At 73.8% G+C, this 230686-nt stretch carries 159 protein-coding genes and 9 pseudogenes; 93 read left to right on the top strand and 75 right to left on the bottom strand.

What is annotated here, in order from left to right:
* Positions 1 to 3 precede the first annotated feature (3 nt).
* Positions 4 to 318, top strand: a pseudogene (locus ACF07S_RS26525) (ANTAR domain-containing protein); the annotation flags it as partial.
* A 31-nt stretch (positions 319 to 349) separates the two neighbouring features.
* On the opposite strand, the gene ACF07S_RS26520 reads toward ACF07S_RS26525, so the two are convergent.
* Complete coding sequence (locus tag ACF07S_RS26520; protein ID WP_391965805.1) at positions 350 to 1141, bottom strand: RNA polymerase sigma factor SigF; 792 nt, start codon at positions 1139 to 1141, stop codon at positions 350 to 352.
* Between the two features lie 478 nt (positions 1142 to 1619).
* Between ACF07S_RS26520 and ACF07S_RS26515 the strand changes: the two genes are divergently transcribed.
* Positions 1620 to 2141 carry a hypothetical protein gene (locus tag ACF07S_RS26515; RefSeq protein ID WP_391965806.1) on the top strand — a complete coding sequence of 174 codons (522 nt, stop codon included), beginning with the start codon at positions 1620 to 1622 and terminating at the stop codon, positions 2139 to 2141.
* 7 nt (positions 2142 to 2148) lie between these two features.
* Here ACF07S_RS26515 and hemC read toward each other — a convergent pair whose 3' ends face one another.
* Entirely contained in the window at positions 2149 to 3084 is a 936-nt protein-coding gene (hemC, locus tag ACF07S_RS26510; RefSeq protein WP_391975280.1) for a hydroxymethylbilane synthase, read from the bottom strand.
* Positions 3085 to 3163: 79 nt separating this feature from the next.
* Positions 3164 to 3940 carry an NPP1 family protein gene (locus tag ACF07S_RS26505; RefSeq protein ID WP_391965808.1) on the bottom strand — a complete coding sequence of 259 codons (777 nt, stop codon included), beginning with the start codon at positions 3938 to 3940 and terminating at the stop codon, positions 3164 to 3166.
* 583 nt (positions 3941 to 4523) lie between these two features.
* On the opposite strand from ACF07S_RS26505, the gene ACF07S_RS26500 reads away from it, so the two are divergent.
* From ACF07S_RS26500 to ACF07S_RS26485, 4 genes are all read left to right on the top strand, one after another.
* The gene (locus ACF07S_RS26500; RefSeq protein WP_391975279.1) at positions 4524 to 5030 is read left to right on the top strand and encodes a MarR family winged helix-turn-helix transcriptional regulator; all 507 of its coding nucleotides are present in this window, start codon (positions 4524 to 4526) and stop codon (positions 5028 to 5030) included.
* Positions 5031 to 5123: 93 nt separating this feature from the next.
* Positions 5124 to 5504 carry a hypothetical protein gene (locus tag ACF07S_RS26495; protein WP_391975278.1) on the top strand — a complete coding sequence of 127 codons (381 nt, stop codon included), beginning with the start codon at positions 5124 to 5126 and terminating at the stop codon, positions 5502 to 5504.
* Positions 5501 to 5968, top strand: coding sequence for a peroxiredoxin (locus ACF07S_RS26490; RefSeq protein WP_391965811.1), 468 nt, complete (start codon positions 5501 to 5503; stop codon positions 5966 to 5968). Before ACF07S_RS26495 ends, ACF07S_RS26490 begins: the two co-directional genes overlap by 4 nt.
* Before the next feature lie 60 nt (positions 5969 to 6028).
* A complete protein-coding gene (locus ACF07S_RS26485; protein WP_391975277.1) occupies positions 6029 to 8365 on the top strand; it encodes a SpoIIE family protein phosphatase in 2337 nt (778 codons plus the stop codon).
* 160 nt (positions 8366 to 8525) lie between these two features.
* Here the strand turns inward: ACF07S_RS26485 and ACF07S_RS26480 are convergent, their stop codons facing one another.
* Positions 8526 to 9356 carry an aldo/keto reductase gene (locus tag ACF07S_RS26480; protein WP_391965813.1) on the bottom strand — a complete coding sequence of 277 codons (831 nt, stop codon included), beginning with the start codon at positions 9354 to 9356 and terminating at the stop codon, positions 8526 to 8528.
* A 182-nt stretch (positions 9357 to 9538) separates the two neighbouring features.
* On the opposite strand from ACF07S_RS26480, the gene ACF07S_RS26475 reads away from it, so the two are divergent.
* The gene (locus ACF07S_RS26475; RefSeq protein ID WP_391965814.1) at positions 9539 to 10513 is read left to right on the top strand and encodes a TauD/TfdA dioxygenase family protein; all 975 of its coding nucleotides are present in this window, start codon (positions 9539 to 9541) and stop codon (positions 10511 to 10513) included.
* A 138-nt stretch (positions 10514 to 10651) separates the two neighbouring features.
* Here the strand turns inward: ACF07S_RS26475 and ACF07S_RS26470 are convergent, their stop codons facing one another.
* Positions 10652 to 11272, bottom strand: a complete 621-nt coding sequence (locus ACF07S_RS26470; RefSeq protein ID WP_391965815.1) for an L-threonylcarbamoyladenylate synthase — start codon at positions 11270 to 11272, stop codon at positions 10652 to 10654.
* Between the two features lie 677 nt (positions 11273 to 11949).
* Between ACF07S_RS26470 and ACF07S_RS26465 the strand changes: the two genes are divergently transcribed.
* Positions 11950 to 12186 carry a hypothetical protein gene (locus ACF07S_RS26465; RefSeq protein ID WP_391965817.1) on the top strand — a complete coding sequence of 79 codons (237 nt, stop codon included), beginning with the start codon at positions 11950 to 11952 and terminating at the stop codon, positions 12184 to 12186.
* A 200-nt stretch (positions 12187 to 12386) separates the two neighbouring features.
* A complete protein-coding gene (locus ACF07S_RS26460; RefSeq protein WP_391975276.1) occupies positions 12387 to 14045 on the top strand; it encodes a catalase in 1659 nt (552 codons plus the stop codon).
* A gap of 4 nt (positions 14046 to 14049) precedes the next feature.
* Here the strand turns inward: ACF07S_RS26460 and ACF07S_RS26455 are convergent, their stop codons facing one another.
* On the bottom strand, positions 14050 to 14874 hold the full coding sequence (locus ACF07S_RS26455; protein ID WP_391975291.1) for a fructosamine kinase family protein: 825 nt from the start codon (positions 14872 to 14874) through the stop codon (positions 14050 to 14052).
* Between the two features lie 198 nt (positions 14875 to 15072).
* Between ACF07S_RS26455 and ACF07S_RS26450 the strand changes: the two genes are divergently transcribed.
* Together ACF07S_RS26450 and ACF07S_RS26445 are read left to right on the top strand one after the other, a co-directional pair.
* A complete protein-coding gene (locus ACF07S_RS26450) occupies positions 15073 to 15396 on the top strand; it encodes a hypothetical protein (RefSeq protein ID WP_391965820.1) in 324 nt (107 codons plus the stop codon).
* Positions 15397 to 15469: 73 nt separating this feature from the next.
* The gene (locus ACF07S_RS26445; protein WP_391965821.1) at positions 15470 to 16003 is read left to right on the top strand and encodes a DoxX family protein; all 534 of its coding nucleotides are present in this window, start codon (positions 15470 to 15472) and stop codon (positions 16001 to 16003) included.
* 682 nt (positions 16004 to 16685) lie between these two features.
* Here the strand turns inward: ACF07S_RS26445 and ACF07S_RS26440 are convergent.
* The 3 genes from ACF07S_RS26440 to ACF07S_RS26430 all read right to left on the bottom strand — a co-directional run bounded on the left by ACF07S_RS26440 (position 16686) and on the right by ACF07S_RS26430 (position 19987).
* Positions 16686 to 17324 (bottom strand): response regulator transcription factor, encoded by a 639-nt coding sequence (locus tag ACF07S_RS26440; RefSeq protein ID WP_391975275.1) that lies wholly within the window; start codon positions 17322 to 17324, stop codon positions 16686 to 16688.
* A 182-nt stretch (positions 17325 to 17506) separates the two neighbouring features.
* Complete coding sequence (gene gap / locus ACF07S_RS26435; RefSeq protein ID WP_391975274.1) at positions 17507 to 18520, bottom strand: type I glyceraldehyde-3-phosphate dehydrogenase; 1014 nt, start codon at positions 18518 to 18520, stop codon at positions 17507 to 17509.
* A 33-nt stretch (positions 18521 to 18553) separates the two neighbouring features.
* Entirely contained in the window at positions 18554 to 19987 is a 1434-nt protein-coding gene (locus ACF07S_RS26430; RefSeq protein WP_391975273.1) for an MFS transporter, read from the bottom strand.
* A gap of 59 nt (positions 19988 to 20046) precedes the next feature.
* Here ACF07S_RS26430 and ACF07S_RS26425 point away from each other — a divergent pair, with 59 nt between their 5' ends.
* Positions 20047 to 20895: an ArsR/SmtB family transcription factor gene (locus tag ACF07S_RS26425; RefSeq protein ID WP_391975272.1), complete on the top strand. Its 849-nt coding sequence runs from the start codon at positions 20047 to 20049 to the stop codon at positions 20893 to 20895.
* Positions 20896 to 20958: 63 nt separating this feature from the next.
* Here ACF07S_RS26425 and ACF07S_RS26420 read toward each other — a convergent pair whose 3' ends face one another.
* The 3 genes and pseudogenes from ACF07S_RS26420 to ACF07S_RS26410 form a co-directional block, all read right to left on the bottom strand.
* Positions 20959 to 21369 carry a cupin domain-containing protein gene (locus ACF07S_RS26420; protein ID WP_391975271.1) on the bottom strand — a complete coding sequence of 137 codons (411 nt, stop codon included), beginning with the start codon at positions 21367 to 21369 and terminating at the stop codon, positions 20959 to 20961.
* Complete coding sequence (locus ACF07S_RS26415) at positions 21366 to 21908, bottom strand: hypothetical protein (RefSeq protein WP_391975270.1); 543 nt, start codon at positions 21906 to 21908, stop codon at positions 21366 to 21368. Before ACF07S_RS26415 ends, ACF07S_RS26420 begins: the two co-directional genes overlap by 4 nt.
* A 304-nt stretch (positions 21909 to 22212) precedes the next feature.
* Positions 22213 to 22440, bottom strand: a pseudogene (locus ACF07S_RS26410) (SpoIIE family protein phosphatase); the annotation flags it as partial.
* 106 nt (positions 22441 to 22546) lie between these two features.
* Here ACF07S_RS26410 and ACF07S_RS26405 point away from each other — a divergent pair.
* Positions 22547 to 23110, top strand: a complete 564-nt coding sequence (locus tag ACF07S_RS26405) for a hemerythrin domain-containing protein (protein WP_391975269.1) — start codon at positions 22547 to 22549, stop codon at positions 23108 to 23110.
* 355 nt (positions 23111 to 23465) lie between these two features.
* Positions 23466 to 24707 (top strand): MFS transporter, encoded by a 1242-nt coding sequence (locus ACF07S_RS26400; protein WP_391975290.1) that lies wholly within the window; start codon positions 23466 to 23468, stop codon positions 24705 to 24707.
* A gap of 172 nt (positions 24708 to 24879) precedes the next feature.
* Here ACF07S_RS26400 and rfaE2 read toward each other — a convergent pair whose 3' ends face one another.
* From rfaE2 to ACF07S_RS26360, 8 genes are all read right to left on the bottom strand, one after another.
* Positions 24880 to 26286, bottom strand: a complete 1407-nt coding sequence (rfaE2, locus tag ACF07S_RS26395; RefSeq protein WP_391975268.1) for a D-glycero-beta-D-manno-heptose 1-phosphate adenylyltransferase — start codon at positions 26284 to 26286, stop codon at positions 24880 to 24882.
* A complete protein-coding gene (locus ACF07S_RS26390; protein ID WP_391965824.1) occupies positions 26283 to 26909 on the bottom strand; it encodes an SIS domain-containing protein in 627 nt (208 codons plus the stop codon). Before ACF07S_RS26390 ends, rfaE2 begins: the two co-directional genes overlap by 4 nt.
* Before the next feature lie 95 nt (positions 26910 to 27004).
* The gene (locus ACF07S_RS26385; protein WP_391975267.1) at positions 27005 to 28282 is read right to left on the bottom strand and encodes a glycosyltransferase; all 1278 of its coding nucleotides are present in this window, start codon (positions 28280 to 28282) and stop codon (positions 27005 to 27007) included.
* Positions 28279 to 29244, bottom strand: coding sequence for a glycosyltransferase (locus tag ACF07S_RS26380; protein ID WP_391965826.1), 966 nt, complete (start codon positions 29242 to 29244; stop codon positions 28279 to 28281). The genes ACF07S_RS26385 and ACF07S_RS26380 overlap by 4 nt, the downstream gene beginning before the upstream one ends.
* A 100-nt stretch (positions 29245 to 29344) precedes the next feature.
* Positions 29345 to 30412, bottom strand: coding sequence for a glycosyltransferase family 2 protein (locus ACF07S_RS26375; RefSeq protein WP_391975266.1), 1068 nt, complete (start codon positions 30410 to 30412; stop codon positions 29345 to 29347).
* A complete protein-coding gene (locus ACF07S_RS26370; protein WP_391975265.1) occupies positions 30409 to 32073 on the bottom strand; it encodes a carbamoyltransferase in 1665 nt (554 codons plus the stop codon). The genes ACF07S_RS26375 and ACF07S_RS26370 overlap by 4 nt, the downstream gene beginning before the upstream one ends.
* 75 nt (positions 32074 to 32148) lie before the next feature.
* Complete coding sequence (locus ACF07S_RS26365) at positions 32149 to 33111, bottom strand: NAD-dependent epimerase/dehydratase family protein (RefSeq protein WP_391975264.1); 963 nt, start codon at positions 33109 to 33111, stop codon at positions 32149 to 32151.
* 277 nt (positions 33112 to 33388) lie between these two features.
* Positions 33389 to 33895 carry a hypothetical protein gene (locus ACF07S_RS26360; protein ID WP_391965830.1) on the bottom strand — a complete coding sequence of 169 codons (507 nt, stop codon included), beginning with the start codon at positions 33893 to 33895 and terminating at the stop codon, positions 33389 to 33391.
* Positions 33896 to 34363: 468 nt separating this feature from the next.
* Between ACF07S_RS26360 and ACF07S_RS26355 the strand changes: the two genes are divergently transcribed.
* The 4 genes and pseudogenes from ACF07S_RS26355 (at position 34364) to ACF07S_RS26340 (ending at position 36569) form a co-directional block, all read left to right on the top strand.
* A complete protein-coding gene (locus tag ACF07S_RS26355; protein WP_391965831.1) occupies positions 34364 to 34546 on the top strand; it encodes a hypothetical protein in 183 nt (60 codons plus the stop codon).
* Between the two features lie 22 nt (positions 34547 to 34568).
* Positions 34569 to 35265: pseudogene (locus ACF07S_RS26350) on the top strand (hypothetical protein).
* A 54-nt stretch (positions 35266 to 35319) separates the two neighbouring features.
* Positions 35320 to 35481 (top strand): annotated as a pseudogene (locus ACF07S_RS26345) (DUF6895 family protein); the annotation flags it as partial.
* The gene (locus ACF07S_RS26340; RefSeq protein WP_391975263.1) at positions 35478 to 36569 is read left to right on the top strand and encodes a serine hydrolase domain-containing protein; all 1092 of its coding nucleotides are present in this window, start codon (positions 35478 to 35480) and stop codon (positions 36567 to 36569) included. The pseudogene ACF07S_RS26345 and the gene ACF07S_RS26340, both read left to right, overlap by 4 nt.
* A 75-nt stretch (positions 36570 to 36644) precedes the next feature.
* On the opposite strand, the gene ACF07S_RS26335 is transcribed toward ACF07S_RS26340, so the two are convergent.
* The 5 genes from ACF07S_RS26335 to ACF07S_RS26315 form a co-directional block, all read right to left on the bottom strand.
* Complete coding sequence (locus ACF07S_RS26335; RefSeq protein WP_391975262.1) at positions 36645 to 38012, bottom strand: carbohydrate-binding protein; 1368 nt, start codon at positions 38010 to 38012, stop codon at positions 36645 to 36647.
* 162 nt (positions 38013 to 38174) lie between these two features.
* On the bottom strand, positions 38175 to 39839 hold the full coding sequence (locus ACF07S_RS26330; RefSeq protein ID WP_391975261.1) for an alkaline phosphatase D family protein: 1665 nt from the start codon (positions 39837 to 39839) through the stop codon (positions 38175 to 38177).
* Between the two features lie 261 nt (positions 39840 to 40100).
* On the bottom strand, positions 40101 to 40868 hold the full coding sequence (locus tag ACF07S_RS26325; protein WP_391975260.1) for a metallophosphoesterase: 768 nt from the start codon (positions 40866 to 40868) through the stop codon (positions 40101 to 40103).
* Positions 40865 to 41152, bottom strand: a complete 288-nt coding sequence (locus ACF07S_RS26320; protein ID WP_391965836.1) for a BON domain-containing protein — start codon at positions 41150 to 41152, stop codon at positions 40865 to 40867. The genes ACF07S_RS26325 and ACF07S_RS26320 overlap by 4 nt, the downstream gene beginning before the upstream one ends.
* Before the next feature lie 20 nt (positions 41153 to 41172).
* The gene (locus ACF07S_RS26315; protein WP_391965837.1) at positions 41173 to 41862 is read right to left on the bottom strand and encodes a nucleotidyltransferase family protein; all 690 of its coding nucleotides are present in this window, start codon (positions 41860 to 41862) and stop codon (positions 41173 to 41175) included.
* 318 nt (positions 41863 to 42180) lie between these two features.
* Here ACF07S_RS26315 and ACF07S_RS26310 point away from each other — a divergent pair, with 318 nt between their 5' ends.
* The 4 genes from ACF07S_RS26310 to ACF07S_RS26295 all read left to right on the top strand — a co-directional run bounded on the left by ACF07S_RS26310 (position 42181) and on the right by ACF07S_RS26295 (position 49176).
* A complete protein-coding gene (locus tag ACF07S_RS26310) occupies positions 42181 to 42780 on the top strand; it encodes a hypothetical protein (RefSeq protein ID WP_391975259.1) in 600 nt (199 codons plus the stop codon).
* 28 nt (positions 42781 to 42808) lie between these two features.
* Positions 42809 to 47149, top strand: a complete 4341-nt coding sequence (locus ACF07S_RS26305; protein WP_391975258.1) for an HAD-IC family P-type ATPase — start codon at positions 42809 to 42811, stop codon at positions 47147 to 47149.
* 208 nt (positions 47150 to 47357) lie between these two features.
* Positions 47358 to 48431, top strand: a complete 1074-nt coding sequence (locus tag ACF07S_RS26300) for an alcohol dehydrogenase catalytic domain-containing protein (protein WP_391965840.1) — start codon at positions 47358 to 47360, stop codon at positions 48429 to 48431.
* A 133-nt stretch (positions 48432 to 48564) separates the two neighbouring features.
* Positions 48565 to 49176, top strand: a complete 612-nt coding sequence (locus tag ACF07S_RS26295) for a hypothetical protein (protein ID WP_391975257.1) — start codon at positions 48565 to 48567, stop codon at positions 49174 to 49176.
* Positions 49177 to 49403: 227 nt separating this feature from the next.
* Here the strand turns inward: ACF07S_RS26295 and ACF07S_RS26290 are convergent, their stop codons facing one another.
* Both ACF07S_RS26290 and ACF07S_RS26285 read right to left on the bottom strand, forming a co-directional pair.
* Positions 49404 to 49853 (bottom strand): SRPBCC family protein, encoded by a 450-nt coding sequence (locus tag ACF07S_RS26290; RefSeq protein WP_391975256.1) that lies wholly within the window; start codon positions 49851 to 49853, stop codon positions 49404 to 49406.
* A gap of 112 nt (positions 49854 to 49965) precedes the next feature.
* Entirely contained in the window at positions 49966 to 50619 is a 654-nt protein-coding gene (locus tag ACF07S_RS26285) for a methyltransferase domain-containing protein (protein WP_391975289.1), read from the bottom strand.
* A 136-nt stretch (positions 50620 to 50755) separates the two neighbouring features.
* On the opposite strand from ACF07S_RS26285, the gene ACF07S_RS26280 reads away from it, so the two are divergent.
* Positions 50756 to 51208, top strand: coding sequence for a flavodoxin family protein (locus ACF07S_RS26280; protein WP_391965843.1), 453 nt, complete (start codon positions 50756 to 50758; stop codon positions 51206 to 51208).
* A 19-nt stretch (positions 51209 to 51227) separates the two neighbouring features.
* On the opposite strand, the gene ACF07S_RS26275 is transcribed toward ACF07S_RS26280, so the two are convergent.
* Positions 51228 to 52304 (bottom strand): YhjD/YihY/BrkB family envelope integrity protein, encoded by a 1077-nt coding sequence (locus ACF07S_RS26275; RefSeq protein ID WP_391965844.1) that lies wholly within the window; start codon positions 52302 to 52304, stop codon positions 51228 to 51230.
* A 100-nt stretch (positions 52305 to 52404) separates the two neighbouring features.
* Between ACF07S_RS26275 and ACF07S_RS26270 the strand changes: the two genes are divergently transcribed.
* The 4 genes from ACF07S_RS26270 to ACF07S_RS26255 all read left to right on the top strand — a co-directional run bounded on the left by ACF07S_RS26270 (position 52405) and on the right by ACF07S_RS26255 (position 56571).
* Positions 52405 to 53037, top strand: a complete 633-nt coding sequence (locus tag ACF07S_RS26270) for a GNAT family N-acetyltransferase (protein ID WP_391975255.1) — start codon at positions 52405 to 52407, stop codon at positions 53035 to 53037.
* 184 nt (positions 53038 to 53221) lie between these two features.
* Positions 53222 to 53896 carry a lytic polysaccharide monooxygenase gene (locus ACF07S_RS26265; RefSeq protein ID WP_391965846.1) on the top strand — a complete coding sequence of 225 codons (675 nt, stop codon included), beginning with the start codon at positions 53222 to 53224 and terminating at the stop codon, positions 53894 to 53896.
* Positions 53897 to 54195: 299 nt separating this feature from the next.
* Entirely contained in the window at positions 54196 to 56223 is a 2028-nt protein-coding gene (locus ACF07S_RS26260; RefSeq protein ID WP_391975254.1) for a DUF1996 domain-containing protein, read from the top strand.
* Between the two features lie 159 nt (positions 56224 to 56382).
* Positions 56383 to 56571 carry a hypothetical protein gene (locus ACF07S_RS26255; protein WP_391965848.1) on the top strand — a complete coding sequence of 63 codons (189 nt, stop codon included), beginning with the start codon at positions 56383 to 56385 and terminating at the stop codon, positions 56569 to 56571.
* 229 nt (positions 56572 to 56800) lie between these two features.
* On the opposite strand, the gene ACF07S_RS26250 is transcribed toward ACF07S_RS26255, so the two are convergent.
* Positions 56801 to 59380, bottom strand: coding sequence for a SpoIIE family protein phosphatase (locus tag ACF07S_RS26250; protein ID WP_391975253.1), 2580 nt, complete (start codon positions 59378 to 59380; stop codon positions 56801 to 56803).
* Between the two features lie 161 nt (positions 59381 to 59541).
* On the opposite strand from ACF07S_RS26250, the gene ACF07S_RS26245 reads away from it, so the two are divergent.
* Positions 59542 to 60123, top strand: coding sequence for a hypothetical protein (locus ACF07S_RS26245; RefSeq protein WP_391975252.1), 582 nt, complete (start codon positions 59542 to 59544; stop codon positions 60121 to 60123).
* A gap of 30 nt (positions 60124 to 60153) precedes the next feature.
* On the opposite strand, the gene ACF07S_RS26240 is transcribed toward ACF07S_RS26245, so the two are convergent.
* On the bottom strand, positions 60154 to 60846 hold the full coding sequence (locus tag ACF07S_RS26240; protein ID WP_391965851.1) for a GAF and ANTAR domain-containing protein: 693 nt from the start codon (positions 60844 to 60846) through the stop codon (positions 60154 to 60156).
* Positions 60847 to 61003: 157 nt separating this feature from the next.
* Here ACF07S_RS26240 and ACF07S_RS26235 point away from each other — a divergent pair, with 157 nt between their 5' ends.
* The 7 genes from ACF07S_RS26235 to ACF07S_RS26205 all read left to right on the top strand — a co-directional run bounded on the left by ACF07S_RS26235 (position 61004) and on the right by ACF07S_RS26205 (position 66878).
* On the top strand, positions 61004 to 61270 hold the full coding sequence (locus tag ACF07S_RS26235; protein WP_391965852.1) for a hypothetical protein: 267 nt from the start codon (positions 61004 to 61006) through the stop codon (positions 61268 to 61270).
* 85 nt (positions 61271 to 61355) lie between these two features.
* A complete protein-coding gene (locus ACF07S_RS26230) occupies positions 61356 to 62228 on the top strand; it encodes an oxygenase MpaB family protein (protein WP_391975251.1) in 873 nt (290 codons plus the stop codon).
* A gap of 121 nt (positions 62229 to 62349) precedes the next feature.
* Positions 62350 to 62856: an SRPBCC family protein gene (locus tag ACF07S_RS26225; protein WP_391975250.1), complete on the top strand. Its 507-nt coding sequence runs from the start codon at positions 62350 to 62352 to the stop codon at positions 62854 to 62856.
* Positions 62849 to 64498 carry a phytoene desaturase family protein gene (locus tag ACF07S_RS26220; protein WP_391975249.1) on the top strand — a complete coding sequence of 550 codons (1650 nt, stop codon included), beginning with the start codon at positions 62849 to 62851 and terminating at the stop codon, positions 64496 to 64498. The genes ACF07S_RS26225 and ACF07S_RS26220 overlap by 8 nt, the downstream gene beginning before the upstream one ends.
* A 252-nt stretch (positions 64499 to 64750) precedes the next feature.
* Complete coding sequence (locus ACF07S_RS26215; RefSeq protein WP_391975248.1) at positions 64751 to 65218, top strand: hypothetical protein; 468 nt, start codon at positions 64751 to 64753, stop codon at positions 65216 to 65218.
* 20 nt (positions 65219 to 65238) lie between these two features.
* Entirely contained in the window at positions 65239 to 66117 is an 879-nt protein-coding gene (locus ACF07S_RS26210) for an SDR family oxidoreductase (RefSeq protein WP_391965857.1), read from the top strand.
* A complete protein-coding gene (locus tag ACF07S_RS26205; RefSeq protein ID WP_391975247.1) occupies positions 66114 to 66878 on the top strand; it encodes a methyltransferase in 765 nt (254 codons plus the stop codon). Before ACF07S_RS26210 ends, ACF07S_RS26205 begins: the two co-directional genes overlap by 4 nt.
* Here the strand turns inward: ACF07S_RS26205 and ACF07S_RS26200 are convergent.
* From ACF07S_RS26200 to ACF07S_RS26175, 6 genes are all read right to left on the bottom strand, one after another.
* On the bottom strand, positions 66847 to 67935 hold the full coding sequence (locus tag ACF07S_RS26200; RefSeq protein WP_391975246.1) for a B12-binding domain-containing protein: 1089 nt from the start codon (positions 67933 to 67935) through the stop codon (positions 66847 to 66849). The two genes, ACF07S_RS26205 and ACF07S_RS26200, sit on opposite strands and share 32 nt — an antisense overlap.
* Entirely contained in the window at positions 67932 to 69542 is a 1611-nt protein-coding gene (locus ACF07S_RS26195; protein WP_391975288.1) for a PP2C family protein-serine/threonine phosphatase, read from the bottom strand. Before ACF07S_RS26195 ends, ACF07S_RS26200 begins: the two co-directional genes overlap by 4 nt.
* Positions 69543 to 69926: 384 nt before the next feature.
* Positions 69927 to 70349: an ATP-binding protein gene (locus ACF07S_RS26190; protein WP_391965860.1), complete on the bottom strand. Its 423-nt coding sequence runs from the start codon at positions 70347 to 70349 to the stop codon at positions 69927 to 69929.
* A 75-nt stretch (positions 70350 to 70424) separates the two neighbouring features.
* Positions 70425 to 70574 carry a hypothetical protein gene (locus ACF07S_RS26185; RefSeq protein WP_391965861.1) on the bottom strand — a complete coding sequence of 50 codons (150 nt, stop codon included), beginning with the start codon at positions 70572 to 70574 and terminating at the stop codon, positions 70425 to 70427.
* A gap of 92 nt (positions 70575 to 70666) precedes the next feature.
* Positions 70667 to 71743 (bottom strand): DUF6745 domain-containing protein, encoded by a 1077-nt coding sequence (locus ACF07S_RS26180; protein ID WP_391965862.1) that lies wholly within the window; start codon positions 71741 to 71743, stop codon positions 70667 to 70669.
* Between the two features lie 80 nt (positions 71744 to 71823).
* Positions 71824 to 72150, bottom strand: coding sequence for a hypothetical protein (locus ACF07S_RS26175; protein ID WP_391965863.1), 327 nt, complete (start codon positions 72148 to 72150; stop codon positions 71824 to 71826).
* 219 nt (positions 72151 to 72369) lie between these two features.
* Here ACF07S_RS26175 and ACF07S_RS26170 point away from each other — a divergent pair, with 219 nt between their 5' ends.
* From ACF07S_RS26170 to pgm, 7 genes are all read left to right on the top strand, one after another.
* Positions 72370 to 73326: an STM4015 family protein gene (locus ACF07S_RS26170; RefSeq protein ID WP_391975245.1), complete on the top strand. Its 957-nt coding sequence runs from the start codon at positions 72370 to 72372 to the stop codon at positions 73324 to 73326.
* A gap of 155 nt (positions 73327 to 73481) precedes the next feature.
* Positions 73482 to 74690: an STM4014 family protein gene (locus tag ACF07S_RS26165; RefSeq protein ID WP_391965865.1), complete on the top strand. Its 1209-nt coding sequence runs from the start codon at positions 73482 to 73484 to the stop codon at positions 74688 to 74690.
* A gap of 61 nt (positions 74691 to 74751) precedes the next feature.
* Positions 74752 to 75573, top strand: coding sequence for an STM4013/SEN3800 family hydrolase (locus ACF07S_RS26160; protein WP_391975287.1), 822 nt, complete (start codon positions 74752 to 74754; stop codon positions 75571 to 75573).
* Positions 75570 to 76946, top strand: a complete 1377-nt coding sequence (locus ACF07S_RS26155; protein WP_391965866.1) for an STM4012 family radical SAM protein — start codon at positions 75570 to 75572, stop codon at positions 76944 to 76946. The genes ACF07S_RS26160 and ACF07S_RS26155 overlap by 4 nt, the downstream gene beginning before the upstream one ends.
* Before the next feature lie 10 nt (positions 76947 to 76956).
* Positions 76957 to 77865, top strand: a complete 909-nt coding sequence (locus tag ACF07S_RS26150; protein ID WP_391965867.1) for an STM4011 family radical SAM protein — start codon at positions 76957 to 76959, stop codon at positions 77863 to 77865.
* Entirely contained in the window at positions 77862 to 78290 is a 429-nt protein-coding gene (locus ACF07S_RS26145) for a hypothetical protein (RefSeq protein ID WP_391965868.1), read from the top strand. Before ACF07S_RS26150 ends, ACF07S_RS26145 begins: the two co-directional genes overlap by 4 nt.
* Positions 78291 to 78395: 105 nt before the next feature.
* A complete protein-coding gene (gene pgm / locus ACF07S_RS26140) occupies positions 78396 to 80036 on the top strand; it encodes a phosphoglucomutase (alpha-D-glucose-1,6-bisphosphate-dependent) (RefSeq protein WP_391975244.1) in 1641 nt (546 codons plus the stop codon).
* Between the two features lie 65 nt (positions 80037 to 80101).
* Here pgm and ACF07S_RS26135 read toward each other — a convergent pair whose 3' ends face one another.
* Entirely contained in the window at positions 80102 to 80596 is a 495-nt protein-coding gene (locus ACF07S_RS26135) for a hypothetical protein (RefSeq protein ID WP_391975243.1), read from the bottom strand.
* Between the two features lie 370 nt (positions 80597 to 80966).
* Between ACF07S_RS26135 and ACF07S_RS26130 the strand changes: the two genes are divergently transcribed.
* The 6 genes and pseudogenes from ACF07S_RS26130 to ACF07S_RS26105 all read left to right on the top strand — a co-directional run.
* Positions 80967 to 81494: a MarR family winged helix-turn-helix transcriptional regulator gene (locus ACF07S_RS26130; RefSeq protein WP_391965871.1), complete on the top strand. Its 528-nt coding sequence runs from the start codon at positions 80967 to 80969 to the stop codon at positions 81492 to 81494.
* 224 nt (positions 81495 to 81718) lie between these two features.
* Complete coding sequence (locus ACF07S_RS26125; RefSeq protein WP_391965872.1) at positions 81719 to 82714, top strand: alpha/beta fold hydrolase; 996 nt, start codon at positions 81719 to 81721, stop codon at positions 82712 to 82714.
* 64 nt (positions 82715 to 82778) lie between these two features.
* A complete protein-coding gene (locus ACF07S_RS26120) occupies positions 82779 to 83189 on the top strand; it encodes an AraC family ligand binding domain-containing protein (protein WP_391975242.1) in 411 nt (136 codons plus the stop codon).
* 64 nt (positions 83190 to 83253) lie between these two features.
* On the top strand, positions 83254 to 84519 hold the full coding sequence (locus ACF07S_RS26115; RefSeq protein ID WP_391975241.1) for a glycosyltransferase family 4 protein: 1266 nt from the start codon (positions 83254 to 83256) through the stop codon (positions 84517 to 84519).
* Positions 84516 to 85316, top strand: a complete 801-nt coding sequence (locus ACF07S_RS26110; RefSeq protein WP_391975240.1) for a transferase — start codon at positions 84516 to 84518, stop codon at positions 85314 to 85316. Before ACF07S_RS26115 ends, ACF07S_RS26110 begins: the two co-directional genes overlap by 4 nt.
* Before the next feature lie 36 nt (positions 85317 to 85352).
* Positions 85353 to 85792: pseudogene (locus ACF07S_RS26105) on the top strand (DUF2264 domain-containing protein); the annotation flags it as partial.
* Positions 85793 to 85826: 34 nt separating this feature from the next.
* On the opposite strand, the gene ACF07S_RS26100 reads toward ACF07S_RS26105, so the two are convergent.
* Complete coding sequence (locus ACF07S_RS26100) at positions 85827 to 86549, bottom strand: hypothetical protein (protein WP_391975239.1); 723 nt, start codon at positions 86547 to 86549, stop codon at positions 85827 to 85829.
* 768 nt (positions 86550 to 87317) lie between these two features.
* Between ACF07S_RS26100 and ACF07S_RS26095 the strand changes: the two genes are divergently transcribed.
* Together ACF07S_RS26095 and ACF07S_RS26090 are read left to right on the top strand one after the other, a co-directional pair.
* On the top strand, positions 87318 to 87491 hold the full coding sequence (locus ACF07S_RS26095; protein ID WP_391965877.1) for a hypothetical protein: 174 nt from the start codon (positions 87318 to 87320) through the stop codon (positions 87489 to 87491).
* Positions 87492 to 87686: 195 nt separating this feature from the next.
* On the top strand, positions 87687 to 88541 hold the full coding sequence (locus ACF07S_RS26090; RefSeq protein ID WP_391975238.1) for a hypothetical protein: 855 nt from the start codon (positions 87687 to 87689) through the stop codon (positions 88539 to 88541).
* A gap of 59 nt (positions 88542 to 88600) precedes the next feature.
* On the opposite strand, the gene ACF07S_RS26085 is transcribed toward ACF07S_RS26090, so the two are convergent.
* From ACF07S_RS26085 to ACF07S_RS26075, 3 genes are all read right to left on the bottom strand, one after another.
* On the bottom strand, positions 88601 to 89779 hold the full coding sequence (locus tag ACF07S_RS26085; protein ID WP_391965879.1) for a phosphatidylserine/phosphatidylglycerophosphate/cardiolipin synthase family protein: 1179 nt from the start codon (positions 89777 to 89779) through the stop codon (positions 88601 to 88603).
* The gene (locus ACF07S_RS26080) at positions 89776 to 90366 is read right to left on the bottom strand and encodes a DUF6328 family protein (RefSeq protein WP_391965880.1); all 591 of its coding nucleotides are present in this window, start codon (positions 90364 to 90366) and stop codon (positions 89776 to 89778) included. Before ACF07S_RS26080 ends, ACF07S_RS26085 begins: the two co-directional genes overlap by 4 nt.
* 264 nt (positions 90367 to 90630) lie before the next feature.
* On the bottom strand, positions 90631 to 91266 hold the full coding sequence (locus ACF07S_RS26075) for an MASE1 domain-containing protein (RefSeq protein WP_391975237.1): 636 nt from the start codon (positions 91264 to 91266) through the stop codon (positions 90631 to 90633).
* A 71-nt stretch (positions 91267 to 91337) separates the two neighbouring features.
* Here ACF07S_RS26075 and ACF07S_RS26070 point away from each other — a divergent pair, with 71 nt between their 5' ends.
* From ACF07S_RS26070 to ACF07S_RS26060, 3 genes are all read left to right on the top strand, one after another.
* Positions 91338 to 91688, top strand: a complete 351-nt coding sequence (locus tag ACF07S_RS26070; protein ID WP_391975236.1) for a hypothetical protein — start codon at positions 91338 to 91340, stop codon at positions 91686 to 91688.
* 236 nt (positions 91689 to 91924) lie between these two features.
* Positions 91925 to 93052 carry an acyl-CoA dehydrogenase family protein gene (locus ACF07S_RS26065; RefSeq protein WP_391975286.1) on the top strand — a complete coding sequence of 376 codons (1128 nt, stop codon included), beginning with the start codon at positions 91925 to 91927 and terminating at the stop codon, positions 93050 to 93052.
* Positions 93053 to 93056: 4 nt separating this feature from the next.
* Entirely contained in the window at positions 93057 to 95132 is a 2076-nt protein-coding gene (locus tag ACF07S_RS26060) for a SpoIIE family protein phosphatase (protein WP_391975235.1), read from the top strand.
* 212 nt (positions 95133 to 95344) lie between these two features.
* On the opposite strand, the gene ACF07S_RS26055 is transcribed toward ACF07S_RS26060, so the two are convergent.
* Complete coding sequence (locus tag ACF07S_RS26055) at positions 95345 to 95701, bottom strand: STAS domain-containing protein (protein WP_391965885.1); 357 nt, start codon at positions 95699 to 95701, stop codon at positions 95345 to 95347.
* 590 nt (positions 95702 to 96291) lie between these two features.
* Here ACF07S_RS26055 and ACF07S_RS26050 point away from each other — a divergent pair.
* A complete protein-coding gene (locus tag ACF07S_RS26050) occupies positions 96292 to 100269 on the top strand; it encodes a SpoIIE family protein phosphatase (RefSeq protein WP_391975285.1) in 3978 nt (1325 codons plus the stop codon).
* Positions 100269 to 100556 (top strand): STAS domain-containing protein, encoded by a 288-nt coding sequence (locus tag ACF07S_RS26045; protein WP_391975234.1) that lies wholly within the window; start codon positions 100269 to 100271, stop codon positions 100554 to 100556. Before ACF07S_RS26050 ends, ACF07S_RS26045 begins: the two co-directional genes overlap by 1 nt.
* A 268-nt stretch (positions 100557 to 100824) precedes the next feature.
* Here the strand turns inward: ACF07S_RS26045 and ACF07S_RS26040 are convergent, their stop codons facing one another.
* Positions 100825 to 102435, bottom strand: a complete 1611-nt coding sequence (locus ACF07S_RS26040; RefSeq protein WP_391975233.1) for a glycerol-3-phosphate dehydrogenase/oxidase — start codon at positions 102433 to 102435, stop codon at positions 100825 to 100827.
* The gene (locus ACF07S_RS26035) at positions 102432 to 103040 is read right to left on the bottom strand and encodes a TetR/AcrR family transcriptional regulator (protein ID WP_391975232.1); all 609 of its coding nucleotides are present in this window, start codon (positions 103038 to 103040) and stop codon (positions 102432 to 102434) included. Before ACF07S_RS26035 ends, ACF07S_RS26040 begins: the two co-directional genes overlap by 4 nt.
* 72 nt (positions 103041 to 103112) lie before the next feature.
* On the opposite strand from ACF07S_RS26035, the gene ACF07S_RS26030 reads away from it, so the two are divergent.
* From ACF07S_RS26030 to ACF07S_RS26005, 6 genes are all read left to right on the top strand, one after another.
* Positions 103113 to 104702, top strand: coding sequence for an FAD-binding oxidoreductase (locus ACF07S_RS26030; protein ID WP_391965889.1), 1590 nt, complete (start codon positions 103113 to 103115; stop codon positions 104700 to 104702).
* Positions 104703 to 104773: 71 nt separating this feature from the next.
* On the top strand, positions 104774 to 105655 hold the full coding sequence (locus ACF07S_RS26025) for a diacylglycerol/lipid kinase family protein (protein WP_391965890.1): 882 nt from the start codon (positions 104774 to 104776) through the stop codon (positions 105653 to 105655).
* A gap of 213 nt (positions 105656 to 105868) precedes the next feature.
* Positions 105869 to 106306, top strand: a complete 438-nt coding sequence (locus ACF07S_RS26020) for a Fur family transcriptional regulator (RefSeq protein ID WP_391965891.1) — start codon at positions 105869 to 105871, stop codon at positions 106304 to 106306.
* Between the two features lie 35 nt (positions 106307 to 106341).
* On the top strand, positions 106342 to 108573 hold the full coding sequence (gene katG / locus ACF07S_RS26015; protein WP_391965892.1) for a catalase/peroxidase HPI: 2232 nt from the start codon (positions 106342 to 106344) through the stop codon (positions 108571 to 108573).
* 149 nt (positions 108574 to 108722) lie between these two features.
* Entirely contained in the window at positions 108723 to 108956 is a 234-nt protein-coding gene (locus ACF07S_RS26010) for a DUF2945 domain-containing protein (RefSeq protein WP_391965893.1), read from the top strand.
* Between the two features lie 5 nt (positions 108957 to 108961).
* Positions 108962 to 109303, top strand: a complete 342-nt coding sequence (locus ACF07S_RS26005) for a DUF3140 domain-containing protein (protein WP_391965951.1) — start codon at positions 108962 to 108964, stop codon at positions 109301 to 109303.
* A 427-nt stretch (positions 109304 to 109730) separates the two neighbouring features.
* Here the strand turns inward: ACF07S_RS26005 and ACF07S_RS26000 are convergent, their stop codons facing one another.
* A complete protein-coding gene (locus ACF07S_RS26000) occupies positions 109731 to 110183 on the bottom strand; it encodes a hypothetical protein (RefSeq protein WP_391975231.1) in 453 nt (150 codons plus the stop codon).
* A 266-nt stretch (positions 110184 to 110449) separates the two neighbouring features.
* Between ACF07S_RS26000 and ACF07S_RS25995 the strand changes: the two genes are divergently transcribed.
* The gene (locus tag ACF07S_RS25995) at positions 110450 to 113716 is read left to right on the top strand and encodes a family 78 glycoside hydrolase catalytic domain (RefSeq protein ID WP_391975230.1); all 3267 of its coding nucleotides are present in this window, start codon (positions 110450 to 110452) and stop codon (positions 113714 to 113716) included.
* A gap of 121 nt (positions 113717 to 113837) precedes the next feature.
* Here ACF07S_RS25995 and ACF07S_RS25990 read toward each other — a convergent pair whose 3' ends face one another.
* Positions 113838 to 114260, bottom strand: a complete 423-nt coding sequence (locus ACF07S_RS25990; RefSeq protein ID WP_391965896.1) for a DUF350 domain-containing protein — start codon at positions 114258 to 114260, stop codon at positions 113838 to 113840.
* Between the two features lie 293 nt (positions 114261 to 114553).
* On the opposite strand from ACF07S_RS25990, the gene ACF07S_RS25985 reads away from it, so the two are divergent.
* Together ACF07S_RS25985 and ACF07S_RS25980 are read left to right on the top strand one after the other, a co-directional pair.
* Entirely contained in the window at positions 114554 to 114910 is a 357-nt protein-coding gene (locus ACF07S_RS25985; RefSeq protein WP_391965897.1) for a hypothetical protein, read from the top strand.
* Between the two features lie 156 nt (positions 114911 to 115066).
* Entirely contained in the window at positions 115067 to 116299 is a 1233-nt protein-coding gene (locus tag ACF07S_RS25980) for a lectin (protein ID WP_391965898.1), read from the top strand.
* A 136-nt stretch (positions 116300 to 116435) separates the two neighbouring features.
* Here the strand turns inward: ACF07S_RS25980 and ACF07S_RS25975 are convergent, their stop codons facing one another.
* Positions 116436 to 117098: a glycoside hydrolase family 11 protein gene (locus ACF07S_RS25975; RefSeq protein ID WP_391975284.1), complete on the bottom strand. Its 663-nt coding sequence runs from the start codon at positions 117096 to 117098 to the stop codon at positions 116436 to 116438.
* Positions 117099 to 117502: 404 nt separating this feature from the next.
* Here ACF07S_RS25975 and ACF07S_RS25970 point away from each other — a divergent pair, with 404 nt between their 5' ends.
* A complete protein-coding gene (locus ACF07S_RS25970) occupies positions 117503 to 118057 on the top strand; it encodes a tellurite resistance TerB family protein (RefSeq protein ID WP_391965899.1) in 555 nt (184 codons plus the stop codon).
* Here the strand turns inward: ACF07S_RS25970 and ACF07S_RS25965 are convergent.
* The gene (locus tag ACF07S_RS25965; RefSeq protein ID WP_391975229.1) at positions 118034 to 129973 is read right to left on the bottom strand and encodes an amino acid adenylation domain-containing protein; all 11940 of its coding nucleotides are present in this window, start codon (positions 129971 to 129973) and stop codon (positions 118034 to 118036) included. The genes ACF07S_RS25970 and ACF07S_RS25965 overlap by 24 nt on opposite strands.
* Before the next feature lie 133 nt (positions 129974 to 130106).
* Here ACF07S_RS25965 and ACF07S_RS25960 point away from each other — a divergent pair, with 133 nt between their 5' ends.
* Positions 130107 to 131558: a WGR domain-containing protein gene (locus ACF07S_RS25960; protein ID WP_391975228.1), complete on the top strand. Its 1452-nt coding sequence runs from the start codon at positions 130107 to 130109 to the stop codon at positions 131556 to 131558.
* Between the two features lie 80 nt (positions 131559 to 131638).
* On the opposite strand, the gene ACF07S_RS25955 is transcribed toward ACF07S_RS25960, so the two are convergent.
* Positions 131639 to 132376: a D-Ala-D-Ala carboxypeptidase family metallohydrolase gene (locus ACF07S_RS25955; RefSeq protein WP_391975227.1), complete on the bottom strand. Its 738-nt coding sequence runs from the start codon at positions 132374 to 132376 to the stop codon at positions 131639 to 131641.
* Between the two features lie 225 nt (positions 132377 to 132601).
* Here ACF07S_RS25955 and ACF07S_RS25950 point away from each other — a divergent pair, with 225 nt between their 5' ends.
* Entirely contained in the window at positions 132602 to 133324 is a 723-nt protein-coding gene (locus ACF07S_RS25950) for an FAD binding domain-containing protein (protein WP_391975283.1), read from the top strand.
* A 72-nt stretch (positions 133325 to 133396) separates the two neighbouring features.
* On the opposite strand, the gene ACF07S_RS25945 is transcribed toward ACF07S_RS25950, so the two are convergent.
* Positions 133397 to 134875: a glutamate-cysteine ligase family protein gene (locus tag ACF07S_RS25945; RefSeq protein ID WP_391965903.1), complete on the bottom strand. Its 1479-nt coding sequence runs from the start codon at positions 134873 to 134875 to the stop codon at positions 133397 to 133399.
* Positions 134876 to 135027: 152 nt separating this feature from the next.
* Here ACF07S_RS25945 and ACF07S_RS25940 point away from each other — a divergent pair, with 152 nt between their 5' ends.
* The gene (locus ACF07S_RS25940; protein ID WP_391975226.1) at positions 135028 to 135504 is read left to right on the top strand and encodes a DNA-binding protein; all 477 of its coding nucleotides are present in this window, start codon (positions 135028 to 135030) and stop codon (positions 135502 to 135504) included.
* Between the two features lie 161 nt (positions 135505 to 135665).
* Here ACF07S_RS25940 and ACF07S_RS25935 read toward each other — a convergent pair whose 3' ends face one another.
* On the bottom strand, positions 135666 to 136325 hold the full coding sequence (locus tag ACF07S_RS25935) for a lysophospholipid acyltransferase family protein (protein WP_391975225.1): 660 nt from the start codon (positions 136323 to 136325) through the stop codon (positions 135666 to 135668).
* 289 nt (positions 136326 to 136614) lie between these two features.
* On the opposite strand from ACF07S_RS25935, the gene ACF07S_RS25930 reads away from it, so the two are divergent.
* Positions 136615 to 137022 (top strand): SRPBCC family protein, encoded by a 408-nt coding sequence (locus ACF07S_RS25930; RefSeq protein WP_391965906.1) that lies wholly within the window; start codon positions 136615 to 136617, stop codon positions 137020 to 137022.
* Between the two features lie 10 nt (positions 137023 to 137032).
* On the opposite strand, the gene ACF07S_RS25925 is transcribed toward ACF07S_RS25930, so the two are convergent.
* Positions 137033 to 137818: a pentapeptide repeat-containing protein gene (locus ACF07S_RS25925; protein ID WP_391965953.1), complete on the bottom strand. Its 786-nt coding sequence runs from the start codon at positions 137816 to 137818 to the stop codon at positions 137033 to 137035.
* A gap of 334 nt (positions 137819 to 138152) precedes the next feature.
* Positions 138153 to 139100, bottom strand: coding sequence for a methionyl-tRNA formyltransferase (locus tag ACF07S_RS25920; RefSeq protein WP_391965907.1), 948 nt, complete (start codon positions 139098 to 139100; stop codon positions 138153 to 138155).
* 258 nt (positions 139101 to 139358) lie between these two features.
* Here ACF07S_RS25920 and ACF07S_RS25915 point away from each other — a divergent pair, with 258 nt between their 5' ends.
* The 4 genes from ACF07S_RS25915 to ACF07S_RS25900 all read left to right on the top strand — a co-directional run bounded on the left by ACF07S_RS25915 (position 139359) and on the right by ACF07S_RS25900 (position 156493).
* Complete coding sequence (locus ACF07S_RS25915; protein WP_391965908.1) at positions 139359 to 140708, top strand: lysine N(6)-hydroxylase/L-ornithine N(5)-oxygenase family protein; 1350 nt, start codon at positions 139359 to 139361, stop codon at positions 140706 to 140708.
* Positions 140709 to 140809: 101 nt separating this feature from the next.
* Positions 140810 to 141865, top strand: a complete 1056-nt coding sequence (locus ACF07S_RS25910; RefSeq protein ID WP_391965909.1) for an iron-siderophore ABC transporter substrate-binding protein — start codon at positions 140810 to 140812, stop codon at positions 141863 to 141865.
* Between the two features lie 163 nt (positions 141866 to 142028).
* On the top strand, positions 142029 to 156287 hold the full coding sequence (locus ACF07S_RS25905) for an amino acid adenylation domain-containing protein (RefSeq protein ID WP_391975224.1): 14259 nt from the start codon (positions 142029 to 142031) through the stop codon (positions 156285 to 156287).
* Positions 156284 to 156493 carry an MbtH family protein gene (locus ACF07S_RS25900; RefSeq protein WP_391965911.1) on the top strand — a complete coding sequence of 70 codons (210 nt, stop codon included), beginning with the start codon at positions 156284 to 156286 and terminating at the stop codon, positions 156491 to 156493. The genes ACF07S_RS25905 and ACF07S_RS25900 overlap by 4 nt, the downstream gene beginning before the upstream one ends.
* Before the next feature lie 268 nt (positions 156494 to 156761).
* On the opposite strand, the gene ACF07S_RS25895 is transcribed toward ACF07S_RS25900, so the two are convergent.
* Positions 156762 to 158633: an ABC transporter ATP-binding protein gene (locus ACF07S_RS25895; RefSeq protein ID WP_391965912.1), complete on the bottom strand. Its 1872-nt coding sequence runs from the start codon at positions 158631 to 158633 to the stop codon at positions 156762 to 156764.
* Complete coding sequence (locus ACF07S_RS25890) at positions 158630 to 160327, bottom strand: ABC transporter ATP-binding protein (protein WP_391965913.1); 1698 nt, start codon at positions 160325 to 160327, stop codon at positions 158630 to 158632. Before ACF07S_RS25890 ends, ACF07S_RS25895 begins: the two co-directional genes overlap by 4 nt.
* Before the next feature lie 239 nt (positions 160328 to 160566).
* Here ACF07S_RS25890 and ACF07S_RS25885 point away from each other — a divergent pair, with 239 nt between their 5' ends.
* From ACF07S_RS25885 to ACF07S_RS25870, 4 genes and pseudogenes are all read left to right on the top strand, one after another.
* Positions 160567 to 161634, top strand: a complete 1068-nt coding sequence (locus ACF07S_RS25885; protein ID WP_391965914.1) for a FecCD family ABC transporter permease — start codon at positions 160567 to 160569, stop codon at positions 161632 to 161634.
* Positions 161631 to 162752, top strand: coding sequence for a FecCD family ABC transporter permease (locus ACF07S_RS25880; RefSeq protein ID WP_391975223.1), 1122 nt, complete (start codon positions 161631 to 161633; stop codon positions 162750 to 162752). The genes ACF07S_RS25885 and ACF07S_RS25880 overlap by 4 nt, the downstream gene beginning before the upstream one ends.
* Positions 162749 to 163174: pseudogene (locus ACF07S_RS25875) on the top strand (ABC transporter ATP-binding protein); the annotation flags it as partial. The gene ACF07S_RS25880 and the pseudogene ACF07S_RS25875, both read left to right, overlap by 4 nt.
* 187 nt (positions 163175 to 163361) lie before the next feature.
* Entirely contained in the window at positions 163362 to 164333 is a 972-nt protein-coding gene (locus ACF07S_RS25870) for a pirin family protein (protein WP_391975222.1), read from the top strand.
* A 187-nt stretch (positions 164334 to 164520) separates the two neighbouring features.
* Here the strand turns inward: ACF07S_RS25870 and ACF07S_RS25865 are convergent, their stop codons facing one another.
* Together ACF07S_RS25865 and ACF07S_RS25860 are read right to left on the bottom strand one after the other, a co-directional pair.
* Positions 164521 to 165084, bottom strand: coding sequence for a hypothetical protein (locus ACF07S_RS25865; protein ID WP_391965917.1), 564 nt, complete (start codon positions 165082 to 165084; stop codon positions 164521 to 164523).
* A gap of 190 nt (positions 165085 to 165274) precedes the next feature.
* A complete protein-coding gene (locus tag ACF07S_RS25860) occupies positions 165275 to 165457 on the bottom strand; it encodes a hypothetical protein (RefSeq protein WP_391975221.1) in 183 nt (60 codons plus the stop codon).
* A gap of 365 nt (positions 165458 to 165822) precedes the next feature.
* Between ACF07S_RS25860 and ACF07S_RS25855 the strand changes: the two genes are divergently transcribed.
* On the top strand, positions 165823 to 167109 hold the full coding sequence (locus ACF07S_RS25855) for an MFS transporter (protein WP_391975220.1): 1287 nt from the start codon (positions 165823 to 165825) through the stop codon (positions 167107 to 167109).
* A gap of 539 nt (positions 167110 to 167648) precedes the next feature.
* On the opposite strand, the pseudogene ACF07S_RS25850 reads toward ACF07S_RS25855, so the two are convergent.
* Positions 167649 to 167924 (bottom strand): annotated as a pseudogene (locus tag ACF07S_RS25850) (helix-turn-helix domain-containing protein); the annotation flags it as partial.
* On the opposite strand from ACF07S_RS25850, the gene ACF07S_RS25845 reads away from it, so the two are divergent.
* The 6 genes and pseudogenes from ACF07S_RS25845 to ACF07S_RS25820 form a co-directional block, all read left to right on the top strand.
* Positions 167923 to 168882, top strand: a complete 960-nt coding sequence (locus ACF07S_RS25845) for an amidohydrolase family protein (protein ID WP_391975219.1) — start codon at positions 167923 to 167925, stop codon at positions 168880 to 168882. The pseudogene ACF07S_RS25850 and the gene ACF07S_RS25845 overlap by 2 nt on opposite strands.
* A 323-nt stretch (positions 168883 to 169205) precedes the next feature.
* Positions 169206 to 170789, top strand: a complete 1584-nt coding sequence (locus ACF07S_RS25840) for a class I adenylate-forming enzyme family protein (protein ID WP_391965921.1) — start codon at positions 169206 to 169208, stop codon at positions 170787 to 170789.
* 55 nt (positions 170790 to 170844) lie between these two features.
* A complete protein-coding gene (gene hemA, locus ACF07S_RS25835) occupies positions 170845 to 172131 on the top strand; it encodes a 5-aminolevulinate synthase (RefSeq protein WP_391965922.1) in 1287 nt (428 codons plus the stop codon).
* On the top strand, positions 172131 to 173672 hold the full coding sequence (locus ACF07S_RS25830) for a long-chain fatty acid--CoA ligase (protein ID WP_391965923.1): 1542 nt from the start codon (positions 172131 to 172133) through the stop codon (positions 173670 to 173672). The genes hemA and ACF07S_RS25830 overlap by 1 nt, the downstream gene beginning before the upstream one ends.
* Before the next feature lie 250 nt (positions 173673 to 173922).
* Positions 173923 to 192501 carry an SDR family NAD(P)-dependent oxidoreductase gene (locus ACF07S_RS25825; protein ID WP_391975218.1) on the top strand — a complete coding sequence of 6193 codons (18579 nt, stop codon included), beginning with the start codon at positions 173923 to 173925 and terminating at the stop codon, positions 192499 to 192501.
* Between the two features lie 44 nt (positions 192502 to 192545).
* Positions 192546 to 203987, top strand: a pseudogene (locus ACF07S_RS25820) (type I polyketide synthase); the annotation flags it as partial.
* Positions 203988 to 204353: 366 nt separating this feature from the next.
* Here the strand turns inward: ACF07S_RS25820 and ACF07S_RS25815 are convergent.
* On the bottom strand, positions 204354 to 204959 hold the full coding sequence (locus ACF07S_RS25815) for a lytic polysaccharide monooxygenase (protein ID WP_391965954.1): 606 nt from the start codon (positions 204957 to 204959) through the stop codon (positions 204354 to 204356).
* Between the two features lie 1014 nt (positions 204960 to 205973).
* On the opposite strand from ACF07S_RS25815, the gene ACF07S_RS25810 reads away from it, so the two are divergent.
* From ACF07S_RS25810 to ACF07S_RS25800, 3 genes are all read left to right on the top strand, one after another.
* Positions 205974 to 206738 (top strand): calcium-binding protein, encoded by a 765-nt coding sequence (locus ACF07S_RS25810; RefSeq protein ID WP_391975217.1) that lies wholly within the window; start codon positions 205974 to 205976, stop codon positions 206736 to 206738.
* Positions 206739 to 207858: 1120 nt separating this feature from the next.
* Complete coding sequence (locus ACF07S_RS25805) at positions 207859 to 209436, top strand: MFS transporter (protein ID WP_391965926.1); 1578 nt, start codon at positions 207859 to 207861, stop codon at positions 209434 to 209436.
* Positions 209437 to 210017: 581 nt separating this feature from the next.
* Positions 210018 to 212045, top strand: coding sequence for a HelD family protein (locus ACF07S_RS25800; protein WP_391975282.1), 2028 nt, complete (start codon positions 210018 to 210020; stop codon positions 212043 to 212045).
* 474 nt (positions 212046 to 212519) lie between these two features.
* On the opposite strand, the gene ACF07S_RS25795 is transcribed toward ACF07S_RS25800, so the two are convergent.
* The gene (locus ACF07S_RS25795; protein ID WP_391975216.1) at positions 212520 to 212999 is read right to left on the bottom strand and encodes a transposase; all 480 of its coding nucleotides are present in this window, start codon (positions 212997 to 212999) and stop codon (positions 212520 to 212522) included.
* Positions 213000 to 213453: 454 nt separating this feature from the next.
* Here ACF07S_RS25795 and ACF07S_RS25790 point away from each other — a divergent pair, with 454 nt between their 5' ends.
* Positions 213454 to 214074, top strand: coding sequence for a response regulator transcription factor (locus ACF07S_RS25790; protein WP_391965927.1), 621 nt, complete (start codon positions 213454 to 213456; stop codon positions 214072 to 214074).
* A 173-nt stretch (positions 214075 to 214247) separates the two neighbouring features.
* Here the strand turns inward: ACF07S_RS25790 and ACF07S_RS25785 are convergent.
* Positions 214248 to 214553 (bottom strand): annotated as a pseudogene (locus tag ACF07S_RS25785) (transposase); the annotation flags it as partial.
* Between the two features lie 118 nt (positions 214554 to 214671).
* A complete protein-coding gene (locus tag ACF07S_RS25780; protein ID WP_391965928.1) occupies positions 214672 to 215634 on the bottom strand; it encodes an NAD(P)-dependent alcohol dehydrogenase in 963 nt (320 codons plus the stop codon).
* A gap of 101 nt (positions 215635 to 215735) precedes the next feature.
* Between ACF07S_RS25780 and ACF07S_RS25775 the strand changes: the two genes are divergently transcribed.
* On the top strand, positions 215736 to 216410 hold the full coding sequence (locus ACF07S_RS25775; RefSeq protein WP_391965929.1) for a TetR/AcrR family transcriptional regulator: 675 nt from the start codon (positions 215736 to 215738) through the stop codon (positions 216408 to 216410).
* A gap of 130 nt (positions 216411 to 216540) precedes the next feature.
* Here ACF07S_RS25775 and ACF07S_RS25770 read toward each other — a convergent pair whose 3' ends face one another.
* On the bottom strand, positions 216541 to 216939 hold the full coding sequence (locus tag ACF07S_RS25770) for an ATP-binding protein (RefSeq protein ID WP_391965956.1): 399 nt from the start codon (positions 216937 to 216939) through the stop codon (positions 216541 to 216543).
* A 432-nt stretch (positions 216940 to 217371) separates the two neighbouring features.
* Between ACF07S_RS25770 and ACF07S_RS25765 the strand changes: the two genes are divergently transcribed.
* Positions 217372 to 218247 carry a helix-turn-helix domain-containing protein gene (locus ACF07S_RS25765; protein WP_391965930.1) on the top strand — a complete coding sequence of 292 codons (876 nt, stop codon included), beginning with the start codon at positions 217372 to 217374 and terminating at the stop codon, positions 218245 to 218247.
* 57 nt (positions 218248 to 218304) lie between these two features.
* Positions 218305 to 219120, top strand: a complete 816-nt coding sequence (locus ACF07S_RS25760) for an SAM-dependent methyltransferase (protein WP_391975215.1) — start codon at positions 218305 to 218307, stop codon at positions 219118 to 219120.
* 268 nt (positions 219121 to 219388) lie between these two features.
* Here the strand turns inward: ACF07S_RS25760 and ACF07S_RS25755 are convergent, their stop codons facing one another.
* Together ACF07S_RS25755 and ACF07S_RS25750 are read right to left on the bottom strand one after the other, a co-directional pair.
* Positions 219389 to 220318: a GNAT family N-acetyltransferase gene (locus ACF07S_RS25755; RefSeq protein ID WP_391965932.1), complete on the bottom strand. Its 930-nt coding sequence runs from the start codon at positions 220316 to 220318 to the stop codon at positions 219389 to 219391.
* Positions 220319 to 220443: 125 nt separating this feature from the next.
* Entirely contained in the window at positions 220444 to 221433 is a 990-nt protein-coding gene (locus tag ACF07S_RS25750; RefSeq protein ID WP_391965933.1) for a helix-turn-helix transcriptional regulator, read from the bottom strand.
* Between the two features lie 167 nt (positions 221434 to 221600).
* On the opposite strand from ACF07S_RS25750, the gene ACF07S_RS25745 reads away from it, so the two are divergent.
* Together ACF07S_RS25745 and ACF07S_RS25740 are read left to right on the top strand one after the other, a co-directional pair.
* Entirely contained in the window at positions 221601 to 221759 is a 159-nt protein-coding gene (locus tag ACF07S_RS25745; protein WP_391975214.1) for a hypothetical protein, read from the top strand.
* Positions 221756 to 222913, top strand: coding sequence for a winged helix DNA-binding domain-containing protein (locus tag ACF07S_RS25740; RefSeq protein WP_391975213.1), 1158 nt, complete (start codon positions 221756 to 221758; stop codon positions 222911 to 222913). The genes ACF07S_RS25745 and ACF07S_RS25740 overlap by 4 nt, the downstream gene beginning before the upstream one ends.
* Here the strand turns inward: ACF07S_RS25740 and ACF07S_RS25735 are convergent.
* The 10 genes from ACF07S_RS25735 to ACF07S_RS25690 all read right to left on the bottom strand — a co-directional run.
* Positions 222879 to 223685: an enoyl-CoA hydratase/isomerase family protein gene (locus tag ACF07S_RS25735; RefSeq protein WP_391975212.1), complete on the bottom strand. Its 807-nt coding sequence runs from the start codon at positions 223683 to 223685 to the stop codon at positions 222879 to 222881. The two genes, ACF07S_RS25740 and ACF07S_RS25735, sit on opposite strands and share 35 nt — an antisense overlap.
* Positions 223682 to 224947 carry a cytochrome P450 gene (locus ACF07S_RS25730; protein ID WP_391965937.1) on the bottom strand — a complete coding sequence of 422 codons (1266 nt, stop codon included), beginning with the start codon at positions 224945 to 224947 and terminating at the stop codon, positions 223682 to 223684. Before ACF07S_RS25730 ends, ACF07S_RS25735 begins: the two co-directional genes overlap by 4 nt.
* A gap of 108 nt (positions 224948 to 225055) precedes the next feature.
* The gene (locus ACF07S_RS25725; RefSeq protein ID WP_391965938.1) at positions 225056 to 226354 is read right to left on the bottom strand and encodes a cytochrome P450; all 1299 of its coding nucleotides are present in this window, start codon (positions 226352 to 226354) and stop codon (positions 225056 to 225058) included.
* 100 nt (positions 226355 to 226454) lie between these two features.
* Positions 226455 to 227057 carry an ATP/GTP-binding protein gene (locus tag ACF07S_RS25720; protein ID WP_391965939.1) on the bottom strand — a complete coding sequence of 201 codons (603 nt, stop codon included), beginning with the start codon at positions 227055 to 227057 and terminating at the stop codon, positions 226455 to 226457.
* Positions 227032 to 227406 (bottom strand): DUF742 domain-containing protein, encoded by a 375-nt coding sequence (locus tag ACF07S_RS25715; protein WP_391965940.1) that lies wholly within the window; start codon positions 227404 to 227406, stop codon positions 227032 to 227034. Before ACF07S_RS25715 ends, ACF07S_RS25720 begins: the two co-directional genes overlap by 26 nt.
* The gene (locus ACF07S_RS25710; RefSeq protein ID WP_391975211.1) at positions 227403 to 227804 is read right to left on the bottom strand and encodes a roadblock/LC7 domain-containing protein; all 402 of its coding nucleotides are present in this window, start codon (positions 227802 to 227804) and stop codon (positions 227403 to 227405) included. The genes ACF07S_RS25715 and ACF07S_RS25710 overlap by 4 nt, the downstream gene beginning before the upstream one ends.
* Positions 227801 to 229012: an ATP-binding protein gene (locus tag ACF07S_RS25705; RefSeq protein ID WP_391965942.1), complete on the bottom strand. Its 1212-nt coding sequence runs from the start codon at positions 229010 to 229012 to the stop codon at positions 227801 to 227803. The genes ACF07S_RS25710 and ACF07S_RS25705 overlap by 4 nt, the downstream gene beginning before the upstream one ends.
* Positions 229013 to 229552: 540 nt before the next feature.
* Complete coding sequence (locus ACF07S_RS25700) at positions 229553 to 229708, bottom strand: hypothetical protein (RefSeq protein WP_391975210.1); 156 nt, start codon at positions 229706 to 229708, stop codon at positions 229553 to 229555.
* On the bottom strand, positions 229708 to 230184 hold the full coding sequence (locus ACF07S_RS25695) for a hypothetical protein (RefSeq protein ID WP_391975209.1): 477 nt from the start codon (positions 230182 to 230184) through the stop codon (positions 229708 to 229710). Before ACF07S_RS25695 ends, ACF07S_RS25700 begins: the two co-directional genes overlap by 1 nt.
* 193 nt (positions 230185 to 230377) lie before the next feature.
* A partial coding sequence (locus ACF07S_RS25690) for an acyl carrier protein (protein WP_391965945.1) occupies positions 230378 to 230686 on the bottom strand: 309 nt, incomplete at its 5' end.

The raw sequence follows: 230686 nt of genomic DNA, 5'->3' as shown, positions 1-230686 counted from the left end.
ACCATGCCCACGGACGGGGGCGCGGAGCGGATCCTCCGCTTGGAGGAAGAGGTACGGCAGCTGAGGGACGCGGTCGCCTCGCACGCGGTGGTGGACCAGGCCATCGGCATGATCGTCGCACTCGGACGGGTCTCGCCCGACCGGGCCTGGACGGTGCTGAGGGAGGTCTCCCAGCACACCAACATCAAGCTGCGCAACGTGGCCGACCTGATCCTCGTGTGGGGGCGCACCGGCCTCCTGCCGGCGGAGGTGCGGACGGTGCTGGAGGAGGCGCTGGACCGGCTCGGCCCCACCCTGGTCCCGGGCGCGCCGCCGGAGCGCCGACACTGCCGCGCGGCGCGCGTCCCGCTCAGCGGGTCTCGGCCAGCAGCTCCTCGCGCAGATGGGCGAAACAGCCGCTGAGCAGCCGGGAGACATGCATCTGCGAGATGCCCAGTTGCTCGGCGATGGAACTCTGCGTCATCCCGCGGAAGAACCGCAGATAGAGGATGAGCCGCTCCCGCTCCGGCAGCGCCTGGAGACAGGGCCGCGCCGCCACCCGGTCCACGACGGTGTCGTACGCCGGGTCCGGGCCGCCGATCGCGTCGCCCAGGGCGTATCCGTCGGTGCCCGGCATCTCCGCCTCCAGCGACAGCGCGGAGAAGCACTCCAGCGCCTCCATGCCGGTGCGCACCTCGCTCTCGGTCAGCCGGGTGTGCGCGGCGATCTCGGCGACCGTGGGCGCCCGGCCCGGGGTCGTCTGCGCCAGCTCCTTCGCCGCGTGCCGCACACGGTTGCGCAGGTCCTGGACCCGGCGCGGTACGTGCAGGGTCCACATGTGGTCACGGAAGTGGCGCTTGATCTCGCCGGTCACGGTGGGCACGGCGTACGCCTCGAAGGCGTTGCCGCGCGCCGGGTCGTAGTGGTCGACGGCCTTGACCAGGCCGAGGGCCGCCACCTGGTACAGATCCTCCAGGGCCTCGCCCCGTCCCCGGAACCGGACGGCGATCCGTTCCGCCATGGGCAGCCAGGCGGTGACCAGTTCGTCGCGCAGCACACTGCGCTCGGGCCCTTCGGGCAGCCCGGCCAGACGTGCGAAGTCCTCGGCGGTGTCGGGGGAGTCGTCGTGGGGGTGCGGCTTCCTGGGACTGACGGTACGCATGGCGCGCACCTCCCTGAGCGGGTGCCGGGGGAGAGGGAACCTGTGGAAAGCGCGGCTCGGACCACGGTCGGCGAACGGTTTCCACGGACGTGCCTCCGGTCCGAAGCACAATCGTTCCTTTCCCCGTGAGCCGCCCTTTCAAAACGCCTCGCGGAATTCCGCGGAAGCGCGTCGGCGGAGGGTGCACGCAGCGATATCGAGGGAATTCACGGCGTGAAATGCGGCGGCGGGACGCGTGGCCTGCGCCCGTCCGCACCCGGCGCCCGGACCGCGCCGGGCCCGCCGGTGATCACGGCTTTGGACGTGATGTGCGGCACGCCGCCGCCGGGAACCGGCCGGCCGGCCGGGGGATTCCTCCAGCGCAGCGCTTGATCACCGATCAGCTCGGGCGAACCGCCTGACCACAGCGCATTCCGCTCGTTTGACAGTGCGCCGAGCCCACAGATAGGAAGCAGCGGACGAAGTCGAGAGGTGCACTGTGTACGAGCCGAACGTGGTGGGGGACTGGCAGGAGTACGACGAGCCCGCCGGTCTGCGGGTCCGCGTCCACCGTCTGGAATCGGGCGAACCGCCGCGCGGACGGGACGACGCCGCCGAAGGGCTCACGTATTTCAGTGTCCGCGTGACCGTCGAGAATCGCGGCGACCGGCCCTTCTGTATTCATCTCGAGGACGGCCAGATCGACGTGCGGACCGGCCGCGACGGCGAGAGCGCGTTCATCGACTGGCGCAACTCGCGGTTCGTCGAGGGATTCGACGTCTATCCGCTGCGCCGCGCCACCGCCGTGCTCTACGCGGCCGGCCCCGAGGCGTCCCTGAGCCATGTCGACGTCCAGGTGCAGGTGCGCGTCGACGAGGAATGGGCCGATCGACGGCTGTGGGTGGGCGGCATCGGTGTGCGGGAGACGCCCACCGGGACGTCCGCGGGCGGGTGCCGGGACAGCCTCGCGCAGCAGGTGAGCGTCTTCCTGCAGGAGCAGGCGGAGGGAGGCACCGCCTGAGCCGGTGTCAGTGCGGGATGCCGTCGATGATCTCGCGGGCGCCCTGGCGCAGCAGGGCCACGGCGACCGAGGTGCCGAGCGTGGCCGGATCGAGCCGTCCGGCCCACTCGTGGGCGTTCAGCCGGGTCTTGCCGTCCGGGGTGAAGACGCAGGCCCGCAGGGACAGCTCGCCGGTGTGGTCCACGCGCGCGTGCCCGGCGATCGGGCTGTTGCAGTGACCCTGCAGGACATGCAGGAACATGCGTTCGGCGGTGGCCTCGCGGTGGGTGTCCGGATCGCCGAGGGCGCCGACCGCGTCGATGAGGTCGGTGTCGCCCTCGCGGCACTGCAGGGCGAGGATGCCCGCGCCGATGGGCGGCATCATCGCCTCGGGGGAGAGGATCTCGCTGATCACGTCGGCGCGGCCGATGCGTTCCAGGCCGGAGACCGCCAGCAGCAGGGCGTCGGCCTCCCCGGCCGCGAGCTTGTCCAGGCGCCGGTTGGCGTTGCCGCGGAACGGCACACACCTGAGGTGCGGGTGGGTGGCGGCCAGTTGGGCGACCCGGCGCACCGAGGAGGTGCCGATCCGGGTCCCGGGCGCCAGCTCGTCCAGGGTGAGTCCGCCCGGGTGCACGAGGGCGTCGCGCACGTCGTCCCGCTTCAGGAACGCGGCGAACACCGTGCCCGCCGGGAGCGGACGGTCGGCGGGCACGTCCTTGACGCAGTGCACGGCGAGATCCGCCTCACCGGCGAGCAGGGCGGCGTCCACCTCCTTGGTGAACGCGCCCTTGCCCTCCACCTGCGACAGATCACCCAGCCACCGGTCCCCGGTCGTCCTCACCGGCACCACCTCGGTGCGCACACCGGGACGGGCGGCGGCCAGCTCGGCGCGGACACGGTCCACCTGGGCCAGGGCCATGGGCGAGTCGCGGGAGACGATACGGATCAGTTCCGGGACGGACATGCCGACACGATAGACCCTCGGGACATCCCTCCCGTGCCGGGACGCCGTACGGCGCCCCGGCTCAACAGCCCGGCCCCGCTCAGGCGTTCGGGTCGAACGGGATGCCGGACGGCTTGGCCTTCGCGAGGTGGGAGGCGAAACTCCCGTCCTTCAGACCGAAGTTGGCACTGCCGAAGTCGTACGAGCTGAGCTTGTCGCGCAGCCCGGCCGGGTAGCCGTTCCAGCCGATCAGGGCCGGGTACTGCCAGCTGCCCTTGTGGTTCTCCGGCGGCTCGTCGCCCGAGGTCGCGAGACGGAAGCAGTGGGTGCTGATGCCGTCCTTGTGGTACACGATCTTCGGGTGCGTCCCGTCGAAGCGGACCGCCGAGCGCGCGTGGATCGAGAACGAACCGTGGGCGGACGTCGAGACGTACTGCGCCGTGTCGTTCTGCACCCAGACCACGACGTGCTCCCAGTCGTGGCGGTGACCGCCCAGGCTACTGCCCGGCAGGGCCTGGTCCTTCTCGAAGTACAGGCCGTAAACGACGGCGCACCAGCCGTTGTTGCACTTGGAGCGCGCGTAACTGTTGGTGTTGTCCAGGTCGGAGGCGTCACGGCAGTTGCCGTTGAGCGCGCCGGTCGGGTTGAGGCCGGTGTTGACCGAGCCGTCGGGGCCGATGGCCGGTGTGGGGTAGCAGCCGTCGGAGTCGTAGTCGAAGGCGGGCTGGAACGTCCGCTCCAGTTGGTCGGCGTTGGCCGGCAGGGCCGGTGGCGGTGCGGCGAAGGCGGTGGCGGGGAAGGCGATCACCAGGGCGACCGCGCCGGCGAGGCCGGTCAGCCATCTCCTGCGGTGCGTTCGGAGGGTACTCGACGACACTGCGTCCTCCTCTTGGTCCGGGCGCAGCCCAACGGCTGTGGGGGGTAGGGGAGTTCAGGATCACCGTTGAGCACATCCGTGCCAAGAGGCCATAGGCGTACCGGGGGTTAAGCAATGCCCAACATTCGCGGTGCTGGTCCGCGGATCACACCCTCTCGTCCGGAAATGCCGGCCGCCGCCTCCTCGGCGGCCGGGTCCGGCCCGGGGTGCGGCCGGGAGGGCCGGCCCGGCATCCCGTCCCGGGTGCGGGTGTCGTGGCGGACCTCGCCGACCGGCCGGGGCACCGCCCGGCGCGCCCGGTTCGGTGCGTTCCGCCTCGCTCCAGCCGGTGCCCGCGCCGTCGGCGTGACGCAGCGGTCCCGCCGCCCGCCCGCCTGGCAGGGGCGTCCTCGCCGCGCGGTACGGGTCCCGGCCCGGGCGCGGGAGCGCACTCCCGGCCCGCACACCGGGGCCGGCCGTTCGCGGACCGGGCCGGTCCGCCGGGGGCGAGCGCCTCGTCGGCCGGCACCGCGGGCGCACAGCACGAGGGCGCCGCCCCCGGGAGATTGATTGAGTTACGCAACGAGATGGTAAAGTGAGGCGCATGCCCCCACCCCCGCTCCCCGACGTTCCGCCCTCCCCGGAAGTGGCCGAGATCGAGCGCGCGCTCCACCGCGTCACCTACCTGAGCACGCGCGCCCGTCAGCACGAACGGCTGATGGCCCTGGCGGGTGTGCCGCTGGACCGGTCCGCCGTCGCGCTGCTGCGGCTGATGGCCGACACCGATCCGCTGCGGCCGGGGGAGCTGGCCGCCCGGCTGGGCGTGGAGGCCTCGCACGTCACGCGCACGGTGCAGCAGCTGGAGAAAACCGGCCATGTCACCCGCGTCCCGGACCCCGACGACCGCCGTGCCCAGCGCATCGAGCTCACCGGCGCCGGCCGCGAGGCCATCGCCCGGATCCGCGAGACCGGGGTGAAGGGCATGCAGGTGGCACTGGCCGGCTGGTCGCCCGAGGAGCTGCGGCAGCTCGCCGCCCTCTTCCACCGCATGGTCGACGACTTCCTCGCCCACGCCACCGACGACGAGCCGGAGTCCGCGCCCACGGCATGAGCCCGCCACCTCACCGCGCCTGCGCCGCCCGTGCGCCCCGGCCCGTACTTACCGTCCGGTAATATCGCGCGGCAGGTCATCAGAGGAGGAACCGTGTCCCGGTCCGAACGCTCGCCCCTGCTGCTCGCCGGCCTGCTGGCCGCCGCGGGCACCGCCCACTTCGCCGCCCCGCGCCGGTTCGACCACATCGTGCCGCGCTCCCTGCCCGGCTCGCCCCGGACCTGGACCTACGCCAGCGGCGCCGCCGAGCTCACGCTGGCCGCCGGTGTGGCGCTGCCCCGTACCCGCAGGGCCGCGGCCCTGGCCGCGGCCGCCTTCTTCGTCGGCGTGTTCCCCGCCAACGTGAAGATGGCCGCCGACTGGCGGCACCGCCCCGCACCGCAGAAGGCCGCGGCCCTCGGCCGGCTGCCCCTGCAGCTGCCGCTGGTGCTGTGGGCGCGCGCCGTCGCCAAGGGCGCGGAGGGCCGGTCGTGAGCGGGCACCCGGGCAAGGGCGACACGGTCGAGGACTTCGCGCTGCCGGACGAGACCGGCACCGTGCGCAGGCTGACGGAACTGCTCGCCGGAGGGCCGGTGGTGCTGTTCTTCTACCCCGCCGCCCTGAGCCCCGGCTGCACCGCGCAGGCCTGCCGCTTCCGCGATCTCGCCGCGGAGTTCGCCGCGGCCGGCGCGCGGCCGGTGGGCATCAGCTCGGACGCCGTCGAACGGCAGGCGGAGTTCGCCGGACGGCACGGCCTCGGCATGCCCCTGCTGTCCGACGCGGACGGCACGGTCCGCGAGCGGTTCGGAGTGAAGCGGGGCATCGCCCTGGCGCCGACCAAGCGGGCCACGTTCGTCATAGCCGAGGACCGCACCGTGCTGGAGGTCGTGCGCAGCGAACTGCGGATGAACGCCCACGCCGACCGCGCGCTCGCCGCGCTCCGCGGCCACCGGGCGTGAGACCGGCCGGGGCGCACGGCCGCGGTTGAGAGGCGGCGGCGCAGGGCTGATGCTGGACGAATGGAGGACGCCACCGCCGCGGTGGTCGTCGACGCCCGCGGCACCGTGACCGGGTGGAGCGAGGGCGCCCGGCGACTGACGGGGCACCGCGCCGAGGAGGCCGTGGGGCGGGCCGTGCGCGAGCTGTTCGCCGGGAACGAGCCGCCCGGCGCCACGCCCCCGCCGTCGGGCCCGGCCGTGCTGCGCCACCGCGAGGGCCACCGCGTACCGGTCCGGCTGACGGTCCGGCCCCTGCTGGGGGCGGGGGGCGCCCCGTCCGGACACGTGATCACCGCCGAGCCGCCCGGCACGCCGGACACCTCCCTGGCCGCGCGGGCGTTCCAGCAGGCCTCCATGGCCATGTCCGTCTTCGACACCGAGCAGCGCTACCTGAGGCTCAACGACGTCGCCTGCGAACTGATGGACCAGCCACAGACGGACCTCGTCGGGCGGTCCTACCTGGACACCGTCGAGGACGTCGCCTACACCCGCGGCCTGGACCGGCAGCTGCGCCGGGTCGCCGAGACGGGCGAGCCCCTGCACTACGAGATCTTCACCCGGACGCCCGACCGGATCCGGCCGCACGCCTGGAACGTCGAGATATGGCCGGTCCGTGACACCTCCGGCGAGGTGGCCGGCACCGCCGTCGCGGCGTTCGACAGCACCGAGCAGCACCAGGCCCGGCGGCGGCTGGCGCTGCTGAACGAGGCCGCCACCGCCATCGGCACCACCCTGGACGTCGTACGCACCGCCGAGGAACTCGTCGAACTCCTGGTGCCGGCGTTCGCCGACTTCGCCGCCGTCGACCTGCCGGACTGGGTCCTCGGCGCCGACGAACCCCCGCCCCTGCCGGACGCCGGGATCGTGCTGCGCCGGGTGGCGCACGGTTCCGCCGCCGGCGGAACCCCCGAGGCGGCCGTCCATCTCGGCCAGACGGACGTCTACCCGCCCTTCTCCCCTCCGGCGCGGGCACTGCGGGAGGGCAGGGCGGTGCTCGCCCGGGCGGGTGAGCACGACTTCGACCGGTGGATGGGCGAGCGGGGCGCCCACGCCCCGGACTCCCGCACCCGCCTCGCCGGCATCCACTCGCTGCTGGCCGTGCCGCTGCGCGCCCGGGGCACGACGCTCGGCGTCGCGGTCGCCGTCCGCAACCTCCACCCCTACGGATACGCCGTGGACGACGCCGTTCTCGTCGAGGAACTCGCCGGCCGCGCCGCCGTCTGCGTCGACAACGCCCGACGCTTCGCCCGCGAGCGCACCACCGCGCTGGCCCTGCAGCACAGCCTGCTGCCCAGGGGACTGCCCGGCCAGGCCGCCGTGGAGGTCGCCCACCGCTATCTGCCCTCCGGGTCGGCGGCCGGAATCGGCGGCGACTGGTTCGACGTCATCCCGCTGGCCGGCAGCCGGGTCGCCCTGGTCGTGGGGGACGTCGTGGGCCACGGCATCCCCTCCACGGCGACCATGGGGCGGCTCTGCACGGCGGTGCGCACCCTCGCCGACGTGGACCTCCCGCCCGACGAACTCCTCACCCACCTGGACGACCTGGTCACCCATCTCGCCTCCGGCGACCGCGACGACGTCGCCGAACTCGGCGCCACCTGTCTGTACGCCGTCTACGACCCGGTCTCGCGCCGCCTGACCGCGGCCGCGGCCGGGCATCCGGCGCCCGCCGTGCTGCTGCCCGACGGCACGTGCCGGCTCGTCCCCGTGAACGCGGGCCCGCCGCTCGGTGTGGGGGGCCTGCCGTTCGAGGCGACGGAGCTCCAGCTGCCCGAGGGCTCCGTCGTCGCCCTCTACACCGACGGCCTCGTCGAGGACCGCGACCGCGACATCGACCGCGCCACGGACGAGCTGTGCCGCGCCCTGGCGGGGCCCGCCGAATCGCTGGACTCCCTGTGCGACGGTGTGCTCAAGCACGTCCTGCCGGAGGAGCCCGGCGACGACGTCGCGCTGCTGCTGGCCCGCACCCGGGCCCTCGGCGCCGATCGGGTCGCCACCAGGGACGTGCCGCCGGACCCCGAGGAGGTGGCCGCCGCCCGGCAATGGGCCACCGACATGCTCACCGCGTGGGGACTGGACGAGACCGCCTTCGTCACCGAACTCGTCGTCAGCGAACTGGTCACCAACGCCATCCGGTACGGAGCGCCCCCCATCCGGCTGCGGCTCATCCGCGACCGCACCCTCATCTGCGAGGTCGCCGACGCCAGCTCCACCTCACCGCATCTGCGCCGCGCCCACGCCTACGACGAGGGCGGGCGCGGACTGCTGCTGGTGGCGCAGCTCACCCAGCGCTGGGGCAGCCGCCAGACGGGCGAGGGCAAGACGATCTGGGCGGAACAGCCGCTGCCGAAGCGGTGATCCGCCACCCGGCCCACCTCCCGCGTGCGGTGTCGCGCCGCCCCGCCCCCGGGGCTCCCGCGTCCGCCCGGAGTCCCGCCCGCCGTGCTCCTGCCGCGGCCGCTCCCGGTCGTCCGCCGGGCCGCTCCTTCCCGCACGCCGCCGCACGCGCGGGCCCCGGTCAGAACTCCTCGTGCACCTCCGGATCCCCGCCGATCCGGCCGTGGACGCGGTCGGCGACGGTCCGCATCTGGGCGGCGTCCAGCTCGAAACCGAAGACGTCGAGGTTCGCGCGCTGCCGTCCCGGGTCGGACGACTTGGGAACGGGCAGCGCGCCCAGCTGGATGTGCCAGCGCAGTACCGCCTGGGCCGGCGTGACCCCGTGCGCCTCCGCGACGGCGGCCACGGCCGGGTCGTCCAGGAGCTGCGAGCCACGGCCCAGCGGGCTCCAGCTCTCGGTGAGCACACCCTTGCCGGCGTGGTGGGCGCGCAGCTCCTCCTGGGGGAAGAGGGGGTGCAGCTCGATCTGGTTGACCGAGGGCAGCACCCCGGTCTCCTTCTCCAGCCGCTCGATGTGGGCGGGGGTGAAGTTGGAGACGCCGATCGACCGGACGAGACCGTCCTCGCGCAGCTTGATCATGGCCTTCCAGGAGTCGACGTACCGGTCCAGGCGGGGCAGCGGCCAGTGGATCAGATAGAGGTCGACGTACTCCAGGCCGAGCCGGGCCCGGGACTCCTCGAAGGAGGCGAGGGTCTCCTCGTAGCCGTGGTGCCGGCCCGGGAGCTTCGTCGTCACGACGATCTCCCCGCGGGGCACACCGGACCCGGCCACGGCACGGCCGACCCCGGTCTCGTTGCGGTAGTTGGTCGCCGTGTCGACCAGGCGGTAACCCGCCTCGAGAGCCGCGGCCACCGCCCGCTCCGCCTCGGCGTCGTCCATCGGCCAGGTGCCCAGACCCAGGGCGGGGATCGTCGTGCCGTCGTTGAGGGTGTGGCTCGGGATGCCGATCACCAGGGGCCCTTCCCGTTGACAGTGTCGTCCCCCCAGCGTCGGGGACGCCGGGACACCGATCAACCGCACGTGCCGGTCCGCGCGGCCGAGGCCCTGTCGCCATGCCCGCCGGAGACTGCCACGATCTCCCCGGGAGCCGGTCCGCACGGGACCGGCGGGGACGGCCGACGGAGTGGGGACGCATGACGACGGACAGGGACGGCGTGGCGGACGGGGAGCGGAACACGGCGGTGGAGGTACGTCCCGTCGCCGGGCACATCGGGGCGGAGGTCACCGGAGTCGACCTCGCGGGCGACCTCGACGACGCCGTGATCGACGGGATCAGGGCGGCGCTGCTGCGCTGGAAGGTGGTGTTCTTCCGCGGGCAGCGCCTCGACCACGCCGGACATGTGGCGCTGGCCCGCCGGTTCGGCGAACCGGTCGTGCTGCCGCGGCGCGGGAAGGCCTCGCCGCCGGGCTTCCCCGAGATCGAGACCACCGCCGACCGGCTGGAGCTGGGCGGACGGTTCGGCATGGAGCACGACGAATGGCTGCGGCGTCGCCGCCACACCCTGCTGCGCGGCTGGCACTGCGACCACGGCGCCCGTGTCGACCCCCCGGCCGCGACGATCCTGCGCGCCGAGACCGTCCCGCCCTACGGCGGCGACACCACCTGGTCCAACCTGGCCGCGGCGTACGCCGGACTGTCCGCCCCGGTGCGCGACTTCGCCGACCGGCTGCGCGCCGAGCACCGCCTAGGGGTCGGCTACCAGCCCCGGCCCGGCGACGACGCCTACCTGCGCCACCTGCTGGATCATCAGACCGCCTCCGAACACCCGCTGGTGCGCGTCCACCCCGAGACGGGGGAGCGGGTGCTGTTCGTCAACGGCTACTACGTCGAGCAGATCACCGGGCTGTCCCGCCCCGAGAGCCGGGCCGTCCTCGAGATGCTGCTGGAACAGGCGACCCGGCCCGAGTACACGGTGCGGCTGCGCTGGGAGCCGGGCAGCGTGGCGTTCTGGGACAACCGGGCCACCATCCACCTCGCCCCGGGCGACACCGCCCACCTCGACCACCCGCGGATCATGCACCGGGTGATGCTCGCCGGTGACGTCCCGGTCGGCGTGGACGGCCGGCCCTCACGGCCCCTCACCGGCACCGCGCCGGGGCACTGGTAGCGGGGCCGTACGACGACGACCGCCCGGGTGGTTCCCCGTACGGCGGCCGTCACGGGGCTGCCTCCCCGGGGCCGCGGACCGGACCGGATCACCCCCACGGCGACACGCCGGCCGGGGCGTCCGGACGGCGCGACGCCCTCACTCGAACCGCGAGACGTCGCCCGCGCCCCGCCGCACGATCTCCGGCTCGCCGCCCGAGAAGTCGATCACCGTGGTCGGCTCGGTGCCGCACTCCCCGGAGTCGATCACCGCGTCCACCACGTGGTCGAGCCGGTCCTTGATCTCCCAGCCCTGCGTCATCGGCTCCTCCTCGCCGGGCAGCAGCAGCGTGCTGGACAGCAGCGGCTCACCCAGCTCCGCCAGCAGCGCCTGGGTGACGACGTGGTCGGGGATGCGCACGCCGACCGTCTTCTTCCTGGGGTGCTGCAGCATGCGCGGCACCTCCTTCGTCGCGGGCAGGATGAACGTGTAGCTGCCCGGCGTCGACGCCTTGACCGAGCGGAACACGTCGTTGTCGATCCGTACGAACTGGCCGAGCTGAGCGAAGTCCCGGCACACCAGGGTGAAGTGGTGCCGGTCGTCCAGCTTGCGGATCGTGCGGATCCGGTCGATGCCGTCGCGGCTGCCCAGACGGCAGCCGAGCGCGTAGCAGGAGTCCGTGGGGTATGCGACCAGGGCGTCGGAGCGGATGCTCCCGGCGACCTGGGAGATGGTGCGCGGCTGGGGGTTGTCGGGGTGCACGTCGAAGTACTTCGCCATTCACCGAGCTTATGCCGCCCCGCGCGGAGCGCCGCACACGACGTCCCCGTGCCGCCCCGGGGGTGTCGTGGCGCCGGGACGAGCCGCGCGGACGGGTGAGGCGACGTCCCCGACCTGGGCGGGGGACGGCGAGCGGACGGGGGAAGGCCGAGGTGACAGGCCGCAGGGACGGGACCGGGCGGACGCCGGCGGCTGCCGGGGGACACCGGGCGTGGGCGCGGGAACTGCTCGAGCGGCTGCGGCCGGCCGGGCGCGACGTCCGCGGGGTCGTCGACCGGCCGGCTCGCACCGCGCACGCGGAGCCGGCTGCCGGCCACCGGGACCGATCCCTCCGAGGTCGTGCCGGCGCATCCGGCGGTGGGCGGCCTGGAACAGCCGGCGCTCGCGGGTGGGTGAACCGGACCTTTCGGACTCGGTTGTGCACGGATGAGCCCCGCGCCGGCCACAGCGGGCACCGGTGCGCTGCACACGCCCTCCGCGTTCACCTGGTTTCGTGTCAGGACGGGGGCACGACCGGAACGGGGGGACAGGTCGCGCCCCCGTCCGCTTCCTCTTTCCCGCCGCTGTGTGTCTTCGGCCGGGACGGGTACCCGGCCGCCGCTGTGAAGGCCCGCCGACCGTGACCGCGCACCGGCCGGAGGCGGGCCGAGGACGAACACCGCGAAGAGGAGGCCCGGATGACCGACGACACGGAGACCGGCGGCGTCACCGGTACGCAGGACAAGGACTACAACCTGATCTGGTACGTCCAGGCGTGCCTGGACAACGCGCTGCGCCTGGAGGCCTACATCAAGGACGCCGAGCGCGCCGACGACACCGAGGTCGCCGACCTCTTCCGCAAGGCCCAGGCGGACAGCCGCAAGGGCGCGGAACTGGGCAAGGGACTGCTGAAGGCACGCCTGAACGGCGGCTGACCACACCGCTGCGCCCGGCACGGCCACCGTGGACACGGGGGCCGTGCCCGCGGCCACGGCCGGGGCGGCGCGAGCCGCGCACCCGCCCCGACGGAGTACACCGCGGGCGGCTCCGAGTCGCCGCCCGCGGTGATGCGCGGCAGCATTGCCCTCGTACGCACGCCCCGGCGGACGTCGATCAGCACAAGGAGCCCACGATCATGACGGACGTTTCGCACCGGGGCCCCGCTCCCGGCGACGACCGCAAGGTACTCACCAACCGGCAGGGCCATCCGGTCTACGACAACCAGAACCAGCGCACCGTCGGCTCCCGCGGCCCGGCCACGCTGGAGAACTACCAGTTCCTGGAGAAGATCAGCCACTTCGACCGGGAACGCATCCCCGAGCGCGTCGTGCACGCCCGCGGCGTCACCGCGTACGGCTACTTCGAGGCGTACGGGAAGTGGGGCGACGAGCCCATCTCGCGCTACACCCGGGCCAAGCTCTTCCAGGAGCAGGGCAAACGCACGGACCTGGCCGTCCGCTTCTCCACCGTCATCGGCGGACGCGACTCCTCCGAGGCCGCCCGCGACCCCCGCGGCTTCGCGGTGAAGTTCTACACCGAGGACGGCAACTGGGACCTGGTCGGCAACAACCTGGGCGTCTTCTTCATCCGGGACGCCATCAAGTTCCCGGACGTCATCCACGCCCTCAAACCCGACCCGGTCACCTTCGAGCAGCACCCGCGCCGCATCTTCGACTTCATGTCGCAGACGCCCGAATCCATGCACATGCTGGTCAACCTGTTCAGCCCGCGCGGCATCCCGGCGGACTACCGCCACATGCAGGGCTTCGGCGTGAACACCTACAAGTGGGTCAACGCCGAGGGCGAGACCAAGCTGGTCAAGTACCACTGGATGCCCAAGCAGGGCGTACGCAGCATGACCGAGGAGGACGCGGCCAACGTCCAGGCCCAGGGCCTCGGCCACGCCACCAAGGACCTCTACGAGGCGGTGGCGCGCGGCGACTACCCGGAGTGGGAACTGGTGGTCCAGATGATGGACGACCACGAGCACCCGGAACTGGACTTCGACCCGCTGGACGACACCAAGACCTGGCCCGAGCAGGACTTCCCGCCGAAGGCGGTGGGCCGGATGGTGCTGAACCGGATGCCGGACAACTTCTTCGCCGAGAACGAGCAGATCTCCTTCGGCACCGGCGTCCTCGTCGACGGACTGGACTTCTCCGACGACAAGATGCTCGTCGGCCGGACCTTCTCCTACAGCGACACCCAGCGCTACCGCGTCGGCCCGAACTACCTGCAACTGCCCGTGAACCAGGCCAGGAACGCCGACGTGCGCACCAACCAGCGCGACGGCCTCATGACCTACCACGTCGACGGCGCCGGTGAGAACCCGCACGTCAACTACGAACCGTCGATCACCGGCGGGCTGCGGGAGGGCCAGTACCCGACACACGACGAGCAGGGCCCGGAGATCCGGGGCCGGCTCACCCGCAAGCGCATCCCCCGCACCAACGACTACCTGCAGGCCGGTCAGCGCTACCTGCTCATGGAGGAGTGGGAGCGCGACGACCTGGTGAAGAACTTCGTCGGCCTGATCTCCCAGTGCGACCGGGAGGTGCAGGAGCGCATGGTCTGGCACTTCCTGCTGGCCGAGACCGACCTCGGCCGCCGGGTCGGGGAAGGCCTCGGCATCATGCCGGAGGACGTCGCCCACCTCGAACCGCTCGCGAGCCAGGACCTCACGGACGAGGACCGCAAGCGGCTGGCCAACCTCGGCGACAACCCGCCGCGCGACGTGGAGGGGCTCACCATGACCCACTGCGTCCCCGACGAACGCCACGTGGTGACCCGGTGAGCAGTCACCCCGCGGCGGCCGGCCGGGCCACCGCGAGGGCCTGCTTGGCGTAATCGCGTCCGAACGGCACGGCGTGCACCGGCAGCGGGAACAGCCGGTGCACGCCGATGCGTGTCTCCCACCCGCCGGCGAGCGGCGCCACCCGCCGGTAGCCGTCCAGCACCGCGTCCAGATGGGGACAGCCGAAGAGGGCCAGCATCGCGAGGTCGGTCTCCCGGTGGCCGCCGTGGGCCGCGGGGTCGATCAGGTGGACGTGTCCGTCGGCGCCCCACAGCACATTGCCGTTCCACAGGTCGCCGTGCAGCCGCGCGGGCGGCTCGGCCGGCCCGGCCAGTTCCGGCAGCCGCTCGCAGACCCGTTCGACGGCACCCGCCTCACCGGCACCCATGGTGCCGTCGTCGACCGCCCGGCGCAGATACGGCAGCACCCGGTGCTCGGCGTACCAGCCGGGCCAGTCGCCGCCGCCGACGTTGCGCATCGGCGCGAGCCCGATGTACGCCTCCACCAGGCCGCCCGGCGGCGGCGCCCCGAACGCGGGCGCGCCGGCCGCGTGCAGGCCCGCCAGACCGCGGCCGAACCGGACGGCGGCCTCCCGCCCCGGCCGGCCCCGCGTCACCCGGTCGAGGACCAGCCGGCGCGCGTGGTGACCGTGCACCACCGGCACCCGCACCGTCCCCGCCGCGGCCAGCCAGCGCAGCCCCGCCGCCTCGGCGCGCGCCGCCCGCGCGCCGCCGGCGTCCTTGACGACCACCACCCGGCCGTCGTCGAGGACGGCCTCGGCGAGCGAGCCGGACACCGTGCGCACCGCGGTGACCGTCCGTCCGGTCAGCTAGGCCGCCACGGCACCCGGCCCGTCGCCGTCCTCGGCCGCCGGACCGCTGGGGAGGGACATGGGCGGGACTCCTCACTCGCGCGGTCGTGCCCGGCCCCCCGCCGTGCCGGCGTCCGCGGCCGGCCCGTCACGCGGGACGGTGAAATACCGCACCCGGCCGATCGAACGCCGGCGTGCCGGGGGAGCACTGGCATCATGACGAGTTCATCGTTCCAGCGCACCGTCACCCTGCCCGCCTCGGTCTGCGAACAGGCCGCACAGCACCTGGAGCAGGCCGCCAGGCGGACGGTCGACGGAGCCGGAATCCCGCTGAAGGCGTTCCGCGCGGCCGCCGACAGCGACTACACCCTGCCGGTTCCCGTGGTGGAGCAGGCGGCGGGCTGTCTGCTGGTCCTGGCCACGGAGACGGCCCAGAGCGTACGTCCCTCGGTGCTGCGCACCCTCATCGGCGTCGCCCTGTGCCTGCGCGACGCCGTCGAGGCCGTCCACCGGCCCGCACTGACCACCCGGTTGTGGTGACGGCGCCCCGAATGCCCCCCTCCCCGCGGGGAACCCGGCGAACCCACACCACCGACACTCCCAGGAGAAGTCCATGAGTCTCTTGCGCGCCCTCGGCCGCCCGATGCTGGCGTCGATGTTCGTCGCGGGCGGGCTGGAGTCCGTCCGCCGTCCCGAGGCCGTCGCCCCGGCCGCCGAGCCCGTCGTCCGGCCGGTCACCGAGCGCGTCGAGGCCCTGCCGGACCGCACCGAGGACGCCGTACGGCTCGGCGGCGCCGTGCAGGTCGCGGCCGGACTGCTGCTGGCGGCCGGACGGATGCCGCGGCCGGCCGCACTCGCCCTCGCCGTCACGCTCGTGCCCACGACACTGGCCGGGCACCGCTTCTGGGACGAGGAGGACCCCGACCGGCGCGCCGAGCAGCGCATCCACTTCCTGAAGAACCTCTCCATGCTCGGCGGCCTGCTGATCGCCGCCGACGACACCGGCGCCGCCCCCTCGGTGCTGTGGCGCAGCCGGCACGCCGCCCACGACCTGCGCCGCGACGCCCGTCTCGTCCACCGGTCGGTGCGGGCCGGCGCACGCCCCGCCGCGGCGGCCGGCCGCATCCGGGCCAGGCTGCCCCGCTGAGGTGTCCGCCACCGCGTCAAGCGCCCGGTTGTGGATGCGTTCGCCGTGCGCGCCGTGACCGCCCGAGATCCGCTTCCGGCGTTGCCGGGGCAGCGCGGCGACCAGGACGAAGTCACGGACGTCGTCGCGGACCGCGTTCTCGTTCCGGCCGGAGAGGGTGAGCAGGCGCTGGACACCGTCCGGGCGGGGTCGGCCGACCTGCTCGGCCGGGTCCAGCCGTTCTTCTCCTGCCAGAGGTGCGAGCAGCCCCGGAGGCAGTCCAGCGCCCGCTCACGCGGCTCGGACCTGCCGAAACGGTGGGCAAACCGGGCATGCAGCCCGGCCGTCCCCTCCGGCCACGACTCAACCTGCCCGACCGTCAGCTCATCAGCACACAGTCACATCGACGACGGCCGAGGCCGATCGTCGTCCCGGATGCGGTTGCAGCATTGATCCTCGTGTCGCGGAAACAGACATTGCCCTCCGCGGGTCCGGCGTTTCCCGCCGTGGCCTTCCGTCCGCGGCCCTGTGACCTCCGCCGGAGGGCGTTGCGCGGCTGCCGTCGTCGGCGAACGCCGCACAACGCCCTTCCGGCGATGAAGGTCACATCCCCGTTCCGGCGATCACCTCCCCGTCCGCTCGCGCACCGTCCGCCGCCCCGCGTCCCGGAGGTGCCCGCTCGCGGCTCTGCGGGCGGCGGTCCTCAGGAGGCGCACCGGGCGCTCATCGGGTCCCCCGCCCCTGCCCACTGGTGCCTGGCCACCGCGTGGGCGTCCGTGGCGATGACCGACGCGTGGCGGGCGATCACCTGCTGATAGAGGAGGACGGCCTCGACCCGGTTGCGGACCTGTAACTTGGCCAGCAGGTGCGAGACGTGACTCTTGACGGTGGCCGCCTTGATGCCGAGCAGCTTCGCCACCTCTCCCGTGGAGCGCCCGGAGGCCAGGTGGAACAGGACCTCGAACTCGCGGTCGGAGAGGTTCAGCAGTTCCTGTGCCGGATCGGGCTGCGCGGCGTCACCGCCGGAACCGGTCCCCCCGTCCACCGCCCCGCCGTGTCCTCCGCGCACAGCCGGTATGGAGAAGGCATCGAGTCCCGAGTCGACGAGTGCGTAGCCGGCGACCGCGGCGCCGACCGCGACCACCAGCCGGTCCGGCTTGGCGTCCTTGATGAGCAGTCCCGCCGCGCCCGCCGCAAGCGCCGCGCGTATCTCCGGCGCGGTCCAGCGGGTGCTCAGCAGCAGGACCCGTATGCGTCCGGCGGTGAGCGCCTGTACCTGACGGGTGACGTCGGCGCCGGGGCCGATCGACCACAGCACCACCTGCACTCGTCGAGCCGCCATTCCCGCAGCGGCCGCCCGGCGTCGACGGTGGTCACCGCCACCACCATGCCGCTGTCGCGTTCCCTTCCGCCCGTCAGGAGCGCGACAAAGTCCGGGTAAACAACCTGGGGAGCGGACCGGTCGCGGGCCGGGCGCCCGCGGGTGCCGTGCGGAAGGGCCCCGCGAGCGCCCGGCCGGACGGTTCAGCCGGTGGCGCCCAGGAGGCGGACCACGTCGACCGTCCGGTGGGAGAAACCGGACTCGTTGTCGTACCAGCCGACGACCTTGACGAGGGAACCGTCCCGCCCGTCGTCGACGACCATGGTGAGCGGCGCGTCGAAGGTGCAGGAGGCGGAGGTGCCGATGATGTCCGTGGAGACCAGCGGGTCCTCGCTGTACACGAGGACGTCCTTGAGCGGACCGCGAGCCGCTTCCGCGAAGGCGGCGTTGACCTCCTCCACCGTGACGGAGCACTGGAGTTCGACGGTCAGGTCGACGATCGAGCCGTCCACGACCGGGACCCGCATGGACAGGCCGTCCATGAGTCCGGCCAGTTCGGGCAGGACCACGCCGATGGCCCGAGCGGCACCGGTGGTGGTGGGGATGATGTTGTTGGCGGCGGCCCGCGCCCGGCGGAAGTCGCGGTGCGGGGCGTCGTGCAGGCGCTGGTCGCTGGTGTAGGCGTGCGAGGTGTTCATCAGACCACGCCGCACACCGAAGTGCTGGTGCAGCACGTGGGCGAGGGGCGCGGCGCAGTTGGTGGTGCAGGAGGCGTTCGAGACGATCCTGTGGGAGGCGTCCAACGAGCCGTCGTTGATGCCGTACACGACGGTGAAGTCGACGTTCGTGGCCGGTGCGGAGATGAGGACGCGGCGCGCGCCCGCCTCCAGGTGGGCCGCGGCGGCCTTTCCGTCGGTGAAGACGCCGGTGGGCTCGACGACGACGTCCACGTCCAGGTCCGCCCAGGGCAGGTCGGCCGGGTTCTTCTCGCGCAGGACGGGGATCGTGCGCCCGCCGATGACGAGCTTGCCGTCCAGGACGGTGACCTGCTCCGCCAGCCGGCCGTGGACGGAGTCGTAGCGCAGCAGGTGGGCCAGGAGTTCGGGGTCCGTCAGGTCGTTGACGGCCACGATCTCGATGTCCGGGCAGGTGAGCGCGGTGCGGGTGACCGTCCGCCCGATGCGGCCGAATCCGTTGACGGCGATGCGGGTTGCCATGGTGCCGGTACTCCTTGTCAGAGTCGGAGAAGGTCAGGCAGCGGCGCGCGCCTTTGCGTTCCGCCAGGAGGACAGGGCGAGCAACGCCGCGACGAAGAAGGCCGCCGAGGCGATGAGCGCCGAGATGTGCAGGCCGGAGACCAGGTCCCGGCCCGCGATGAGGGAGGCGAACAGGGCGACGCCGAGCGCGTTGCCCAGCTGGCGCGCCACGTTGAACACCGCGGAGGCCACACCGGCGTTCTCGGTGGGGGCGGCGTGCACGATGGCGGCGGTGGCCGCCGGTACCGTGCTCGGGGTGGCGAGGCCGGTCGCGACGAGGGCGGGCAGCAGCATCCAGTACGGGGTGTCGGGGCCGGCGAGCAGCCAGCCGACGAACCCGGCGGCCCCGAGCAGCAGGGCTCCGGTCATCGGGACGTACGGGCCGTAGCGGGCGGTCAGGCGGCCGGAGAGCGGTGCCGCGACGACGGCCATGCACACCGTCGGCAGCAGGGCCAGGCCGGCGCCCAGCGCGTCGTAGCCGCGCTCGTTCTGCAGGTAGAGCGTGGACAGGTAGAGCATGCCGTAGTAGCCGAGGTTGAGCAGGACACCCACCGCGGCGGTGGAGGAGAAACCGGGGGACCCGAACAGCGACAGCGGCAGCAGCGGCGGCTTCTCCGCGTCCCCGCGCGCCTCCATCCGCCGCTCGGTCACGACGAACAACGCGAGCGCGACGGCGGCGAGGGCGCCGGCGCCCAGCACCACCGGCGAGCTCCAGCCCTGCGTGCCGGCCTCGTTGAGCATGCCGGCCAGCGCCAGCACGCCGACGACCCCCAGGACCTGACCCCACGGGTCCAGGCCGCGCGCACGGGCCCGCGCGGTCGGTGCGGGAACGTTCTTGCGGGTCAGCCAGACAGCCACCGCGGCGATGGGAACGTTGATCCAGAAGGCGGCGCGCCAGTTCAGGCCCGCCACCAGCAGCCCGCCCACGAGGGGTCCCGCCGCGAACGCGATGCCGGAGATGCCGGCCCAGACGCCGAGGGCCCTGGCCCGCACCGCCGTGGCCGGATAGGCCGCGGTCAGCAGGGCCAGCGAGGTGGGCACCAGCAGGGCACCGCCGGCTCCCTGGGCCAGGCGCGAGGCGATGAGCAGCGCCGGGGTGGTGGCCAGGGCACAGCCGACGGAGGCGACGGCGAAGACGCCGAGGCCGGCGAGGAACACCTTCCGGTGCCCGAGCCGGTCGCCGAAGCCGCCGCCCATGAGCAGCAGCCCGCCGAAGACCGCGCTGTAGCCGTCGACGACCCAGGCCATCGCCGAGGCGCCGGCGCCGATCGAGTCACGGATGACGGGGACGGCGACGGTGACGACGGTGACGTCCAGCATCACCAGGAAGTAGCCCAGGCTGAGAGCGATGAGCGGGGGCCACGACAGTCGCTCGGCCGCGGGGGGCGGGGCCCCGTTCGCCGCGGCCGTTCCGGTCGTTGTACTCATGCGGGTCATCCTCGACTCCTGATACTTAGTCGTTCACCAAAGTGTGCTTGCATGGCGTCATGGACGAAGCCGCAGACAAGGCCGAGGACCGTGCCACGGACGAGGCCGAGGACCAGGCCGCAGACGAGGCCGAGGACCGCAGTGCGGAGCGGGCGGCGGACAGGATCGAGCCGGAGCTGGCCCGCGCCGCACGCCTGCTGGCCAGCGCCTCCCGGGCCCGGATGCTCAAGGCGCTGTGCGACGGCCGGCCGCTGGCGGTGACGGTCCTGGCGGCCGAGGCCGGAGTGAGCGTGCCGACGGCGAGCGTGCACCTCGCCCACCTCGCCGAGGCCGGGCTCGTGCGGGCCGAACACGCGGGACGGCACCGCTACTTCCGCCTGGCCGGTCCCGACGTCGCCGCCGCGCTGGAGGCGCTCGCCGTCATCGCGCCGCCCGACCCGACCCCGGTGACCACCCTGCGCGCCCACAGCCGGCACAACGCGCTGCGGAGATCGCGCACGTGTTACGACCACCTCGCGGGATCCCTGGGTGTGGCGCTCATGGGGACCTTCCTCGACCAGGGGCTGCTGCGGCGGGAGGGGAGCGACGCCGCCGGCTCCCGCCCCGACCGGCCCGCTTCCTACGGCAGGCAGGCGACGTATCACCTGACCGGCCGGGGAGCCGAACGCTTCACCGCGTTCGGCATCGACGTGGGCGCGCTGGCGCGGGGGCGGCGTCCCGTGGTGCGCTACTGCGTCGACTGGAGCGAGCGGCGCCACCACCTCGCCGGTGCGCTGGGGGCCGCGCTGGCCGCCCGGTTCTTCGACCTCGGCTGGCTGCGGTACGGCCTCTCGCCGCGCGTCGTCCACCTCACCGATGCCGGCAGGGACGGGGTGCGGGAGGCGTTCGCGATGGAGATCGCCGACTGAGGCCGGCGCGGCACGGGGCGGGGGAACCATCCCGGCCGCCCCGTGCCGCGTTGCCCGGCCGGGTCAGTCAGCCTCCCGGGACACCGTGGGCGCCTCCCGCACGCCGAGCACGGTGACGCCCGTCTCGGTGCGCACCCGGTGCACGCTGCCCGGGTCCTCGATGACCAGATCGCCGACGGTGTAGCGGTCGCCGTTGTCGTTGATGAGCTCTCCGTCGAGGACGAACATCAGCTCGTAGCCGAGATGTTCGTGCAGGTCGCCGTGGGCGCCCGGACCAAAGCGCACCAGGAACGCGGTCGCGCCGTGCGGTGCGGGGGTGGCGTACAGCGGCCGTATCTGCACGCCCGCCCGGCCCGGCTCGTCCCAGCCGCTCCATTCCAGGGCGTCGCGCCCCTCGGCGGTGAGCAGGCCGCGGAGCACCGTGACGGTGCGCTGCCGGTGCGTGTCGGTCCGGCCTGTGAGCGTGTCGCTCATACCGGGGCTCCTTCCGGTTCCGGGGTGGGAACGGTTGCTTCCACGACCGGGTGGGTCGCGGGTGACGGGGTGCCGGGGTCGGTGTGCGGGACCGCGTCGAGGGCCGCGGCGGCGACGGCGTCGGCGTCGCGGATGAACTCGTTCCACGGCCCGGGGCGTCCGTTGCCGACCAGCGTGAACCAGCGGGTGTGCTCGGTCGGCAGGCCGAGGACGGTCAGCCCGGTCACCGGACGTCCCTCGGCGGTCAGCGGGTGGAACGGGCTGCGGGTGACGGCCACGCCGCCGGTGCGGAAGGCCGCCTCGCCCTCGCCGTTGACGAACTCCGTCCACAGGCCGCGCCGCAGCAGGTTCACGGTCAGCGGCGAGGGGTCGAGCCGTACGTCCGGGTCGGGGATGCGCGCGTCGATCAGGACGTCCGCGAGGACGTCCGAACCCGGTACGGCGTCGGAGGAGACGACGAAGGAGTCCGCCTCCGCGTCCGCGGTGAACCGGGCGCCCGGCCCGACGACACGCAGCAGCCCCGCCTCGATGAGGGACATGGCACAGCGCACCCGCATCCGCGGCGGCCCGGCCACGAGGAACGAGTGGCGCGGCGCGAAGCGGGCAGCGGCGCGGTGACCTCGCATTGCGCGCCCCCACACCACCATCGGACACGCCCATGGGGGAGAGGCGCCGGAGGCGGACGGGACCTCACCTCCCCGTCCGCTCACGCGTACCCGCACGCGCTCGGGCCCGGACGTCACGTCCGGGCCCGAGCCGGCCATCGACACCGGAAGCGGTCCCTCGGATCGAGGGGCCGTTCCTCGGCGAGGCCGGAGGACGGTGCCGGACGACAGCGGGAAGTCAGCCGCGCCACTCCACCATGAGCAGCGTCGCGTCATCGATGGTCTGTCCGCCCCGCGCCCGCTTGAGCGTGTGGGACAGGGAGCGCGTCACCGCCCGGATCCCGCGGCCGGTTTTCCCCAACTGGTTCACACAGTCGATCAGCTGCTCCTCCCCGAACTCCTCCGCACCGGTCCTGTGCTCTTCGGCCAGTCCGTCGGTGAAGCAGAGGACGCGGTCCCCGCGCTCCGGCCTCAGCCTGCTGATCCGCTGCTGGAGTATTAACTCCACCCGCCCCCGGGAACCCGGGGGCGGGTGGCCCCGCCGGGTGCCACCACGAACCGGAGGTGAGGACATGGGACACGGAGGCAACGTCATCGACGAACTGGCGACCGACCACCGGGAGGTCGAGGAGCTCTTCGGCAAGATCGAGGCACTGCCACCCGGCCACAAGGACCGCAAGGTGTACGCCGACCAGGCCACGATGGAACTGGTCCGGCACTCGGTGGCCGAGGAGGCCTACCTCTACCCGGCCGTCCGCGAGCACGTGACCGGCGGGGACGCTCTGGCCGACAAGGAGCTCGAGGACCACGCCACGGCCGAGCGGATCATGAAGGACCTCGAGAGCCGGGACGCGGGCGACGCCGAGTTCGACCGGCTCATCGGCTCGCTGATGAGCGAGATCCGCGAGCACATCGCCGACGAGGAGCAGAACCTGTTCCCGCTGCTGCGCGCCTCCTGCTCCCAGGACGCGCTCGACCAGCTCGGCGACAAGGTCCGCCAGGCGAAGAAGACGGCGCCGACCCGGCCGCACCCGGCCGCCCCGGACAAGCCCCCGGCGAACAAGCTGCTGGCACCGGGCGCCGGAATGGTCGACCGGCTGCGCGACGCGCTGAGCGGGCGCGGAAAGCTCGGCTGAGCCACAGGGGAGGGGCCCGTCGCGCGCGACGGGCCCCTCCCCTGTGCCCGCACCTCCCCCGGCCACTGTGATCAACCGCACTTCGCACCCCAAGTCCCTCGCACCACGACACATTTGACGCACCCGGCCACATGGTCACCGGCCCTGCGGAACCGGCTCGGCGTTCTCTTCTGCCACGATGGTCCGCGCCCCGTCCGGTGACGGGAACCGCCGCGCGGCGCTGCCGGCGTTCCGCTTCCCGCGCCCCCTCCGCCGAGCCCGCCGGCTCGTCTCCGAAAAGCGCACCGTGTCTTCCTCGCCCCTCCCTGCCCAGCCCCCGTCACGCTCGCCCTGGCGCGCCCTGCGGCACCGCAGCATGCGCTGGTGGTCCGTCGCGAACCTCGTGTCCAACGCCGGTACGTGGATGCAGCTGACGGTGCAGAACCTGCTGGTCCTGCAGATCACCGGGTCCGCCGCCGCCACGGGTCTGTCCATGTCCGTGCAGGCCGCTCCGGCCCTGCTCATGAGCGTTCTCGGCGGCGCGGCCGTCGACCGCTGGCCACGGCGGCTGACGGCCGCCGTCGGCCAGGCGCTGCTGGCCGCGATCGCGTTCACCACGGCCGTCCTGGTGGCGCTGGACCGGCTCGACATGACGTCGCTGATGGTGCTGGCCGCCGTCACCGGCATGGTCGCCACCGTCGACAACCCGGCCTGCGCCCTGCTGGGCAACGACCTCGTCCCCGCCGAGGACGTGCCGTCCGCCATCGGAGTGGGCGCGCTGGTCTTCAACGCGGGGCGGCTCGCGGGCGCCGCGCTCGCCGGGGTGACGGTCGGGTTCCTCGGCACCTCCGCCGCCTACTTCGCCAACGCGGGCTCCTTCCTCTTCGTGACCGCGGTCATCCCCTTCCTGCGCCCGGCGGCGGGAGCGGTCCGCCGCGCCGCCCCGGACGGCGGGCGCCCGCGGCCGGACCTGACCGTCCGGGAGGGGCTGGCCTTCTTCGCCCGCCGGCCCCGGCTGCTCGCGCTCGCCGGGGTCACCGGCGTCAGCGCGGTCTTCGGCCGCAACTACGGGCTCACGCTCGCCGTTCTGGTCACCGGGCCGCTCGCGGGCGGCGCGGGCACGTTCGGCACGGTGTCCACCGTCCTGGCCGTCGGCGGGATCCTCGGCGCGGTGCTCGGCGCACGGCTGCGCAGGCCGTCCGTCCGGCTCGTCGGCGCCCTCGCGGCGACGGGCGCGCTGCTGCAGGTGGCGGCGGGCATGTCGCCCTCGTCGGCGGTGCTGCTGGTACTGGTCCTGCCGATGGCCGTCGTGGAGTCCGTCTCCGACACCGCGGGAACGGCCGTCCTGCAGACCGACCCGCCCGCCCGTCTGCGCGGCCGCGTGCTCGGGGTCTGGGGCAGCATCGGCACCGTCTGGGGTCTGGGCGGCCCGCCCGCCCTCGGCCTCCTCATGGAACTCGCCGGTCCGCGCGGCGCGCTGATCACCGGCGGCCTGGTCATCGCCGGCTCGATCGCGGCGGGCCACCTGCTGCACGCCCGCCGGACCTCCGCCCCGCTCCCGCACCGCACGGAACGGACCGACGTGACCGGCCGCGCCGCCCTGGAGGCAGCCGCCTGACCCCCCACCGCCGGCCTCCGGACGTTCCATCGGCCCGTCCGGCGTTCCGGGGCCCGGCCCGTTCCGGGCCGGCGGGGCGGGGGCGACCCGCGGCGGTCGGGGCCGCTTCCGGCGTTTCCGGGCGCCGCTTCACCCCCGTTCCGGCCGTGGCGCTCCCCGGGGGAAGGCCCGCTCAGCCGTCCGCCGACTTCAGGGCGACCGCCGCCGCGCGGGCCGCGCGGCGGGCCAGCAGAGTGGTGGAGCGGCCGTCCAGGTAGGGGAGGACCACCGCCTGGCCGCCCCAGCCGCGCAGCACCTCCGCCTCCGGCAGGGCCTGGACGGAGTAGTCCCCGCCCTTGACCCACACATCCGGCCGCAGCCGGTCCAGCACCGCTTCCGGGGTGTCCTCCTCGAAGACCACGACCGCGTCCACACTGCCCAGCGCGGCCAGCACCCTGGCCCGGTCCGCCGCCGGGTTGAGCGGGCGCCCCGGTCCCTTGCGACGGGTGACGGAGGCATCGGAGTTGAGGCACACGATCAGGCAGTCGCCGATCCGCCGGGCGCTCTCCAGCAGGCCGACGTGCCCGGCGTGCACCAGGTCGAAGCAGCCGCCGGTGGCGACCACCGTGCCGCCGCGCGCCCGTACGGCCTCCGCCAACTCGAAGGCGTCGACCGCCGGATCCCGCCCGGGGCGGGGGACGGCCGGCGCGTGCCACAGGTCCGGGTTGCCCGCCCCGCCGGCCGCGACGAAGGCGGCGGCCTCGGCGACCGCCCGTTGCAGGGCCTCCTCGGGGAGCAGCCCGTCCGCCAGGGCCGCGACGGTCGTCGCGGCGAAGCAGTCCCCCGCGCCGCACGGGTCCCCGTCGGCCCGGAACGGCGCCGGGATCAGCATCGGCGTCCCCCCTCCGGGCCGGGTCAGCAGCACGCCGCGGTCGCCCAGTGTCACGGCGACGCCCACCGCCCGCCACCGCTCCGCCAGTGCCGCCCCGAGCTCGGCGAACGCGCCCAGCGACGACGTCGGCGCACCGGCGCACAGGGCGAGGGCCTCGGCGGCGTTGGGCGTGACGATGCGCGTCCCCGGCACCGGCGGATCGCCCCTGGGGTGCGGATCCCACACCAGGGGGGTGTGCCGGGCCACGGCCTCGAGATGCGCGCGCACGGCCCCGGCGGTGTGCCGTCCGTAGTCGGCCACGAGGACGGCGTGCGCGTCCTCGAGCGCCTCGCGCACCGCGCCGTCCGGCTCGCCGGGCGTCCCCCCGCCCCGGTCGATGCGCACCACGGGCCGGCCGCCCGCCAGCACCCGTGTCTTCACCGGCAGCGTGCCGTGCAGCGGCAGCTCCAGCAGCCGGACCCGGCCGCTGAGCTCCCGGCGCACGGCCTCGCTGGCCGGGTCGTCGCCGAGCGCGGTCACCAGGACCACGTCCCGGCCGCCGCGGGCGGCGAGCGCGGCGGCCAGCCCGGCCCCGCCCGGATGCCGGCGGTCCCCGGTGACGTCGACGACCGGGGCGGGGGCGTCCGGGGCCAGCCGGGTGGCGACCCCCTCGATGTCCTCGTCGAGGAGGACGTCCCCCACCACCGCGAGCGGTTTCGGACCGGTCACGAGGTCCTCCCCGGGACGGCCGTCGCATGCGGCGCGGGGGGTGCGGACACGGCGGCGTCGAAGGACTCGCAGAGCAGGTGGACGGCGACCAGGTGCGTCTCCTGGACGGTCGCGGTGCTGCCCGCCTCCACGCACAGCGCCTCGTCGGCGGCCTCCGCCAGCGGGTTCGGGCCGGGCCCGGTGAGCGCCCACACGCCCAGTCCGGCCCGGCGGGCCGCCACCGCGGCCGCGATCAGGTTGGCGCTGCGGCCCGAGGTGGACAGCAGCATCAGGACGTCCCCGGGCCGCCCGTGGGCGATCACCTGGCGGGCGTAGACGTGGTCGAACCCGTAGTCGTTGCCGATGGCGGTGACGCTGGAGGTCTCCGCGTGCAGGGCGAGCGCCGAGTAGGCGCGCCGCTCCCGGCGGTAGCGGCCGACCAGCTCGGCGGTCAGATGCTGGGCCTGGGCGGCGCTGCCGCCGTTGCCGGCGGCCAGCAGCCGCCCGCCGTCGGTGAGGACGGTGCCGAGACGGCCGCCCCACTCGGCGATCCGGGGCAGAGCGTGCCGGCGGAACCGGTCGAGGGCCTCCTGGAGCGAGCGGCAGTGCAGATGCGCGGCGTCGAGCGCGGAGTGTTCGGTCATCCTGTTCGGGCGCACCGCCTCGGTGAGGACGGCGGCGGGACCCGCACCTCCTTTCCAACTTCCCGAAATGTCGGCGGCCGGCCACGGCCGGTGGGTCAGCCGGTTCCGGTCGCGGCGGACCCGGCGTCGAGGACCTCGCAGTACGCCGCCTCGGTGGCCGCGGCGATCCGCCGCCAGCCGTAGCGGCTGAGCACCCGGCGGCGCCCGGCCGCCCCGCACGCCTCCCGGGCGGCCGGATCGGCGAGCAGACCGGCCACGGCCCGGGCCAGCGCCCCGGGATCACCGGGCGGCACCAGCCGGCCCGTGCCCGGATCGGCGACCGTGTCGAGCTGTCCGCCGACCGCGCTCGCCACCACCGGGCGGCCGCAGGCCATGGCCTCCAGCGGGACGATCCCGAAGGGCTCGTAGTCGGCGGGGCACAGCACCACGTCGGCGGAGCGCAGCAGCGGCGACACCCGGCCGGCGTCCACCCCGCCGGTGAACAGGACCCGGTCGGCGACGCCCGCGTCCCGCGCGACACCGCGCAGCCGGCGCACCTCCGGGTCGTCGTCGAGGCCGTCCGCGGGGGGCCCGCCGACGACGACGAGTTCGGTCCCGGGCAGCCGGGCCAGCGCGGCCACGGACACCGCGGCCCCCTTGCGCGGCACCAGCCGCCCCAGCTGCATCAGCCGGTACCGGAACGGCCCGCCCGGCGCGACCGGTCCCACCGGCGTGAACCGGTCGGTGTCGACCCCGCACGGCACGACACCGATCCGGTACGCCGGCACCCCCATCCGGACCAGCTCGGCGACCTCGTCCCGGCAGGTGGCGATGACGCGGTCACACCCCCGCCCCACCTCGGTCTCGCAGGCGATCCGCTCCGGGGGGCTGGTGTCCGCGAGCCCCTGGTGCCGGCGCTTCACCGTGCCCAGCGCGTGGAACGTGTGCAGCAGGGGCAGCCCCAGCTCCCGGGCCGCCCGCAGCGAGGCCAGCCCCGACATCCAGTAGTGCGAGTGCACCACGTCCGGGGGGTGCGCCCGCCACACCCGGGCCAGCTGGCGCCCGAACTCCGCCATGTACGGCAGCAGCCCGTCCTTGGGCACGGGTTCCGGGGGCCCCGCCGGCACATGGTGCACCTCGACACCCTCGCGCAGCCGCACCCGGTCGGGCAGGCCGGGCGCGTCGCGGCGGGTGTGCACGGTGACGCGGTGACCGCGGTCGGCGAGCGCCCCGGCCAGGGCGGCGACATGGACGTTCTGCCCGCCCGCGTCCACCCCGCCGAGCACGGCGAGCGGGCTCGCGTGCTCCGAGACCAGGGCGATCGACAGCACACCCGGGGCGAGGCCGTCGTCGCCGGGCGGGCCGGCGGGCGGGAAACCGGTGGTCGGGGTCATGAGCACACCTCCGTGATCAGGCGTTCCCAGTCGTCCAGGAACCGCTTGAGCCCGTACCGCCCGAGGGCGGCCTGCCGGGCCCGCGCGCCGTCCGCGGCGGCCGCCGCGGGATCCGCCAGGTAGCGGCGGGCGGCCCGGGCGAGGACGTCCGGCCGGGTGGACACGGTGCCCGCGCCGTCCGGCACCGCCTCCACCGCCTCGGTGGTGGCCAGCGCCAGCACGGGCATGCCCAGGTGCATCGCCTCCAGCAGGGACAGCCCGAGGGAGGTCCAGCGCACCGGGTGCAGGTACATCCGCCGCTCGGCCATGGCCGCGTGCAGGTCGCGCTGCGGCAGGTCGGCCGTGCGGCACCGGTCCGGCGGCAGCCCCAGACGGCCGGCCAGACCGTCGGTACCCATGCCGAACACGTCCAGCGGCACCGCGCCGGCGAGCGCGGGCAGCAGGTCCGTACCGGTGTACCGGCCGCGCCGCAGCGGCTCGTTGACGACGACGGCGGCGCGGTCCAGCCGGCCGGTGTAGCGGTGACCCGGGTCGGGGACACCGTGCTCGATCACCTCGGTGCGGGTGGTGCCGCAGTCCCAGAACAACCGGTTGAAGTGGGTGACGTGCACGAGGGTCAGATCGGCCCGGTCCGCGCACGGATGCCGGGTGTCCGGTACGTCGCCGTCCGGGGCGTTGTGCTCCAGGTACACGGCCGGCACGTCCCGGCCGGGGCGCCGCCCGCCGAGCCATCGCCCGGCGAGGCGGAACTCGTGCGGACGTTGCAGCACGACCAGGTCGAACGGCATGTGCCGCAGCTGTGCCGGTGCGGCCTCGCGCACCGACGCGGGCCAGGGGAAGGTACGGGCCCGTCCGAGGCCGTCCGGACCTCGGTCCGGGGTCACGGGGACGACATAGGTGTGCGGGCCCTGCACGAACGCCGTCGTCCAGGAGCCGTGCACGTGCCACAGCAGGATGTTCATACGGCCGCTCCTCGGTCGGTCCGCTGTTCCCGCCCCCGCCGGCGCCGGCCCGGACGGTGCGCGGACGGCCGGGGGTCCGCGGCCGGGCCGCCGGGGCGGATCACGATCCGAGCCGTTCGCCGAGCGCCGGGGGGTGCGCGGGCGCCGTGTCGCCGGGCCGGCGCGGGCGGTGGGGCGGCGCGCCGCGGTGGACGAGCTGCCCGCGCAGCCAGTGCCAGGTGGCGGCGGGCGGGATGAGTGTGCTGGTGAGGACCATGGTGAGGATCTCGTCCGGGGTGCGCGGACCCGGCAGGATCCGGGCGAGGGCGAATTCGGCGGTTCCCGCCAGCCACCCGGCGGCGCAGGCCGCCGCGGCGCCCGGCCGGCCGGACAGCGCGCAGCCCACGGCCGCCAGGCCAGCCGCCGTCACCGCGAGGTGCCCCGGCAGACGTCCCCGGGGCGCCTCGGCCCGGCGCCACCAGCCGCGCCCGTGCAGCCGGGTCATCAGCACGTCGTCGGCGTTGCCGGCCTGGAGCCGTACCGAGGCCCAGCGTCCGGCCGGGCGTACCGGATGGGCGGTGGTGCGGCGCCCCCCGGACAGCGTCCAGCCGGCGTCGAGCAGCCGCAGCGCCAGGTCCGCGTCCTCCCGGAAGGCCCTGCGGAACCGTTCGTCGAAACCGCCGGCGGCCTCCAGGGCCCGGCGGCGGTACGCCATGTCGGCGGTGATCCAGCGGGCGGTGGCGAGGCCGGCGGTGCCCCGTTCCCAGTCGGTGGGCCGGCGGTCCGGCGGCAGCGGAACCTCGATGCGGGCGGTGACCCCGGCGGTCACGACACCCGCCCCGGCGAGGTCGAGGGCGAGGTCGTCGGCCCACGTGGGGCCCGGGACCACGTCGTCGTCGAGGAAGACGATCCACGGAACGTCCCCGGCGGCCCGCCACCCGGTGTTGCGCGCGGCGGCCGGCCCCCGTGCGCCGCCGGGGACGACGAGGGTGCGCGTGCGCAGGGACGGCGGAACGGCGGCGGTCAGCGGCGCGCCGGCGGGATCCGGACGGTCGTCGACCACCACGACCCTCTCCGGACCCGGCCCGTCCGCCTCGGACAGTGCCAGCAGGCACGGCCCCAGGCTGGGCCGGCCGAGGGTGGGCACCACGACCGCGTACGCGCCGCCCGGTGCGGCGGGCCCGGTCATTGCAGGGCCTCGCCGTCGGCGGCGCGGAAGAAGTCGCCCCGCCGGATCGCGTACGGGCCGATGGCCAGGAGGTCGACGGGGGAGGAGCCGAAGCACTCCAGGGCGTCGCGCGGGTCGTCCACCATGGGCCGGCCCGCGGTGTTGAGGCTGGTGTTGACGACGACGGGCAGCCCGGTCAGCCGCTCGAACTCGCCCAGCATCCGCGCGACCAGGGGCTCGCGCGCCGGATCGACCGTCTGGATGCGGGCGGTGCCGTCCACGTGCACCACGGCGGGGATGCGCTCCCGCCAGGCCGGGGCCACGTCGTGCACGAACAGCATGTACGGGCTGGGCAGCGGTCCGTCGAAGACGCCGGCGGCCCGGTCGGCGAGCACCATCGGCGCGACCGGCCGGAACTGCTCGCGGCCCTTGACGTCGTTCAGCCGCTCCAGATTGCCCGCGTGCCCGGGGTGTGCCAGCAGCGAGCGGTGGCCGAGCGCGCGGGGGCCGTACTCGCCGCGCCCCTGGAACCAGGCGACGATGCCGTTGTCCGCCAGGGCCCGGGCCACGGTGGCAGCGATGTCCGCCGGCCGTTCGAAGGGGACGGCCGCCGTCTTCAGCCAGGCGCCCAGCTCCGCGTCGGTCCAGTCCCGGCCGAGGTCGGCCCCGGTCATCGGCTCCGGCGCGTCACCGGCGCCGGCGGACAGCAGCAGGGCGCCGCCCAGCGCGGTCCCCGCGTCACCGGCCGCGGGCTGCACCCACACCCGGGAGAACGGACCCTCGCGGGCGATGCGGGAGTTGGCGACGCAGTTCAGGGCGACGCCCCCGGCGAGGGTGAGCACGCGGTCGTGGGTACGGCCGTGCAGCCAGCGCACCAGGTCCAGCAGCGTCTCCTCCAGTACGGCCTGGGCGCTGGCGGCGGCATCGGCGTGGTCCCGGGTCCACGGCTCGTCCGGACCGCGCGGCGCGCACAGCTCGGGCCAGGGCACTCCGGTGGCGTGGAAGCCGCCGTCGCCCGTCGGGTACACGTACCGGCGCAGCTCGGCCAGCATCCGCGGGGTGCCGTGGGAGGCGAGGGCCATCACCTTGAACTCGTCGGAGGACCGCAGGAAGCCCAGGTGCTCGGTGAGTTCCTCGTAGACCAGGCCGAGCGAGTGCGGCAGGTCCTGCGCGTGCAGCGGTTCGAGCCGGTCGCGGACGCGGCGGGCGGCGAGGTGGGAGGCGCGTTCGCCGCGGCCGTCCAGTACGAGGACGGAGGAGTCCTGGGCGTCGGGCGCGGCGAAGGCGCCGGAGGCGGCGTGCGCCATGTGGTGCGGCACGAAGCGGACGATGCCCGGGTCGAGGCCGGGCAGCGCGGTCCGCAGGAAGCCGGGGGCCTCCCGTGCGTAGGTGAGCCGCAGGTGGTCCCACGGGTCGTCCAGGCCCATCGCGCCGGCGGGGCGGGCGAGCGCGGGGTCGAAGGAGTAGGCGACCGCGTCGAGGTCCCGGGGGCGCAGCCCGGCCCGCTTCAGGCACCAGGCGGCGGCCTTCTCGGGCAGTTCCCAGGCGGAGAAGGGCAGCGGCCGCTTGCCGTGCTTGCGCCGGGTGAAGCGTTCCTCCTCCGCGGCGGCGACGGTCCGCCCGTCGATCACGAGGGCGGCGGCGGGGTCGTGGAAGAGGGCGTTGATTCCGAGGATGCGCATGGGCGGACGGGCCTTTCGCGGATCGGAGCGGCCGGTCGGGCCGCGTGTCCTGGGCCGGAGGGGGGAGGGCCGCGCTCAGTGACCGGCTTCGGCGCGGAACCAGGCGATCGTGCGGCGCAGCCCCTCCTCGGCGCCCACCCGGGGCTCCCAGCCGAGCTTGTCGCGGGCCAGCGTGATGTCGGGGCAGCGCACGGCCGGGTCGTCCACCGGGCGCTCGATGTAGTGGACGCCGGAGCCGGACCCGGTGAGTTCGATGACGAGCCGGGCCAGGTCCAGCATGGTGATCTCGGAGGGGTTGCCGATGTTGACGGGGCCCCGCATGCCGTGGGCGGCCGCCGCGAGGACGCCGGCCACCGTGTCGTCGACGTAGCACAGCGAGCGGGTCTGGCGGCCGTCCCCGGTCACGGTGAGGGGTTCGCCCGCCAGGGCCTGCCGGACGAAGGTCGGCACGGCGCGGCCGTCGTGTCCGCGCATCCGGGGGCCGTAGGTGTTGAACAGCCGCACGATGCAGGTGTCGATGCCGTGGGCCTCCGCGTGGGCGGTGGTCAGGGCCTCGCCGAAGCGCTTGGCCTCGTCGTAGACGCTGCGCGGACCGACCGGATTGACGTTGCCCCAGTAGCGCTCCTCCTGCGGGTGCTGCCGGGGGTCGCCGTACACCTCCGACGTCGAGGCGAGGACGAAGCGGGCCCCGGCCTCCCGGGCGAGCCGCAGGGCGTTGCGGGTGCCGGAGCTGCCCGCCTCCATGGTGTGCAGCGGCAGGCGCAGGTAGTCCGCGGGGGAGGCGGGGGAGGCGAAGTGCAGGACGAGGTCGGGGGGCCGGACCACCGGCAGCCCCTCGGCCACGTCGGCCCGGACGAGGGTGAAGCCGGGCCGTTCGAGCAGCGGGGTGACGTTCTCCGGCCGGCCGGTGCTGAAGTCGTCCACGCAGGTGACGGCGGCGCCCGCGGCCAGCAGGGCGGAGCACAGATGGGAGCCGACGAATCCGGCTCCGCCGGTGACGACGGCGTGCTCCCAGGTCCGGGATATCGCGGTGCTCATGTCGTTCGGCCCTCCGTCGGAGCTGTCGGACGCGGGGGCCGACACGTCCGCCTCCGGCGCCGGGCCGAGGCCGTCGACCCCTCGATCAGCCTGGGCCGCCCCGGCCCTCACGGCACGAGCACCTACTGCAAACCGGTGAATCACGGAGCGTGAGGACGGCGCCGGGTGCGCCGTTCGGGCAGGTCACGGACGGAAGACGGCGGATCCCGCTCGGCGCGGCGGGACCGCCGCGCGGGCCGCGTCCGCCGGGCCGCGCCTATCGGGCGGCGGTCCCGGGTCAGGGGACGAGGGTGGCGTCCGGGTCCAGGCGGGTCAGGAGGGCCGAGTGGTGGAGCGCGGCCACGGGGGCGAGGAGGTCCGGGTGGCGCAGGAGGGCCGCGGCCCGGCGGTCGCTCTCGCCGGGGGCGAGGAGGCGGCCGAACTCGTCGGGCCCGCTCCCGGCGAGCGCCGCCACCGCGGCCGAGGCGAGCTCCGGATCGGCGAGCAGGCAGGCGGCCCAGCTGGCCACGACCTCGTCGACCCAGGTGCGCCAGGCCTGCGCCCCGGTGTCCCCGCCCGCGTCGGCGCGGGTGACCCGGTCGAGCCGCGCCGCACCACCCGGGCCGGCCAGGGCGACCAACGCCGCGTCCATCGCCGTCGGGTACCGCAGCCGGGCCGCGACCGTCACCGCCTGCCGTGCCTGCGCCTCGCACAGGGCGGAGGCCAGCGCCCCGCCGGGGGCGGGGAAGGAACGCGTCAGCCACTGCGCGGTGGCCGCTATGACCGGGGAGAGATTCGTCTGCACTGCCGGGCCGTCCGAGCCGAGGGGGTGGGGGGACCGACGGAACGGTAGCCGCCCGCGTGCCCGTCCCGACATGGCCCGGGTCTCTTTCGGCACGTGGTCCCGGCCACACCCGGGCGGGCCGGGCCCGCTCCCGCGGCGTCCCCGGGAAGCGCGGGGCACCCGGCGGCCGGGGGAGCGGAGTACACGGTGCCGGCGCGGAACCCCACGATCCCGCCGCACCGCCTCCGGATCCGTCCGCACTGCGGTGCCCCTCTCCCCGGGGTCCGCTGAGGAGAGGTCAGGGGCGGTACCCCCGCCGGGTTCCACCGGAGGCCGACGTGGCACCGGCAGCGTCCGCGCCCGCCGGGGTTGGCACTCCGGCCTGTTGAAGAAGTGACGAAAGTACGTCCTGTCAAAAACAGCGCAGTTTGTGCCTTATGGGTTCTTCTGGGATGAAAGGTACTCGTTGCATCTTGAGGAGATGGTGTTATGCGTTCCGAAGAAACCCAGGAACTGACCGGCATCCGCAGCGTCGACATCGAGGCCGCGCTCGACCCGGTCGAGGCCGACGGTGTGTACCGCGACAGTCGGCAGTGCGCCGCCGCTGCTCTCCTCTCCGGCGCGGTCAAGCTGCTGCTGTCGCCCCCGACCCCGCGTCCGAAGAAGGGCTGAACGGATCGACGGGAGCGGTCACATGGAGCAGTCGGGCACTTCGGCCCTCCTGCAGGGCGCGGTGCAGGACATCGCTTCCGGCGTGGTCTCCGCCCTCCGGGACGGGGGCCACGTGCGAGCGGTACCCCTCGCGGGAACCGACGGGGGGGGCGGGAGAACCGGCGCTCGCCGCCGTGCGCGTGCTGGGATCCGACGCGCTGCTGGCGAGCCTCCTGCTGCGCACCCCGCCCGACCCGGCGGAGACGGCCTTGTTCCGCAAGGCGGTCGAGGCCCACCCGCCCCGGGCGGACGCCGCGCCCACCGTCCGCTGGAGCCACTGGGGCATGGCGCGCACCCTGCCACGGGTCGATCCCTCCTCCGCCTCGGGACCGCCCGACGAGCCCGGCACCGGCTGGCTCGACGAGGCGGGCTGGCAGGTCCTCATCCACCAACTCGCCGTACTGGCACCGCTCGCGCTGCCCGGAGAGGAGTGCGCGGTGAGCCGCGTGGCCGGGCGCCGCCCGGTGGACGTCGCCCGCGGATTCGTCCGGGCGGTGCGCCGCAGGGACTGGCGGCAGGCCGCCGGTGCCGGCCGCTGGCTGACCCTGCTGTCCGGCGTACCGGACACCGTCGGCCTCGTCTCCGGCCTGGACTTCGTGGAACTGATGGGCGGGGACGACCCGCTCGTCGCCCTGCACGTGCGGGCGGCGCGGCTGACGCGGGCCGGAGCACTCGTGTGACCGCGCCCGACGAGGGCGCCACCGGGGACGTCCGGCGGATCGCCGAGGACGCGCTCCGCGCAGCAGCCGGACGGCGCCATGCCCGCGATCCGGACGATGCCCGAGGGCGACGCGGAGGCGGTCTTCGACGTCGTCTACCACTCGACCCTGGTCGCCGCCTTCGCCTCCGTACTGGCCACCTCACGCGCCCTGGCCGAGCTGGCCGGGGCCTCATGACGACGGCCCCCCGCACGTCCTGGCCCGGCCGGCCGGCCGCCCCGGACGACGGGCCCGCTCCGCGCCCCGGCCCGGGACCGGACGACGAGCGCTGGGGCGAACGGCTCGAGCGGGCCGTCGCCGCGGCCGACGCCCCCGACGCCGTCTTCGCCCTCTCCCTCCGGGGCCGCCGCACGCTGCGCACCGGCGGCACCGTCCCGCCCCCGCCGTACCCCCGCGACGCGCTGCGCCACGAGATCGGCTCGGCCACCAAGACGTTCACCGGGCTGCTGCTGGCCCGCCTCACCGGCAGCGGCCGGGTGTCCGGCGGGGAGCCGGCCGTCACCCTCCTCGACGGCGACCGGCCGCCCGGCGGGGACCCGGTCACCCTCGCCCACCTGGTCACCCACACCGCCGGACTGCCGGCGCTCCCGGCCGGCTTCTACGCCCGGGCACTGCCCGCCTGGCGCAGCAACCCCTACGCCCGCTTCCCCGACGCGTGCGTGATCGACGCCTTCCTGCGCCACCGCCCCCGTCACCGGCCCGGCACCCGCTGGCGCTACTCCGACTTCGGCGTCGCCGTGCTCGGCCACGCCCTGGCCGCCGCCACCGGCACCCCGTGGCGGACCCCGATCGCCGATCAGCTGCTCGCGCCCCTCGCGCTGCACGGGACGGCCCTGCGGGCGGACACCGGCGGGCGTGACGCCACCGGGCACGGCAAGGACGGCCGAACGGCCGTGCCCCCCTTCGACGCCGGCGGCTTCCAGGCGGCCGGCGCCGTCCGGGCCACCCCGCACGACCTGCTCACCTTCCTCGAGGCCCATCTCGACCCCGCCCGGTCACCGGAACTGGCCGACGCGCTGAACGCCGTACGCACCCCCGTGCTCCGTCGCGGGCCCGGGCACCGGCATGTGCACACCGTCGCCTGGTTCCGGCACCCGGCCGGGGACGGTCCCCTGTACTTCCACGGCGGGGCGACCCTCGGCCAGCAGGCCCTCCTCGGTTTCCGGCCCGGCACCGGCACCGCCCTGGCCGCGGTGTGCACCCGCCGTTTCCGCGCCCGCGACCCCTTCCCGGCCACCGCCTACGCCCTGCTCGCGGAGGAGTGACCCGCCGACCTCGCGGACCCCGCGCACCGACGGCCGCGGCGCCGACAACCGGACGGCGCCGCGGCCGTCACACGGTCACAGCCGCTGCCACAGCGCCGGCGTGCCGGCCGGCGCCCACGCGCCCTGCGCCTGGTGGGTCTGCAGACACCGGTAGCGCACGCCGTCCCGGGTCACCGTGGTCCCGGCCTCGTAGACGCGGCCCGCCGTCCACGCCTGCGCGCCGTCCTCCTGCGGGTCCGGCGTCGTCTGCGCGGCGGTGACCAGCGTGAGCCCGTAGTCGCCGAGGATCGGGTTGACGGGCTGGTAGAACGTCGTACCGCCACCGCCACCGCTGCAGTCCCCGGAACCGCCGGAGGTGACGCCCTGCGCCTGCGCGCCCGCGACGAACGGCCCGCCCGAGTCGCCCGGCTCGGCGCACACCGTCGTCCGGGTCAGCCCGTCGACCGTGCCCTGCGGATAGCGGACGCTGGTGTCGTGCTGCTCGATGGTCCCGCAGCGCCATCCGCTGGTCGAGCCCGAACGGCACACCGCGGCCCCGAGCAGCGCCTGGACCGACCCGGTGACCTGCACCTCCTGGCCGTCCTGCGCCTTGACGTCGGGCGTCGGCGTCCACTGGCCGCCGGTCGCCACCCACGCCATGTCCTTGCCGGGGAAGGCGGAGGCCTGGAAGGTGCCCTGCGCCGTGCGGTCGTACCCGGTCGTCGTCGCGCCGGGCCCGCCGCAGTGACCGGCGGTCACGAAGCCCGCCTGCTCACCCCGGGTGACGGAGAATCCGACGGAGCAGCGTACGGAGTCGTCGACGTAGAAGGCGTCGCCGCCGGTGAGGTCCTGCAGCAGGCGCGGCCGCTCCGCCGTCATGCGGATGCCGACGTCCTCCGCCTGGAGGCCGGCGGCCTCGACGAAGGCGGTGCCGGCCGCCTGGCTGGTCGCCTGCACCATGAGCCGGTTCTTCGGCACGTCGACGTACCAGACAGGCGTGTCGAGGGTCTCGCCCCGGGCGGCCGCCGCGTCCAGTTTCCGTTTGGCCGCCGCCAGGTCGGCGAGCGTGCGCCGGACCACCGCGGCCGTGGCGCCCTGGGCCTCGATGGCCGCCACGTCCTTGGCGTCGGTGGTCGCGACCGTGAGCTCCTCGGAGGTCGCGCCGCGCACCCAGGCCCCCGCGAACCGGTCGCCGAGGGCGTTGCGCAGCCGGCCCGCGCGGGTGCCCGCCTCCGCCTCGTTGACCAGCCGCCGGGAGGCCTGTCCCGCGTCCAGGCCCAGGTCACGCCGGAGCGCGCCGAGCAGATGGGGCGAGGGCCGGTCGGCGCCGAGGGTCTGGTCGGCGCCGGGCGCCGCCCCCGACGCGGGGGTGGGGTCGGCCGTGGCGGGGAGCCCGGCGAGGACGAGGGCGCCGAGCAGCGTGAGGGCCGACCGGCGCGCGGTCCGGGCGTGTCTGGGGACCATTCGGCACGTCTCCTTCGTTCGGGAGGTGAAGCTGCCGGGGAATGTCAGGCCTTGCCCGCGGCACCCGGCGCGATGCCACGACACGCGCGGATTCGCGCTTTGGTGACACCGGCGGACGCCAGGTGCAGTACGGGGGACGACCCGGCCCGGACCCGGGCCCGGTCAGACGGGCGTCAGACCGGGCGAGCCCACCTCGGTGACGAAGGAGGCGGCCGTGGAGACGGGGGCGCCGGGCGTCGTCACGACCGGGACGATCCGGAAGTCGGCCCGGGCGTTCTCCCGGCCCAGCTCCACCGTGACGTAACCGCGCCGGCCGTCGTAGAACCGCAGATGCGGGTTGGCCCGCGTGTAGGTGTCCCAGTTGGCCGGCCGCTGCGCCCCGTTCCCGCCGCTGGCGACGGAGGTGCACGTCAGTTCCGTGCCCAGGGTGGCGGAGTCCGGGTCGTCGAAGTCGTCCTTGATGTCGAAGGCGTAGCCGACGTGGACGTCTCCGGTGAGGACCATCCAGTTGGCGACCCCGGCGGCCCTGGCGCCCGCGATCAGCCGGGCGCGGTTGGCGCGGTAGCCGTCCCAGGCGTCCATGGAGAGCTTGGCCCGGGCGTTCAGGTCCAGCCTGCGCTGCGAGAAGCACACCTGCTGGGGCATCACGTTCCACAGCGCCGCCGAGGCGCCCCACCCGTCGATCAGCCAGCGCTCCTGGGCGTCCCCGGTGAGGCTGCGCGCGGGGTCGTCGGACTCCGGTCCGGGCACGTGCGGGGTGTCGCCGTAGGCCTGGTCGTCGCGGTACTGGCGGGTGTCGAGGATGTCGAACTGGGCGAGCGTGCCCCAGCGCAGCCGGCGGAACAGCTGGGCGTCGGGGCCGTCGGGGAGCTGGTCGGCGCGCAGCGGCTGGTTCTCCCAGTAGGCGCGGTAGGCGGCGGCGCGGCGGGCGAGGAACTGCGCCGGGTCGCTGCCGTTCTCGTCGACGGCGCCCGCGTAGTTGTTCTCGGTCTCGTGGTCGTCCCAGGTGACGACGAACGGGTGGGCGGCGTGGACGGCGCGCAGGTCGGGGTCGCTCTTGTAGAGCGCGTAGCGCATCCGGTAGTCGGCCAGCGTCGTGGTCTCGCGGTGGAACACGGACGGCAGCACGACGTCGGTGTAGCCGCGGGCCCCGCCCGCGGAGTCGACGGCGTACTCGTAGAGGTAGTCGCCGAGGTGGAACACCACGTCGACGTCCTCCCGGGCGAGGTGTCCGTGGGCCGTGTAGTAGCCGTCGTGGTACGCCTGGCACGCCACCGCGGCCAGCCGCAGGCTCGCGGTGTCGTCGCCGGCGGCGGGGGCGGTGCGGGTACGGCCGGTGGGGCTGATCCAGGATCCCGTGCGGAACCGGTAGTAGTAGTGGCTGTCCGAGTCCAGGCCCGGTACGTCGACGCGCACGCTGTGCGCGTACTCGGGGTGGGCCTCGGCGGTGCCCGCCCGTACGACCAGGACGAAGCCCTCGTCGGCCGCGACCTCCCAGGAGACCTCCACCCGTTCCTGTCCCAGACCCCCGTCCGGCTCGAAGGGAACCGGGGCGAGCCGGGTCCAGATGAGCACCGAGGCGGGCAGCGGGTCACCGGAGGCGACGCCGAGGGTGAAGGGGTCCCGGGTGATCCGGGCCGCGTCGAGCCGCGGCGCGGCGAAGGCGCCGCGGGCGGGCCGGTTGGTGGTGAAGGCCAGCGCGGCGGCCGCGGCGGCGACGGTCAGGAACCGACGGCGGGCCAGATGCCGTGCGGCGGTGCGCAGTTCGGCGTCGTGGGAGGTGAGGACGGGCGGGGACGGTGGTCCGGAACGGCCCGGCAGCGCCATCTGGTGTCCTCTCGTACGGGCTCCGGCGGATCGACGGGCGCGGGCCGGCGGCCGACACGGGCAGGCGAGTGCGATCCGTGTCCCGGGCTGGTGCGTGGCGGGGCCGGCCACGGGACACGGAGCCTGCATGCTAAGCAGATGAAATGCGCATAACGGGCGCGCCGTGCCGGGGTGTTCACACGAGAGGCGGTACTCGGCCCGGACCGCGGGCACGACGAAAGCGCCGCCGGTGCGGACACCGGCGGCGCGTGGACGGGCGGGTCAGCCGGCCGTCGCCCCCGTCACGGAGGCGGCTGCGGCCCGTTGCCGGACCGGCAGGTGGTAGACGTGGAAGGCGCGGCCGATGACCGGCTGGGCGACGTTGCGCACCTTGACGCCCCCGCTCGTCATGCCGTGCTCCGTGCCCGCGTGCGCGTGCCCGTGCACGGCGAGGTCGGCGCCGGCCGTGTCGATCGCCTCGGCCAGCAGGTAGCTGCCCAGGAACGGATAGATCTCCAGCGGCTCGCCGGCCAGCGTCTCCGGCACGGGGGAGTAGTGGGTGAGGGCGATCCGGACGTCGCAGCCCTCCCCGTCCAGCCGCTCCAGGGAGGCGCGCAGGCCGTCGGCGCACCGGCGGGAGGCCCGGACGAACTCCTTCATCACCGGTTCGCCGAACTCCCCGGCGCTCGCCCCGACGAACCCGCCGCCGAAGCCCTTGGTGCCGGCCACCCCGACCCGCGCGTTCCCGGCCCGTACGACCGTGGACTCGCCTTCCAGGACGTGGGCGCCGGCGTCCCGCAGGACGGCCGTGACCTCGTCCGGCCGGTCGTCGTGGTGGTCGTGGTTGCCCAGCACGGCGACCACCGGCACGTCCAGGTCCCGGATCTCGTCGGCCACCACCCGGGCCTCGTCGACGGTGCCGTGCCGGGTGAGGTCGCCGGCCAGCAGCAGGAGGTCGGCGCACTCGGACAGGGTGTCGAACGCGGGGCGCAGCACGCCCCGGGTGTCGGGACCCATGTGGATGTCCCCGACGGCGGCGACCCGGATCATGACAGCTCCTCCGCGTGGTCGGGCGAGGAGGGCTCGCTGATCACGATGTCGCAGTGCACCTCGAGTCCGGCGAGCTCCCCGCGTACGGTGCTCAGGACGTCCTCGCGGCACCCGGCCGACGGGACGGTGCCGGTGACCAGGACGCTGCCGCCGCGGACCTCGACCCGCACGCCGAGTTCGCCGAGTTCGCCGGAGGCGAGACGGTCCTGGAGGTGGGCGACGCGGTACTCCGTGGTCCGCCCGGCCGCTGTGCCGCCTGTGGACGCGGCGTCGTGGGTCTTCATGGCGTTCCTTCCGCGGACGTTCAGATGACGTTGAGGCGTTCCAGGAGGAAGAAGAAGGCGGCGGGCATGGGCTCGTCCCCGCTCTCGCGCCGCACCCGGTCCCAGTCGACCTTCTCGCGCAGGGCGCGGGCGATGGGCAGCACCGCGCCGAAGTCGCAGTGGTGCTCCGAGAAGGCGCCGATCAGACCGGACAGCAGATCGGTGGGCGCGAGGACCGGCATGCGCACCGACTCCACCGGCAGTTCCTGCGCCCGGTGGAGCATCTCGGTGGAGACGGGCCGGTGCGCCAGCTCGAAGATCAGGTCCACGTCCTGGCCGAAGCACGTGGCCTTGATCAGCCAGTCCTCCGGCGGGGTGTAGACCGTCAGCCCGGCCTCGCGCAGCGTGGCGGCCACGGATTCCGCGTCCTCCGGACGGACGCAGAAGTCGACGTCGTGCTGGAGGTTGCCGCTGCCGCCCTGGGCGTAGACGGCGACGCTGCCGGCCAGGGCGAAGAGGTGCCCGCCCCGCTTCAGCACCGCGCCGACCTGCTTGGCCGCCTCCAGGATCGCCTGGTTGCGGTCGCGGGGCAGGTCCGCCTCACCGTCCTCGGACAGTGGCCCGGACCGCACGTCCAGCGGTGGCGCCTGCCCCGGTGCGTCCGGGGCCAGGCGGAGGCCTGGGCTGCCCGGGCGCCGGACGAGCGTGGCGTCCTCGCCGTTCTCCGTCATGACCACTCCCTTCGCCGGCCGGGCGGTCCGGCGGGGCCGCTGCCCGCTTCCCCCGCCCGACGGGCCTGTGTGTCTGTCGCCTGCACCTGGTACCCGGCTAGTACCCGGCGCGTCCGGTCCGACACGGACACGTGCGAAAGGCGCGCGGTGCCCGGTCAGCGCTCCGCGACGTGGTCGACGAGCAGGCGGGCGGCGTCCTGCGCGGCGCGCTGGGCACCGCCCGACCCGGAACCGCCCTCTCGCCGGACCGGCTCGGGCGTACAAGAAGAGCGCGCGAGCCGATCGCGGTTGAATATGGGGCAAAAGCCAGGTAAACCGATGAGTGCCCCCCAAAGGGACGCGGTTGTGGAGGTCGCCATGGAGCAGGACACGCCTCGTTCGCCGGATCTTCCGCAGCCCCTGCGGGCCGTCGCCTCGGGCCTGCGGCATGTGCCGGGCGCCAAGCAGGTGGGCAGGGTCGCCGACGGCACCCTGGACGCGATCGGCGCGGTGTCCCCGCGCGGGCGCCGGATGGCCGTCTACACCGGAGCCGGGGTGCTCGGCCTCGTCGGCCTCGTCGAATGGCCGGTGGCGCTGACCGGCGCGGCCGTCGCCTGGCTCACCCAGTCACGCCCCGGGGAGCGGCCGGGCGAGGAACCGGCCACCCGGTCACCGGCCGGGGAGAACGGCCGGCGCGAGGCGCGGACCGACGGCGGCGCACCGGACGCCCACGCGGCCCGGCCGCCCGCCGGCCCCGGTGACCGGCTCGCCCCCTCCCGCCACCGGACCGACCAGACCGAACACCACGTACACGAGCAGCCCGCCAAGGTGGGCGACACCGCCACCGCCTCGGCCCTCAAGCAGGTCGCCGAGGCCACCGCGCACCACGACCACGACGGTGCCCCCGGCCGGCCGCGCGGCGACCGGCACCCCGGCTGACCCCCCCACGAGTACGGGACACCCCGAGATGCTCACACGATTCGACGCCGCACCCCTGGCCGGGGCCGTGGCGGGAGCCGCCGCAGGCGCCGCCCGCTCCACCGCACAAGGCATGACGTCCGTGCACGACACGACGCGCCGCCTGGGCCACGTCGCCCGGGGCGCCCTCGCGGGCGGCCTGCACTGGCGGGCCGGACGACGCGTCCACCTCGCCCTGCGGCACCCGGAACGCGCCGCGGGACCGCTCGCCCGCAAGGTCGCCGCCGAACTGCTGGACCATCCCGACGTGCTGACGGCGTACTGGGACGAAGGGCTGTCCCGCCTCGTGGTGACCGCCGTGACGGACGCGGCCGGTGACCGCGTGACCGATCACGCCGTCGCGCTCGCCGCCCGCCTCGGACTGACCGAGGACGCCGGCCCGCAGGACGAGGCCGGCAGCGCCCACCCCGGCGACCCCCGCGAGGTGCGGGTCGCCGCCACCGCGCTGCTGCTGGACGCGGCGGGCACGGCCGGCGCCCTGACCGCCAGGTCACTGCGGCTGCCCCGCAGTCCCAAGGCGGTCACCGCCGTCGTCACCCTGCTGCGCGAGAACCCCCGCTTCCGCGCACTGCTGCGGCAGCGGTTCGGCAGCAGCGGCATGGAACTCCTCCTCGCCGCCGTCAACGCCGCCACGCACGGCGCCGGACAGTCCCCGGTCTCCCTCGTGCTCGACGGAGTGGTGCGCACCGGCCAGCTGACCGAGGCGGCGGCCCGCGCCGCGGCCTTCGAGGCCCTGCACGACACCGTCTGCCTCGAACAACGCGCCAGCATCCCCTGCCCGGGCGACACCCGGCCGCCCCTGCGGGTCACGCCCGCCCAGGCGTACGCGGCCCACGCCGGCACCGGCAGCGTCGCGGGCGCCGCCGCCACCCTCCTCGTCACGCACAGCACCGCCGAGGCGGCCGAAGCCGTCCTGGCCGGATCCCCCAAGGCGGCCCGCTACGGCCCCGCCGCCTTCGACGCGGTCCTCGGCACCCATCTCGCCCGCTCCGGCGTACTGGTGCGCAGCATGGACCGGCTGCGCCAGCTGGAGATCGCCGACTCCCTGGTCCTGCACGCCGACGCCCTGCGCGCCCACCCGCGGCCCACCGCCGGCCGCGACGGCGCGCCCGCCCTGTTCGAGGACCCCGTCGATCCCCGCGCCGAGGCGGTCCTCGACGCGGCCCGCCGGGCCGGGCTGCACGTCGTGATCACCGGCGGCTCCGACCTGAAGGACATCACCCGTCTCGCCGACGAGGTCGCCCCCGCCGACCTGCCCTTCGGCGATGTCGTACGGGCGCTGCAGATCGACGGGCACATCGTCGTCAGCGTCGCCCGCGTGGCCGCGCCCGGGGACGACGACGTGGCGGCCGGCCTGCCCGCCGGAGACGTCGCGATCGCCCTCACCGACACCCGCTCGGCGATCGCCTGGGGCGCCGACGCCCTCGCCCCGGGCGGACTCTCCGACGTCTGGCGGCTGCTGACGGCGATTCCGGCGGCCCGCCGGGTCGGCCGCCGCTCGCAGACCCTGGCCCGCTCGGGCGCCGCCCTGTCCGGTCTCATGGTGGCCCGCGGCGGAACCCCCGGCGGGCGGCTGTGGCGGCGGCTCACCCGCCACGCCCCCGTGAACGTCGCAGCGGTGGGCGCCCTGCTCACCGGCTGGACCGAGGCCCTGCACGTGACCCGGGCCACGCCGCCCGAGCCCCGGCTGCACGTGCCCTGGCACGCCCTGGAACCGCACGAGGCCCGGCAGCTGCTGCGCGACACCCGCACCGACGCCGAACCCCGCGGACTCGCCCTGCTCGCCGACCGCTCCCGGCAGCGGGCGGCCCGGCTCACCCGTACGCCCGTGGCCGCGCCCGCCCGCTGGACCTGGCAGGCGGCCGGAGCCGTCCGCCGCGAACTCGACGACCCGCTCACCCCCGTCCTGGCCACCGGGGCGGTCGCCTCCGCGCTGCTCGGCTCGCTCGTCGACGCCCTGCTCGTCGTCGGCGCCATGGACCTCAACGCGGTGACGGGCGGCCTCCAGCGGCTGCGCGCCGAACGGGCGCTCGCCCGCCTGGCCGCCCGACAGCAGCCCAAGGCACGCCGCCGGCTGTCCCGCGGGCGCACGGTCACCGTCGACGCCGCCCGGCTGCGCCCGGGGGACCGGATCGGCCTCGGCGCCGGCGACGTCGTACCGGCGGACGCGCGACTGCTGGAGGTGGACGGGCTGGAGGTCGACGAGTCGGCGCTCACCGGCGAGTCGCTGCCCGTGACCAAGGACGTGGAGCCGACACCGGGCGCGCCGGTGGCCCAGCGGACCTGCATGGTCTTCGAGGGCACCACCGTGGTGGCCGGCCGGGCCGAGGCGCTCGTGGTGGACACCGGCGACCGCACCGAGGCCGGCCGCGCCGTCGCCCTGGCCGCCCGCACCCCGCCCCCCGCGGGCGTCCAGGCACGCCTGCAGGAACTGACCCGCAAGGCGCTCCCGGTGACCCTCACCGGCGGGGCACTGGTGACCGGTCTCTCCCTGCTGCGCGGCAGCCCGGTCCGGCGGGCCGTCAGCGGCGGTGTCGCCGTGGCCGTCGCCGCCGTCCCCGAGGGCCTGCCGCTCGTCGCGACCGTGGCCCAGATGGCGGCCGCCCGCCGGCTGTCCCGGCGCGGCGTCCTGGTCCGCACCCCGCGCACCCTGGAGGCGCTCGGCCGGGTCGACACCGTCTGCTTCGACAAGACCGGCACCCTCACCGAGAACCGGCTGCGCCTGGTCCGGGTCGCCACCGCGGACGGCACCGTCCTCGCCCCGGACGCCGAGCGGGCCGTCCCCGTCGTACGACTGGCCGCGCGCGCCTGCCCCCAGGAGGAGACCGGCGAGGGACGCCGGGTCGCGCACGCCACCGACGAGGCGGTCCTCGACGTCGCCCCGCCCGACGGCGCCTGGACCGCCGAGGGCGAACTGGCCTTCGAGGCCAGCCGCGGCTACGCGGCGGCCGTCGGCCGGGACGGCGACACGGACGACGGCGCACTCCTCGTCGTCAAGGGCGCCCCCGAGACGGTGCTCCCCGCCTGCCGGGACCTCCCCGGCGACGCGGCCGGCACGGCCCACACCCTGGCGGGGCAGGGGCTGCGCGTCCTCGCCGTCGCCCGACGGCCGTGCCGCGGGGCCGACGCGGAGGCCGAACTCGACGCCGGCCTCGCGGACCTGGAGTTCGCCGGGCTGATCGCCCTGGCGGACGTGCCGCGTGACACCTCCCGGGAACTCCTCGCGGAACTGCGCCGGGCCGGCATCCTGCCCGTCATGCTCACCGGCGACCACCCGGAGACCGCCCGGGCCATCGCCCTGCAGCTGGGCTGGCCGGAGGAGACCGACGTGGTCACCGGCGACGAACTCGTCGCGATGAGCCGCAGCGACCGGGTCCGCGCCCTGCACGGCGCCGCCGTCGTCGCCCGGGTCGCGCCCGAACAGAAGCTCCACGTGGTGGAGGCCCTGCAGCAGGCCGGCCGGGTGGTGGCGATGGCGGGCGACGGCGCCAACGACGCCGCCGCCATCCGCGCCGCCGACGTGGGCGTCGGCATCGAGTCCCGCGGCTCGGCCGCCGCCCGCAACGCCGCCGACCTCGTGCTCACCACCGGCGACCTGTCCGTCCTGGTGGACGCCGTCGGCGAGGGCCGTGCGCTGTGGCGCAGCGTCGCCGACGCGGTGAGCATCCTCATCGGCGGCAACGCGGGCGAGGTCGGCTTCAGCGTGCTGGGCACCCTGCTCGCCGGCTCCTCACCGCTGTCGACCCGCCAGCTGCTGCTGGTCAACCTGCTCACCGACATGTTCCCCGCCATGGCGGTGGCGGTGACACCGAGCGACGACCCGGCGACGGCGGCGCACGCCGCGACCGGGCCCATGGGCCTGGACGTCCTCGGCGCGCCCCTGCTGCGCTCCATCCGGCGCAGGGGCGTGACCACCTGCCTCGGCGCCGTCACGGCGTATCTGATCGGCCGGCTCACCCCCGGCACCGAACGCCGCTCGACCACGATGGCCCTGTGCGGCGTGGTCGGCGCACAGCTCGCGCAGACCCTCTCCGGCCGCCGCCGCAGCCCCCTGGTGTGGGCGACCGCCCTGGGCTCCGCGGCCGTGCTCGCCGCCCTCGTCCAGACCCCCGGCGTCAGCCACTTCTTCGGCTGCACCCCGCTCGGCCCCGTCGCCTGGCTGGGCGTCGCCCTGGCCATCACCCTGTCCGCCCTCGCCCCGCGTCTGGAACGCCTGGAGGCGGTCCGGTACCTCTACGACGCCCTCACCCGCCTCGCCGTACGGCTCGGCGACTCCGCCCGCCGGACGCGCCCCCTGCTGCACCGGGGCATCGCCCGGCCGGTGGCGTGAGGGGACACCGCGGGGCACCTCCTCACCGGGCCGCGGAAGCGCGCGCCGCCACGTGCGGGCGGGGCGCGCCGCCCGGCGGATCCGCCGCCGGGCGCCCAGACTGGAAGAGCAGGGCGGCCCGGCACACCCCCGGGTTCCGCCGACGCAGGCGGGCGCGGGCGCGCCCGGTGCCGGAGCCCGCCGCCGAGCGAGAAGGGTGAGGATCGGCATGAAGGGCTATGTCTTCCACGGCCCCGGGAGCTCCGCCTGGGAGGAGGTCCCCGACCCGGGCATCAAGGAACCCGACGACGTGATCGTGCGCGTGGAGGCCGTCGCCCTCTGCGGGACGGACCTGCACATCCTCAAGGGCGACGTGCCCGGGGTCCGCCCGGGGACCGTGCTGGGCCACGAGGCGGTCGGCGAGATCGTCGAGACCGGCGGCGAGGTGCGCACCGTGCGTCCCGGGGACCGCGTCCTGGTCTCCTGCGTCTCCGCCTGCGGGCGCTGCGGCTACTGCCGCGAGGGCATGTACGGCCAGTGCCGGGGCGGCGGGGGCTGGATCCTCGGCCACCTCGTCGACGGCACCCAGGCCGAGTACGTCCGGGTCCCCTTCGCCGACCTCTCGGTGCATCCGCTGCCGGGCGGGCTCGCGGACGAGGACGCCGTGCTGCTGGCCGACGTCTTCCCCACCGCCTACGAGGTGGGCGTCCTCAACGGGCGGGTACGCCCCGGCGACACCGTCGTCGTGGTCGGCGCCGGTCCCGTGGGGCTGGCGGCGATCGCCACCGCCCGCCTGGTCGCCCCCGAGCGCGTCGTCGCCGTGGACCTGGCAGCCGCCAGGCTGCGGGCCGCCAAGGAGTTCGGTGCCGAGGCGGTGGCCGACGCGGGCGAGGTCCCCGAGCAGCTGATCGCCGACCTCACCGGTGGGCTCGGCGCGGACGTGGCCATCGAGGCGGTGGGCCTGGCGGAGACCTTCGAGCTGTGCACCCGCATGGTGCGGCCCGGCGGACACCTCGCCAACATCGGCGTGCATGCCGGTCCGGCCGTGCTGCACCTCGAGGACCTGTGGACCAGGAGCGTCACCATCACCACCGGACTCGTCGACACCCATTCCACCCCCACCCTGCTGCGGATGGCGGCCGCCGGCCGGCTGCCCACGCGCCGCATGGTCACCCACACGTTCCCGCTCGACCGGATGCAGGAGGCGTACGACGTCTTCGCCAACGCCGCCGAGACCGGGGCGCTCAAGGTCGTCCTCGGGGTGCCGCAGCACGAGGTGGTCCCGGTCTCCCCGGCGGCCTGAGGGGCGGGCCGCCGCCCCGCCGCCCGGGCCGCCTTCCGTGACGGCCGGGGCCCGCACCACCCGTACCGGCCCCGGCCGCGAGGGTCCACCCCGGGGGGCGCCGTCCGGTACCCGCGCGAGGAGGTGACCTGCCATGGCGAGGACGCGGGGCGAGCGGCTCCGCGGGGGGCGGCTGTGGCGGTGGCGGAGGAACCCGCTGCGCCGCCGCGGCGATCTGGCCGAGGGGTGGCTGCTGCTCGCCGCCTTCGTCCTCGCCCCGCTGCTCGGGGTGTTCTCCGGGGTGACGGCGGCCGGCGCGGTGGAGGAGTCGCTCGCCGAGCGCCGGGAACGGATCCGCCCCGTCCCGGCCGTACTCGCCGAGGACGCCCCCCGCACGCCGCCCGCGCCCGTGACGGAGGAGGGGGACGGGGGCGGGGACGGCGCCGTTCGGGCGAAGGTGCGGTGGACGGCACCGGACGGCACCGGCCGCACGGGCCGCGCACGGGTCGAACCGGGCAGCGCGGCGGGTACCGTGCTCAGCGTGTGGACGGACCCCTCGGGCCGGCTCGCCCCCGCACCGCCCGAGGGCGCGGAGGCGGGCTTCCAGGTCGTCATGGCCGGGATCACGGCCGCCGGTGCCGCCGGAGGAGCGGTGCTGCTCGGCGGGCGGCTCGTCCGGGCCCGGATGCGGCGGCGGCGCCTCGCGGAGTGGGAGGCCGAGTGGCGGCGGGTCGAGCCGTCGTGGCGGAAACGCATGACGGGCTGAGGCGGAGCGGTGACCGCTCCGCCTCAGCCCGTGCCGACTGGACCGCCGGACCTGCGCGGCGTCCGGTGCCGGACCGCCGGACCGGCGGGGAATGAGGCCGGGCGCCGCCGTGGACGGCCCGCGCACCCCCCGGGAGTACGGGCGGGTGCCGCGCGGGCCCTGGCGCCGGGCGGGGGCCGGCACGGCGGCGATGCCGGGTGGAGCCGGAGGACACGGCCCCGCCCCGGTCAGACCTCGCCGCGCCAGGCGCCCGTCTCCAGACCTCGCTGCTCGATGAAGGTCTTGAACCGCTTCAGGTCACCGCCGACCTGCCGCTTGACGAAGCCGAGCTTGTCACCGACGCTCTCGGCCACTCCCTGCGGGTCGAAGTCCATCTGCAGCATCACCTTCGTGGTGGTGTCCCGCACCCGGTGGAAGGTGACGACGCCGGCCTGCTTCGCCTCACCGCTCACCGTGGTCCAGGCGACGCGCTCGTCCGGGATCTGCTCGGTGATCTCGGCGTCGAACTCCCGCTCCACGCCTCCGACCTTCGTCACCCAGTGGGTGAGTGTGTCCGTGCGCTGCTCGATGCGTTCGACGCCCTCCATGAACTCCGGGAAGCTCTCGAACTGGGTCCACTGGTTGTAGGCGGTGCGGACGGGGACGTCGACCTCGATCGATTCCTCTACCTGCGACATGGATCAGGTACCTCGCTTTCCGTTCGCCGATGGGAACGCGGACCGGGTACCTGCTTCCGCGCCGGTCAATCACGGTGATCACGTCTCACCCGGACGGCCGACGCGGCCGGCGTCAGCCGCCGGGTTCCGCCGGATCGCGCCGGCAGTGCAGGAACAGCTGCGGCTCCGGCCGGGCGTCGGGATGGGTCGGGGTGAACATGACGCTGTTCTCCGACTGGACCGACAGTCCCGCCCCGCGCACGAGCGCGATGACGTCCTCGGCCGCGAAGCTGGTCACGCGCACGGGCTGCCCCATGAACACCCCGTCGAACTCCTCGACGTCCAGCGGCACGGTGGCCAGCGCGAACAGGCCGCCCGGCCGCAGTGTCCGGGCCAGCCGGCGCACGAGCGCCGACTGCTCCGTCCGGGTCATCTGCAGCAGCGCGAAGTATACGCAGACCGCGTCGAACGAACCGTCCTCGAGCGGCATCCGGCGCACATCGGCGCACCGGAACTCGGCCTCGGGCACCTGCCGGGAGGCGATCTCCACCATCACCGGGGACACGTCGACGCCCAGGACCCGGTGGCCGGCCGCGGCGAGCGCGGCGGACGTGGGCCGTCCCGTGCCGCTGCCCACGTCCAGCACCCGGCTGCCGGGCGCCAGCCGGGCGAGCAGCCAGTCCAACGACGCGCGGTGGGCCGAGGAGGAGGCGAACGCCTTCTCGTACTCGCCGCCCAGCGCGTCGAACACCGCCGCCGCCGGTGACTCGTGTTCCTCGTCGACCACCACGCACCCCCGTCCTCGCGTACCGCTGCGGGGGCATCGTGCCACTCCCCGCCCCGCCGTCACAACGGGACGCCGCCCGCGGCGCGGACCGGGGCCCGGCTTGCGGACACGGGACCCGGCACGGCAGGGTCGGTGCGTGCCGACCCTGCTGATCGTCCATCACACGCCCTCGCCCAACTGCCAGGCGATGTTCGAAGCCGTCCTCTCCGGTGCCACCGCCCCGGAGATCGAGAACGTCCGGGTGGTGCGGCGCGCGGCGCTGTCCGCCACCGCCGGCGACGTCCTGGACGCCGACGCGTACCTCCTGGGCACACCCGCCAACCTCGGCTACATGTCGGGAGCGCTCAAACACTTCTTCGACCAGGTCTACTACCCGTGCCTGGACGCCACCAGGGGCCGGCCCTTCGGCTACTACGTGCACGGCGGGAACGACGTCACGGGTGCCGTACGGGGCATCGAGGCGATCACCACGGGCCTCGGCTGGCGCCGTGCCGCGGACACCGTCACCGTCACCGGTGAGCCGGACAAGGCCGCCGTCGAGCGGTGCCGGGAACTCGGCGCGGCGCTCGCCGCGGGCCTGACGCGGTGAGACCGCGGGGCGGTGCCCGTCAGGTCTCGTCCATGCGCCGCCGGTCCTGCTCGTCCCAGGTGCGGGTGTCGCGCGGCTGTGTGTACGGCTCGGCCTCGGGCGGATGCCCCCCGGCGATGGCCCGCTGCCGGGCGATCTCCGCGTCGAACTCCAGCCCCAGCAGAATGGCCAGGTTGGTGATCCACAGCCAGATCAGGAAGACGATGACACCGGCCATCGTGCCGTAGGTCTTGTTGTACGAGCCGAAGTTGGCGACGTAGAAGGCGAACCCGCCGGAGGCGACGAGCCAGATCACCAGCGCCAGGAAGCTGCCCGGGGTGATCCACCGGAACCCCTTGACCTTGGCGTTCGGGGTCGCCCAGTACAGCAGCGCGATCATGGCGGTGACCAGGAGGACCAGCACCGGCCACTTGGCGATCGACCACACGGTGATCGCGGTGTCGCCCACGCCGAGAGCGTCGCCCGCCCGCCGTGCCAGCCCACCGGTGAAGACCACGATCAGCGCACTGACCACGGCCAGCACCATGAGCACGACCGTCACCCCGAGCCGCACCGGCAGCACCTTCCACACCGGGCGTCCCTCGGGCATGTCGTAGACCGCGTTGGCCGAGCGGATGAACGCCGCCACGTAACCCGACGCGGACCAGACGGCCAGCACCAGACCCACGATCGCCACGACCGAGCCGATGCCCGCGTTGCCCTGCAGCTGCTGCACCGCCCGGGTGATGATGTCGCGGGCCGCGCCGGGAGCGAGCTGCTGGACGTTCTCCAGCACCCGGTCCGTGGCGGACCTGCCGATGACGCCCAGCAGCGACACCAGTACCAGCAGGGCCGGGAACAGCGACAGCACGCCGTAGTACGTCAGGGCGGCGGCCCGGTCGGTGAGTTCGTCGTCCTTGAACTCGCGCAGACCGCCTTTCAGCGCCGCGCCCCACGCCCCCTTCGGTAGCGCGCCCGGTGTGTCCGGTGCCGCCCGCTCCACCGCGTCGCTGGGGCCGGGCTCGCCCGCCGCGTCCGTCCCGTGCCCCGGACGGTGCCCGTCCGTCCCGCTCTCACCGGCCCGCCGGCCGTCCCGCCCAGGAATATGCAGCTTCATGGCCGTCGGGTAACCACCGACCGGCGGACTAAGCCGAACACGGCCGGTGCGAAGGGAAAGGGGTTGTGGGAGCGCTCCCAAGAGATGCAGGATGCCCGGCATGACCGAGTCCCCCTGGATCCGCCCGTACCGTCGCGAGGACCGGCCGGCCCTCGACGACATCTGCGTCCGCACCGCGCACAACGGCCAGGACAGCCGCCCCCACTACACCGACCCCGCCGTCTTCCCCGCCACCTTCGCGGCCCCCTACGTCCATCTGGAGCCGGAGCTGGCCTTCGTGCTGGACGACGGCACCGGCCGCGCGGTCGGCTACATCGTCGGCACCGCCGACACCGCCCGCTTCGCCCGGACCTTCCGGGCCGCCTGGCTGCCCCTGGTCGCCGGCCGTCACCCCGAGCCGTCGGGGCCGCCCGTCACCCCGGACGAGACGATCGCCCGGCTGCTGCACCACCCCGAGCGGATGGTCGTCCCGGAGCTGGCCGCCTGGCCGGCCCACCTCCACATCGACCTGCTGCCCGAGTGGCAGGGGCGCGGACACGGCCGGCGGCTGATGCGGACCTTCCTCCGGGCGCTGCGGGACGGGGGAGTGCCAGCCGTCCACCTCGTCATGGCGACGGCCAACAAGCCTGCCCGGGCCTTCTACGACCGTATGGGCTTCGAGGAGATCGACGCGCCGATGGACGACTCGGTCGTCTGTCTGGGCCGCACGACCGGCAATCCCGACAGGCTCTGACGGCGGAGCTGCGCCCCCGTTCGTCGAACTCGTCGAACGCGCCACGTCCTCGCGGAAGTGGCGCGTTTGCGTGTTGCCCGCTCCGCTCCGCGGGCGCAGCCTGTGCACTGGGAGCGCTCCCATGAACGTTGTGGGCGGCGCACGCCCCCGTTTCCGACACCCCCACACCGGAAAGAAGGAACTCATGTTTTGGCATGAGCATGGTGTATCGCGGCTCAGGTCCCGTCTGTCGCTCGTTCTGACCGCCGTCGCCGCCGCGCTGCTCTGTCTGATCCCCTGGAGCGGCACCGCCGTCGCCCACGGCTCCGTGATCGACCCCGCGTCCCGCAACTACGGCTGCTGGCAGCGCTGGGGGAGTGACTTCCAGAACCCGGCGATGGCGCAGCAGGACCCCATGTGCTGGCAGGCGTGGCAGGACAACCCCAACGCCATGTGGAACTGGAACGGCCTCTACCGCAATGGCTCCGCCGGCAACTTCCAGGCCGCCGTCCCCGACGGCCAGCTGTGCAGCGGCGGACGCGCGGAGGGCGGGCGCTACAACTCCCTGGACGCGGTGGGCGCCTGGAAGACCACGAACGTGAACGACAACTTCACCGTCAAGCTGTACGACCAGGCCAGCCACGGCGCGGACTACTTCCTCGTCTACGTCACCCGGCAGGGCTTCGACCCCGCCACCCAGGCGCTGGGCTGGGACGACCTGCAGCTGGTGGCCCGTACCGGCGCGTACGCCCCCGGCCAGAACTACTCGATCCCGGTGAGCACGTCCGGCCTCAGCGGCCGCCACGTCGTCTACACGGTCTGGCAGGCCTCGCACATGGACCAGACGTACTTCCTGTGCAGTGACGTGAACTTCAGCTGAACCACCCGCATTTCGTCGCTCCGCCCCGAGTCCCCGCCGGACGCGCCCCGTCCGGCGGGGACTCGGGATTTTTCCGGCCCCGGCCCCCGGTCTCCGGTCGCCGGGATTCCGCGAGGAAGTGGTGAGGCCCTTGAACACACGGCGGTCCGCCTGCGTATGGGGCGTGGGAACCCCATGCCGACCCCCCGCGACAGAAGCGTAGGAGTACTGCCTTGGCACGCAACACACGCAGACGCCCAAGAGGTCCACAGCGCGCGACCTTTGCCGCGGTCGCGTTGATCCTGGGCGGAGGGGGGTTGATGGCGGCCAACGTCTACGCTTCCGCGACGGTGGACGACGCCCCCGCCGGGGGAACGGGTCAGGCTCGGGTACTGGGCGGTTCCACCATCGACTGCCCGGACGTGGCGACCCGCCTGACGGCGGTCCCCGAGCAGGCGCGGCCCGATGTCGACAAGGAACTCGCCGCCCTGGACGAGCAGATCGCCCGGGCCTACCAACGCCTCGGGGAGTCGGCCGAGGCCATACGGCAGGATCCCGGCTTCGCGGACGACGAGATCGTCGGTCCTCTCGGGGAGGAGCGGTCCGCTGCCCTCGGGCGCATCGCCGCCGCCATCGGCAAGGTGGGCGACCGCCCCGCGGACCTCGACGAACTCGCCGCCTGCGCCGTGCGTGACTCCGGCAACGCGTCCGCCCGGCCGCCCGGCGGTCAGGAGGGCGACGGTCAGGACGGCGGCGGTCAGGAGGGTGAGCAGGGCCAGGGCGGCAACGGGGGCCAGGCCGGCAACGGTCCCGTCGCCGCGGACTTCGCGGACATCGAGAGCGTGCAGCCCGACGTCGTCGAGCCGAAGGCGACGAAGGGCGCCTCGCGCGGCACCTTCACCAGCAGGTGCGGTGTCAACGAGAACGGTCTGTTCAACTCCGACAACGTGATCGCCGCCCCGGGCGTCGGCAACGGCGCCCACCACTTCCACGACTACATCGGCAACCAGGCCACCAACGCCTTCTCCAGCGACGAGGACCTGGCGAACGCGGACACCACCTGCGAGGACCCGGGTGACAGGTCCTCCTACTACTGGCCCGTGCTGCGGCTGCAGAACGGAACCCGGGAGCAGGACGCCGACTCCCCGGGCGGCGGCATCGAGGGCAACGCGGGTGAGATCGTCACGCCCAGGGAGGTCACGCTGACCTTCGTGGGCAACCCGCGCGGCGAGGTCACCGCGATGCCCCGGCTGCTGCGCATCATCACCGGGGACGCCAAGTCCTTCGTCAACGGCCCCGCCAACGCCAACGCCTCCTGGAGCTGCACGGGTCTGGAGGAACGGCAGCTGAAGGACAAGTACCCGCTGTGCCCGCAGGGCAGTGACGTGGTGCGCACGTTCAGGTTCCAGAGCTGCTGGGACGGCCGCAACATCGACAGCGCCAACCACCGTACGCACATGGCGTTCGCGGACGCGTCCGGCACCTGCCCGTCCGGGTTCACCCCCGTGCCGCAGCTGGTCCAGCGCATCGTCTACGACGTCGACGCGCCGAGCCTGGAGGACGGCGGGCGGACGACACCGCTGTTCGCGGTGGACTCCTTCCCCGAGCAGCTGCACAAGCCGGTCACGGATCACGGCGACTTCATCAACGTCTTCGACGAGGACCTGATGCGGGAGATGGTCGACTGCATCAACAGCGGCCGCACGTGCGGCGCGGGCGCCGGCGGCGGCGAGGAGCCGGGCGGTGAGCAGCCGGGCGGTGAGGAGCCGCAGGACCCCACGGCCACTCCTGAGGCCCCGGACGACGGCGGCAACGGCGACGAGGGCGGCAACGGCGGCGGGCAGCCCGGCGACGGCGGGGGCGATTCCGGCGACGGCGGGGGCGATTCCGGCGACGGCGGGCAGGAGCCCGGCAACGGCGACGAGCAGCCCGGCAACGGCGGGGGCGATTCCGGCGACGGAGGCGGGCAGCCCGGCGACGGTGCGCAGGACCCCTCGGAGCCCCCGGCCGGCGCACCGGCCACCCAGGAACCCGGTGACGACGGCGCCACCCCGGAGGGCGACGAGCGGCCCGAGGTCTACGTCTCGCCCTCGGCGAAGGACGCCGGCGCGGGCGGCAGCGACGGAGGCGACGCCGGGACCGGTGACGCCGGCACCGGGGCGGGCCGGCAGACCCCCGGCGTCGGCACGCCGACCGGTGGCGGCGACGCCTCGGCGGCCGACGCGACCGAACCACAGGCCGTGACCGGCGGCCTCGCCGAGACCGGCGCCCAGCTCTGGCCCGCCGCGGCCGGCGCGGTCCTCGTCGTCGCCGGCTTCGTGGTCCTGCGGCGCGTGCGGCGCACGTGACCCGACCCCCGCCGCACGGCCGTCCGCCCCGGCGGGACCCGTCCCGGGTCCCGCCGGGGCGGCACGGGACGGCGTGGCCGGCGCCGTGTGACACTTGGCGGGAAGGCCGCGGCGCCGCCCCGAGGGGGAGGCACCGGCCGGCCGCAGAGGGGAGATGCTGTGGACCAGGGGACGGCGCACACGCGCGAGGACACGGACCCGGCGGCGACCGCACGCCAGGCCCGCTTCGGACGGCTCCCGGAGCCGGTCCGGGCCGAGGACATGACCGAGGAACGGCCGGCCGTCGCGCCGGACCCGGCCAGGAACGCCTACGACCCGGACGAGTGGCTGGTGCGCTACTGCGCGTGAGACGGCCCCGGTGACGACGTGTCACCGGGGCGGCCCCACGCCGCACCCGGGCGTCCGTCCGGCCGCGTGACCACCCGGCCGCACCGGGGGTCCGCCGCCGCACCGCGTGAAGGCAGCGTGCCCTGCCGCCCCGCGCCCCGCCCGGCCTGCCCGTCCTCGATGCCGATGCCGCCGCCCGCTGTCCGCCCGCCCGACGGCCACCCGCCGGGCGGGGGCAGCGGCCGGTCCGTCAGCCGTACGCCGTCAGCAGCAGCGCCACGTCGTCCGGGCGGTCCTCGGTCCGGTGGGCGGCCCTGATCAGCTGGTCCGCGAGCTGCTCCACCGAGTCGGCGCGGCTACGGGCCAGACAGCGGCGGATCGCCTCGATGCCGGTCCCGATGTCGCTGCCGGACCGCTCCACGAGCCCGTCCGTGTACAGCGCCAGGACACTGCCGGGCGCCAGGACCAGTGTCGAGAGGGGGTATTCGGCGTCCGCCTGCACACCGAGCAGCACACCACCGGGCAGGTCCAGGGTCTCGGCGCGCCCGTCGGGGTGGCGCAGCAGGGGTGGCGGATGGCCCGCCCGGACGGCCAGGGCACGGCCGGTCCCCGGATCGAGCTCGATGTAACAGCAGGTGGCGAAGACGTCGGTCTCCAGCTCGGCCAGCAGCCGGTTCGTATGGGTGACGACCTCCTGCGGCGGGCGGCCGCTGGCGGCGAAGGCGTGCACCGCGCTGCGCAGCTGCCCCATGACGGCCGCGGCGCCGACGCTGTGCCCCTCGACGTCACCGATGACCAGCGCCACCCCGCGCCCCGTGCGGATCACGTCGTACCAGTCGCCCCCGATGGCCATGCCCTGGGTGCCGGGCAGATAGCGGCCGGTGGTGACCATCCGGTCGATGGCGGGCAGCCGGTGCGGCAGCAGGCCCTCCTGCAGCCCGCGTGCCACGGCGGACTCCGCGTCGTAGAGCCGGGCCCGCTCCATCGCCTGCGCGGCCAGACCGCCCAGCGCGGTCAGCGCGCTGCGCTCCTCCGGGGTGAACCGGTGCGGTGCGCTCCAGCCCAGGATGCAGGAGCCGACCGGATGGCCGGAGGCGATCAACGGCAGGAACGACCAGGCGTTCATCGGGTCCAGCACCAGCCTCGGATAGGCGTCGACCAGCGCCTCGGGCGACTCGAAGAAGAGCGGCAGCCGTGTGGTCAGCGCGTGCACGCCGGGCAGGTCCGCGTCGAGCGGGACCCCCTCGAAGCGGTCGAGGAAACCCCGCGGGTAACCGGACTCCCACAACAGGTGCATCCGCCCGTCGCGGATCGTGTACAGGGCGATCTCCTGCGCACCGAACGCGGGCAGCAGCTGCTCGGCGACGGCCCGGCACACGTCCCTGACGGTGACCGCCTCGGTCAGCACACTGGCCATCTGCACCACGTGGTAAAGGGCCCCCGCGCGGGCCGTCGCGACCAGCTCCGACGGCGGCGCCCCGGCGCCCCCGCCGGCCGGGGTCAGGGCGCGGCCCGGCTCCGACCCGGCGGGGGCGGCGGTGCGGAAGACGCGGCCGGTCAGCCCGTGCACACCCGGATACAGCACGAACCCCAGCCAGACGCCCCGCGGATCGTGCACCAGGTACGACACCGGCTCCTGCGACAGCATCGCCGCACGGTAGCGGTCCTCGTACGCCGGATCGCGCAGCCAGGTGAGCACCTCCCACGGATAGTGGCCGAGGATGCGCTCCAGCGCGCACCCCAGCAGTTCCTGGCAGCGGGCGTTGGCGTAGACGACCCGGCCGTCCTGGTCCAGGGAGAACAGCCCGTCGGGCAGCCGCTCGGCGGCCTCCGCCGCGGTGGCCCCGCCGGCCGTGTCGACGAGAGCGCCCACCAGGAGCCGGCCGGTCCCCTCCGCCCGGACGACATGCCCCCACAGTTCCACCGACCGGTAGCGGATCCGCCCGTCCTCCTCGGGCGCGGCCAGCACCCTGAAGTGCCGGGCCCTGACCTGTCCGGTGCCGGCCGCCTCCCGCCGGCTCGACCGCAGTTCGTGCAGGTCGTCCGGGGAGACCCGGGCCTCGACCTCCGCCATGGTGCCGCCGAACCCCGCCGGGGTGACCCCCAGCAGGGACAGCGCGTCGTCGTCCCCGGACCACCGGTCGCTGTCCAGGTCCCACTCGATCATGCCGACGGCCACGGCCGGGGCGGGGGGAGCGGGCAGCCGCACGCTGACCGGCTGGTCGTCGTGGTCGATCCCGTACGCGACGGCGTCCGAACCCGTACGGCCGGACACCCGGCGGGCGTACTCGGTGAGGCGCTCCTCCATGTCCCGCCCGGCGTCGCGCAGCACCGCCCCCACCGCCCGCCCGTCCAGCGGTTCCCGGGCGGCCGAACGCAGCACGGCGAGGACCCCCACCGGTTCGCCGCCGACCCGCACGGGGTGATAGGCGGAGGCGAACGAGTACGGCAGGGCGGCGGTGAACTGCGGGAACCGCAGCATCGCCGCCGCCTCGTCCGGCAGCCACAGGCTCTCGGCCCTGCGGTACGCCTCGGACATGGGCAGCGCGCCGCCCACGGGCACCCGCCACCAGGACCTCAGCAGCGACCGGGGAACGCCGCACACCACACCGAGCACCAGCGAACGCCGGTCGCGCGAACGCAGGTACACCAGTCCGCCGTAGCCCCCGAGGTCCCGCACCGCCGCCACCACGGGTTCGGCGAGCGCGTCCTCGATCCGGGCGGAGGCGGGAGCGTGCCCTCCCTCCTCCGCGCTCCGGCGGTCCGTCGCACCCCGGCCGGGCGGGCCGGCCGACCGGTCCCGGCGCGGTGCGGCGGCTGCATCGTCCATGTCGCGCCCTTCCGGTGCGGACGCACGGGGCATTCGTCCGCTCCCCCCAGGATGTGCCATGGCGTACGGTCCGGCGAGGCGGCCGGGCGGTTGCCGCAACCTTCCGGGCATCCCGCTCGTCTCACCCGATACCGTAACGACGCGAGCCCAGGGGGCAGGAAATGATGAAAACCGGAAAGATCGGCGCGACGCTGGTGCTCATGGGCAGCCTGCTCGCGACAGCGGCGGTCCCGGCCGTCGCCGCCCGGCCGACGGCCGCCCGGGCCGCGGCCTGCCCGACCGGCTGGGGCAGCGCCGCCGAGTCCGACGCCGACACCACGACCACTCCGCTGCGGACCGTCCGGACCGGCCGGCACGCCTGCTTCGACCGGATGGTCGTCGACCTGCCCGGTGTCGCGCCCGGTGGCCTCGGCTACTCGGTCCGCTACGTCGACCGCCTCCACCAGGACGGATCGGGCCGGCACGTCCCCGTCGCCGGCGGCGCCGTGCTCGAGGTGCGGGTGGCCGCGCCCTCGTACGATCCCGCGACCGGCGAGCCCGCCTACCCGGCGCGCGCCGGACGCCCGCTGCCGGGCATCGGCCTCACCGGGTACCGCACCTTCCGGGACGCACGGTTCGCCGGCAGTTTCGAGGGCGAGACGCAGCTCGGACTCGGCGTGCGCGCACGGCTGCCGTTCCGGGTGCTGCAGCTGAAGGACCACATCGTCATCGACGTCGCCCACACCTGGACGGGCGGTCGCTGAGTTCCTCCGGAGCAGCCGCGGGCCCGTCGGTCACGCCTCCGCGGTGCCCGTCTCGCAGACCCGGCGCGCCACCTCGCGCAGTTTGGTGTTGGTGCGCTGGGACTGGGTGCGCAGGATCTCGAAGGCCTTGTCCTCCGTGATGTGGTGGCGGCCCATCAGGATGCCCATCGCCTCGCCGATCAGGTGCCGGGTGGTGATGGCCTCCTGCAACTGGGCGTCGTTGCGGGCGGTGGCGAAGGCGACCGCCGCGTGGGAGGCCAGCAGCCAGCCCGCCGTCTCACTGTCCTCGGTGAACATCCCGGGTTTGCGGGAGTACATGTTGAGGGCGCCCAGCTCCTCCTCCCGCGTGTACAGCAGGAATCCCATCATGCTGCCCACTCCGAGCTCCCGGCAGTGGGGCACGAAGGACCTCCAGCGTTCGGGCTCCGCGGTGAAGTCCGGTATCCGGAAGACCCTCTCGGTGGTGTCGGGCCGGGCCGCGTCGAAGCAGGGCCCCTCCTGCAGACGCTCCTGGAGGCGGTCGCTGTCGGTCACGAGCTGTTCGGTGGGTGCCAGCGAGCTCACCCGGTTCCCGCGCAGGACGAGGATGCCGGAGGCGTCGCAGCCGTCGACGAGGTCCACCGCGGAACGGCTGATCTGTTCCAGGGTCGCGTCGAGTGTGTGCTCGGCCAGGAGATCACGGGCCATGGAGGCCATCTGCTGCGCGAAGAGCCGCCAGTCCACCGGTCCGCCTTTCTGGTTGATGCGGTCAGCCCGTACCGCCCATCCTGGTGCACGCTTGCCCCCGCCGCACCCTTCCATGCCGCAGGTGAGCGCGTACGGACGGGCCCGCCGGGCACGGCCGGGACCGGTTGTCAGTGGGGGATGCCACCCTGCCGGTATGGACGAACTGGAGTTCCTGCGCGGCCGGGTCTACGGAGCGGATCACGACGATCCCGGGCCGCGCGACGGACGGTCGTACGTGGAGCTGGCCGGCGGTCCGCTGGACGGTCTGCTGCTGGACGTCACCGGCCGCAGCGAGACGGAGCTGAGGCACGGCGTCGGTCTGCGCACCGAGATAGGGCGCTACGGCGCGGGCGGACGCGCGCTCTACGTGCCCCGGTCCGGCGGCGGCCGGGTGTACGACTGGCGGGGCGACGTCCCTTGAGCCGCGCGCCCGGGGGTACGGGACAGGGGAGGGGGCAGACGTAGCCGTGGCGCGTCCGCCGGGCGCGAGGAGGGTGGTGCGAGCCATGGGACTCCTGACGGAAGGCGGCTCGGCGCTGCGCGACCGGGTCGGTCACGCGATCTTCTCCCGGGTGGCCGGACCGGACGGCGCGGACAACCGCGCCCGCATCCACGGCACACCCGGCCCGCGCTGGTTCGGTCCCGAACGGCCGGTCAGGAGGGTGCACGGGGACGCCTCCATGTTCATCGGCGGGCTCGCGGCCCTGCTGCTGCAGTCGCTCCACCCGCTGGCCATGGCCGCCGTCGCGGGGCACTCCGGGTTCCGCGGGGACCCCTGGGGGCGGCTCCAGCGGACCAGCACCTTCCTCGCCGTCACCACCTACGGCACCGCCGACAGCGCCCAGCGGGCCGTCGACCGGGTGCGGGCCGTCCACGAGACGGTGCGCGGCAACACCGCGGACGGGGAGGAGTACCGGGCCGCCGACCCCCGTCTGCTGTGCTGGGTGCACATCGCCGAGGTCGACACCTTCCTGCGCGCCCACCAGCGCTACGGAGCCCGTCCGCTGGACGACGCCGGCTGCGACGCCTACGTCGCCGACATGGCGCGGATCGCCATCGCGCTCGGCGTACCCGACCCGCCGGCCGACCGCGCCGGACTCGCCGAACGGCTGGCCGCCTACCGCGGTGAGCTGCGCGCCACTCCCGAGGCCCGCAGCACCGCCCGCTTCCTGCTGCTCAATCCTCCCCTTCCGCTGCTCGCCCGGCTGCCGTACGGCGTGCTCGCCGCCAACGCCGTCTCCCTGCTGCCCGGCTGGGCCTCCCGCGCCCTGTGGCTGCCCCGCGTCCCCCCGGCCGAGGATCTGTGCGTGCGCCCGCTCGGCACCGCCGTCACCGCGGGCATCCGGTGGGCCCTGGCCCCTGCCCGCGACGCCGCCTGACCACCGGTGCGCGACGCTGCCCGGCCACCGGCCCGCCGCCGCTCCCGCCGCCGCCGGTTGACGTGTGCCAGAGGGGGCACTCAGTGCTGACTGGTGTCGTGAGCGGACTCGGGAGGTAGCCGTGGCGGTTCGCCATCGTCTGATCCGTACGAGCCCGCATACCGTCTGGGCCGTCCTCGCGGACGGCACCCGGTATGCGGAATGGGTGGTGGGGACGTCGTCCTCGGAGCCGGTGAGCGGGCACTGGCCGCAGCTCGGCGCGGCCCTCCGCTACGAGGTGCGCTTCGGCCCCCTGCGCCTGTCCAACAACACCGTGGTCCGGCGCTGCGTGCCGGACCAGATCCTGGAACTGGAGGCCGAGGCCGGGCCGATCGGCACGGCCCGTGTCGCCATCGAGACGCGGCCCTGGGGCGACCACTGCCTGGTGATCGTGGACGAGCATCCGCTGCGCGGGGCGGGCGGCCTGGTGCACAACGTGGCCGTGGAGGCCCTGATCCAGATCCGCCACCGGGCGATGCTCGCCCGGCTGGCGAGGATCTGCGAGAGCGAGGCGGCCGAGGACGAGCGCCGCCGCCCCCTCGGCCAGGTCGTCTCCCCGGAGCCCGGCACGGGAGGCGCCCGTGCCTGACGCCGTGGTGATCGGGGCCGGTCCCAACGGACTGGTCGCGGCGAACCTGCTCGCCGACGCCGGCTGGAGCGTCGAGGTGCTGGAGGAACAACCGGAGCCCGGCGGCGCCGTGCGCCACGACCGGGGCGTGGACCCCGACTTCGTCAGCGACCTGTGCAGCTCCTTCTACCCGCTCGCCGCCGCCTCCCCGGTCCTGGCCGGACTGCGGCTGGAGCGCCACGGGCTGCGCTGGAGCCACGCCCCGCACGTCCTGGCCCATCCGCTCTCCGACGGCAGGTGCGCGGTGCTCGACCGCCGCGTCGATGTCACCGCCGGCTCCCTGGAGGCCTTCGCGCCGGGCGACGGAGCCGCCTGGCGGCGGCTGCACGACATGTGGCAGAACCTGCGCCCCGATCTCGTGAACGCCCTGTTCACCCCGTTCCCGCCGGTCCGTTCCGCCGCCCGGCTGGCCTTCCGGCTGCGCGGCACGGGCGGGCTGCGCACGGCCCGCACCCTGGTCCTGCCGGTGCGCCGGATGGCGGAGGAGGAGTTCCTGGGCGAGGGCGGGGGACTGCTGCTGGCGGGCAACGCGCTCCACGCCGACCTGGCACCGGAGGCCGCGGGCAGCGGCGGCTACGGCTGGCTGATGTCGATGCTCGGACAGACGTACGGCTTCCCCGCACCGGCCGGCGGCGCCGGAGCCCTCACCCGGGCCCTGGCACAACGCCTCGAGGCCCGCGGGGGAGTACTGCGCTGCGGGCAGCGCGTCGACCGGATCCTCGTACGCGGCGGCCGGGTGACCGGGGTGCGCACGGCCGGCGGGGAGACGGTCGCGGCCGGGCGCGCCGTCCTCGCGGACGTGGCCGTGCCCGCCCTGTACGGCGAACTCCTCGAGCCCGAGCACGTGCCCGCCCAGCTGCTGTCGGACCTGCGGCGCTTCCAGTGGGACTTCGCCACCTTCAAGGTCGACTGGGCGCTGGACGGCCCGGTCCCCTGGCGGTGCGAGCAGGCCGCGGGCGCCGGAACCGTCCACCTCGCGGACGGTCTCGACGAACTCACCCGCTTCGCCGCCCAGCTCGCCACCGGCAGCGTCCCGGACCGCCCGTTCTGTCTGTTCGGCCAGATGACGACCGCGGACCCGTCCCGCTCCCCCCGGGGCACCGAGTCCGCCTGGGCGTACACCCACGTGCCCCACGACGTCGCCCGCGACGCCGGCGACGAGTCCCTCACCGGGACGTGGGACGCCGCCGAGCAGGAGATCATGGCCGACAGGGTCGAGCGCCAGGTGGAACGCTTCGCGCCCGGCTTCCGGGCCAGGATCCGGGCCCGCCGCATCCTGGCCCCGCCCACGCTCCAGTCCCTGGACCGGAACCTGCACGGCGGCGCCATCAACGGCGGCACCGCGGCCATGCACCAGCAGCTGTTCTTCCGCCCGGCACCCGGCACCGGGCGCCCCGAGACCCCCGTCAAGGGCCTGTACCTGGCATCCGCCGGCGCCCATCCGGGCGGTGGCGTGCACGGCGCGCCGGGCGCCAACGCCGCACGCGCCGCGCTGCGCCGGTACCTGGCCCCCGGCCTGGTCCGGGCGCAGCGACTGCTGACCCACCGGGACCGCACGGGCCGCAGGCGGCCGGATGCGGGCGACCGGACCGACGCGGGATGACCGGCACCCATTGGACCCGTACGCATCGGGCCGGCACACGCCGGCCCGGCCCGTCCGACACACGTCGGGACGACGCATATCGGGCCGGCACGCATCGGATCGGTATATGTGGGACCGGTACATGTGAGACCGACACAGGTCGGACCGGTCACACGCGGGACCGACACATATCGGGCTGACACACCGGACCGGCCGCGCCCTTTCCGGCCGCTGCGGGACCGGCACCCAACTACCACAGGCGGAGGCGAGACGATGACCGGACACGAGGGCCCCGACCGCGCCCACCAGCGCCCCGAGGGCGTCAGCGACGAGACGGTGGAGGCGCTCGGATCGCTGTCGAAGGCACTGGAGACGACCGAGCGGGCCCGGGGCCACCTCTACAGCTTTCACCAGCTGACCGGCACCGCCGACCTCGAACTGGACCGGGCGGTCGAACTGCTGCACAAGGCCGGGCACCCGGACTGGGCCGAGACGGTGCGCACCCAGGTGCTGGGCCGCAACGTGATCCCCGGCCACTGGACGTTCCAGATCGTCGAGGCCTACAACGCCGGCTACTACCAGCCGTTCAGGGAACTCGAGCAGGCCGCCGTCGAGGAACTGGCCGAGGGCCGCGACCACCTGTACGAGGCCGAGATGAAGGAGGCCCGCCGCACCGTCGGTCACCCCGACCACACCGCCCGCCCCGGTACCACCCGCGAGGACCGCACGGACCGTGGCTGAGCCCACGAAGGGAACGCCCGATGAACGCCCACCCGCTCCGCGACCGCGCCGTCGTGATCACCGGGGCCGCACGCGGGGTCGGCGCGGCCCTGGCCCGTGACCTCGCCCGGCGCGGTGCCCGTCCGGCGCTGCTCGGTCATGAGCGGGCGGGCCTGGAGGCGGTGGCCGCCGGTCTGGCCACCGAGGCACTGGTCCACGAGGTCGACGTCACCGACGAGGCCGCCCTGGCGGATGCCGCTGAACTGGTCAGGACGCGTCTCGGCACCCCCTCCGTCGTGGTGGCCAACGCCGGTGTCGCGGAGGGCGGCCCGTTCGCCACCTCCGACCCCGCCCGCTGGCGGCGCGTGATCGACGTCAACCTGACCGGCAGCGCGGCCACGGCCCGCGCCTTCCTGCCGGACCTGCTGGCGACGCGGGGCTACTACCTGCAGATCGCCTCCCTGGCCTCGATCGGCGCCGCACCGATGATGAGCGCCTACTGCGCCTCCAAGGCGGGGGTGGAGGCCTTCGCCCACTCCCTGCGCGCCGAAGTGGCGCACCACGGCGTCGCCGTCGGCATCGGATACCTGAACTGGATCGACACCGACATGATCCGCGACGCGGACCACCACACCGTCCTGCGCGAACTGCGCGGCAACATGCCGCCGCCGGCCCGGCGCGTGTACCCGGTGGACTGGGCCGCCGACCGGCTCGGAGCGGCCGTGGAGCGCCGCAGCACGGCCGTCTACCTGCCCCGCTGGCTGCGGCTGGCGCAGGTGGCGCGGGCCGCGCTGCCGCCGGTGGTGCTGCGGGTGGCCCGCCGTGAGCTGGCCCGCCTGGAGGCCGAGGACCCGATGGAACACACGGGGCTCCTCGGCCACGGGGGCGCGGCCGACTCGGCGTCCCGCACCCGGCGATGACCCGGTCCGCCCGTCCGGCCCCGTCGCCCACCGGAGCCACCACGGCCCTTCTGCGCGACGAGCGTCTCGCCGCCGCCTTCGACCACGCCGCCCGCAGCTACGACGTACTGGTCGCCGCCAACCCCGGCTACCACGCCCATCTGCGCCGCTCCGCACGCCGCCTCGGACTGCCGCGCGGGGGCGAGGGGATGCGCGTGCTCGACCTCGGCTGCGGCACCGGAGCCTCGACCGCCGCGCTCGCCGCCGTACTGCCGGGCGCGCGGATCACCGCGGTGGACGCCTCCGCGGGCATGCTGGAGCGGGCCGCCGCCAAACCGTGGCCGCCCGGTGTCACCCTCACCCGGGCACCGGTGGAAAGGCTCGCGGAAGCCGGTGTGCGCGGGCCGTACGACGCGGTGTTCGCCGCCTACCTGTTCCGCAACGTCACCGACCCCGACGCCGTGCTCGCCACGGTGCGCGGGCTGCTGGCGCCCGGCGGACGGCTGGGCGTCCATGAGTACGCCCTCGGCGGACGCCGCCTGGACCGCGCGGTGTGGACACTGGTGTGCCGGGGCATCGTGCGGCCCGTGGCCGGCGCGCTGGGCGACGGCGAGCTGTACGGCCATCTGTGGCGCAGCGTGGTGGAGTTCGACACCGCCGGCCGCTTCGCGGACCGGCTGCGGACCGCGAGGTTCGACCGGGTCCGCGTCCTGCCCCTGCCCGGCTGGCAGACGGGCATCGCCCACACCTTCACCGGCCGGCGACCCCCTCCGGAAGGGTGACGGGGGCGGGCCGGCCGCCGAGCAGCGCCGCGCCCCGGTGGACCAGGCGGAGACCGCGGGGGAAGTCGCGCAGTTGCCCGGCCAGGATGTCCAGGCCGGCCACCAGGGGGTGCACCGGAACACCCCGTGCGGACAGCACTCCGGCCGTCCAGCCCAGGAACCCGGTGAACACCTCCGCGTCGTCCACGTACAGGGCGGTGACCAGGAAGTCGACGATGTGACCGAGGTCCTCCGCGGTCCGCTCCCGCTGTGCCTCGCTGTAGCCGCGCACGGCGGGAAGACGCTTCTCCAGTTCCGCCAGCGTCTGCCTGACCAGGCGGCCGCGCGACTGCGCCACCATGGTGTACTCCTGATCGACCAGGTGCGGCAGGCCGTCGACCGCCTGCCCGATCGCCGTCGGCCGCGGCAGCCCCTTCTCCAGCACGGCGGCCGCGCCGCGGGCGTCCGCGGCCCACGCGTCGGCGCCGAGGGCGCGGGCGAACCGGCCGTCCTCGCCGAAGGCCATGCCGCCGGCCAGCACGGGTACGCCGACGGCCTGGCAGGCGGTGATGGCCGTGTGCGCCGCCGGCAGCTGGGTGGGGATCGAGCCGGAGAGCAGGACGGCGTCGGAGTTGGTCCGGTGCTGGTGGGCGACCAGGCGCGGCGTGGGCGTCTGGGCCCCGAGGTAGTCGACCCGCCAGCCCCGCAGCCGCAGCACCTCGGCGACGAGGCGGGCGGGAAAGGCGTGCCATTCGCCGTCGACGCAGGTGACCGTCACCCGCCCGCGGTGGACGGGGACGGGCCCGCCCACCGCCGGACGGTGCACGAGTGCGGTGATCACCCGCTCGTTGATCGCCGTCGCGGCGTGTTCCTGGGCCACGGTGATCCGGTCGGCGGCCCACTCGACGCCGATCCTCTCCTGTACCGCAGCGACGACGTCGAGCAGCAGGCCCTCCTCGTCCCACCCGCCGGCGAGACCGGCGCGGACGCTGCCGACGGCGTCGTACTCGTTGCCGTCGAGGACCGCCCGCCAGAGCCCTTCGCGCAGGCCGGCGGCCGGAGCGCGTGTCCCGCTCACCCGTTCCTCCCCGCGGGCGCGCCGTCGCCGGCGTGTCCGTCACCACCGGCCGACGGGCCCGTACGGGGCGCGCTGACGGCGACGGCGGCCATGTCGTCGTGGTCACCGGAGCCCAGCCACTGCGCGGCCAGCATCTGCACCCGCTCGACGATCGCCTCGCCCGGCATGCCCGCGCACTCCACCAGCGCCCGGCGCAGCCGGTGTTCGCCGAAGAACTCGTCGCCCAGGGGACCGCCGCGGGCCTCGGTGATGCCGTCGGTGTAGAGCAGGCAGGTCTCCCCGGGAGCGAGCACCGTCTCGGCCGTCCGCACCGTCACGGCGGGCAGCGCGCCGACCAGGGTGCCGTGCGTGTCCACCTCCTCGACCCTGCCGTCCGTGCGGACGACGAGCGGGGGCAGGTGCCCGGCACTGGTCAGTCTGAGCCGTACACCGCTGCCGTGGCGCTTCACCGAGGCCAGCACCAGGGTGGCGAACCGGGTGTGGTGCGAGGTGAGCAGGGCCCCGTTCAGCAGGCTCAGGACCCGCTGGTGGTCGGAGGCCAGCGGCAGCAGCGCGTGCAGGGTGTTGCGTATCTTGCCGGTCAGCACCGCCGCGTCCAGGCCCTTGCCCGCCACGTCGCCCAGCACGACGAAGGTCTCCTGGGAGGCGTCGGCGCCGGGGTGGACGTCGTAGAAGTCGCCGCCGACCCGTTCGTGGTCCATGGCGGTGCGGTAGCGGCCCGCGTACTCCACCCCGTGCACGCCGGTCAGGGTGGGCGGCAGCAGTTCCCGCATGAGCGTGGTGGTGATCGCCGTCTGCTCGCTGTACAGGCGCGCGGCCGACAGCGCGGTGCCCGCGCGTGCGGCGAAGAGCCGGGCGAAGGCCTCCTCGTCGGGGGTGAACGCCCGCTCGGTGCCGGAGCGGAGCAGGATCAGCGCGCCGGCGGGCGATCCGTGACCGGCAAGCGGGGCGACGAGGACGGAACCGACCGGCCCGGCGAAGCCCGCCGGGATCGCCCAGCCGGGGATGCCGCCGGGGTCGATCCGGCGGGCCGGCACCGGCGGGAACCCGCGGAGGGCCTCGTCCAGCCCCGGGACGCCGTGCGGATCGATCCGGCGGATCTCCTGGACCGCCGGCCCGCCGCGCCGGGCGTGGGTGACGGCGTACCGGTGGCCGACGGGCGGGGTGATGAGGACGGCGGCGTCGGCGAGATGCTCCGCGGCCATCTGCGCGGCGACCTCCGCGCAGCGTGGCACGTTCAGCGACGACAGCAGGGTGCTGAAGAGGACGGTGAGGATGTCCGCCCGGTCCCGGGCGGTGCGCAGCGTCGCTTCCGCCAGGTCGCGGCGGGGATCGTCGACCAGCCACCACGCCACTCCGCCGCCGGCCGGGGTGGGGCGGGCCTGGTAGAAGCGGTCACCGATCTTCCCGGCGGGCGGCACCGTCGATCCGTCGCGCGTCCCGTGGACGTGGTCGCGGTGCGCCTCCGACAGCCAGGACGGCAGCGCGTCCGGCCCGGGGCGTCCGTCGGACGGACCCGGCAGGAGCAGCCGAGCGGCCCCGTTGCGGTGCACGGCACGGCCGTTCATGTCGAGCACCACCACCGGATACGGGGCGTCGTCCCACATCGGGGCGGAGCCGACGCCGAGGTCGCGCGGGTCGGCCGATGAGCCGGGGGAAGAAATCAAGGTGTGGAGGCACGCGCCGTGCGCACCCCACCCCCTCTCTGCCAGAGAAGCGGAGTCCGACAGCCACGGTCCCCCATCCGTGCCCCGGGTGGCAACCCACCCTGTCCACGGCGGGCCGCGCGGCTGGGCACCCCCGGGACCCCGCACCACGCCGGGTGCCTCACCGTGGGCCGCCCGGCCGGCACCGGTGCGTGAGCGGCGCGTGCGGCCACGGGCCCCGCGCCGGCCGGCCCGACCTCGCTCACGGGCACCGGCGCCGCGAGGACGAAGCCGGCCGTGCCCCGGCCCGGGGCCCGCCCGGGCCGGCCGTCGCGTGAGGCCCGCTCAGCGTCGGGTGTCCTCCGGCTCGGGCGCCCGGAAACAGGCGGTGACGGTCTTGCCGTGCGGGCAGGGGCGGGCCTCCCACGAGTCGGCCAGCGCGTCGACCAGGAACATGCCGCGACCGCCGACACGTTCGGCGCTCGGTCCCCGTGGTGCCGGCAGAGTGGCCGAGGCATCGTGCACCGAGATGTGCAGACAGTCGTTGTCCCAGGACATGACCAGCTGCGCGGCGCTGCGGGCGTGTACGTGGGCGTTGGTCACCAGCTCCGAGACGGTCAGCAGCACGTCGTCCGCCGTCTCGGGAGCGGCATCGGCCCAGCCCAGCGTGTCGAGGTGTTCGCGTGCCCAGTCCCGGGCCTCCTTCACCCCGCGGTCCATCGGCAGCGAGCGCGCCCAGCCCACTGTCCGGACCGATGACTCCTTCATGATGGTCCTTCCCGGTCGAGGCCACGCGGCCCGGGCGATGCGTGCCGGGCCGCGCGGAGGCAGGATCGGCGTGGATCAGCGGTGGCCACCGCGGAACCGGCCCAGCAGCCGCTGGGCCTGGGCCCGGCGCCGGGGGTCGGCCGCGGCCCGCCGCACCTGCTCGGTGGTGCGCCGCCCCTGGGGGCTCCTGGCGAACCGTTTGATGCGCTCCAGCATGCTCGGCATGGGGGGCTCCTTTCCCTCTGCGTCCGACAGGTCCTTGCCGTACTCCGCCTACCCCCTGAGGGCGGAGACAGCCCTGCGGACGGCCGGACGGCTCACGTCTCCTCCAGCGGCTCGTACACCTCGGCTCCCAGACCGAACGTCCAGGCCACCCCTTCCCGGGCCGTACGGGTCGCCGGCGGCACGCGCAGCCAGTACGTGCGGTGGGTGCCGTCCGGTTCGGGGGTGGAGTTGAGGACCTCGACCATGACGACCGGTTCGTCGTCGGGCAGCGTGATGCGCCAGAGCGTGCCCGTGCCGTCCCGGTGCACGGGCTGCGCGCCGGAGTCGGCCAGGTAGCGGTCGTACCCGTAGTACTCGAGCATCACCCGCCGCAGCTCGGCGTTGCCCTCCTCCCGGATCCGCTCCGGTGTGAGAGTGCGCAGCTCCTCCAGGAAGGCGCGCGTCACCGGCATGCCGCGCCAGGCGCACAGGGCGAAGCCGTCGGGGAACTCCAGGGCGGGGCCGTCGCCGTGGTCGAGCCGTCCGGCCTCGTCCCGGTGCAGGCCGACCGGCCGTTCGCACACCACCGCCACCTTCTCGAACGGCCACCACCAGCCGGCGCTGCGGCACACCAGGGCCGGACCGGCGAGCGCGGACCCCTCGGAGTGCAGGGCGGCCAGCCACGGCGCGTCGTGCTGCCCGAGCAGCGCGTCCAGCAGGACCAGCCCGACCTCCGTGCGGGCGGCCCGGTCGTCGGCGGCGAGGTCGTCGAGCACTCCGGTGCGGATCCGGTCGACCAGCGCCTGTGTGGCGTCCCACAGGGCACCGCCGGTTTCCGACCAGCGCCGGGACCAGCCGGCCGCACCCAACTCCTCGTGCAGACGCCGGCGTTCGGCAGCCCACGGCGCCGTGCGGACCGCCTCGCGCACACTCGCCCCGAAGCCCGTCCCCTGCCGTATCAGTGTCACGCCCTCGCGCGGCGACCCGGCCCAGACCACGCGCTCCGGCTCGGCCAGTCCGGCGTCGCGGTACGCCAGCCGGATGCCCTGTTCCGCCGCCGCACGGTCGGCCGGCACGGCGGCCACCGCCCACGCGCGCCAGCGCGCCGTCCCGTCCGCCCGGTCCCCGCCCGCCTCGCCCGCGAAGCCCCCGGTCACCGCCGTCGCCCCGCTCTCCCGCGTGGTCGTCATCGTCGATGTCCCCTGTTCCCTGTTCCTTGTTCCCTGCCCGGTCGTGGTGTCTTCCGCGGTCGCCGCGGTCGCCGCGGCCGTCAGTCGGCCACCAGCCGCACCGAGCCGGGCACGTACTCCCGCTGCCGGACGACGCGGAACCAGCCCTTGGGCAGCGCGATCGCGGCATGCTCCTCGTGGACCACCCGGCCGCCCTCGGGCAGATGTAGCAGGAACGGCCCGTACGGGCCCGGCTCGCGGACGAGATCGCCCCGGCCGAGCACCGCGTGCGCGTGCCCGGTGACCTCCCCCAGCGCCAGCACGAGCCGGCCCCTGGCGTCGCGCGGCTCCCTGGGCGCGTCCGGGACGTGGGACGGCACCGCCTCCTCGGCGACGGGCACGATCAGCACATCTCCCTGCCGGTACATGACTCTCCCCTCGCTCCGGCGCACGGTGCTCCGGAACCCACCGCAGACAGTACGAGCGGCCACTGACAACGGGCCGTCACCAGCCCCGCCGCCGGGCGTTGTCAGTCGCTGTTGGTAGAACTGCTGCACGCATCGCCGGACGGCCCGCACCCCGTGCTCCCGTGACGGCCGTGTCCACGCGTCACCTCTTCCAGCCTTCGCACGACAGGAGCAGCCCGGATGACCATCGGTAGCCACCTCGAGGAGCTGTACGGCCTCCCCGTCTTCACGTTCCCCGGGCGCGAGGAGCCGACGAGGCTGCCCGAACCCGAGGCCGTGGCCTGGCGGCTCGCCGCCGGGACGTACGACGGCGAGGGGAACTGGGTGGAGACCCTCGGCCGCTTCTGCGCCGAGGTCGACACCACGCGGGTCCGCGCCCTGGTCGTCGGCCTCTGGGAGGACGCGTACGATTCCGGCCCCACCGACGTCATCGAGGCACTGGTGGCCGCACGTGACCGGCTGCCCGCCCTGCGGGCGGTGTTCCTCGGGGACATCGTGTTCGAGGAGTGCGAGATCTCCTGGATCAACCAGACCGACGTCACACCGCTGCTGGCCGGTTTCCCCGCGCTGGAGGAGTTCGGCGTGCGCGGCGGCCAGGGCCTGGCGTTCCCCGCGATGCGCCATGACGCGCTGCGCAAGCTGGTCGTGGAGACCGGAGGTCTCCCGGTGGAGGTCGTCCGCGGGGTCGCCGCCAGCGAACTGCCCGCACTGGAACACCTCGACCTGTGGCTCGGCACCTCCTGGTACGGCGCCGACAGCGAGGTCACCGACCTCGAACCGATCCTCTCCGGCGCCCGGCTGCCCCGGCTGCGGCACCTGGCCCTGCGCAACAGCGAGATCCAGGACGAGATCGCCGCCGCCGTGGCCGCCGCCCCCGTGGTCGCCCGGCTCGAAGTGCTCGACCTGTCCATGGGCACCCTCGGCGACGACGGCGCCACCGCGCTCCTCGGCGGTCAGCCGCTGACCCATCTCAAGAAGCTGGACCTGCACCACAACTACCTCAGCGAGGCCCTCCGGCAGCGCATACGCGAGACGCTCGGCCCCGTGGGCGTCGAGGTGGACCTCGACAGGGACGACGCCGACTGGGACGAGGACGACGACGGCACCGTCCACCGCTACGTCTCCGTGGGGGAGTGAGCACGGCGTGAACCGCTCCCCCTCCCGTCCGGCGCGCTTGCGCGGACTGCCCGTGCACCCCTTCGGCGACGCCGGGAGAGGACCGGGCCACGGCGCGGGCCCGCCCGGGCCCGCCACGGTCGCCCGGCGCGGCTCCCACCGGCCCGGGGAGCGCCATGCCGCGGTCGGGGAATGATCCGGGGGCGGCCGGCCCGCCCGTACGGTTCGCCGTCGTGGGCAACCCGGAGAACCGCAGGACGGCCCTCTTCGCCGACGCCGTGCGCGCGGCCGGACTGCCCGCACCGCGCATGGTGGCCTGGGAGGAGGTACTGCGCTCGGGCGGGGCCGACTTCGCCGCCGACGAGACCGTCCGGCTCGACTCACCCGGGGAGAACCCCGAGGTCGACCGTCTGCTGCGGGACGCCTGGGACCCCACCCGGGTGGAGGGCTCGGCCCGCTGGTACCGGCGGTTCGTCCGGGCGGCGCGTGGCCTGCGCGGCGGCCTCCGGCTCGACGACGCCGACGAACTGGCCGTCCTGTTCGACAAGCGGCGCTGCCACGCCGTCCTCGCCGCGGCGGACGTGCCCGTGCCCTGGTCGCCCACCTCGGGTCCGGCCGCCGCACCGGTGGCCGGCTGGGACGACGTACGCGCCGCCATGCGCGACCACCGCATGCCGAGGCTGTTCGTCAAGCTCGCGCACGGCTCCTCCGCCTCCGGGGTGCTCGCCGTGGAGGCGTCGGGCCAGGACCGGATCAGAGCCACCACCTCCGTCGAACTCACCCCGGAGGGGCAGTTGTTCAACTCCCTCACGGTGCGCCGCTACGAACGGGAGCGGGACATCGCCGCCATCGTGGACGCGCTCGCCCCGGACGGACTGCACCTGGAGCGCTGGCTGCCCAAGGCCTCGCAGCAGGGCCGCGCCGCCGATCTGCGGGTCGTGGTGGTGGCCGGCCGAGCCACCCACGCGGTCGTCCGCACCAGCAGCACCCCGCTCACCAACCTCCACCTCGGCGGCAGCCGCGGCGACCTCGACGCCGTACGCGGCGCCGTCGAGGCGGCCGGCGGCCGCTGGGCGGACGTCCTCACCGTGTGCGAACGCGCCGCCGCCTGCTTCCCGCGCACCCTGTGCGTGGGCGTCGACCTCCTCCCGGCCGTCGGCTGGCGCCGGTTCGCGGTCGGCGAGGTCAACGCCTTCGGCGACCTGCTGCCCCGCCTCACGGGGCTGCCGGGCAGCGGAGCCGAGGGCCTCGACACCTACGCGGCCCAGGTCGCGGCGGTCCTGCGCCGCACCCGCCCGGGCACCGCAGCCGGCACCGGCCGCCGGCCCCCCGATCACCACGGGCACCGCCAGCACAGAACGGGAACCACCCATGTCAGCGCCTGAACCGACCCCCGAGCCCCCGGCGCACCACCCGCACGGGGCCGCCGCGCCGGGCCACCCGGACATGAACCGGATCGTCGGCAGCCACGACATCCTGCTCGTCACCCTCGACACGCTGCGGTACGACGTCGCCGCCGAACTCGCCGCCGCCGGGCGCACCCCGAACCTGGCCCGCCGCCTGCCCGGCGGCCGCTGGGAGAAGCGGCACGCCCCCGGCAGTTTCACCTACGCCTCCCACCAGGCGATCTTTGCCGGCTTCCTGCCCACGCCCGCCGAGCCGGGCCCGCACCCGCGCCTGTTCGCGGCACGGTTCGCCGGCAGTGAGACCACGGCCGGGAACACCTTCGTCCACGACACCCCCGACCTGGTGTCCGGGCTCGCGAACGAGGGGTACCGCACGGTGTGCGTCGGCGGAGTGGGCTTCTTCAACAAGCGGGGCCCGCTCGGCTCGGTGCTGCCCGGTCTCTTCCAGGAGTCCCACTGGGAACCGGAGTTCGGCGTCGCCTCGCCCACCTCGTTCGAGGCCCAGGTGGCCCGCGCGGAGCGGGTCGTACGCGAACTGCCCCACGAACAGCGCCTGTTCCTCTTCGTCAACGTGGCCGCACTGCACCAGCCCAACTGGTTCCACCGGCCCGGCGCGACCCGCGAGGACGGCGACACCCGCGACACCCACGCCGCCGCCCTGGAATACGTGGACCGGCACGTCAACCGGCTCTTCACCGCCGTGAGCAGCCGGCGCCGCTGCTTCGCCGTCGTCTGCTCCGACCACGGCACCGCCTACGGCGACGACGGCTACACCGGCCACCGCATCGGCCACGAGTCCGTGTGGACCGTGCCCTACGCCCACTTCGTCCTGGACCACACCCCCGCCGAGGCCGCCCGATGACCACCGCCGCCCGCCCCCAGCCCGGCACCCCCGGCACGAGCACCGCGAGCCCTTACCAGAGCTACGTCTACGCCTATCCGCACAAGACCGCCTACCGCGCGCTCCCCGACCGCCCCCGCCTCGCCGCCCTCTGGGCCGCCGAACCCAAGGACGCCCTCTCCCTCTACCTGCACATCCCCTTCTGCGAAGTCCGCTGCGGCTTCTGCAACCTGTTCACCCGCATCGGCGCCCCGGACGGCCTGACCGGCGCCTATCTGGACGCCCTGGACCGGCAGGCGACCGCCGTGCGGCAGGCCCTGGGGGACCGGGACCCGGTACGGTTCGCCACCGCGGCCTTCGGCGGCGGCACCCCCACCTTCCTCACCGCCGCCGAACTGGAACGGCTGTGCGACATCGCGGAGCACCGGATGGGCGCCGACCTGCGCGCGGTCCCGCTGTCGGTGGAGGCCTCGCCCGCCACCGCCACCGCCGACCGGCTCGAGGTCCTGGCCGCACGCGGCACCACCCGTCTCAGCCTGGGCGTGCAGAGCTTCGACGACACCGAGGCCCGTGCCGCCGTACGGCCCCAGCGCCGCGCCGACGTCGAGGCGGCCCTCGGCCGCGTCCGCGACGCCCGGATCCCCGTCCTCAACATCGACCTGATCTACGGCATCGACGGCCAGACGGACCGGACCTGGCTGCGCTCCCTGGACGCGGCCCTCGCCTGGCACCCCGAGGAGCTGTACCTCTACCCCCTCTACATACGCCCCCTCACCGGCCTCGGCCGCCGCGCCGGCGAGGCGGACCCGGCCTGGGACGAACAGCGGCTGCGGCTGTACCGCCTGGGCCGCGACCACCTCCTGGCGCACGGCTACGAGCAGCGGTCCATGCGGATGTTCCGCCGCGCCGGCGCCCCGCCGCAGGGCGCGGACGACTACGCCTGCCAGACCGACGGCATGATCGGTCTCGGCTGCGGTGCCCGTTCCTACACCGCCCGGCTGCACTACTCCTTCGACTACGCCGTCGGCATGCACGAGATCCGCGGCATCGTCGACGACTACGTCTCCCGCCCGGCCGCCGACTTCGCCCACGCCGAGTACGGCCGCCGCATCGACACCGACGAGGCCCGCCGCCGGCACCTGCTGCAGTCGCTGCTCCAGGCGGACGGCCTCGAACTCGCCGAGTACCGCGCACGCTTCGGCGGCCGGGCACCGACGGACGACTTCGCCGCCGAGCTGTCCCGCTTCGCCGGCCGGGGCTGGCTCGCGGACGACGGCCCGCGCGCCGGCGTCCTGCGGCTGACCCCCGAGGGCCTGGCCCACTCCGACGCCATCGGCCCGGAGCTGTTCTCCCCGGCCGTACGGGCCGCCATGGCCGCCTACGAGCGGAAGTGAGTCCCCTCCGATGGACCTGACCCTGCTCTACCGGGGCCCGCTGGCCTCCTGCGACTACGACTGTCCGTACTGCCCCTTCGCCAAGCGCCGCGACAGCCGGGAGCAACTGAGCGCGGACCGCGCCAGCCTGGAGAGATTCACCGACTGGGCCACCGCGCAGACCACCGACCGGCTCTCCCTCCTCTTCACCCCCTGGGGCGAGGGCCTGGTCCGCTCCTGGTACCGGCGCGCCCTGACACACCTGTCCCACCGGCCGCACATCCGCCGCGTCGCCATCCAGACCAACCTCAGCTGCCGCACCGACTGGATCACCGGCGCCGACCTCGACACGCTCGCCCTGTGGTGCACGTACCACCCGGGCCAGACCCCCTACGACCGCTTCCTGGCCAAGTGCCGCGAACTGGACCGCGTCGGCGCCCGGTTCAGCGTCGGCATCGTCGGACTGCCCGGGCACCTCGACGCGGCCCGCCGGCTGCGCGCCGAGCTGCCGGACCGGGTGTACCTGTGGGTCAACGCCGCCGAGGGCCACACCTACGACGACGCCGAGGCCGACCTGTGGACCGCGCTGGACCCGTTGTTCCCCTACAGCCGCCGCCCCCACACGAGCGCGGGACTGCCCTGCCGCACGGGGGAGTCCGTGATCTCGGTCGACGGCGAGGGAACGGTCCGCCGCTGCCACTTCGTCCGCGCGGAACTCGGCAACCTCTACGACGGCACCTACCGGCAGGCGCTGCGCCCCCGCCCCTGCCCCCTGACCACCTGTGACTGCCACATCGGCTACGTCCACCTCGAAACGCTGCCGCTGTACGACGTGTTCGCGGGCGGAGTGCTGGAACGGATCCCGGCCGCGCCCGCACGGCACGGACGACGCGACGCGACGTGTTTGCCGTCGGAGTCAGCGGCAAGTCGGTGTCCATGAGTGAAGAGAACAAGAACTCCCACCAGAAGAACGCGTCCACCCGTACCACCGCCACCAAGACCCGCGAGGCCACGGGCAAGGTGACCGCACCCGCCGGTCGGGCGGCGAACGGCGCCGCGGCCAAGGCGGGTGACGCCGCGTCAGCGGCCACGTCGGGCACCGAGCGCGCCGCCCAGATGGCGAGCGGCGCCGCGCAGACCGCGGCCAAGGGCGTCGAGGCGGGCCGTCGCGCGGTCGTCGCCACCTCGGGGCAGGTCGCCGCCGGCGCCAGGACCGCCTGGACGGTCATCGCCAACCGCCGGCTGGTCGCCGCCGGCGCCGCCGCCGGCCTGACCGCGCTGACCGCCGCCTCCTACGCGGTCGGCCGCCGCGCGGAGCGCCACACCCACGGCCCCCTCACCCGGATGACCGGCGGCCGGATCTGACGCCGGGGCGGCCGGGCGGGGCCGGGTCCCGCTCGCGCGGTGCGGCCCCGAGGGGGAAAGATGTGTCCGCAAACGAAGAACCGACCCATGCCAAGGAGTGGGCACATGCAGCACGAGCGAGCGGGCGGCCCGGCCGGTCCCGAGGATCTCGTCGACGTCGCTCGGCTGGTCACGGCGTACTACGCGCTGCACCCGGATCCCGAGGACCCGGGGCAGCGCGTCGCGTTCGGGACGTCCGGACACCGCGGCTCCTCCCTGGCCGCCGCGTTCAACGAGGACCACATCGCCGCGACCAGCCAGGCCATCTGCGAGTACCGCGCCGGCCAGGGCACCGACGGACCCCTCTTCCTCGGCGCCGACACCCACGCGCTGTCCGAGCCCGCCCGGGTCACCGCCCTCGAGGTGTTCGCGGCCAACGGGATCACGGTGCTCATCGACAGCGCCGACGGCTACACCCCGACCCCCGCGGTCTCGCACGCCATCCTCGCCCACAACCGGGGGCGCGCCACGGGCCTCGCGGACGGCGTCGTCGTCACCCCGTCCCACAACCCGCCCGCCGACGGCGGGTTCAAGTACAACCCGCCGAGCGGCGGCCCCGCCGGCTCGGAGGCGACCGGCTGGATCCAGGACCGGGCCAACGACATCATCCGCGGCGGCCTGAAGGACGTCCGCCGCATCCCCTGGGCCCGCGCCCTCGCCGCGCCCGGCACCGGCCGCTACGACTTCCTCGGCGCCTACGTCGCCGACCTGCCGGGCGTGCTGGACCTCGACGCGGTCCGCGCGGCCGGCGTCCGTATCGGCGCCGACCCGCTGGGCGGCGCGTCCGTCGCCTACTGGGGCCGGATCGCCGAACAGCACCGCCTGGACCTGACGGTGGTCAATCCGCTCACCGACCCCACCTGGCGGTTCATGACCCTGGACTGGGACGGCAGGATCCGCATGGACTGCTCGTCGCCGCACGCCATGGCGTCCCTCATCGGGCAGCGCGACCGCTTCGACATCTCCACCGGCAACGACGCCGATGCCGACCGGCACGGCATCGTCACCCCGGACGCCGGGCTGATGAACCCCAACCACTACCTCGCCACGGCGATCGGCTACCTCTACGCGCACCGCGAGCAGTGGCCGGCCGCGGCCGGGGTCGGCAAGACACTGGTGTCCTCCGCGATGATCGACAGGGTCGCCGCCGACCTGAAGCGCGAACTGGTCGAGGTGCCCGTCGGGTTCAAGTGGTTCGTGGACGGACTGGCGGGCGGTACCCTCGGCTTCGGCGGCGAGGAGTCGGCCGGTGCCTCCTTCCTGCGCCGGGACGGCTCGGTGTGGACCACCGACAAGGACGGCATCATCCTGGCGCTGCTCGCCTCCGAGATCACGGCGGTCACCGGCAGGACGCCCTCCGAGCACTACGCCGCGCTCACCGCCCGGTTCGGCGAGCCCGCCTACGAGCGGATCGACGCGCCCGCGACCCGCGAGGAGAAGGCGCGCCTCGCGAAACTCTCCCCCGCACAGGTCACCGCCGACACCCTCGCGGGGGAGGCGGTCACCGCGGTGCTCACCGAGGCACCGGGCAACGGCGCGCCGATCGGCGGCATCAAGGTGACCACGGACAGCGCCTGGTTCGCCGCCCGCCCCTCCGGCACCGAGGACGTCTACAAGATCTACGCCGAGTCGTTCCAGGGTCCCGGCCACCTCCGCCGGGTGCAGGAGGAGGCCAAGGCCGTGGTCCTCGCGGCACTGGGCGGCTGAACCGCGCCCCTCCCGCCGCTTCCCCGGGGCCCGTCCCCCTCCGCCCTTCCCGGTGGCCGGGCGGGTCAACCGGCCCGGCCACCGGGAAGGGCGGAGGGGGACGGAAAGGTGAGCCCGGGCGGCAGGGACGTGGCGGTGGGCAGTTCCGCGGGTGCCTCCTCGGACTGCTGCAGGACACTGTCGCCGGGTCCCGCGTCCGGTGTGCTCGCACCGGTGGACAGCTGGGACCACGCGCCCAGGGCCAGGGCGATCGCGGCGGCCGTGCCCACCACGCGGCCGGCACGGCGCAGCCGGGCGTGCCCGTCCAGGTCCCGCCAGGACGGGCCCTCCCACGGATCGTCCGGATGCCACAGATCACCGACCGGCTCGACGCCGGCGGGGCGCGGCGGCCGTGGCCGCCACCCCTCCGCGCGCCGGCGCGCGGAGGGCTCCCTGGGGGCGGTGGCGCGGATGGCGTCCTCGGTGTCGGTGAGGAAGCGCTGCCAGACGTCCTCGGGCAGGAACGGCGTACCGTCCCGCCCCTCCGGTGTCCCGCCGTCGTCCGGCCTCCGCGCGCCCACGTCCGTCCATTCCTCTCGTGTGCGGGAGCCGGACGACGGTCTCCCGGCCCGCCCGGCACAATCCCGGCAGGATCATCGCACAGCGCGAAAACAGAGGAGCGGACGACCGGGCCGCCGGCATCCCCCGCCCCTCCCGCCGCGCTTCGCGCGGACCCGTCCGGGCGCCGGACCCGATACGGGCCGGACCCGCGCGGGTCCGGTGAGCGGGCCGGCCGGGAGGCCGTCCCGCGCGAGGATCTGGTCCGGCATGCCGGGGGACCCGCCCGGTGACGACGCCGTGGTGCCCCTGCCGCGCCGCCAGCGGCACCGGGGCGGGGACCCGCGCCCACCGAGCAGGTGAGCGGCGTGTCGGGAGAGGTACAAAGGACACATGCCGGAGTGTGGGAGCCCCGCCGGGCCCGTGGACGACGTCGAGGCGGTCACCCGTGCGGTGCTGACCGCCTCGCGGCTCCTGGTGGCGGTCTCCGCGCGCTCCCTCGCCGCGGTCGAGGACCGGGTGACGCTGCCGCAGTTCCGGATGCTGGTGGTGCTCTCCACCCGCGGCGCCACCAAGCTGGTGGTCCTCGCCGGCCTGCTCCGGGTCGCCCCGTCCACGGCGATGCGCATGGTCGACCGGCTGATCGCGGCCGGGCTCGCCGACCGGCGGACCAACCCCGCCAACCGCAGGGAGACGCTGCTGCGGCTCACCGATGAGGGCCGGCGCACGGTCGAGGACGTCACCGCCCGGCGCCGCGCCGAGATCGCGGCGATCGTCGAGCGGCTGGCCCCGCGGCAGCGGGCGGCGCTGGTCGAGGCGCTCTCCGCGTTCAACGAGGCCGGCGGCGAGCCCCTCGTCCGCGACCCGGAGCCGCCCCCGCTCGGCTGGTCGGCGGACGGTTCCCGCGTACCCGGCGGGTGAGCGGGCCGACGGTCCCGTCCGCGGCCGGTGTGCACCCGGCCCCCACCACGGGCGCTGCCCCACGGCCCGCGTACGCCGCGACCACGAGCGCTGCCCCACCGTCCGCGCTTGCCGGACCGGCAAAAGCCTTTGTCCTCGCCACTCCGCCGCGTCCATGCTCGACGAATGATCCGCGGCGCCGTGCCACCGAGGGGCCGGCGATCCCGGACGACCCTGGAGGCCACATGTCACAGCACCCGGCGAACGAGCCCACGCACCGCCTGATCCCCTCGCCCGCGGGCCGGCTCCACGTGGTGGAGCAGGGCAGCGGGCCCCTGGTGCTGCTCGTCCACGGCTTTCCCGAGTCCTGGTACTCCTGGCGCCACCAGCTGCCGGCCCTGGCCGCGGCCGGCTACCGCGCGGTGGCCGTCGACGTCCGCGGCTACGGCCGCTCCTCCAAGCCGGCCGCCACCGACGCCTACCGCATGCTGGACCTGGTGGCGGACAACGTCGCGGTGGTGCACGCCCTGGGCGAACGGACCGCCGTGGTCGTCGGACACGACTGGGGATCGCCCATCGCCGCGAACTCCGCCCTGACCCGGCCGGACGTCTTCCGCGCGGTGGCCATGCTCAGCGTCCCGTACACCCCGCGCGGCGGCCCGAGGCCGAGCACGGTCTTCGCCTCGATGGGCGGGGACGAGGATTTCTACGTCTCCCACTTCCAGGAGCCCGGCCGCGTGGAGGCCGAGATCGAGCCCGACGTACGCGGCTGGATCGCCGGACTCTACGCGGCCCTGTCCGCCGACACCATGTCCGGGGCCGGCGGACCCGACCCGCACTTCGTCGCCCCGGGCGGCGCCCTCCGCGACCGCTTCCCCACCCACGGGAGGCTGCCCGGCTGGCTGAGCGAGGCGGACCTCGACGTGTACGCCGCGGAGTTCGAACGGACGGGCCTGAGCGGGGCCCTGGCCCGCTACCGGAACATGGACCGTGACTGGGAGGACCTGGCCGACCACGACGGCGCCCCCGTCACCCAGCCGTCCCTGTTCATCGGCGGTGGTCTGGACGCGTCCACCACGTGGATGGCCGACGCGATCGACGCCTTCCCCGTCACGCTCCCCGGCCTGGTCGCCTCCCACATCCTCGACGGCTGCGGCCACTGGCTCCAGCAGGAACGCCCGGTGGAGACCAACCGCATCCTGACCGACTGGCTCGCGGCCCTGCCCGCAGCCGCGTGTTAGGTTCCCCTGCGACAGACGACCGCGGACCACCGGCGCGTCCACGCACAGGGGACGGTGACACCTCATGACGCCAGAAGACGGCGACCCCCGCGGCGACGCCGTCCCCCTGCCCCGGATCCTGTACGACACGGCCGCGCCGGCCGCCCCCGGCGGCCCGGCCGCCGGGGCCCTGTGGCGGCTCGCCGAGCCCGGACGTCAGCTCGACGCCAATGTCGTACGCCTGCCGCCCGGGCACCGGGTCGACACCCATCGCGAACCCGACCTCGACGTGCTGCTGCTCGTCCTCGGGGGCACGGGCGTGCTGACCGCCGCCGACGGTACCCACTCGCTCCCGGCCGGCACCCTGACCTGGCTCCCGCACGGCTCCACCCGGAGCCTGGCCGCCGGGCCCGAGGGCATGAGCTACCTCACCGTCCACCGGCGCCGGCCCGGCATGCGAATCCAGCGCCGTCAACCGGCAGTTCATCGCATGTGACCATCGAGGCCACGAAGTGATAACAACGGACAACTCCTGACCGCCCGGTGCGGTCTAGTCCGCCATGAAGATCTCTTTCCTGATCCACAACGCCTATGGGATCGGAGGCACGATCACCACCACGTTCAACCTGGCGGGGGCACTGGCCGAGCGGCACGACGTGGAGGTCGTCTCGGTGTTACGGCACCGGGAGCACCCCCACCTCACCCCGCACCCCGCAGTGCGACTGCGGGCACTGGTGGATCTGCGGCGGGAGCGGGACCACCCCCTGCACGGCAGACCCGCCAAGGTGTTCCCCTCCGCCGAGTACCGCCACCACCAGTACAGCGAACTGACCGACCGGCGGATCGCCGAGTGCCTGGCGGACACCGACGCCGACGCCGTCATCGGCACCCGCCCCGGGCTCAACGTGCACCTCGCCCTCCAGGCCCCGCGGCGGGTCGTACGCGTCGGACAGGAGCACCTCACCCTCGACAACCATCCGCCCGCGCTGCGCACCGCGCTGCGCCGCGCCTACCGCCGGCTCGACGTGCTCACCACCGTCACCGAGGCGGACGCCGACCGCTACCGGCGCACGATGCGGCTGCCCGGCGTGCGGGTGGCGGCACTGCCGAACAGTGTCCCCGACCCCGTGCTGCCCGCCTCCGACGGCACCGCCAAGGTCGTGATCGCGGCCGGCCGGCTGGTCCCGGTCAAGCGGTACGACCTGATCATCGAGGCGTTCGCGCGGGTCGCCGCCGAGTTCCCCGACTGGCAGCTGCGCATCTACGGCAAGGGCGAGGAACAGGACCGGCTGCGCGCGCGGATCGAGACGCTCGGCCTGTGGAACAACGTCTTCCTCATGGGCGCGGCGACCCCCATTGAAGCCGAGTGGGTCAAGGGCTCGATCGGGGCCGCCGCGTCCGACTTCGAGCCGTTCGGCATGACCATCGTCGAGGCGATGCGCTGCGGGCTGCCCGTCGTGAGCACCGACTGCCCCTACGGGCCAGGAGAGATCATCAGGGACGGCGAGGACGGCCGACTGGTGCCCGTCGGGGACGAGGGTGCCTTCGGCGCGGCCCTCCTGGACCTGGTGCGCGACGACGAGCGGCGCCGCCGCATGGGCAGGGCCGCCCTCGACCACGCGCGCCGGTTCGCCCCCGGCCCGGTCGTCGGGCAGGCCGAACGCCTCCTCCGGGACGCGATCGAGGCCGGAGCCGGCGGACGGCGCCCCGCGGCCGGACCCGGCGGGCCGCACCACATCCTGCGCACCCAGGGCCACGCCGCCCGTGACCTGGCCCGCGCCACCGCGTCGAACGTGCTGCGCACCGTACGGAGGGGACGCCGATGAGCACGGTCCGCACCCACTGTTCCGTCGCCGCGGACGGAACGATCACCTTCCGTCTGCGACCGCCGGCGGACGCACCCCTGCGGCTGCTGCTGGTGCTGCGCCCCAAGAAGGGCACGCCCGAGGAGACGACCCACACCCTCGGCCTCGAAGCCCGCGGCGACGACGGCGAGTTCCACGCCGTGCTGGAACCCCGGCCGCCGCTCGCGGAGGGCCGCTGGGACGCGTACCTGCTGCGCGGCACGGACACCGGACGCGAGCGGCTGCGTCCCGGACTGCGCGACCTGCGCGAGCTCGTCGACGGCGGCACGCGTGAGCGGACGTCACCGGTCGCCGTCAGGGTGCCCTACGCCACCAAGGACGGCTTCCTCGCGATACGGACCTGGCTGCGCACCGCCCACGCGGAGGCGGGCCCCCTCGACGTCGACGGCCGGACGATGACGGTCCGCGCCCGCCTGCACGGCGCCGGACTCTCCGAGGGGGCCGAGCTGGCCGTGCGGCCGAGGGGAGGCGAGGGCGCCGAGCGCACCTTCCCCGCACGGCCCGCCTCCGACGGCGCCTTCCGCGCCACCGTCGCCCTCGCGGAACTGGCGGCCGGGGCCGCCGGCACCCGCTTCTGGGACGTCTTCGTGCGCCCCGGCGGCGGCGCGCCGCTGATCAGGATCGGCCGGCTCCTCGACGACGTGGCCGACCGCAAGGGGGTGTTCGTGTATCCGCGGGTCACCGTGGACGGGTCCGCGATACGCCCCTACTTCACGGTCGACAACGACCTCGCCGTCGAGGTGACCGCCCCGCGCTGAACCCCGGCGGCACCAGTGTGACCGACGCTCCGTCAGGCGGCGGCCCGGCAGCGGGCGCTGGAACTGCTGGACGGCTGGTACCGGGGGGGGCTGGTACGCCGACGGGGACGACCGCGCCTTCGACCACTGCAACGACTGGGCCCTGCACCTCTGCCCGGCGCCCGACGCCCATCTGTCAGGCGACGGGGAGGCGGCGGCCTGCGCCACTTCCTCGACCGGGGCGCGCCGGCCGCCGACGGCCTGCTGTCCCTCAGGCGACGCGGGCCGACGGCATCGTACGGCTGCACAACCACGGCAGCGACCATGTGCGCCCGCACGGGGGCGAGGCGGCGGCCGAGGACGCCCCGCACCACGGATGCCAGGCCTGCTCCACGCGCACCGGTCCTGCCGCGCGTCGGCACCTCCGTGCACGTCGCTCCGGTCGCCCGGGCCGGCGGTACGGCCCGCACCCGGATCCCCTTCGGCCCGGTGACGGTGCGTCACACGGAGCGGTGAGCGGGTGCGGCGGCGTCAGGCCGCCGCCGTCTCCTCACCCGTCGTCCGCTCGGTGCCGTCGGGCGCCGTGTAGAACACCGAGGTGCCCTGCTTGGTGCGCTGGGCCTGGTTGCGGGCGACCAGGCCCTCCAGGGTGCCGCGCACCACCGTGGTCCTGACGGTGCGCCCGGGGTGCGCCTGCTCGAGGGCGGCGGTGATCTCCGCCGCCGAGCGCGGCTCGCGCTGCTCGCCCAGGTGCCGGCGGACGAGGTCGACCAGCCTGGGCCCGTCCGCCGTGGCCGCCTGCGACGTGGGCCGCTCCGCCTTCGGCGCGGACGAGGCGCCCGCCGGCTTGCCCGACGCGGTGCGCGTGCCCGCCTTCCTCGCCCGCTTCGGCTTGTCCGCCGCCGCCGGCTTGGCGCCGGTCCTCCTGCCGGCCTTGCGCGGTGCCGGGACGCTCGCGCCGTCCGGCGCCGAGCCGGCCCCGGACGCGGCGGTGGGCTCGGCAGTGTCCGTGTCCCCGGCGGTACCGGCGGGCTCGGACGTGCTCACCCGCTCGGCGGGTGCCGTGAGGCCCAGCGCCTGCCGCATGTTCACCAGGAGGGTGCGGTCGCGCTGAAGCGCGGTCAACTGCTCCTGCAGGGAGGCGATTTCCGCGGTGACGCGCTCCTGCTCCCGGACGTTGCGCTCGAGGTCGTTCGCGACCTGGGCGGCGTACTGCGACGTGAGGTCGGTGACGGCGGCCGAGTTCTCGGACATGGCGGTGCCTCTTTCTTCGTCATGGTTCCCCTGGTGGCCAGTCATGGTACGGCCGCGTGCGGTTGACCGTTTCTGCTGACGGCTCCCGGTTGACGTCCCTCCTGCGGTGCGGGAGAGGACGGGACCGGCCCCAACGGCCGGTTCGGCTCGAACACGAAACATCAGCGGTGTGGGGATCGGGCACGCCGACGTCGGCGTCCGGACGGGCCGCGGCCACAGCGACATCACCGAGCCGCGGGCCCGGCCGACGGACCGCGGTCCCGCGGGACGCCTATCCGCGACACCTGCCCGGACGGCATCGGCCTCGCCGACGGAACACGCAACTCCACAGTGGGGGACCCGGCCTTCCGCGACACCGGTGCCGGCGCGCTCGCGGTGTGGGCGAGCACGTGCGCCAAGGACCCGTCCGCCGGCATCGGCCACGACAACCGCCTCCGTCACCGCACCGTGCACCCGCCCTGGCGTGCCGTCGGCATCGCGGCCCACGGCGGCCACGGCGGCACCGTCCGGAGCAACCCGGTCCACGACACCGTGAACCACCCGGGCCTCACGCCCGCGACCGACCACGACCCCTGCCCCTCCCCGGACAGCCCCTCATCGCCGAAGCGGCCTGTACCGCACCGGCGGCGCCCACCGGGACGAGGACCAGGAGGCCGGTGCGATCACCCCGTCCGCCCGGGGACCGGACGCCCCGGGAGCGGTGATCCGCGACGCCGGCGCCCACGGCTCGGCCCACGACGGCATCCGGTCCGAGACGGGCGGGCAGCCGTGCCGGACGCCCGGATCAGCGGCGCCACCACCGGCAGGCCCACCCACGGGTCCGGCATCCCGGCCATGGGCGGCGCCCGCGGCAGCGCCACCCCGACGGACGTCACCATCACCGGTTCGGCCGAAGGGGACGTGGCGACCGCACCCGGCTCGCCGTTCGTGTTCGACCGGTGACGCCCGGACCCGCGCGCTACTCCGTCCGGCGGGCCCGTACTCCACCCGGAGTGCGGGTCTGTCACCCGAACGGGTGGCCGGACGCGGTCCTCCGGGCCCGGGGCAGCCGTGCCGGGGGAGCGCGGGCGGAGGGACCCGCCCGGAATCGCGCGGGCAGCCGACGCGTTGCGCAGTGGTCGAAGTCAGGCTGAGGGCATGGCCTCATCGACCCACTGCCCGCACCGTCCGTGTCACCGCGCTCCGTCCCGGGCCGGCCGGGGGACCGGTGTCCCCGTCCCGGCGCGCGGCCGGGCGGCGGTGCCCGCCGCCGTCCTCGTCGTGCTGGCCGTCCTGACCGGGTGCGGGGCGGTCACCGGCACCACCGGACGGGAGCTCCCGGCGGTCGCCGTGACGGCGGCCGGTCCACCCGGCACCGCGCACACCGGGCAGGGCCGGACCGGTGCCGCGGCGCGGCACCGCCCGCCGGCCCGCATCCCCGGCCTGGGCCCCCGTACGCTGGCGTGGATCCCCGAGAACGCCCGTCAGGTGGTCGTCGTCACCGGCAGGGGCAGGGACGCCAACCGCTCCGAGGCCGTGCTCCACCAGCACACCGGCACCGGCTGGGAGGCGGGTCCGGTGTGGCCCGCGCGCAACGCCCTCAGGGGCTGGACCGACGATCACCGTGCGGGGGACCTGCGCTCACCCGTCGGCGTGTTCTCCCTCGGCGACGCCGGCGGACTGCTGCCCGATCCCGGCACCGCGCTGCCGTACGACCGGTCGGCGGGGTTCGCCGTCGGCGGCACGGGCTTCGCGGGGGAGCCGCTGGCCGGGTCCTTCGACTACGTCATCGCCATCGACTACAACCGCGTGCCGGGCACGTCCCCGCTGGATCCGACCCGTCCGCTCGGTGCCGGCAGGGGCGGCGGCATCTGGCTGCACGTCGACCACGAGGGGCCCACCCAGGGGTGTGTGAGCCTCGCCGAACGCCACATGAGGGAACTGCTGCGCATCCTCGACCCCGAGCTGCACCCGGTGATCGTCATGGGCGACGCCCCGGCCCTGCGCCGGTGAACGGGACCGCGCCCCGGTGCCGGGGGGCGTCCGGGGCGGGCACGGCAGGCGGCGGACCGCTACAGGAACCGGCGCAACGGCGTGACCGCCGCCTCGCGCAGCCGCCAGGTCACCGGGCGGCGCCGCCAGCGCTGGGGGTCGACGGGCTCACCGGCGCGACGGTCCTCGTCGAAGTCGCGGTCGAGCGCGGCCGTGAACTCCTCGTCGAGCACGGCCAGCATGACCTCCTCGTCGTGCTCCATCGACCGCCGGTTGAAGTTGGTGGAGCCGATCAGCGAGGCGACGCCGTCGACCGTGATGATCTTCGTGTGGAGCATGGTCGGCTGGTACTCGCGTATCTCGACGCCCGCGTCGAGCAGGGTCTGGTAGTGCTGCTGCCCGGCGATCCGGCAGGCCCGCTGGTCGGTGTACGGCCCGGGCAGCAGGATCTCCACCTTCACCCCGCGGCGGGCGGTCTCGGCGAGCAGCCCGACGAAGTACGTGTCGGGGGCGAAGTAGGCCGTGGACAGGCGGAGGCGCTCCTCCACGGAGGTCAGCACGATGCGCATGAGCGTCTGCATGTCCTGCCAGCCGAAACTGGCCGACCCGCGCACCACCTGCACGGTGGCCCGCCCGGGCTGCTCGTGCTCGGTGAACCGGTCGCGCTCGTCGTAGAGGGTGTCGTGGCACTCCGCCCAGTTCTGCGCGAACGCGGCGGCGATGCCGTCGACGGCCGGGCCCCGCACCCGTACGTGCGTGTCCCGCCACTCACCCGGGTTGCGTGCGTCGCCGCACCACTCCTCGGCGATGCCCACCCCGCCGGTGAACGCGGTGTGCTCGTCGACGACCAGGGCCTTGCGGTGACAGCGGTGGTTCTGCTTGAGGGGCGACAGCTGCAGCGGTTTGCGGAACCAGGCGACCTGGACGCCGGCCGCGTCCATGGCGTCGAGCAGGTTCCGCTCTATCTCCATCGCGCCGAACCCGTCGAGCAGCAGACGCACCCGCACCCCGGCCCGGGCCCGCTCGGCCAGCGCCTGCGCGAACTCCTGCGCTATGTCTCCCTTCCAGTACACGAACGTCATCATGTCCACGGTGTGCTCGGCCCCGCGGATCGCCTCGAGCATCGCGGGGAAGATCGCGTCGCCGTTGCGCAGCGGCACGATTTCGTTGCCCTCGGTCGCGGCGATGCCGAGCAGCCGCTCCAGGCGTCTTCGCAGCCGCTGCTTGCGCAGTTCCGACATGCTCGCGGTGGTGGTCATTCGGTGTCCTCGCCTTCCGGGCGCCGGGCGGAACGCCGGCGCAGCCACAGGGGGAGGGCGTACCAGGCCAGCGCGAACCACAGCATGACCACACCGGTGAGCAGTTCGGACAGCAGGCCCGGGACGACGACGTGCAGGATGAGCAGGAGCGTGCAGCCGATCGTCAGTGCCATCAGCACCATGCCGCCCACCATGAACCGGTGCGCGACCTCCACCAGGTCGTCCTTCATGCGCTGACCGGACAGGAAGCGATGGAGCGACACCGGCGCTATCAGGGACGCGGTGGCCGACGCCCCGAGCACCACGGTGAGCACGTAGACCACGTGGGCGAAGGTGCCCAGGCTCCTGAAGTGGCTGGTGAAGGCCACGCTCAGCAGGAATCCGAAGAGGATCTGGACGCCGGTCTGGGCGACCCGCGTCTCCTGCATGATCTCGTTCCATCTGCGGTTCACCCGCTCATGCGGTGTCTCCGGTGATTCCCGGTGCGCACCGGCGGTATCACCGTCGCCGCCGGTGGCCCCGTCTCTCTCGCCCGGGCGGGACCGTCCGGGGTCCGGCCGGTCCACCGGCTCCCTCGTCAAGGCCATCGACTTCCTCCCCACCTTCCGAGCACTCCTTGTGCCCCGCCCATGCATATGCATGCCGAGCAGCCGGAGCCTCCCCCGCCGGCGGCGCCCCGGCCCTCCCGGGACGTTCCTCCCGGGAGGGCCGGGGCGCGGGCACGGGCCCGCGGTGCCGGCCTGCCGCCGGTGCGCGCCCAACGGTCCGGCGCCCTGGTGGAGTCGGCGTACTCCGGGCCGCTCAGCGCGCCGTGCTCGTGCTCGGTGGTGCGCGTCTGCACCGGATGCCGGTCACCTGTCCGCGCCGTGCCGCCGTCCGTCCTCCTCCCGCGGCGGACGGAGGGCCGGCGGCTCTCCCGCGGTCGGACACTCCAGCACCTCGACCAGTTCCTGGCAGGCGCGCTCCACGGAACGCCGGGTGTTGCGCTGCTCGGCGATCACCGCGGACAGCAGCAGGGCGGTCAGCGCCAGCGCGCCGTCGAAGGCCTGGAGATCGATCATGAGCTGCACCTCGGACAGCCCTTCGAACGGCCCGACGCCGTCGGCCGCCGCCGCGGTGGCCACGACGGAGGCGAAGAGGGCGCACGTCATGCCGCCGCCGAGCTGGAACCGCAGGGCGGCCCGGACCAGCAGGGGATAGACGACGAACAGCGGACTGGCCGGGTTGTGCGTCGCCAGTGGTACCAGGCAGCCCGAGATCACCGTCAGCCCCAGTGCCTCCGGCCACCTCGACCAGCGCACGGGGGCAGGCACGCGCCGGATCACGAGCAGCAGCGGGGTGACGAGCAGGACGCCCATCGCGTCGCCCACCCACCAGGCAGGCCACACCTCCCGGACGTTCTCCGCCGCCGGATCACCGGTGGCGAGGAGGAGGCCCGCCCCGGCGGACGAGCTGATCAGCACGGCCGAGAAGGCGCCGAGGAGCACCAGGGCGCCGGGGCCCCGGAGGCCGCGGAACGTTCCCCGCCCGGTCGCCGAAGACGTCTAGTCTGTGGGGCATGGAGCAGCGCGAGATCATGCAGCGGAGCGTCGGCATCCTCACCGAAGCCCTGGAGATGCGGCGGCGACTGCGTGAGGACCCGAACGCCGACGTGACCCGGAACGGGGCCGTCGCCACGCTGCTGGAGGAGATGCTGCCGCACATCCAGCTGCCTGCCGACGCGAGCGTGCGCGAGGTGGCGGACATCGTCACCGAGAAGCTCGGCCCCGCCATCGTGCAGATCACCTCCGCGCTCACCCACGCCTTCGTCCAGCTCGCCGAGATCCACGACGAGGGCCGTACCGACGTCTCCTCCGCCGACGTCCTGCGCTCCCTCTCCCTGCACTACGAGACCGGCGGGAAGCGGTAGCCCCGGACGGGGAAGGGCCGCGGATCCGGGAGCGACCGGTGCGGACGCGGATGGCTGGGCACCGCAGGCGCGGTGGCCCTGCGGGTGACGACCGAGTACCCCATAGGGTGGGAAACCACGGGCGTCTGGCAGTAGTGCGCCGCGAGGACCGTCGTCCCCGCCGATGCTGTCGGCCGGGCCTGGGGAAGCAACGGAGTGCAGCGGTGATACGAGTGGAGCTCGGGGCTGCGGTGTCCATGGCGCGAGAGATCGGTGAGCAGGTTCTCGCCCCGGAGGCTGCGGTCGTGGACGAGGAGCGGAGATGGCCGGAGAAGGGTATGGCCGCGCTGCGGTCCCGGCTGGGTGGGCTGGTGGTGCCGGCCGAGTGCGGGGGGATGGGGCACGGGCTGCTGGCGGTGGCGCAGGTCGGTGAGGCGACGGGACGGGCCTGTGCCTCGACGTCGATCTGTTTCGGCATGCACCTCGTCGGCTCGGCGGTGATCGCCGCGAAGGCCAGCCGCCGACAGCAGGAGGCCTATGTGGAGCCGATCGCCGCCGGTGAGCATTTGACGACCCTGGCCCTGTCGGAGCCGGGCACGGGCGGCGAGTTCTGGCTGCCGCAGACCCGTATGGAGCGTGTGGGGGGTGACCGGCTGCGGTTGACCGGAGCGAAGAGCTTCGTCACCAACGCCGGTCACGCGGATTCCTATGTCGTCTCCACCCTGGCCGCCGGGCCGGGGACACCGCCGGGTCAGTTCTCCTGCACAGTGGTCGACGCCACCGTGCCGGGACTGGAGTGGGGGCCGCCCTGGCGGGGTTTCGGCATGCGCGGCAACACCTCGCGCGGGCTGGCGCTGCGAGGAGCCGAGATCGCCGACTGGTGCCTGCTGGGGGAGGAGGGCGATGAGATCTGGTACGTCTTCAACGTCGTCGCCCCCTACTTCCTGATGGCCATGGCCGGCACCTATCTCGGTGTCGCCGCGGCGGCTCTGGAGGAGGCCCGTACCGGTCTGCTGCGGCGCAAGGGAGCACGCGCCGGCCGGTCCGCCGCCGAGCAGCCGGTCGTCCAGCACCGCCTGGGCACGATGTGGGCCCGCGTGGAACGCACCCGGCGGCTGATATACCATGCCGCCGTCGAGGCGGAGATCGGCGGAGCGGAAGCCCTGCTCGGTCTCGCCTCGGCCAAGGCCGAGGTCGCCGACGCCGCCGAGGCCACCGTCAACGACGCCCTGACCCTGCTCGGCGGCATCGGCTACGGCGAACGCTCACCTCTCCACCGCATGCTGCGCGACGCCCGCGCCGCGCACGTGATGTCCCCGATGACCGATCTGCTGCGGGTGTGGACCGGCCGGGCACTGCTCGACGAACCCCTGCTCGAGGGCTGAAGCGGTGAACCCGATTCCGCCCCTGCTGCTGCTGGTCGGCCTTCCCCGGCAGACGGCCACTGCCATCACGGCCGAGCTGGCGGCGACCGCCGAGGTCGTCCAGTGCACCGCCGCGGACGTGCCGGCCCATACCGGTGGGACGCCCGGTCAGCGCCGGCCCACGGTAGTGGTCCTGGGGGAAACGGTCACGGCGCCCGTCGGACTCGTCCACTCCTTGCGGCCGCACCCCGCGGACCTGGCGGTCATCGTGACGGTCACCCCCGTCACGCGGGACAGGCTCGCCGTGGTCCCGCTTCTGTTCTCCGACGGTGTCGTCCGCCGTGTGGAGGGCGGCGAGGCGGCGCTGCGGATGCCCCGTGTCGCGGGCGAGTTGATGCAGCAGCTCACCCGCCGCCGTGCGCACGCCGCGACGCAGGCCACGGCCCAACAGCGGCTGCGCACCGGCGCGTCGATCGACCGGCAGCTGGGGGAGCGGCTGCTGGGACAGTTCCTGACCCAGGCGCCGATCGGTGTGCTCATGCTGGACGGTGACGCGGTGATCGCCTGGAACCGCCGGGCCGCCGACATCCTGGAGCTGACCGAACCCGAGAGTCTGCACCGGCCCGTGAGCGACCTGTTCCCCGAAGACCAGCGCAGCGCGCTGCACCACCACCTGACCGCCCCCGGGCAGCACCGGAACGCCGAGCCCGACACGTTCTTCGAACGGGTCCGTGGCGACGGCACCTCTCAGGCCCTGCGCATGGCTGCCCGGGAAGTCCTGGACACCGAGGGCCGCAGCCGCACCCTCGTCCTCACCGAGGACGTCACCGACCGCCTGCACGCCCAGTGCAAACTCGCCGAGCGCACCAGCCACGCTCTGCTCACCGCGGAGGTCGCCGCCGCCATGACGGCGCCGGGGCCCTTGCACGAACGGCTGCGCAGGTGCGTGCGCGCCGCCACCGACCGCTTGAGCGCCGACCGCGTCTGCATCTGGACCCTGAGCACCCGCGGCGAACTGGTACACGCCGTCTGCGCCCAGGACGACGCGTCCCCGGACGCCTCCTCGTGCCGGACGACTCAGCGCACCCTGGTGGAACATGTCGTCACGGCACGCCGTCCGTACCTGGACGTACCCTCTCGAACCGGCCCACGCTTCCCGCACGGTCCGGACGGCAGCGGCTCATTCGCCGGTTTCCCTCTCGTCTCCGGCGGAGAGCTGCTCGGCGTACTCGCGCTGACCACGTCTCTGGCGGTACCGGGCTCGGTCCTGAGCACCTTGGAGAACATCGCCGACCAGGTGGCCGTCGGCACGCAGCAGGACCGCCTGCTCAACCGTCTCAGAGAGGCGACCCGGGCCCTCGAACGCCCCTTGCTGCCACCGCACCTGCCCGACCTGCCCGGCTTCGATCTCGCCGCCCGTTACGCCCCCTTCAGCCAGGGCCTGCACATCGGCGGCGACTTCTACGACGCCTTCACCTCCCCCGACGGCCACCACGTCCTGGTTCTCGGGGACGTCTGCGGAAAAGGGCCCGACGCGGCCGCCATCACCGGCCTGGTCCGCCACACCCTGTGGACCGCTGCCCAGCACACCAGCGATCCCGCCCACGTCCTCACCCTGGTCAACAGCGCGCTGCGCCGCCAGAACACCCCCTTCTGCACCCTCGTCTACGTGGTCGTCGACACCACCCTCGCCCCGGCCCGCCTGCGGATCGCCAACGCAGGCCACCCCGCACCGCTCCTGCGCCGAGCAGACGGCGACACCCGGCCACTGGAGACACGGGGCAGCCTGCTGGGTGTACTGGACACGCCACGCCACCCGGTCACCGAAGTGGAACTGCGACCCGGCGACAGCCTGGTGCTCTACACCGACGGCTTCACCGAAGGAGCCGGCGCCACAGACCAACGCGACCCGGAAGACCTCGCTGTCATCACCGCCTCACTGCCGCCGGCAGGTACGGCACGCCCTGCCGAGAACATCGCCACCGCCCTGTTGGACGACGCCTACCGGTGGTGGGGTGAGCGGCTGCGCGACGACCTCGCCGTCCTGACCCTGACAGCCCTGTCGGCGTCAGCCCCCGCCCCGGGGCCCGACCCGCAGTGAGTCCGGCACTTCAGGGTGACGACGGGTGGGCCGGGGAAGACCGCCCCCGGCGCGGCGTTCGGCCCGCCTCGGCCCGGCCGAGGCGGGCCTTGCGACGGCTACCGGACCGGCCGTCCCGGGGAGCACGCCCCCGCCCGTCCCGTGCAGCGGCAGGACGGAGGCGAGACGGGTGAGTACGAGGAGGAGGCGTCCGGCCTCGGGCCGGCTCCTGGTCAGTGGCGCAGCGCGGCGAAGGCGTCGTCGACGGTGGGGTGGAAGGTGAACACCTGACTGAGACCAACGGTCTGGAAGACCCGGGTGAGGTCATGACTGAGTCCGGCCAGGCCGAAGGAACAGCCGGCGGCCTCGGTGCGGTGGTAGGCCGTCACGAGCACGGTGATGCCCGTCGAGTCGCAGTAGGTGAGTCCGCACAGGTCGATGACCAGGGGGGTGCCGGGGCCGAGGGAAACACTGTTCAGCACCTGGGTGAGCTGTGGCGCGGTGTGGTGGTCGAGTTCGCCGGTCACCGTCACCACGACGGGACCCGCCTCGTGGGCCTGCTGTTCGACGGTCAGGATGGGCTCGGTCACCGGTTCTCCTGGCAGGTGATTCTGCTGAGCACACGAGCGGGCAAGGTGTCCGCACGTGGGTACCCGGGGGCGGTGGCCAAGCGTCTGTCCTCCCCGGCGGCCGGGTCGGGAAGACGTGTCGGCACACTGGATGTCATCGCCTGCGGCCTCCTGCGCGAGTGGTTCCGTCCCCATGCCGGGCGCTGGTGCACCGACTGGTCGGCTTATTCTACGAAGCGATCGCCCCCGACGAGGACAAGCCGGTCACGGCAGCGGGCCGGAAGGACGTGCCGGGCGGACGCGCCTCGTGCCGGGTCCCGGGCGGTCCGGTGGAAAGGGCGTCTCGTTCCGGACACGAGGACGGAGCGGGCTACGGTGCGGCCGACACGGTGGCTGGGGTCGGGCGGCGTGAGGAAAGGGTTCCTGCAGTGCGTTCTCCAGATCCCGGGCACCCGTCGCCGACCGCGGCGACCGGCGTCTTCGCCTCGGACGCGGAGGTCGGCGGAGACCTTGCCGCGGTGGACTGGGCCGCGACCCGGCTCGGGCCACCGGACGGCTGGCCGCAGAGTCTGCGGACGGCGGTCAGCATCCTGCTGTCGTCCCGGTTTCCCATGTGGATGGCCTGGGGACCCGATCTGACGTTCTTCTGCAATGCCGCCTACCGCCGGGACACCCTGGGGCAGAAGTACCCCTGGGCCCTGGGCCGCCCCGCGAACGAGGTGTGGGCGGAGATCTGGGACGACATCGGCCCGCGGATCGACGCGGTGCTGGCCACGGGCGAGGCCACGTGGGACGAGGCACTGCTGCTGTTCCTCGAACGGTCCGGATATCCCGAGGAGAGCTATCACACGTTCTCCTACAGCCCCCTGCGGGACGACACCGGCGCGGTGGTCGGGATGCTGTGCGTGGTCAGCGAGGAGACCGAGCGGGTCATCGGCGAGCGGCGGATGGCGACGCTGCGGGACCTCGGCTCGGACCCCAGCGTCGTGCGGACCGAGGAGGAGATGCTGGCCTTCGCCGGGCAGCAGCTCGGCCGCAACCCGCACGACCTTCCGTTCACGCTGACGTACCTGTTCGAGGGGGACGGCAAGGCCCGGCTGGCGGGATGCACCGGGCTGACCGCGGGGCACCCCGCAGCGCCCGCGAGTCTGCCGGCCGAGGCAGCGGATGCCCTGTGGCCGACCGCCGGCCCCGCCCGGGGGGAGTCCGGAGTGCTGCAGCTCGGCGGTGCCCGGTTCGCGGCCCTGCCCGCGGGGGAGTGGCCGGAGCCGCCCACCCAGGCCCTGGTGGTACCGCTGCTGCAACAGGGCAGCGCCCCGTACGGGTTTCTGGTGGCCGGGCTGAACCGGTACCGTCCGTTCGACGCGGGCTACCGCGGTTTCGTCGAACTGGTCGCCGGGCACATCGCGTCCGGTGTCTCCAGCGCCCGCAGCTACGAGGCCCAGCAGCGCAGGGCCGAGGAACTGGCGGAGCTGGACCGGGCGAAGACCACCTTCTTCTCCAACATCAGCCATGAGTTCCGCACCCCACTGACACTGATCATGGGACCGGTGGAAGAGCTCCGCGCGCAGTTCGCCGGGGGCGACCCCCAGGTGCTCGAGGAACTGGAGGCCGTGCACCGCAACGCCGTGCGGCTGGGCAAACTCGTCAACAGCCTGCTCGACTTCTCCCGTATCGAAGCCGGCCGGATGCAGGCCAGGTACGAGCCGGTCGACCTGTCGGCGGTCACCGCCGAGCTGGCCAGTGTCTTCCGCTCGGCCGTGGACAGGGCCGGTCTCGGGTTCGAGGTCGACTGCGCCCCGCTCGGCGGACCGGTGCACATCGACCGCAGCATGTGGGAGAAAGTCGTCCTCAACCTGCTCAGCAACGCCCTGAAGTTCACCTTCGAGGGGTCCGTCCGCGTCTCGGTCCGTGCCGCGGACGGCCACGCGGTGGTCACGGTCGCCGACACCGGTATCGGTGTGTCCGCCGAGGACATGCCCAGGCTCTTCGAGCGCTTCCACCGCATCGGGACCGCCCGCTCCCGTTCCAACGAGGGCAGCGGTATCGGCCTCGCCATGGTGAAGGAGCTCGTCGGCCTGCACGGCGGCACGATCACCGCCCACAGCACGGTGGGCCAGGGCACCAGTTTCACCGTCCGGCTGCCCTTCGGCTCCGGCCATCTGCCCGCGGACGCCCTGGCACCGGCCGCACCCGGCGCGGCGGTCTCGGCCACGGCCGAACCGTACGTCCTGGAGGCGCTGCGCTGGCTGCCCTCCGACCCGTACGCCGCGGACGGGCCGGTGGTGCCCACGTCCGACGGCGCCGCGGCCTGCACCTCCGGCCCCGTCGTTCCGGCACGAGTGCTGATCGCGGACGACAACGCCGACATGCGCGAGTACCTCACCCGTATCCTGCGGGGCGCCGGATACCGGGTGGAAGCGGTCACCGACGGACACGAAGCCCTGGAAGCCGTGCGCTCCGACGCTCCCGACCTGGTGATCAGCGACGTCATGATGCCCCGCCTCGACGGACTGTCCCTGGTGCGGGAGCTGCGCGCGGATGCGCGCACCGCGGCCGTCCCCGTCCTGCTGCTGTCCGCCCGGGCCGGGCAGGAGGCCTCCATCGAGGGTCTGCAGGCCGGTGCCGACGACTACCTCGTCAAGCCGTTCGCGGCGGCGGAACTGCTGGCACGGGTGCGGGCCAGCGTGGAACTGTCCCGTCTGCGGAACCACCAGGCCCGCTGGCGCACCGCTCTGATCGACTCCCTCCAGGAGGCGTTCTTCGTCTGCGACGAGGAAGGCGCGGTCGTCGAGATCAACGCGGCGTTCACGGACATCCTCGGATACGGCCCCGAGGGCCTGCCCTACCACCCGATCCACCCCTGGTGGCCCGAGGCCGGCAGCAGTCCGGAGGGCCACGGGCAGGTCGCCCGCGCCTTCGCCGCATTGATGGAGGAGGGACACGGCCGCTACACCGTGCCCGTCACCCACCGCGACGGGCACCGGTTGTGGATCGACGTCGCCTTCAACCACGCCCAGGACCCCGACACCGGGCACCGCGTGATCGTCGGCACCTTCCGGGACGTCACCGCCGAGCACTACACCATCCAGCGCGACAGCGCCCTGGCGGCGCTGAGCCTGCGCGTCTCCCAGGCCACGAGCCTGCCCGAAGCCCTGAGCGGTGCACTGGGGGAACTGAAGGAACTGTGGCGCGCCCGACAGGTGATGGCCGTCGTCTTCGGCCACGACACGGATCCCGTACTGACTGCCACGGACTCCGCCCCCGACTGGCGGGAACTGCCCGCCGACCGGCGTGAAGCGCTCACCGCCCTGCGGGAGCGGCCCCTGCTGACCCCGGACACCGGTCACACCAGTGCGGGCATCACCGTGGAGCATCCCGACGGCCCCATGGTGCTGTGGATGGACCTGGGCTCCGGCCGGCCCTTCACGAACGAGGACCAACTGCTGCTGTCGCTGTTGGCCGGGCACCTGGCCCAGGGCCTGGTCCGCGTCCACCAGATCGACCAACAGCGCGAGACCGCCATCGCCCTGCAGCGGGCGATCCTCGGCCCCTCCCACCTGCCCGACGGCTTCGCCGTACGCTACGAACCGGCCACCCGGCCTCTGGAAGTGGGCGGTGACTGGTACGACACCGTGCCGCTGCCCGACGGACGGATCGGCATCGTCGTCGGGGACTGCGTCGGCCGCGGACTGCAAGCGGCCAGCGTCATGGGCCAACTGCGCAGCGCCTGCCGGGCCCTGCTCCTGCAGGACGCCAGTCCCGCGCAGACCCTCATGGCCCTGGACCGCTTCGCCGCCGGCGTCGCCGGTGCGCTGTGCACCACCGTCTTCTGCGGTGTGCTCGACCCCGGCACCGGCCGTCTGACCTACTCCAGCGCCGGGCACCCACCGGGCATCCTCGCCCTCCAGGACGGAACCACCCGCCTGCTCGAGGACGGCAGGTCCCTGCCCCTGGCGGTGCGCCCCGGCCGAGCGCGCCCCGAGGCGGAGTGCACGATCCCGGCCCGGGCCACCCTGCTGCTGTACACCGACGGCCTCGTCGAGCGCCGCCGCCGCCCGCTGAGCGTCGGCATCGACCAGGCCGGCGCCGTCGTCCAGGACGGCGGGGACGTCACCGTGGAGGAGCTCGCCACCCAGGTCATGACCCGTCTGGCACCCGACAGCGGTTACGACGACGACGTCGCTCTGCTGCTGTACCGCCACCCCGCGCCGCTGGAGGTCACCTTTCCCGCCGAGTCCGCCCAGCTGGCGCCGGTCCGTCAGGCGCTGCGCACCTGGCTCGAACGCTGCCGGCTGCCCCCGCAGACGGCGCGCAACGTTCTGGTGGCCGCCGGCGAAGCCTGCGCCAACGCCGTCGAACACGGTCACCGCCACGCCCCCGGGGAGCCCGTGCGGCTGCGCGCCGAGGCCTACGCGAACGACCTGCGCCTGGTCGTCACCGACACCGGGCGATGGAGGACCCCCCGACCGGAGGCCGACGCACACCGAGGCCGCGGCATGATCCTGATGAGAGCCATGATGCAGCACGTCACCATCACCTCCGGCGTCGCCGGCACCACCGTCGACATGCGCACGGGGATCGCCTGATGAGTACCGCGCTCACGCTGACCCCCGGCCGGCGTCCCGACGGCACCGCGCTGCTGACCGCCGTCGGCGAAATCGACATGACCAACACCGACGCCCTCTCCGCGGCCCTGGACGCCGTGCACGGTCCGGTCGTGCTCGACCTCACCGGCGTCGAATACCTGGACAGCGCCGGCCTCAACGTACTGTTCGCCCGCGCCGACCGGGTCGAACTCGTGGCCACTCCTCTCCTCGCTCCCGTGCTGACGATCTCGGGACTCGCCGGCCTCACAACCGTCCATGGTCTGTAGCGGACGCCGGGGTCCCTTCCGGGTCCAGGGGTTCCGTCGGACGAACGGTGTGACCAGGGTGGCCGGGTCACCGGCGGGCGGCTGGGAGCCGGCCGTCGAAGGCGGATCCGGTCCCGGTCCTGGCGGGCGGAACGGCGGAAGGAGTTCCGCAGCAGATGCACCACAGGTCTGCACGATCGTCCACGGCCTTCGCCGACACGGCCACTGCCGCCTCGCCGGCCCCGGCCACGTTCTCACCGGTCGTCGACGCACCCTCCACGATCGGGAGTCACACCGGACGATCCGCCGTCCCACTGCCGCCCGAGCCGGGGAGGAGGCTGCCGTCCAGGAGTTCGCGGACCGCCTCCAGTGCCCTGGCGCGGTCGGCGGGGACGAGCCCGATGCGGGTGCGGCGGTCGAGCAGGTCCGCCTCGTCGAGCGCTCCCTCGTGGCGCAGGGACCACAGCAGCTCGGCGCCGGTGACCGGGTAACCGGGCAGCACCGGCTCGTCGAGCCGGGCGTCCCGCGTGCCGAGCGCTCGCACCGCCGGCGCCTCCGTTCCGTAGCGCCCGACCAGGCGGTGCGGCGCGGGCAGCCGGGCGAGCACGTGCGGCGGTGCGGCACCCACGAGGGGCAGCGAGGCGGTCGTGGACGGGCCGGCCGGCAGCCGGCGGACGCGTACGGCGGTGTCGACGGCGTCCTCTGCCATGCGCCGGTAGGTGGTGAGTTTGCCGCCGACGACGGTGACGACGCCCTCGGCGGAGGTGAGGACGGCGTGCCGCCGTGAGAGGTCGGCGGTCCTCGGTGCCGTACCGCCCCGCTCCGGCGCCGTGTCCAGCAGCGGGCGCAGTCCGGCGAAGGCGCCGGCCACGTCGCCGCGGTGGAGGGGGACGTGCAGGACGGAGCGGAGGACGTCCAGGAGGAAGCCGATGTCCGTCTCCGGTGCCTCCGGGACGTCGGGGAGATCGCCGTCCACCGGTTCGTCGGTGAGGCCGACATAGACCCGGCCGTCGTCCTGGGGGAGGACGAGCACGAAACGGTTGTTCTCCCCGGGGACCGGGATGTGCACTCCCGCGGGCAGCGGGCCGAGGCTCTCGGGGCGCAGCACGAGGTGGGTGCCGCGGGAGGGGCGGATGCGGACGCCGTCGACGAGGCCGCCCGCCCAGACACCGGAGGCGTTGATCACCGCACGGGCGCGGATCTCGCCCTCCTCGCCGGTGAGTTCGTCACGGACCCGGGCGCCCGCCGGGCCGAGGCCCAGGACCCGGACCCGGGTGAGGATCCGTGCGCCGCGCCCTGCGGCCGTACGGGCGAGGGCGGTCACCAGACGGACGTCGTCGCTGAGGCGGCCGTCCCAGGACAGCAGTCCGCCCCGCAGCCCGTCGCCGCGCAGGGCGGGGACCAGCCGGTGGGTCTCCACCGCGGAGAGCCGGCGCGGCGGGGGCAGGGTGGCCCGCGCCGTGCGGGCGGCCAGGCGCAGCGTGTCCCCGGCCCGGAAGCCCGCCCGGGCCAGCGCCGCCCGGCCGCGGGAGACCAGGGGAGTCAGGGGCAGCACGAACGGCTGGGCCCGCACGAGGTGGGGCGCGGTGCGCTCCATGAGCACCCCGCGCTCCACCGCGCTCTCGTGGGCGACGCCGAGCTGTCCGGAGGCGAGATAGCGCAGTCCGCCGTGGACGAGCTTGCTGCTGAAGCGCGAGGTGCCGAAGGCCAGGTCGTGGGCGTCGACGGCGACCACGCTCAGACCGCGGGCCGCGGCGTCCAGAGCGGCCCCGGCGCCCGTGGCGCCGAGACCGACGACCAGCACGTCGACGGCGGGACCGCCCACGGAGTCGGTCAGTTCACGCCTCCGCCGGGCGGCGGACAGGGACGAGCCGGGGACCGGGCCGCTGAGGGACGTCATGGCGTGAGGGTCCTCTCCAGGATGTCGCGCAGCTCGCCGAGGAAGGCCTCACCGGCCAGCTCGGGGTCGTCCTCGTCGGTCATGGTGCGCAGGGACAGGGTGAAGGACTGCACGACCAGCAGCACCGACCGGGCCTGCCGTGCCGGATGGCCGGCGCGCACCGAGCCGTCGGCGTGCCCCTCGCGCAGGGCGCCGGCCAGCAGGTCCAGCAGGGCTTCCTGGCTCGCCCCGCGCCGGTCCAGCACATAGGGCAGGAGCAGTTCGGGGTCCACGTCGAGGATCTTCCGGAAGAGCGGATGGGCGCCGAAGGCGCGTACCGCGGCCACCAGTCCTTCGGTGAGCGTGTCGCGGACGGGCACCCCCGGCCGGCGCTCGGGGAGGGCCCCGGTCGCCACGGCGATCCACTCCCGGGTCATCAGGTCGCCGACGAGGGTGCGCACGTCGGGCCATCGCCGGTACAGCGTCATCCGGGAGACCCCGGCACGGCGGGCCACGTCGGTGAGCGTGGTGCGGCGCACCCCGACGGCCAGGACACAGTCCCGTACCGCGTCCAGTACCGCGTCGTTGTCCGAACCCGTGGAACCGTTGTGACGAATAGGCGTCATGTGTCACAGTGTAACGCCCAGGGCTGTCGGACGACGGCACCGCTCGAGGGCGAACCGGTGAGGATGACAGTCATGGACATGCTGTGGAATGGCTGGGGCGACCCGGCCAGGGCGACGCCGCTGCCCGGCACGGTGACCGGACTGCTGCGCGACCTGCTCGGCGTGGAGCCCCGCCCGGCCGGACCCGTCGCCCTCGAGGACGTGGACGTCCCCGACAGCCCGCTCGCGCCCGCCGCCCACCGCGCCCTGGCCGCGGCCCTGGGCGAGGCCCATGTGCGCACCGACGCCGGGACCCGCCTCCGGCACACGCGCGGCAAGTCCACCCCCGACCTGCTGCGCATCCGCGAGGGCGACCTCGCCGACGTCCCGGCGGCCGTGCTCCTGCCCGCCGGGCACGACGAGGTGCTCGCCGCCCTGCGGGTCTGCGCCGGACACGGCCTGCCCGCGGTGCCGTTCGGCGGCGGCACCTCCGTCGTCGGCGGCCTCGCCCCCGCGCCGCGCGGTGCCTTCGTCGCCCTGGACCTGCGCCGCATGGACCGCCTGCTCGCCCTCGACCCGGTGTCGCGCACCGCCACCCTGCAACCCGGCCTCCGCGCCCCGCGGGCCGAGGCGCTGCTCGCGGAACACGGCCTCACCCTCGGCCACTTCCCCCAGTCCTACGAGTGGGCCACCATCGGCGGCTTCGCCGCCACCCGCTCCAGCGGCCAGGCGTCCGCCGGCTACGGCCGCTTCGACGAGATGGTGCTCTCCCTCACCCTGGCCACTCCCGAGGGCACCCTCGACACCGGACGCGCCCCGCGCTCGGCCGCCGGTCCCGACCTGCGCCAGCTCGTCCTCGGATCGGAGGGGGCGTTCGGCGTCATCACCTCGGTGACGGTGCGCGTCCGCCCCGTCCCGCGGACCCGCGTGTACGAGGGCTGGCACTTCCCCTCCTTCGAGGAGGGGACCACCGCGCTGCGCCGGCTCGCCCAGGACGGTCCCCTTCCGACCGTGCTGCGCCTGTCCGACGAGACCGAGACGCTGGTCGGCCTCGCGCACCCCGACGCGATCGGCTCCGGCCCGCCGCAGCCGGCCGGATGCACGGCCGTCGCCGGTTACGAGGGAACGCAGGAGGACACCGCCCGCCGCCGGGAAGGAGCCGCGGCCGTACTGCGCGAGTGCGGCGGAACACCCCTCGGCGGGGAACCGGGCCGGCGCTGGGCCCACGGCCGCTACACGGCCCCCTACCTGCGCGACGCGCTCCTCGACGCCGGGGCCTTCACGGAGACGCTGGAGACGGCGGCGTTCTGGTCCCGCGTCCCCGCCCTGTACGCCGCCGTCCGCGACGCGCTCACGGCCACGCTCACCGGCGCCGGCACCCCGCCCCTGGTCATGTGCCACATCTCCCATGTCTACGAGAACGGCGCCTCGCTCTACTTCACCGTGGTCTGCGCCCGGGGCGAGGACCCCGTGGCGCACTGGACCCGTGCCAAGCACGCCGCCAACGAGGCGATCCTGGCCGCCGGCGGCACGATCAGCCACCACCACGGGGTGGGCACCGACCACCGTGACTGGTACGTCCGCGAGGCCGGCCCGCTGGGCATCGACGCCCTGCGCGCCGTGAAGCGGCGACTGGACCCGGCAGGGCTGCTCAACCCCGGCGTCCTCCTGCCCGCCGACTGACCCGGACCGACCCGGCTCCCCGTCGGGTCACCGCTCGTCCCCGTCCCGCAGGCCGCCCGGGAGGCACACCGATGCGACAGTTCACCGCCGTCGTCAACCCCGCCGCGGGCACGGCCGGCGGGGCGGCCGCGCTGCTCGCCCTGGCCCGGCACCTGCGGCAGCAGGGAGCCGGCCTGTGCACCGAGTACAGTCGCGGCCTGGACCACGCGCGGGAACTGGCCCGCGACGCCGGCCGGCGGGGGCGGGTCGTCCTCGCCGTCGGCGGCGACGGCATCGCGGGCGCCGTCGGCGGCGCCCTCAGCGGGACCGGCGCGGTACTCGGCCTCGTCCCCGCGGGCCGCGGCAACGACTTCGCCCGCGCGCTCGGGCTGCCCGGGGACCCGGCGGCCCTGGCCCGCGTCCTGCTCCACGGCGCACCCCGGCCGGTCGACACCGTCGAGGTCCGCTCCGCCGTCCACGACCGCACCGTCGTCCTCGGCGGTGTGTACGCCGGCGTGGACGCGCTCGCCAACCGTCACGCCAACCGGCCCGGGCTGCTCAAGGGCTCCGCGTCCTACTACGCGGGCGGCCTGCGGGCCGCCGCCACCTGGCGGCCGGCCCGTTACCGGGTCACCGTCGACGGGGAGGAGCACCCGCACACCGGATACACGGTGGTGGCCGCCAACTCCGGCTACTACGGATCGGGCCGCGTCATCGCCCCCGGCGCCCGCGTGGACGACGGCCTGCTGGACATCGTCATGATCGCTCAGGCGCCCCGATGGCTGTTCTTCGCCCTGATGAACGAGCTCAGGACCGGCGGACACGTCCACCGGCCGCAGGTGCGGATCCTGCGGGGCCGCGAGGTCCGCATCTCGGCCGACCGCGACATCCCCTACGGGGCCGACGGCGAGGTCGACGCCGCCCTCCCCGTGACACTCAGGGTCCTGCCCGGGGCACTGCGCGTCCTGTACTGACGGTCCCGGCCGCCGGCCGGGACCGGGCGCCGTGGTGGTGCCGGGCCGACCGGGCGAGCGACACGGCGCCGAGCAGGAGTCCGACGTCGCGCGGCGCGTCACCGCAGCGGCCGGGACGCAACTCGGGAGTCACCCGCCGTTACCGGACACGACCCAAGACTGGACTGGTTCGTTCTCTGGAATTACTCGCGTCTGGCCCTATAGGTTCGCCCCATGACCGCATCCCGGCCGCCGGCCGTCGCCGAGGAACTCCGCGGCGCGGGCCTTCGCGCGACGGCCGCCCGCGTCGCGCTGCTCGAGACCGTCCGCGGGGGCGGCCACCTCGGAGTCGAGGCGATCGCCTCCGAAGTGCGCCGGCGCATAGGGCACGTCTCCCTGCAGGCGGTGTACGAGGCGCTCAACGCGCTCGCCGGGGCGGGGCTGGTACGCCGTGTCGAGCCGGCCGGCAGCCCCGCCCGCTACGAGGGACGCGTCGGGGACAACCACCACCACCTGGTGTGCCGGTCCTGCGGCGCCGTCGCCGACGTCGACTGCGCGGTCGGAGAGGCGCCCTGTCTGACCGCGTCCACCGGTCACGGTTTCGCGATCGACGAGGCCGAGGTCATCTACTGGGGCCTGTGCCCCGCCTGTTCCACCTCCCGTAGTACGTGAACCGCGCGAACCCTTTTCGCCCCGGAAGGACTTCCATGACCGAGAACCACGACGCGATCGTCACCGAACCCAAGGCGGGAGAGGCAGGCGGCTGCCCGGTCGCGCACGGGCGCGCCCCGCACCCCACCCAGGGTGGCGGAAACCGCCAGTGGTGGCCGGAGCGGCTGAACCTGAAGATCCTCGCCAAGAACCCGGCCGTGGCGAACCCGCTCGGTGAGGACTTCGACTACGCCGCGGCGTTCCAGGCCCTCGACCTCCCGGCGGTGAAGCGGGACATCGCCGAGGTGCTGACCACCTCGCAGGACTGGTGGCCGGCCGACTTCGGCCACTACGGCCCGCTCGTCGTCCGGATGGCGTGGCACAGCGCGGGCACCTACCGCATCAGCGACGGCCGCGGCGGTGCCGGCGCGGGCCAGCAGCGCTTCGCCCCGCTCAACAGCTGGCCGGACAACGCCAACCTCGACAAGGCCCGGCGCCTGCTGTGGCCGGTCAAGAAGAAGTACGGCAAGAGCCTGTCGTGGGCCGACCTGCTGATCCTCTCCGGCAACGTCGCCCTGGAGTCGATGGGCTTCAAGACCTTCGGCTTCGCCGGCGGCCGCGCGGACGTCTGGGAGCCGGAGGAGGACGTCTACTGGGGCCCCGAGTCCACCTGGCTCGGCGACGAGCGCTACACCGGCGACCGTGAGCTGGAGAACCCGCTGGGCGCGGTCCAGATGGGCCTCATCTACGTCAACCCGGAGGGGCCCAACGGCAACCCGGACCCGGTCGCCGCGGCCCGCGACATCCGCGAGACGTTCGGCCGGATGGCGATGAACGACGAGGAGACGGTCGCCCTGATCGCGGGCGGCCACACCTTCGGCAAGACCCACGGCGCGGGCCCGGCGGAGCACGTCGGTGCCGACCCGGAGGCCGCCTCGTTCGAGGAGCAGGGCCTGGGCTGGAGGAACACCTTCGGCACCGGCAAGGGCGCCGACACGATCACCAGCGGTCTCGAGGTGACCTGGACCAACACCCCGACGACCTGGGACAACAGCTTCTTCGAGATCCTCTTCGGCTACGAGTGGGAGCTCTTCAAGAGTCCCGCCGGCGCCCACCAGTGGCGGCCGAAGGACGGCGCGGGGGCGGGCACCGTGCCCGACGCCCACGACCCGTCGAAGACCCACCAGCCGACGATGCTGACGACGGACCTCGCACTCCGGTTCGACCCGGTCTACGGTCCGATCTCGCGCCGTTTCCTGGAGAACCCGGAGGAGTTCGCGGACGCCTTCGCCCGCGCCTGGTACAAGCTGACCCACCGCGACATGGGCCCGAAGTCGCTGTACCTCGGCCCGGAGGTCCCGGCGGAGACGCTGCTGTGGCAGGACCCGCTGCCCGAGCGGACCCACGACCTCGTCGACGCCGCGGACATCGCCGCCCTCAAGGAGCAGGTCCTCGCCTCGGGCCTGTCGGTGTCCGAGCTGGTGTCGACGGCATGGGCGTCGGCCTCGTCCTTCCGCGGCAGCGACAAGCGCGGCGGCGCCAACGGCGCGCGCATCCGCCTGGAGCCGCAGCGCGGCTGGGAGGCCAACGACCCCGACCGGCTGGCGACCGTGCTGGGCACGCTGGAGGGCGTCCGTGAGTCCTTCAACGCCGCCCGGACCGGCGGCCCGCAGATCTCCCTCGCCGACCTGATCGTGCTGGCCGGTGCCGCGGCCGTCGAGCAGGCCGCCCGGGCGGGCGGTGTCGACGTCGAGGTCCCGTTCGCACCGGGCCGCGTGGACGCCTCGCAGGAGCAGACCGACACGGAGTCGTTCGCCGCGCTCGAGCCGGCCGCCGACGGATTCCGCAACTACCTCGGCAAGGGCAGCCGGCTGCCGGCCGAGTACCTGCTGCTCGACAAGGCCAACCTGCTGACGCTGAGCGCCCCGGAGATGACGGTCCTCGTCGGCGGTCTGCGCGTCCTGGACGCGAACCACCGGCAGTCCTCCCACGGTGTTCTCACCACGGCCCCCGGAACCCTGACGAACGACTTCTTCGTCAACCTGCTCGACCTGGGCACGCAGTGGAAGGCCACGTCCGGGGACCAGACCACGTTCGAGGGCCGTGACGCGGCCACCGGCGAGGTCAAGTGGACCGGCACCCGCGCCGACCTGGTCTTCGGATCGAACTCCGAGCTGCGTGCGCTCGCGGAGGTCTACGCGAGCGACGACGCGAAGGAGAAGTTCGTGCGGGACTTCGTCAAGGCGTGGGACAAGGTCATGAACCTGGACCGGTTCGACCTCGTCTGATCCGTTCGCCGCGCTGATCCGCACTGATCCGCACCGTCCGGGCCGGCCCCCGTGGGCCGGCCCGGACGTGTGTCGCTCCCGAGATGCGTGCCGGCCGCCCGGCCCGCAGGGTGGAACAGAGCCGACCGCCGGTGAAGGAGGCGCCTGGGATGGGCAAGGACAGCGACCACCGCAAGAAAATCCGCGAGGGCGACGAGGTCGCCTGGAGCAGCCACGGCAGCGAGACGACGGGCAAGGTCGAGAAGGAGATCACCGGGCGCACCGAGGCGGCCGGGCGCACGGTCGCCGCCTCCGAGGAGGAACCGCAGTACGAGGTGCGCAGCGACAAGTCGGGGAAGTCCGCGGTCCACAAGCCCTCCGCGCTCAAAAAGAAGAAGAAGTGAGCACCGTGGAACAGGAACGCAAGGACGAGACCTGGGACGAGTTCCGCGAGCTGGTCAACATGAAGCCGGCCGACCTCGAGCAGTGGCTCGGAACGCAGGAGTCGCGCAGCGCGGGACAGCACAAGGACGGCGGCGAGTCCACCGGGCACGCCTCCGGCCGCCGCATCGTGGACCTCCTCGGCGCCGGGCGCGAGGACCTCTCCGACGACGACTACGAGCACATGCGCAAGGTCGTCGGCTACATCCGCCGCCACCTCGCCCAGCGTCCGTCCGGCGACGTACGCGACACACGCTGGCGCCACTCACTGATGAACTGGGGCCACGACCCGCTCGCCGGAGAGTCCTAGGTTCCGCCCCGGGGCCGACGCGGTCACGGGCGCCGGGATCACCCGTTCACGCGGGCGGCGTGTGCCGCGCGTCACGCCGCCCCGCCGGGCCCGGGGACGGGAACCCGCTCCGGGAGCAGTCGCGCGACCGACCGGCCGGACACGGCCGGGCCGCCCGGAGCGACGGCGCCGTTCCACGTGGTGCCGGGCACCGTGACGGCTCCGCCCGGACCGGAAATATTTTCAGGGGCATGACAATTTCATCGGCGGGTGCGCCTCCGGCTGACGCTTTCGGCGCGCTGCCGAGGGCTGCCGGCCTGAGGTGATCCGGCGCTACCGCGGCCCCTCGGTCCCGTGACGCCATGCCGGGGCGGGGCGGAGGCGGTGAAGGTCTCGGAGGACTCGCGGCAGGCCGTCTCCCGTCATCCGGAGAGCGGCCGGAATCCGGTCAGGCCACACGCGCGCGTTCCCGCACCGGGCTGACGGGCTCGGGCCGGGCGCGTGCCACCGACGTGGTGCGCGGGACCGCCGGGGTGCGGACGGCCGGGCGGACGCGGTACGTCGTCCGGTTCGGGTCCACGACGGGCTCGCCGAGGGTGATCCGGCCGGCCGCGTGCAGTTCGTCGCACGCGGCGGTGGGCAGGGCCGCGTAGCAGCCGCCGGCGCCGGTGGCGGAGTCGAGCGGGCGCCAGTAGCTGTATCTGCGGCGGCCGCCGGCGTACACGGTGACGTACGTGGGGCTGCGGGGGTCGGAGATGATGCGCAGCACTTCGGCGTGGGCGGAGCCGGCCGGGGTCTGCGCCCGGGCCGGGCCGTCCCGGAACCCGGCCGTCGACGATCCGCCCCGGCGCGCGGTCGGCAGGACGGCGACGGTCTTCGTACGGTCGATGGTGGAGAGCATCAGCTGGACCTTTCCGGAGCCGGGACACGAGACCGTCTACCCAGCGGGGCGCCGGAGTTGATCTCCTTTTAAGATCATTGTGCAACCTCACACCGACAACGGGGGAGCATTACACGCCGTTTCGGTGCGGGCGTTTCCCTCTTCTCACCGGCATCCCCTCCGTCACACCTCTTGTAGCGCCTCACGGGGCGTCCATAGGATCGCCGAAGAGCGGGAGTGAATCGTTTCAACCGTCGTGATCCAGGGACGAGTGAGGAACGCACATCATGGCTGAAGGATGGAAGCGAAGGGTCTTCCTGCAGGGGACCGTGGCCGCCGGAGCGGGCCTCGGCGCGTTCACCGCCGCCGCGCCGGCGACCGCCGCACCGCCCCCCGGGCCGCGGGCGGCCGGGCTGCACATCGTGCGCACCAGTGCGGAGTACGCCGGGACACTGCTCGGCACCGACGTCGAACGGCCCCGCCTCTCCTGGGAATTGGCGGCGCCGGGGCACGGTGCCCGGCAGAGCGCGTACCGCGTCCAGGTGGTCCGCGACCACGCCCGCTGGGGCGGCCGCAAGGTCTGGGACTCCGGGAAGGTCACCTCGGACCGTACGGTCGGCGTCGTCTACGACGGCCCGGCACTGCTCCCCCGCACCCGCTACTTCTGGCGCGTGCGGGTGTGGGACGCGCGGGGACGCGCGTCGCGCTGGAGCGAACCGCGCTGGTGGGAGACAACGCTGTCCGATAATGACTGGCGGGCGCGCTGGATCGGTGCGGAAACCCCGCCGGAGCCCCCGTCGTTCGAGAACGCCTCCTGGATCTGGTCGCCGGGCGCCACCTCCTCCGACGCGCCCGAGGGCCCGCGGTGGTTCCGGGCACGGCTGGCACTGCCGCCGGGAACGGCGGTCCGGCGGGCGGTGGTCGTCGCCACCGCCGACGACGACCTCACGCTCTACGCGGGCGGGGAACGGGCGTTGCGCGCCCCGCAGCAGCAGGACGGCTGGCGCACCGGGCACACCGCCGACGTCACGGCACTCCTGCGTGCCGGTGAGGACGCCGACGGGGGCGGCGAGGCCGTCCTGGCCGCACTCGCCACCAACCGGGGCGGGGCCACGGTCAATCCGGGCGGCCTGCTGGTGCGTCTGGTCGTGGACACGGCCGACGGGCAGCGCCACGAACTGGTCACCGGCCCGCAGTGGCGTACCTCGGAGACCGAGCAACAGGGCTGGCAGCGACCGGACTTCGACGACACGGGCTGGGCGCGAGCAGCCGTCCTCGCACCGTACGGCCAGGGGCCCTGGGGTTCGGGCGTGTCGGTGGCGGTGCCGGAACAGCCCGCGCCGCTGCTGCGCAGGGCCTTCCGCGTGCGCAAGGAGATCTCCGCGGCGCGGTTGTACATCAGCGGCCTCGCCTACTACGAGGCGCACCTCAACGGCCGCCGCGTCGGGCGCCAGGTCCTCGACCCGGGTTTCACCGACTACGACCACACCGTGCTGTACGCCGTGCACGACGTGACCGAGCTGCTGGAGCGCGGCGAGAACGCCCTCGGCGTCACCCTCGGACGCGGCTTCTTCGGCATGACCACCCCGAACGTGTGGAACTGGCACCGCCCGCCCTGGCACGGCGAGCCGCGCCTCCTCGCCCAGCTGGAGATCGACCACCCGGACGGTTCCCGCACCACCGTCGTCTCGGACGGCGACTGGCGGCTGGCCGAGGGCCCGACCCGCTCCGACTCGCTGTACGCGGGCGAGACCTTCGACGCCCGCCTGGTCCCCGCCGGCTGGACCCGCCCGGGATTCGACGACGCCGCGTGGCGCCCGGCCGTGGTGCGGCGGGCACCCGCCGGCACGCTGCGCGCCCAGCCGCACGATCCGATCGAGATCGCCGAGACGGTGCGCCCCACGGAGATCACCGAGCTGCGGCCCGGCGTGTACGTGGCCGACATGGGCCGCACCATGGCGGGCTGGACGCGGCTGACCGTACGGGACGCCGCCGAGGGGACCGTGGTGCGGCTGGTGCACGGCGAGAAGCTGAAGGCCGACGGCAGCGTGCACGCCGAGACGGGCCATGTGCCCGGCCGCTTCCAGACGGACGAGTACGTGTGCGCGGGGGGCGGCGAGGAGGTGTGGGAACCCTCCTTCTCGTACAAGGGCTTCCGCTATGTGCAGATCAGCGGGCTGCCCGCGCGGCCCTCACCCGGCCAGGTGCTCGGCCGGGTGGTGCACACCCGGGTCGAGGAGGTCAGCTCCTTCTCCTGCTCCGAGCCGTTCTACGAGTGGCTGGACGGGGCCATGCGCCGGACCGTGCTGAACAATCTGCACGGCATCCCGACCGACACGCCGATGTACGAGAAGAACGGCTGGACCGGTGACGCGCAGCTCGGCGCGCCCGTCATGGCGTACGCCTTCGGGATGCACCGGTTCCTCTCCAAGTGGCTCGGTGACCTGGCGGACAGTCAGACCGGGGACGGGCAGCTGCCCGTGATCGTGCCGAGCGGCGGCTGGGGCTACGGCGATCTGGGCCCCTCGCCCGAGTGGACCACGGTGTACCCGTTCCTGGTGCGCGAGTTGTACCGCGTGTACGGCGACGAGCGGGCCGCCCGTGAGCACTGGACGCCGCTGGTGCGCTACCTGGACTGGGAGTTGTCCCGGCTGCGGGACGGGCTGGCGGTCACCGCGCTGGGCGACTACCTGCCGCCGGGGTACGGCGGCAACCCGCCCGAGGACACCCGGCTCACCGCGACGGCGTATCTGCACCGCGCCCTGCTGCACACCGCGGAGACGGGCGACCTGCTGAGCGAGCGGGAGACCGCGGCCCGCTACCGGGCGGCGGCCGGGCAGTTGAAGGACGCGTTCAACGCCGCCTTCCTCGGGCCGGAGGGGCACTACCGCACGGCCAGGGATCCCGGCTACCGGCAGACGTCCAACGCCGTGCCGCTCGCCTTCGGCCTGGTGCCGCCGGGGGCCCGCGCCACCGTCGTCGACAGCCTGGTGAGGGACGTCGAGGAGCGCGGCAACCACCTGAACACGGGCGCGCTGGGCACCAGCGTGCTGCTCAGGGTGCTGTGCGCGCACGGCCGTCCGGACGTGGCGCACGCCGTGGCCACCCAACGCACCTTTCCCGGCTGGGGGTTCTGGCACGAGCAGGGTGCCGACACGATGTGGGAGATGTGGCCGCTGGACTCCCGTTCCCGCGACCACTACTTCCAGGGCACGGTCGCGCAGTGGCTCTACGAGAACGTGGCCGGCCTGCGGCCCGGCGACGCCGGTTACCGCACCTTCGTGGTACGGCCCGACGCCCGCACGGGAGTGGACTGGGCGCGCACCTCGATACGGACCGTGCGCGGACCGGCCGCCGTGTCCTGGTCGCGGATCGACGGCCGGGTGCGGCTGGCGGTGCAGGTCCCCGTGGGCGCGGCCGCCGACGTCCATGTGCCGGGGGACGACGCCTCCCGCGTCGACGCGCCCCAGGACGCGCGGTTCCTGCGCGTGGAGCCGGATTTCGTGGTCTACCGGGTGCCGCACGGACGGTGGGAGTTCACCGGCCGGGCGTAGGCCTCACGCACGGCCGGTGACGCGGCCCCCGCCGTCCGCGCGGTACCGGACGCGTACATCGTGCCGCCGTCGCGGAAGGCGTGCCGCCGTCGCAGTCCTGAGGTGGGGCGCCCCGCCCGCGTCAGGCGATGGAGGCCGAAACGACGGCGGAGACCGCGAGGTTGCACGACGCCGTCACCCAGACCGCCGGGTGGGGCTCGGGATCGACCAGCGTGGCGCCCAGACGGCCCGGCGTGATGAGATCCACCACCAGGAACGCCACGGCCATCATCACCAGGCCCAGCACTCCGAAGGCCGCGGTCGACACCAGCCCCTTGCCGAAGTCCTCGTACGTCGTCCAGATCGACGTGAACACGATCCCGCCGATGCCGAGCAGAGAGGAACTGAGCACCACGGAGGCGTTGCGGTTGCGCTCCTCCCAGATCTGCCGGCCGAGCTTCCCCGGCGTCAGCACGTCGACCAGGACGATGCCGAGGACCAGCAGGACCAGCCCGAGTGCGCCGTAGGCGGTGGCCCGGCCGAGTCCGTTGACGATGTCGCTCATGAGGTTGCCGGCTCCGTGGTGAGAGATCGTGAGAGATCGCGGTCAAGGGCCAGCAAAATGTAGCGCACCCGTACGGCCCCTTGACCTGGCGCCCTGTCGTCCGGCACGGCACGGCCCGGCGCGTCGCCGGGGCCGGCCGCCCCACCGCGGACCGGGCGGGCCGGTGCGTGCCGGGGCCGATGAGTCATGCCCGCCCGGATCCGGGGCATCAGAAGCCCATCCGGAGTCAGTGGGGCGCGGGCGGCGACCGCCGCGCACGGCCCGACGGCACGGCACCCGAAGGAGAACCCGCCATGAGCAGGGGCAGCCGCACTCTCGTCACTCTGTACGCCGCCGTCGCCCTCTGGCTCTCCTTCTGCACCGTACGCACCTGGGGCGCGGTCCCCGCCTGGACCAGCCTCGCCATGGCGGTCGCCGCCCTGGCCCCCGTCGCGGGTGTCGTCCGTGAGACGGTCATCGCCGACGAACGGCGTGCCGTCGCCGTCCTGCGGGAGCGGGAGGGCCGCCGGGCGGCGTGGCGCGACGCGACCGCCGCGGCGCTCGCGCGGGCCGAGGTGGAGGCCGCCTGCTGCGAACGCTGGTGGACCTCGTGCGCGACCGAACACGATCCCGGGTGCGCACACCGGACATCCCGGGGCACCGCGGCGTGAACAACCGCCGAGGGCGGGCGGCACTGTGAACCGCTGGTCCGTACCAGGGTCTTGACACCCCCTTATCTCACTCCTTGAATCAAGTGGTTGCACAGTCCCCCCACAACCACGACCGGCGTACCCGTCCCAACGGGCCGCCGTACGGAAGGGAGAGTCGTGACCTCTCCGCGCACACGCCGCACCTGGCTGGTCGCCGCATTGTCCGCCGCACTGATCGCGTCCGGTGCGGTCGGCACCGCGCAGGCGGAACCGGCGGGCGCCGACGCCGCGGCGGCCGTGACGTTCTCGGACACCTTCGACGGACCCGCCGGCGCGGCGGTCGACTCCTCGAAGTGGCAGATCGAGACCGGCGACAACGTCAACAACCACGAGCGGCAGTACTACACGTCCGGCAACAAGAACGCCGCCCTGGACGGCCAGGGCCATCTGGTGATCACGGCCCGCAAGGAGAACCCGGCCAACTACCAGTGCTGGTACGGCACCTGCCAGTACACGTCGGCCCGGCTCAACACCTCCGGCAAGTTCACGGCGCAGTACGGGCACGTCGAGGCCCGGATGAAGATCCCGCGCGGGCAGGGCATGTGGCCCGCGTTCTGGATGCTGGGCACGCCGGTGAACTGGCCGGACTCGGGCGAGATCGACATCATGGAGAACGTCGGCTTCGAGCCCTCCACGGTGCACGGCACGATCCACGGCCCCGGCTACTCCGGCTCCGGCGGCATCGGCGCGGGCTACACGCTGCCGGGCGGCCAGGCCTTCGCCGACGCCTTCCACACCTTCGCCGTCGACTGGGCGCCGGACTCGATCACCTGGTCCGTGGACGGCAACGTCTACCAGCGGCGCACCCCCGCCGACCTGGGCGGCAAGCAGTGGGTGTTCAACAGGCCGTACTTCCTGATCCTGAACCTGGCGGTGGGCGGCTACTGGCCCGGCGACCCGGACGGCTCCACCGTCTTCCCGCAGCAGCTCCTGGTGGACCACGTGTCGGTGACGACGAGTGACTCGCCGGGCGGCGGCGCGATCCGCGGCCTGGCCGGCAAGTGCGTCGACGTCGCCGCGGCCGGCACGGCCAACGGCACGCCCGTACAGCTCTACGACTGCAACGGCACCTCCGCCCAGCGGTGGACCGTGGGCTCGGACGGCACGATCCGCGCGCTGGGCAAGTGCCTGGACGTCGCCTCGGGCGGTACGGCGGACGGCACCCCCGTGCAGCTCTGGGACTGCAACGGCTCCGCCGCCCAGAGATGGGTCGTCACCGCGGCACGCGACATCGTCAACCCGCAGGCGGACAAGTGCCTGGACGTGAGCGGCAACAACTCGGCCAACGGCACCCGTCTGCAGATCTGGACCTGCACGGGCGCCGCGAACCAGAAGTGGACCGTGGGCTGAACCCGTGAGGCTCCCCCCTCCATGACGGAACGGGCCCGCCGCCCCGGGCGGGCCCGGGCGTCACACCGGGGCGCCCGCCGGCCCTCTCGTCCTGGCCGGCGGGCGCCCGCGGCGGGAGGGCGGGCCCGGGACCGGGTCAGCTGCTGACCGAGATGCTGGAGTTGCCGCTGCTCCGGTAGCCCTCGGTCGCGAGGATCATGTAGTAACTGAAACTGCCCAGCCGCATCCCGGCGCGCGACCACGCGTCGAAGTGGTTCCCGGTGGTGATGGTGCCGCCCGTCCGCCTCTGCTGGCGGACGCTCCAGTACTGGTCGAAGGTCCTGGTGCCCTCGACGGAGGGGGCGTTGTACCGGGTGGTCCTGTAGATGTCGTACGTGCCGCCGTCGGTGGTGACGGTGCCCTTGTACTCGCCGGTGGGCCGGTAGGTGCCCCAGTTGTCGACGATGTAGTACTCCACGAGCGGGTTGGACGTCCACCCGTAGAGGGTCAGGTAGCCGTTGCCGGACGGGTTGAAGCTGCCCGAGTACTGCACCGAGCGCCGTCCGCCGTTGCTCCAGCCCTTGCCGCAGACGAAGTTGCCGCAGTTGGTCCAGGAGGTGCGGTAGCTGCCGCCGGAGGACAGCGTCATCGCGACCGATCCGCCGTCGTCGGTCCAGAACGAGTAGGAGAAGCCGTTGTCGGTGCCGGTCCGGTTGGTGGTGATGGTCGTGTCCGCGTGCGCCGTGCCGGGCAGGACCGGCCCGGATGCCGCGCCCAGCGCCAACGCGCCGGCGCCGCCGAGCACACTCCTGCGGCTGATCTGCGGGCTGTTGTTCTCGTGCGTGGACGCTCCCTTGGTGAGCCGGCGGGGCCGCCGGGTCCGTTGGTGCCGCTCAGTGTTGGATGGGCTGACGTCGCCGTCAATGCTTTCGACGCCTGTAACGAAAAGTTCTGCCGTGCTCATGAATGCCAACTGGTGAGTATGAGCAGGTCACTTGGGTCTTCACTGGGATGTACTGTGGCGAAGAGCGGAGGTGTGCCGTCGCAAGATCAGAAAGTGACGCCCTTTTGCTCGAAAGTTTCGATGTGATTCCGATCGAGTTTTGCCTGTCTTTTGCCATGCGGGAACACGGTCGCGGTCACGTCCGTTGACCGGACGGACCGTAGGATCCGGGACTGGCACCAGGACCGGACGGACAGCAACAGAAGCCGAGGTGGCACCAAGTGGCGATGTGGGACCGGCTGAAGGACCAGGCCAAGACTCTCCAGCAGGCCCAGGGCGCGCGGGGGGCTCAGGGCGCGCAGCGGCCGCAGGGGCACGGCTCGTCCTCCGGCGGCTCGAAGGCCCAGATGATGGGGCTGTTCAAGTCCCAGCTGGCGTCGGCCAAGGCCGAACTCAAGAGCGGCGCCTACCGGGACGCCAGCATGGCGATGTGCGCGCTGGTCGCCGCGGCCGACGGACGTGTCGAGCCGGCGGAGCGGCAGCGGGTGGAGGAACTGATCGTCTCCAACGAGGTGTTGCAGAACTTCCCGGCGGACCAGCTCCGCACGCGGTTCAACGAGCACGTGGACCGCCTCACGGCCAACTTCGAGCTGGGCAAGGCGCGGGCGCTGGAGGACATCGCCAAGGCGGCGAAGAAGCCGGCCGAGGCCCGCGCGGTGGTCCAGACCGGCATCGTCGTCGCCGGAGCCGACGGCAGTTTCGAGGCGGCCGAGCAGTACGCCATCCGTGACGCCTGCTCGGCCCTCGGACTCTCACCGACGGAGTTCGGCGTCTGACACCCGTCGCGGGGGAGCGGTGCTCGCCGGCACGTCGACGAGGTGGCCGAGCAGATGCAGCGGAGCCGCCGTGATCCCGGCCCGTTCCATGGCGTCCCAGTGGGCCCGCGCCACCGCCGCGTCCACCAGCCCGTGCACCAGCGGGACCGGGTGGCCGGCGGCGTGCAGCAGGGACTCGGTGCGGCAGGAGGCCATGGTCCCCTCGATCCAGGGCTGGGCGAGACGGCCGGCCGTCGCGGCGGCCGGAAGGCCGGGGGCGACCTCCCGGTCGGTGCGGCCGACCCGCAGCAGACCGCCGCCCAGGACCAGGACGTCACCGCGTTCCCGCATCCGGGCGAGCGCCCGCTCGGTGTCGAAGCAGTGCGGGAAGGAGTCGTCGACCACGACGGCACCGGGCCGGAGCCGGTCGACGTCGAGGACGGCGGTCGCACCACTGACGGCCGTCACCAGCAGATCCGCGCCGTGGACGGCGTCCGGCAGCATTCCCGCGGCCTCGACGACCTCCACCTCACCGGCCAGCCGGCGCTCACGCAGCCGCCGCCCGAGTTCCGTCAGCCGCGGCCTGCTGCCGCGCACATCGCACAGCAGCAGACGCCGCGGCGGGCGGGCCGCCAGGGTGAGCAGCAGCTCGAGCGAGGACGCGCCGATCGAACCGAGCCCGGCGAACGCCACTTCGAGATCCGCCAGATCCCGGCCCGTGGCCCGGAGCGCCTCGTGCACGGTCCCGACCACCGACACCACTGTCGCCGCGTGCCCCGTCGTCACGGCCGTCGGGTGGCGCCGGAACCGCAGCACGTCGAAGCCGTAACCGGTCAGCGACGGGATCATCCCCGCGAGGGACACACAGCGCGCGCCCAGCGAGGCGGCCAGCGACACCGCGCGTGCGGTGTGACCCACCAGAGAGGCGTCCCGGCCGAGTTCGTCGGCGAAGAGCGGGACGCACACGAAACCCGACCGCCCCAGCGGCGTGCGCACCGTCTCCAGCAGACGCGGGCCACCGTCGGGGAACAGCAGGGCACGCACCTCGGCCCGGGACAGCGCCGCCCCGGGCAGGCCCGCCAGACGCGCGAGATGCTCCGGCGCGGGCAGATACCCGACCAGGGCCGCGTCCATCGGCGCCCGCCTCCCGCCCGGTGCGGGCACCGCACCCGCGGCCCCCTCCGCCGCCCGCACCAGACGGCCGCGCACCGAGCGGGCGAAGCCGTCGAGCGCGGCCGGTGAGAAGGCGGCGGCCGCGCCCCGGATCGTGATCCGCAGTCCGTCACCGTCCGGCCGCACCGCCATGAACAGGTCCGTCGCGGACGACGGCGGCAGGAACGAGCTCCCTCCCCCCTCCCACGACACCCGCAGCGCGCCGCCGTCCCCGGGGGCCGGCGCGGCGAAGTCGAGGTAGGTGAAGAAGAACTGCGAGGTCATGGGCAGCCCGTCGGCGTGCCGGGGCACCACGTCCTCGTGGATCCGCGCCTCCTCCGCCTCCGCCGCGACCCGGCGCAGCGCCTCGCCGAAGTCGCCGTCCGTGAGCGGTCTCTCGGCCGCTCCGGCCGGCCGCACCGGTACGGCCGTGGCGAACGGCCCGAAGATCCGGGGCGCGTCGGGCAGCGCCCGGTCCCGGCCGCTCACCGCCAGGCCCACGACCGGATCCGGACGGCCCGTCACCGCCGCCAACTCCTGGTAGTAGGCGGTCAGCAGCGGCGCGTACAGCGTGGTCCGGGCGGCCGAGGCCATTTTCCGCAGCGCGGCCGTGCGGGACGCGTCGAGCGTGAACCGCGCCGAGCGGAACGGCACATCACCGTCCACGGCGCCGGTGCGCAGCACCGGCGGCCGGTAGGGCGCGCCCAGCCGGCCGGCCCGGGCCCGGTGCTCCGCCGGGTCCGGCGCGCCCGTGCGGGCCGTCCGCGCGGACGCGGACAGGGCCAGGACGTGGTCGCGGAAGGCGGTCCGCAGCGGGAGCAGTCCGGGCGGGGCACCGCCGGCCAGCCGGTCGTACACCTCGGTGAGTTCACGCATCAGCAGCGAGGCGCTGTACCCGTCGCCGATGAGATGGTGCGCGTGCACCAGCAGGACGTGCTCGTGCGGGTCCAGGGTGAGCAGTCGCAGGCGCAGCAGCGGCCACGCCCAGGGTTCCGGACGCCGCTCCGCCTCGGCCGCGGCCCGCTCGTCCACCTCGGCCGGGCCGCCGACCGTCTCGAAGGAGACCGGAAGCCGCAGCGACCGGGGCAGCTCCTGCTGAACCGGCGGGCGGGCACCGGCCGGGAAGACGGTGCGCAGCATGCCGTGGCGCTCCACCAGCACGTCCACCGCCCGCTGGAAGACGTCAGGGTCCAGCGGTCCGGACAGCCGCAGTCGCGCCAGCCACGTACCGTCGCCCGGAGCGAGCGCCTCGGCGAGCAGGAAGCCGCGCTGGCCGGGGGTGACCGGGAACGGAACCGGGCTGTCGGCACCGGCCGGAGCGGACGGGCCGGCCGTGACGACGGCGTCCCGTTCCCCGACGGCGTCCCGTTCCCCGGCGGCGGCGTCCACGGCACCGGCCAGCGCGGCGAGGGTGCGATGGCGGTAGACCACGGTCGGCCGCGGCAGCGGCCCCGCGCGGTCCGCGAGCCGCGCGAACACCTCGAGCACCAGCAGGGAGTCCCCGCCCAGCTCGAAGAAGTCGTCCTCCCGGCACACCCCGGTGACCCGCAGCACCTCGGACCAGACGGCCGCCAGCCGTCGCTCGGTCGCCGTGGCCGGGGGAGTCCCCGCCCCGCCGGACGGTCCGCCGGACGATCCGCCGGAGGAGGCCCCGGACAGCGCCGTCAGCGCCGACCGGTCGACCTTGCCGGTACCGGTCAGCGGCAGCGCGTCGACGAACGCGACCCGCGCCGGAACCATGTACGACGGCAGCAGCCCGGCCAGGTGCCGGCGCACCTCACCGGCGGCCGGCCGGCCGTCACCGGAGCGCGCGGTGACGAAGGCGAGCAGACGTCCCTCGTGCGCGACCACCGCGGCGCGCGCGACACCGGGACACGTCTGGAGCGCCGCCTCGACCTCGCCCGGCTCCACCCGGTTCCCACGGATCTTCACCTGGTCGTCGATCCGGCCCAGGAAGTCCAGGACACCGTCCGCGGAGCGGCGCACCCGGTCCCCGCTGCGGTACCAGCGCCGGCCCGCGCGCAGCGTGAACGCCCGCGCGGCCGACTCCGGTTCGCCCAGGTAGCCGGGCGTCAGACCGACGCCCGCGATGAGCAGTTCCCCGGCCTCGCCCGCCCCGCACACGGCGCCGTCGGCGTCGACCACCTCCAGCAGGGCCCCGGCCGCGGGCCGTCCGATCGGCAGCCGCCGTACCTCGTCGCCGGGGCGCGCGTCGACGATGTGGTACGTGGCGTTGACGGTCGCCTCGGTCGGCCCGTACAGATTCGCGATGCGCGTGCCGTCGCCGAACAGGTCGAACCACCGGCGCACATGCTCCACGGGCAGCGCCTCACCACCGACGTGCACCCAGCGCAGCGCGGACAGGTCCACCGGTTCCGTCCCCCGCCGGGTCCGTGCCTCGGCGGCCGACAGCAACCGTTCCCACAGCGTCGGCACGGAGGACCACACGGTCACCCGCGTCCGCTCCACATGCGCCAGCAGCAGCTCCGGGTCCCGCAACAGGTGCCGCGGCACGGTCACCACGGTGCCGCCGGCCAGCAGCGGCGCGAGCAACTGGCGTACCGAGGCGTCGAAGCACGGCGACGCCGTCTGCGCGAGCCGGTCCCCGGTTCCGTAGCCGAAGGTGCCGACCGCCCAGTCGAGGTAGTTCTCCATCGCCCGGTGGGTGATCGGCACCGCCTTCGGACGTCCCGTCGACCCGGAGGTGAAGACGACGTACGCGGTCGCCCCGGCGTCGGGGGCCACGAAGGCGGCCGGGAGAACGTCGTCCGGCGCGTCCGGCGCGTCCGGCGGGCCGTCGGCCCGCACCGTCCGCACGCCGGTCAGCGCCCCGGCGAGGTGCGCGGTGGGGGAGTGGCACACCACCGCCGTGGCGCCCGTACGGGCCAGCTGACCGGCGAGCCGCGCCCCGGGATGCTCCGGGTCCATCGGGACCCAGCCGGCTCCCGCCCGCAGGATGCCCACCACCCCCACCACCGTGTCCGCGCCCGGCTCGGTGAGCAGCCCGACCAGGTCGCCCCGTCCGACGCCGAGGGTGCGCAGCCGCGCCGCGAGCCGGGCCGAGGCGCGGTCGAGCGCCCCGTAGGTGAGGGACGCCTCGCCCGCGTCGACGGCGAGGGCGCCGGAGCGCGCACGGAACCGGTCGAGCAGCCGGGCGACCAGGGGACGCTCCGCGCCGGGACGCCCGGGCGGTGCCGGTTCGACCGGCGCGTCCGGCGTGCGCGGCAGCGCCGCCAGTTCGGCGCGCAGCTCCCGGTCCAGACGGGCCACGGTCGCCCGCTCGAACAGCGGCGCGGGGAAGTTCCACGACATGCGCAGCACCGGACCGTCCGCCCAGCACAGCAGGGTCAGCCGGGTCGTGGCCGACCCGGTGCCGGCCGCGGTCGCCCGCACCTCCACCGGGCAGCCGGTGGCCGTGGCGGCGGGGAAGCGGGCGAAACTGAAGCCGGCCGGGCTCACCGTGCGGGGACCGCCGCCGGCGCCGGGAAGCAGCGCCGCCAGGTCCAGGCTGCTCGGCCCCGCGTGCCGCTCGCCGTCCAGCCACACACGGCGCAGCCGTCGCGCCAGCGCCGTGAGCGGTTCGCCGTCGGACACCTCGCACAGCAGCGGAAGGGTGTCGGCGAGTGGACCGACGAGCCGCTCCACACCGTCGAAGCGGTCGTCGCGTCCGGCCCGGGCCACGTTCACGGCGACGTCACGGCGCCCCGTCCACCGCGCGAGGCGGCGCACGTAGGCGGCGAGCAGCAGGTGGAACAGGGACACGTCGTGCGCGGCGGCCAGCCGTTCCAGCCCGGCACTCAGCTCCGCGTCGAGCGCGCCGTGGTGCTGCACGATCGGACCGGCCGCGGGAGCGGCGGGATCGCCGTCGTAGGGCAGCCGGAGCGGCTCACCGCGCCCGGCGAGCCGTTCCGCCCAGTAGTGCCGCACGGCGTCCGGCACGCCGGCCTGCCGCCTGCTCGCCGCGTACCGCGCGAAGTCGGGTGCCGGCGGCGCCGGCCGGGGAGTCCGCCCATCCCGCCACAACGCCGTGTACGTGGCCCACAGCTCCTCGGCGAGGATGTTCAGGCTGTACCCGTCGGCCGCCGCGTGGTGCACGACGAGCAGCAGGTGGGAGAGTTCCGGCTCCTCGCGCAGCAGCGCGGCGCGCACCGGTGGTCCTGCCGCCAGGTCGAAGGGCCGGTTGCACACCTGCGACTCGATGCCGGGCACGTCCCCGGCGGCGCAGTCCAGCACCTCGAACCAGTCGGACACCGCGACCGGCGGCGCCACGCGCTGCGCCGGCCGGGCGCCCGAGCCGTCCACCCGCAGCCGCAGCACGCCGTGCCGTTCGGCCAGCGACGACAGCGCCCGGCCGAGGAGAGCGGTGTCGAGCGGACCGCGCAGCGTCAGCCGCAGATGGCCGCGGGCCGGCACGTCCGGATGGAGCCTGCTGCTGGTGTACAGCGCGAGCTGGACGGGCGTCAGCGCGAACGGCGTTCCGGCCGGTCGCTCCGGTTCCGTCGGCCCGTCGAGACGGGCCGCGAGTTCGCGTACCGTCCGGTGTTCGAAGAACAGCGTGGTGGGCAGGTCCCGCCCCACCTTCCGCTCCAGGCGCTTGACGAGGTCGACGGCGCCCAGCGAGTCCAGGCCGAGGGCCAGGAACGGCGTGTCGTCGTCGACCGCCGACGCCGGGACCCCCAGGGACTGCGCCAGCAGCTCCCGCAGGACGACGGCCGTACCGGACGTGGCCGAGGGCCGGACCGTCGCCCCGCCGGCCCCCTCCACGGCCGGGGACGGCACGAGCGGGCCGGCCGGCTCCCCGGGGGAGACGGAGACCGGGGACGGCACGAGCGAGCCGGCCGGCTCCCCGGGGGACGCGGCGGCGGCCGCACGCGACACGGCCGCCGGATCGGCGAGGACCAGCTGTGCCGCATCCGCGGCGCACGCCGACCGCAGCGCCGCCAGTGCGGACGCCGTGGCCAGCGGCCGGCCCGCGGCGCCCGCGGGGGAGCCGGTGCCCCCGGCGGCGAGGCCCGTCTCGCCGAACGGGCCGAGGTTCACCGACAGCCACGGGCGGCCCGCACTGCGCTCGGCCCCGGCGAAGGAGTCGAGGAAGGCGTTCGCCGCCGCGTAGGCGCCCAGCGCGCCGGCCAGGCCGGGCAGCACCGACGACACCGAGGAGAACGCCACGCACACCCCGGGCCGCTGCCCGTGGCGCTCCAGCGCCTCCGCCAGCACCACGGTGCCGAGCGTCTTGGCGCCCAGCGCGTCCACCGTCTCCCGCACCTCCGTCCCGCGCAGACTGCCCGGCCGCACCACACCGGCCGCGTGGAACACCGCGTCCAGCGGCGGCAGTCCGGCGACGAGCCGTTCGACGTCCGCCGGCACGGTCAGGTCGGCCGGGACGTAGCGGGCGTCGGCGCCGAGAACGGCGAGCTCCTCCAGCACGCCCGCGGGCGGCCGGGCGGAGCGGCCCGCCAGCACCAGGACGGGCCGTCCACGGCCCGCCAGTTCCCGGGCCAGAGCGGACCCGATGCCTCCGCCGCCGCCCGTGATCAGGTACGACCCGTCGCGGGGCAGCCGGTCCACGCCGGCCGGCCTTCCCCCGCCCCCCGGTACCACGGCCCGCACCGAACGACGCCCCGCCCGCCAGGCGAGCGCGCCGTCCGCCCGCGGCGCCGACACCTCGGCGACCAGGGCCCGCAGCCGCTGCTCCTCGTCGTCGAGCGAGGAGAGATCGACCCAGTTCGCGATCACCCCCGGCGACTCCTCGGGCACCGCCAGGGCCAGCCCGCCGAGGATCGCCTGAGCCGGATCCGCACGCTCCGCACCGTGCCCGGTGACGTGCGCGTCCCGGGTCACGACCAGCAGCCGGCGGGCGCCGGTCCGGTCGAGCAGCGAGAGCGCCTCGCGCAACGCCGTGACCGCCTGCCGCTGCCCCTGTCCGAGACCCGCCACGGTCCCGGTCCGGGCCTGCGCGCCGAGCAGGAGCACGGTCCGCGGGGCGTCGACGTCACCGGCCTCCGTGACCGCGGGCACGCCCCGGGAGGCGAGTCCGCCGGCCAGCCGCCGCACCGCCGCGGCATCCGGACCGCTCACCACCACGGGACCGGCCGGTGCGTCACCGGGCGGCGGCGCCGGCCGCCATACGACGTCGTGCAGCAACCCGCTGGGCGCGGGGTCGGGCCAGTACCTGCGCGGCAGGTACGGACCGGGCGGCAGCGGCACCCGCCCGCGGCCCGCGTCCAGCGCGGTGCGGTCCACCGGCACGCCCCTGACCCACAGCCGTGCCACGGTCTCCAGCAGCTCCCGTGCCCCGCCCGGCGCGCCCCCGCCGTCGCGCGGATCCGCGGGCGCGGGCACCACGAGGACCTCGCCGCCGGCCGCGACCGCCCGTATCGACCCGGCGAGGTTCTCCCCCGAACCGAGCTCCACGAACGTGTCGTACCCCTCCTCGGCCAGACGCGCCACGGCCCGGTCGAACCGCACCGGCCGCAGCGCGTGTTCGCGCAGGTGGTCCGGATCCATCCGCGGCTGCCACGCCGCGGTGAGCGTGCTCATCACCGGCACGGCGGGCGGCGCCGGCGCCAGCCCCCGCGCCGCGTCCGCCAGGGCCCGCCCCACCGGCTCCATCAGCGGCGAGTGGAAGGCACGCGACACCCGCAGCGGGCGCACGGTCACGCCCCGCGCGGCCAGTCGCGCGGACGCGTCGCGCACCGCGCCGGGGCTGCCGGAGATCACCAGCCGGCCCGGCCCGTTGTACGCCGCGACCGCGAGCGCACCGCCGGAGGCGTCGACCAGGGCGGCCACCTCGTGCTCCTCGGCACCGTGCACGGCGGCCATGGCGCCCGGGGCGGTCGACTCGCCCATGAGCCGGCCGCGTTCCGCCGCGAACGTCACCGCCTCGCGCAGCGACAGCACGCCCCCGACGCACGCGGCGGCCAGTTCGCCGACGCTGTGCCCGACGACCGCGTCCGGCCGTACGCCCCAGGCGGTCAGCTGCCGTGCCAGGGCGACACCGTGCGCGACCAGCAGCGGCTGCGCGACCTCCGTCGCGGCCACCTCCTCCGCGGTCGCGTCGGCGTCGGCGCACCAGTGTGCCAACCCCCGCCCGCGCACCGCGCCGACCAGCGCCGACGCCTCGTCGAGCGTGTCGCGGTACACCGGTGCCGTCGCGTACAGCGCCCGGCCGGGACCGGGCCGCAGGCCACCCTGACCGGGCAGGACGAAGACGGTACGGGGGCGATGCGTCACCGTCCCGGTGATCACGTCCCGCCGGTCCGGTCCCGCGGCGTCACACGCCGCCGCGAGCCGTTCCCGCAGGTCGCCGTCGGCCACGAGCGCGAGGCGGTGGGGCCGCTCGTCACGGGCCGTCGCGGCGGCCCCGCAGACGTCGGCCTCGTCGAGCCGCGGATGGTCGCCCAGATGCCGCTCGAGCCGAGCCGCCCACGCCCGCAGCCCTCGCGCGCTGCCCGCCGAAAGGGTCAGCAGACTGGGGCCCTCGTCCTTCCGGCGGGGGGCGCGCGGAGGGGCGGGCGGGGCCTCCTCCAGGACGGCGTGCGCGTTGGTGCCGCCGAAGCCGAAGGCGTTGACGCCAGCCCTGCGCGGCCCGTCGGACTCCCAGGCCGTCACCTCGGTGACCAGGGCGAACCCGGCCCGCTCCACCTCGGGGGAGGGAGCGGCGTGATGCAGCGAGGCGGGCAGCCGGCCGTGGCCCAGGGCCAGGACGACCTTCGCCAGCGACGGCAGCGCGGCGGCGTTCAGCAGGTGCCCGACGTTGGTCTTCACCGAGCCGAGCAGCCGCGGCCGGCCGTCCGGGCGGGGCGGGAAGGCGTGCGCGAGGGAGCGCAGTTCGACCGGGTCGCCGACGGCGGTCCCCGTGCCGTGCGCCTCGACGTACGTCACCGACGCCGGGTCGACGCCGCAGTCCCGGTAGGCCAGACCGATCACCTCGCGCTGGCGCAGCGGATTGGGCGCCATCAGGCTCAGCGACGTGCCGTCGTTGTTGACCGCGGTGCCCCGGACGACGGCCAGCACCTGGTCCTCGTCGCGGTGGGCCTCGGCCAGACGCCGCACCACCAGGGCCGCCCCGCCCTCACCGGGGACGAACCCGTCCGCCGGGGAGCCGAAGGCACGGCCGCGCCCGGTCGGCGACAGGGCCCGGGCGGCCTCCAGGGCCTCGTACGCGTCCGGCGTGAGATGCAGGCCGACCCCTCCCACGACGGCGAGGTCGCACTCGCCGTCCGCGAGGCTGCGGCGGGCCAGGTGCAGCGCCACCAGGCCCGAGGAACAGGCCGTGTCCACGGTGAGCGCCGGTCCGTCCAGATCGAGGCAGTGCGCCACCCGGGCGGCGGCGAGGCCCGGCAGGTTGCCGGTCAGGGCGGCCCCGGCCGGGGGCGTGCCGTCGGGGCCGGCCCCGGCGAGGATCTGCCGGTAGCCGCTGTCGCCGGCGGCGGCGAAGACGCCGACCCGCAGGCCCCGGCGGCGCGGCCCGGCGTATCCGGCGCGTTCCAGCGCCTCGTGGGCGAGTTCGAGGAAGATACGCGCCTGCGGGTCGAGCGCGCGTGCCTCCTCGGCCCCGATCCCGAAGTGGTCGGCGTCGAAGGCGGCGGGATCGTCCAGGAAGGCGCCCCAGCGTCTCCGCTCCGCCGCCGCGCCCCAGCGGCCCGCGGGCACCGCCGTCACGGCGTCGTGACCGGCCTCGAGCAGGTCCCAGAACTCCTCCGGCGTGCCGGCTCCGGGGAACCGGCACGCCAGCCCCACCACGGCGGTGGCCGGTCCCCCGGGCGGCGTTCCGCCGTCCGTCGCCCGGGGTGCGGAGCCCTGCCGCGCCGCCGTGTCCGCGACCGCTTCCAGGACGTGGTCGGTGAGGGCGGCGACCGTGCCGTCGCGCATCACGGCCGGCCGGAGGGTGACGTCCAGGGCGCGTTCCAGTCCGGCGAGCACCTCCATGGCCTTGAGCGAGCCGCCGCCCAGGTCGGCGAACCGGTCCCGGTCGCCGAACGACGGTTCCGGCACCTCCAGCACCCTCGCCCAGACCTCCCGCACCGCGCGCCGCACCTGGGCGCGGGAGCGGGGCACCGGCGCCGGGCCACCGGCCGGCCGGCCCGGTTCCCCGGACCGCCGCCGCTGCCCCGCCGGCTCCCGGTCCGGGACGCCCGCCCCGGTACCGGAGGAGGCCGCCGGCCGGTACCTCCCCGCCTCGAACCGCGCACGCATCCGCCGCCGCTGCACCTTGCCGCTGGTCGTGCGCGGGAACGCGGACGGCGGCAGCGCGAGCACCCGTACGTCGTCGTGTCCCAGGGCCGCGCGGACCCGCCCCGCGACCCGGTCCAGCACACCGGTGGCGGTGCGCGGCGGCCGGGCCCAGGCGACGAACACCACCACCCGCTCCCCGCCGGTCACCGGGTCGGTCGACCCGATCACCACCGTCGTCCCGGCCGGGACTCCGGGCGTGCCGGCCGCCACCTCCTCCAGGTCCGGGGCGTGGAACGTAGCGCCGTTGACGAAGAGCACGTCCTTGTGACGGCCGCTGACACACAGCCGGCCGTCGCGGAGGAATCCCAGGTCACCGGTGCGCAGCCAGCCGTCGGCGAAGGCGGCCGCCGTCGCCTCGGGCAGCCCGTGGTAGCCGCGGGCGACCTGCGGACCGCGCACCTCGACATGGCCCACCCGCCGGTCCCCCAGGAGGCGGCCGCCGTCGTCGGTGATGCGCACCGCACAGCCCGGCACCGGCAGCCCGACGTCCATCAACTCCACGGCGTCGCCGCCCGGTTCCCGTTCCACCGCCCGCCCGCGGCCGAGCGCGGCCCGGTCCAGCGCCACCGGCACGGCCACCTCGCCGGGCGGCGGGAACGTCACGGCCAGCGTGGCCTCGGCCAGCCCGTACACCGGTGTCGCCGCCCGCGGGTCCAGTCCGGCCGGGCGGGTCCTCGCGGTGAAGTCCCGCCACACCGCCGCCGAGATCGGCTCGGCCCCGACCAGGACCAGCCGTACCGTGCTCAGATCGAGCGCGGCGAACACGTCCTCGGGGACCCGGCGGAGCGTCAGCGCCAGGGCGAAATTGGCGGCGGACAGAACGGTGGCCCGGTGCGCGGCGGCCACCTCGAACCACAGCCGGGGGTTCTTCGCGAACGACAGGGGAGCGATCCGCACCTGCCCGGCCCGCGCGGCGAGCGGCGCCAGATGGGTGCCGATGAGACCCATGTCGTGGAAGTACGGCATCCAGCCGACCACCACGTCGCGGTCCGTGAGCGCCGCGGCCCCGGTCAGCTGCCGGAGGTTGGCCAGAACGGCCGCGTGCGTGAGCTCCACGCCCTTGGGCGCCCCGGTGCTGCCGGAGGAGAACTGCAGGAAGGCCACGTCGTCCGGGGCGGGGGCGGCGGGCGGCTCGACGGCGGCGCACGTCCGCAGCGCGTCCAGCCGCAGGACGCGGGCACCGCCGGGGAGGCCGTCGGCCACCTCCGCGCAGGCCGCGTCCACCGCCAGCGGGGGACGGCCGAGGTGCTCCCACACGGGACGGACCCGCCGCGCGTCGGGCGCCAGCGGCACCGGCACCAGGCCGGCCGCGAGGGCGCCCCAGAACATCGGCTGGAAGTCCTCACCACGCTCCGCGAGCACCGGTACGCAGGTGCCCGGGGCCACCCCCGCCTCGCGGAGACCACCGGCGACGCGCAGCGACTCCGCCAGCAACTGCCGGAAGGTGACGGACAGTTCGCCGCCGTCCCCCCGGACATGGACGATCACCTGGTCGGGGGCACGGCGGGCGGCGTCCAGCAGGACGTCCAGCAGCGTTGCGGCGTTCATGGATCCGTTCGTTCGTGCGAGGGCCCGGTGGGGAGCGGTGCCGGGGCGACCGCCCCATTGTCAGTGGCTCCGCCTACGGTTCGACCAGTAGGACCCGGCGGAGCGGCCGCGGGTTCCATCGGAGGGGTGTGCCATGTCTGCCGGGTCCACGGTGTCGACGACGTATCTGGAGCTCTCGCAGGAGGGCGGCGGCGCGCACAAGTTCTACGAGGTGACGGTGGACGGCCAGGTCGTGACGGTCCGCTACGGCCGGATCGGCGCGGCGGGCCAGGTCCAGACGAGCACGTTCCCCACACCGGCCAGGGCGCAGGCCGCCGCCGCGAAGAAGCTGGGCGAGAAGGTGCGCAAGGGCTACGCCCCGGCGGTGCCCGGCCTGCGGGCGCCGCGGTCGGTGACGCGGCGTCAGGTGACCTCGGCCCCCTCCACCGCACGGGCGGTCGCTCCGGTGCTGTGGCGCTTCGGCACCGGTTCCTCGGCGTTCGGCATCCATGTGGACGACGACCGCTGCTGGGTCGGCAACCAGGCCGGCGACGTCTACACGCTGGACCACGAGGGCACCGTCCTGGCCCGCTTCGGCCTGCCGGACGGTGTGAAGTGCCTGGTCGCCGACGACTTCTGGATCTACGCCGGATGCGACGACGGCAAGGTGTACGACCTGTCCTCGAAGCTGCCGTTCGCCGCCTACGACATCGCCGCCGACGTCGACATCTTCTGGCTGGACATCCACGAGGGCGTGCTCGACGTCTCGGACCGCGAGGGCCGCCTCACCGTCATCGACCACGAGGACGAGCACCAGTGGACCCGCCGCAGCCAGGGCGAGCACGCCTGGATGGTCCGGGCCGACGACCGCGCCGTCTACCACGGCCACGACCGGGGTGTGACGGCCTACGCACCCGACGGCGGGGGCGAGTTGTGGCACACGCCCACGCGCGGCGGTGTGCTGTTCGGCTGGCAGGAGGACGACACCGTCTACGCGGGGACGTCGCACCGCGTGGTGCAGCGGCTGTCGAAGGCGACCGGCACCGTCGAGGCCACCTACGCCTGCGACAGCGCCGTGTACTCGTGTGCCACCTCCCCGGGTGGACGGTTCGTCTTCGCCGGGGACTCCGCGTCGTCGGTGTACTGCTTCGACCGGAACGGCACGCGGCTGTGGAAGCTCGGCACGGGCGGCGGCTCGGCCCTGTCGATGCAGTACCGCGACGAGCGGCTCTACCTGGTGACCACGGACGGTTCGCTGGTGTGCGTGGACGCGAGCGAGGCGGCCGTCACCGCGGCGCAGCAGGGCACGGTGCCGGTCGTGCGGGACGTCAAGCTCGCCGCGGCCCTGCCCACCTACGCGCCGGCGACGGCCGCGGCGGCGGTGACCACCGTCGAGCGGGCTCCCTCCGGCGCCATCGTCGTCGAGTGCGTGCAGAGCGAGGGCCGCCTGCGCGTCCACGTCGTCTCCGAGGGCTACGACGAGTCCTGGAAGGTGCAGTTCCCGCGGGCGATACGGGAGCCCGGGGCGCGCTACGTCGTGGACGCGCTGCACCCGGCGGCCGGCGGCTTCTACCGGGTGCGCGGTGAGATCCGGCGGCTGCTGTGACCGTCACGCACACCGTCCGGCGCACGCCGCGGGGTTCCCCGCAACAGGACCGGGGAACCCCGTTCACGGCCGGCGCGGGGTCAGATGCCGCAGGTCGGCGCGGACCAGTACTGGCTGCTGCGGTGGTCGACGTGGGTGTGGTCGTCGTGCCCCGGGTAGCCGGGGCCGAGGATGCCGCGGAAACCATGGTGGCGGGCCTGCTTGGCCAGGGTGCACAGGGAGTGCGGCCCGGCGCCGAGGTCGGCCCCGTCCCCGTACAGATGACGGCTGCTGCTCGCGCCGCCCACGGCGTCGTTGCAGGCGTAGGAGCGGAAGCCGCTGGTGACGGTGAGCGGCCGGTCGCCGAGCGCGTGCCGCATGGCCTCCAGCTTCCACATCGTGCGCAGGGCGTTGGCCTTGGCTGTCGCGGCGCTGACCGCGCCGCCCGACCAGGTGGAGTTGCAGCGGTTCAACTCGCCGTAGGAGAAGTGGACCGGCGTGCAGTCGTCGTCCTGGAGGGCGTAGAGCTTGTTGTAGGTGTTGGCGCCCGCCACGCCGTCCGCGGTCAGGCCGTAGGCCGACTGGAAGCGCTTCAGCGCGGCCACCGTGGCCGGCCCGAACGCGCCGTCGGCGGCGAGCACCGAACCGTAGCCGGGGTAGCCGCCGAGCCGGATCTGGAGCTGGGTGACATCGGCGCCCGAGGCCCCTTGCGACAGGGTGCGGTTCCAGGTGTAACAGCCGTCGGCGTGCGCGGTGCCCGCGGTGACGACGGTTCCCGCGACCACGGCAGCCATGAGCATGACAATCGAGAGGAGGAGGCGTACAGCGCGTCTGAGCATGTGGGTTCCGTTTCGTGACGAGTCGTTCGGCTGAGGGACGAGCCATGTGACGCGCGTCAACCATGGGGCACACGACCGGCCGGGCGCAAGGTCCCGGCCACGCGCGCATGAGGCGAACCCGTGAGCCCTGTACGCGCCCCCGGACCCGTACGGACAATGCAGTGCCCGTGATCACTTCGAAGTCCCGTGCACCGACGCCCCGTCGAGGAAAGCAGGTCGACCGTCGTGCTGTTGCGTCTGCCCACCACTTTGTCCGAAGCACAGCGGTACCTGGCCGAGGGAGCGGTGCCCGTCGGCGGAGCCACCCTGGTGTGGGCCCTGTGGCAGCGGGACGGATTCCCCGAGCAGGCCATGTCCCTGCGCGCGCTGCCCCAGGCCAACCTGATAGAGCGTGAGGCGCTGGGCGCGGCCGTCCTGCTGCACCAGGTGGACGACCGGGTGCCGGAGGTGCTGCGCCGGGCCGCCTCCACCGTGGGCACGGGCGCCGTACGCCGGACGGCCACCGTCGGCGGCAACATCGTGGGCAGCACGCTGCGTTGCCTGCTGCCCGCGGCGCTGGTGCTGGACGCGCGGGCGACCGTGCTGGACGGGGACGGCGCGTACGAGACCGACCTGGCCGAGGTGGTGGCCAAGCGCCATCTGCTGCTCGGCCTGCGCTGGCGCGACCCGGTGGTCAGCGGCTACCACAAGGCGGACGGCGAGGCGGGCGGGGAGCCGCCCCTGGTCGTCACCACCGCCGTGCACGCCGGGGGCGACGGCCGGCACCGTCTCCTCGTCGCCGTGCGCGACGGCTACGAGGTGATCAGCGAGACCACCCCCTGCCACCCCGACCCCGAACGGGTGCTGCAGGGCCTGGACCGGACGGCGCTGGGATCCCTGCCGGCCCAGGCGCGGGACGCGGTGCGCCGGGAGGTGAACGGGATCCTGGACGCCCTCGCCGGCCACTGACGCCGACGCGCGCCGCCCGGGCCGGGCCGGGGGCCGGCCGGGGCCTTCCGGGCGGCGGCCGGTGCGTCACGGTCAGTCGACGGGCCAGGTGTGCACCGGGGCGTTGAGGTGCATGAAGTCGATGTACTGCTGCGTCATGCGCCGCAGCGCCTCGTGGCGGCCGCAGTGCGCGGAGGCGTCGATGTGGTGGAACATCTCCTTCTGCCACACGGCTCCGTTGCGGCCGGTGACGCAGCGCTGCTCGATGATGCCGAGCAGCGGCTCGCGCCAGGCCTCGTCCATGCCGGAGCGCTCCAGACCCCGGTGGGCCAGCGGCAGCAGCCGCCGCAGGACGAGTTCGGCCGCCGGCACCTCGCCCATCCCGGGCCAGTAGAGCCGGGCGTCGATGCCGTAGCGCGCCGCCGTCCGCAGGTTGTCCTCGGCGGCCGAGAAGGACATCCGGGACCACACCGGCCGGTCCTCCTCCACCAGGGCGCGGGTGAGCCCGTAGTAGAACGCGCCGTTCGCGAGCGTGTCGGCGACGGTCGGGCCGGCGGGCAGCACCCGGTTCTCCACCCGCACATGCGGTTTGTCGTGGGCGACGGCGTAGACCGGGCGGTTCCAGCGGTAGATCGTGCCGTTGTGCAGGGTGAGTTCGGCGAGTTCGGGGATGTCGCCGCGGGTCAGCGTCTCCACGGGGTCCTGTTCGTCGCACAGGGGGAGCAGGGCCGGGAAGTAGCGCAGGTTCTCCTCGAAGAGGTCGAAGACGCTGGTGATCCAGCGCTCGCCGAACCACACCCGGGGCCGTACCCCCTGCACCTTGATCTCCTGCGGGCGGGTGTCGGTGGCCTGCTCGAACAACGGGACGCGGGTCTCGTGCCACAGCTCCTTGCCGAACAGGAAGGGCGAGTTGGCCGCGAGCGCCACCTGCACCCCGGCGATCGCCTGGGCGGCGTTCCAGTAGTCGGCGAACTGCTCCGGGGACACCTGGAGGTGGAACTGGGTACTGGTGCACGCGGCCTCCGGGGTGATGGTGTCCGCGTAGGTCCGCAGCCGGTCGATGCCGGTCACCTCGATGTGCAGGTCCTCCCCGCGCGCGGCGAAGATCTGGTCGTTGAGCAGCCGGTAGCGCGGGTTCTCCGACAGGGCTCCCTCGCCGACGTCCTCCTGCCGCAGGGTGGGGAGGACGCCCGTCATGATCAGACGGGTGCCGATCGACCGGGCGCGCCGCTCCGCGTGGTTCAGCGCGGCGCGGATCTCGGACTCCCAGGCGTCGGGACCGCCCGCGGTGAGACGGCGAGGCGGGATGTTGATCTCGAGGTTGAAGCGGCCCAGCTCCGTGGACCAGGCGGGGTCCGCGATCGCCTCCAGGACGTCGGAGTTGCGCATCGCGGGTTCGGCCCGGTCGTCGACCAGGTTCAGCTCGATCTCCAGTCCCACCTGGGGCCGTTCGGCGTCGAAGCGCGACTCGCGCAGCATCTGCGCGAACGCCTCGAGGCACTCCTGCATCTTGATCCGGTAGCGGCGGCGGTCCTCGCGGGTGAAGGTGAGCGCCGGGACGTCCCGTCCCATCGGTCTCCTTCCGGCAGTTCTCGTCCTCGGAACCTGACCACCCCAGCGTCGCATCAGCGGCCGACTCCGACCACGTGAGACGGCTGCGGTCCGTGACCACCGTGTGGGTGTTTTTCGTTGACAACAAAGTGTTCATCGGTGAGGCTCGTCCCATGTCCTCGATCTCCGAACAGCCCACGGACCCCTTCACACCACCGAGTTCCGACGCGGCCCGAGCGCAGCGGGTGCACGCCTCCCTGTTCCGCATCGCCGAGCGGCACGCCGCCACGGACGGGCAGCGCCGCCGGCAGACCCACCCCGGCGTCATCAGCCCGCACGAGGCGGTCCGGCTGGTGGCGTTCCTGCTCAGTGGCGCCGCCCTGCTCGAGGACGGTGAACCCGAGGTGGACCGCGCGGACATCACCGCCGCGCTGAGCCTCGTCCCCCGCGCCCGCGGCGAGATGGACGAACTGGAGGCCGGTCTCCTGCGGATGGCGCGCGGACGCGGCATGACCTGGCCGGAGATCGCCTTCGGCCTCGGCCTGCGCAGCCCGCAGGCCGCCAGACAACGCTACGAGCGCCTGGCCGGCCGCACCGACGCCGAGTTGGACGCGGACCCGGACGCGGACCCGGACGCGGGCGAGCGGTAGTCGCGCGGAGCACCCGGCACGGTCACCCTGCCGCCGGCGACACGGCGACACGGCGACACGGCGCCGGTCCGGCGCAGGGTGGGCCGCGCCGGGGCAGGCCGGCGCCGGGCACCCAGCCGGCGCCAGGTGCCGTGCCCCGGAGGATGTCCCCGGCGCCCCGGTCACCCCTCGTGGGCCGGCTCGCCCACGGCCCGGGCCGCCTGCCGCCAGGCGGCGGTGACCGCCCGGTGGGCCGTCGCCGTGCCGGCCGACGTCCCCGGCGGCAGGTAGAGGGATCGGCCGATGTGGACGTGGAAACGCGGGCGGCGCAGCGGGGCGGTGAGTACGCCGGCCAGTTGTCTCGCGACCGGTCCGGAGGCCAGCCGCCGGGCTCCGGCCTGGCCCACGGGAACGACCGCGGCGCCCGTGGCGGCCGTCAGCCGTGCGAGACCGGTGCGGAAGGGCCGCGGCGCGGCACAGGTCGCGCCCTGGCGCACGGGCAGCCCTCCTTCGGCGTAGATGAGCACATGCCGTCCCGACCGCAGCGCCTCGGCCGCGGCCCCGAGCGCGTCCGCGGCGCGGGCGGATCCGCGGTGGACGGGGACGTGCCCGCCCTTCGCCAGGGCGCGCCCCAGCACGGGCACGCGCCACAGCCCCGCCGTCGCCAGCACGACCGGTGTCACCCCCGCCCCGCGCAGGGCGGCCAGCACGAGGGCGGGATCGGCCACCGAATCGTGGTTGGCGACGAAGACACTGCCGGGGGTGAACGGACCCTCGGCCTCGTGAGTGACGGTGAGCCGTCCGAACAACGGCAGCAGAACGGCGGCGGCACGGCTGAGCAAGGGATGTCCTCTCCGGCAGACGGGAACCTCGCTCGTCAGCTTGGTGCGCGGCCGGCGTCCCGCGCCTGAGTACGCGTACTCGGATCGACGCCCCCGCCTGCTCGTCCGCCTGCCCGGGGGCGCATCACCTCGCCGGGCCCCGGGTACCCGGCCCGTCCTCGCGCGGATCCGCCGCGCCGTTCCCTCACGGGAGGCCGCCATGGCCTACCTCGGCCCGATCGAACTGCAGAAGGCCCTCAAGGGCGCCCACTGCCCCGCCGCCCGGTGAGAACCGAAGGACGGTACCGCGATGACCGAGTACGAACGTTCACGCACGATGTCCGTAGAGCCCGAGCAGGTCTTCGACCAGGTGGCGGACGTCGGCCGGATGGGTGACTGGCTGCCCGAGGCCCTGCATGTGCACGCCGAAGAGCTGCCCGCCGTCACCGTGCACGAGGACCGTTCCGACGAGGACACCTCCGCGCTGCTGCGCGCCCGGCGGGAGCAGATGCGGCTCGAATGGGGCACGCGTGACCAGGGCGCCTACACGGGCTGGCTGCAGGTCGCCGGGATCGGCAGCGGAGCCAGCGAGGTCACGGTGCACCTCTCCTTCTTCGACGGCAGTCACGACCCGGGGGAGAAGGCCGTCGGCGACGCCCTGGACACGAGCCTGCGGCGCCTGGAGGAACAGGTACGGCCGCGCGACGACGCCGGCTGACCGCGCGGCGCTACCAGTGGGCGGGGCGGTCCAGCGAGGGGGACAGCCGGGTGGCCGTGTCACCCCTGGCCGCGTTCAGCTGCGCCTGGGTGAGGAACAGGGCGCCGGTGAGGTCGGCTCCGCTCAGGTCGGCGTCGCGCAGATCGGCCCCGATCAGGTCGGCGTCGCGCAGGTCGGCCCCGCTGAGGTCGGCGGCGACGAGCAGGGCCCCGCGCAGGCTCGCCCCCCTGAGGCCGGCACCGGCCAGCCGGGCGCCGACCAGGTCGGCGCCGCGGTGGTTCCTCTTCCGGCCCGGGACCTCGGCCCGGGCGAGGTCGCCGGCCCGCAGCAGCAGTGCGTTGACCTCGCCGCGCAGCGCGTTCATGTCGAGCCCGGTGATCGACTCGGCGCTGCCGCGGGTCAGTTCGTCGAGGCGGGCCAGCGCCCGCCGCAGCTCCTTGTGGACGGGCCGGGCCGGGGCCAGGCCGAGGGCCTCGGTGACGTACCAGAGCAGCTCGTGCAGCTGCCGCATGACGGGGAAGACCTCGAACATGGAGCGCGCCGTCTCCGGCGCCCGGCGCCAGTCGGTGCCGCCGAAGGTGAGCTGTGACACCTTCTGCCCGGCACCGAAGCAGTCGAAGACGGTGCAGCCGGGGTAGCCCCGGTCGCGCAGCCGCGCGTGGATGTCGCAGCGGAAGTCCGCCCGGAGGTTCGCGCACGGACGGCCGGCGGGTTTGTCGGCCGCGAAGTCGGCGGATCGGGCGAAGGGCAGGGACACGCAGCACAGGCCGAAGCAGTCGGAGCAGTCGGCCCGCAGGTCCCGGCGTGCCCCGCGGCCGTGCGCCCGGTGCTCCTGCGCGTCGCCGTCCCCGGCCCCGCGTTCCGTCCGGCGTCCGCCGCCCGCCCGGCCCGTACCGTCCCGCCGGTCCTCGCGCTCCTGGCCGTGCGCGGCGCGCTTCCCGCCCTGCCCGCCCGCGGACGGGGACCGCTCGCGCCGTCCGGCGGGGGAGGGCCGTCCGCGGTCCCCGGAGGACGAGGGGACTCCGTGCTGTGGCGACACCCGGCTGCGCTCCTGTCGGCCGATGAGCACCGCCCGCCGCGGCGCTGTGGGATCGGCGTTCATTCTCGCAGGCGCCCCGGTCGGAGGAGCGTCAGGGGCGCCCGGTGAGATAGCCGCCCATCGAGGTGAAGTACTCGGTCGCGCCCAGCTCCCGGCCGTCCTCGGTCCGTACGCGGGTGACGGCCAGGCCGTGGTTGCGGCCGGTGCGGGCGTCGGCACCGGCGACGATCACCACGCCGTCGCCCTCGCGGTAGAAGACGCGGCCGGGTGTGCCGCCGTAGCGGCCCCGGGACACCACGGCGGAAAGGATCTCCAGGCGCCGGCCCCTGTGGAAGGTGAAGGCGCTCGGGTACGGGGCGGACTGTGCCCGCACGAGGCGTTCCAGGTCCTCGGCGGGCCACGTCCAGTCGATGCGGATGTCCTCGTCGGACCGCTTGTGGAAGAAGCTGGCCAGGGAGCGGTCCTGCTTGGTGAACTCGGTCCGCCCGGAGGCGATCAGGCCGAGGGCGCCCGTGGTGACGGGGGCGATCAGGTCGACGGTCTTGTGGAACAGGTCGGTCGCGGTGTCCGCCGGACCCACCGGAACCGCCTGCTGGAGGACGATGTCCCCGGCGTCGAGTTCCTCGTCCATCAGGTGCGCGGTGACGCCGACTTCGGACTCGCCGTTGATGAGGGCCCAGATGAGGGGGGAGAAGCCGGCGTACTTCGGCAGCAGCGAGTCGTGGACGTTCAGCGTGCCGTGGCGGGGCAGGCCGTAGATGCGCGGCGGGATCCAGGTACGCCAGTTGTTGGCGACGATGATGTCCGGGTCGGCGTCCTTGAGCCGGGCGAACAGCTCCTCGTCGTCGGGGCGGTTGCGGATCAGGACGGGGATTTCGTTCTCCTCGGCGAGGTCGGCGACCGAGTCGCTCCAGATCTTCTCGTAGGCGTGCTCGCTCCTGGGATGTGTCACCACCAGCACCACGTCGTGCTCGGAATCCAGCAGGGCGCGCAGGGTGCGATGGCCCCAGGTCTGATAGCCGAACATGACGACCCGCATCCGGTTCCTCCTCAGGCAGGGAATGGCCGCCGCCAGTAAAGCAAGGCTCACCTAACCTGGCAACGGGGCATATCTGAAACGGGTTTGACGGTCCGTCAGATAATCGAGCTTGCGTACTGTACCGTTTTGTCCTGTCGACAGGTGTGCAGCCTAAGCTTAGGCTTCCCTAAGTTCCGCGGGTCCGCTGTTCCGTCGGCGCGCCCTTCCTCCCGTAATTCCGACGCCGGACCTCCGGCCGCCCGTACGAATGGGAGTGACATGGCTCAGGTTCTTCCCGGCGACGCACCTCTGGTCCACGACCTCATAGGCATCGGCTTCGGGCCGTCCAACGTGGCCCTGGCGATCGCGCTCAGCGAGCACAACGCACGTGCCGGAAGGCGGGACGCGGTCACCGCCCACTTCTTCGAGCTCCAGCCGGCCTTCGGCTGGCACCGGGGCATGCTGATCGACGACGCGACGATGCAGGTGTCCTTCCTCAAGGACCTGGTGACCCTCCGCAACCCGACCAGCGAATTCAGCTTCCTGAGCTATCTGCAGAGCAAGGGACGGCTGATCGACTTCGTCAACCACAAGAACTTCTTCCCGCTGCGCAGGGAGTTCCACGACTACTTCGAGTGGGCGGCGGCGAAGGTCGACGACATGGTCTCCTACGGCCACGAGGTCGTCGCCGTGGAACCCGTCCTGCGCGAGGGCGTGGTCGAGTACCTGGACGTGACGGCACGGTCGGGGGACGGGCTCGTGGTGCACCGGGCCCGCAACCTGGTCATCGGCACCGGACTGCGTCCGCGCATGCCGGAGGGGGTCGAACGCTCCGACCGCGTCTGGCACAACTCCGACCTGCTCGCCAAGGTGGACGCCCTGGAGGACACGCACCCCTCCCGCTTCATCGTCGTCGGTGCCGGTCAGAGCGCCGCCGAGAACGTGGCCTACCTGCACCGCCGCTTCCCCGCTGCCGAGGTGCACGCCGTCTTCTCCCGCTACGGCTACAGCCCCGCCGACGACAGCCACTTCGCCAACCGCATCTTCGACCCCGAGGCGGTGGACGAGTACTTCGCCGCCCCCGAGGACGTCAAACGCAAGCTGATGGGCTATCACGGGAACACCAACTACTCGGTGGTCGACATCGATCTCATCGAGGACCTGTACCGGCGGGTGTACCAGGAGAAGGTGCTGGGCACCGAACGGCTCCGCTTCCACAACGTCTCCCGGCTCGCCGGCGTCGTCGAGACACCGGAGAAGGTGCGGGCCACCGTCGTCTCCCTCGTCACCGGCGAGCGGACCGCCCTCGACGCCGACGTCATCGTCTACGGCACGGGGTACCTGCCCGCCGACGGCCTGGCCCTCCTCGGCGAGACCGCCGGCCTCTGCCACCGCGACGACGAGGGACGTGTCCGCGTCGAGCGGGACTACCGCGTGGCGGCCCGGCCCGAACTGCGCTGCGGCATCTACCTGCAGGGCGGCACCGAGCACACCCACGGCATCACCTCGTCGCTGCTGTCCAACATCGCGATCCGGGTCGGCGACATCCTGGACTCGGTCCTCGACCGTGGCCCGGCCTCCTCCGGCCTGCCCCGTCCCCTCACCGACGGCATCGGCACCTCCCGGTAGACCGGTCCGCCGAGGTCCGGCCCCCACACCGCCGCGCACCGCCCGGGTCGTCGCACCCGGCAGGCGCGGCACCCCTGTGAAACCCCGTGAAAGGAACCAACGTGTCCACTGGAACACGCCGCGCGCCGACGCGGACCGCCGCACTCCGCACGAGGACGGCGGTGGCCGCCGTCGCCGCGCTCGTTCTGACCGCCTGTGGGGGCGGGACCGGCGACTCCTCCTCGGCGAAGGACGCTTCGTCCCCGGCCGGGGCGGGCGCCCGGTCCGCGGCGTTCCCGGTCACCGTCGCGCACAAGTACGGCAGCACCACCATCGAGAAGGAGCCGGAGCGGATCGTCACGCTCGGCCTGTCGGACCAGGACGCGGTCCTGGCACTCGGCGTCAAGCCGGTCGGCGCCGTCGACTGGTTCAAGGAGAAGCCGTACGGCAAGTGGCCCTGGACCAAGGACCTCTGGGGCTCCGACACGCCCGAGATCGTCGGCGAACGCGACGAGTACAACATGGAGAAGATCGCCGCCCTCGAGCCCGACCTGGTCATCGCCCAGTACTCCGGCATGAAGAAGGAGCAGTACGACACGCTCTCGCAGTTCACCAAGGTCGTCGCCCAGCCCAGGGACCACCCGGACTACGGTGCGCCCTGGGAGACGACGACCCGCCGGATCGCCACCTCCCTGGGCAAGGAGAAGCAGGCCGAGAAGCTGATCAGGGGCATCGGCGCCCGGTTCGAGGCGGTCCGCGAGGAGCACCCCGAGTTCGCCGGCCTGACCCTGGCCGTCGCCGACAGCTTCGAGGCCGGAAAGTACTCGGCGTTCACCGGGACCGACCCCAAGGCGATCTTCTTCGAGGAACTCGGCTTCAAGCTGAAGCCGGAGATCGACAGGCTGGCCAAGCCCGGCTGGAACGTCGCCGAACTCAGCGCGGAGAAGCTCGACGTGCTCGACGCCGACCGCCTGGTCTGGGTCACCTCCGGCACCGACGCCGACGACCGCATCAAGGCGGAGGCGTTGTACAGGAAGCTGAAGGTCAGCCAGGAGGAGCGCGACCTGTTCGTGCCCTACCAGGACCCGGACGTCGGCGCGGCGTTCTCCTTCAACACCGTCCTGTCGATCCCGTACGCGATCGAGGAGATCACCCCGCTGCTCACGGCCATCGAGTAGGGCCCGCGGGAAACACGGTTGTCCCCTCGCGGCCCGGCCCCGGGGGCGAGAGCCCGCCGACGCGCACCGCGGGGGCCGGGCGGCGGACCGACGCGCCCGCCGCCGGACTCCGCACCGTCCCACGACCGCTCACCGACGCACATCAGGGAAGGGCTCTCCTACGATGTTTGACGCCGAGTCGGACCGGACGACCGAGGCCGCGATGCCCCTGACGGGCGGGCAGTCCGGCATCTGGCTCGCCCAGCAGATCGAGCCGGACAGCTCGGCCTACACCCTCGCCTTCGTCCTCGAACTGCGCGGCGGCGTCGACCCCGTACGCCTGGCGGCCTCGGTCCGCCGGGCCGTCGCGGAGGCCGAGGCCCTCCACGTGCGCGTCACCACCGACGGGGACGGGCCGCGGCAGACGGTCCTGCGGGCCCCCGTCGACGTGCCCGTCCTCGACCTCCGCGACGAGACCGACCCGGTCCGGGCGGCCACCGCGTGGATGGACGCGGACCGCGACCGGCCCGCCGACCTCACGGGCGGTCCGCTGTTCGCCCAGGCCGTCATCCGGCTCACCGACGACCATGTGCTCTGGTACCAGCGCTACCACCACATCCTCGTCGACGGCATGGGCGTCGCCCTCATCACACGCCGCGCCGGTGAGCTCTACACGCGCGGCGAGCGGGCGCCCGCCGCCGACGACCGGTCGCTGTCCCGCCTGGTCGCCGCCGACCAGGCCTACCGTGCCTCCGGACGGCACCGCGCGGACCGCGCCCACTGGCTCGACCGGATGTCCGGCCGCCCGGAGCCCGTGCGCCTGCTCGAGCGCGCCCCGGCGCCGATGACGCGGCGCAGAAGGCGCTCCACCCTGCTCGACGCACGGACCACCGCCCGGCTGGACGCCGCCGCCCGCGGCGCGGGCGTCCGGCTCTCCCGCCTGCTGGTCACCGCCGTCGCCGCCTACCTGCACCGGGTCAGCGGCGCACCGGACCTGGTCCTCGGCCTGCCGGTCACCGCCCGCCCGGACGCGGCGACGGCGACCGTGCCGGGCATGGTGTCCAACGTCGTACCCCTGCGGGTGCCCGTCCGCCCGCACACGACCGGAGCCGAACTCGCCGCCGCCGTGGCGCGGATCGTCGCCGAGGCCGTCGAACACGGGCGCTACCGGGCCGAGGACCTGGCCCGCGACCTCGGACTGGCCGGCGGAGTGGCCGAACTGGTCGGGCCGACGGTCAACGTCCTCCCCGGCACCGCCGACCTGCCCTTCGCCGACCACGCCGCCGAACTCCACCCGGTGTGGCTCGGCCCGGCCGCCGACCTGGCCTTCACCTTCGCCCAGGCACCGGACGGACAGGGCATCCGGGTCCACCTCGACGCCGACGCCCAGGTCTGCGGCGAACCCGCACTGCGCGCGCACGAGCGCCGCTTCCTCACCCTGCTGGACACCCTGGCCGGGGACCTCCACCTGCCCCTCGGACGCATCGACCTCACCGACGGCGACGAGCGGCGCAGGCTGCTCGCCGAGTTCGGCGTGTCACCGCGCGAGGTGCCCGAACTGAGCTGGCCCGCCGCCTTCGAGCGGCAGGTCCACCGGGCGCCCGACGCCGTCGCGCTCGTCTGCGAGGACCGGGAACTGACGTACGCCGAGCTGAACGCCGACGCCAACCGGCTCGCCCGCCTCCTGGTCTCCCGCGGGGTGCGGGCCGAGGACGTGGTCGCCGTGGCCCTGCCCCGCTCGCCCGAACTCGTCGTCTGCCTGCTCGCCGTGCTGAAGACCGGCGCCGCCCACCTCCCCCTGGACGCCGACCACCCGCGGGACCGCATCGCCCACATGCTGTCCGACGCGGGGGCACGCACCGTCGTCACCGTGCACGCCCTGTCCGGGGAACTGCCCGCCGCCCCCGCGGTCACCCGCGTCCTGCTCGACGACCCGGCCACCACGCGGGAGCACGCCGCCCAGGACGCGTCGGACCTCTCCCTGCCGATCCCGCTCGACCGGGCCGCGTACGTCATCTACACCTCGGGCTCCACCGGCCGGCCCAAGGGCGTGGTCGTCACCCACGACGGCGTCGGCAGCCTCATCGCCACCGCCACCGACCGCATCGGCGTCGACCCGGGCAGCCGCGTCCTGCAGTTCGCCTCCGCCGGCTTCGACGTGACCGTCTGGGACCTGATCATGTCCCTGTGCGTGGGCGGACGGATCATCGTCGTCCCCGCCGAGCGCCGCGTCGCCGGGCCCGCCCTCACCGACTACATCGCCGAGCACCGCGCCACCCACATGATCCTGCCGCCGTCGCTGGTCTCCGCGCTGCCGCGGGACTGCGAACTGCCCCACGGCGCCGTCCTCGTCGTCGGCACCGAGGCGGTTCCCGGCGAGCTGATCTCCCGCTGGGCGGGACGGGTGAAGGTCGTCGTCGCCTACGGTCTCACCGAGGCCAGCGTCAACTCCACGCTCTGGCCCGCCGAACCCGGCCGGCCGGGGCCCGCCCCCATCGGCCGCCCCGACCCCAACACCCGCGCCTACGTGCTGGACGCGGCGCTGCGCCCGGTCCCCGTGGGCGCCGAGGGCGAGTTGTACGTCGCCGGGCGCGGACTGGCCCGCGGCTACCTCGGCAGGGCCGCGCTGACCTCGGAACGCTTCGTCGCCGACCCGTTCGGCCCGCCCGGCACCCGCATGTACCGCACCGGCGACCGGGTGCGCTGGGCCGCCGACGGAAACCTGGAGTTCCTCGGCCGCGCGGACGGCCAGCTGAAGATCCGGGGCCACCGGATCGAACCCGGCGAGGTCGAGAGCGCCTTCATGGCCTGCCCCGGCATCGCCCAGGCCGCGGTCCTCCCGCGTGAGGACCACCGGGGTGTCACCCGCCTGGTCGCCTACCTCGTCCCGGCGGCCGGGGGCGCGGACGCCGACGCCGCCGTGACGGCCGCGCGGGCCCGAGTGGGTGACCGGCTGCCGGACTTCATGGTGCCGTCGGCCGTCGTCGTCATCGACGGCCCCCTCCCGCTGACACCCAACGGCAAGCTCGACAGCCGCGCCCTGCCCGCCCCCCGCTGGACCGCCCTGAGCGGGGCGGACGCGCCCACCACCCCGGCCGAGACCACCCTCGCCGGCCTGTTCGCCGACGTCCTCGGCATGCCGTCGGCCGGCGTCCACGACAGCTTCTTCGAACTGGGCGGCGACAGCATCGTCGCGATCCGGCTCGTCAACCGCGCCCGCGCGGCCGGACTGGCGATCACCCCCCGGGACGTGTTCCGGCAACGGACCGTGGCGGCGCTCGCCCGCGCCGCCGACCAGGCCACGCCCGCCACGACGCCCGCACCCCCGGCGCGCCTGGACGAGGACGCCCTTCCGGTCTCCCCGCTCCAGGAGGGCTTCTTCTTCCACGCGCGCTACGACACCGGCGCCGACGACCCCTATCTCGTCCAGCAACTCCTCGACCTCGCGGGCCCGGTCGACCCGGAACGGCTGCGCCGGACACTGCAACTGCTGCTCGACCGGCACCCGTTGCTGCGGGCCTCGTTCCGCCAGCTGCCCGACGGCCGGGTCGTCCAGCGACTCGCGGAGCACCTGAGCCTGCCGTGGCGGGAGACCGACACCACCCGGGCCGCACTGGACGGCATACTGGCGGCGGACCGCGCCGAACGGTTCGACCTCGCCCGGCCTCCGCTGCTGCGGGCCACCCTGATCCGGGACGGCCGTCGCCACCGGCTCCTGCTCACCCTGCACCACATCATCGCCGACGGCTGGTCGCTCTCCGTCCTGCGGCGCGAACTGCTCGCCGCCCACCGGGGCGAGAACCTGCCGGAGCCCTTCGCCCCGCGCCCCTACCTGGCCTGGCTGGCCGGCCGGGACCGCGACGCGGCGCGCGCGGCGTGGCAGGGGGCGCTCGACGGGCTGCCGGGGCCGACCCGGCTCGCCGGCTCCCGCACCGCGGCGGCCGACGGGGACATGGCGCCCGCCCGGCCGGATCACCTCGACGTCCGGATGCCCGACGCCCTCACCGCCGACCTGACCGCCTGCGCCCGTGCCCACGGCCTCACCCTGAGCACCGTCGTCCACGGCCTGTGGGGGCTGCTCCTCGGCGGCCTGACCGGCGGCCGGGACGTCGTGTTCGGCACCACGGTGTCCGGGCGGGGCACCGGAGCCGCCGACCTGGACCGTGCCGTCGGCCTGTTCATCAACACCGTCCCAACCCGCGTGCGCCCGCGGCCCGACGAATCGCTCGCCGGGCTGCTGCGGCGCGTGCAGGACGACCACGCGGCCCTGCTCGACCACCACCACCTCGGTCTCGCCGACATCCAGCGGACCGCGGGCGGCGGCGAACTGTTCGACACCCTCGTCGTGTTCGAGAACCACCCGACCGCCGACCCGGCGCCCGACCACGGTGCGGACACCCTCGGCATCACGGGCGTCGACGTGCGTGACACGGTGCACTACCCCCTCGCGCTGATCGTCGAGCCGGAGGGCGGCCGGCTGCGGCTGCGGTTCAAGCACGACGCGGCACGGATCGACCGGCCGGTCGTGACCGACATCGCCGACCGGTTCCTGGCACTCGCACGCACCCTGGCGTCCGACCCCGGCCGCACGGTCGCCCGCACCGGCCTGCTCTCCCACCGCGAGCAGCGGCGCCTCACCGAACTCAACGCCACCGCGCACCCCGTGCCCCACGCCACCCTGGCCACCCTGTTCACCCAACAGGCGGCGCGCACCCCCGACGCCACGGCGCTCGTCTTCGAGGACGTCACGCTCACCTACGCCGAACTCGACCGGCGCGCCGAGGCACTGGCCCGGCGGCTGCGGGCGCGCGGCGCGGGCCCCGAGCGGTTCGTCGCCGTCGCCGTGCCACGGTCGGCGGAACTGGTGACCGCGCTGCTGGGCGTCCTCAAGGCGGGCGCCGCCTATCTGCCCGTCGACCTCGACTACCCGGCCGAGCGGGTCGCGTTCATGCTCCGCGACTCCGGGGCGCGCACCGTCGTGACCACCGCCGAAGCCGCCGGGCGGCTGCCGGAGGTACCGGAGCTCCAGCGCCTGCTCGCCGACGCCGACGAGGACGTCCCCGCCACCCGGGCGGAGCCCGCCGGCCCCGACCACCCCGCCTACCTGATCTACACCTCCGGCTCCACCGGACGCCCCAAGGGCGTGGTGGTCACCCACCGGGCGATCGTCAACCGCCTCGCCTGGATGCAGGGCGCCTACGGGCTCGCCGCCGACGACCGGGTGCTGCAGAAGACGCCGTCCAGTTTCGACGTGTCGGTGTGGGAGTTCTTCTGGCCCCTGGCCGAAGGCGCCACCCTCGTCCTGGCCCGCCCCGAGGGCCACCGCGACCCTGTCTACCTGGCCGGTCTCCTGCGCACCCGGCGCATCACCACGCTGCACTTCGTGCCGTCGATGCTGGCCGCGTTCCTCCGGGTCGTGGAGACGGGGGCGGGCGGACCCGACTGGGCGGCGAGCCTGCGCCGCGTCTTCTGCAGCGGCGAGGCGCTCACCGGCGCGGACGCGGCCCGCTGGCGGGACCTCACCGCCCGCCGCGGACGCGGCCCGGTCCCGCTGCACAACCTCTACGGCCCCACCGAGGCCGCCGTGGACGTGACGTACTTCCCGTACGACGGGGGCGCCGAGGTCACCGTGCCGATCGGCCGGCCGGTGTGGAACACCAGGCTCCACGTGCTCGACGCCTTCCTGCGCCCGGTGCCCGACGGGGTGCCCGGCGAACTCCATCTCGGCGGAGTCCAGCTGGCGCGCGCCTACCACGACCGTCCCGGACCGACCGCCGAGCGGTTCGTCGCCGACCCCTTCGGGGCGCCCGGCGCACGCATGTACCGCACCGGGGACCTGGTCCGGCGCCGCCCCGACGGCACCGTCGTCTACCTCGGGCGCACCGACCGGCAGCTCAAGATCCGCGGCAACCGGGTCGAACCGGGGGAGATCGAGGCCGCGCTGCGCGCGCTGCCGGGAGTAGCCCGGGCGGCCGTGACCGCCTGCGGCACCACGCTGACCGGATACGCCGTACCCGCGCCCGGCGCGGGTCCGCCGGACCCCGGGGCGCTGCGCGCGGCGCTCGCGGACGCCCTGCCCGCGGCGATGGTGCCGGGCGCCGTCGTCGTGATCGACGAACTGCCGCTGACCCCGAGCGGCAAGCTCGACGTCGACGCGCTGCCCGCGCCGTCCGTCGCCCCCGCGGCCGGCGGGCGCGCCCCCGCCGACGAGCGGGAGCGCGCCCTGTGCGACATCTTCGCCACCGTGCTCGGCGTGCCCGGCACCGGCCCCGACGACGACTTCTTCACCCTCGGCGGGGACAGCCTCACCTCCATCGCCGTCTCCACCCGGGCCAGGGAGCACGGACTCGCCATCGGCCCGCGCGACGTGTTCGAGTGCCGCACCCCCGCCGCACTCGCCGCCGCGGCCGGCCCGGTCGCCTCGGGACACGACGCCCGCGACACGCCACCGTCCACCGCGGCCGCCCCCGCCGTGAGCCTGCCGGCCACCGAGGCCGGGCAGGCCGCGGCCGCCCTGAGGGACGTACTGGCCCGGCAGGAGCGGTCCGGGGCCGCGGTCGATCCCGCCCTGCGCGCCCTGCTGGCCCAGCTCACCACGGGGGCCGGCACCCCACCGCCCCCCGGACCCCCCGTCCCGCCGGCCGGCCCCGGGCTCACCGCCGAGGAGACCGCCCGGGTCGAGGCCGCGGCCGGTGCCGCGGGGGTCGCGGACATCTGGCCGCTGTCCCCGCTGCAGGAAGGCATGTACTTCCACGCCACCTACGACGCCGGTGAGGCCCTCGACGTCTACCTCTCCCAGGAGACGCTGGACCTCGACCGCCGCGTGGACGCCGGCCGGCTGCGCGCCGCCTGCCGGTCGCTGCAGGCACGCAACACCGGCCTGCGCGCCGGGTTCCTCAGCGACGGCCTGTCCCGCCCCGTGCAGTTCATCGCGGACCGCGCCGAGATCCCGCTCGTCGAGCACGACCTGACCGGGCTGCCGGCCGGCGAACAGCGGGCCCGCACGGAGGAACTCCTCGCCGCCGACCGCCGCCGGCGCTTCGACCTGACCGCGCCGCCGCTCGCCCGCCTGCTCCTCCTCCACCTCGGCGACGGCCGGGACCGGCTGGTCGTCACCCACCACCTCATCCTGTGGGACGGCTGGTCCGCCTGGCTGTTCCTGGAGGAACTGTTCACCCTGTACGAGCGCGCCGGCGACGCCACCGGGCTGCCGGCCCCCGGCTCCTACCGGGACTACCTGACCTGGCTGGACCGGCAGGACACCGAGGCGGCCCTGACCGCGTGGCGCCGGGCGCTCGCCGGGTTCGACGAGCCGACCCTCGTCGCCCCGGCCGGGCGGGACGGCGGCCCCGTGATCCCGCAGGACTTCGACGCGACACTGAGCCGGGAGGCCGGCGACCGGCTGCGCACCGCGGCCCGACGGCACGGGATCACCCCGAACACCGTGCTGAACACCGCCTGGGCACTGGTGCTCTCGGCGCTGACCGGCCGCACCGACGTCGCCTTCGGGACGGCGGTGGCCGGACGGCCCGCGGACGTCCCCGACGCGGCCGGCATCATCGGCATGTTCCTCAACACCGTCCCGGCCCGCATCGCCTTCCGCCCCGGCGAACCCCTGCTCGACCTGGTGCGCAGAATCCAGTCCGAGCGCGCGGCGGTCATGCCGTACGAGTACCTGGGACTCGGCACCCTGCAGCAGGAGACCGGCCACCGCCGGCTGTTCGACACCCTGTTCGTGCTGCGCTCGGCCGACGGCGAGGAGCGGGCCGCCGCACTCCGGCAGCGGCACGGCATCACCGGCATGTCCAACGTGGACGGCACCCACTTCCCGCTCACCCTGATCGTCACCCCGGGAACGCGGCCGCGGGTGACCCTGGCGGCCCGTCCCGACCTGTTCGACGCCGGCACCGCGACAATGATCCTGGAGCGCTTCCAGACCGTACTGGGGCGGCTGGTCGACGCCCTCGCGGGACCGGACGCCGGCGCCGCCCGGACGGCAGGCGTCGACCTGCTGCTGCCGGCGGAGCGGGCCGCCCTGGCCGCCGCGCGGGAGACCTCCCGCGAACCGGTGCCCGACGACACCGTCGCCGACCTGCTCGCCGCCCAGACCGCCCGCACCCCGGACGCGGTGGCGGTGGTCTTCGGCGAACAGTCCCTGACCTACGCGGAGCTGGACGCCCGGATCAACCGGCTCGCCCGGCTGCTGCTCGCCCGGGGGGCCGGCCCCGAGCAGACCGTCGCGCTCGCCCTGCCCCGCTCTCCCGACATGGTCGCGGCCCTGTTCGCCGTGCTCCGCACCGGCGCCGCCTATCTGCCGCTCGACCTCGACCACCCCGCCGAACGGCTGCGCCTGATGGTGACCGACACCGGTCCCCTGTGCCTGGTCTCCACCACGGCCGTGGCCCCCGCCCTGCGCGACGGCACCGGACCGCTCGCGCCCGAACTGATCCTCGACGACCCCTGCGTGGCCGCCGAACTCGCCGCGCTCCCTCACGGCCCGGTCACCGACGCCGAGCGGCCGGCGTTCGCCCGCGGCGTGCCGGACCGGCTGGAACACCCGGCGTACATCATCTACACCTCCGGTTCCACCGGACGGCCCAAGGGCGTCGTCACCCCCTACCGCGGGCTGACGAACATGCAGCTCAACCACCAGCGGGAGATATTCGGCCCGGCCATCGCCTCCGCCGGGGGACGGCGGCTGCGGATCGCGCACACCGTCTCCTTCGCCTTCGACATGTCCTGGGAGGAACTGCTGTGGCTGGTCGAGGGCCACGAGGTGCACGTCTGTGACGAGGAACTGCGCCGGGACGCCGAGGCCCTGGTGGCCTACTGCGACCGGCACGGCGTCGACGTCGTCAACGTGACCCCGACCTATGCCCAGCTGCTCGTCGAGGAGGGCCTGCTCGAGCGGGACGACGCCGGGGGCAGGCACCGGCCCGCGCTGGTCCTGCTCGGCGGCGAGGCCGTCTCCGACACGGTGTGGACCTGGCTGCGCCGCACGGAGGGCACCTACGGCTACAACCTGTACGGGCCCACCGAGTACACGATCAACACCCTGGGCGGCTCCACCGCGGACAGCGCCACCCCGACCGTCGGCCTGCCCATCCGCAACACCCGCGCCCACGTCCTCGACACGATGCTCCGCCCGGTCCCGCCGGGCTGCCCCGGCGAGCTGTACATCGCCGGCACCGGACTGGCCCGCGGCTACCACGACCGTCCCGGCCTGACGGCGGAACGCTTCGTCGCCGACCCGTTCGGCGAGCCGGGCGAGCGCATGTACCGCACCGGCGACCTGGTCCGGCAACGGCCGGACGGTCTGCTGGACTTCCTCGGCCGCACCGACGACCAGGTGAAGATCCGCGGCTACCGCATCGAGCCGGCCGAGATCGCCGCCGCCCTGTCCGCACACCCCGGGGTCGCGCACGCCGCCGTCGTCGCGGCGCCGGCCGCCGGGACGAAACGGCTGGTCGGGTACGTGGTGCCGGAGGAAGGCACGGAAGCGGGGGAGGACCTGCTCCGGCGGCTCCGGGAACATCTGAAGGCGGGGCTCCCGGACTACATGGTCCCGTCCGCCCTCGTCCCGGTGGACACCCTGCCGCTGACCGTCAACGGCAAGCTCGACGTCAAGGCGCTGCCCGACCCCGGCCCCACCGGCACGGGCACCGCCCGGCCGCCCCGCACCCCGCACGAGGAGACGCTCCGCGCGCTCTTCGCCGACGTGCTGGGCCTGCCCCCCGAAGACATCGGCGTCGACAGCGACTTCTTCGACCTCGGCGGACACTCCCTGCTGGCCACCCGGCTGGTCAGCCGCGCCCGCGCCGCCCTCGACACCGAACTCGCCATCCGGGACCTCTTCGAGGCCCCCACGGTCGCCGAACTGGCCCGGCGCACCGCCCGCGCGGACACCCCCGCCCGCCCCGCGCCCACCGCCGGCGAACGCCCCGCCGAACTGCCGCTGTCCCACGCCCAGCAGCGGCTGTGGGTCGTCCAGCAGATCGAGTGCACCTCCGCCGCGTACAACTTCCCGCTGGTGGTACGGGTACGCGGGGCGCTCGACCGCACGGCGTGGCGCGCCGCCCTCACCGATGTGACGGCCCGCCACGAGGCGCTGCGCACCGTCTTCACCGAACGTGACGGCCGGGTCCACCAGCGCGTGCTGCCCGCCGACGGGGCCCGCCCGGTGGTGGAGCACCTGCGGGCCGCCGCGGACGAGGTGCCCGGCATCGTCGCCACCGCAATCGCCCGTCCGTTCGACCTCGCCCGCGAACTCCCCGTGCGGGCCACGCTGGTGGAGATCACGCCCGAGGACCACGTCGTCGTGCTGCTGCTGCACCACATCACCACCGACGAGTGGTCGGACCGCCCGTTCCTGCGCGACCTGGCCACCGCCTATCGCGCCCGCCTCGCCGGCCGGGCCCCGGACTGGCAGCCGCTGCCCGTCCAGTACGCCGACTACGCCCTGTGGCAGCGGCGGCTGCTCGGTGACCCCGCCGAGCCGGACAGCCTGGCCGCACGGCAACTGGCGTACTGGCGCACGACGCTGGCGGGAGCCCCCGAGGAACTCGAACTGCCCGCCGACCGGCCCCGGCCCGCGCGCCCGGCGTTCACCGGAGCCGCGCTGGACGTCGGGTTCGACACCGCGGTGCACGAAGGACTGCGGCGGCTCGCCCGGGACACCGGCGCCAGCATGTTCATGGTGGTGCACGCCGCCGTCGCCGCCCTGCTGCACCGCCTGGGCGCCGGGACGGACATCCCGCTCGGCGCACCCGTCGCGGGCCGCGGCGACCAGGCGCTGGACGACCTCGTGGGCTTCTTCGTCAACACGCTCGTGCTCCGGGCCGACCTCGGCGGGGACCCCACCTTCACCGAGTTGCTGGCCCGGATCCGCGAGACCGACCTGGCCGCCTTCTCCCACGCGGACGTGCCGTTCGAGTCGGTGGTGGAGACGGTCAACCCGGTCCGGTCGCTGTCCCGCAACCCGCTGTTCCAGGTGATGGTCGGCCACCACGTCCGCACGGGCGACGCGCTGGAACTGCCCGGACTGAGCGCGGAGTACCTGCCCTTCGAGGTCAGCTCGGCCAAGTTCGACCTGGTGCTCGGCTTCACCGAGCACCGGGGGACGGACGCCGGGCCGGGTTCGCTCCACTGCCGCCTGGAGTACGCCACCGAGCTGTTCGACCACGGGACCGCCGAACGGATCGGTGAACGGCTGCGCAGGCTCGTCGCCGCCCTGGCCGCCGCACCCGAACGGCCCCTCTCCCAGGCGGAGATCCTGTCCGCCGACGAACGGCGGCTGGTCCTGGAACGCTTCAACGACACCGACCGGGACGTCGAAGAAGCCTCCCTGCCCGACCAGTTCGCCCGGCGGCTGGCCGAGCGGCCCGACGCGGTCGCCGTCGTCGAGCGGTCCCGCACGGTGACGTACGCCCGGCTCGACGCGCGGGCCGACCGCATCGCGCGGTTCCTCGCCGCGCACGGCGTGGGGACCGAGAGCGTGGTCGGCGTGGCCGTGCCCTGCTCGGTCGACATGATCGCGACCGTGCTCGCCGCACTGAAGCTCGGCGCCGCGTTCCTGCCGCTGGACCTGGCGCACCCGGCCGACCGCCTCACCTACATGATCGAGGACTCGGGCGCCGCGCTCGTCGTCGGCAGCGAGCCGGTGGCCGGCAAGATCCCCGGCGTGCCCGGTGTCCCCGTGGTGCTGCTCGACGCCCCCGGCACCGTCACCGAGCTGGACCGGCTGCCCGGCACATCGCTGGACCGCGGTCCGATCGCGCTGGACGGTGCCGCGTACGTGATCTACACCTCCGGTTCGACGGGCCGGCCCAAGGGGGTCGTCGTCTCCCACGAGGGCGTCGCCAGCCTGGTCGCCACCGCCGTGGACCGGATGGGCCTGCGCCACGACAGCCGGGTGCTCCAGTTCGCCTCCGTCGGCTTCGACGTCTTCGTCTTCGAACTGGCCATGGCGCTGTGCCACGGCGGCCGGCTCGTACTGGTCCCCGAGGAGGCACGCGTCGCCGGACCGGCGCTCACCGACTTCCTCGCCGACCAGCGGATCACCCACATGATCCTGCCGCCGTCCCTCGTGTCGGCCCTGCCGCCCGGCTGCCGGCTGCCCGAAGGGTCCACCGTCCTGGTCGGCACCGAGACCGTCCCGCCGGACCTGTTCGAACGCTTCGGCGCCTCCGCCCACTTGATCTGCGCCTACGGTCTCACCGAGGCCACGGTCAACTCCACCCTGTGGTCCTCCCGGGAACACGGCGGCCGGCCGCCCGGCCGGGTCCCCATCGGCCGCCCGGACCCCAACACCCGTTGCTACGTGCTCGACGAGCACCTGCGCCCGGTCCCGCCGGGCGTGGCGGGGGAACTGTACGTCGCCGGGCGCGGACTGGCCCGCGGCTACCTCGGCAGGGCCGCGCCGACCTCCGAGCGGTTCGTCGCCGACCCGTTCGGGCCGCCCGGCGGCCGGATGTACCGCACCGGCGACCGCGCCCGCTGGCGGGCGGACGGCAACCTCGACTTCCTCGGCCGGGTGGACACCCAGGTGAAGATCCGCGGGTTCCGCATCGAACTCGGCGAGATCGAGGCCGTCCTCACCGGTCACCCCACGGTCGGCCAGGCCACCGTGACCGCCGACCGGGACGGGGACATCGTGCGCCTCGTCGGTTACGTCGTGCCCGAAGGCGGCGCGGAACCTGACCCGCAGGCGCTGCGCGCCCATGCCGCCGGGATGCTGCCCGAGTACATGGTCCCGGCCCTCGTCGTCCCGCTGGACGGACCCCTGCCGCTGACCCCCAACGGCAAGCTGGACCGCAGGGCGCTGCCCGCGCCGGACTGGTCCGCCATGACGGGCGACGCCCACCCCGCCACCGGGACGCAGGCCCGGCTCGCCGGGCTGTTCCGCGAGATCCTCGGACTGGACGGCATCGGCGTCCACGACGACTTCTTCGCGCTGGGCGGTCATTCGATGGCCGCGATGCGGCTGCTCGGCCGGATCCGCACCGAGTTCGGCGCGGAACTGAGCATCCGGGACGTCTTCGACGCACTGACCGTCGCCGGTCTCGCCACCAAGCTCGACGCCGCGGCCGCCGCCGGCCGGCCCGCGCTGCGCCCGGCCGCGCGCGGCGCCGCGGTCGACGCCGGCCGGCCCGTCGCGCCGGTCCAGCGCGCGCAGTGGGACGCCCACCGGCGCGACGCCCGCCACGACCACGCCCTGGTCCTGAGCTCCCCGGGCGGACTGGACGCCGCCGCGCTCGCCGCCGCGCTGGCCGATGTGACGGCCCGGCACCAGCCGCTGCGCACGGCGTTCACCGAACGCGACGGCACGGTGTTCCCCCGCGCGGTCGAACCCCCCGGCCTGGAGGTCGAGCGGTGCGCCGGCCTCGACCGGCGCCTGGCCGAGCTCACCGCCGAGGAGGCGGACCCGACGCGCCGGGCACCCTGGCGGGCCCGCCTGCTCACCGCCCCGGACGGCCGCCAGGCGGTCCTGCTGACCCTGCACTACCTCGCGGCGGACGAGTGGTCGGTGGTGCCCCTGCTGCGCGACCTGTCCACCGCGTACGCGGCCCGCTCCGAGCACCGGGAACCGGCGTGGGAGCCGCTGCCGGTGACGTACGCCGACTACACCCGCTGGGCCCACGACACGCTCGGCGACCTCGCCGACCCGGACAGCCGGGGCGGCCGGCAGCTCGACTACTGGCGGCGCACGCTGAAGGACGTCCCCCGTACGCTCGCCCTGCCGGCGGACGGGCCGCGGCCCGCCGGCACGGTCCGCCGGCACGCCGGCCATGTCGGCTTCGTGCTCGACGAGCGGCTGCACGCCGACGTGGACCGGCTGGCCCGGACCACCGGCACCAGCATGTTCATGGTGCTGCACTCCGCCCTGGCGGCCCTGCTCACCGCCCACGGCGCGGGCACCGACCTTCCCATCGGCACGGTGGTCGCGGGCCGCACCGACGACCGGCTCACCGATCTCGTCGGCTGCTTCCTCAACACGCTCGTGCTGCGCACCGACACGGCGGGCGATCCCGCCTTCTCCGAACTGCTGGCCCGGGTACGGGAGACGACGCTCGGCGCCCTCGACCGGCAGGACGTCCCGCTCGACGAGGTGGTTCGCGCCACCGGCCTGCCGCCCGGGGGACCCCAGGTCATGGTGGTCCACCACGAACAGGCCGACCTGGCACGGCTGGAGGGCGGACTGGGCACCCTGCGGGCCGTCCCCACCGGTACGGCGCGGGCGGAGCTGACCCTCGGCTTCCACGAGCCGCGCGGCGCCGGCCCGGTGCACTGCGCGCTCGTCCACGACACCGGCCTGCTCGGCGCGGCCACGGCGCGGCGGCTCGCCGACGGCCTCCTCGCCCTGCTGCGCAACGCGGCGGCCGACCCGGAACGACCCCTCTCCGAACTGAACACCACCCCGTCCACGAGGAGTGACCACGCATGACGACGAACCCGTTCGAGGACCCGCAGGGCCGGTTCCTGGTGCTGGTCAACGACGAGAACCAGCACTCGCTGTGGCCGTCCTTCGCGGAGGTGCCGGCCGGCTGGCGGGCGGCCTTCGGCGAGGACACCCGCGAAGCCTGCCTCGCCTACGTGGAGACCCACTGGACCGACTTGCGCCCCGCGAGCCTGGCGGCACGCCGGGACTGAGCCGCTCCGCGGACCGGCCGCCCCCGGGGCATGCCGCACCGCCGGCGGCCGGTCCGCACCCGACGCGACCGGAACCCGGCCCGCCGCTCCGGCTGCGCCGCGAAACCCCCGCCGGACGCGCCCCGAGCCGGGCCACCGGGAGCGCCGGCGTGGCATCGCCGCGACAGGCGGTTGCGAGACCTCGAGCCCGTACGGGCCGCACGGGACCGCCCGGGTCCGCTCGCGCCGCGCTCCCCGCCGCCCCGGACCGGGAGCCGGCCGACGGGCCCTACGCCTCGTCGCCCTCCACCGGCGCGGCCTTCCCCGGGCGGCTGTCCGACCAGGCCGCCCACAGGGCGGCGTAGTGCCCGCCCGCCGCCACCAACTCCTCGTGCGCGCCGGTCTCGACCACCCGGCCCCGGTCCAGGACCACGATCCGGTCGGCGGTCGCGGCCTGGGGCAGGCGGTGCGCCACCAGCAGGCCCGTGCGCCCCTCCAGGGCCTTCGACGCCGCCGTCTCCAGCACGCGCGCGCCCGCGCTGCCCGCGTCCGCCGTCGCCTCGTCCAGGATGGCGACCGGCGGGTCGGCCAGGACCAGCCGGGCCAGCGCCAGATGCTGGGCCTGGGTCGCCGTCAGCCGGTGCCCGCCCTCGCCGACGACCGTGTCCAGGCCGTCCGGCAGCGCCTCGGCCCACTCCAGGGCGCCCACCGTGTCCAGCGCGGCCCGCAGCTCCTCCTCACCCGCGTCCGGCCGGGCCAGCCGCAGATCCTCGGCCAGCGGACCGGCGAAGACATGGACCTCCTGGCTGATGAGCGTCACCGCCCGGCGGACCCCGGCGGGACCCAGCTCACCGGTGTCGACCCCGCCCAGCGTGATCGACCCGCGGGCCGGCCGGTGCACGCCCGCGATCAGCTTCGCCAGCGTCGTCTTGCCGGCCCCGCTGGAACCGACCAGCGCGACCCGCTCCCCGCCGCCCACCTCCAGGTCGACCTCCCGCAGCACCGGATGCCCCGGCACGTAGGCGTGGTCGAGCGAGGAGACCTTCACCGAGCCGTCCACCGGCACCGCCCGCCCGTCCGGCTCCGGCGCCACGGCCAGGTCGGACACCCCGACCAGCCGGGCGAGGCTCGCGCCCGCGGACTGCACGTCGTCGAGGAGGAACAGCGCCGCGTTGACCGGGTTGAACAGACTGTGGAAGTACAGCGCGGCCGCGGTCGCCGTCCCGATGCTCACCGATCCGTTGTCGACCAGCACGAAGCCGGTGACCAGGACCGAGGTCAGGCCGATGAACTCGGCGAGGTTGAGCCGGGAGAAGAACCCGGTGACGACGTGGATCCCGCGCAGCGCCAGGTCGAGCGCCGACCGCGAACGCCGCTCCACGAGGTCCAGGTGGTGCCCGTTCAGCCGGAACGCGCGGACGGTGCGGACACCCCCGATGCTGTCGAGCAGCTGATGCTGGAGCGCGCCCGTGGCCACCCGGTGCTCGGCGTACACCGGAGCGGCCCGGCGCAGGTACCAGCGCACGGCCGCCACCTGTACGGGGACCGCCCACAGCGCGGCGAGCAGGAACCGCCAGTCCAGGACGGCGAGGCCCACCAGGGTCAGCACGATGGTGACGGCGGAGCGCGAGAACTCCGGCAGGGCCTGCCGCACCGACTTGGCGATCATGGTGACGTCGTCCGTCACCCGGGAGACCAGGTCGCCCGAGCCCGCCTCCTCGACCCGCTCGAGCGGCAGCCCCAGCGCCCGTTCGACGAACCGCTCGCGCAGCGCGGCGAGCACGGTCTCGCCCAGCCGGGCGACGAGCGCGCTGCCGACCGCCGTGGCGGCGCCGCGCACCACGGCCACCGTGACGAGCAGGACCATCGGCACGATCAGCGCGTCCGTGCCGCGCCGCTCCACCACCAGGTCGACGACGTGCCCGAGCAGGGGCGCCGTCAGCAGGCCGACGCCCGTCCCGGCGACCAGCACACCCACCGCCGCCGCCGTCGCCGGACGGTGGCCGCGCAGCATCGGACGGAGGGCGGCCAGCGTCTCGCCGCCGGTGGCGGTCGGGAGCAGGGCACGGTCCACGGGGCCGGTGGGGCTCATCGTCTCCTCGATCGGCGCGTCGTCGGTCGGCTCATCGGCACGGCTCCCGGTGACGTTCGTCGAGGTCATGCCAGGACCGTCGCACGGTAGGCCGGGTCGGCGGCGACGAGTTCGGCGTGCCGCCCGTCGGCGGTCACCGTGCCCCCGTCGAGCACCACCACCCGGTCGGTCACCGCGAGCAGCGCGGGGCTGGTGGTGACCAGGACCGTGGTGCGGCCCCGCCGCAGGTCCCGCAGCCGGGCGGCGATCCGCGACTCGGTGACCGTGTCCACCGCGGTGGTCGGATCGTGCAGGACGAGGACGGGCCGGTCGGCGGCGAGCGCCCGGGCGAGCGCGACACGCTGCCGCTGGCCGCCGGAGAGGGAACGGCCGCGCTCCGCGAGGACGGTGTCCGCGCCGTCGGGCAGCAGCCGGGCGACCTCGTCGGCCGCCGAGGCGACGAGCGCCGGATCCACCGAGGCCGCCGCCGTGTCCGCCCCGCCGCGCACGTTGTCCAGCAGACTGGTCTCGAACAGGTCCGCGTCGTGCGGGGCCACCAGGACGGCGCGGCGGACCTCGTCGGGGTCCAGACCCGTCAGGGGCACCCCGTCGAGTTCGATCACGCCCTCGGCGGGGTCCGACTCCCGGGCCAGACACCGCAGCAGGTCGTGTGCCGCGGCCGGGTCCGCGGCCACCACGCCGGTGAGACGCCCCGGGGCGAGATCGAGGTCGACGCCCCGCAGCGCGCCGAGCGCGACCCCGCGCAGCCTGAGCCGCCCCTCGACGGGGTCGGGCGGCGCGGCCCCGCCCGGTTCCACCGCGGCGGGCGCGGCCAGCACCTCGGCGATCCGGCGGGCCGAGGCGCGGCCCTGGGCGAACTCGGCGTTGACGAAGGTGAGGAGCTGGAACGGCCCGAGCAGGAACTGCGCGAGCCCCACCGCCGCCACGAGTTCGCCGACGCTGATGCTGCCGCGCATCGCCAGGTAGGCGCCCACCACCGCGATGACCGCGATGAAGACACCGGTCAGCGCGAGCACCGCGCCCTCGTGCCCGGCCCGGCTCCGGGCGGCGCGCAGCGCCGCGGCCAGCGAGTCCTGACTGGTCCGCCGGTAACGGGACACGGCCGCCGCCTCGGCTCCCATCCCCTTGAGTACGCGCAGGCCCATGACGAGGTCGGCGGCGACACCCGAAGCGTGCGCGGCCCGCTCCTGCTCGGTCTCGCTGCGCCGCTCCAGCGGCCCGCTGATGCGGTGGCCCAGCCACAGCAGGGGCGGGATGCCGAGCAGGACGAGCAGGCCGAGCGGCACCGAGATCCGCAGCAGGGCCACCGCGCTGACCACGAGCGCGGCGATCGCCGAGGCGCCGTACGACAGGACGGTCACCGCTGCGCCCACGCGCCGGGCGTCATGGGTGGCGACGCTGGTCAGCGCGCCCGGGAGCCGGTCGGCGTCGGCGCCCCCGCGCGGGTCGAGCACCCGGGCGCCGAGGTCCAGCCGCAGCCGGTGCGTGGCCTGTTCGCCCGCGGCCTCCGTGATCCGGGCGCCCACGCGGTAACACGTGGACAGGACCAGGAAGACGACGCCGAGCAGCACCAGCAGACGCAGCAGGGTGCCGGACGAGCCCTTGGCCACCGCCTCGTCGATGATCACACCCACGACCACCGGGACCAGGGCCTCGCACGTCTGGTGCCCCATGCCGAGGAGCGACGCCGCGAGGACCCCGCGCCGCCGGCCCCTGATCGCGCCACGGAGGACGTGCCCCCCGGTCGGTCCTCCAGCCGGCATGTGCGGTACCTCCGCGGTGGTCGGTCGGTCGGGCAAGGCTACTCCGAATACGTCGGCCCAGGTACAGCGCGCGGTGGGCGCGCCCAGGTGCCACGTACACCAACGCCCGCTACACAACGGCGCGTTGACCACCGGCTTCACCTTCGGTTAGCCTCGCCTGAGCTGCACTCGCCGGTCGCGCACGCGTCCCGCACCCACACCGTGCCGGTCTCGCGAACCACCGCCGGGGGGAGTTGTCGTTGACGGTCGGAACCCGGGCGGTGTCCACGCGACAGCCCCCCGCCGCGGTCGCGCCGGACGCACGGCGCACGACCGTCGCGCTCCGCGCGCTCGGCCTCCTCCTCGCCCTCGCCGCGCTCGTTCTCGTCGGACTGGTCAGCGTCTGGGTGGGGACCCGGGGCATCCCGTTCGCCTCGACGTGGACACTGCTGTGGCACCCCGACGGCTCCGAGGCCTCGGTCATCGTCCACGACTACCGCATCCCCCGTACGCTCCTGGGGCTCGCCGTCGGCACGGCCCTCGGACTCTCCGGCGCGCTGATGCAGGCGATGACGCGCAACCCGCTCGCCGATCCCGGGCTGCTCGGCGTGAACCTGGGCGCCTCCACCGCGGTGGTCGTGTGCATCGCGTTCCTGGGCGTCGGCTCGGTGCTGGGCCAGGTGTGGTTCGCGCTCCTCGGCGCGGTCCTGGCGACGCTGGTGGTCTACCTGCTGGGCTCCGCCGGGCGGGCGGTGGCCACCCCCGACCGCCTCGTCGTCGCCGGTGCGGCCGTCACGGCGGTGCTGTACGCCTTCAACTCGGCGGTGCTGCTGCTGCGTCCACGCGCCTTCGACCAGTTCCGGTTCTGGACCGCCGGCTCGCTCGCCGGCCGGACCTTCGACGTCCTCCAGGCCGTCCTGCCGTTCGTCGTCGTCGGCGCGCTGCTCGCCCTCGCCCTCGCCCCCGCGCTCAACGCGCTCGCCATGGGCGACCAGTTGGGCCGCGCCCTCGGCGTCCACGTGGTCCGTACGCGGGTGCTCGGCGCCGTCGCCGTGATGCTGCTGTGCGGTGCCGCCACCGCCGCCGCCGGGCCGATCGGCTTCGTCGGCCTGGCGGTCCCGCATGCCGCCCGGTTCGTCGCCGGCCCCGACCAGCGGTGGGTGATGGCCTACTCGATGCTGCTCGCGCCCGTCCTGCTGCTCGGAGCCGACGTCCTGGGCCGGGTGCTCGGGGCCCCGGGCGAGGTCCAGGTCGGGATCGTCACCGCGTTCCTGGGCGCCCCGCTGTTCATCGCGCTGTGCCGCCGCCGGAAACTGGTCATGCTGTGAGCCCCGCACGCCGGGCGGACGTGCCCGCCGCCGAACCGGCGAAGTCCCCGGCCGCCGACGGCACCCCGAGGCCCCGCGTCGTCGGCGGACTGGTCGTACGCGCCGGGGGAGACCGGCTCTCGCTGCGGATCCCGGTCCGGTCCGTGGCCGTGAGCACCGTGCTGCTCGTCGTGCTCGTCGCGGTCCTGGGCATCAGCCTGACCACGGGGGACTTCGAGCTGTCCGTGACCGAGGTCGTCCAGGCGCTCACCGATGGCGGGTCCCCGGGCGCCGACTTCATCGTCAACACCCTGCGCATGCCCCGCCTGGTCACCGCGGTGTGCGTCGGCGCCGCCCTCGCCGTCAGTGGCGCGATCCTGCAGAGCCTTACCGGCAACGCACTCGGCAGCCCCGACGTCATCGGCTTCACCAACGGCTCGGCCGTCGGTGCCCTGACCGTCATCATCGTGCTGCACGGCAGCATGACCCAGATCGCGATCGGCGCGCTGATCGGAGGTCTCGCGACCGCCGCCGCCGTGACGCTGCTCATCGCGGGCCGGGGGCTGCGGGGGTTCCGGCTGGTGGTCGTCGGCATCGGGGTGAGCGCGCTGCTGCTGGCCGTCAACTCGTACCTGATCACCAGGGCCACCTTCCAGGAGGCGCTGGAGGCCCAGGCATGGCTCCTCGGCAGCCTGAACAACCGCGGCTGGATCCAGGCCAACGCCATCGGTGTCGCCGTCGTCGTGCTCCTCCCGGTCGCCTTCGTGCTCGCCCGACGGCTGTCCGTGGTGGAGATGGGAGACCTCACGGCGACGGCGCTCGGCGTCGGTGTGGCCCGCACCCGCACCGCGCTGCTGGTGGTCTGCGTCGCCCTGGCCGCGTTCGCCACCGCGGTCGCCGGCCCCATCTGGTTCATCGCCCTGGCCGCCCCCCAGGTGGCCCGGAGACTGACCCGGTCCTCCGCTCCCGCCCTGGTGTCCACCGCCCTGACGGGCGCCGTCCTGCTCACCGCGAGCGATCTCGCCGTACAGCGCCTCTTCACCGGCACCCTCCTCCCGGTGGGCGCGGCGACCGGCACCATCGGCGGGCTGTACCTCATCTGGCTGCTGGTCACCGAGTCGCGAAGGAGCCGAGCATGACGAGAACACCCCCCTCGGCGCCCCGGTTGCGGGCCGAGAACCTGACCTTCCGCTACGACCGGCGGACCGTCGCCACCGGCCTCGGCGTCGACATCCCCGACCACTCCTTCACGGTGATCGTCGGACCGAACGCCTGCGGCAAGTCCACCCTCCTGAAGGCGCTGGCCCGGATGCTCCGGCCCAAGGCGGGAACGGTCCACCTCGACGGAGCCGCCATCGCCTCCTACCGCACCCGCGAGGTCGCCCGCCGGCTCGGACTGCTGCCGCAGTCCTCGACCGCACCCGGCGGCATCACGGTGGGCGACCTGGTGGCCCGCGGACGCTACCCCCACCAGCGGCTGCTGAGGCAGTGGTCCGCGCAGGACGAGACCGCCGTGGCCGAGGCGATGCGCCGGACCGGAGTGCTCGACCTCGCCGGCCGGCCCGCGCCGCGCCGTCCCCGACGACGACCCGTCACCCGTCACCGTCCCGGCCCACCCCCGGGGACCCGGCACTGACGCCCGGCCTCGCCCCGCCCACGGCCTTCCCCGCGCGAGTGCCGGACATCGGGCTTATCATCACCCTAGAAGTTGAAAATGAAACTTTCATGGGGCGTGGAGGCACCACCGCATGAGCAACACGGAATCGCACCCGACGGAGACCCTCTGCGGCACGGCGGCCGGCGGCCCACCCCCGCCGGGCATCGAGGTCATCACCCCCAGGGACGTACCCCTCGGCCGCCCCCGGGCCATGCGGGTGCGCCGGACCCTGCCGCAGCGGGCCCGGACGCTCATCGGAGCCTGGTGCTTCGCCGACCACTACGGCCCCGACGACGTGACCGCCTCCGGGGGCATGCGGGTGCCGCCGCACCCGCACACCGGTCTGCAGACGGTGAGCTGGCTGTTCAGCGGTGAGATCGAACACCGCGACAGCCACGGTGTCCACGCCTTCGTCCGGCCCGGCGAACTGAACCTCATGACGGGCGGCTCCGGCATCTGCCACTCCGAGGTCTCCACCCCCCGCACCACGACCCTGCACGGCGTACAGCTGTGGGTGGCCCTGCCCGAGGAACACCGCGACACGGGCCGGGACTTCCAGCACCACGCCCCCGCACCGGTCGTACTGGACGGCGGTGAGGCGCGCGTCTTCCTGGGCACCCTCGCCGGTGACACCTCACCCGTGCGCACCTTCACCCCGCTGCTCGGCGCGGAACTCACCCTCCACCCGGGCGCCGGCGTGACCCTCGACGTGGACCCCGGCTTCGAACACGGCGTCCTCGTCGACAGCGGCGACGTCCTCCTCGCCGGCACGCCGCTGAAACCGGCCGAACTCGGATACGCGGCCCCCGGCCGCACCACCCTCACCCTGACCAACCGGGCGGCGGAACCGGCGCGACTGGTGCTCCTGGGGGGACCTCCGTTCCCGGAGGAGATCGTCATGTGGTGGAACTTCATCGGCCGGTCACATGAGGAGATCGTACGGGCCCGCGAGGACTGGACGAAGGGGTCACGTTTCGGTGAGGTACAGGGGTACGACGGGGCTCCACTGCCCGCGCCGGAGCTGCCGAACGCGCCCTTGAAGCCGCGAGGAAGGGTGCGCTGACCTGCGAAAACGTGGGCCTTGAACCAAGGACCTCGAGATCGCTGCCGCGCCCGCCCGGTGACGCGGCCATCCCCTGGCGCGGGCCTTCGGTCCCTGCTCCCCGGCGTCTCCGAAGCTGTCCGCTCCGGCTGGGGTACCCCCTCTGGGGGATTCTCCGTGCGGCCGGGGGCCTGTGTCTGAACAACTGTCAGAGTCGATCTGTGCAGGTGTCGTCGCGTGACGGTGGGCGAGCCCGTAGTTGGGCGAGGGTGCGGGCAGGGGCTCCGGGCAGCGGAGTGACCGCGATGCGGTGCAGGTCCAGGAGGCGGTGGCCGTCCTGGAACTGGTGGGACAGGTCGGTGCGGCCGACATTCAGGAGCTGGGCCAGAAGTGTGCTGGTGAGGGCTCTGCGGCGGCGTGACAGGGCGGTCAGTGGGCGGTGGTAGTGGTCGAGGCTGCTGGTCTGCGGGTCGAGGTAGCTGCGGGGGCGGTGGAAGCGTCGTTGGAATGCCGCCTCGGCCAGGACGTCCCAGTACGGTTCCGAGATGGCGACCAGGTGATCGAAGGCGGGACGGGGCATGCCGGTCAGGGCCGGGTCGCTGAGCATCGCGGTCAGGGCGGGACCGATCCGTTGTCGGCTCCGTGCCGGCTCGGGGGGCCGGGGTGCGACCGGTGCCAGGGTGTAGTTCCAGTCGCCGTGGAAGATGCCGGGTTCGATCGGCAGGGCATCGGCCCACGGGGCGCCGCCGCTGGAAGGCGCGGGGTGGGGCATCGGGACATCATGGGATCACCGGCCCGGTGCGAGAGGCGGTGACGGTGCCATGAGGGCGAGTGGTGCGGAGGGTGATGACCCGCCCACCGGTGCTGCGGCCGCACTGGTCGGCCGCCGCGGTGTCGTGATCGGCTGGTCCCGCGCCGCGGAAGAACCTCCCGGACGTCCGGCCGCGGAGGTTCTGGGCCGCTCAGTGCTCCGGCTGCCGACCGGGCCCGTCCCCGCTGCCGGCGGCGGCATCGCTCACGGCCACGCCCGCGCCGCACTCGGTGAGGGCCCCGGCGGCCGTGCCGGCGAGGAGGTGCCGCGGCCGCACGCGGTCGATCCCGGCCTGACGCAGGCACTGACGCGCGGCGGTGGCGAGCCCCGGCATCACCGCCGGTCCCCCGCGGCATGACCGCGGTGGGACGGGGCACCCCGCCCCACCGCGCCTGCGCCGTGGGACGCCCGTGACGCCCGGCGACCCGTCTCGGCGATCCAGCGCCCCGTGTGCCACGCCCCGTCGGCGCCACCGGGCACGTCCTCCCGAGCGACGCCCCGCCGCGGCACCCCGTGCCCACGGCGGAGACGCCTTCTCCACGGACGAACGCCCCGATTCCGGTCTCGCCGTCGGCCACCCCACCGAGCGCGGCCGGGCGCCGGCGGGCAGCCCCGCGACCGGTCCGATCGCCTCTCCCCGCCGTCTTCGGCCCCACCGTGGCCTCTCCGCTCGCGCAGTTCCCCATGAGGAGTACGGACATGAAATCCACTCCTGGCACATCCGGTACCGGGGCTCGCCCCGGCCCCGCGGTGGCCCTCGGGCTCGTCATCCTGTGCATCGAGGGGTACGACCTCTTCGTCCTGGGTGCGGTCGGCCCCTCCCTTCTGGCCCATCCCGACTGGGACGTCACCAAGTCGACGCTGGGACTGCTGGGCAGTCTCACCGCGCTCGGCATGCCCCTGGGCTCCATCGCCGCCGGCTGGGCCGGCGATCTCTACGGCCGCCGCCTTCCCATGGTCGTCGGCCTGACCTGGCTGTCCGTGAGCATGCTGCTGAGCGCCCTGGCCGGGGACCTCACGCCGTTCGCGGCGACACGGTTCCTCACCGGCATGGGCATCGGCGCCCTGATCCCCCTCGTCACCGCGTACGTCAGCGAAGCGGCCACACCCGCTCGCCACTCCCTCCAGGTGGGCACCGCCACGACGGGGCTGGCCATCGGGGGGATCCTCACCGGGGTCGTCGGCCGGACCCTGCTGCCGGAGGGGGACTTCCGCACGCTCTTCCTCTTCGGGGGCATTCCCCTGGCCCTGATCCCCGTGGTGTGGCGCCTGGTCCCCGCCGTGGTGCAGGACCACCCGGCGCAGACTCCGCCCGAGGCCACCCCGTCCGGAGCGCAGCCGGAGGGCTCTGCCAACCGGCTGCGCCAGCTGCTCGCCCCGCACCGCCGCCGCTCCACCCTGCTGTTCTGGGCGGCCACGTTCGCCGGGCTCACCATCGTCTACGGCGCCAGCACCTGGCTGCCCACGCTGATGGTCGACTCCGGCTACGACCTCGGCTCCTCGCTGGAGTTCTCCATCGCCTTCAACGTCGGCGCCGTCATCGGCACCGTGGGGGCCGCCCTGGTCGCCGACCGCGGGTTCCTCAAGGCCGCCACGATCGTCGGCTTCCTCCTGGCCGCAGTCGCCATGATCACCCTGAGTACGCCGCAGCCCCGCCCCCTGCTCCTCGTCGCCTCCGCCGTCGCCGGTTTCGGGGCACTCGGCACCCAGGCGCTCGTCAACATCTCCGTGGCGCGCGCCCACCCGGCGCGGCTGCGCGGCACCGCGCTCGGCTTCAGCCTCGGTGTGGGGCGCGTCGGCGCCATCGTCGGCCCCAGCTATCTGGCCGCCGTCACCGTGCTGATCAGTTCGTCCAAGGCGGGCTTCTACGCCTTCGTGGTTCCGGCCCTCCTCGGCGCGGTCCTGATCGGGTCGCTGCGGTCGGTCCGGCGTCCGTCCGCCACCGAGCGGCCCGGCGGCCCCTCCGAGGCGCCCGTCGCCCGCTGACCGACGGTTCCCGTCGTACGGACACCACCGGGAGCTGCCGCGTTCAGGAGAGGGCCGAAAGGGCGGTCCTCTCGTTGCGGGCGAGGAGCTGCCCGACGGCGACCGCGGCGGCGACCGCGGCGGCGACCGCGGCGGGGTCGCGGGTGCGGAAGGCCGCCACGAGATCCCTGTGGGCCTTGCCGCGCCGCTCGTGCTCGGCGGGACCGGGAGTCGAGCCGGCCGAAGCCGATGCGGCGGATGCAGCGTTCTCCTGCCCGCCAGAGCCTGGTGAGGACGCGGATGTCCCAGGCGGTCGCGGCCGGCGCGTCGTCGGCGACCTGCGCGTCCCGCACGGCGATGGCCGTGCCGGGCTGCATCTGCGCCCCGGGCGGGGTGAGGGACAGCACCTGCATGGTGACGCCGTTCGCGTCCATGTCGGCGAGCCGGCACTCGGTGATGCCCGCAAGCCGCTTGAACCACTCGAGGGAAGCGGTCTCCGGCAACCACAGCCCCACGACGAAGCGGCCGTCGTCGAGACGTTCCGGCGCACCCACGTGGACGAGCGGCCGGGCGAGCCGCAGCGCGCTGCTGCGGGGTATGCCGCTGCGCCGTGCGAGGTCGGCGGGGGACAGCGCGCGGCGATCACTGTCGAACGCGCTGATCAGGGCGAACGCCTGGTCGATGACCGGTTGCCCCTCGGCGGGACGGCCTCCGCGCCGCGGCGGAGCACCACCTTCGGAACCGGCCGTTTCCTTCACCGGGATCACCCATGCCAACGTACGGCCCCCCTTCCTGCGGTGGCACCCGTACGGACCCGCGACCCAGGAGCCCCGCATGACCTCGACCGGACTCATCGACGTCCACGCCCACTTCGTCACCGACGGCTACGTCGCCGCGGCTCGGTCCGCCGGCATCGAGCATCCCGACGGAATGCCCGGCTGGCCCACGTGGACCGCCGACCAGCACCTCGATCTGATGGAGCGCTCGGGGATCGAGAAGTCCTACCTGTCGGTGTCCTCGCCGGGTGTGCACTTCGGGGACGACGGCGCGGCCCGCGCCCTCGCACGGGAGGTCAACGCGTTCGGCGCCCGGGTCCGCACCGAGCATCCGCGGCGGTTCGGGCACTTCGCCTCCCTGCCGCTGCCCGACGTCGAGGGCTCGCTCGCCGAGGCCGCCCACGCGCTCGACCGGCTTGGTGCGGACGGAGTGGCGGTGAAGACCAACCACCACGGCCTCTACCTCGGTGACCCCCGGCTCGAACCGCTGTGGGAGGACCTCGGCCGCCGCGGCGCCGTCGTCTTCGTCCACCCCACCTCACCGCCCCACGCCGAAGTCCTTTCCCCGAACCGGCCGCGGCCGATGCTGGAGTTCCTCTTCGACACCGCCCGCGCCGCGAGCGACCTGCTCTTCCGCGGCGTCCTCACCCGTCATCCGCGTATTCGCTGGGTCCTGACCCACGGCGGGGGAGTGCTGCCGCTGCTCGCCGACCGCATGGAACTGTTCCGCACCCTGCTGGGTGGTGACACCGGGGACGCACCGGGCGTCGTGGAACAGCTGGGTCGCCTCTGGTACGACATGGCCGGAACGCCCTTCCCGCGCCAGATCCCGGCCCTCGACGCGGCGTTCGGCACCGGACGTCTCCTGTACGGCAGTGACTACTGCTGGACCCCCGCCGACGCGGCCCTCGCCCAGGCCGGGTCCGTCGACTCGGCCGCACAGCCGTCCGCCACCGACACCTGGCGGGACCTCACCACCCGCAACGCGCGCCGTCTGTTCACCACGAACGCGACATGACTGCCCGAGAACCGAAGGAACGGACGATCGGGACGCGGCGCGGAGCCGGCCACCGGTCGCCGGCGACCACAGCGAGGCACCGGCCGCCTGCCTGCCTGCCGGCCCGGTCCGCGGCCGTCCGACGTCAGTGGCGGACTCCAGTTCAACGCCGACGCCCGGGGTAGCCGTTCGGCGCGCACCGAACGGCTACCCCGATCAGGATGCCTTCCGACGCTCCGTTGTAGTCAGTCGAACGATCTATCGCTTACTTCAGTTGCATGGCGAAGATTGAACCGCCCAATTGGATGACGTCGTTATGGTTGGCAAAGTAAAAGGAAGGTCCCATGAGCCTGCCCGAGCATTGGTGGAGCGCAAATCAAAGTTATGCCTCGGAGATCCTCTCCCTGCTCGCAGCAGCGCCGGATCGAGATGTCGTCCATTGGCGTGGCGAAGCCTTCTCCGGTGGTGACCTGGTCCGGTCCGTGACCGAAACGTTCCTTGCGTTGCGTGACCGCGGAGTGGGCAAGGGAGACGTGGTGGCGATTCTGGTCGCACCCAACAGCCCTGAGATGCTCACCGTGCGGTACGCGGCACACCTGCTCGGCGGCGCCGTGTGCTATCTGCGGACCACTAATCCCGGTACCAGGCAGACGGTCCTTCCGCTGGATCACCAGATACAGATCCTGCGCGACACCGAAGCCATGACCGTCTACGTCGACGCCGAGAACGCGGAGCGCGCGGCGGAACTCGCTGACGGCAGCGGGATCCCGGTGACGCGGCTTCGGCATGGGGAACGCGATGGGGCCGGCCGGGCCGATGTCGCCGATACCCCGGACGCCGTGTCATGGGATCCGGACGCGCTGGCCTTCATCGGCTTCACGAGCGGCAGCACGGGCCGGCCCAAAGGCATCCGGTTGTCGGGCCGCGCATGGGAAGCCACCATGCGCGCGTGGATGGGGGTCGGCCGTGAATACGACTGTGCGTCGATCCTGGTGTCGACCCCTCTGAGCCATGGCGTTGCCACGATGGCGGACGCGGTCTTCGCCCTGGGCGGAGCACTCCATCTGCATGAGAGCTTCGATGCCGAGAAATTCGTGGACACCGTCTCCGCGGAGAAGGATGTCTCGTGGACGTTCATGGCGACAAATCACGTGTTCCAGCTCATCGACCATCTGCTCGAGCGAGGAATCCGTGACAGTGACGCTCTGGAAGCCGCGGGCCTGTCTTCGCTGAAGCGGATTGTCTACGGCGGCAGCCCCGCGGCACCCGCCAGGATCGCACAGGCTTTTCGGCTTTTCGGCCCCGCGCTGGCGCAGGGGTATGCCACGAGTGAGAGCGGCCGGATCACGATCCTCACACCTGCGGAACACGGCGACCCGGATCTCGCGGCCACGGTCGGCCGGCCGTTCCCCGAGGTGGAGGTCGTCGTCTGCAACTCGGATTCGGGTGCGCAGCTGGCGGCGGGGGAAATCGGCGAGGTTCGCGTCCGCTCACCTCAGATGATGGACGGCTACAACGGCGATCCGGAATTGACTGCACGAGTTCTTCGTGACGGCTGGTATTTCACCGGAGACATCGGCTGTCTCGACGAGCGAGGGTATCTGACTCTCCTGGGCCGGGTGGCCCACGTCATCAAGGTCGGTGGCGTCAAGGTTCATCCCATAGTTCTCGAGGCGGAAATTCTTGCCCATCCAGGTGTCCGGCACGCCGCCGTCTACGGCGTGCGAGACGAGGATGGAAGCGAGCATGTCCACGCCGCAATCGAATGCGATCCGGCTGAGGTCGTGGAAGTGGAAAGCATCCGCGAGAGAATTGCTGAGGCGCTGTCCCCGATTCACGTGCCCGAGAAGATACACGTCTTGAGCGCTCTGCCGATGAACAGCAACGGCAAGCCCGACAAGGTGCTCCTGAAATCGCAGTGCGCATAGCGCAGGCCTTTCGGTTCGCAGGTCAATCCAACCGCTACGTCGAGAAGGCGAGTGAATGAACGTTCACCTGGCATCATACCTGAGTGGGAACACCGCTGAAGATCTTGCTGAAAGCAAGCGCGAGTTCCTGGAGATCGGCCGTCGTTCCGGCGACTACCCCCTGGCCACCGCGCGGCGCGACGGGGTGGATTCAGAAGTAAGTGTCTGGTGCAGCAACGACTATCTGGGAATGGGCCAGAATCGCCAGGCCATCGCGGCCATGAAGGCGGCGATCGATACCCATGGCGTAGGCTCCGGAGGTTCCCGGAACATCGGCGGAACCAACCATTACCACGTCCTTCTCGAAAATGAGCTGGCGGATCTGCACGGCAAGGAATCCGCCCTCCTTTTCACGTCGGGATACACGGCCAACGAGGGATCTCTCTCGGTGCTGGCGGGGCTGCCGAAAGATACTGTCGTATTTTCTGATGCGAAGAACCACGCCTCGATCATCGACGGTCTCCGGCACAGCGGCGCGAAGAAGCACGTCTTCAGGCACAACGACATCGCCCACCTGGAAGAGCTGATCGCGGCCGCTCCCGCCGACTGCCCGAAGCTCATCGTCGTGGAATCGGTCTACTCCATGTCGGGCAACGTTGCGCCGCTCGCCGAGATTGCCGACATTGCGGACAAATACGGTGCCACGACCTTCATCGACGAGGTCCACGCGGTCGGCATGTACGGCCCGCAGGGCGCCGGCATCGCCGCGCGGGAAGGCATCGCCGACCGGTTCACGGTCGTGATGGGTACCTTGGCGAAGGGCTACGGAACGGTCGGCGGCTACATCGCGGGACCGGCGGCCCTCGTGGACGCGGTGCGGACCTATTCGCGCTCGTTCGTCTTCACGACCTCGCTGCCGCCGGCGGTCGCGGCCGCTGCGCTGGCGTCGGTCCAGTACCTGCGGTCCTCCGATGTCGAGCGAAAGGCTCTCTCGGAGAACGCGCGGCTTCTGCACAGCCTTCTGATCGCGGCCGACATCCCGTTCATCTCGACGGACTCCCATATCGTTTCGGCCTTCGTCGGTGACGACGGCATGTGCAAGCGGGCGTCCCGGCTGCTGTTCGAGCAGCACGGGATCTACGTCCAGTCCATCAACGCCCCCAGCGTGCCCGCGGGCGAGGAGATCCTGCGGATCGCTCCGTCCGCCGTGCACGATCAGAGCGATGTCGAGAACTTCGCCCACGCCCTTCACGGAATCTGGAAGGACCTGAACATCCCGACCGCGAGTGCCCGGGACCGGTTCACGTCCGGGCTGCGCGGTGGCCGCGCCCGCACCGCCGCGAAAGAGGGACAGCTGCCCTGATGGCCATGTCAGTTGCCGGCGTGCTGGCTGACACGGCGGCGCAGCGACCCGACCACTCCGCCGTGATCCACGAGTCCGAACATTTCACCTACGGGTGGCTGTGGGAACAGGCACGCCGTCACGCGTCCGTGCTGCGGGCCAACGGGGTGCGGCCAGGAGACCGGGTCGCTGTGCTCCTGGCCGACACCCCGCAGTTTCCCGTCGTGTACTTCGGCGTGCTGGCGGCCGGCGCCGTCGCGGTCCCGCTGAACGTCATGTCGACCGCGTCGGAGATCGATCACGTACTGACCGACGCGGACGCCCGTTTCCTGGTGTGCGCTGCCTCGTTGCTCGCCCAGGCGAGGGAGGCGGCGGAGCCGCTCGGCACGGTGCTCCTCACCGTCGGCCCGGGCCCCGAGGGCACTGTCGACCTGGAGGAAGCGGCACAGGACATGGCGCCGATCGACGATTGCGCGGTGCGGGAACCCGACGACGTCGCGGTCGTGTTCTACACGTCGGGTACGACGGGTGACCCGAAAGGGGTGATGCTCACCCACCGAAATATTCTGTACAACGTCGAGAGGATGGTCACCACTCCGTACGCGTTCCGGAGTGACGACGTGTTGCTCGGGTGTTTGCCGCTGTCGCACGGCTTCGGTCAGATTTGCGGCATGCTGACCGGCTTCCGCGCCGGTATATCCATCGTCATGATGCCGAGGTTCTCGGGGCGTGAGGCCCTCGCGCTCATGACGAAACACCGATGCACGGTGTTCATGGGTGTGCCGACAATGTATTTCAGGTTGCTCGATGCGGTGGCCCAGGGCGAGCAGGTTCCTCGGCTCGACCGCGTGTACAGCGGGGGATCGGCGCTTCCGGTCAAGACCCTCGACGATGTCCGAAGCGTGTTCGGCTGTCCTGTGTACGAGGGCTACGGGATGACCGAGACCTCCTGCAGCGTTGCCTATCACTATCCCGGCCTGACTTTTCGATCCGGAACAGTCGGCGTCCCGATCACGGGCATCACCGTCGGTATAGCTCGGCCGAATGCCGACGGGATCGATCTCCTGCCCGCCGGTGAGGTGGGCGAGATCGTGGTGCGCGGTCCGAACGTCATGGCCGGATATCTCGGTCGCCCGGACATCACCGCCGAGGTCTTGATCGACGGCTGGTTCCTTACCGGCGATCTCGGCAGGCTGGATGACGACGGCTACCTCTCGGTCGTGGGACGTAAGAAGGACTTGATTCTCCGTGGCGGCTACAACGTCTATCCGCGCGAAATCGAGGAGATCCTCGTCGGGCATCCGGCCGTGGCTCAGGTGGCGGTCATCGGTGTTCCGCACCCTGAGCTCGGTGAGGAGGTCTGGGCGGTTGTCGTGCCTGCCCGGCCGGAGGACCTCACCCCTGGATCGGATCAAGAGATCATCGAATGGGGAAAACAGCGCCTCGCGGCGTACAAGTACCCCCGCCGAGTCGAGTTCACCGACGCTCTCCCGATAGGAAGCAGCGGAAAAGTTCTCAAGCGGATGCTCGTCTCGACATACGAGCCGACCGCCGGCTCGTAGCTGCAAACGAAAGCGCCCCGAAGAACGAGTGGCTGCACCGGGTGAAGTACATCGCTCGCCATCAGGAGCGGCGTGTGCTGTGGAACATGTGCGACGGGCCCCACTCTCGAAGCCGGCTCTGGACCGTCCAGTTCCCCATGCGGCTGACCGGCCACCACGGAATCAAATCGACGTAGCACCCGCGGCACGGCTGCGGGTGCTACGCCTCCGCTCAGGCATCGTACGTGACAAGAGGTAGGGCGACTCGACCATGGTTGAATTCCAAGCTGACACGTCGACATCGACCGAGGCGATCGCCATCGTCGGTATGTCCTGCCGGCTGCCGCACGCGGAGAACCCCGCGCAACTGTGGCAGCTGCTGCGCGACGGCCGCAGTGCGATCGGCGCGCCCCCGGCGGGCCGCCCCGAACTGCCCTCTCGGCCGGGGGGCTACCTCGAGGACGTCAGCGGCTTCGACGCGGGCTTCTTCGGCATCAGTCCGCGTGAGGCGTCGTCGATGGACCCGCAGCAGCGGCTGATGCTCGAGCTCGCCTGGGAGGCACTGGAGGACGCCAGGATCCTCCCGTCCGATCTTGCCGACAGCCGGACCGGCGTCTTCGTCGGCGTCATCGCCGACGATTACGCCGCCCTCACGCGCCGGCACGGGGCCGAAGGCATCACCCGCCACACCCTGACCGGTCTCAACCGCGGCGTCGTTGCCAACCGGATCTCCTACACCCTGGGTCTGCACGGACCGAGTGCGGCCGTGGACACCGGCCAGTCCTCCTCGCTGGTCGCTGTGCACCTGGCAGTCGAGAGCCTGCGCCGCGGCGAGTCCGCCATGGCCGTCGCCGGCGGTGTCAACCTCAATCTGGTGCCGGACAGCACCATCGGCGCGGAGCGGTTCGGCGCACTTTCACCAGACGGTCTCAGCTTCACTTTCGACGCGAGGGCGAATGGATACGTACGCGGTGAGGGCGGCGCGTTCGTGGTGCTCAAGCCGCTGCACGCCGCCATGGCGGACGGCGACCCGGTCTACTGCGTGCTGCACGGCAGCGCGATGAACAACGACGGGACGACCGAGGGTCTCACCGTACCGAGTCCGGCCGGCCAGCAGGACGTCCTGCGGCAGGCGTACGAGCGTGCCAAGGTGTCCGCGGAGCAGGTGCAGTACGTCGAATTGCACGGCACGGGCACCAAGGTGGGCGATCCGGTCGAAGCGTCGGCTCTGGGCGCGGTGCTCGGTGACGGGCGCGTGGACGGAGCCGAGCTGCGGGTCGGATCGGTGAAGACCAACGTCGGGCACCTCGAGGGTGCCGCCGGCATCGTCGGCCTGCTGAAAGCGGCGCTCTGCATCCGCAACCGCGAGCTCGTGCCGAGCCTGAACTTCGAGACCCCCAACCCGGACATCCCGTTCGACGGGTTGAAGCTCGCCGTGCAGCGGAGCGTCGAGCCGTGGCCGCGTCCGGACGAGCCGCTCTACGCAGGTGTCAGCTCGTTCGGCATGGGCGGTACGAACTGCCACGTCGTGCTCTCGGACCGGCGCACCGAGCCGGCGGCCGAGGAGGAGCCGCCTGGCGCCGGGTCCGGGCCGGGTGCGGTGCCGTGGGTGGTCTCGGGCAAGTCGGCTGAGGCCGTGGCCGGTCAGGCGGGGCGGCTGGTGTCGTTCCTGGAGGGGCGTCCGGAGCTGGACGTCGTGGCGGTGGGTCGTTCGCTCGCGGTGTCGCGTGCCCGTTTCGACCACCGTGCGGTGGTCGTGGGGGAGACTCGCGAGGAGCTTCTGGCGGGTGTTCGGGCATTGGCCGCGGGTGTGCCCGCGGCTGGCGTGGTGTCGGGCCGTGCGGTGCCGGACGGCGCGGGTAAGACGGTGTTCGTCTTCCCTGGCCAGGGCTGGCAGTGGCAGGGCATGGCGCTTGAGCTCTTCGACTCCTTCCCGGTGTTCGCGGGGCGGCTGGTGGAGTGTGAGCAGGCTCTGGCGCCGTTCACGGACTGGTCGCTCCTGGACGTGCTGCGCGGTGTGGACGGTGCACCTGGGTTCGACCGGGTGGATGTGGTGCAGCCCGCGTTGTGGGCGGTGATGGTGTCGTTGGCGGCGTTGTGGCGTTCGGTGGGCATCGAGCCGGATGCGGTGGTCGGTCACTCGCAGGGTGAGATCGCGGCGGCCGTGGTCGCTGGTGCGTTGTCGCTCGAGGACGCGGCGAAGATCGTCGCGTTGCGCAGCCGGGCGATCGTGAGGCTGGCCGGTACGGGTGGAATGGTGTCGGTGGCCCTGCCGGCCGACGAGGTCCGCGGGCTCATCGCCCCTTGGGGCGGCGCGATCGAGATCGCCGCACACAACGGCCCCGTGAGCACGGTCGTCTCCGGCGACCCGGAGGCCCTGGCCGACCTCGTCGCCCACAGTGAGGCCAAGGGATACCGTGCCCGCACCATTCCGGTGGACTACGCCTCTCACTCCGCCCACGTCGACCTGCTGGAGGACGAGCTGCGGGAGCTGTTGGCCGACGTCATGCCGCGTACCGGTGACATCGGGTTCTTCTCCACTGTCACCGGGCAGCCGCTGGACGGTGAGGAACTCGACGGCGGGTACTGGTTCCGCAACCTCCGCCGGACCGTCCAGCTGGAAGAGGCCACCCGCGCCCTGCTCGGCGACGGGCACCGCGTCTTCATCGAGGTCAGCGCCCACCCGGTGCTCACCTCGGCCCTCAGTGACACGGCCGACGAGGCCGGCGCCGGCGGCACTGTCGTCGTCGGATCGCTGCGGCGCGACGACGGCGGACGGGACCGTTTCCTGGCCTCGGTCGCAGCGGCGCACGCCAACGGCGTGGGTGTGGACTGGGAGCGGTTCCTGCCGGGTTCGGGTCTGGTGGAGCTGCCCACGTACGCCTTCCAGCGTGAGCACTTCTGGCTGGACGGTTCGGCGATCGGGCCGGCCCAGGTCCGGACCGTCGCGGCAGGGCGGCGCGGTCCGAAGCGGTCCGCGCCGCGAGGCGACGAGCTGGAGCTGGTGCGTGCGCACGTGGCGGCGGTGCTCGGCCACGGATCGGCACGCGACGTGGACGTCGACACGACCTTCAAGGACCTGGGCTTCGACTCCCTCTCGGCCGTCGAGCTCCGGAACGCGCTGAACACGGCCACCGGGCTCTCGCTGCCCTCCGGCCTCCTTTTCAACCACCCGACCCCGGCCGCACTCGCCGAACACCTCGGTGGTCAGCTCCTCGGCCTGGACCAGGGCCGGGATGACGAGGCGTACGAGACCACGGCCCCTGACGAGCCGATCGCGATCGTGGGCATGGCATGTCGGCTGCCGGGAGGGGTCGCCTCTCCGGAGGACCTGTGGCGTTTGGTCAGCAGCGAGGTCGATGCGGTCGACGGGTTCCCGACCAACCGGGGCTGGGACCTTGATTCGCTCCTCGCCCCCGATGCGGACAGCCCCGGCACGACCTACGCCACCCAAGGTGGTTTCCTGCACGACGCGGACCGGTTCGACGCCGGGTTCTTCGGTATCAGCCCCCGCGAGGCGGCGGCGATGGAGCCCCAGCAGCGGCTGCTGCTGGAGACGGCCTGGGAGGCCTTCGAGCAGGCGGGCATCGACCCCGCCGCGCTGCGCGGCACCCGCACCGGTGTGTACGTGGGCGCGACGGCACAGGAGTACGGGCCGCGGCTGCACGAGTCGTCCGGTGGATACGACGGCTACCTGCTGACGGGCAACACCGCCAGTGTGGCCTCGGGCCGGCTGGCCTACACCTTCGGGCTGGAGGGCCCCGCGGTGACGGTCGACACCGCCTGCTCGTCCTCGCTCGTCGCGCTCCACCTCGCCGCGCAGTCGCTGCGCCGGGGCGAGTCCTCCGTGGCCGTCGCCGGCGGTGTGTCCGTCATGGCCACGCCCGGCATGTTCGTGGAGTTCTCCCGGCAGCGCGGGCTGTCGCCGGACGGGCGGTGCAAGGCGTTCTCCTCGTCGGCGGACGGTACGGGCTGGGCCGAGGGGGTGGGTCTGCTGGTGCTGGAGCGGCTGTCGGACGCGGAGCGCAACGGGCACCGGGTGCTCGCGGTGATCCGCGGTTCCGCCGTGAACCAGGATGGTGCGAGCAACGGTCTGACGGCCCCGAACGGGCCTTCGCAGGAGCGGGTCATCCGCGCCGCGCTGGCCGACGCCCGCCTGTCGGCGTCCGAGGTGGACGCGGTGGAGGCGCACGGCACGGGCACCAGGCTCGGCGACCCGATCGAGGCGCAGGCGCTGCTGGCCACCTACGGACAGGACCGCGAGGAGCCGCTTCGACTCGGCTCGCTGAAGTCGAACATCGGTCACACGCAGGCCGCGGCGGGTGTCGCGGGCGTGATCAAGATGGTCATGGCCATGCGCAACGGGATCTTCCCGGCGACGCTGCACGTGGACGAGCCGACCTCGCACGTCGATTGGTCGGCCGGCGCGGTGGAACTGCTGACGCAGGCCCAGGAGTGGCCGGAGCTCGACCGTCCGCGCCGGGCGGGCGTCTCGTCCTTCGGCATCAGCGGTACCAACGCACACCTCATCGTCGAGCAGGTCACGGAGATCGAAGCCCCGGTGGAGGAGCTGGCGGTGCCGGGTCCGGTGCCGTGGGTGGTGTCGGGCAAGTCCGGGGCTGCTCTGTCGGAGCAGGCGGATCGGCTGGTGTCGTTCCTGGAGGAGCGGCCGGAGCTGGACGTCGTGACCGTGGGCCGTTCGCTGGCCGTGTCGCGTGCCCGTTTCGATCACCGTGCGGTGGTCGTGGGGGAGACCCGTGAGGAACTCCTGGACGCTCTGCGGGCGCTGACCCCGGGCGAGGCCGTCCCGGCGGGGACGGTGGCGTTCCTGTTCTCCGGGCAGGGCAGTCAGCGTCTGGGCATGGGCCGTGAGCTGTATGAGGGCGAGCCGGTGTTCGCGGCTGCGTTCGACGAGGTCGCCGGGGCGTTGGATGTCCACTTGGACCGCTCGCTCGCCGGGGTGATCGAGGGTGAGCCGGAGCTGCTTCAGCGGACGGTGTTCACTCAGCCGGCGTTGTTCGCGATCGAGGTGGCCCTGTTCCGTCTGCTGTCTCATTACGGGGTGACCCCGGATTACCTGGTGGGTCATTCGGTCGGTGAGCTGGCGGCGGCCCATGTGGCGGGTGTGCTGTCCCTCGAGGACGCGGCGCGTCTGGTCTGTGCGCGGGCGCGTTTGATGGAGGGTGTCGCCGAGGGCGGGGCGATGGCTGCCCTGAACGCGGGTGAAGCGCGCGTCGCCGGGTGGCTCGAGGGCCGTTCCGGTGTGGATGTGGCCGGGTTCAACAGCCCTGCCGACACCGTGATCTCGGGTGACGAGACGGCAGTGCTCGAAGTCCTGGAGCTGGCTCGCGGGGAGGGTGTGAAGGCGACGCGGCTGAAGGTGAGCCACGCCTTCCACTCCGCGCACCTGGACGGAATGCTGGCGGAGCTCACCGAGGTCGCCCGGACCCTGACCTATTCGGCTCCCCGGATCCCGGTCGTCTCGAACGTCACCGGTGAGGTGGTCGAGGGGTTCACCGCCGAGTACTGGGCTGCTCAGGCCCGTTCGGCGGTCCGTTTCGCCGACGGCATCGCCACGCTGGCCGGTCTTGGTGTGACGGCGTTCGTGGAGCTGGGGCCCGACGGGACGCTCGCGGGTCTGACGGGCGAGTGCCTGGCCGGCACCGAGGGCATCGTCGTGGTTCCGGTGCTGCGCAAGGACCGTGCCGAGAAGCGTTCCCTCCTCACCGCCCTGGGCGCTGTGCACGCACATGGCGTGGGTGTGGACTGGGAGCGGTTCCTGCCGGGTTCCGCTCTGGTGGAGCTGCCCACGTACGCCTTCCAGCGTGAGCGTTTCTGGCTGGACGCGCCGCGTTCCGGTGATGCGGCGGGTCTGGGTCTGACGGCTGTGGATCATCCGCTGCTGGCCGCGGTGATCACGGAGCCTGACGGTGATGCGGTGCAGTTCTCGGCTTCGGTGTCGTCGTCCTCGCACCCGTGGCTGGCCGATCACGCGATCGGGGGGACGGTCCTGGTTCCGGGGACGGCGTTCCTGGAGCTCGCGGGCACCGCGGCCGAGCAGCTGGGTTACACCACCGTCGAGGAACTCACCCTCCGGGCACCCCTGATCCTCCCGGAGAAGACGGGCGTTCAGCTGCGGCTGACCGTCGACCGGGCCGACGCGCGCGGCGATCGCCGGTTCACCGTGTACTCGCGGACCGGCGCAGAGCAGTGGACCGCCCACGCGGCCGGCCTGATCACGTCCTCCGTCCCCTCGCCGGGCGTTTCCCTGGACCAGTGGCCCCCGGCCGATGGCACCCCCGTCCCGCTGGACGGCGTCTACGACCGCCTCGACGAATTGGGCTACGGCTACGGGCCGGCCTTCCACGGCCTGCGCGCCGCCTGGCGCGCCGGCGACGACCTCTTCGCCGAGGTCGCCCTGCCCGACCGGCTCCACACCGAAGCCGCGCGCTTCGGCGTGCACCCCGCCGTCCTCGACGCCGTTCTGCACCCGCTCGTGCTGGAGGCCGCGGCCTCGGCGCAGGACGACAGCACGATCCGGCTGCCGTTCTCGTTCTCGGGCTTCGTGCTGCACGCGGTCGGTGCCACGGTGCTGCGCGTCCGCTGGACCCGTACCGGCCAGGACACGGCCCGTCTCACTCTCGCCGATGGCACCGGCGCTCCGGTGGCGGCGATCGAGTCGGTCGCCCTGCGGCCGATCGCCCGCGATCAGCTCGCCGTTGCCGGCCCGGCCGCGGAGTCCCTGTACCGGGTGGCCTGGGAGGCCGTCCCGGCGGCCGAGCCGGTCGCCGGCCGGCGGTGGGTCCGGCTGGGCGAGGCGCCCTACGCCGACCTCGCCGCGCTCCGCGCCGCGGTCGACGCCGGATCCGCCGTACCGGAGTTCGTGGTGACCGGCGAGCAGGAGCTCGCCGTCGGCACCACCGGTGACGTACTCGGCCAGACCCACGCCACGGCGGCGCGCGGGCTGGAAGCGGTGCGGGAATGGCTGGCCGCCCCGCAGTTCGCGGAGAGCCGCCTCGTCCTCGTCGTGCCGGACGGCGCGCTGCACACGGCCCCGCTCGTGGGCCTGATCCGCACTGCGCAGACCGAACAGCCCGGCCGGCTGGTCCTCGCCCACGTGGACGAGGGTGGTCCGGAGCTGCTGCCCGCCGTGCTGGCTTCGGGCGAACCCGAGGTGGCGGTGCGGGGCGGCAGGTTGTTCGTGCCGCGCCTGGCGCGCGCTGCGGGTGTCGTGGCGGGCGCGGTGGAGGGTCTGGATCCGGAGGGCACGGTCCTGGTGACCGGTGCTCTGGGTACGTTGGGCCGTCTGGTGGCGCGTCGGTTGGTGACGCATCACGGTGCGCGGCACCTGCTGTTGGTGTCGCGTCGTGGTGGTGAGACTCCGGGTGCTGCCGAGTTCGTGGCGGAGCTGGCGGAGTCGGGCGCGCGGGCCCGGGTGGCGGCGTGCGACGTGTCGGACTTCGACGCGCTGGCGGGTCTGCTGGACGAGGCCGCGGTCGAGCGTCCGCTGACTGCCGTGGTGCATACGGCGGGTGTCCTGGACGATGCGACGGTCGCCTCGCTGTCGGCCGGTCGGCTGGAGCGGGTGATGCGTCCGAAGGTGGACGCGGCCTGGAACCTCCACCGCCTCACCGAGTCCCTCGGCCTCGCCTCGTTCGTCATGTTCTCGTCCATCGCGGGTGTCATGGGCAACGCCGGCCAGGCCAACTACGCGGCCGCGAACACCTTCCTCGACGCCCTCGCGCAGCACCGCCGCGCCCGGAACCTGCCCGCCACCTCCCTCGCGTGGAGCCTGTGGGACAGCGCCGACGGCATGGCCGGAACCCTGGCCGGCGCCGACGTCGCGCGGTGGAAGCGGAGCGGAATCCTCCCGCTGACCCCGGAACTGGGTCTCGACCTGTTCGACGCGGCGCTCGCCTCGGCGGAGCCGCTGCTGGTCCCCGCCGAACTCGACCTGGCCGCCCTGCGCGCCCGGGCCGAGGAGAACGCGCTCCCCGAGCTGTTCACCGGCCTGGTCCGCGTCCGCCGCCGGCAGGCGGCCGGCGCCGCCCGCGGGGCCGGCCCGTCGTGGGTCCAGCGGCTGATCGCGCTGGCCGCGGAGGAGCGGGCGCAGGCCGTGCTCCAGACCGTACGGGAGGCCGTGGGGCTGGTTCTCGGGCACGGGGCCGACGCCGACATCGACCCGGCCAAGGCCTTCAAGGACACCGGCTTCGACTCCCTCACGGGTGTCGAACTGCGCAACCGGCTCAACTCGGTGACCGGACTGCGACTGCCCACCACCCTCGTGTTCGACCACCCGTCGCCCCAGGCGGTGGCGGACTTCCTGCTGGACCGGCTCGACGCGACCGGAACGGCCGTCGTCCCGTCGGTGGCCGCCCACGCCTTGGGCCGGGACGAGCCGATCGCCGTGATCGGCATGGGGTGCCGCTACCCGGGCGGGGTCTCCTCGCCGGAGGACCTGTGGCGGCTCGTGGCGGAGGGCCGGGACGCGATCGACGAGTTCCCGTCCGACCGCGGCTGGGACGTGGAAGGCCTCTTCGACCCGGACCCCGAGAAGATCGGCAAGTCGTACACGCGCAAGGGCGGATTCCTCTACGAGGCCGCGGAGTTCGATGCCGAGTTCTTCGGTCTGAGTCCGCGTGAGGCGACCGCGACCGACCCGCAGCAGCGGGTGCTGCTGGAGGTCGCGTGGGAGGCGCTGGAGCGTGCGGGAGTCGACCCCGCCTCGCTGCGCGGTTCCTCGACCGGTGTCTACGCGGGTGTGATGTACAACGACTACGGGTCGCGGCTGGGGAGTGCCCCGGAGGGCTTCGAGGGACATCTGCTGACGGGCACGATCGCGAGTGTCCTGTCGGGCCGGGTGGCTTACACGTTCGGTCTCGAGGGGCCGGCGGTGACGCTGGACACGGCGTGTTCCTCGTCGCTGGTGGCGGTGCACCTGGCCGCTCAGGCGCTGCGCCAGGGCGAGTGCTCGATGGCACTCGCCGGCGGTGTCACCGTGATGTCCACGCCGACGACCTTCGTCGAGTTCTCGCGTCAGCGCGGTCTGTCGCCGGACGGGACCTGCAAGTCGTTCGCGGCTTCGGCGGACGGTACGGGCTGGTCCGAGGGCGCGGGCGTGCTGGTGCTGGAGCGGCTGTCGGACGCTCGGCGGCTCGGGCACGACATCCTTGGTGTGATCCGTGGTTCCGCGGTCAACCAGGACGGTGCGAGCAACGGCCTCACCGCCCCCAACGGGCCCTCGCAGGAACGCGTCATCCGCCAGGCCCTCGCCAACGCCCGCCTCGCCCCGCACGAGGTGGACGCGGTCGAGGCGCACGGCACCGGTACCCGGCTCGGTGACCCGATCGAGGCCAACGCGCTGCTGGCCACCTACGGCCAGGACCGCGAAGAGCCGCTGCGTCTGGGATCGGTCAAGTCGAACATCGGTCACACGCAGGCTGCCGCGGGTGTCGCGGGCATCATCAAGATGCTGATGGCGATGCGTAACGGGGAGCTTCCGGCGACGCTGCACGTGGACGAGCCGACGCCGCACGTCGACTGGTCGACGGGTGCGGTGGAGCTGGTCACCGAGCGTCGGGCGTGGCCGGAGGTGGCGCGTCCGCGCCGCGCGGCCGTGTCCTCGTTCGGTATCAGTGGTACGAACGCGCACGTGGTCCTGGAGCAGGGCCCGGAGCCGGCCGTGGCCGGTGAGCCGGTGGTGACGGGGCTTCCGCTGGTGGTCTCGGCGAAGAGCGAGGCGGCCCTGGCGGCGCGTGCCGGCCAGGTGCGTGAGCTGCTGGCCCAGGGGACCGCCGACCCGGCGCGGGTGGCTTCGGCTCTCGCGACCCGGGTCCCGCACCTCCCCCTCCGGGCGGCGGTTTCGGGCGCCGGCCGGGATGAGCTGTTGGCGGGTCTTGAGGCGCTGGCCTCGGGCGGGTCCGCGGCGAACCTGGTGCGGGGCGCGGTCACGGGCTCGGGCAAGACGGTGTTCGTGTTCCCGGGACAGGGTTCGCAGTGGCAGGGCATGGCTCTGGAACTCCTCGACTCCTCCCCGGTGTTCGCCGCCCGGCTGGTGGAGTGCGAGCGGGCGTTGGCGCCGTTCACGGACTGGTCGCTGCCGGACGTCCTGCGCGGTGTGGAGGGTGCGCCCGGGTTCGACCGGGTGGAGGTGGTGCAGCCGGCACTGTGGGCGGTGATGGTGTCCCTGGCCGCGCTGTGGCGTTCGGTGGGGATCGAGCCGGATGCGGTGATCGGTCACTCGCAGGGCGAGATCGCGGCGGCCGCGGTGTCGGGGGCGCTGTCGCTGGACGACGCGGCGAAGGTCGTGGCGCTGCGCAGCCGGGCCATCGTGAAGCTGGCGGGTACGGGCGGGATGGTCTCGGTGGCCCTGCCGGCCGACGAGGTCCGCGAGCTCATCACCCGTTGGGACGGCGCCATCGACATCGCCGCACACAACGGCCCGCGTTCCGTGGTGGTCGCCGGAGAGGTGACCGCTCTCGAGGAGATGGTCGCCCACTGCAAGGACAACAAGACGCGCGCCAAGCGCATCCCGGTCGACTACGCCTCCCACTCCGCGCACGTCGAAAGCCTGCGGGACGAGCTTCTCGACGCCCTGTCCTCGCTCACCCCGCGCGCCGTCGAGGTGCCCTTCCTCTCCACCGTCACCGGGCAGCCGCTGGACGGCACGGAGCTCGACGGCTCGTACTGGTTCCGCAACCTCCGCCGGACCGTCCAGCTGGAGGAGGCCACCCGGACCCTGCTCGACCAGGGCCACCGCGTCTTCATCGAGGTCAGCGCCCACCCGGTGCTGACCGTCGCGCTCCAGGAGACGATCGACGACACGCCGTACGACAGCGCCGTCACCGTGCCCTCGCTCCACCGTGACGAGGGCGGACTCGACGCCTTCCTCGCGTCCGCGGCGCGGGCCCACGTCTCGGGCGCCCCGCTCGACTGGGCCGCCGTGGCCGGCGGCCCCGGCGCGGTCGTCGACCTGCCGACCTACCCCTTCCAGCGCCGGCGCCACTGGCTGGAGGGCCCGGCGCCGGCCGGGGACGCGGGCGGGCTCGGCATGGCCGCCGAGCGGCACCCGCTCATCGGCGCCGCGCTCTGGACGGCCGACGAGGACAAGCTGGTCCTGAGCAGCCGGATCGCCCTGAACACGCAGCCCTGGCTGGCGGACCACGCCGTGGCCGGCACCGTGCTGCTCCCCGGTACCGCCTTCGTGGACCTCGCCATCCGGGCGGGTGACCACACGGGCCTCGACCAGCTCGACGAGCTGACCCTGCAGGCACCGCTGGTGCTGGCCGGCCGCGACGGAGTACAGCTCCAGGTCGTGGTCGACGCTCCGGACGAGGAGGGCCGGCGCGCGCTGTCGGTCCACTCCCGCCCCGAGCCCGGGTCCGACGACGCCGCGATCCACCCGTGGACCCTGCACGCCACCGGCGTACTGGGCCACGCGGAAGGAGGTGCGGGCGTACCGGCCGACCCCGCCTGGCCCCCGGCCGGCGCCGAGCCGGTCGACCTGACGGCGGCGTACGACACGCTCGCCGAGCGGGGCTTCCGGTACGGCCCCGCCTTCCGGGGCCTGCGGGCGCTGTGGCGCGCCGGCCAGGAGACGTTCGCCGAGGTCGCGCTCCCGAAGGACGTCCCCCCGGGCGAGTTCGGGATCCACCCGGCCCTCCTCGACGCCGCCCTGCACCCGCTGGCGCTCGCGCAGGACGGCCGCCTGGTGCTGCCGTTCGCCTGGACCGGCGTTCGGCTGCACGCGGTGAACGCCGACGTGCTGCGCGTACGGATCACCCCGGAAGGCTCGGGTGCCGCCCTGTCCCTCGCCGACGCGAACGGTGCGCCGATCGCGTCGGTGAAGACGCTCAGCCTGCGGGCCGTGGACCCCGCGCAGCTGGCCGGCTCGGGCACCCCCCGCCAGCCGCTGCTCCAGGTGGAGTGGACGGCCGCCCCGGCGGCCGCCCCGGCCGCCGGATGGGCCGTCCTCGACGACTCCGGCCACGGTCTGCCCGCCCCTCTGGGCAGCTCCCCGGACCTCGCCGGCCTGGTCGGAACCCCGCCGCTCGTCGTGGTCCCCTTCCCCGGCGAGGACGGTCCCGGCGCCGTGGCACACCGGGCCCTGCGGCTGGCCCAGGAGTGGCTCGCCGAGGAGCGGTTCGCCGGCTCGCGCCTGGTCTTCGTGACCCGTGACGCGACCACCGCCCGCACGGAGGCCGGACTCGGCTCGGCTCCCGTCTGGGGGCTGGTGCGTACCGCCATGGCCGAGAACCCCGACCGGTTCGGCCTGCTGGACCTGACGGACTGGGACCCCTCCGAGGCCGAGCTCGGCCGTGCGCTGGCCGTACCGGACGCGCAGGCGAGCCTGCGGGACGGTGCACTGCTCGTACCGCGGCTGGTCAAGTCGCCCACGACGGGCGGCACCGTGCCCGCCCTGAACCCCGGGGGCACCGTGCTCATCACGGGCGCCACCGGCACCCTGGGCCGGCTGTTCGCCCGCCACCTCGTCGCCGAACACGGCGTACGGCACCTGCTGCTGGCGAGCCGCCGCGGCCGGGACGCGGCGGGCATGCCGGCGCTGGAGGCCGAACTCACGGCCCACGGAGCCGACGTGTCCGTGGTCGCCTGTGACACGGCCGACCGCACGGCGGTCGCCGCGATGCTGGACGCGATCCCCTCGGAACACCCCCTCACCGCGGTCCTGCACACCGCCGGCGTCCTCGACGACGGCACGCTGCACGCCCTCACGGCCGAGCAGCTCGACACCGTACTGCGTCCCAAGGTCGACGCCGCCCGGCACCTGCACGAGCTGACGGCCCACCTGGAACTGGACGCGTTCGTCCTGTTCTCGTCGCTGGCCGGTACGGCCGGCACCGCGGGACAGGCCAACTACGCTGCGGCCAACACCTATCTGGACGCCCTCGCGCACCACCGCCAGGCCCTGGGCCTGCCCGGTACGTCACTGGCCTGGGGCCTGTGGGCCGAGGGCAGCGGGATGACCGGTCACCTGACCGACGCCGACCTCGCCCGCCTGTCCCGGGGCGGCATCGCCCCGATCGGCAGCGAGCAGGGGCTGGCGCTGTTCGACGCGGCCCTCGCGACCCGCCGGCCGGTGCTCGTTCCGGCGCTGCTGGACTACACCGGACTGCGGGCACAGAGCGAGGACGGCACGCTGCCCGCGCTCTTCCACGGCCTGGTGCGTCCGGCGCGGCGCGCCGCCGCCGGCGAGCAGGCGGGCGGGAACTCCCTCCGGGAACGCCTGGCGCCCCTGGCCCTCCAGGACCAGGAGCGCGCGCTGCTGGAACTGGTCCGCAGCGTGGTGGCCTCCGTACTGGGGCACACCGACGCCGGCCAGGTCGCGCCCGACCGGGCCTTCAACGAGCTGGGCTTCGACTCGCTCAAGGCGGTGGAACTGCGCAACCGGCTGAACGCGGCCGCGGGTCTGAAGCTGCCCGCGACGCTGGTGTTCGACTACCCGAGCACGGCCGAGCTGGCCGGCTTCCTTCGGACCGAACTGCTCGGCCCGGCCGCCGCGGTGACCGTGGCCGAACCGGCCGCCGGCGCCTCCGACGAGCCGATCGCGATCGTCGCGATGGCCTGCCGCTACCCGGGCGAGGTCAGCTCCCCGGAGGAGCTGTGGGCGCTGCTGTCCGACGAGCGGGACGCCATCGGCCCGTTCCCGAACGACCGCGGCTGGGACCTGGACGGCCTGTACGACACGGACCCCGACCACGTGGGCACCTCGTACACCCGGCACGGCGGATTCCTCTACGAGGCTCCGCAGTTCGACCCCGAGCTCTTCGGGGTGAGCGCCCGGGAGGCCACCGCCATCGACCCGCAGCAGCGCCTGCTGCTGGAAATCTGCTGGGAGGCCTTCGAACGCGCGGGCATCGACCCGGCCTCTCTCAAGGGCAGCCAGACCGGTGTGTTCGCCGGTGTCATGGCCAACGACTACGCGGCACGCCTGAAGGACGCCCCCGAGGCCCTGGAGGGCTACCTGTCGGTCGGCAGCACGGTCAGTGTCGCCTCCGGCCGCGTCGCCTACACCTTCGGCCTGCAGGGACCGGCGATCACCGTCGACACCGCCTGCTCCTCCTCGCTCGTCTCCGTCCACCTCGCCGCGCAGGCACTCCGGAACGGCGAGTGCGGGCTGGCCCTGGCCGGCGGTGTGACCGTACTGGCCGCGCCCACCCTGTTCGTGGAGTTCAGCCGCCAGCGCGGCCTGGCACCGGACGGCCGGTGCAAGTCCTTCTCCGCGCGGGCGGACGGGGCGGCCTGGGCCGAAGGCGCCGGAATCCTCCTGCTGGAGCGGCTCTCCGACGCCCGGCGCAACGGACGCCGGATCCTCGGCGTGATCCGCGGGACCGCCGTCAACCAGGACGGTGCGAGCAACGGCCTCACCGCCCCCAACGGCCGCTCCCAGGAGCAGGTGATCCGCCAGGCCCTGACCAACGCGGGCCTGACCACCGCGGACGTCGACGCGCTGGAGGCCCACGGCACCGGCACCACGCTGGGCGACCCGATCGAGGCCCGGGCCGTACTCGCCACCTACGGGCAGGAGCGCCCGTCGCCCCTCCTGATGGGCTCCCTGAAGTCCAACATCGGGCACTCCCAGGCCGCCGCCGGTGTGGCCGGCGTCATCAAGATGGTCATGGCGATGCGGCACGGGGTGCTCCCCAAGAGCCTGCACATCGACGAGCCCAGCCCGCACGTGGACTGGTCCGCCGGCGAGGTGGAACTGCTCACCGAGGCGGTGCCGTGGCCCGAGTCGGAGCGGCCGCGCCGGGCAGGCGTGTCCTCCTTCGGCATCAGCGGTACCAACGCCCACGTCATCGTGGAGCAGCCGCCGGCCGGGGGGACGGCCCCGCCGGCCGAGCCGATGCCGGTCGTGCCGCTGCTGCTGTCCGCGCACAACGAAGCGGCCCTGCTGGCGCAGGCCGACCAGGTGGGCGCGGCCCTCGCCGGCACCGGGCAGCAGGACCTGGCATCGGCGGGCCGGACCCTGGCCGTCGGACGGGCCGGACTGCCGCACCGCGCCGTGGTGGTGGCCGCCACCGCCACCGAAGCGGTCGACGGACTCGCGGCACCGACCGTGCGGGGCACACCCGTGGACGGCCGTACGGCCTTCCTCTTCACCGGTCAGGGCAGCCAGCGACTCGGCATGGGCCGGGAGCTGTACACCGCCTACCCCGCCTACGCCGAGGCCCTGGACGCCGTATGCGAAGAGCTCGGCCAATGGCTGGAAACGCCGCTGCTCGACGTCCTCTTCGGTGAGGACCCGGCACCGCTGGACCGGACCGGCTTCACGCAGGCCGCCCTGTTCGCGACCGAGGTCGCGCTCTTCCGGCTCCTCGAGGGCTGGGGCGTACGGCCGGACTTCCTCGCGGGCCACTCCATCGGTGAGCTGGCCGCCGCGCACGTCGCCGGCGTCCTCTCGCTGGCGGACGCGGCGCAGCTCGTCGCGGCCCGCGGCCGGCTGATGCAGGCACTGCCCGGCGGCGGCGCGATGCTCGCCGTGCAGGCCGAGGAGCAGGAGGTGCTGCCGCTGCTCGCCGGACGGGAGGACCTGCTGGGCATCGCCGCCGTCAACGGCCCCACCTCCGTGGTGCTCTCGGGCGACGCGGAAGCCGTCGAGGCCGTCGGAGCCGAACTCTCCGCCCGGGGACGCAGGACCAAGCGACTGCGCGTCAGCCACGCCTTCCACTCCCCGCACATGGACGCGATGCTGGACGAATTCCAGACGGTCGCGAAGGGGCTCGCGTTCGCCCCGCCCGCCATCCCGATCGTCTCCACCCTGACCGGGCAGCCGGCCGGCGCCGAGGAACTGACCACGCCCGAGTACTGGGTCCGGCACGTCCGCCGGCCCGTGCGCTTCCTGGACGCGGCACGCGCCCTGGAGTCCGAAGGCGTGCGGACCTTCCTGGAACTCGGTCCGGACGGCGTGCTCAGCGCGATGGGGCAGGACTTCCTCGACGCGGGGTCGCTCCTGGTCCCGGTGCTGCGCGGCGGGCGCCACGAGCCGCACACCGCCGTCACCGCCCTGGCCCACGCCCACGTACGGGGCGTGCCGGTGGACTGGCGCGCAGTGTTCGGCGAGAACGCCGGACCGGCCGCGGACCTGCCGACCTACCCCTTCCAGCGCCGGCGCTACTGGCTCACGGAGGGGCCCGGCGGCGGCGACGTCACCTCGGCCGGACTCGACTCCGCACGGCACCCGCTGCTCGGGGCCGCGGTTCCGCTCGCCGACTCCGACGGTGTCCTGTTCACCGGCCGGATCTCGGCCCGCAGCCACCCCTGGTTCGCCGACCATGCCGTCGCCGGCACCCTGCTGGTCCCGGGCACGGCCCTGGTGGAGCTCGCGCTCCACGCGGGCGCCGCACTCGGCTGCGAGCGGCTGGAGGAACTCGTCCTCCAGGCACCCCTGGTCCTTCCCGACGAGGGTGCGCTCCAGCTCCAGGTCACCGTCGGCGACCCCGACGCGGACGGCCGCAGGCCCGTCGCCGTCCACTCGCGCGGGGACCAGGAAGGCGACGTCTGGAACCGGCACGCCACCGGAACCGTGGTGGCCGCCGTTCCCGGCGGCCCCGAACCCGACCTCGCGTCCTGGCCTCCGGCCGGCGCCGAAGCCCAGCCGGTCGAGGACCTGTACGACCGCCTCGCCGACCGGGGCTACGGCTACGGCCCCGCCTTCCAGGGCCTCCAGGCGGCATGGCGGTCGCGCGACGACCTCTACGCCGAGGTACGGCTGTCCGCCGACCCCGATGGATTCGCCCTGCACCCGGCGCTGTTCGACGCCGCGCTGCACGCCCTGCTCCTGGAGGAGTCGGCCGAACTGCGGCTGCCCTTCTCCTTCGGCGGCGTCCAGCTGACCGGGTCCCGGACCGGCACCCTGCGGGTCAAGCTGTCGGCCGGCCCGGACGGAACGGTCGCGGTCGGCATCGCCGACGCGACGGGCGCGCCGGTCGCCACCGTCGCATCGCTCGCACTGCGGGCCCTGCCGGCGGGGACCGCGCCGGCCCGCCCCTCCGAGCAGCACGTGTACGCGGTGGAGCGGGCCCGTGTGGACCTCCCCACCGGTGGCGGCACGACCGTCGTGGTCCTCGGCGAGGCCGACCTCGGACTCGCCGCCGAGCACCACGCCGACCTCGCCGGCCTGGCCGCCTCGACGGCGGACGGCGCGGCCGCACCCGACGTGGTCGTCCTTCCGGTGCGCCCGGCCACTCCGCAGGAGACCGGCCGGGTCACGGAGGAGGTGCTGGCGGTACTGCGGCAGTGGCTCGCCGCCGACGCGCCGGCCGGAGCGCGGCTCGCCGTGGTCAGCACCGGGGAACTGGCGCACAGCGCGCTGTCCGGGCTGATCCGGACCGCCGAGTCGGAACACCCGGGACGTTTCCAGCACGTGATCGCGGACGGCCTGCCGGCCGGCCGCGAGCTGCTGGCCGCGGCCCTGGCCGACCCCCGGCCGCGGCTCGAACTGCACGGGGGACAGGCCTACGTGACCCGGCTCGCCAAGGCCCCGTACCCGGTCCGGACCCCGGACGTCGACGACGCGTTCGACCCGGAGCGTACGGTGCTGATCACCGGTGGCACGGGCGCACTCGGAGCCCGGGTCGCCCGGCACCTGGTGACCGGCCGCGGCGCCCGCCGCCTGCTGCTCACCAGCCGGCGGGGCGGGGCGGAGGACCTGGTCGCCGAACTGACGGCGCTCGGCGCGGACGTACGGGTCGCGGCGTGCGACGCGGCCGACCGCGACGCGCTGGCCGGGCTGCTCGCCTCGATCCCGGACGAGCACCCGCTCACCGCGGTCGTGCACGCGGCCGGAGTCGTCGAGGACGCCACGCTGGAGACCATGAGCCCGGAGAGCCTCTCCCGGGTCCTGCGGCCGAAGGTGGAAGCCGCCTGGAACCTGCACGAGCTGACCGCCGGACTGGAGCTGACGGACTTCGTCCTCTTCTCTTCCGTCGCCGGCCTGGTGGGCAACGCCGGACAGGCCGGCTACGCCGCCGGCAACACCTTCCTGGACGCGCTCGCCGAACACCGGCGCGCCGCGGGCCTGCCCGCCGTGTCCCTCGCCTGGGGTATGTGGCGGGACGGCATGGCGAGCGACCTCGACCGTGCCGACCGGGCCAGGCTCGCACGCAACGGGATCCTGCCGATGCCGGCCGACCGGGCGCTCGCGGCCCTCGACACGGCCCTGGCCGGAGCCAAGGCGCCACGAGCCGACGGCGGGGCGGGGATCCCACCGGTGCTCGCGCCGGTGGCACTCGACCTCGCGGCACTGCGGAGCCTCGGGGACGCACTGCCCGAGCTGTACCGGGGCCTGGTGCGCACCGAGCGCCGAGCCGGCCGGCGCACCTCCGCTCCGGCGGAGATCCCGCTGGCGCAACGGCTCACGGGCCTGGACGCGGAGGAGCAGCAGCAGCTGCTGCTCGACTTCGTCAGGGAACAGGTCGGCATCGTCCTGGCCCACCCGGCCCCGCGGACGATCGACGTCCAGCGCGGACTGCTGGACCTGGGCTTCGACTCCCTCACCGCGGTCGAACTGCGCAACAGGCTGAACACCCTCACCGAACTGCGGTTGCCCAGCACGCTCGTCTTCGACCACCCGACCATCCGAGCCGTCGCCGAATACCTGCGGGGCGAGCTGGCCGGCGAAGTGGCGGACCCGGTCCAGGCAGCCCTGGACGCGCTTGAGGCCGCTCTCTCGGCCGCCGGCCCGTCGGACGGCGAGGGACCGGCAGGAACGTACGCCGCGCGACTGCGCGGCCTGCTTCGGACGGTGGACGGCCGTCCCGACGGCGCCGACCTCGGCCTGGCGACCGACGACGAACTCTTCGCAGCACTCGACAACGAACTCGGCAGGTAGGCATGAACAACGAGCAGAAACTTCGCGACTACCTCAAGCGGGCAACGGTCGACCTGCGGGAGAGCCGTCAGCGTGTGCAGGACCTGGAGGAGCGCGCACACGAGCCGATCGCGATCGTGGGCATGGCATGCCGGCTCCCGGGCGGTGTCGCCTCCCCGGACGACCTGTGGGAGCTGCTGGGCGCCGGACGTGACGCGGTCGGTCCCTTCCCGGAGGGCCGCGGCTGGGACCTGGAAAACCTGTACCACCCCGACCCCGACCACCTCGGGACCTCGTACACCCGCGAAGGCGGCTTCCTGTACGAGGCGGACCGGTTCGACGCCGAGTTCTTCGGCATCGGTCCTCGCGAGGCCGCGGCGATGGATCCCCAGCAGCGGTTGCTGCTGGAGACGGGCTGGGAGGCTTTCGAACACGCCGGCATCGCCCCGACCACGCTGAGGAGCACCCGTACCGGGGTGTACATGGGCGTCATGTACGACGACTACGGCTCCCGGATCCCCCATGCGCCCGAGGGCTTCGAGGGCTACCTGCTGACCGGGAGCGCGGGCAGCGTCGCGTCGGGCCGTCTGGCCTATACCTTCGGGCTGGAGGGGCCGGCGGTGACGGTCGACACCGCGTGTTCGTCCTCGCTCGTCGCGCTTCATCTCGCCGTCCAGTCGCTGCGTCAGGGCGAGTGCTCGATGGCGCTTGCCGGTGGTGTGACGGTCATGGCGACACCGGGCACGTTCGTGGAGTTCTCCCGGCAGCGCGGGCTGTCGCCGGACGGGCGGTGCAAGGCGTTCTCCTCGTCGGCGGACGGCACGGGCTGGGCCGAGGGCGTGGGCGTGCTGGTGCTGGAGCGGCTGTCGGACGCGGAGCGCGGCGGGCACCGGGTGCTGGCGGTGATCCGTGGTTCCGCGGTGAACCAGGACGGTGCGAGCAGCCAGCTGACCGCGCCGAACGGGCCTTCGCAGGAGCGGGTCATACGCGCTGCGCTGGCCAACGCGCGGCTGCCGGCGTCCGAGGTGGACGTCGTGGAGGCGCACGGTACGGGCACGCGGCTGGGTGATCCGATCGAGGCGCAGGCGCTGCTGTCCACTTACGGCCGGGCCCGTGGGGACGACAACCCGTTGTGGCTGGGTTCCGTCAAGTCGAACATCGGTCACACGCAGGCCGCGGCGGGTGTCGCGGGCGTGATCAAGATGGTCATGGCGATGCGCGAGGGGATCATGCCCTCGACTCTGCACGTGGACGAGCCGACCCCCGAGGTCGATTGGTCGGCGGGCGCGGTGAAGCTGCTGACGCAGGCTCAGCGGTGGCCGGAGCTCGATCGCCCGCGTCGGACGGGTGTGTCGTCCTTCGGAATCAGCGGGACCAACGCTCACGTGATCCTCGAAGAGGCGCCGCGCGACCGTGACGTCGATCCGGCGACAGGACCGGATGCCGCCGCACGACGGCCGGAGCCGGGCTCGCCGACGCCGCCGGCACCGTGGTTGCTTTCGGCCACGTCGGAGACCGCGCTACGGGCACAGGCGAGCCGGCTGCTGGCCTGGCTCGCCGACCACCCCGAGGTGGACGACGCCGATGTCGCCGCCGCCCTGACCACCGCGCGCGCTCAACTGGGCCGGCGCGGCGCGGTGCTCGGCGCCGACCGGACCGGTCTGCTCGCCGGCCTCACGGCCCTGGCCGCGGGTTCGGCGTCCCCGCATGTGGTGTCGGGTGTCGCCACCACCGGCGAGACGGCCTTCCTGTTCACCGGTCAGGGCGCGCAACGCCTCGGTATGGGCGCAGGGCTGGCGGCCGCGTTCCCCGTGTTCTCCGCCGCCCTCGACGAGGTGTGCGCGGAATTCGACGCCCTCCTCGGGGTATCGCTGCGCGAGGTCGTGTCCGGCGAGACCGGTGGTGCCGGGAACAGCGTCGGCGACGCCGGGCGCACGGCCCTGCTCGACCGGACGGAATTCACGCAGCCTGCGCTGTTCGCGTTCGAGGTGGCGCTGTACCGCCTCCTGGAGTCGTTCGGCGTGACCCCGGACGTGGTGGTCGGGCATTCGATCGGTGAGCTGGCCGCGGCCCATGTGGCCGGGGTGTGGTCGCTGGCCGACGCGTGTCGGCTCGTTGCCGCCCGTGGCCGGCTGATGGGGGCGCTGCCGGCCGACGGAGCGATGCTCGCCGCCGCGGTGCCGGAGGAGCGGGCGCTGGAACTGCTCGCGGCCGGGACGGTCTCGTTGGCGGCCGTGAACGCGCCCGCGGCGGCGGTGTTCTCGGGCGAGACGGCGGCGATCGCCGCACTGGAGGACCGGCTGGCGGACGAGGGCGTGAAGACGACCCGGCTGAGGGTCGGTCACGCCTTCCATTCGGCGTTGATGGAGCCGATGCTCGCCGAGTACGAGCAGGTCGCCAGGTCGGTGGCGTATCGGGCGCCCCGGATCGGTGTGTGCTCCACGGTGTCCGGTGCGCCGGCCGGTCCCGAGCTGCTGACCCCGCAGTACTGGGTGCGGCAGGTGCGCGAGGCCGTGCGGTTCGCCCCGGCGGTGCGGTCACTCGTCGACGCCGGTGTGCGCCGGTTCCTCGAGGTGGGTCCGGACGCGGTGCTGGCGGCGCTGACCCGCCAGACAGTGACCGACGAGGTGGCGTCCCGCTCACTGGTCGCGGCGGCGTCACGGCGCGGCGTCGATGAGGTCGACCAGTTCCTGCGGCTGCTCGCCGCCGCCCACTGCTCGGGCGTCGCCGTCGACTGGGCGCCGCTGTCACCGGGAAGGCCGGTCACCCACCTCGACCTGCCCGTCTACGCTTTCCAGCACCGCCGTTACTGGGTGCAGCCCGACGACGAGGCGCCCGGTGACATGGGCCGCGCCGGTCTCCGCGCGCTCGGTCATCCGATGCTGCGCGTCGCCGCGCCGCTTGCCGGGCGCGACGAATGGCTCTTCAGCGGCAGGCTCTCCACCACCGACCAGCCGTGGATCGCCGACCACACGGCCTTCGGAGCGGTGCTTCTGCCCGGCACCGGGTTCGTGGATCTGGCGCTGGCCGCGGGGAGCCGCCTGGAACTGCCCGTCGTGGACGAACTCGTCCTGGCGACGCCGCTGCTGTTCGACGGTGCCGCTGGCGTGGACGTGCAGGTCTCGGTGACCGAGCCCGACCACACCGGCCGTCGGCGCCTGTCGATCCACTCGCGTGCCGCCACCGGCACCGCGCGGTCCCACCCGGGCGGGCCGGACTGGACGCTGCACGCCACCGGCACCCTCGCCCCCGCCGACGGCGTGCCGCCGGCCTGGACCGACCCCGACTGGCCGCCGGCCGACGGCACGCCGATCGACGGAACGGGTCTGTACGACCGGCTCGCCGACCTGGGATTCGGCTACGGCCCGAGCTTCCAAGGCGTGCACGCCGCCTGGACCAGCGGTGACGACGTGTTCGCCGAGGTGACCCTGGACGAGACGACGGCGGGCCGGGCGGCGGGCTTCGGGGTGCATCCGGCGCTGCTGGACGCGACCTTCCACGCTGCCATCGATGTGCTCGCCGACGACCTGCCCGACGGCAGGCTGCCGCTTCCGTTCTCCTTCGGCGGCGTCCGTGTGTTCCGGCCCGGCGCCACCGCGGTCCGCGCCCGCATCATCCGTTCGGGTCCCGAGAAGGTGCGCGTCGACGCCTGCGACGCCACCGGCGCCGCGGTGCTGTCGATCGACGCCGTACTCGCCCGCCCCGCGGACGCGCGCGCCCTCGCCGGTGCCCGCAGCCCGCTCTACGTCCTCGACTGGACGCCGGTGACGGCGCCCGCGGCGCCGGACCGGCGACTGGTCGCACTGGGCCGGCCCCTCGCAGGCTGCACCGAGACGGTCGAGGATGTCGCGGCGTTCGCGACAGGCGGGGGCCACACAGGCGCGGCTGTCGTCTGGTCGCCCGAAACGGCGACGGCGGACGGCGACGACGTCCCCGCGACCATCCGCACCGCCGTGCGCAACGCCCTCGCGGTGCTGCGCGACTGGCTCGCCGAACCGGGCTGCGCCGACTCGACGATGATCGTGCTGACCCGCAACGGAGCAGGTCTGCCCGGTGAGACGCCGGACCCCGCGGCAGCGGCCGTCCGGGGCCTGGTACGCAGTGCGCAGTCGGAACATCCGGGGCGCATCGTGCAGGTCGACCTCGACGACAACGACGTCGCGGACCTGCACCAGCGGATCGCCGCCGCAGTCGCCGCGGACGAACCGCAGCTCGCGATCCGCGACGGCGTCACGGTGGCACCGCGGCTGATCCGCGCGACCACCGTCGAATCGACCGGCGAGCCCTTCGGCGGTGGCACGGTCCTGATCACCGGCGGCGCGGGCGGACTGGGCGCCGTCACCGCACGCCACCTGGTCACCCGGCACGGGGTGCGCAGGCTGTTGCTCGCCTCGCGCCGCGGCCTGGCCGCGCCGGGTGTCGCGGAGCTGGTCACCGAGCTGACCGCGCTGGGCGCCGACGTACGCGTCGATGCGTGCGACGTCAGCGATCGCGCCGCGGTCGCGGCGCTGCTGGAATCCGTACCGGCGCACGAACCGGTGACCGCTGTCGTGCACACCGCGGGGGTGGTCGACGACGGCACCGTCGAGACCTTGACCGCCGAGCAGGTGGACCGGGTGCTCGCCCCGAAGGTCGATGCCGCCTGGCATCTGCACGAGCTCACCCGCGACATGGACCTGTCGGCGTTCGTGCTGTTCTCCTCCGCCGGGCCGCTGCTCGGTGGACAGGGCCAGGGCAACTACGCGGCCGCGAACGCGGCGGTGGACGCGCTCGCCCAGGCACGCCGCAGCGCCGGTCTGCCCGCGCACTCGCTGGCCTGGGGGCTGTGGAAGCGCGGCATGGCCGAGGCATTGAACGACCCGGGTGGCGAACACCTGGTGCGTCAGATCCGCACGCGTCTCGGTTTGTCCCCGATCGAGCCGGACACCGGCATGCAGATGTTCGACGACGCGTTGACCACCGGCGAACCGATGCTGATGACCGCGCTGCTCGATACACCCGCCCTCACCGCGCTGGGCCGGCTCGGCACGCTGCCTGCGCTGCTGCGCGGCCTGATCCACGTACCGCCGCGCGGCCGGACCGACGACAGCCCGTTGCGCCGGCGGCTGCTCGACGCCCCCGCCGATCAGTGGGAGACGCTGATCCGCAACGAGGTCCGCGCGATCGCCGCCGCGGTCCTCGGGCACGAGTCGGCCGACGCCGTCGACCCCGAGACACCGTTCACGGCACTGGGCTTCGACTCGCTCGGCGGAGTCGAGTTCCGCAACAAGGTGACCGCCGCCACCGGTGTTCAGCTTCCGTCCACGCTGGTGTTCGACTATCCGACCGCCGCCGCCGTTGCGGGCTTCCTGCGCACCCGGGTCGACGGTTCGGCGCCGACGCGACCGCGTGCCGCCTCGGCCAGGGCCGGGGCCGGGGCCGACGAGCCGATCGCGATCGTCGGCATGAGCTGCCGGTATCCCGGCGGCGTCGAGAATCCCGACCAGCTCTGGGAACTGATCGCCGGGCGCGTCGACGCGATCACCCCGATCCCGGGCGACCGCGGCTGGGACCTCGACCACCTCTACGACACCGACCCCGGCAAACCCGGCAAGATCTACACCCGGGAAGGCGGATTCCTGCATGCCGCAGGTGATTTCGATGCCGCCTTCTTCGGGATCGGGCCCCGTGAGGCGGCGGCGATGGACCCGCAGCAGCGGTTGCTGCTCGAGGCCTCCTGGGAAGCGCTCGAAGACGCCGGTATCGATCCGACCTCACTGCGGGGCAGCGACACCGGGGTGTACGCGGGCGTCATGTACCAGGACTACGGCTACACGGCGCGCGAGGCCGCCGACGGTGCCGCGGAAGGCTATCTGGCGACCGGATCGGCCGGCAGCGTCGTCTCCGGCCGGGTGTCCTACGCCCTCGGTCTGGAAGGACCCGCGGTGACGGTCGACACGGCATGCTCGTCGTCGCTGGTGGCCCTGCACCTGGCGGTGCAGGCACTGCGCGCCGGGGAGACGTCGCTGGTCCTGGCCAGCGGGGTGACGGTCATGTCGACTCCGCTGCTGTTCGTGGAGTTCTCCCGGCAGCGGGCGCTGTCACCGGACGGGCGCTGCAAGGCGTTCTCGAGTGCCGCGGACGGCGTCGCGTGGTCCGAGGGCGTCGGCGTGCTCGCCCTCGAGCGGTTGTCCGACGCGCGGCGCAACGGGCGCCCGGTGCTGGCCGTGATCCGCGGTAGCGCGATCAACCAGGACGGTGCGAGCAACGGCTTGACCGCGCCGAACGGTCCGTCCCAGGAGCGGGTGATCGCGCAGGCACTGGTCAACGCGGGGGTGGCCGCGCCCGAGGTGGACGCGGTGGAGGCGCACGGCACCGGCACCACGCTGGGTGACCCGATCGAGGCGCAGGCGCTGATCAACGCCTACGGACAGGATCGCGCCGAGCCGCTGCGGATCGGGTCGTTGAAGTCGAACATAGGGCACGCGCAGGCGGCTGCCGGTGTCGGCGGTGTGATCAAGATGGTGCAGGCGCTGCGGCACGAGGTGTTGCCGCCCACCTTGCACGTCGACGCGCCGTCGCCGCACGTGGAGTGGTCGGCGGGCGCGGTGCGGATCCTGACCGAGGCCGAGCCGTGGCCGGCCGGGGAGCGTCCGCGCCGGGCGGGGGTGTCGTCGTTCGGGATCAGCGGGACCAACGCGCACGTGATCCTCGAAGAGGCGCCCGCGGTCCTGCCGCGACCGGCCGATCCACCGAGCCCGGCGGCCGTGCCGTTGCTGCTGTCCGCGCGGACGGCTGCCGCGCTGCGGACGCAGGCGCGCCGTCTGCACGACGCGCTGCGCGAACGTCCGGAGCTCGACCTGACCGACGTCGCGGTGACGCTGGCGCTGCACCGCGCGCAGCTCGAGCAGCGCGCCGCCGTCGTGGGCTCGGACCGGGAGACGCTGCTGGCGGCCCTGGCGCGCCTGGCAGCCGACGACTCAGGCCCGGGCATCGCCGACGGCGCCGGTCGGACCGGCACCACGGCGTTCCTGTTCACCGGTCAGGGCGCGCAGCGGATCGGGATGGGCGCCGGGCTGTACCGGGCGTTCCCGGCTTTCGCCGCCGCGCTCGACGAGGTGTGCGCGGAATTCGATGCACACCTGGGGCGTTCGCTGCGGGACGTGATGTTCGGCGCGCAGCGCACCGGCATCGCGCAGGAAGCGGGTGAGCTCGACGCGCCGGCTGCTGCGAGCGGTGCGACTGCCGGGACCTTGCTGGACCGCACCGAGTACACCCAGCCCGCGTTGTTCGCGTTCGAGGTGGCGATGTACCGCCTTGTCGAGTCGTTCGGCGTGACGCCGGATGCGGTGGCCGGGCATTCGATCGGCGAGCTGGCCGCGGCGTATGTGGCCGGTGTGTGGTCGTTGCCGGACGCGTGCCGGCTCGTTGCGGCCCGGGGCCGGTTGATGGGGGCGCTGCCGGCGGGCGGGAGCATGCTGGCCGCCGCGGTGCCGGAGGAGCGGGCCCTGGAACTGCTGGCGGCGGCTCATGCCGATCCGGCGGCCGCCGCGGTCTCGCTGGCCGCGGTGAACGCCCCCGACGCGGTGGTCTTCTCCGGAGACACCGAGGCGGTGTCGGCGCTCGAGCCGAGGCTGGCGGCCGAGGGCGTCAGGACCAGCAGGCTGCGGGTGAGCCACGCGTTCCACTCCGCCTTGATGGATCCGATGCTGGCCGAGTTCGCGGAGATCGCCGCGGGCCTGACGTACCACGAGCCACGCATCCCTCTGTGCTCCACGGTCTCCGGCGCATTCGCCGGCGAATCGGTGGGGACGCCCGAGTACTGGGTACGGCAGGTGCGCGAGGCGGTGCGCTTCGCCCCGGCGGTGCAGTCACTGCTCGATTCGGGTGTGCGCCTGTTCGTCGAGCTGGGCCCGGACGCGGTGCTGACGACCATGACCCGCGCCACCCTGGCGACAGACCTCGCAGCGCACGCATCGGTGGTCGCGGGATCCCGTCGCGCAGTCGCCGAACCCGAGCAGCTGGTCGCCGCGCTGGCAACCGCGCACTGCGCGGGCCGGCCGGTGCGCTGGGCGGCCTGGTTCGGAGATCGACCGCAGGCACGGATCGCCCTGCCCACCTATCCCTTCCAGCACGAACGATTCTGGCTGCTGCCCGCGGAGGCCGCCGCGCCGCTCGCCGGCGCCGACTCCGCCGGCCATCCGCTGCTGCACGCCCAGGTGCAGCTCGCCGGCAAGGACGAGTGGCTGTTCACCGGCAGGCTCTCGCTGCGCACGCAGCCATGGCTCGCCGACCACGCCGTCTTCGGCACGGTCGTGATGCCGGGTACCGGATTCGTGGAACTGGCCCTGGCCGCCGGCGCCCGGCTCGGCGTGCCGCGCCTGGCGGAACTGGTGCTCGCGGCACCGCTGATTCTCCCGACCGACGGCGCCGCGGATGTTCAGCTCGCCGTGGGCGGACCCGACGCCGACGGGCACCGGACCGTGGCCATCCACGCCCGCACCGCCGACGCCTGGGTGCTGCATGCCCGTGGCCTGCTCACGTCCGCCGCGCCGACCGCGGCGCCGGGCTGGTCCCAGGTGTGGCCTCCGGTCGCGGGCGATCCGGTCGACGGACAGCAGGTGTACCGCGCGCTCGGCGACCTCGGCTTCGGCTACGGCCCGGTGTTCCAGGGTGTTCGCGCCGCGTGGTCGCGTGGGGAGGAGGTGTTCGCCGACCTGGCGCTCGACCCCGACACCGCAGCGCGCGCCACCGCCTTCGGACTGCATCCGGCACTGCTGGACGCGGTGTTCCACGCGGCTGTCGGCCATCTCGCCGAGGGCGGGCCCGACGGCCGGGTCCCACTGCCTTTCGCCTTCGACGGTGTCCAGCTGGCACAGTCCGGCGCGGGTGCCTTGCGCGTCCGCGTCGCCCGCATCGCACCGAACACCTTGTGCGTGGACGCGGTCGACGCGACCGGTGCCCTCGTGCTGAGCATGGAGTCGGTGCGGTCCCGCCCGATCGAGCAGCAGGCGCTGGCACAGCTGCACGGCGCGGCACCGCTGTTCGACCTCGAGTGGGTCGCCGTGCCCGCCGTCTCCGAGGCGGACACCGGGCGCGTCGTCGTGCTCGGCGACCCGGCGACCGTCGAGGCCCCTGAGCCCCCGACGAGCTGTGCCGATCTCGCGGAACTGGCTGTGCTGCAGGATGTCCCCGACACGGTGGTATGGCCGGCGCCCCGCGGAACCGGTGCCGGCGCGGCGGACATACACGCCGGCGTGCTGACGACGCTCGCACTGCTGCAGGGCTGGACAGGCGCCGATCGCCCCGGCCGGCTCGCGATCGTGACGCGCACGGCCGCCGGACTGCCCGGTGAGGAACCCGATCTGGTCGGAGCCGCCGTGGCGGGCCTGGTGCGCAGCGCACAGTCCGAGCACCCGGGCCGGTTCCTGCTCATCGACCACGACGGCGACGCCCTGCCGATCCAGTCGCTCGCCGACGCCGTGGCCCGGGACGAACCGCACCTGGCCGTTCGCGAGGGTCGGCTCCTGGCACCGCGACTGCAGCCGCTGCCTGCCGCCGAACCGGGCGCGCCACTGCCGTTCGGCCACGGCACGGTGCTCATCACCGGCGGCACCGGCGGCATCGGCGCGATCGTCGCCCGGCATCTGGTCGCAGCGCACGGCGCACGGCGGCTGCTGCTGGTATCGCGGCGCGGTGCCGCCGCGGACGGCGCCGCCGAACTGGCCGCCGAGCTGACCGGCCTCGGCGCCCACGTCCGGGTCGTGGCGTGCGACGTCACCGAACGCACCGCGGTCCAGGCCCTGCTGGCCGGCATCGACACCGACGCCCCGCTGACCGCCGTCATCCATGCGGCGGGCGTCCTGGACGACGGCACGCTCGACACCCTGACCACCGCGCAGACGACACGGGTGCTGGCACCGAAGGTCGATGCGGCACTGCACCTGCACGAGCTGACCCGCGACCTGGATCTGTCGGCGTTCGTGCTGTTCTCGTCCGCGGCGCCGTTGCTCGGCGGACAAGGACAGGGCAACTACGCCGCCGCGAACAGCGTGCTGGACGCGCTGGCACGCGTGCGGCGCAGCGCGGGCCTGCCCGCGCACTCGCTGGCCTGGGGACTGTGGACCGTCGGCATGGCGGGGATACTCGGCGGGGACGGTGCCGAACAGTACGCCCGCCAGATCCGGGCCAGGCTGGGCCTGATCCCGATCGACCCGGATTCCGGGATGGCGCTGTTCGACAACGCACTCGCGACCGATCGGGCGACGCCGACGACGGCACTGCTGGACATGGCGGCGCTCACCTCCCTGGCGCGCGGCGGCACACTGCCCGCGGTACTGCGCGGCATGATCCGGGTTCCCCCGGCCGCCGCGAGTGCCGGTGTCGGCCTGGCCCGGCGGCTGGCCGCGCTGTCCGACGCCGACCGCGACGGTGTGATCCTGCGCGAGGTGCGCAACGCCGCCTCGGCGGTCCTCGGCCACCCGTCCGGCGACGCGATCGACCCGGACGCGCCGTTCACCGAACTCGGTTTCGACTCCCTCGGTGCCGTCGAATTCCGGAACCGGCTCGCACAGCTGACCGGGCTGACGTTGCCGTCGACGCTGGTCTTCGACCACCCGACCGCCGCCGACGTGGCGAAACTGGTGCGATCGCGGATCGACGAATCCGGCACCGGCGCGGCCGAGCAGGCACCGGCCGGCGTGCGCGGCACGATCACCGACCTGGTGTCGGCGGCGCATCGCCGCGGTGAGCTGGCAGGGGCGATGCCCCTGCTGACGGCGAGCTCGGCTCTGATGACCACGTACTCCGCCGACGAGGCCGCCGCACAGCGCCCGGCCGCGCAGCTCCTGGCGCGCGGCGCCGTGGCACCGGCACTGATCTGCATCCCCTCGTTCCTGGTGGGATCGGGCCCGCACCAGTTCGCCCGCCTGGCCCGTGAACTGGGCGGCGAGCGGCAGGTCAGTGCGTTGCGGCTGCCCGGCATGCGCGCGGGCGACGACCTGCCGGCGACCTGGGCGGCGGCGATCGGGAGCCTCGCCGCGGCCGTCGCATCGGAACTCGGGCGAGGCCCGGTGGCGCTCATCGGCTATTCGGCCGGTGGTGCGCTCGCCCACGCGGTCGCCCGGCGGCTCGAGGACGAGGGCGGCGAGCTCGCGGGCGTCGCGATGATCGACACCTACTCCCCGGAAGACCTCGAACTCAACCGTCACGTGCTCACCGACGCGCTGGGGCAGATCCTGTCCCGGGGCAACGCACTGACCCCCGTCGACGACCACGGCCTGGTCGCGATGGGCGGCTATGCGCGGATATATCCCGAGCGTGAGGCCAAGCCGATCGCCGCGCCGACGCTGGATCTGCGGGCCACCGTGACGCTGAGCGGCTTCGGGGACGCCGACCCCGTTCCCGGCTGGCAACACCGCGGACCGGTCGAGCGCATCGAGGCGGACCACTTCTCGATCATCGAGGAACGGGTGGCAGAGACCGCCGCGCACCTACGGCGCTGGCTCGATTCACTCGGCGGCCGTTGATGTCCGAACCGCCGGAGGCGAGGAATTCCGGGGAATGGGGACACATGACACCCCTTGGGCACACTCGGACTGGCCTGACATTCCTCGTTTCGGGTGGACTGCAGGATTCCCGGTTCTTCCCGGTGAACCGGTCGGTTTCCCCCTGGGCACGCGGGTGCCCGGCTCGGGGGTCCCGGTCTCTCGGAGCCGTCGAGGTCCCTCGACGGCTCCGAGAGACCGACGGATGCACCTGACCAAGTCCTGCCGGGAGTGCAGGAAGCCCCGCCGGGGCAGGGGACCAAATGGGTCCCCTGCCCCGGCGGAACCCGGTCGGCCGGGCGGCGGGTTACCGGCGCCCGGCCGAGGCCGTGTGCGGCGCTCCCCGGCTCAGCCGAAGTTCACGTCGCTGCACCACATGTAGGCCTGGTCGAGGTGCGAGGCCTGCCAGATTACGAACAGGACGTGGTGTCCGGTGTAGCCGGAGGTCTGGACGGGGAACGTGATGTCCTGTGCCGGGGCGAAGCGGCCGGTCTGCGTGATGAAGTCGAGGTTGCCCCAGCCCAGGGTCTGGGTCTTGGGGTTGAAGCCCTGCTTGCTCACGTAGACCTTGAAGTAGTCGGCACCGTGGGACGCCTGGTCGTACAGGTGGACCGAGAAGTTGTTGCCGACGGTGGTGGTCTTCCACTGCCCGGGCTTGTTCAGGCTGGCGTTCCTTGAGAGGTTGTTGCTGCAGAGCGTCCCGTCGGGGGTCCGCGCCTGGAACTGGCCACCGAGGCCGTCGCGGAGTGCGCTCATCCAGTTCCACATGGTGTCGGGGTTGGCCTGGAAGGCCTGCCAACACATGGGATCCTCGGTCTGCATGGCCGGGTTCGTGTGGTTGCTGCCCCAGGTCTTCCAGCACTGGTACGCGCGGGAGGCGGGACCGACGATGGTGCCGTGGGCCTGGGCGGGGGCCGACCAGGTCAGTGCGCCGACAACCACGGCAAACAGCATGACGAGCGCCTGGAGGGGCCGGCGGAGGGACGACCGCGAACGCCCGGTTAACGGACTGTGTGTGCGCATGTGGGGGAACTCCTTCCAGTTGCAAGGCTGTATGGGAGCGCTCCCAACGGTAGGTCTTCTGAGTGAAATGTCAATGAAGCAGACGGAGTTGATTACAGGGACGGGCGGCGAGCAGGGAATCCGCCGTGAGCCGGGAGTCGGAACCGTTCCCGGGACCGGAAAGCGAGGCTGCGGCCCGGACCGGTGTGCGGGGCGATGCCGGGGAGGGGCGTTCGCGGCATGGCGGCGGGACCCGGTTCCGGCGTGAGGGCTGTCCAGTCCCGCAACACGCGGGATCCCAGGCCCCGATGGGGCGCTTCCGTACCCCCGAGCCGGCCTCGCCTGGCAAGTCGCCTGGTAGGAGTGGTGGCTGTACGGCGCATCGGGCGGGGAACGCGGCCGATGGCACGCAGCGGGAACGCGCGTACCCCTCCCGACGATCCGTCGGTGGTCCACCGCGAGCACCTCCACGGTCGCCGCCTCGTGCCGGTGCGGCACGACAGCCCCCCCGCGCACCCGCAGCGGGCACTCCCGCCGCGTCCGGAGCGGCCAGGGCCTCGACGAGTTCCTCCCGGTCGATCGCCCGACGCTCCGGCACCGCTTCCGCCTCGGCGAGTCCGGCCGCGATCCGTTGCGCCCGGGGGCGAAGCTCCGCCGCCCGCACCCGGGCAGCCGTCTTCCGCTCCTCCGGCAATCCCAGCCATCGACTGAGTCGGCCAACTCCCTTTCACTGAGCCAGAATTGAGCTAGCGAACCCTGCCACGCCGGCACCGGGAACATACCTGGCCAAAGAAGTCCAACCATCACATCCGGGGGGACATCGGCTTACCGTGACGCCGCGTCGATTCGCGGTCTTGCAGATCCGGGCCAGCAGGGGAGACTGCCTTCACGACCGGCTCCGCCCGGTCCCCGGCAGCACCACGCCAAGCAGGTCGGTCCACCGTCGCTCCACCGAGATGAGGTCTCATGAACCGAAACCGAGCCGCCGTCAGCGCGGTCGCCGTGACCCTGTTCACCGCCGGCCTCGCCGTCGGCCCGGCAGCCGCCGCCACCGAGGCGAAGGCCCGCGTCGGAGCCGACTGGGCAACTCAGTCGATCGTCTTCACCGCCGCCGCAGGGCAGGCCAACAACCTCAGCATATTCTCCATGTACACCAGCGACGGGATCCGGAGGATCGGCTTCAGGGACGTGGTCCCGCTCGAACCGGGCGACCACTGTGCGTACTCGAGAGCCGAGGACACCACCTCCGTCGTCTGCGAACTGCCCGCCGACAGCCCCCGGCCGGACAGGATCGACGTCTTCCTCGGCGACGGCAACGACACGATCGCCGCCTTCGCCCCCGGGGCCGGCACCGTCAGCGGCGGCCCCGGCGACGACGAACTGCACGCCCACACCGCACGCACGGTGCTGGGCGGCGCGGGGAACGACATGGTCATGGGACCCGCCGCCCTGCACGGCGGCGACGGCATGGACCACCTGATGGGTGACAACAGCAACCAGCAGATGTGGGGCGGCCGGGGCGACGACATGATCGAGGGCTACGGCGGTGACGACACCGTGCACGCCGGCCCCGGCGACGACCACGCCATGGGCGGGGACGGCCGCGACATCGTCCTCGGCGGCCCCGGCAACGACACACTGGACGGCGAAGGCGGCGACGACCTCGTCTGCGGTGGCACCGGAAAGGACGCCCTCGAAGGCGGCCCCGGCCGCAACATCGTCCTCCCGTAAGTGCGCCTCCCTGCCCGAAGGTCCTGGCCCGCGGCGCGAACAGCGTCGCGGGCGCCGAGCCACCGCCGTCGGCGACCCGCCACCCGAGCCGCGTCAACCGCGAACGCCGCAGAGAGCGGGTCCCCGCGCGACACGAGGTGACCCGGCGGAACCGGACCGTCGAACCTGCCGGCCGGCGCGGGCCCGGGACTCCACGTTGCTCGGCCCGCCCGATCCCGTGAGCGAGGTGGACCGGGCGAAGCCACCGGGAACTGGTTCCCGGAGCCGGCCAGCCGAAGGCCGGACCGGGTGCGGTGGGCGGGGACCAAGCCGCACCGGGGCTGCGCCCAGAGCCGGTCGGAGACCACGACGGTCACCACGACCTCCCGGCGGCTTCGGCCGACTGCGGCTTCCCGGGACAGTGGATCGCCCGGCGAGCGGGAAACGGCACCGGATCCGGGCGTTCGTGATGGTGCTGCCCGCCCCGCGGCACATGGCCGTCCGCCCGGTGGCACACCATGGACCGGCGTGCCTGGGCCGAAGCGTACGCGGAAGCGTTCCGCTTCTCCGGCGGTGTCCCGTGGTGTCCGGTGCCGGACAACCCGAGGACCGGGGTGGACGAACTGGACCTCCACCACCCGCAGACCAACACGTCGTACTCCGACCCCGCCCCTTACTGCCGCACGGCGGTGGACCCGGCCCGTGCCGCGAAGCCGAAGGACGAACGTCTGCCGGGCGCACTGTTCCTCCTCCGGCGTCCGGGGGGCTCGTTTCCTGGGGGCCGGCCTCGGTGCCGGGGTCGTGGCGGGGCCTCCGTCGTGCGGGCCGTCGCCGTGATCATGGCCGTCGTCGGTCTCGCCTCCGCGGTTCGGCGTGGGCACCGGGCCGACGTCTCGGGACGCGGTGCGACAGCTCGCTGGAGGCAGAAAATTCGCTCGGCTGCAACCCTCGCCGGAGGTGAATTCCCTCGACTCGCAAATCCACCAGAGGCACAAAATTATTCATTCCGCAAATCCGGCGGAGGCATATAGTTCGTTCGGCCGCAACAGCCTCGAGGGGAAAGTGTAAGGTTGACAGCGGTGTGGAATTTGCTTATAGTCCCGTCGTTCAAGTTCCCGCCGATCGATGTTCGAAGGTGTTCATGACCGCGCCTCCAACGTTGCCGAAGTCCAGGCAGCGGTTGATTCTCGCCATTCTTATGTTGTGTTCGCTGCTGATTTGGTTAGAAAATACCGTCCTGAGTACTACGCTGGAGACCCTTGCGGACCCGGTCCGTGGACTGGGGGCCAATCCCGGTGAGCTGCAATGGGCGACCGGTTCGTACACTCTGGCCTTCGCCACGTTGATGTTCACTGCAGGTGCACTGGGCGACCGGTTCGGTCACCGGACCGTGTTTTCCGGTGGGTTGGTGATCTTCGCCGGGTCCTCACTGTGGGCGGCGTACGCAAGCGATGCGGGCCAGCTGATCACGGCTCGAGCTGCGATGGGGGTGGGCAGCGCGCTGATCACGCCCGCCATGATGGCCATCCTCATGTGGACCTTCACCGGCCCCGCGAGGGCTGCCGCGATCGGCGTTTTCTCGACGTCGGCCGGTGTCGGAATGGCTGCCGGCCCGGTGCTGGCGGGGTTCCTGCTCGAGCATTTCTGGTGGGGCTCGGTCTTTCTGATCAATGTCCCGGTCGCGGTATTGGCGCTGGTCGGGCTCGCCGTGCTGGTTCCGAATTTCCGCAGTCCCACTCTGCGACCGCTGGACCCTGCTGGAATGCTGCTGTCGATCAGTGGGCTCGTGGCGTTGTCCTACGGGCTGATCCGGGCGGGTCAGGTGGCGGTGTGGAGCCGTACCGACGTCTGGGCGCCGATCGTTGCCGGTCTGGCTCTGCTGGCCGTTTTCGTACTCGTCGAACTGCGTGTCAAGGCGCCCAGCTTTGATCCGCGACTGTTCGTGCAACGCACATTCTGTGGTGGCAACGTGGCGCTCGGACTGCTGCTCTTCGGTGTGGCCGCCATCACCTTCTACAACGCGTTCTACCTGCAGGGCGCGCTCGGATACTCGCCGATGGAGGCGGGTCTGGCCAATATCCCGACCGCATTCGGCGCGCTCGTGGGGGCGCCCCTCGCCACGCGCCTGGTTCGCCGCCTGCCGCTCCGCCTCGTCACCGTGCCGGCGCTCACCGTCGCTGCGCTGACCATGGGCGGGTACGCGTTCCTCGGACTCCAGACTCCACTCGTCTGGATCGAGATCCTGTTGTTGGTACAGGGTCTCTCGATCGGCGTGGTGATCGGCCCCGTTACGGCCGCGTTGATCAGCGACCTGCCGCTGGAACAGGCCGGTGCAGGATCGGCCGTCACCAACACCGTGCGGCAGACCGGCAGTGTGATCGGAATCGCAGTGGGCGGCACGATCATGTCGATCGTGTACCGACGTGCGATCGAACCTTCGCTGGAGGGTGTACCCGGTCCGGTGCAGGATCAGGTGCGAGTCTCCGCCGAACAGGCCCGCCACGTCGCCACCACTCTCCACCGGCCCGCTCTTGCCCAGGCTGCCGACGACGCGTTCATCCATGCCATGCACGTCGGTGCGGGCTGGATCGCGGTCATCGCACTCCTCGGAGCAGCCGTGCTGCTGATCACCCTGCCTGCTGCCGGCCAGAAGAAGAGTCCGACACCGGAGCCGGACCACGAGGAGTCCCGTGGCTCCGAGCTTCGCTCCACCGTCTGATGGGCTGGCTGCGGGCCGGGAACAGGAACAGGTGCCTACCGGCCCGCGGCGATGGGAGTTCCTGCGCCACCACCACGCTCGATCGGCAAGGCACCTCTGAAATGAGAGTCCCGTACCGGCCCGCGGAACCGTTTGCCGCCTTCGATGCCCCCGACCTGATCGCGTACACCGGATTCAATCCGGCGATCCGGCCGGCCGAGCGGTGCGGTCCGGGTATCGGGAGCGCAATCAGTGATACACGGAACAGCGGAATGTGTGACACGCCGTACGGTCAGCCGTCATGAATTCGGTCGTAGGGTCATGATGCCGTCCTCAGGCCCCCGGTCGCCCGTCAGTGACGGCAGGAGGAGGGCGGTGAACTGGATAAATGAGGGTCTGATGCGGATCCGCCGAGTATCGAGTGAGCGTTGACCCGACACATGCGGCGATGGTCTCCAGCTGCCTGCCGTCCGCGGGCCGGGCGGTGCGCCTGGCAGCAGCGACAAACTTCACCAAGCAAGTCCGGCTCGAATCGAAGGAGCCCCCTGTTGTCGAAAACGAATGATCCCGCTGTGCGTGCGGTTGAATCCGAGCAGGATTATGTGTCCTCCTTGTACGAGTTACTCACCGAGCGGCTTTCCGAGGCGCGAGCACAGCGAGCGAGTGTGCTGAAGGCCACGACGGACAGCGCCGGTGAGGCATACGAGAGGGAAATGGCCGCCGAGCGTCTGACCAAGGAAATAGGCCGGCTGGAGGGCGCCGAAAGGGGGCTGGTCTTCGGGCGCATCGACTGGACGGATGGCACGGCCCTGCGCATCGGGCGGATCGGACTGCATACGGAGGAGGACGAGCTGCCTCTGCTCGTGGACTGGCGCGCGAACGCGGCGCGGCCCTTCTACGAGGCGACACCGGTCCACCCGATGGACCTGCGGCGGCGCCGGCACCTGCGCCTCGAGGAGCGCACGGTCATCTCGGTGAGCGACGAACTGCTGGACGGGAGCGTCCCGACCGACGAGGACGTCGTGGGGGACGGCCCGTTGACCGAGGCCCTGTCGGCACGGCGTACGGGCAGGATGCACGCGGCCGTCGCGACGCTGCAGGCCGAGCAGGACGAGATCGTCCGCTCCGCCCACCGCGGGGTGACCGTGGTGCAGGGCGGGCCCGGCACCGGCAAGACGGTGGTCGCCCTGCACCGGGCGGCCTATGTCCTGTACGCGTTCCCGCGCGCCGCGGAGGAGGGCGTCCTGGTGGTGGGCCCGAACGCCCGGTTCCTCGACTACATCTCCCAGGTACTTCCCTCGCTCGGGGAGAACGACGTCGTTCTGGCGACCTGCCGGGAACTGGCCGGAGTGTCCACGGACACGGTGGACCCGTTCGACACGACGCGTCTGAAGGGCAGCTCCGACCTCGCCGAGGCCTTGGCCGGCCTGCTGCGCGTCCACCAGGCCCCCGCCGGTGACTTCACCGTGCGGGTCGGACAGGAACTGGTTCACCTCTCCGGCGAGGAAGTCGCCACGGCACGCGACGCCGCCGTGGCAGCCGTACCGGGGCACAACCCCGCGCGCCAGGTGTTCAAGGAGCTCTTGGTCGACGCCGTCACCGACGCGATGCAACGGGACATGGGCGACATCCTGGAGCAGATCGACGCCGATGCCGAAAGGATGACGGGTCTGGACCTCGACCGGTTCACGGGAGCCGCCCAGCGCCGTGTCGAGGGTGCGGCCGACCCGGGTCCGGTCCACGAGCTGGACCTGGACGCCATCCGAGCCGATCTCCTCGACGACGCCGGCGTCGACCGGGCGGTCGAGGTGTTGTGGCCGCGGCTGGCACCCGGTGACCTCGTGAAGGCGCTCCTGACGAACGCCGACGCTCTCGCCGAGCGCCTGCCCCGCCTGACCGCGCAGGAGCGGTCCCTCCTGCTGCGCGGTCCGGAGGACCCGTGGACCGACGCCGATGTGCCGTTGCTGGACGAGGCGGCGAACCTGGTCGACGGCCCCCCCGAGCGGACGTATGGACACGTCGTCGTCGACGAGGCGCAGGAACTGACCGCCATGCAGTGGCGGATGATCGTCCGCCGCTGTCCGGCAAGGTCGATGACGCTGGTGGGTGACTTCGCCCAGGCAGGCCCGGTCGCGACAGCACGCGACTGGAAGGAGGCGCTGAGCCCCCATGTCGGACCGCGGTTCAGACTGCACAACCTGACCGTCAGCTACCGCACCACGCAGGAGATCCTGGAGAGCGTCCGGGACCTGCTCACGCGGATCGCCCCGGACCAGAAGCCCACACGGTCACTGCGAAGCGGTGAGAGCCCTCGCACCGTGACCACACCTCCGGACGGGTTGGTCACCGCCGTCGCCCGGGAACTCCGCGCCCAGAGCACCGCGCACCCGGGTGAGCTTCTGGGAGTGATCTGCGCGGACGCCAGGGTGAGCGAGCTGACGGATCAGGGCATCGCTCACCACGCACGCATCGTGCCGGCGTCCGAAGCACGTGGCCTGGAATTCGACGGGGTCGTCGTCATGAACCCCGAGGAGATCACCACGGCCCGCCCCGGTGGGGAAAGGGACTTGTACGTAGCCCTGACCCGGGCCACCAAGCGCCTCTGCACGGTCACCGTCCAGCCCGCCTGATGGTTCGGCGCCCGCGTCGACGACGCGGGCGCACCCGGCGCGGTACGGACACCGGCCCCGCGCGCACGGGGCTGCTCGCCGTCTCACCGTCCGTGGCCGCACGCCGAGCGATCACCGGGGTGGGCCACCCTCCCGCACCGGTGCCCGCGGGCGTCGACTGATCCTGCTCGGACGGCACCGGGCGTTGTATCCACGTCCTGGCCGTCTATTGCGAAATGGCACGACGTGTCGATGACGATCCTCGAATTGTGTCGACAACCAGGACTTCTCCCGCGTCTCATCGGGTGGCACTCGCGTATCCACCGCGGTGTTACCGCAGCGCTGGATCGCGCTCGATTCCCTGATCCGGCGTGATCAGTGGCTTGGTGCCGGATGCCCATGGTTCCGTCCCAAGGCCCGACCCGCCGATCGGGAACTGCGGGACCAGTTGCGCAGGATTCCGCTGCACTGGCGCCGACCTCGGAGAGGGGCAGTTCACCGTGGGCATGCGGCGGTAGCGGATGAGGAATGCGGCGAGCCCGGCGAGAGCGGCGGACCGTTGTGGTCACCAACGGTATGGATCTTCGACCCGGGCCTGCCCCGATCGGCCGGATTCGGTCCGCCCAAGGCCCCTTCGACCGCCCGAACGCTGATTGAGCCGATGGCGCACCGCGACCAGTCCAGCTCACCGTTCGCGCCGGACCGGTCCAGCGTCACGCGGTGCGGCTTCGCCCGCATCCGGGCCTTTGGCCAGTCCGTGAAGCGCCGACGTACGGTCTGCCAGGAGGCACCGAAGACCGGCGGCAATGGGCGCCAAGTGCAGCCCGGAGTGGCGACGAAGACAATCGCGGCCGGCACCGCGCGGTCATCACACCTCCGCCGTCCGCCAGCCTGCGCACGCACCGGCTGTACCGGCGGAATATCCTGAAAGATCTCCCACACCCCGTCCGGTACCAGCCGCCCGACTATCCGCATGCCGGGACGGGAGCCACTACCAATCAAGACATCCTCCAAGGGGTGTCCCGTAATGCGCGGTGGACCAGCCGACGGCGTCCCGTGCGGTGCATCGCAGGCGGAGACTCGCCCGCATACTGGATGTATCCGGGCGATTCGGAAACGCGGTGAGGCACCGTGCCGGGCGTCGGAATCCCGCCAGGCATTGCGGGACAACTCTTAGTACGGGGTGGACAGTTCCCGCCACTCCATGTCATCCTCATCTATCAGGGTTGAACCTTTCAGATTCTAACGTGGGAAAACGGGGGATCACCGACATGGGCAGCGTGAAGACAGGTTGACGCGGCAACTGATTTCGAGCAGTGGAAAACACGAACGCTACGCCGACAGGGCAGACCACTTGGTGTCTGATGCGCGTGGCAGACGAACTTCCCTGCGGGTTGGACGATCTCTGTTGCAAACCGAGATAGCGGTCGTGCTGGCAATCCAGGACGACATTCGTCGATACAGTATCGAGGGAATGCTCCGTTCGCTCGACATCCAGTTTGCAGTGCAATTCATCACGGATGTCGAAGATCTCTCGACATTCTGCAACGGCCAGCTGATCATTTTATCCAGCGATGCTCTGGGGTCCGTACCTGACGAGATCGCTGAAAAGCTGCGTATCCACAATACGAACGTACTGATCCTGGTAAATTCGACAGGCGTTGTCGAGCAATCCTGGGTCGATCATGCAAACGGTTTCCTGGGCTGGGAAGACCTCCGCCCCGAGACCCTGCGCGAAGCGATTGTCGACGTGAAGGCCGGACGGTTTCACGTGTCGGCGACCCTTGCGCGACGATCCGTGACGGCACCCGAGCAAGCCGGTGACGGCACCACCTCGAAGCGCGCGTCGATGATTGCGCTGACGGCACGTGAACAGCAGGTACTGCGCCTGATTGCCGAGGGGCTGAGCAACCGGCAAGTCGCTCGATCGCTGAGTATCTCCGAACATGGAGTCAAACGCGCGGTCGGCATCATTCTGGCCAAGCTCAACTGCCCGAACCGGACTCTTGCGGTTGTCCGGGCCATAGAGCTGGAGCTCCTCGTCATGTGAGGTGTCGGCCCATTGGCGCGGCGCAGGCCGGCGCCGGACCCGGAACGGGTCGTCATGAGGATGCAGCGGACGGGTGAGCCGCCGAAGCGGCCGCGCACGATGTGTGGCCGGCGTTGTCGACGGTGGAGGGGCCGGCGGGTTTCGGTGACGGGTCCGGCCCGGTTCCTGGCCCTGCGGGTGCGGGGCAGGCTGTGTTCGAGGTCTGCGTCGACCGGCTCGTCGGGATTCGGCTCGGGTGAGTACGACGGCAGGAAGTGCAGCTCGATCGGGTCCTCGTGCGCGGCGGGCCAGGTCCGGACGGTCTTCGGGCGGTGGGCCGAGTGCCGGTCGACGACCAGGTGGACCCTGCGGTCGAAGTGCCCGACGAGCCGGGCCCGGAAGCGTTCGGCGGCCCGCCGGAGCGGCCGGCCGGCCTCGACGACGCAGCGGGCCGGGCGCAGGCGGCCGGTCCCGGTCAGGGGTGCGTCACGGTGGGGCACCAGGGCCTTTCGGCCGGTGCAGACGTCGCACTCCACACCGCACCGGAAGGCCCCCACCTGTTCAAGATCCCTCAGCCGGGACCTGGCCCACCTGCCACACCCTCCCCGGACGGAACAGCTAGCCGACCCTCACCACGAACTTGCCCCGCACGCCGCCCGCCTCCAGTGCCCGGTGGGCCGCCGCCGTCTCCTCCAGCGGGAAGACCCTGTCCACCGCCGGGCGCAGCCTGCCCTCCGTCACCTCGCGCGCGAGGTCGTCGAAGAGCGCCCGCCGGGGGTTGCCGCTGAAGAAGCGCACCCGGCCGCGTCCGTGTACGGCGCTGGCGGCGATGTAGCCCAGCGAGGCGACGGGCCGCGCCAGGTCGAAGGCGACGGTGACCATGCGTCCGCCCGGCCCCAACAGGCGCCGGAAGGCGCGCAGATCGGTGCCCGCCGTGTCGAGCACCACGTCGAACCGGCCCAGTTCCGCCGGGGTGACGGTCCGGTGGTCGACGGCGTGGTGGGCGCCGAGGGCACGGACGAAGTCGAGGCCGGCGGCGCGGGCCAGGGCCGTGACCTCGGCGCCGTACGCCTTTCCGAGCTGGACGGCGGCGTTGCCGACGCCGCCCGCAGCGCCCCGTACCAGCAGCCGTTCGCCCGGGCGCAGTGCGGCCTTGTCGCGGAGCGCGGTGACGGCCGTGGTGGCCACCGGCAGCGCGGCGGCGGCCACCAGGTCCAGCCCGTCCGGGACCCGGCCGAGCCGCTCGGCCCGTACCGTCACGTACTCCGCGGCGCTGCCGAAGCCCGTCCGGCCCACGATGCCCCACACCCGGTCGCCGGCCGCGACACCGGTCGCGCCGGTGCCGAGCGCGACCACCTCACCCGTGAAGTCCAGCCCGACGCGCTGCGGGAACCTCCGGCCGGTGAGGAGCCGGACCCGGCCCGAACGGGCCGCCAGTTCGCCGCCGTTGACGCTGAACGCGCGTACCCGCACGAGGACCTCGCCGGGAGCCGGTTCGGGGCGCGGCACCCGGCCCGTGTACAGCACCTCGGGTCCGCCGAAGCGGTCGAACAGTACGGCTTTCATCGTGTGGTCGTCCATCGTTCTCACCTTCGCCACCAGGGCCCGTGCGGGGAATCCGGACGCCGAGCGTAGGCTGCGAAACGGACGGCATCGTCCACTTGCGTCGGAGGTGAGAGACAGTGGCGGGGGAATCCTCTCGGATCGCGGGTCCGGACGGACTGCGGGCGGACGCCCGGCGCAACCGGCGGCGCATCCTCGATGCCGCCCGCGCGGTCTTCGCCGAGCACGGCATCGACGCGCCCATGGCGACCGTGGCCCGGCGGGCGGGGGTCGGTGTGGCGACGCTGTACCGGCGCTTCCCGACCAGGGACGCCCTGGTGCGGGCCGCGTTCGCCCAGCAGGTGGAGACCTGCGCCCGGGCGCTCACCGAGGCACTGGCCGACCCCGACCCGTGGCGGGGCTTCCAGCGGCTGGTCGAGACGGTCTGCGCACTGCAACGCGAGGAACGCGGCTTCCCGGCCGCCTTCGCCGCGGCCTTCCCGGGCAGCGTGGGGGAACACGCGCGGGTACGGGAGCAGGCCGAGCGGGACTTCGCGGCCCTGGTCCGCAGGGCGCAGGCGGCGGGCGCGCTGCGCCCGGACTTCCACCCCTCCGACATCGTCGTGGCCCTGCTGGCCCACTGCGGTCTGGTCACCGCGCTGCCGGGCGACCGGGCGGCGTCCCGACGCCTGGTGGCGTACCTCCTCCAGTCGTTCCGCGCCGAGGGGGCCCAGGGGCCGCTGCCCCCGCCCAGCACCTCGTCGCTGCGCGACCTGCCGCTCGCGGCCGACGGCTTCCGGGGCCGGCACGCCTAGGGTTCGGCCGCATCCGGGTACCCGGCCGCGTCTTCCGCCCACCCGGCGACGGGGGCGGGGGACCCGGCGCCGGGTGGGAGCGGCCCGAGTCGTGCGGCACAGGCGGCCACGGTCGCGAGGGGCCGGCCCGTCAGGGCCGCGCGTGCGGCTCCTGGGACGGGGAGCGCAGCGGGAGTTCGGCCCAGACGACGCGGCCGTGCCCGCCCGGGGCGCGGCCGACCCCCCAGTCGCTGCCGAGCGCGTCGACCAGGAGCAGCCCCCGGCCGTTCTGGTCGTCGGGGCCCGGCCGGCGCAGGAAGGGCACTTCCGGCCCCCGGGCCTGGTCCTCGACCTCGATGCGGATCCGGTCCGCCATGACGTGCAGCCGGCACACGATCCGGTCGCCGGCCGAGTGGGTGAGCGCGTTGGTGACGAGCTCCGAGGTCACTACGACAGCGTTGTCGGACAGGTCCTGGCCGACACCCCGCGCGGCGAGCAGCTCACGCACGCCCGCACGGACGGTGCGCACGGACGCCGGGACCGCGGGCAGGTCGAACGTGCGGGCCGCACGACGGGCCGGGGCCCCGGCGGAGGGCCCGGAGGCGAGCCGGCCGTGGCCGTCCGGCTGGGGGAGTGGAGCCGTCTGCCCGCCTCCGGGCAGTCTGGGGGAGAACTCGTTCCCGGCATGATGCGGCGGCCTGTGTAAGGGGAGCCGAGCCATCTCCGTGGGCCTTTCGTCTGCCTTGCGCACCGGGATCCGTCACGTACCGGCCGTGGTCGACCGGCCGGTTCCGTACGGCCTCCAGCGGACCGGGGGAACAGTGGGGACACTCTGGCACCGGTCAACCGCGACTCGCAACCAGCAAGTTGAAATTTGCATTCAGCTGCGCGCATCCTGCTGCGATCCAGTGACCGCATGTGTCCGTGCCGAGTGGTCGCATGAGACGGTGAGCCCGGAACACCCGATGTGAGGGAGCAAGGCGTGACCGCGGAGACCGACTGGGGCGGAGCCCCTTCCGTCCTGCGCATGATCCTCGGCAGACAGCTGGAGGAATTACGCAACCGTGCCGGTCTGACCTACGAGCAGGCGGGCACGGCCATCGGGGTCAGCCACTCCACGATCCGCCGGATGGAGGCCGCCAAGGTGGCGCGGCTCCGGCTGGCGGACGCCGAGAAGCTGCTCCGGGTCTACGGCGTGACGGACGAGCAGGAGATCGACACCTTCCTGAAGTCCGTCCGCGAGGCCAACAAGCGTGGGTGGTGGCACACCTACCGCGACGTCATGCCGGACTGGTTCGCGGCCTATCTGAGCCTGGAGCAGGCGGCACTGCAGATCCGCGCCTACCAGAGCCAGTTCGTCCACGGGCTGCTGCAGACCGAGGCGTACGCGCGCGCCCTGCTGACCGCCTCCGCCCCGCACGCCCCGGCCGGGGCGACCGAGCGCCGGGTGGCGCTGCGGCTGCGCCGGCAGGAACTGCTGAGACGCGAGACACCACCGCGGGTGTGGGTGGTGATGGACGAGACCGTGCTCCGGTGGCCGGTCGGGGGCGCGGAGGTGATGCGCGCCCAGATCGACCACCTCATCGAGGTCCAGCGGCTGCCCCAGGTGACGCTGCAGATCATGCCGTTCGCCAACGGCCCGCACCCGGCCATGCGCGCCGGTGCCTTCCAGCTCTTCCGCTTCCGGGCACGTGAACTGCCCGACGTCGTCTACCTCAGCGGTCTGGTGGGCGCCGTCTACCTCGACAAGGGCGACGACGTCGTGGTCTACCGCGAGGCCCTCGACCGGCTGGGCGCGCAGGCGATGCCCCCGAAGCGGACCGAGGCCGTGCTCGGCCGGATCCGGAGGGACCTGTGACGCGCCCCGCCCACCGAGCCCTGCCCCAGACCACCGACTAGCGAAGGAGAACCGAAGGTGCCCGAGAACGGATGGTCGGCCGACCGCATCGACACCGAGAACGCGCATTCCGCGCGGATCTACGACTACATCCTCGGCGGCAAGGACTACTATCCGGCGGACCGGGAGGCGGGTGACGCCATGGCCCGGGAGTGGCCCGCGCTGCCCGTCCACATGCGCGCCAACCGGGACTGGATGAACCGGGCGGTGCGCTGGCTCGCCGAGGAAGCGGGGATACGCCAGTTCCTGGACATCGGCACCGGCATCCCCACCTCGCCGAACCTCCACGAGATCGCCCAGTCGGTGGCTCCCGACTCGCGCGTGGTCTACGTCGACAACGACCCCATCGTGCTCACCCTCTCCCAGGGCCTCCTGGCCAGCACGCCCGAGGGCAGGACGTCGTACATCGAGGCCGACTTCCGCGACCCGGCGAGCATCCTGGACGCCCCCGAACTGCGGGACACCCTCGACCTGGACCGGCCGGTGGCTCTGACCGTCATCGCCATCGCCCACTTCGTCCTCGACGAGGACGACGCCGTCGGCATCGTTCGGCGTCTGCTGGAGCCGCTCCCGCCGGGCAGCTACCTGGCCATGACGATCGGCACGGCGGAGTTCGCGCCCGACGAGGTGGGCCGGGTGGCCCGTGAGTACGCGGCCCGCAACATGCCGATGCGGCTGCGCACCCTCGACGAGGCCCACGAGTTCTTCGCGGGCCTGGACCTGGTCGAGCCGGGCATCGTCCAGGTCCACAAGTGGCACCCGGACGGCACCGGCGAGCAGGGCATCCGCGACCAGGACATCGCGATGTACGGAGCGGTCGCCCGCAAGCCGTAGCACCGTGCCGGGGCCCGGCCGCGGGCCCCGGCACGGGCCGTCGCCCGGCGGGCCGCACCCGTGCCGTACTCGCCGCCCACGCGTCGGCCGTCACCCGCCGCACCATGCCGGCGCCGGCCTCCCCGGAGCCGTGGACCCCTCCGGCGCCGGTCCGTGGGCGCGGCCCGGCCCCCATGCGCCACCGGCCCGGTTCCACCGGCCCGGCGACGGCCGCCTCGGCGGGCCCCGCAGGCGACCGGTGCCCTTTCGGCCGGCCCCCGGACGGCCGTCAGCCCTTCACCGTCGTCTCCCAGGTGTCGACCGCGTAATGCACCGTCATCCCGTGGCGCTCGTACAGGCGGGGGGCGCCGGTGGCGTTCTCCGTGTCCACGCCGAGCCCGACGGTGTCCCGCCCCCGCTCCGCGAAGGCCGCGAACGCGTGCCGCAGCAGGAAACCGCCCAGTCCCCGCCCCCGGGCCGCGGGCAGCACCCCGATGCCGCGGATCCACCCCATGGCCGCGCGGTCGTCGCGTGCGAGCAGGAAGCCGGCGTCCCCCAGGTCGTCGGTGGCGACGATCCACACCAGGGACCAGTCCAGTGCACCGGCGTCGATGTCGTGCAGCCACTGGTCGTACGGGCGCGGCTGGAAGTCGAAGTGATCGGCGAAGGACGCCTGGTACAGCTCGTGCACGCGCAACCGGTCCGCCTCGGCGGCGCAGGCGCGCATGCGCACGCCGGCCGGGACCTCCGGCAGCCGGTCCCGCACGCGGTCCACGGCACGGCGCAGCACGTGGTACCGGCGCACCACCCGCCAGCCGCGTGCCCGCAGCAGCCCGGTGTCGAGGGTGGGCGCCACGTTGAGGTGCAGGTGCACCACGGCCCGCCCGGCGCCGTTCTCCCGGGCCTTCTCCAGCGCCCTGGCCTCCATCGCCTCCAGCATCCGGGCTGCGGCCGGCTGGTGTGCGGGCAGGACGTACTGGTCGATGTCGATGCGCTCACCGTCGGACTCGTCCCACAGCAACCCGTACGCCACCGGCCGGTCCCCCTCCAGCACGAGCCAGGAGTCGCGCTCCAGATCGGCCCCGGGATGCTTCAGATCGGCCTCGACGCTGTGCAGATCGGTCTCGGGCCGGCCGATCTCGATCTCGTCGACCCTGTTGAGGAGTTCGGTGATGGCGGGCGCGTCGGCGAGCGTGGCGGGACGCTGTGAGGTGGGCATGAGGACCAAGGGTCGAGGGCCGGAGCCCGCGGCGCAACGGGTTTTCCCGGCGGCGGCACCCGACGCGGGCCGACAGGCCGCGGTACGGGTGGCGGGGCTCGGACCGCGGCCGGGGCGGCGGGTGTTCAGACCGCGGCACGGGCGTAACGGCGGGCCAGGAGCGCGAAGGCGTCCTTCAGCTCCTGCGGGCCGACGGCCTCGATTCCGGCGTCGAAGCGTCCGAAGGCGGCGGCCAGGGCCGGCCACGACCAGGAGCCCAGGACCACCCGGCAGCGGTCCGGGCCGAGCCCTTCGACGACCGCGTCCTGGGCGAAGCGGGACACGGTGGCGGCGGGCAGCGCGAGGACCGCCTCGCCGCGGCAGGGCCACTCGCCCGAGCCCTCCCCGCCCCGGAACCGGCCGGCGACGAAGGCGGCCACGTCACCCCCGGGCACCTCCCGCGGCGTGAACCGGGGCCCGGTGGGGGTGCGCGGGGTGATCCGGTCGACGCGGAACGTACGCCAGTCGGCGCGGTCGAGGTCGTAGGCGACCAGGTACCAGCGCCCGCCCCGGGTGACGAGGTGGTGCGGCTCGACCCGGCGCGGCGGACCGGCCGCCGGCCCTCCCGGCCCGTCTTCCGGCGGAGCGGCGGGGGTGTGGTCCAGGCGCAGTACCTCGCGGGCGTGCACGGCCGCGCTCAGCGCCACGAGCACGGCGCCGTCGACGGGCGGGTGCGGCCGCTCGACGGGCCGCCCGACGGCGGTGACCCGGAGCATGTCGACGCGGTGGCGCAGCCGCTCGGGCATCACCTGCCGGACGGTGGCCAGCGCACGCTCGGCGTCCTCCCCGACGGCGGCGCCGGTGACGGCGGCCGTCCGGAGCGCGACGGCGAGGGCGACGGCCTGCTCGTCGTCGAACAGCAGTGGCGGCAGCCGGGTGCCCGCACCCAGCCGGTAACCACCGTCGGGTCCTTTGAACGCCGCGACGGGATAGCCCAGTTCGCGCAGCCGGTCGACGTCACGGCGCACCGTCCGCGCGCTGACGCCCAGCCGCTCGGCCAGCAGCGCCCCCGGCCAGTCGCGACGTGCCTGGAGCAGGGACAGCAGGGACAGCAGTCGCGCGGAGGTCTTCGGCATGTGGCCGATTCTCCCCCGGACAGCGGACACATCCTGACCGCTGTCCCTGCGACGGTTCTCCTCTCCGGGACCGACGACGCACCGGAGGACCGACGGACCGCGCACAGCAGGACCACGCACAGAAGCACCAGGCACAGAAGGACCAGGCACGGAAGGACCCGATCACCGTGACAGCCGCCACCACGCCCCGGCCCGCTCCCGACGGCGAGCGGGCCGACCTCGTCGCCGCGCTCGCCGCCGCCCTGACGGCCGCCACGCCCCGCGCACACCGCACCGCACCGGCCCGGACACCGACACCGACACCGACACCGGAGAGAATCCGATGACCCTCCTCACCACGCGGGCGCTCAACCGCGCGACACTGGCCCGGCAACTGCTCCTGGACCGCGCGGACACACCGGTCCTGGACGCCGTGGGCCACCTGTGCGGCCTGCAGGCGCAGGAACCGCAGGAGCCGTTCACCGGCCTCTTCTCACGGCTGCGCGCCTTCGACCCGGCCGCGCTGGACCGCCTGCTCACCGGCCGGCACCTGGTGCGGACCCACCTCATGCGCCGCACCGTCCACCTCGTCACCGCGCACGACGCGCTGGCCTGGCGCACCCGCCACGAAGCCATGCTGCGCGGGCGCGTCCTGGGCGTCTACCGCCGGGACCTCGCCGGAGTGGACCTCGATGACCTCGCCGCGGCAGGCCGGGAGGTGATGGCCGACGGCGAGCCGCGCTCGATGGGCGACCTCGCGCGGGAGGTCGCCGCGCGCCGGCCGGTGCCGGCGGGACGCGCGCTGGGGGAGATGCTGGTCGCCGCGCTCCTGCCGGTGGCGCAGCTGCCGCCGCGCGGGCTGTGGCGGACCCGGGCCGGGGTGCGCAACGCGCTGCTCTCGTCCTGGCTGGGACGCGAGCCCGACCCGCTGCCGGCGGACCCCGCCGACCCCGTGGGCCAGGATCTGCTGCGGCGCTACCTCGCCGCGTTCGGCCCCGCCGCCTCGGCCGACCTGCGTGCCTGGTGCGGCCTGGCCGGACTGCCTGCCGCCGTCGCGGCGCTGCGGGAGGAACTGGTCGCCTTCCGGGACGAGCGCGGCCGGGAACTGCTCGACCTGCCCGACGCGCCGCGTCCCGATCCGGACACCCCCGCCCCGGTGCGGTTCCTGCCCGCCTTCGACAACGCCGTCCTCGGCTACCACGACCGGGGCAGGATCATCGACGACGCCCACCGCGGCCTGTCGGTCGCCGGTGAACGCGTCGTGCTGGTCGACGGCCGGGTCGCCGCGACCTGGCGGGCCGACGCCGGCACCGTGAGCGTCACCCCGCTGGCCCCCCTCTCCCGGGCGGACCGGGAGGCCGTGGACGAGGAGGGGCGGGCGCTGGCGTCGTTCCTCCACGACGGCGGCGGGAGCGTGCGGATCGGAGCGTCCCCTCGCCGGGGGGCGCCCCCGCCGGCGAGGCGGGTCAGGTGGCGGGGCGTACCCGGCGCTGCTCGGTGAGGACCGCCGTCATGATCTCCGGGTCGAGTACCGAGGCGTCGGCCAGCCGCGTGGCGGCGGTGAAGGAGTTCAGCAGGGTCTTGGTGACGCGCAGCGCGGGGCCGGGCCGCCGCAGGACGGGCCTGACCAGATCGGCGACGGCGGCGTCGAGGGAGTCCTCGGGCACCACCCGCTGCAGGATCGACAGCGTGCCCGCCTCCGCGGCGTCGACGACGCGTCCGGTCAGGATGATGTCGCGCACGCGGGCGGCGCCCGCCTCGCTGATCAGGCGGGGGAGCAGTCCGCCCCAGGCGGTCGGCAGGCCCAGGGCCAGTTCGGGCAGCCGGAAGGTGGCGGTGTCGGCGCCCACCCGCAGGTCGCAGGCGAGGGCGAGGGCCAGCCCGGCACCGATGGCCCGGCCCTGGACGCGGGCGACGGTGACGGCGGGGTTGGCGGTGAGCGCGTCGCACACCCGCCGGGCCCTGATCCCGGAGGCGCGGACGCCGCTGCCGGACGGGTCGTGGGCGAGGTGCTCGGCGAACTCGTCGCGGTCGCCGCCGAGACAGAAGTCGTCGCCGGCGGCGGCCAGCACCAGGACCCGCACCTCGGGATCCTGGTGGTCCAGGACGGTGAGGAGGTCGTCCAGCATGGCGTCGGTGACGGCGTTGCCCTCCTCGGGGACGTTCAGTTCGACGGTGAGGAGGGGGCCCTGGCGGCGGGTGCGCAGGGTCTTGAGTATCTGTTCCGCACCGGGGGGTTCGGAAGAGCGCTGAGCGAGGGGCAGGACGTTCATGTCGTGACTTTCAGGGAGGTGATACGGCGGAAGACGACCCGGGAGGTGTCGTACGAGGGAGGCGCGGTGGGCCGCAGCGTGGGGAAACGCTCCAGCAGCTGGGCGAGCAGCTCACGGGCCTCGAGCCGGGCGAGGGCCGCGCCGAGGCAGTAGTGGGCGCCGCCGCCGAAGGTGAGGTGGCCGCCGCCGCGCCGGATGTCGAAGACGTGCGGGTCGGGGTTGCGGCGGGGGTCGTGGGCGGCCGCCCCGTACAGCACATGGACGGTGGTGTCCTTGGCGATGGGAGTGCCGGCCAGGACGGTGTCGTCGGCGGCGACACGGGAGTTGAGCCACACGGGCGGGTCGTAGCGCAGGGTCTCCTCGACCGCGTCCTCGAGGTGCTGCGGGTGCGTGCGCAGCCACTCCGCACGGGCCGGGTCCTGGGTCAGCAGCCACACGGCGTTGGCCAGCAGGACCGCGCTGGTCTCCAGCGAGGCGATGGTGATGAACATCGTCAGGTCGTAGATCACCTGGTCCGCGGTGGCCCGGTCGTCGGGGTACTGGGCGTCCCAGTAGTGGATCCAGCCGGTCAGGACATCGTTGCCAGGGCGGGCGCGGCGCTCTCGGACCAGGGTGGTGAAGAAGGCTCGCATCTCCAGTGTGGCCTGGGCCGATACGGCGAGTTCGCTCTTGGTCGGCAGCAGTTCCTGGGCGTAGACCTGCCGGTGGGTGAAGTCCAGGATGTGTCCGTAGTGCTCCGCGGGGATGCCGAGCCACTCGCCGACGGTCCGTACGGGGAGCTGCTCGCTGACGATGCGGACGAAGTCCGCCTCCCCGTCGGTGCGCAGCCGTTCGCCGAGGTCGTCCAGCAGGGTGGCGGCCAGGGCGGCGATCCTCGGACGGATGGCCTCCAGGGCGCCGCGGTCGAACGGGTTGCCCAGGGCGCGCCGCTGGCAGGTGTGGGTGGGCGCGTTGAGACGGATGAGCGTGCGGGTCATTTCCTGGGTGGCGAGGGCCTGCCAGCGCTCCGGGTCCGGCTGGCGTTCCTGCCAGGCGAAGTCCGGCACCAGCCAGTTCCTGCCGCGCAGGACCTGGCTGCATGCCTCGAACCCGGTGACGAAGTAGCCGCCCCAGGGGGCACGTACGACGTCACCCAGGGCGCGCATCTCCTCCCAGATGGGGAGGGGGTTGGCGTGTCCTTCGCCGGAACGCAGGCGGCGGAGGAGGGAGATGACGGCTCGGCGGTCGGCGGTGGTGCCGCGTATATCGCCAACGGCGGTCACGCAGAGCTCCTTTGGCTGGGCGCTACCGAAATGCACACCGCCGGAACCTACCCCTTCTCCCTCCGGTGTCATGCGCCCCAGTGTGTTGCTCCCGTCACATGCAGTGCATCAGACACGGAAGATGTCCAGGAAACTGCTCCAGAATCCCTTCTTGCGGGCCGGTTCCTGGCGCGAGGGGGCGGACGCGGCCGCCGGGAGCGGCTGCGCGCTTCCCGCCGCGGCCCGGTCCTGGAGCGCGGCCGCCATCCGGGTGGCCGGCGTGGGACTGAACGTCACGGGCAGGGCGACCAGGGCCCGGTGGAACGGTCCGGGCCGCCACTGCAGCTCCCGCCCGGGCACGGCCAGGGTGAGGTCGGGCAGCGCGTTGAGGAGCCGTTCGATCGCGGTGGTCGCGATGACCTGTGCCGGGTCCTTGGCGGGGCAGGCGTGCGGACCGGCCCCCCACGCCAGATGGGCGCCCTTGCTGTGGGCGAGGCGGGCCTCGGCCAGCGCGGGGTCGCTGTTGGCGCCCGCGAAGGAGATCACGACCGGGGTGTTGGCCTCCACCACGTAGCCGCCCAGGTCCACGTCCTGCACCGGGTAGTGGGTGGCGTAGTTGGCGATGGGCGTCTGGTTCCACAGCACGTGATCGAGCGCCTCCTCGATCAGCATGCCGCTCTGCCGTCCGCCCGCGCCGGACAGCAGCAGCACCAGGGCGTTGCCGATGAGGTTGCGCTCGGGCTCGACGCCCGCGCCCATCAGCATCACCAGCTGGTCCTTCAGCTCCTCGTCGGTCAGCCCGGCCGGGTGCTGGATCAGCCACGAGGTGACGTCGTCACCGGGCTGGCGCCGCTTGAGCGCGATCAGCTCCATGAGGCAGGCGGTGAGGTCCCCGTTCGCGCGCACCGCGTCCTTGCCGTCGAAGATCGCCGACATGGAGGTGGTGAGGGTGTCACCGATGTCCGCCGGGCAGCCGAACAGCTTGTTGAACAGCAGCAGGGGCAGCAGCTTGGCGTAGTCGTTGAGGAGATCGGCGCGGCCCCGCTCGCTGAACTGGTCGAGGAGGTAGTCGGCGATCGGCTCGACGTCCCGCCGGATCCGGGTGATGTTGAGCTGGGCCAGGCTGTCCACCACGGCCTTGCGCAGCCGCAGATGCACCGCACCGTCGGTGAACAGGCAGTTGGGCCGGTAGGCCATCATCGGCAGGACCGGGTTGTCCATGCCGATGCGGCCCTCGTTGAGAGCCTTCCAGCGGCGGGCGTCGCGCGCGAACAGCTCGGTGTTCTGCAGCACCCGCAGGGCCGTCTCGTGGCCCACGACCAGCGTGGCGTCCGCGCCGGGGGCGAGTTCGACGGGACCGGCCGGCGCCTGCGCGCGCAGCCGGTCGTAGACCCCCTGGGGATCCGCGGCGAACGAGGCGTCGTGCATGGGGCATCTGCTGACGGTGGCGGCAGACGTGGGTTGAGGATCCATAAGTCTTCCTTAGTGATCCGGGAACGGCTGTTCCCGGGCCGGTGGCGCGGGGCGGTCAGGCCGCACGTTCGAGCAGATGTCTCACCAGCGCGATCAGCGCCTGGGCCGAGGACTGCTGGTCACGGGCGTCGCAGTAGACGACGGGAGTGTCCGGCAGCAGATCGAGCGCCTCACGCACCTCCGGCACGCTGTAGGTGGCAGCGGGGTCGAAGCAGTTGACGGCGATGGCGTACTCCAGGCCGTACCGCTCGATGAGGTCGATGACGGGGAAGGTCTCCTCCAGCCGCGCCGGGTCGACCAGGAGCAGTGCCCCGAGCGCGCCGCGGGCCATGTCCTCCCACAGCTGCATGAAGCGCTGCTGTCCCGGAGTGCCGAACAGGTACAGCACCAGGTCGTCGCTGAGGGTGAGGCGGCCGAAGTCCAGGGCGACCGTGGTGGTGGTCTTGTCCGTGACGCCCTTGAGGTCGTCGACATGGACAGACGCCTGGGTCATCTTCTCCTCGGTGCGCAGCGGAGTGATCTCCGACAGCGAACCGATGAAGGTCGTCTTGCCCACGGCGAAATGCCCGACGACCAGAATCTTGGCGGCATTGGTCACCGCGCTGGAGACGTAGATGGACTTCTGGGCCGTCTCAGCCGATGAGGGATTGGAGTCCATGCAGAACCTTCTCGAGGGTCGCTCTGTCAACGTTCTGGGCCCGGGGCGGCTCGGCCCGGCGCAGCAGGTGCCCCTGTTCGGATAAATCCGTGAGCAGCAGCCGGGCCACTCCGACGGGCAGGCCGAGGTGGCCCGCCACCTCGGCGACCGACAGGTAACCACCCGCGCACAGTTCCCAGATCGCCCTGACCTCGGGGCCGGCCCCCAGCGGAAGCGTCCGCTCGGGAGCCAGGGTGACCAGGGTGTGCAGCGCCAGTTCCTCCGACGACGGCAGGCTCCGGCCGCCCGTGATGACGTAGGAGCGGACGAAGCCGCTGGTGACGGGTGCTTCCTCACCGGGCGTCGTCATACGCCGACACCGTTGTCCGAACGGGGCGCCACGCTCATCGCCTTGCTCAGCGCCAGCACCGTCTTCTGCATGCGGAACGACACCGCCTCCATGTCGACGTCCGGCGCCGCCGACACGGCGAGGTAGGCGCCCGATCCGGCGGCGATGAGGAAGATCCAGCCGCCGTCGTACTCCAGCAGCGTCTGCTTCCAGATGCCGTGCCCCGCCCCCACGAAACCGGCGACCGCCCGGCTGAGGGACTGCATGGAACTCATCGCGGCGGCGTTCGTCTCGGCGTCGTCGCGTGAGATGTCGTCCGAACGCTGCAGCAGCAGGCCGTCACCCGAGACGAGGACCGCGTGGCGGGCACCACGCACCTCGAGCACGTCGTTCAGCACCCACGACAGGTCGGTGTTCACTGGTGGTCAGGTCCTTCCGTGGTGTTCGTGGTCCGCCCGAGATGAGTACCGCGCGCGAACGCCCCCAGGCGCGAAGCGGTCACCTCGCCGGCCGTCTCGGACGTCTGCTGGTCGAAAGCGGTCGTGTCCTCCGGGGCCGGCACCACCGAGATGGGCCCCTGACGCCGACGGCGCTTGGGCAGCCCGCCGGAGGTCGTGCCCACGACGTGGGAGGGACCCACCGGGACGGGTGCCAGCCGGTGCGGCGTGCTTTCCTCGTCCTGGGCCACGGGTTCCCGGACCGGCTCGGCGGGGGCGACGGCGTCGGCCGTCAGGAGCTCTTCCGGCACACGGATCACTGCACGCACTCCGCCGTAGGGGGACACCGAACCGACGGAGACGGTGAATCCGTAACGCGCGGCGAGCATGCCGCACACCGCGAACCCGAACCGGGGCGGGTCGCCGAGGCCGGTGATGTCGACCTGGCCGTCGGCGGACAGCAGGGCCGCCGCCCGGTCCTTGGTCTCCTGGTCCATGCCCAGACCGGCGTCGTCGACGATGAAGCACACACCCGTCGGCACGGCCTGGATGTTGACCTCGACCGGCGTGCCCGGAGCGCTGTACGTGGTCGCGTTGTCCAGCAGTTCGGCCAGCACCACCGCCACCGGCTCGACGGCCTTGCTGGAGACGGCGACGCTGACCTGAGCGTGGATGCCGACCCGGTTGAAGTCCTTGATGCGGCCCTGCGCACTGCGGGCCACGTCGTAGACGGTGGCCACGCCCTCACGTCGGCCCAGCCATCCGCCGCACAGCACCGAGATGCCCTTGGCCCGGCGGCTGAACTGGCTGCCGGTGTGGTCCACCGACATCAGGTCGGCCAGCACCTCGGTGTCGTCGCCGTACTTCCGTAGCAGCCCGTCGAGGAGCAGCTGCTGCTCCTCGGCGAGCGACTGGAGCGTGCCCATCGCGGACTTCAGTACGGCCTTGGTCGCCGACTCCGCGTTCGCCCGCACATCGGCGAGGTCGCCGCGGTGCTGGTTGTCCAAGGCGGCGATGTGCCCCTGCAACTGATCGATCCGGCCCTGGGCATGGCCCAGCCCCGTCTCCAAGTCCTTCTTTGTTCTTCGGAGCGCCAGGTTGGTTCTCCGCGCCCGCAGCACTGCGAACACCGCAGCGACGAGCACCACAAACAAGATCCACAGCAGTGGATCGCCGATCAATGACGTCATGAGACTCTCTTCAAGTCGCATCGCGCCGGGAGTGCGGACGGCCCGCGGGGTGTGTCCGGCCGTCGAGCGGCACGGACCCATGGGCGGACCAAGCCTCAACTCCTCGACGATGGGGCCTTAGAGACTGTCCCCCGTACGCGTTCATGACGCGCCGCCAGCCTACTGAAAGTCTGATGATCTTAACAGCTCGGCGAATGCAACACGCCTGCCCCAGGAGCTACTTGACGACTCTCACCAGACCCACACACCCGGGCCTGTTTCGGGCCGGTACGGGCCCGCGGGAACCCCGTTCCCCAAATGTCCCCGCATGGGCCGCATGGCCCGCGTGGCCGCAACGCCGCTGGTCACGGAGGTGGCGGGCACGGCCGACGGGGGTGGGCCACCCCTCGCCGGGAGCACTCTCGCGCCTCGACGGTCACGAGGCCGCCGGGCCCGGTCCCGGCGTGGAGGGCAACCGGCCCCGTGCGGGATGCCACGCGGGGCGGCCAGGGCACCCCGACGCCTGCCCGCCCCGCCCCGCCTCCGCCGTCACGCCTGCCGCTACGACTCCGCCCGCGAGTACGCCGTGAAGTCGGCCACGACCTCCGCGACGTGGGACCCGGCGGCCACCCGGCTGAGCACGCCGACGCGGACCAGGTCCATCGGCAGCGGGGTGGGATCCCGGTGGTCCGGTGGACGCCGGGCGATCTCCCGCATCAGATCAGTTCGAGACCGAACTTCAGCTCCGTCCGGGTGAGCCCCGAATAGCAGTACGCCGCTCTCACCGTGGAAACGAGTGGTGCCTTCCGCCCCGTGGCCAGTAGTGCGGAGTGGCAGGCCGCCAGGACCTCGGCACCTACGATGCGGCGATCCGAGGAACCGGCGTACAACTGTCCTGCGGTAACGGTCTCCTCGGGAGTGAGATCGACCAGCTCCACGCCACCGAGTTCCTGGAACTTGCGGACCGGGAAACCCGTGCCGTGTGCGTGGCCCCGGTCACACGACTCGTCCCAGCAGGTACGCATACTGCAAGCGACAGCGAATGCGACCGCGGGCGTGATGAGACGGATCGTCCCCGCCCGTGCCGCTTCCCGCAGGGCCGCTCCGTCCGGTGTGTGCCCCATAGCGATGTGATACAGCGAGAACGAGTCGGCCACGGCAACTTCGGCGGTCTCTAAGAAGTCACTCCGCATAGCCACTGCAATATCTCCTCGATGGTGACGCTGAGGGAAAGTCGGACAGGGAGTCCGCTCCGGCTGCCGTTCGGTGGTCACCGCGACCGGCACCTGCTCCGCCGGCCGGGCGCCGGCACGGTGGGCGGCCCCGGGGATGGACTGTGACTGTGGACGAGACCCGGCCGGCGGACACCGTCCGGGCCCGATGGTCTCAGGCACGGCCTCCGTCCCTCCCGCGCCGTGCGGTGCGGCGGGCGCGGGCCGCGCGCTGCCGCTGTGCCTGCTCCTTGGCGCTGTCCAGGCCGCTGGCTCCGCTCTCCACGGCGCTCACCGGTGCCGGCGGGCCGGCTTCGGTGCCGTCCGTGGTGTTTCGCAGGTCGGTCCGCGTGGACAGGTGGCGGGCCAGGTCCCGCACGGTGGGGTGGGCGAACAGGTCGACGACCGTGAGGTCGGTGCCGAAGGCGGTGTTGACGGCGTTCTGGGCGGTGATGAGCAGCAGGGAGTTGCCGCCCAGGTCGAA

The sequence above is a fragment of the Streptomyces sp. NPDC016640 genome, from assembly GCF_043076215.1.
GTDB lineage: Bacteria > Actinomycetota > Actinomycetes > Streptomycetales > Streptomycetaceae > Streptomyces.
This window is presented reverse-complemented; position numbering and strand designations above follow the sequence as displayed.

Coding starts and splice junctions, on each gene's coding strand:
- ACF07S_RS25960 (WP_391975228.1), top strand. CDS start 130,107: ATGTCTGCCGGGTCCACGGTGTCGACGACGTATCTGGAGCTCTCGCAG.
- ACF07S_RS26380 (WP_391965826.1), bottom strand. CDS start 29,244: ATGAACATCCTGCTGTGGCACGTGCACGGCTCCTGGACGACGGCGTTC.
- ACF07S_RS26010 (WP_391965893.1), top strand. CDS start 108,723: ATGGGCAAGGACAGCGACCACCGCAAGAAAATCCGCGAGGGCGACGAG.
- ACF07S_RS26185 (WP_391965861.1), bottom strand. CDS start 70,574: ATGCCGAGCATGCTGGAGCGCATCAAACGGTTCGCCAGGAGCCCCCAG.
- ACF07S_RS26245 (WP_391975252.1), top strand. CDS start 59,542: ATGATGAAAACCGGAAAGATCGGCGCGACGCTGGTGCTCATGGGCAGC.
- ACF07S_RS25805 (WP_391965926.1), top strand. CDS start 207,859: ATGACCGCGCCTCCAACGTTGCCGAAGTCCAGGCAGCGGTTGATTCTC.
- ACF07S_RS25780 (WP_391965928.1), bottom strand. CDS start 215,634: ATGGACGACCACACGATGAAAGCCGTACTGTTCGACCGCTTCGGCGGA.
- ACF07S_RS26195 (WP_391975288.1), bottom strand. CDS start 69,542: ATGTGGGACGACGCCCCGTATCCGGTGGTGGTGCTCGACATGAACGGC.
- ACF07S_RS25870 (WP_391975222.1), top strand. CDS start 163,362: ATGAGCAACACGGAATCGCACCCGACGGAGACCCTCTGCGGCACGGCG.
- ACF07S_RS26365 (WP_391975264.1), bottom strand. CDS start 33,111: ATGAGCACCGCGATATCCCGGACCTGGGAGCACGCCGTCGTCACCGGC.
- ACF07S_RS25865 (WP_391965917.1), bottom strand. CDS start 165,084: ATGCCCCACCCCGCGCCTTCCAGCGGCGGCGCCCCGTGGGCCGATGCC.
- ACF07S_RS26085 (WP_391965879.1), bottom strand. CDS start 89,779: ATGACCACCACCGCGAGCATGTCGGAACTGCGCAAGCAGCGGCTGCGA.
- ACF07S_RS26040 (WP_391975233.1), bottom strand. CDS start 102,435: ATGACGTCCCTCAGCGGCCCGGTCCCCGGCTCGTCCCTGTCCGCCGCC.
- ACF07S_RS26385 (WP_391975267.1), bottom strand. CDS start 28,282: ATGACCCCGACCACCGGTTTCCCGCCCGCCGGCCCGCCCGGCGACGAC.
- ACF07S_RS26330 (WP_391975261.1), bottom strand. CDS start 39,839: ATGGCGCTGCCGGGCCGTTCCGGACCACCGTCCCCGCCCGTCCTCACC.
- ACF07S_RS26175 (WP_391965863.1), bottom strand. CDS start 72,150: ATGTACCGGCAGGGAGATGTGCTGATCGTGCCCGTCGCCGAGGAGGCG.
- ACF07S_RS26260 (WP_391975254.1), top strand. CDS start 54,196: ATGGCGGCCAACGTCTACGCTTCCGCGACGGTGGACGACGCCCCCGCC.
- ACF07S_RS25990 (WP_391965896.1), bottom strand. CDS start 114,260: ATGAGCGACATCGTCAACGGACTCGGCCGGGCCACCGCCTACGGCGCA.
- ACF07S_RS26300 (WP_391965840.1), top strand. CDS start 47,358: ATGAAGGGCTATGTCTTCCACGGCCCCGGGAGCTCCGCCTGGGAGGAG.
- ACF07S_RS26030 (WP_391965889.1), top strand. CDS start 103,113: ATGGACATGCTGTGGAATGGCTGGGGCGACCCGGCCAGGGCGACGCCG.
- ACF07S_RS26080 (WP_391965880.1), bottom strand. CDS start 90,366: ATGGCCTTGACGAGGGAGCCGGTGGACCGGCCGGACCCCGGACGGTCC.
- ACF07S_RS25945 (WP_391965903.1), bottom strand. CDS start 134,875: ATGGGACGGGACGTCCCGGCGCTCACCTTCACCCGCGAGGACCGCCGC.
- ACF07S_RS25705 (WP_391965942.1), bottom strand. CDS start 229,012: ATGACGTCATTGATCGGCGATCCACTGCTGTGGATCTTGTTTGTGGTG.
- ACF07S_RS26165 (WP_391965865.1), top strand. CDS start 73,482: ATGCCGCGGTCGGGGAATGATCCGGGGGCGGCCGGCCCGCCCGTACGG.
- ACF07S_RS26400 (WP_391975290.1), top strand. CDS start 23,466: ATGCGCTGGTGGTCCGTCGCGAACCTCGTGTCCAACGCCGGTACGTGG.
- ACF07S_RS26250 (WP_391975253.1), bottom strand. CDS start 59,380: ATGGACGATGCAGCCGCCGCACCGCGCCGGGACCGGTCGGCCGGCCCG.
- pgm (WP_391975244.1), top strand. CDS start 78,396: ATGCAGCACGAGCGAGCGGGCGGCCCGGCCGGTCCCGAGGATCTCGTC.
- ACF07S_RS26375 (WP_391975266.1), bottom strand. CDS start 30,412: ATGACCGGGCCCGCCGCACCGGGCGGCGCGTACGCGGTCGTGGTGCCC.
- ACF07S_RS25965 (WP_391975229.1), bottom strand. CDS start 129,973: ATGAACGCCGCAACGCTGCTGGACGTCCTGCTGGACGCCGCCCGCCGT.
- ACF07S_RS25855 (WP_391975220.1), top strand. CDS start 165,823: ATGAAATCCACTCCTGGCACATCCGGTACCGGGGCTCGCCCCGGCCCC.
- ACF07S_RS26355 (WP_391965831.1), top strand. CDS start 34,364: ATGCGTTCCGAAGAAACCCAGGAACTGACCGGCATCCGCAGCGTCGAC.
- ACF07S_RS26180 (WP_391965862.1), bottom strand. CDS start 71,743: ATGACGACCACGCGGGAGAGCGGGGCGACGGCGGTGACCGGGGGCTTC.
- ACF07S_RS25840 (WP_391965921.1), top strand. CDS start 169,206: ATGAGCCTGCCCGAGCATTGGTGGAGCGCAAATCAAAGTTATGCCTCG.
- ACF07S_RS25905 (WP_391975224.1), top strand. CDS start 142,029: ATGTTTGACGCCGAGTCGGACCGGACGACCGAGGCCGCGATGCCCCTG.
- ACF07S_RS26465 (WP_391965817.1), top strand. CDS start 11,950: ATGACCGACGACACGGAGACCGGCGGCGTCACCGGTACGCAGGACAAG.
- ACF07S_RS26065 (WP_391975286.1), top strand. CDS start 91,925: ATGGCGCGAGAGATCGGTGAGCAGGTTCTCGCCCCGGAGGCTGCGGTC.
- ACF07S_RS25795 (WP_391975216.1), bottom strand. CDS start 212,999: ATGCGGATAGTCGGGCGGCTGGTACCGGACGGGGTGTGGGAGATCTTT.
- ACF07S_RS25940 (WP_391975226.1), top strand. CDS start 135,028: ATGTCCTCGATCTCCGAACAGCCCACGGACCCCTTCACACCACCGAGT.
- ACF07S_RS26520 (WP_391965805.1), bottom strand. CDS start 1,141: ATGCGTACCGTCAGTCCCAGGAAGCCGCACCCCCACGACGACTCCCCC.
- ACF07S_RS26110 (WP_391975240.1), top strand. CDS start 84,516: ATGAGCACGGTCCGCACCCACTGTTCCGTCGCCGCGGACGGAACGATC.
- ACF07S_RS26230 (WP_391975251.1), top strand. CDS start 61,356: ATGGGACTCCTGACGGAAGGCGGCTCGGCGCTGCGCGACCGGGTCGGT.
- ACF07S_RS26145 (WP_391965868.1), top strand. CDS start 77,862: ATGAGTGAAGAGAACAAGAACTCCCACCAGAAGAACGCGTCCACCCGT.
- ACF07S_RS26265 (WP_391965846.1), top strand. CDS start 53,222: ATGTTTTGGCATGAGCATGGTGTATCGCGGCTCAGGTCCCGTCTGTCG.
- ACF07S_RS25915 (WP_391965908.1), top strand. CDS start 139,359: ATGGCTCAGGTTCTTCCCGGCGACGCACCTCTGGTCCACGACCTCATA.
- ACF07S_RS25695 (WP_391975209.1), bottom strand. CDS start 230,184: ATGCGGAGTGACTTCTTAGAGACCGCCGAAGTTGCCGTGGCCGACTCG.
- ACF07S_RS25860 (WP_391975221.1), bottom strand. CDS start 165,457: ATGCCGGGGCTCGCCACCGCCGCGCGTCAGTGCCTGCGTCAGGCCGGG.
- ACF07S_RS26320 (WP_391965836.1), bottom strand. CDS start 41,152: ATGAAGACCCACGACGCCGCGTCCACAGGCGGCACAGCGGCCGGGCGG.
- ACF07S_RS25810 (WP_391975217.1), top strand. CDS start 205,974: ATGAACCGAAACCGAGCCGCCGTCAGCGCGGTCGCCGTGACCCTGTTC.
- gap (WP_391975274.1), bottom strand. CDS start 18,520: ATGGCAACCCGCATCGCCGTCAACGGATTCGGCCGCATCGGGCGGACG.
- ACF07S_RS26025 (WP_391965890.1), top strand. CDS start 104,774: ATGCGACAGTTCACCGCCGTCGTCAACCCCGCCGCGGGCACGGCCGGC.
- ACF07S_RS26485 (WP_391975277.1), top strand. CDS start 6,029: ATGGAGGACGCCACCGCCGCGGTGGTCGTCGACGCCCGCGGCACCGTG.
- ACF07S_RS26460 (WP_391975276.1), top strand. CDS start 12,387: ATGACGGACGTTTCGCACCGGGGCCCCGCTCCCGGCGACGACCGCAAG.
- ACF07S_RS26325 (WP_391975260.1), bottom strand. CDS start 40,868: ATGATCCGGGTCGCCGCCGTCGGGGACATCCACATGGGTCCCGACACC.
- ACF07S_RS26070 (WP_391975236.1), top strand. CDS start 91,338: ATGGAGCAGCGCGAGATCATGCAGCGGAGCGTCGGCATCCTCACCGAA.
- ACF07S_RS26120 (WP_391975242.1), top strand. CDS start 82,779: ATGACGCCAGAAGACGGCGACCCCCGCGGCGACGCCGTCCCCCTGCCC.
- ACF07S_RS26190 (WP_391965860.1), bottom strand. CDS start 70,349: ATGAAGGAGTCATCGGTCCGGACAGTGGGCTGGGCGCGCTCGCTGCCG.
- ACF07S_RS26425 (WP_391975272.1), top strand. CDS start 20,047: ATGGACGAAGCCGCAGACAAGGCCGAGGACCGTGCCACGGACGAGGCC.
- ACF07S_RS26295 (WP_391975257.1), top strand. CDS start 48,565: ATGGCGAGGACGCGGGGCGAGCGGCTCCGCGGGGGGCGGCTGTGGCGG.
- ACF07S_RS25920 (WP_391965907.1), bottom strand. CDS start 139,100: ATGCGGGTCGTCATGTTCGGCTATCAGACCTGGGGCCATCGCACCCTG.
- ACF07S_RS25895 (WP_391965912.1), bottom strand. CDS start 158,633: ATGACCTCGACGAACGTCACCGGGAGCCGTGCCGATGAGCCGACCGAC.
- ACF07S_RS26475 (WP_391965814.1), top strand. CDS start 9,539: ATGACGACGGACAGGGACGGCGTGGCGGACGGGGAGCGGAACACGGCG.
- ACF07S_RS26290 (WP_391975256.1), bottom strand. CDS start 49,853: ATGTCGCAGGTAGAGGAATCGATCGAGGTCGACGTCCCCGTCCGCACC.
- ACF07S_RS25845 (WP_391975219.1), top strand. CDS start 167,923: ATGACCTCGACCGGACTCATCGACGTCCACGCCCACTTCGTCACCGAC.
- ACF07S_RS26430 (WP_391975273.1), bottom strand. CDS start 19,987: ATGAGTACAACGACCGGAACGGCCGCGGCGAACGGGGCCCCGCCCCCC.
- ACF07S_RS25735 (WP_391975212.1), bottom strand. CDS start 223,685: ATGAACGTCCTGCCCCTCGCTCAGCGCTCTTCCGAACCCCCCGGTGCG.
- ACF07S_RS25740 (WP_391975213.1), top strand. CDS start 221,756: ATGACCCTCCTCACCACGCGGGCGCTCAACCGCGCGACACTGGCCCGG.
- ACF07S_RS26310 (WP_391975259.1), top strand. CDS start 42,181: ATGAGTGCCCCCCAAAGGGACGCGGTTGTGGAGGTCGCCATGGAGCAG.
- ACF07S_RS26450 (WP_391965820.1), top strand. CDS start 15,073: ATGACGAGTTCATCGTTCCAGCGCACCGTCACCCTGCCCGCCTCGGTC.
- ACF07S_RS26440 (WP_391975275.1), bottom strand. CDS start 17,324: ATGGCGGCTCGACGAGTGCAGGTGGTGCTGTGGTCGATCGGCCCCGGC.
- ACF07S_RS26470 (WP_391965815.1), bottom strand. CDS start 11,272: ATGGCGAAGTACTTCGACGTGCACCCCGACAACCCCCAGCCGCGCACC.
- hemC (WP_391975280.1), bottom strand. CDS start 3,084: ATGTCCGTCCCGGAACTGATCCGTATCGTCTCCCGCGACTCGCCCATG.
- ACF07S_RS26235 (WP_391965852.1), top strand. CDS start 61,004: ATGGACGAACTGGAGTTCCTGCGCGGCCGGGTCTACGGAGCGGATCAC.
- ACF07S_RS26035 (WP_391975232.1), bottom strand. CDS start 103,040: ATGACGCCTATTCGTCACAACGGTTCCACGGGTTCGGACAACGACGCG.
- ACF07S_RS26305 (WP_391975258.1), top strand. CDS start 42,809: ATGCTCACACGATTCGACGCCGCACCCCTGGCCGGGGCCGTGGCGGGA.
- ACF07S_RS26370 (WP_391975265.1), bottom strand. CDS start 32,073: ATGCGCATCCTCGGAATCAACGCCCTCTTCCACGACCCCGCCGCCGCC.
- ACF07S_RS26020 (WP_391965891.1), top strand. CDS start 105,869: ATGACCGCATCCCGGCCGCCGGCCGTCGCCGAGGAACTCCGCGGCGCG.
- ACF07S_RS25825 (WP_391975218.1), top strand. CDS start 173,923: ATGGTTGAATTCCAAGCTGACACGTCGACATCGACCGAGGCGATCGCC.
- ACF07S_RS26420 (WP_391975271.1), bottom strand. CDS start 21,369: ATGAGCGACACGCTCACAGGCCGGACCGACACGCACCGGCAGCGCACC.
- ACF07S_RS26045 (WP_391975234.1), top strand. CDS start 100,269: ATGAGTACCGCGCTCACGCTGACCCCCGGCCGGCGTCCCGACGGCACC.
- ACF07S_RS26315 (WP_391965837.1), bottom strand. CDS start 41,862: ATGACGGAGAACGGCGAGGACGCCACGCTCGTCCGGCGCCCGGGCAGC.
- ACF07S_RS26150 (WP_391965867.1), top strand. CDS start 76,957: ATGGACCTGACCCTGCTCTACCGGGGCCCGCTGGCCTCCTGCGACTAC.
- ACF07S_RS25750 (WP_391965933.1), bottom strand. CDS start 221,433: ATGCCGAAGACCTCCGCGCGACTGCTGTCCCTGCTGTCCCTGCTCCAG.
- ACF07S_RS26340 (WP_391975263.1), top strand. CDS start 35,478: ATGACGACGGCCCCCCGCACGTCCTGGCCCGGCCGGCCGGCCGCCCCG.
- ACF07S_RS25930 (WP_391965906.1), top strand. CDS start 136,615: ATGACCGAGTACGAACGTTCACGCACGATGTCCGTAGAGCCCGAGCAG.
- ACF07S_RS26210 (WP_391965857.1), top strand. CDS start 65,239: ATGAACGCCCACCCGCTCCGCGACCGCGCCGTCGTGATCACCGGGGCC.
- ACF07S_RS26215 (WP_391975248.1), top strand. CDS start 64,751: ATGACCGGACACGAGGGCCCCGACCGCGCCCACCAGCGCCCCGAGGGC.
- ACF07S_RS25815 (WP_391965954.1), bottom strand. CDS start 204,959: ATGCTGTTTGCCGTGGTTGTCGGCGCACTGACCTGGTCGGCCCCCGCC.
- ACF07S_RS26160 (WP_391975287.1), top strand. CDS start 74,752: ATGAACCGGATCGTCGGCAGCCACGACATCCTGCTCGTCACCCTCGAC.
- ACF07S_RS26130 (WP_391965871.1), top strand. CDS start 80,967: ATGCCGGAGTGTGGGAGCCCCGCCGGGCCCGTGGACGACGTCGAGGCG.
- ACF07S_RS26335 (WP_391975262.1), bottom strand. CDS start 38,012: ATGGTCCCCAGACACGCCCGGACCGCGCGCCGGTCGGCCCTCACGCTG.
- ACF07S_RS25890 (WP_391965913.1), bottom strand. CDS start 160,327: ATGCCGGCTGGAGGACCGACCGGGGGGCACGTCCTCCGTGGCGCGATC.
- ACF07S_RS25725 (WP_391965938.1), bottom strand. CDS start 226,354: ATGCACGACGCCTCGTTCGCCGCGGATCCCCAGGGGGTCTACGACCGG.
- ACF07S_RS26170 (WP_391975245.1), top strand. CDS start 72,370: ATGACCATCGGTAGCCACCTCGAGGAGCTGTACGGCCTCCCCGTCTTC.
- ACF07S_RS25830 (WP_391965923.1), top strand. CDS start 172,131: ATGGCCATGTCAGTTGCCGGCGTGCTGGCTGACACGGCGGCGCAGCGA.
- ACF07S_RS26270 (WP_391975255.1), top strand. CDS start 52,405: ATGACCGAGTCCCCCTGGATCCGCCCGTACCGTCGCGAGGACCGGCCG.
- ACF07S_RS26275 (WP_391965844.1), bottom strand. CDS start 52,304: ATGAAGCTGCATATTCCTGGGCGGGACGGCCGGCGGGCCGGTGAGAGC.
- ACF07S_RS26155 (WP_391965866.1), top strand. CDS start 75,570: ATGACCACCGCCGCCCGCCCCCAGCCCGGCACCCCCGGCACGAGCACC.
- katG (WP_391965892.1), top strand. CDS start 106,342: ATGACCGAGAACCACGACGCGATCGTCACCGAACCCAAGGCGGGAGAG.
- ACF07S_RS26500 (WP_391975279.1), top strand. CDS start 4,524: ATGCCCCCACCCCCGCTCCCCGACGTTCCGCCCTCCCCGGAAGTGGCC.
- ACF07S_RS26445 (WP_391965821.1), top strand. CDS start 15,470: ATGAGTCTCTTGCGCGCCCTCGGCCGCCCGATGCTGGCGTCGATGTTC.
- ACF07S_RS26390 (WP_391965824.1), bottom strand. CDS start 26,909: ATGACCGAACACTCCGCGCTCGACGCCGCGCATCTGCACTGCCGCTCG.
- ACF07S_RS26125 (WP_391965872.1), top strand. CDS start 81,719: ATGTCACAGCACCCGGCGAACGAGCCCACGCACCGCCTGATCCCCTCG.
- ACF07S_RS25995 (WP_391975230.1), top strand. CDS start 110,450: ATGGCTGAAGGATGGAAGCGAAGGGTCTTCCTGCAGGGGACCGTGGCC.
- ACF07S_RS25955 (WP_391975227.1), bottom strand. CDS start 132,376: ATGCTCAGACGCGCTGTACGCCTCCTCCTCTCGATTGTCATGCTCATG.
- ACF07S_RS26100 (WP_391975239.1), bottom strand. CDS start 86,549: ATGTCCGAGAACTCGGCCGCCGTCACCGACCTCACGTCGCAGTACGCC.
- ACF07S_RS25755 (WP_391965932.1), bottom strand. CDS start 220,318: ATGCCCACCTCACAGCGTCCCGCCACGCTCGCCGACGCGCCCGCCATC.
- ACF07S_RS25700 (WP_391975210.1), bottom strand. CDS start 229,708: ATGCGGGAGATCGCCCGGCGTCCACCGGACCACCGGGATCCCACCCCG.
- ACF07S_RS26415 (WP_391975270.1), bottom strand. CDS start 21,908: ATGTCCCTCATCGAGGCGGGGCTGCTGCGTGTCGTCGGGCCGGGCGCC.
- ACF07S_RS26050 (WP_391975285.1), top strand. CDS start 96,292: ATGTGGATGGCCTGGGGACCCGATCTGACGTTCTTCTGCAATGCCGCC.
- ACF07S_RS25900 (WP_391965911.1), top strand. CDS start 156,284: ATGACGACGAACCCGTTCGAGGACCCGCAGGGCCGGTTCCTGGTGCTG.
- ACF07S_RS26405 (WP_391975269.1), top strand. CDS start 22,547: ATGGGACACGGAGGCAACGTCATCGACGAACTGGCGACCGACCACCGG.
- ACF07S_RS26090 (WP_391975238.1), top strand. CDS start 87,687: ATGGCCTCATCGACCCACTGCCCGCACCGTCCGTGTCACCGCGCTCCG.
- ACF07S_RS26205 (WP_391975247.1), top strand. CDS start 66,114: ATGACCCGGTCCGCCCGTCCGGCCCCGTCGCCCACCGGAGCCACCACG.
- ACF07S_RS25720 (WP_391965939.1), bottom strand. CDS start 227,057: ATGGACTCCAATCCCTCATCGGCTGAGACGGCCCAGAAGTCCATCTAC.
- ACF07S_RS25985 (WP_391965897.1), top strand. CDS start 114,554: ATGAGCAGGGGCAGCCGCACTCTCGTCACTCTGTACGCCGCCGTCGCC.
- ACF07S_RS26115 (WP_391975241.1), top strand. CDS start 83,254: ATGAAGATCTCTTTCCTGATCCACAACGCCTATGGGATCGGAGGCACG.
- hemA (WP_391965922.1), top strand. CDS start 170,845: ATGAACGTTCACCTGGCATCATACCTGAGTGGGAACACCGCTGAAGAT.
- ACF07S_RS26000 (WP_391975231.1), bottom strand. CDS start 110,183: ATGCTCTCCACCATCGACCGTACGAAGACCGTCGCCGTCCTGCCGACC.
- ACF07S_RS25715 (WP_391965940.1), bottom strand. CDS start 227,406: ATGACGACGCCCGGTGAGGAAGCACCCGTCACCAGCGGCTTCGTCCGC.